The 230,686-nt window shown below is 45.1% G+C and carries 202 protein-coding genes, 2 pseudogenes and 1 riboswitch (2 of these 205 running past the window's edge); of the genes and pseudogenes, 159 read left to right on the top strand and 45 right to left on the bottom strand.

Features of this window, described 5'->3' with window-relative positions; translation table 11 throughout:
* The 8 genes from MHI06_RS13920 to MHI06_RS13955 form a co-directional block, all read left to right on the top strand.
* Positions 1–671, top strand: the end of a protein-coding gene (locus MHI06_RS13920; protein WP_340401869.1) for an alpha/beta fold hydrolase. The gene continues 784 nt to the left of window position 1, outside the view; only the last 671 of its 1,455 coding nucleotides appear in the window; its start codon lies off the left edge, out of view; the stop codon is at positions 669–671.
* A 39-nt stretch (positions 672–710) separates the two neighbouring features.
* Positions 711–2,801: a serine hydrolase domain-containing protein gene (locus MHI06_RS13925; protein WP_340401870.1), complete on the top strand. Its 2,091-nt coding sequence runs from the start codon at positions 711–713 to the stop codon at positions 2,799–2,801.
* Positions 2,802–3,023: 222 nt separating this feature from the next.
* Entirely contained in the window at positions 3,024–5,153 is a 2,130-nt protein-coding gene (locus tag MHI06_RS13930; protein WP_340401871.1) for a serine hydrolase domain-containing protein, read from the top strand.
* A gap of 52 nt (positions 5,154–5,205) precedes the next feature.
* Complete coding sequence (locus tag MHI06_RS13935) at positions 5,206–6,147, top strand: alpha/beta hydrolase (RefSeq protein WP_340401872.1); 942 nt, start codon at positions 5,206–5,208, stop codon at positions 6,145–6,147.
* A gap of 175 nt (positions 6,148–6,322) precedes the next feature.
* Positions 6,323–6,646: a hypothetical protein gene (locus tag MHI06_RS13940; protein WP_340401873.1), complete on the top strand. Its 324-nt coding sequence runs from the start codon at positions 6,323–6,325 to the stop codon at positions 6,644–6,646.
* Positions 6,647–6,648: 2 nt separating this feature from the next.
* Complete coding sequence (locus MHI06_RS13945) at positions 6,649–8,367, top strand: ABC transporter ATP-binding protein (protein ID WP_340401874.1); 1,719 nt, start codon at positions 6,649–6,651, stop codon at positions 8,365–8,367.
* 438 nt (positions 8,368–8,805) lie between these two features.
* Entirely contained in the window at positions 8,806–9,228 is a 423-nt protein-coding gene (locus MHI06_RS13950; protein ID WP_124114576.1) for a MarR family winged helix-turn-helix transcriptional regulator, read from the top strand.
* Positions 9,225–10,304: a low specificity L-threonine aldolase gene (locus MHI06_RS13955; RefSeq protein WP_340401875.1), complete on the top strand. Its 1,080-nt coding sequence runs from the start codon at positions 9,225–9,227 to the stop codon at positions 10,302–10,304. The genes MHI06_RS13950 and MHI06_RS13955 overlap by 4 nt, the downstream gene beginning before the upstream one ends.
* 80 nt (positions 10,305–10,384) lie before the next feature.
* On the opposite strand, the gene MHI06_RS13960 is transcribed toward MHI06_RS13955, so the two are convergent.
* Positions 10,385–11,302, bottom strand: coding sequence for an AraC family transcriptional regulator (locus MHI06_RS13960; RefSeq protein ID WP_340401876.1), 918 nt, complete (start codon positions 11,300–11,302; stop codon positions 10,385–10,387).
* A gap of 372 nt (positions 11,303–11,674) precedes the next feature.
* On the opposite strand from MHI06_RS13960, the gene MHI06_RS13965 reads away from it, so the two are divergent.
* The 8 genes from MHI06_RS13965 to MHI06_RS14000 all read left to right on the top strand — a co-directional run bounded on the left by MHI06_RS13965 (position 11,675) and on the right by MHI06_RS14000 (position 18,873).
* A complete protein-coding gene (locus MHI06_RS13965) occupies positions 11,675–12,661 on the top strand; it encodes an aldo/keto reductase (RefSeq protein WP_340401877.1) in 987 nt (328 codons plus the stop codon).
* 133 nt (positions 12,662–12,794) lie between these two features.
* The gene (locus MHI06_RS13970) at positions 12,795–13,559 is read left to right on the top strand and encodes a class I SAM-dependent methyltransferase (protein ID WP_340401878.1); all 765 of its coding nucleotides are present in this window, start codon (positions 12,795–12,797) and stop codon (positions 13,557–13,559) included.
* An 11-nt stretch (positions 13,560–13,570) separates the two neighbouring features.
* Positions 13,571–14,200, top strand: coding sequence for a pentapeptide repeat-containing protein (locus tag MHI06_RS13975; protein WP_340401879.1), 630 nt, complete (start codon positions 13,571–13,573; stop codon positions 14,198–14,200).
* Between the two features lie 71 nt (positions 14,201–14,271).
* A riboswitch (guanidine-I (ykkC/yxkD leader) is annotated at positions 14,272–14,372 on the top strand.
* Between the two features lie 103 nt (positions 14,373–14,475).
* Positions 14,476–14,814, top strand: coding sequence for a multidrug efflux SMR transporter (locus tag MHI06_RS13980; protein WP_169479548.1), 339 nt, complete (start codon positions 14,476–14,478; stop codon positions 14,812–14,814).
* Positions 14,814–15,128: a multidrug efflux SMR transporter gene (locus tag MHI06_RS13985; protein ID WP_340401880.1), complete on the top strand. Its 315-nt coding sequence runs from the start codon at positions 14,814–14,816 to the stop codon at positions 15,126–15,128. Before MHI06_RS13980 ends, MHI06_RS13985 begins: the two co-directional genes overlap by 1 nt.
* Positions 15,129–15,244: 116 nt before the next feature.
* Complete coding sequence (locus tag MHI06_RS13990; protein WP_340401881.1) at positions 15,245–16,651, top strand: DEAD/DEAH box helicase; 1,407 nt, start codon at positions 15,245–15,247, stop codon at positions 16,649–16,651.
* Between the two features lie 145 nt (positions 16,652–16,796).
* Positions 16,797–18,356 carry an IS1182 family transposase gene (locus MHI06_RS13995; RefSeq protein WP_340398831.1) on the top strand — a complete coding sequence of 520 codons (1,560 nt, stop codon included), beginning with the start codon at positions 16,797–16,799 and terminating at the stop codon, positions 18,354–18,356.
* Between the two features lie 166 nt (positions 18,357–18,522).
* Entirely contained in the window at positions 18,523–18,873 is a 351-nt protein-coding gene (locus MHI06_RS14000; protein WP_340401882.1) for an MmcQ/YjbR family DNA-binding protein, read from the top strand.
* A 23-nt stretch (positions 18,874–18,896) separates the two neighbouring features.
* Here MHI06_RS14000 and MHI06_RS14005 read toward each other — a convergent pair whose 3' ends face one another.
* Positions 18,897–19,766, bottom strand: a complete 870-nt coding sequence (locus MHI06_RS14005) for a MurR/RpiR family transcriptional regulator (protein WP_340401883.1) — start codon at positions 19,764–19,766, stop codon at positions 18,897–18,899.
* A gap of 177 nt (positions 19,767–19,943) precedes the next feature.
* Between MHI06_RS14005 and MHI06_RS14010 the strand changes: the two genes are divergently transcribed.
* Entirely contained in the window at positions 19,944–20,963 is a 1,020-nt protein-coding gene (locus tag MHI06_RS14010) for a Gfo/Idh/MocA family oxidoreductase (protein WP_340401884.1), read from the top strand.
* Positions 20,964–21,108: 145 nt separating this feature from the next.
* Here MHI06_RS14010 and MHI06_RS14015 read toward each other — a convergent pair whose 3' ends face one another.
* Together MHI06_RS14015 and MHI06_RS14020 are read right to left on the bottom strand one after the other, a co-directional pair.
* Positions 21,109–22,668 carry an IS1182 family transposase gene (locus MHI06_RS14015; RefSeq protein WP_340398831.1) on the bottom strand — a complete coding sequence of 520 codons (1,560 nt, stop codon included), beginning with the start codon at positions 22,666–22,668 and terminating at the stop codon, positions 21,109–21,111.
* 200 nt (positions 22,669–22,868) lie between these two features.
* The gene (locus MHI06_RS14020) at positions 22,869–23,888 is read right to left on the bottom strand and encodes a zinc-binding dehydrogenase (RefSeq protein WP_340401885.1); all 1,020 of its coding nucleotides are present in this window, start codon (positions 23,886–23,888) and stop codon (positions 22,869–22,871) included.
* A gap of 194 nt (positions 23,889–24,082) precedes the next feature.
* Between MHI06_RS14020 and MHI06_RS14025 the strand changes: the two genes are divergently transcribed.
* The 10 genes from MHI06_RS14025 (at position 24,083) to MHI06_RS14070 (ending at position 34,320) form a co-directional block, all read left to right on the top strand.
* Entirely contained in the window at positions 24,083–24,754 is a 672-nt protein-coding gene (locus MHI06_RS14025; protein WP_340401886.1) for a response regulator transcription factor, read from the top strand.
* Positions 24,751–25,818 (top strand): HAMP domain-containing sensor histidine kinase, encoded by a 1,068-nt coding sequence (locus MHI06_RS14030; protein ID WP_340401887.1) that lies wholly within the window; start codon positions 24,751–24,753, stop codon positions 25,816–25,818. The genes MHI06_RS14025 and MHI06_RS14030 overlap by 4 nt, the downstream gene beginning before the upstream one ends.
* Positions 25,819–25,992: 174 nt before the next feature.
* Positions 25,993–26,526 (top strand): hypothetical protein, encoded by a 534-nt coding sequence (locus MHI06_RS14035; protein WP_169479540.1) that lies wholly within the window; start codon positions 25,993–25,995, stop codon positions 26,524–26,526.
* Between the two features lie 30 nt (positions 26,527–26,556).
* Complete coding sequence (locus MHI06_RS14040; protein WP_340401888.1) at positions 26,557–27,237, top strand: hypothetical protein; 681 nt, start codon at positions 26,557–26,559, stop codon at positions 27,235–27,237.
* 105 nt (positions 27,238–27,342) lie between these two features.
* Positions 27,343–28,809 carry a methyl-accepting chemotaxis protein gene (locus MHI06_RS14045; protein ID WP_340401889.1) on the top strand — a complete coding sequence of 489 codons (1,467 nt, stop codon included), beginning with the start codon at positions 27,343–27,345 and terminating at the stop codon, positions 28,807–28,809.
* A 5-nt stretch (positions 28,810–28,814) separates the two neighbouring features.
* Complete coding sequence (locus MHI06_RS14050) at positions 28,815–29,699, top strand: alpha/beta hydrolase (protein ID WP_340401890.1); 885 nt, start codon at positions 28,815–28,817, stop codon at positions 29,697–29,699.
* A 232-nt stretch (positions 29,700–29,931) separates the two neighbouring features.
* Positions 29,932–31,089, top strand: coding sequence for a type III polyketide synthase (locus MHI06_RS14055; RefSeq protein ID WP_340401891.1), 1,158 nt, complete (start codon positions 29,932–29,934; stop codon positions 31,087–31,089).
* Complete coding sequence (locus MHI06_RS14060; protein WP_340401892.1) at positions 31,076–31,795, top strand: methyltransferase domain-containing protein; 720 nt, start codon at positions 31,076–31,078, stop codon at positions 31,793–31,795. Before MHI06_RS14055 ends, MHI06_RS14060 begins: the two co-directional genes overlap by 14 nt.
* A gap of 6 nt (positions 31,796–31,801) precedes the next feature.
* The gene (locus tag MHI06_RS14065; RefSeq protein WP_340401893.1) at positions 31,802–32,950 is read left to right on the top strand and encodes an NAD(P)/FAD-dependent oxidoreductase; all 1,149 of its coding nucleotides are present in this window, start codon (positions 31,802–31,804) and stop codon (positions 32,948–32,950) included.
* Between the two features lie 179 nt (positions 32,951–33,129).
* Entirely contained in the window at positions 33,130–34,320 is a 1,191-nt protein-coding gene (locus MHI06_RS14070; RefSeq protein ID WP_340401894.1) for a PLP-dependent aminotransferase family protein, read from the top strand.
* 67 nt (positions 34,321–34,387) lie between these two features.
* Here the strand turns inward: MHI06_RS14070 and MHI06_RS14075 are convergent, their stop codons facing one another.
* Positions 34,388–34,813, bottom strand: a complete 426-nt coding sequence (locus MHI06_RS14075) for a MaoC family dehydratase (RefSeq protein ID WP_340401895.1) — start codon at positions 34,811–34,813, stop codon at positions 34,388–34,390.
* A 156-nt stretch (positions 34,814–34,969) separates the two neighbouring features.
* On the opposite strand from MHI06_RS14075, the gene MHI06_RS14080 reads away from it, so the two are divergent.
* The 5 genes from MHI06_RS14080 to MHI06_RS14100 all read left to right on the top strand — a co-directional run bounded on the left by MHI06_RS14080 (position 34,970) and on the right by MHI06_RS14100 (position 40,182).
* Positions 34,970–35,962 carry a LacI family DNA-binding transcriptional regulator gene (locus MHI06_RS14080; protein WP_340401896.1) on the top strand — a complete coding sequence of 331 codons (993 nt, stop codon included), beginning with the start codon at positions 34,970–34,972 and terminating at the stop codon, positions 35,960–35,962.
* A 187-nt stretch (positions 35,963–36,149) separates the two neighbouring features.
* Positions 36,150–37,559, top strand: coding sequence for a spore germination protein (locus MHI06_RS14085; RefSeq protein WP_340401897.1), 1,410 nt, complete (start codon positions 36,150–36,152; stop codon positions 37,557–37,559).
* 49 nt (positions 37,560–37,608) lie between these two features.
* Positions 37,609–38,727: an endospore germination permease gene (locus MHI06_RS14090; RefSeq protein WP_169479530.1), complete on the top strand. Its 1,119-nt coding sequence runs from the start codon at positions 37,609–37,611 to the stop codon at positions 38,725–38,727.
* A 15-nt stretch (positions 38,728–38,742) separates the two neighbouring features.
* Positions 38,743–39,918 carry a Ger(x)C family spore germination protein gene (locus tag MHI06_RS14095; protein WP_340401898.1) on the top strand — a complete coding sequence of 392 codons (1,176 nt, stop codon included), beginning with the start codon at positions 38,743–38,745 and terminating at the stop codon, positions 39,916–39,918.
* Positions 39,919–39,963: 45 nt separating this feature from the next.
* A complete protein-coding gene (locus tag MHI06_RS14100; protein WP_169479528.1) occupies positions 39,964–40,182 on the top strand; it encodes a hypothetical protein in 219 nt (72 codons plus the stop codon).
* A gap of 94 nt (positions 40,183–40,276) precedes the next feature.
* On the opposite strand, the gene MHI06_RS14105 is transcribed toward MHI06_RS14100, so the two are convergent.
* Complete coding sequence (locus MHI06_RS14105) at positions 40,277–41,551, bottom strand: stalk domain-containing protein (protein ID WP_169479527.1); 1,275 nt, start codon at positions 41,549–41,551, stop codon at positions 40,277–40,279.
* A gap of 183 nt (positions 41,552–41,734) precedes the next feature.
* On the opposite strand from MHI06_RS14105, the gene MHI06_RS14110 reads away from it, so the two are divergent.
* Positions 41,735–42,103 carry a hypothetical protein gene (locus MHI06_RS14110; RefSeq protein WP_169479526.1) on the top strand — a complete coding sequence of 123 codons (369 nt, stop codon included), beginning with the start codon at positions 41,735–41,737 and terminating at the stop codon, positions 42,101–42,103.
* A gap of 18 nt (positions 42,104–42,121) precedes the next feature.
* Positions 42,122–43,354 (top strand): exo-alpha-sialidase, encoded by a 1,233-nt coding sequence (locus MHI06_RS14115; protein WP_169479525.1) that lies wholly within the window; start codon positions 42,122–42,124, stop codon positions 43,352–43,354.
* A gap of 79 nt (positions 43,355–43,433) precedes the next feature.
* Here the strand turns inward: MHI06_RS14115 and MHI06_RS14120 are convergent, their stop codons facing one another.
* Complete coding sequence (locus MHI06_RS14120) at positions 43,434–43,859, bottom strand: hypothetical protein (protein WP_127548373.1); 426 nt, start codon at positions 43,857–43,859, stop codon at positions 43,434–43,436.
* Positions 43,860–43,900: 41 nt separating this feature from the next.
* On the bottom strand, positions 43,901–45,136 hold the full coding sequence (locus MHI06_RS14125; protein ID WP_340401900.1) for an ATP-binding protein: 1,236 nt from the start codon (positions 45,134–45,136) through the stop codon (positions 43,901–43,903).
* A gap of 167 nt (positions 45,137–45,303) precedes the next feature.
* Between MHI06_RS14125 and MHI06_RS14130 the strand changes: the two genes are divergently transcribed.
* Together MHI06_RS14130 and MHI06_RS14135 are read left to right on the top strand one after the other, a co-directional pair.
* On the top strand, positions 45,304–45,612 hold the full coding sequence (locus tag MHI06_RS14130) for a hypothetical protein (RefSeq protein ID WP_076331064.1): 309 nt from the start codon (positions 45,304–45,306) through the stop codon (positions 45,610–45,612).
* Positions 45,613–45,767: 155 nt separating this feature from the next.
* The gene (locus MHI06_RS14135; protein ID WP_340401901.1) at positions 45,768–46,373 is read left to right on the top strand and encodes an alpha/beta fold hydrolase; all 606 of its coding nucleotides are present in this window, start codon (positions 45,768–45,770) and stop codon (positions 46,371–46,373) included.
* A 144-nt stretch (positions 46,374–46,517) separates the two neighbouring features.
* Here the strand turns inward: MHI06_RS14135 and MHI06_RS14140 are convergent, their stop codons facing one another.
* Positions 46,518–47,570, bottom strand: coding sequence for a 2-dehydropantoate 2-reductase N-terminal domain-containing protein (locus MHI06_RS14140; protein ID WP_340401902.1), 1,053 nt, complete (start codon positions 47,568–47,570; stop codon positions 46,518–46,520).
* Positions 47,571–47,773: 203 nt separating this feature from the next.
* Here MHI06_RS14140 and MHI06_RS14145 point away from each other — a divergent pair, with 203 nt between their 5' ends.
* The 7 genes from MHI06_RS14145 (at position 47,774) to MHI06_RS14175 (ending at position 57,715) form a co-directional block, all read left to right on the top strand.
* Positions 47,774–48,355, top strand: coding sequence for a TetR/AcrR family transcriptional regulator (locus MHI06_RS14145; protein ID WP_340401903.1), 582 nt, complete (start codon positions 47,774–47,776; stop codon positions 48,353–48,355).
* On the top strand, positions 48,336–49,334 hold the full coding sequence (locus MHI06_RS14150) for a helix-turn-helix domain-containing protein (protein ID WP_340401904.1): 999 nt from the start codon (positions 48,336–48,338) through the stop codon (positions 49,332–49,334). The genes MHI06_RS14145 and MHI06_RS14150 overlap by 20 nt, the downstream gene beginning before the upstream one ends.
* A gap of 129 nt (positions 49,335–49,463) precedes the next feature.
* Positions 49,464–50,258, top strand: coding sequence for an SDR family NAD(P)-dependent oxidoreductase (locus MHI06_RS14155; protein ID WP_340401905.1), 795 nt, complete (start codon positions 49,464–49,466; stop codon positions 50,256–50,258).
* A gap of 187 nt (positions 50,259–50,445) precedes the next feature.
* On the top strand, positions 50,446–53,265 hold the full coding sequence (locus MHI06_RS14160; protein ID WP_340401906.1) for a glycoside hydrolase family 2 TIM barrel-domain containing protein: 2,820 nt from the start codon (positions 50,446–50,448) through the stop codon (positions 53,263–53,265).
* Between the two features lie 247 nt (positions 53,266–53,512).
* Positions 53,513–54,253: a LytTR family DNA-binding domain-containing protein gene (locus MHI06_RS14165; protein ID WP_340401907.1), complete on the top strand. Its 741-nt coding sequence runs from the start codon at positions 53,513–53,515 to the stop codon at positions 54,251–54,253.
* 1 nt (position 54,254) lies between these two features.
* On the top strand, positions 54,255–55,553 hold the full coding sequence (locus tag MHI06_RS14170; RefSeq protein ID WP_340401908.1) for a GHKL domain-containing protein: 1,299 nt from the start codon (positions 54,255–54,257) through the stop codon (positions 55,551–55,553).
* A gap of 110 nt (positions 55,554–55,663) precedes the next feature.
* Positions 55,664–57,715 (top strand): serine hydrolase domain-containing protein, encoded by a 2,052-nt coding sequence (locus tag MHI06_RS14175; protein ID WP_340401909.1) that lies wholly within the window; start codon positions 55,664–55,666, stop codon positions 57,713–57,715.
* Between the two features lie 70 nt (positions 57,716–57,785).
* Here MHI06_RS14175 and MHI06_RS14180 read toward each other — a convergent pair whose 3' ends face one another.
* Entirely contained in the window at positions 57,786–58,460 is a 675-nt protein-coding gene (locus MHI06_RS14180; protein WP_340401910.1) for a methyltransferase domain-containing protein, read from the bottom strand.
* A gap of 163 nt (positions 58,461–58,623) precedes the next feature.
* Here MHI06_RS14180 and MHI06_RS14185 point away from each other — a divergent pair, with 163 nt between their 5' ends.
* The 14 genes and pseudogenes from MHI06_RS14185 to MHI06_RS14250 all read left to right on the top strand — a co-directional run bounded on the left by MHI06_RS14185 (position 58,624) and on the right by MHI06_RS14250 (position 77,862).
* Positions 58,624–59,265: a hypothetical protein gene (locus MHI06_RS14185; RefSeq protein WP_340401911.1), complete on the top strand. Its 642-nt coding sequence runs from the start codon at positions 58,624–58,626 to the stop codon at positions 59,263–59,265.
* Positions 59,266–59,432: 167 nt separating this feature from the next.
* A complete protein-coding gene (locus MHI06_RS14190; protein ID WP_340401912.1) occupies positions 59,433–60,413 on the top strand; it encodes an SDR family NAD(P)-dependent oxidoreductase in 981 nt (326 codons plus the stop codon).
* A 4-nt stretch (positions 60,414–60,417) separates the two neighbouring features.
* A pseudogene (locus tag MHI06_RS14195) lies at positions 60,418–60,534 on the top strand (hypothetical protein); the annotation flags it as partial.
* Between the two features lie 132 nt (positions 60,535–60,666).
* Positions 60,667–61,557: a UDP-N-acetylmuramate dehydrogenase gene (murB, locus tag MHI06_RS14200; RefSeq protein WP_340401913.1), complete on the top strand. Its 891-nt coding sequence runs from the start codon at positions 60,667–60,669 to the stop codon at positions 61,555–61,557.
* A gap of 146 nt (positions 61,558–61,703) precedes the next feature.
* On the top strand, positions 61,704–62,399 hold the full coding sequence (locus MHI06_RS14205; RefSeq protein WP_340401914.1) for a hypothetical protein: 696 nt from the start codon (positions 61,704–61,706) through the stop codon (positions 62,397–62,399).
* A 267-nt stretch (positions 62,400–62,666) separates the two neighbouring features.
* Positions 62,667–63,626, top strand: a complete 960-nt coding sequence (locus tag MHI06_RS14210) for an ABC transporter permease subunit (protein WP_340017090.1) — start codon at positions 62,667–62,669, stop codon at positions 63,624–63,626.
* A 2-nt stretch (positions 63,627–63,628) separates the two neighbouring features.
* A complete protein-coding gene (locus MHI06_RS14215) occupies positions 63,629–64,498 on the top strand; it encodes a carbohydrate ABC transporter permease (protein ID WP_083679484.1) in 870 nt (289 codons plus the stop codon).
* A gap of 23 nt (positions 64,499–64,521) precedes the next feature.
* A complete protein-coding gene (locus tag MHI06_RS14220; protein ID WP_340401915.1) occupies positions 64,522–66,060 on the top strand; it encodes an extracellular solute-binding protein in 1,539 nt (512 codons plus the stop codon).
* Positions 66,057–67,385, top strand: coding sequence for a Gfo/Idh/MocA family oxidoreductase (locus MHI06_RS14225; RefSeq protein ID WP_340401916.1), 1,329 nt, complete (start codon positions 66,057–66,059; stop codon positions 67,383–67,385). Before MHI06_RS14220 ends, MHI06_RS14225 begins: the two co-directional genes overlap by 4 nt.
* Before the next feature lies 1 nt (position 67,386).
* Positions 67,387–69,618 (top strand): glycoside hydrolase family 88 protein, encoded by a 2,232-nt coding sequence (locus MHI06_RS14230; RefSeq protein ID WP_340401917.1) that lies wholly within the window; start codon positions 67,387–67,389, stop codon positions 69,616–69,618.
* 87 nt (positions 69,619–69,705) lie between these two features.
* Complete coding sequence (locus MHI06_RS14235; protein WP_340401918.1) at positions 69,706–72,000, top strand: AraC family transcriptional regulator; 2,295 nt, start codon at positions 69,706–69,708, stop codon at positions 71,998–72,000.
* 44 nt (positions 72,001–72,044) lie between these two features.
* The gene (locus tag MHI06_RS14240; protein WP_340402114.1) at positions 72,045–74,102 is read left to right on the top strand and encodes a glycoside hydrolase family 65; all 2,058 of its coding nucleotides are present in this window, start codon (positions 72,045–72,047) and stop codon (positions 74,100–74,102) included.
* Between the two features lie 68 nt (positions 74,103–74,170).
* Positions 74,171–75,316 (top strand): glycoside hydrolase family 88 protein, encoded by a 1,146-nt coding sequence (locus MHI06_RS14245; protein ID WP_340401919.1) that lies wholly within the window; start codon positions 74,171–74,173, stop codon positions 75,314–75,316.
* On the top strand, positions 75,313–77,862 hold the full coding sequence (locus MHI06_RS14250; RefSeq protein WP_340401920.1) for a glycoside hydrolase N-terminal domain-containing protein: 2,550 nt from the start codon (positions 75,313–75,315) through the stop codon (positions 77,860–77,862). Before MHI06_RS14245 ends, MHI06_RS14250 begins: the two co-directional genes overlap by 4 nt.
* A 36-nt stretch (positions 77,863–77,898) precedes the next feature.
* Here the strand turns inward: MHI06_RS14250 and MHI06_RS14255 are convergent, their stop codons facing one another.
* Positions 77,899–78,024 (bottom strand): hypothetical protein, encoded by a 126-nt coding sequence (locus MHI06_RS14255; protein WP_282435641.1) that lies wholly within the window; start codon positions 78,022–78,024, stop codon positions 77,899–77,901.
* A gap of 93 nt (positions 78,025–78,117) precedes the next feature.
* Complete coding sequence (locus MHI06_RS14260) at positions 78,118–78,903, bottom strand: DUF817 domain-containing protein (protein WP_169479506.1); 786 nt, start codon at positions 78,901–78,903, stop codon at positions 78,118–78,120.
* A gap of 272 nt (positions 78,904–79,175) precedes the next feature.
* Here MHI06_RS14260 and MHI06_RS14265 point away from each other — a divergent pair, with 272 nt between their 5' ends.
* From MHI06_RS14265 to MHI06_RS14300, 8 genes are all read left to right on the top strand, one after another.
* Positions 79,176–79,511, top strand: a complete 336-nt coding sequence (locus tag MHI06_RS14265; RefSeq protein ID WP_340401921.1) for an antibiotic biosynthesis monooxygenase — start codon at positions 79,176–79,178, stop codon at positions 79,509–79,511.
* Between the two features lie 136 nt (positions 79,512–79,647).
* A complete protein-coding gene (locus MHI06_RS14270) occupies positions 79,648–79,992 on the top strand; it encodes a YojF family protein (RefSeq protein WP_062834334.1) in 345 nt (114 codons plus the stop codon).
* 23 nt (positions 79,993–80,015) lie between these two features.
* Positions 80,016–80,690: a bacillithiol biosynthesis deacetylase BshB2 gene (gene bshB2, locus MHI06_RS14275; RefSeq protein ID WP_169479504.1), complete on the top strand. Its 675-nt coding sequence runs from the start codon at positions 80,016–80,018 to the stop codon at positions 80,688–80,690.
* Positions 80,691–81,008: 318 nt separating this feature from the next.
* Positions 81,009–82,397 (top strand): NosD domain-containing protein, encoded by a 1,389-nt coding sequence (locus MHI06_RS14280; RefSeq protein WP_340401922.1) that lies wholly within the window; start codon positions 81,009–81,011, stop codon positions 82,395–82,397.
* Positions 82,394–82,975, top strand: coding sequence for a nitrous oxide reductase accessory protein NosL (locus MHI06_RS14285; protein WP_340401923.1), 582 nt, complete (start codon positions 82,394–82,396; stop codon positions 82,973–82,975). Before MHI06_RS14280 ends, MHI06_RS14285 begins: the two co-directional genes overlap by 4 nt.
* A 28-nt stretch (positions 82,976–83,003) precedes the next feature.
* On the top strand, positions 83,004–83,825 hold the full coding sequence (locus MHI06_RS14290; RefSeq protein ID WP_169479502.1) for an ABC transporter permease: 822 nt from the start codon (positions 83,004–83,006) through the stop codon (positions 83,823–83,825).
* Entirely contained in the window at positions 83,818–84,531 is a 714-nt protein-coding gene (locus MHI06_RS14295) for an ABC transporter ATP-binding protein (protein WP_340401924.1), read from the top strand. The genes MHI06_RS14290 and MHI06_RS14295 overlap by 8 nt, the downstream gene beginning before the upstream one ends.
* 2 nt (positions 84,532–84,533) lie before the next feature.
* A complete protein-coding gene (locus tag MHI06_RS14300) occupies positions 84,534–85,091 on the top strand; it encodes a redoxin domain-containing protein (RefSeq protein ID WP_340401925.1) in 558 nt (185 codons plus the stop codon).
* Positions 85,092–85,267: 176 nt separating this feature from the next.
* Here the strand turns inward: MHI06_RS14300 and metE are convergent, their stop codons facing one another.
* The gene (metE, locus tag MHI06_RS14305; protein WP_340401926.1) at positions 85,268–87,562 is read right to left on the bottom strand and encodes a 5-methyltetrahydropteroyltriglutamate--homocysteine S-methyltransferase; all 2,295 of its coding nucleotides are present in this window, start codon (positions 87,560–87,562) and stop codon (positions 85,268–85,270) included.
* A gap of 193 nt (positions 87,563–87,755) precedes the next feature.
* On the opposite strand from metE, the gene MHI06_RS14310 reads away from it, so the two are divergent.
* Positions 87,756–88,379: a hypothetical protein gene (locus MHI06_RS14310; RefSeq protein WP_340401927.1), complete on the top strand. Its 624-nt coding sequence runs from the start codon at positions 87,756–87,758 to the stop codon at positions 88,377–88,379.
* Here the strand turns inward: MHI06_RS14310 and MHI06_RS14315 are convergent.
* Positions 88,359–89,039 (bottom strand): MBL fold metallo-hydrolase, encoded by a 681-nt coding sequence (locus tag MHI06_RS14315; protein ID WP_340402115.1) that lies wholly within the window; start codon positions 89,037–89,039, stop codon positions 88,359–88,361. The two genes, MHI06_RS14310 and MHI06_RS14315, sit on opposite strands and share 21 nt — an antisense overlap.
* A 205-nt stretch (positions 89,040–89,244) precedes the next feature.
* Between MHI06_RS14315 and MHI06_RS14320 the strand changes: the two genes are divergently transcribed.
* On the top strand, positions 89,245–89,715 hold the full coding sequence (locus MHI06_RS14320; protein WP_169479496.1) for a GNAT family N-acetyltransferase: 471 nt from the start codon (positions 89,245–89,247) through the stop codon (positions 89,713–89,715).
* 94 nt (positions 89,716–89,809) lie between these two features.
* Here the strand turns inward: MHI06_RS14320 and MHI06_RS14325 are convergent, their stop codons facing one another.
* Positions 89,810–90,184: a helix-turn-helix domain-containing protein gene (locus tag MHI06_RS14325; RefSeq protein WP_340402116.1), complete on the bottom strand. Its 375-nt coding sequence runs from the start codon at positions 90,182–90,184 to the stop codon at positions 89,810–89,812.
* A 321-nt stretch (positions 90,185–90,505) separates the two neighbouring features.
* Here MHI06_RS14325 and MHI06_RS14330 point away from each other — a divergent pair, with 321 nt between their 5' ends.
* Positions 90,506–91,684, top strand: a complete 1,179-nt coding sequence (locus MHI06_RS14330; RefSeq protein WP_340401928.1) for an MFS transporter — start codon at positions 90,506–90,508, stop codon at positions 91,682–91,684.
* A gap of 85 nt (positions 91,685–91,769) precedes the next feature.
* On the opposite strand, the gene MHI06_RS14335 is transcribed toward MHI06_RS14330, so the two are convergent.
* On the bottom strand, positions 91,770–92,582 hold the full coding sequence (locus MHI06_RS14335; protein WP_036608062.1) for an undecaprenyl-diphosphate phosphatase: 813 nt from the start codon (positions 92,580–92,582) through the stop codon (positions 91,770–91,772).
* Between the two features lie 209 nt (positions 92,583–92,791).
* Between MHI06_RS14335 and MHI06_RS14340 the strand changes: the two genes are divergently transcribed.
* The 4 genes from MHI06_RS14340 (at position 92,792) to MHI06_RS14355 (ending at position 96,738) form a co-directional block, all read left to right on the top strand.
* Positions 92,792–93,820 carry an ABC transporter substrate-binding protein gene (locus tag MHI06_RS14340; RefSeq protein ID WP_340401929.1) on the top strand — a complete coding sequence of 343 codons (1,029 nt, stop codon included), beginning with the start codon at positions 92,792–92,794 and terminating at the stop codon, positions 93,818–93,820.
* Between the two features lie 186 nt (positions 93,821–94,006).
* Positions 94,007–94,432 (top strand): MarR family transcriptional regulator, encoded by a 426-nt coding sequence (locus MHI06_RS14345; protein ID WP_340401930.1) that lies wholly within the window; start codon positions 94,007–94,009, stop codon positions 94,430–94,432.
* Positions 94,433–94,569: 137 nt separating this feature from the next.
* Positions 94,570–95,214: an SDR family oxidoreductase gene (locus tag MHI06_RS14350; protein WP_340401931.1), complete on the top strand. Its 645-nt coding sequence runs from the start codon at positions 94,570–94,572 to the stop codon at positions 95,212–95,214.
* 501 nt (positions 95,215–95,715) lie between these two features.
* Positions 95,716–96,738 (top strand): NADH:flavin oxidoreductase/NADH oxidase, encoded by a 1,023-nt coding sequence (locus MHI06_RS14355; RefSeq protein WP_340401932.1) that lies wholly within the window; start codon positions 95,716–95,718, stop codon positions 96,736–96,738.
* A gap of 140 nt (positions 96,739–96,878) precedes the next feature.
* On the opposite strand, the gene MHI06_RS14360 is transcribed toward MHI06_RS14355, so the two are convergent.
* A complete protein-coding gene (locus MHI06_RS14360) occupies positions 96,879–97,802 on the bottom strand; it encodes an AraC family transcriptional regulator (RefSeq protein WP_340401933.1) in 924 nt (307 codons plus the stop codon).
* Between the two features lie 290 nt (positions 97,803–98,092).
* On the opposite strand from MHI06_RS14360, the gene MHI06_RS14365 reads away from it, so the two are divergent.
* Positions 98,093–98,671: a TetR/AcrR family transcriptional regulator gene (locus MHI06_RS14365; protein ID WP_340401934.1), complete on the top strand. Its 579-nt coding sequence runs from the start codon at positions 98,093–98,095 to the stop codon at positions 98,669–98,671.
* A gap of 91 nt (positions 98,672–98,762) precedes the next feature.
* Here MHI06_RS14365 and MHI06_RS14370 read toward each other — a convergent pair whose 3' ends face one another.
* Positions 98,763–99,176, bottom strand: coding sequence for a MerR family transcriptional regulator (locus MHI06_RS14370; RefSeq protein WP_062834354.1), 414 nt, complete (start codon positions 99,174–99,176; stop codon positions 98,763–98,765).
* A 191-nt stretch (positions 99,177–99,367) separates the two neighbouring features.
* Here MHI06_RS14370 and MHI06_RS14375 point away from each other — a divergent pair, with 191 nt between their 5' ends.
* The 3 genes from MHI06_RS14375 (at position 99,368) to MHI06_RS14385 (ending at position 101,555) form a co-directional block, all read left to right on the top strand.
* Complete coding sequence (locus tag MHI06_RS14375) at positions 99,368–100,408, top strand: NAD(P)-dependent alcohol dehydrogenase (protein ID WP_340401935.1); 1,041 nt, start codon at positions 99,368–99,370, stop codon at positions 100,406–100,408.
* Positions 100,409–100,584: 176 nt separating this feature from the next.
* On the top strand, positions 100,585–101,058 hold the full coding sequence (locus MHI06_RS14380) for an HIT family protein (RefSeq protein ID WP_340401936.1): 474 nt from the start codon (positions 100,585–100,587) through the stop codon (positions 101,056–101,058).
* 125 nt (positions 101,059–101,183) lie between these two features.
* Entirely contained in the window at positions 101,184–101,555 is a 372-nt protein-coding gene (locus MHI06_RS14385; protein WP_264926087.1) for an iron chaperone, read from the top strand.
* Positions 101,556–101,630: 75 nt separating this feature from the next.
* Here the strand turns inward: MHI06_RS14385 and MHI06_RS14390 are convergent, their stop codons facing one another.
* From MHI06_RS14390 to MHI06_RS14400, 3 genes are all read right to left on the bottom strand, one after another.
* Positions 101,631–102,611, bottom strand: coding sequence for an aldo/keto reductase (locus MHI06_RS14390; RefSeq protein ID WP_340401937.1), 981 nt, complete (start codon positions 102,609–102,611; stop codon positions 101,631–101,633).
* Positions 102,612–102,843: 232 nt separating this feature from the next.
* Entirely contained in the window at positions 102,844–103,722 is an 879-nt protein-coding gene (locus MHI06_RS14395) for an NmrA family NAD(P)-binding protein (protein WP_340401938.1), read from the bottom strand.
* 146 nt (positions 103,723–103,868) lie between these two features.
* Positions 103,869–104,135, bottom strand: coding sequence for a helix-turn-helix domain-containing protein (locus MHI06_RS14400; protein WP_181151155.1), 267 nt, complete (start codon positions 104,133–104,135; stop codon positions 103,869–103,871).
* 418 nt (positions 104,136–104,553) lie between these two features.
* On the opposite strand from MHI06_RS14400, the gene helD reads away from it, so the two are divergent.
* Positions 104,554–106,974 carry an RNA polymerase recycling motor HelD gene (gene helD, locus MHI06_RS14405; protein WP_340401939.1) on the top strand — a complete coding sequence of 807 codons (2,421 nt, stop codon included), beginning with the start codon at positions 104,554–104,556 and terminating at the stop codon, positions 106,972–106,974.
* A 176-nt stretch (positions 106,975–107,150) separates the two neighbouring features.
* Here helD and MHI06_RS14410 read toward each other — a convergent pair whose 3' ends face one another.
* The 3 genes from MHI06_RS14410 to MHI06_RS14420 all read right to left on the bottom strand — a co-directional run bounded on the left by MHI06_RS14410 (position 107,151) and on the right by MHI06_RS14420 (position 110,237).
* Positions 107,151–107,981, bottom strand: coding sequence for a carbohydrate ABC transporter permease (locus tag MHI06_RS14410; RefSeq protein ID WP_340401940.1), 831 nt, complete (start codon positions 107,979–107,981; stop codon positions 107,151–107,153).
* A 1-nt stretch (position 107,982) separates the two neighbouring features.
* Positions 107,983–108,855, bottom strand: a complete 873-nt coding sequence (locus tag MHI06_RS14415; protein WP_169479481.1) for a sugar ABC transporter permease — start codon at positions 108,853–108,855, stop codon at positions 107,983–107,985.
* Positions 108,856–108,923: 68 nt separating this feature from the next.
* On the bottom strand, positions 108,924–110,237 hold the full coding sequence (locus MHI06_RS14420) for an ABC transporter substrate-binding protein (protein WP_340401941.1): 1,314 nt from the start codon (positions 110,235–110,237) through the stop codon (positions 108,924–108,926).
* 206 nt (positions 110,238–110,443) lie between these two features.
* On the opposite strand from MHI06_RS14420, the gene MHI06_RS14425 reads away from it, so the two are divergent.
* The 3 genes from MHI06_RS14425 (at position 110,444) to MHI06_RS14435 (ending at position 115,977) form a co-directional block, all read left to right on the top strand.
* Positions 110,444–112,207 (top strand): histidine kinase, encoded by a 1,764-nt coding sequence (locus MHI06_RS14425; RefSeq protein WP_340401942.1) that lies wholly within the window; start codon positions 110,444–110,446, stop codon positions 112,205–112,207.
* Between the two features lie 16 nt (positions 112,208–112,223).
* Positions 112,224–113,750 carry a response regulator gene (locus tag MHI06_RS14430; protein ID WP_340401943.1) on the top strand — a complete coding sequence of 509 codons (1,527 nt, stop codon included), beginning with the start codon at positions 112,224–112,226 and terminating at the stop codon, positions 113,748–113,750.
* Between the two features lie 241 nt (positions 113,751–113,991).
* A complete protein-coding gene (locus MHI06_RS14435) occupies positions 113,992–115,977 on the top strand; it encodes a methyl-accepting chemotaxis protein (RefSeq protein ID WP_340402117.1) in 1,986 nt (661 codons plus the stop codon).
* Between the two features lie 82 nt (positions 115,978–116,059).
* On the opposite strand, the gene MHI06_RS14440 is transcribed toward MHI06_RS14435, so the two are convergent.
* Positions 116,060–116,932 carry an AraC family transcriptional regulator gene (locus MHI06_RS14440; protein WP_340401944.1) on the bottom strand — a complete coding sequence of 291 codons (873 nt, stop codon included), beginning with the start codon at positions 116,930–116,932 and terminating at the stop codon, positions 116,060–116,062.
* Positions 116,933–117,176: 244 nt separating this feature from the next.
* On the opposite strand from MHI06_RS14440, the gene MHI06_RS14445 reads away from it, so the two are divergent.
* A complete protein-coding gene (locus tag MHI06_RS14445) occupies positions 117,177–118,376 on the top strand; it encodes an MFS transporter (protein ID WP_340401945.1) in 1,200 nt (399 codons plus the stop codon).
* 213 nt (positions 118,377–118,589) lie between these two features.
* Positions 118,590–119,345: a gamma-glutamyl-gamma-aminobutyrate hydrolase family protein gene (locus MHI06_RS14450; RefSeq protein ID WP_340401946.1), complete on the top strand. Its 756-nt coding sequence runs from the start codon at positions 118,590–118,592 to the stop codon at positions 119,343–119,345.
* A gap of 111 nt (positions 119,346–119,456) precedes the next feature.
* Here the strand turns inward: MHI06_RS14450 and MHI06_RS14455 are convergent, their stop codons facing one another.
* Together MHI06_RS14455 and MHI06_RS14460 are read right to left on the bottom strand one after the other, a co-directional pair.
* On the bottom strand, positions 119,457–121,781 hold the full coding sequence (locus tag MHI06_RS14455; protein WP_340401947.1) for an MMPL family transporter: 2,325 nt from the start codon (positions 121,779–121,781) through the stop codon (positions 119,457–119,459).
* Between the two features lie 20 nt (positions 121,782–121,801).
* Positions 121,802–122,449 carry a TetR/AcrR family transcriptional regulator gene (locus MHI06_RS14460; protein ID WP_169479473.1) on the bottom strand — a complete coding sequence of 216 codons (648 nt, stop codon included), beginning with the start codon at positions 122,447–122,449 and terminating at the stop codon, positions 121,802–121,804.
* 236 nt (positions 122,450–122,685) lie between these two features.
* On the opposite strand from MHI06_RS14460, the gene MHI06_RS14465 reads away from it, so the two are divergent.
* From MHI06_RS14465 to nspC, 5 genes are all read left to right on the top strand, one after another.
* Complete coding sequence (locus tag MHI06_RS14465) at positions 122,686–123,579, top strand: TetR/AcrR family transcriptional regulator (protein ID WP_340401948.1); 894 nt, start codon at positions 122,686–122,688, stop codon at positions 123,577–123,579.
* A gap of 218 nt (positions 123,580–123,797) precedes the next feature.
* Positions 123,798–125,057 (top strand): cytochrome P450, encoded by a 1,260-nt coding sequence (locus tag MHI06_RS14470; RefSeq protein ID WP_340401949.1) that lies wholly within the window; start codon positions 123,798–123,800, stop codon positions 125,055–125,057.
* A gap of 164 nt (positions 125,058–125,221) precedes the next feature.
* Complete coding sequence (locus MHI06_RS14475) at positions 125,222–125,710, top strand: nucleoside deaminase (RefSeq protein ID WP_340401950.1); 489 nt, start codon at positions 125,222–125,224, stop codon at positions 125,708–125,710.
* Between the two features lie 511 nt (positions 125,711–126,221).
* The gene (locus MHI06_RS14480) at positions 126,222–127,460 is read left to right on the top strand and encodes a saccharopine dehydrogenase family protein (RefSeq protein WP_105409674.1); all 1,239 of its coding nucleotides are present in this window, start codon (positions 126,222–126,224) and stop codon (positions 127,458–127,460) included.
* A 1-nt stretch (position 127,461) separates the two neighbouring features.
* Positions 127,462–128,589: a carboxynorspermidine decarboxylase gene (nspC, locus tag MHI06_RS14485; RefSeq protein ID WP_100526213.1), complete on the top strand. Its 1,128-nt coding sequence runs from the start codon at positions 127,462–127,464 to the stop codon at positions 128,587–128,589.
* 186 nt (positions 128,590–128,775) lie between these two features.
* On the opposite strand, the gene MHI06_RS14490 is transcribed toward nspC, so the two are convergent.
* The gene (locus MHI06_RS14490; RefSeq protein WP_340401951.1) at positions 128,776–129,549 is read right to left on the bottom strand and encodes an SDR family NAD(P)-dependent oxidoreductase; all 774 of its coding nucleotides are present in this window, start codon (positions 129,547–129,549) and stop codon (positions 128,776–128,778) included.
* A gap of 111 nt (positions 129,550–129,660) precedes the next feature.
* Between MHI06_RS14490 and MHI06_RS14495 the strand changes: the two genes are divergently transcribed.
* The 7 genes from MHI06_RS14495 to MHI06_RS14525 all read left to right on the top strand — a co-directional run bounded on the left by MHI06_RS14495 (position 129,661) and on the right by MHI06_RS14525 (position 134,862).
* Entirely contained in the window at positions 129,661–130,017 is a 357-nt protein-coding gene (locus MHI06_RS14495; protein WP_076331123.1) for a MerR family transcriptional regulator, read from the top strand.
* A gap of 100 nt (positions 130,018–130,117) precedes the next feature.
* Positions 130,118–130,990, top strand: a complete 873-nt coding sequence (locus tag MHI06_RS14500; protein ID WP_169479468.1) for a YitT family protein — start codon at positions 130,118–130,120, stop codon at positions 130,988–130,990.
* A 144-nt stretch (positions 130,991–131,134) separates the two neighbouring features.
* Entirely contained in the window at positions 131,135–131,476 is a 342-nt protein-coding gene (locus tag MHI06_RS14505) for a multidrug efflux SMR transporter (protein WP_169479467.1), read from the top strand.
* Positions 131,477–131,478: 2 nt separating this feature from the next.
* The gene (locus tag MHI06_RS14510) at positions 131,479–131,793 is read left to right on the top strand and encodes a multidrug efflux SMR transporter (protein WP_340401952.1); all 315 of its coding nucleotides are present in this window, start codon (positions 131,479–131,481) and stop codon (positions 131,791–131,793) included.
* A 101-nt stretch (positions 131,794–131,894) separates the two neighbouring features.
* Positions 131,895–132,089, top strand: a complete 195-nt coding sequence (locus MHI06_RS14515; RefSeq protein WP_169479466.1) for a hypothetical protein — start codon at positions 131,895–131,897, stop codon at positions 132,087–132,089.
* Between the two features lie 180 nt (positions 132,090–132,269).
* The gene (locus tag MHI06_RS14520) at positions 132,270–134,240 is read left to right on the top strand and encodes an AraC family transcriptional regulator (RefSeq protein ID WP_340401953.1); all 1,971 of its coding nucleotides are present in this window, start codon (positions 132,270–132,272) and stop codon (positions 134,238–134,240) included.
* Positions 134,241–134,271: 31 nt separating this feature from the next.
* Positions 134,272–134,862 (top strand): nitroreductase, encoded by a 591-nt coding sequence (locus MHI06_RS14525; protein ID WP_340401954.1) that lies wholly within the window; start codon positions 134,272–134,274, stop codon positions 134,860–134,862.
* Positions 134,863–134,967: 105 nt separating this feature from the next.
* On the opposite strand, the gene MHI06_RS14530 is transcribed toward MHI06_RS14525, so the two are convergent.
* Positions 134,968–135,375 carry a MerR family transcriptional regulator gene (locus MHI06_RS14530; protein ID WP_340401955.1) on the bottom strand — a complete coding sequence of 136 codons (408 nt, stop codon included), beginning with the start codon at positions 135,373–135,375 and terminating at the stop codon, positions 134,968–134,970.
* 152 nt (positions 135,376–135,527) lie between these two features.
* Here MHI06_RS14530 and MHI06_RS14535 point away from each other — a divergent pair, with 152 nt between their 5' ends.
* The 3 genes from MHI06_RS14535 to MHI06_RS14545 all read left to right on the top strand — a co-directional run bounded on the left by MHI06_RS14535 (position 135,528) and on the right by MHI06_RS14545 (position 139,213).
* The gene (locus MHI06_RS14535; RefSeq protein ID WP_340401956.1) at positions 135,528–136,382 is read left to right on the top strand and encodes an aldo/keto reductase; all 855 of its coding nucleotides are present in this window, start codon (positions 135,528–135,530) and stop codon (positions 136,380–136,382) included.
* 259 nt (positions 136,383–136,641) lie between these two features.
* On the top strand, positions 136,642–137,775 hold the full coding sequence (locus MHI06_RS14540) for a serine hydrolase domain-containing protein (protein WP_340401957.1): 1,134 nt from the start codon (positions 136,642–136,644) through the stop codon (positions 137,773–137,775).
* Between the two features lie 295 nt (positions 137,776–138,070).
* Positions 138,071–139,213, top strand: a complete 1,143-nt coding sequence (locus tag MHI06_RS14545) for a DUF4309 domain-containing protein (protein WP_340401958.1) — start codon at positions 138,071–138,073, stop codon at positions 139,211–139,213.
* A gap of 100 nt (positions 139,214–139,313) precedes the next feature.
* On the opposite strand, the gene MHI06_RS14550 is transcribed toward MHI06_RS14545, so the two are convergent.
* Positions 139,314–140,282, bottom strand: a complete 969-nt coding sequence (locus tag MHI06_RS14550) for a DMT family transporter (RefSeq protein ID WP_340401959.1) — start codon at positions 140,280–140,282, stop codon at positions 139,314–139,316.
* A gap of 244 nt (positions 140,283–140,526) precedes the next feature.
* Here MHI06_RS14550 and nikA point away from each other — a divergent pair, with 244 nt between their 5' ends.
* From nikA to MHI06_RS14570, 4 genes are read left to right on the top strand one after another with little or no spacing between them, the layout of a single operon-like run.
* Positions 140,527–142,068, top strand: a complete 1,542-nt coding sequence (gene nikA, locus MHI06_RS14555; protein WP_340402118.1) for a nickel ABC transporter substrate-binding protein — start codon at positions 140,527–140,529, stop codon at positions 142,066–142,068.
* Positions 142,065–143,003, top strand: a complete 939-nt coding sequence (gene nikB / locus MHI06_RS14560; RefSeq protein WP_340401960.1) for a nickel ABC transporter permease — start codon at positions 142,065–142,067, stop codon at positions 143,001–143,003. The genes nikA and nikB overlap by 4 nt, the downstream gene beginning before the upstream one ends.
* Entirely contained in the window at positions 143,000–143,845 is an 846-nt protein-coding gene (nikC, locus tag MHI06_RS14565; RefSeq protein WP_340401961.1) for a nickel transporter permease, read from the top strand. The genes nikB and nikC overlap by 4 nt, the downstream gene beginning before the upstream one ends.
* A complete protein-coding gene (locus MHI06_RS14570) occupies positions 143,842–145,380 on the top strand; it encodes an ABC transporter ATP-binding protein (RefSeq protein WP_340401962.1) in 1,539 nt (512 codons plus the stop codon). The genes nikC and MHI06_RS14570 overlap by 4 nt, the downstream gene beginning before the upstream one ends.
* Before the next feature lie 10 nt (positions 145,381–145,390).
* Here MHI06_RS14570 and MHI06_RS14575 read toward each other — a convergent pair whose 3' ends face one another.
* Positions 145,391–145,960, bottom strand: coding sequence for a TetR/AcrR family transcriptional regulator (locus MHI06_RS14575; protein WP_248278050.1), 570 nt, complete (start codon positions 145,958–145,960; stop codon positions 145,391–145,393).
* A gap of 179 nt (positions 145,961–146,139) precedes the next feature.
* On the opposite strand from MHI06_RS14575, the gene MHI06_RS14580 reads away from it, so the two are divergent.
* Positions 146,140–146,553 carry a cupin domain-containing protein gene (locus MHI06_RS14580; protein ID WP_169479456.1) on the top strand — a complete coding sequence of 138 codons (414 nt, stop codon included), beginning with the start codon at positions 146,140–146,142 and terminating at the stop codon, positions 146,551–146,553.
* Positions 146,554–146,721: 168 nt separating this feature from the next.
* Here MHI06_RS14580 and MHI06_RS14585 read toward each other — a convergent pair whose 3' ends face one another.
* Positions 146,722–147,582 (bottom strand): SDR family oxidoreductase, encoded by an 861-nt coding sequence (locus MHI06_RS14585; RefSeq protein ID WP_340402119.1) that lies wholly within the window; start codon positions 147,580–147,582, stop codon positions 146,722–146,724.
* 188 nt (positions 147,583–147,770) lie between these two features.
* On the opposite strand from MHI06_RS14585, the gene MHI06_RS14590 reads away from it, so the two are divergent.
* Positions 147,771–148,334, top strand: coding sequence for a TetR/AcrR family transcriptional regulator (locus MHI06_RS14590; protein ID WP_340401963.1), 564 nt, complete (start codon positions 147,771–147,773; stop codon positions 148,332–148,334).
* Positions 148,335–148,430: 96 nt separating this feature from the next.
* Here the strand turns inward: MHI06_RS14590 and MHI06_RS14595 are convergent, their stop codons facing one another.
* Positions 148,431–149,303 carry a helix-turn-helix domain-containing protein gene (locus tag MHI06_RS14595; RefSeq protein ID WP_340401964.1) on the bottom strand — a complete coding sequence of 291 codons (873 nt, stop codon included), beginning with the start codon at positions 149,301–149,303 and terminating at the stop codon, positions 148,431–148,433.
* 99 nt (positions 149,304–149,402) lie between these two features.
* Here MHI06_RS14595 and MHI06_RS14600 point away from each other — a divergent pair, with 99 nt between their 5' ends.
* Positions 149,403–152,585, top strand: coding sequence for a sugar-binding domain-containing protein (locus tag MHI06_RS14600; protein ID WP_340401965.1), 3,183 nt, complete (start codon positions 149,403–149,405; stop codon positions 152,583–152,585).
* Positions 152,586–152,741: 156 nt separating this feature from the next.
* Here the strand turns inward: MHI06_RS14600 and MHI06_RS14605 are convergent, their stop codons facing one another.
* Positions 152,742–153,311: a TetR/AcrR family transcriptional regulator gene (locus tag MHI06_RS14605; RefSeq protein WP_340401966.1), complete on the bottom strand. Its 570-nt coding sequence runs from the start codon at positions 153,309–153,311 to the stop codon at positions 152,742–152,744.
* Between the two features lie 187 nt (positions 153,312–153,498).
* Here MHI06_RS14605 and MHI06_RS14610 point away from each other — a divergent pair, with 187 nt between their 5' ends.
* The 10 genes and pseudogenes from MHI06_RS14610 to MHI06_RS14655 form a co-directional block, all read left to right on the top strand.
* Positions 153,499–153,933, top strand: a complete 435-nt coding sequence (locus MHI06_RS14610) for a nuclear transport factor 2 family protein (RefSeq protein WP_340401967.1) — start codon at positions 153,499–153,501, stop codon at positions 153,931–153,933.
* 249 nt (positions 153,934–154,182) lie between these two features.
* Entirely contained in the window at positions 154,183–155,160 is a 978-nt protein-coding gene (locus MHI06_RS14615; protein ID WP_169479448.1) for a LacI family DNA-binding transcriptional regulator, read from the top strand.
* 4 nt (positions 155,161–155,164) lie between these two features.
* Positions 155,165–156,043 carry a ribokinase gene (gene rbsK / locus MHI06_RS14620; protein ID WP_169479447.1) on the top strand — a complete coding sequence of 293 codons (879 nt, stop codon included), beginning with the start codon at positions 155,165–155,167 and terminating at the stop codon, positions 156,041–156,043.
* Positions 156,043–156,444, top strand: coding sequence for a D-ribose pyranase (gene rbsD / locus MHI06_RS14625; protein ID WP_340401968.1), 402 nt, complete (start codon positions 156,043–156,045; stop codon positions 156,442–156,444). The genes rbsK and rbsD overlap by 1 nt, the downstream gene beginning before the upstream one ends.
* Before the next feature lie 14 nt (positions 156,445–156,458).
* Positions 156,459–157,940 carry a sugar ABC transporter ATP-binding protein gene (locus MHI06_RS14630; protein WP_340401969.1) on the top strand — a complete coding sequence of 494 codons (1,482 nt, stop codon included), beginning with the start codon at positions 156,459–156,461 and terminating at the stop codon, positions 157,938–157,940.
* A 1-nt stretch (position 157,941) separates the two neighbouring features.
* The gene (rbsC, locus tag MHI06_RS14635; protein WP_340401970.1) at positions 157,942–158,913 is read left to right on the top strand and encodes a ribose ABC transporter permease; all 972 of its coding nucleotides are present in this window, start codon (positions 157,942–157,944) and stop codon (positions 158,911–158,913) included.
* Positions 158,914–158,927: 14 nt separating this feature from the next.
* Entirely contained in the window at positions 158,928–159,860 is a 933-nt protein-coding gene (rbsB, locus tag MHI06_RS14640) for a ribose ABC transporter substrate-binding protein RbsB (RefSeq protein WP_076331135.1), read from the top strand.
* A gap of 331 nt (positions 159,861–160,191) precedes the next feature.
* On the top strand, positions 160,192–160,935 hold the full coding sequence (locus MHI06_RS14645; RefSeq protein WP_340401971.1) for a YggS family pyridoxal phosphate-dependent enzyme: 744 nt from the start codon (positions 160,192–160,194) through the stop codon (positions 160,933–160,935).
* Between the two features lie 19 nt (positions 160,936–160,954).
* Positions 160,955–162,160 carry a benzoate/H(+) symporter BenE family transporter gene (locus tag MHI06_RS14650; RefSeq protein WP_340401972.1) on the top strand — a complete coding sequence of 402 codons (1,206 nt, stop codon included), beginning with the start codon at positions 160,955–160,957 and terminating at the stop codon, positions 162,158–162,160.
* Between the two features lie 59 nt (positions 162,161–162,219).
* Positions 162,220–162,547 (top strand): annotated as a pseudogene (locus MHI06_RS14655) (serine hydroxymethyltransferase); the annotation flags it as partial.
* 134 nt (positions 162,548–162,681) lie between these two features.
* On the opposite strand, the gene MHI06_RS14660 reads toward MHI06_RS14655, so the two are convergent.
* On the bottom strand, positions 162,682–163,302 hold the full coding sequence (locus MHI06_RS14660; RefSeq protein ID WP_340401973.1) for an SDR family oxidoreductase: 621 nt from the start codon (positions 163,300–163,302) through the stop codon (positions 162,682–162,684).
* A 45-nt stretch (positions 163,303–163,347) separates the two neighbouring features.
* A complete protein-coding gene (locus MHI06_RS14665; protein ID WP_340401974.1) occupies positions 163,348–164,778 on the bottom strand; it encodes a PLP-dependent aminotransferase family protein in 1,431 nt (476 codons plus the stop codon).
* A gap of 286 nt (positions 164,779–165,064) precedes the next feature.
* Between MHI06_RS14665 and MHI06_RS14670 the strand changes: the two genes are divergently transcribed.
* The 4 genes from MHI06_RS14670 (at position 165,065) to MHI06_RS14685 (ending at position 170,171) form a co-directional block, all read left to right on the top strand.
* A complete protein-coding gene (locus MHI06_RS14670) occupies positions 165,065–167,170 on the top strand; it encodes a serine hydrolase domain-containing protein (RefSeq protein ID WP_340401975.1) in 2,106 nt (701 codons plus the stop codon).
* 343 nt (positions 167,171–167,513) lie between these two features.
* Entirely contained in the window at positions 167,514–168,959 is a 1,446-nt protein-coding gene (locus MHI06_RS14675) for an amino acid ABC transporter substrate-binding protein/permease (protein ID WP_169479440.1), read from the top strand.
* Positions 168,952–169,680: an amino acid ABC transporter ATP-binding protein gene (locus MHI06_RS14680; protein WP_340401976.1), complete on the top strand. Its 729-nt coding sequence runs from the start codon at positions 168,952–168,954 to the stop codon at positions 169,678–169,680. Before MHI06_RS14675 ends, MHI06_RS14680 begins: the two co-directional genes overlap by 8 nt.
* Before the next feature lie 128 nt (positions 169,681–169,808).
* On the top strand, positions 169,809–170,171 hold the full coding sequence (locus MHI06_RS14685) for a hypothetical protein (protein ID WP_340401977.1): 363 nt from the start codon (positions 169,809–169,811) through the stop codon (positions 170,169–170,171).
* A 50-nt stretch (positions 170,172–170,221) separates the two neighbouring features.
* Here MHI06_RS14685 and MHI06_RS14690 read toward each other — a convergent pair whose 3' ends face one another.
* The 3 genes from MHI06_RS14690 to MHI06_RS14700 all read right to left on the bottom strand — a co-directional run bounded on the left by MHI06_RS14690 (position 170,222) and on the right by MHI06_RS14700 (position 173,131).
* The gene (locus MHI06_RS14690; protein ID WP_340401978.1) at positions 170,222–171,502 is read right to left on the bottom strand and encodes a glycoside hydrolase family 27 protein; all 1,281 of its coding nucleotides are present in this window, start codon (positions 171,500–171,502) and stop codon (positions 170,222–170,224) included.
* A gap of 108 nt (positions 171,503–171,610) precedes the next feature.
* Positions 171,611–172,492 (bottom strand): AraC family transcriptional regulator, encoded by an 882-nt coding sequence (locus MHI06_RS14695; RefSeq protein ID WP_340401979.1) that lies wholly within the window; start codon positions 172,490–172,492, stop codon positions 171,611–171,613.
* A gap of 27 nt (positions 172,493–172,519) precedes the next feature.
* Positions 172,520–173,131 carry a TetR/AcrR family transcriptional regulator gene (locus MHI06_RS14700; protein WP_340401980.1) on the bottom strand — a complete coding sequence of 204 codons (612 nt, stop codon included), beginning with the start codon at positions 173,129–173,131 and terminating at the stop codon, positions 172,520–172,522.
* A gap of 138 nt (positions 173,132–173,269) precedes the next feature.
* Here MHI06_RS14700 and MHI06_RS14705 point away from each other — a divergent pair, with 138 nt between their 5' ends.
* From MHI06_RS14705 to MHI06_RS14720, 4 genes are all read left to right on the top strand, one after another.
* Complete coding sequence (locus tag MHI06_RS14705; protein ID WP_340401981.1) at positions 173,270–174,031, top strand: alpha/beta fold hydrolase; 762 nt, start codon at positions 173,270–173,272, stop codon at positions 174,029–174,031.
* Between the two features lie 256 nt (positions 174,032–174,287).
* Positions 174,288–174,722, top strand: a complete 435-nt coding sequence (locus MHI06_RS14710) for a ribonuclease domain-containing protein (protein ID WP_340401982.1) — start codon at positions 174,288–174,290, stop codon at positions 174,720–174,722.
* Between the two features lie 14 nt (positions 174,723–174,736).
* Positions 174,737–175,012 (top strand): barstar family protein, encoded by a 276-nt coding sequence (locus tag MHI06_RS14715; RefSeq protein WP_062834405.1) that lies wholly within the window; start codon positions 174,737–174,739, stop codon positions 175,010–175,012.
* Positions 175,013–175,285: 273 nt separating this feature from the next.
* Positions 175,286–176,980 (top strand): ABC transporter substrate-binding protein, encoded by a 1,695-nt coding sequence (locus MHI06_RS14720; RefSeq protein ID WP_340401983.1) that lies wholly within the window; start codon positions 175,286–175,288, stop codon positions 176,978–176,980.
* Between the two features lie 119 nt (positions 176,981–177,099).
* Here the strand turns inward: MHI06_RS14720 and MHI06_RS14725 are convergent, their stop codons facing one another.
* Positions 177,100–177,969, bottom strand: a complete 870-nt coding sequence (locus MHI06_RS14725) for an AraC family transcriptional regulator (protein ID WP_340401984.1) — start codon at positions 177,967–177,969, stop codon at positions 177,100–177,102.
* Positions 177,970–178,132: 163 nt separating this feature from the next.
* Between MHI06_RS14725 and MHI06_RS14730 the strand changes: the two genes are divergently transcribed.
* The 5 genes from MHI06_RS14730 (at position 178,133) to MHI06_RS14750 (ending at position 186,456) form a co-directional block, all read left to right on the top strand.
* Positions 178,133–179,662, top strand: a complete 1,530-nt coding sequence (locus tag MHI06_RS14730; protein ID WP_340401985.1) for a glycoside hydrolase family 43 protein — start codon at positions 178,133–178,135, stop codon at positions 179,660–179,662.
* Positions 179,663–179,669: 7 nt separating this feature from the next.
* Positions 179,670–181,220: a glycoside hydrolase 43 family protein gene (locus MHI06_RS14735; RefSeq protein ID WP_340401986.1), complete on the top strand. Its 1,551-nt coding sequence runs from the start codon at positions 179,670–179,672 to the stop codon at positions 181,218–181,220.
* Between the two features lie 125 nt (positions 181,221–181,345).
* Positions 181,346–183,025, top strand: coding sequence for an extracellular solute-binding protein (locus MHI06_RS14740; protein WP_340401987.1), 1,680 nt, complete (start codon positions 181,346–181,348; stop codon positions 183,023–183,025).
* 54 nt (positions 183,026–183,079) lie between these two features.
* A complete protein-coding gene (locus tag MHI06_RS14745; RefSeq protein ID WP_340402120.1) occupies positions 183,080–184,846 on the top strand; it encodes a histidine kinase in 1,767 nt (588 codons plus the stop codon).
* Positions 184,831–186,456, top strand: a complete 1,626-nt coding sequence (locus MHI06_RS14750; RefSeq protein ID WP_340401988.1) for a response regulator — start codon at positions 184,831–184,833, stop codon at positions 186,454–186,456. Before MHI06_RS14745 ends, MHI06_RS14750 begins: the two co-directional genes overlap by 16 nt.
* A gap of 131 nt (positions 186,457–186,587) precedes the next feature.
* Here the strand turns inward: MHI06_RS14750 and MHI06_RS14755 are convergent, their stop codons facing one another.
* Positions 186,588–187,355, bottom strand: a complete 768-nt coding sequence (locus MHI06_RS14755; RefSeq protein ID WP_340401989.1) for a helix-turn-helix domain-containing protein — start codon at positions 187,353–187,355, stop codon at positions 186,588–186,590.
* 274 nt (positions 187,356–187,629) lie between these two features.
* Here MHI06_RS14755 and MHI06_RS14760 point away from each other — a divergent pair, with 274 nt between their 5' ends.
* The 11 genes from MHI06_RS14760 to MHI06_RS14810 all read left to right on the top strand — a co-directional run bounded on the left by MHI06_RS14760 (position 187,630) and on the right by MHI06_RS14810 (position 202,378).
* Positions 187,630–188,985 (top strand): extracellular solute-binding protein, encoded by a 1,356-nt coding sequence (locus MHI06_RS14760; RefSeq protein WP_340401990.1) that lies wholly within the window; start codon positions 187,630–187,632, stop codon positions 188,983–188,985.
* Between the two features lie 105 nt (positions 188,986–189,090).
* Positions 189,091–191,988 (top strand): extracellular solute-binding protein, encoded by a 2,898-nt coding sequence (locus MHI06_RS14765; protein ID WP_340401991.1) that lies wholly within the window; start codon positions 189,091–189,093, stop codon positions 191,986–191,988.
* A gap of 19 nt (positions 191,989–192,007) precedes the next feature.
* Positions 192,008–192,964 carry a sugar ABC transporter permease gene (locus MHI06_RS14770; protein ID WP_340401992.1) on the top strand — a complete coding sequence of 319 codons (957 nt, stop codon included), beginning with the start codon at positions 192,008–192,010 and terminating at the stop codon, positions 192,962–192,964.
* Between the two features lie 2 nt (positions 192,965–192,966).
* Positions 192,967–193,842: a carbohydrate ABC transporter permease gene (locus tag MHI06_RS14775; protein WP_340401993.1), complete on the top strand. Its 876-nt coding sequence runs from the start codon at positions 192,967–192,969 to the stop codon at positions 193,840–193,842.
* Positions 193,843–193,857: 15 nt separating this feature from the next.
* Positions 193,858–195,321, top strand: coding sequence for a hypothetical protein (locus MHI06_RS14780; RefSeq protein ID WP_340401994.1), 1,464 nt, complete (start codon positions 193,858–193,860; stop codon positions 195,319–195,321).
* Positions 195,305–195,940: a YIP1 family protein gene (locus tag MHI06_RS14785; RefSeq protein WP_340401995.1), complete on the top strand. Its 636-nt coding sequence runs from the start codon at positions 195,305–195,307 to the stop codon at positions 195,938–195,940. Before MHI06_RS14780 ends, MHI06_RS14785 begins: the two co-directional genes overlap by 17 nt.
* 17 nt (positions 195,941–195,957) lie before the next feature.
* Positions 195,958–198,534 carry a DUF5696 domain-containing protein gene (locus tag MHI06_RS14790; RefSeq protein ID WP_340401996.1) on the top strand — a complete coding sequence of 859 codons (2,577 nt, stop codon included), beginning with the start codon at positions 195,958–195,960 and terminating at the stop codon, positions 198,532–198,534.
* A gap of 53 nt (positions 198,535–198,587) precedes the next feature.
* Positions 198,588–199,433: a sugar ABC transporter permease gene (locus tag MHI06_RS14795; protein WP_082219083.1), complete on the top strand. Its 846-nt coding sequence runs from the start codon at positions 198,588–198,590 to the stop codon at positions 199,431–199,433.
* 17 nt (positions 199,434–199,450) lie between these two features.
* Complete coding sequence (locus MHI06_RS14800; protein WP_036615897.1) at positions 199,451–200,398, top strand: carbohydrate ABC transporter permease; 948 nt, start codon at positions 199,451–199,453, stop codon at positions 200,396–200,398.
* A gap of 58 nt (positions 200,399–200,456) precedes the next feature.
* Positions 200,457–200,675, top strand: a complete 219-nt coding sequence (locus MHI06_RS14805; protein ID WP_340401997.1) for a hypothetical protein — start codon at positions 200,457–200,459, stop codon at positions 200,673–200,675.
* Entirely contained in the window at positions 200,672–202,378 is a 1,707-nt protein-coding gene (locus MHI06_RS14810) for an RICIN domain-containing protein (protein WP_340401998.1), read from the top strand. The genes MHI06_RS14805 and MHI06_RS14810 overlap by 4 nt, the downstream gene beginning before the upstream one ends.
* An 87-nt stretch (positions 202,379–202,465) precedes the next feature.
* Here the strand turns inward: MHI06_RS14810 and MHI06_RS14815 are convergent, their stop codons facing one another.
* Complete coding sequence (locus MHI06_RS14815) at positions 202,466–203,608, bottom strand: glycosyl hydrolase family 8 (RefSeq protein ID WP_340401999.1); 1,143 nt, start codon at positions 203,606–203,608, stop codon at positions 202,466–202,468.
* Positions 203,609–204,068: 460 nt separating this feature from the next.
* Between MHI06_RS14815 and MHI06_RS14820 the strand changes: the two genes are divergently transcribed.
* The 12 genes from MHI06_RS14820 to MHI06_RS14875 all read left to right on the top strand — a co-directional run bounded on the left by MHI06_RS14820 (position 204,069) and on the right by MHI06_RS14875 (position 217,241).
* A complete protein-coding gene (locus MHI06_RS14820; protein WP_340402000.1) occupies positions 204,069–204,842 on the top strand; it encodes an alpha/beta hydrolase-fold protein in 774 nt (257 codons plus the stop codon).
* Between the two features lie 70 nt (positions 204,843–204,912).
* Positions 204,913–205,548 carry a glycoside hydrolase family 11 protein gene (locus MHI06_RS14825; protein WP_340402001.1) on the top strand — a complete coding sequence of 212 codons (636 nt, stop codon included), beginning with the start codon at positions 204,913–204,915 and terminating at the stop codon, positions 205,546–205,548.
* Positions 205,549–205,686: 138 nt separating this feature from the next.
* A complete protein-coding gene (locus tag MHI06_RS14830) occupies positions 205,687–206,526 on the top strand; it encodes an SUMF1/EgtB/PvdO family nonheme iron enzyme (protein ID WP_340402002.1) in 840 nt (279 codons plus the stop codon).
* Positions 206,527–206,787: 261 nt separating this feature from the next.
* Entirely contained in the window at positions 206,788–207,900 is a 1,113-nt protein-coding gene (locus tag MHI06_RS14835) for a helix-turn-helix domain-containing protein (protein WP_340402003.1), read from the top strand.
* A 4-nt stretch (positions 207,901–207,904) separates the two neighbouring features.
* Positions 207,905–209,689: a sensor histidine kinase gene (locus MHI06_RS14840; protein WP_340402004.1), complete on the top strand. Its 1,785-nt coding sequence runs from the start codon at positions 207,905–207,907 to the stop codon at positions 209,687–209,689.
* 13 nt (positions 209,690–209,702) lie between these two features.
* On the top strand, positions 209,703–211,244 hold the full coding sequence (locus MHI06_RS14845) for a response regulator (RefSeq protein WP_340402005.1): 1,542 nt from the start codon (positions 209,703–209,705) through the stop codon (positions 211,242–211,244).
* Between the two features lie 138 nt (positions 211,245–211,382).
* Positions 211,383–213,038, top strand: a complete 1,656-nt coding sequence (locus tag MHI06_RS14850) for an ABC transporter substrate-binding protein (RefSeq protein WP_340402006.1) — start codon at positions 211,383–211,385, stop codon at positions 213,036–213,038.
* A gap of 112 nt (positions 213,039–213,150) precedes the next feature.
* On the top strand, positions 213,151–214,116 hold the full coding sequence (locus tag MHI06_RS14855) for an ABC transporter permease subunit (protein WP_340402007.1): 966 nt from the start codon (positions 213,151–213,153) through the stop codon (positions 214,114–214,116).
* 12 nt (positions 214,117–214,128) lie between these two features.
* Positions 214,129–215,031: a carbohydrate ABC transporter permease gene (locus MHI06_RS14860; RefSeq protein WP_062834432.1), complete on the top strand. Its 903-nt coding sequence runs from the start codon at positions 214,129–214,131 to the stop codon at positions 215,029–215,031.
* 252 nt (positions 215,032–215,283) lie between these two features.
* Positions 215,284–215,658, top strand: a complete 375-nt coding sequence (locus MHI06_RS14865) for a response regulator (RefSeq protein WP_340402008.1) — start codon at positions 215,284–215,286, stop codon at positions 215,656–215,658.
* Positions 215,648–216,283, top strand: a complete 636-nt coding sequence (locus MHI06_RS14870) for a chemotaxis protein CheC (RefSeq protein WP_169479423.1) — start codon at positions 215,648–215,650, stop codon at positions 216,281–216,283. Before MHI06_RS14865 ends, MHI06_RS14870 begins: the two co-directional genes overlap by 11 nt.
* The gene (locus MHI06_RS14875; protein ID WP_340402009.1) at positions 216,276–217,241 is read left to right on the top strand and encodes a sensor domain-containing diguanylate cyclase; all 966 of its coding nucleotides are present in this window, start codon (positions 216,276–216,278) and stop codon (positions 217,239–217,241) included. The genes MHI06_RS14870 and MHI06_RS14875 overlap by 8 nt, the downstream gene beginning before the upstream one ends.
* 158 nt (positions 217,242–217,399) lie before the next feature.
* On the opposite strand, the gene MHI06_RS14880 is transcribed toward MHI06_RS14875, so the two are convergent.
* On the bottom strand, positions 217,400–218,071 hold the full coding sequence (locus tag MHI06_RS14880; protein WP_340402010.1) for a Crp/Fnr family transcriptional regulator: 672 nt from the start codon (positions 218,069–218,071) through the stop codon (positions 217,400–217,402).
* A gap of 181 nt (positions 218,072–218,252) precedes the next feature.
* Between MHI06_RS14880 and MHI06_RS14885 the strand changes: the two genes are divergently transcribed.
* The gene (locus MHI06_RS14885) at positions 218,253–219,434 is read left to right on the top strand and encodes an adenosylhomocysteinase (protein WP_340402011.1); all 1,182 of its coding nucleotides are present in this window, start codon (positions 218,253–218,255) and stop codon (positions 219,432–219,434) included.
* Positions 219,435–219,733: 299 nt separating this feature from the next.
* Here the strand turns inward: MHI06_RS14885 and MHI06_RS14890 are convergent, their stop codons facing one another.
* Both MHI06_RS14890 and MHI06_RS14895 read right to left on the bottom strand, forming a co-directional pair.
* On the bottom strand, positions 219,734–220,192 hold the full coding sequence (locus tag MHI06_RS14890; protein WP_340402012.1) for a CBO0543 family protein: 459 nt from the start codon (positions 220,190–220,192) through the stop codon (positions 219,734–219,736).
* Between the two features lie 76 nt (positions 220,193–220,268).
* Positions 220,269–220,628 carry a helix-turn-helix domain-containing protein gene (locus MHI06_RS14895; RefSeq protein WP_340402013.1) on the bottom strand — a complete coding sequence of 120 codons (360 nt, stop codon included), beginning with the start codon at positions 220,626–220,628 and terminating at the stop codon, positions 220,269–220,271.
* Between the two features lie 314 nt (positions 220,629–220,942).
* On the opposite strand from MHI06_RS14895, the gene MHI06_RS14900 reads away from it, so the two are divergent.
* The 8 genes from MHI06_RS14900 to MHI06_RS14935 all read left to right on the top strand — a co-directional run.
* Positions 220,943–222,046, top strand: coding sequence for a Gfo/Idh/MocA family oxidoreductase (locus MHI06_RS14900; RefSeq protein WP_340402015.1), 1,104 nt, complete (start codon positions 220,943–220,945; stop codon positions 222,044–222,046).
* Between the two features lie 20 nt (positions 222,047–222,066).
* A complete protein-coding gene (locus MHI06_RS14905; RefSeq protein ID WP_340402016.1) occupies positions 222,067–223,413 on the top strand; it encodes an NtaA/DmoA family FMN-dependent monooxygenase in 1,347 nt (448 codons plus the stop codon).
* 14 nt (positions 223,414–223,427) lie between these two features.
* Entirely contained in the window at positions 223,428–224,168 is a 741-nt protein-coding gene (gene nfsA, locus MHI06_RS14910; RefSeq protein WP_340402017.1) for an oxygen-insensitive NADPH nitroreductase, read from the top strand.
* A 138-nt stretch (positions 224,169–224,306) separates the two neighbouring features.
* On the top strand, positions 224,307–224,732 hold the full coding sequence (locus tag MHI06_RS14915; protein ID WP_340402018.1) for a MarR family winged helix-turn-helix transcriptional regulator: 426 nt from the start codon (positions 224,307–224,309) through the stop codon (positions 224,730–224,732).
* A 147-nt stretch (positions 224,733–224,879) separates the two neighbouring features.
* Positions 224,880–225,101, top strand: a complete 222-nt coding sequence (locus MHI06_RS14920) for an RNA chaperone Hfq (RefSeq protein ID WP_169479406.1) — start codon at positions 224,880–224,882, stop codon at positions 225,099–225,101.
* 139 nt (positions 225,102–225,240) lie between these two features.
* The gene (locus MHI06_RS14925) at positions 225,241–227,502 is read left to right on the top strand and encodes a glycoside hydrolase family 3 N-terminal domain-containing protein (RefSeq protein WP_340402019.1); all 2,262 of its coding nucleotides are present in this window, start codon (positions 225,241–225,243) and stop codon (positions 227,500–227,502) included.
* A 371-nt stretch (positions 227,503–227,873) separates the two neighbouring features.
* The gene (locus tag MHI06_RS14930; RefSeq protein ID WP_169479404.1) at positions 227,874–229,340 is read left to right on the top strand and encodes a PTS transporter subunit EIIC; all 1,467 of its coding nucleotides are present in this window, start codon (positions 227,874–227,876) and stop codon (positions 229,338–229,340) included.
* A gap of 54 nt (positions 229,341–229,394) precedes the next feature.
* Positions 229,395–230,686: the 5' portion of a family 1 glycosylhydrolase gene (locus MHI06_RS14935; RefSeq protein ID WP_211175524.1), read on the top strand. Its footprint extends 124 nt past the window's final position; only the first 1,292 of its 1,416 coding nucleotides appear in the window; the start codon lies at positions 229,395–229,397; the stop codon falls past the right edge of the window.

A 230,686-nucleotide genomic window follows, 5' to 3' on the forward strand; every position in this document is an offset into this window, starting at 1 on the left:
GCCGTGTAACGGATTATAAAAAAAGTACGACTACACTAGATGAACGTACAAAAACAGGGAATATATGGACCGAAGACGTGAAATTTGTAATCGATCAAATCGAAAAGCTGAATTCAGGTGCAATCGAAAGTCAGTTTAAAGGAAAAATCGATCTAGATCACATCGGCGCGATGGGGCATTCTTTTGGGGGTGCAACCGCGTTTAATGCAACGTATTTAGATCCTCGAATCAAGGCTGGGGTTAATATGGATGGGTCACTATATGAAGTGGAAAATAGAGATGATATAAACAAGCCGTTTATGTTCATCAGGTCAGGAAGTTTTGAAGACTGGTTCGCCAATTTTGAAATGGACAGAAATTCGGATGATGAAGTAACTAAATCTCTTTCAGATGAGCTGCACATTATGAAAAGTGTTATCAATCATGGGGGAAAAGTGATCTATGTAGAAGGAACCCAGCACTTCAATTTCACGGACCTTCAGTTCTATTCAGAGCTGGTTAAACTGTCCGGTATCACAGGAGATATCAATGGTAAAAGAGGATCAAAAATCGTAAACGAATATGTACTCGATTTCTTTAACAAGCAACTGAAAGGAACGGGTGGAGATCTAATTCAGGGACCAAACGACTTGTATCTGGAGGTGAAATTTGTAGACCCAGAAGAGCTCTAATCAACCAAAACAAACATGTAAACTCAGGAGATGATGTGAATGGGACGACAAAAGGGAAAACGAACTTCAATCACCGCCTTAACTCTGGTGTTAACGATGTTAGCTCCAATGTCAGTCATGGCCGCACCAGCTACGAGTAAAAACAGCGATCTGACGTATGAACCAACCAAGAAAATAGTAGCGGAGAAAGCGAAGATCCTTACCGAGAAGCATGGAATCACAAGCCTGCAATATGCCCTTATGGATGGTGGAGAGATTGTGGTGTCTGGTCAGACAGGTAAGAACGATTTAAAGGATAAGGTGCCGCTTACTTCCAATACAATCTATGGCATAGGGTCAACCAGCAAAATGTTTCTTACAGCCGCTGTGATGAAGCTTGTTGACCAGGGGAAGATTGAGTTGGATCTGCCTGTTGTGAACTATTTACCTGATCTTAAGATGAAAGATCATCGCTACACACAAATCACACCACGCATGCTGTTGAATCATTCTTCCGGTCTCCTGGGCAGTACGGGCAGCAATGCCACATTGTATGGGGACAATGATACGTATTCACATGATACGTTTCTGGAGCAATTGGCGAATCAAAACCTGAAGGCTAGTCCCGGTGCATACTCGGTGTATAGTAACGATGGTTTTACGTTGGCCGAGATTATGGTTGAACGTGTCAGCGGCCTGAGCTTTACGGCTTTTATACACCATTATATTACGGAACCTCTGGACATGAAGCATACCAAAACACCACAGGATGTGGTCGACTCGGCAGACATGGCGGGAATCTATTCTCCTTTGGTTGAAGGCCAGCTTCCACAAGAGAATTATAATATCATCGCTACTGGGGGCATTTATTCTACTGCTGAAGATCTGGTGAAATTTTCACAAATCTTCACGGGAGAGGTCGAAGGTATTCTTTCCAGTGAGTCGGTAGAAGCCATGGCGCAAGAAGAATACAAAAGAGGCATATGGCCGGAGGATAGCGATACGTCTATATCTTATGGATTAGGGTGGGATAGTGTAAATCTGTACCCATTCAGTGAATACGGCATCAAGGCCGTTACCAAAGGTGGAGACACCATATCGTATCACTCCTCATTAATCGTACTGCCGGAATACAATCTGGCTGCAGCTGTTACCTCGTCAGGTGGGACAAGTGCCAAAGATCAGTTCATTGCGAGTGAATTATTACTCAGCGCACTTGAGGAAAAGGGTATTATTACAGAACGGAAGCCGGAAAAATCATTTGGCGTGCCAGTGAAGGCGGATATGCCTAAAGAAATATCCACGTATGCCGGCATATATGGTGCCAATAATTCGGTCAAGAAGATCGAAATGAATTATGCTGGACAACTGACTGTATCCTCACTTACAGCTCCGAGTAATCCGGCCCAAGAATACACCTACACAGCGGATGGTACTTTTGTTAACGATGCAGGCACAGAAAAGTTGAAATTTGTTACGGAGCAGAATGGAAGTACGTATCTGTGGTCTCGATCTTATATATCCTTGCCAGGACTTGGACAGTTGGCTTTCTCAGAATATACGGCGGAGAAGCTGAAAACGAATGAATTATCCGAAGATATTACCGCCTCATGGGAGCAGCGTGAAGGTAAGAGATATTACGTGGTCAATCAGAAATATACATCAACGGTATATCTCCATTCATCACCAATTCTCTCTTTTCATATGAACGAAGAGATTCCAGGGTATATGTCCAATAGTAAGATTATTGGAGCCAACAAAGCAGTCACTGAGCTGCAAATCCCTGGCATGGCTGGGCGTGATTCAAAAGAGATTTATTTTGCTGAAAAGAACGGAGTAGAGTACATCACAGCGGTAGGTAGCGTATATGCTAGTGAGGAACTTGTACAACCACTCTATTCGGGCAAACAATCTGTAACTACAATTCAAGCAGACGGTTATGCCAAATGGTTTTCGGTACCAGCAACGGTGAAAGGAAAAATCATGACAGTGAAGATGCCTGTACATGGAGCCTTTGCCGTATATGATCAAAAGGGTGTTTGTATTAATCACACCGTGGTCAGCAGTAAGAATGAGGTTGTCTTACCAGAAAACGGCCGCATTGTATTTGCAGGTGACGTTGATTCCAAATTTGAAATTTCATTGAAATAGACGAAGTCTGTATCCTCTTTAAGTGTCAACTTAAAGGGGATATTTTTATGGCGAAAAAAAGGAAGGATCAAGGATCGTGAATCATCATGTTACTCAAATTATTTTGCCTGTTCATATTCGGTTCATATAGACGTCACGAGCAGTACATTTACATGGGTTAAGCTTATTTTAACACCAAAGTAAGATACTCTAATAAAGAGATACTGACAGGAGAAGATGCGAATGATACAACAAGAGAAAATGAACGTGGTCAAGAAAACAGTCAAAAAACGAACTTCAATTGCAGCTTTAACTCTAGTATTAACCATGTTAGCCCCACTATCTGCAATGGCCACACCGGCTACCACGAATAACAACAGTAACCTTACGTATGAGACAACCAAGAAAACCGTGATTGAAAAAGCCAAATTACTGACCGAGACGTACGGTACCACCAGTCTGCAATATGCGCTAATCGATGGTGGAGAGATTGTGGTGTCCGGTCAAACGGGCAAGAACGATATAAACGATAAGCTACCTCTTACTTCGAACACGATCTATGGCATTGGTTCCACCAGTAAAATGATGCTTACAGCCGCTGTAATGAAGCTGGTTGACGAAGGCAAGATCGATTTGGATGTGCCTGTTGTGAACTATATGCCTGACTTTACAATGAAAGATAACCGATACAAACAGATCACACCCCGTATGTTGCTGAATCATTCCTCCGGTCTTCTGGGCAGCTCATTCAACAATGCTACCTTGTACGTAGATAATGACACGTATTCACATGATACATTACTGGAACAATTGGCGAATCAAAACCTGAAGGCAGATCCCGGCGCATACTCCGTCTACAGCAACGATGGCTTTACGTTAGCTGAGATTTTGGTCGAAAGAGTTAGTGGCATAGGTTATACCGCATTTATACACAAGTATTTTACGGAGCCTCTGGATATGAATCATACCAAAACACCACAGGATGTGGTTGATCCGGCAGAGATGGCGGGAGTCTATTCCCCTTTTTATGAGGGACAACTTCCAAAAGAGAATTATAATATCATCGGTACTGGAGGTCTGTATTCCACCGCTGAAGATCTGGTCAAATTCTCACGAATCTTCACGGGAGAGGTCAATGGCATTCTTTCCAGTAAGTCTGTACAAGCTATGGAGCAAGAAGAGTATAAAAGAGGCATGTGGCCAGAGGATAGCGATACCCTGATGTCTTACGGGTTAGGGTGGGATAGTGTGAACTTGTTCCCATTCAATGAATACGGCATCAAGGCCGTTATGAAAGGCGGAGATACGTTATCTTATCAGTCTTCATTAACGGTACTCCCGGAACACAACATGGCTGCAGCCGTTATCTCTTCGGGCGGGTCGAGCTTAACCAATCAATTCATTGCGAATGAATTATTACTCAGCGCACTTGAGGAAAAGGGCGTTATTACAGAACGTAAGCCGGAAAAATCATTTGGCGTACCCGTGAAGGCGGATATGCCTAAAGGAATATCCAAGTACGCTGGTGTATATGGCGGCAATAATTCAGTTACGAAGATCAAAATAAATACGACTGGACAAATGACTGTATCTTCACTTACAGCTCCAAGTAATCCGGCTCAAGAATACACCTATACAGCGGATGGTACTTTTGTTAACGACGATGGTACAGAAAAGTTGAAATTCGTTGTGGAGAAAAATGGGAATACCTACCTGTGGTCTCGATCTTATATATCCGTTCCAGGGCTCGGACAACTGGCTTTCTCAGAATATAATGCGGAGAAGCTTGAAGCCAATGATTTATCCAAGGAGATTAACACCGCATGGAAAAAGCGCGATGGTAAAAAATATTACCTGGTGAATGAGAAATACACATCCATGGTCTATCTCAATGCTTCATCGATCCTTCCTATTCAGTTGAATCAAGAGAATCCAGGGTATATGTCCAATAATAAGATTATTGGAGCAAACGAAGCAGTTAATCTATTGCAAATTCCGGGTACTGCCGGACGTGATACGATGGACATTCATTTCTCTAAAAAGGACGGAGGAGAGTATCTTACAGCCTTGGGGTATGTATACGCCAGTGAGGAACTGGTGAGACCTATCTATTCGGGTAAGCAATCCGCAACAACGATTCAAGCAGATGGATATGCAAAATGGTTTTCGGTACCAGCTACTGCGAAAGGAAAAGTCATGACAGTGAAGATGCCTGCAAAGGGAGCCTTTGCCGTATATGATCAGACCGGAATTTGTATTAATCACACCGTGGTCAGCGGTAAGAATGAAGTTGTTTTACCAGAAAACGGTCGTATTGTATTTGCAGGTGAGGCTGGCTCCCAATTTGAAATTTCATTCAAAGAAGTAAAATGAATGGAGTTCCAAACGGCTGTACAATAAACGTACTCAACAGGAGAGAACCATCATGATGAAAAAAATATTAATCATTCTGTTCAAAATATTCGGTGCCATGGTTATCGCTTTTGCATTATTTATTGCCACTGTTTTTATCGTTAATGTAATTAGCAACAAATCGGAGCAAGGGAAAATAAAGCCTTATGGTCAGTCCGTAGCGGTTGACGGGAAAAACATGAATGTATTAATTCAAGGAAAAGGCGAAGAAACGGTCGTATTACTTCCCGGATATGGAACACCAGCTCCGGCCCTTGATTTTAAACCGCTCATTGATGAGCTATCTCCATTTTACAAAGTCGTCGTCATTGAGCCTTTCGGTTATGGATTAAGTGACGTAACTGAAAAAGAGCGTACCACGGAAAATATGGTTAGTGAAATTCATGAAGCGTTACAGCAGCTTAATATTCATCGTTACACGCTCATGGGTCACTCCATTTCAGGGATTTACGGACTGGACTATGTAAACAAATATCCAAACGAAGTAAGTGCCTTTGTGGGAATTGATAGCAGCGTTCCAATACAGGGAGGGAATGATGATCCATTTCCAACTGAAACCTACAAACTGCTTAAAAAATCAGGATTCTACCGATTGTTAATGAAACTGGCCCCAGATCAACTGATTGCACCCGACGTTGATGATGAAACCAGAGAACAAATTAGAATACTTTCACTTAAAAATACGTTTAATCCTAACAACCTGAATGAAGGCGAAAATTTCGGTCCTAATTTCAAGGCAGCTGAGAACTTGTCCTTCCCCAAAGATCTTCCTGTGATTTTCTTTTTACAAGCGAATGATACGGAAACGGAAGGATGGATTCCCTTGCATGAAGAGCAAGTCAAAGATTCTGTGCATGGAAAAGTGATGACATTCGAGGGAGATCATTATTTGCATCACACCCGTTCCAAAGAAATGGTTCAAGAATATAGGAAGTTTATGAGTGAGATAAAATAGTGTCGCCAACCAAAGAAGTCGCGAAATCGCGGCTTTTTTTGGTTGAAGAGATGATGAACATACAAGCACAGTTACTTTATTGGAAAATTAAGGTTGACACCCCTAGTCATCGCGTATACAATCGTATACATGAATGTGTTGTATACAAATGTATACACGTAATGGAGGTGGCAAAATGAGAGATCGTGATATGAGTGACAGTGAGCAACGCGGAGAGCGTTCAAGACGTGGCAGAGGACATGGTGAACATCAGGGAAAACGGGGCCATGGTGCGCAAACATTCCGTCGCGGCCGAATTCTTGTATTTCTGGAGCAGATGCAGAATCGAAGAACAACCCTCGCCAGACAACTTGGACAGGAGGAGTACGAACATATTCGCCCGATGATTAGTGGGGAGCTGAAAGCCATTGATCAGGTCATCGACGAGTATATTCACCTTTTCGAGTTGCAAAATGAAGATGTAAGCCCCAATAAGGATCTGGAGAGTGAGCGTGAATAAGTATGATTCGTCGTTTTTTTTCGTATTATCGTCCTTATAAAAAACTGTTTTTAATTGATTTTGGATGTGCTGTTATCGCAGGTTTGCTGGAGCTCGCTTTTCCCCTTGCCGTCAGCAAATTCATTAATGAATTGTTGCCGGGTCAGGATTGGCCTCTCATTATGCTTGCCTGCGTCGTGCTGTTATCCATCTATGCACTTAATACCGTATTGAACTATGTAGTTACATATTGGGGACATATGCTGGGCATTAACATTGAGACCAACATGCGTGAGAAGATGTTCGCTCACTTGCAAAAGCTGTCCTTCCGGTTTTTCGATAATCGCAAAACGGGTCACTTAATTGGTCACCTTACGAATGATCTGAACGATATCGGAGAGGTTGCTCACCATGGACCTGAAGATGTATTCATCGCAGTGATGACATTAATCGGATCGTTCTGGCTGATGGCTAACATTAATCTGGAGCTTGCGCTGCTAACCTTTATCATTATCCCAATCATGGCTTGGGTCATTATCGTATTTGGTGGCCGGATGACGAAGACGTATCGGAGACTCTTCGGAGACGTCGGCAATTTCAATGCGCGCATTGAAGACAACGTTGGTGGCATTCGTGTTGTACAATCGTTTGCTAACGAACAACATGAGAAAGAGCTTTTTGCCGTGGACAATGAGAATTTCCGTAAAACTAAACTGCTTGCCTACAAAACGATGGCAAAAAGTATCTCGGTTAGTTATATGATGATGCGACTAGTTACGGTATTTGTCATGATTAGCGGGGCGTGGTTTTATATCGATGGTAGAATCAATATGGGTGAATTCATGGCCTTCTTGCTTCTATCCAATATCTTCTTCCGTCCAATCGAGAAAATTAACGCTGTCATTGAAAGTTATCCGAAGGGCATCGCTGGTTTCAAGCGGTATCTGGAGATCATTGATACGGAACCCGAAATTGCTGATATCAAAAACGCCGTTGAATTTGAAAGTGTGAAGGGTGATATTCGCTTCGAAAACGTCTCGTTCGGATATGAATCCAGTCGGCGTATTCTAAATGATATCAGTCTGTCCGTTAGACCAGGCGAAACGGTAGCTTTTGTTGGACCTTCGGGTGCAGGCAAGACGACCATCTGCAGCTTGCTGCCAAGATTCTATGAGGTAGAAGAGGGACGCATTACCGTAGATGGTGTGGACATTCGGGACGTTAAGCTTCAATCGTTGCGCAAGCATATCGGAATCGTTCAGCAGGATGTATTTTTGTTCTCAGGTACGATTAAGGAGAATATTGCTTATGGTGACCTGCGTGCAACGGACGAACAAATCTGGGATGCCGCCCGTCGTGCCTCGTTGGAGGAATTAATTCTTACGTTGCCAGACGGTATGGATACGGTCATTGGGGAGCGTGGAGTCAAGCTGTCCGGAGGACAAAAGCAACGGTTATCCATTGCTCGTATGTTCTTGAAAAATCCACCCATTCTTATTCTGGATGAGGCAACCTCTGCGCTGGATACGGAAACGGAAGCACTTATCCAGCAATCACTCGCTGAATTGTCGGTGGGCAGAACTACACTTGTGATTGCACACAGACTAACGACCATCAAGAATGCAGATCGAATTATCGTAGTGAACACAGATGGCATTGCTGAGCAGGGCAACCATGAGGAGTTGGTCGCTGCTGGAGGAATATACAGCCGTCTTCATCAGGTGCAATATAGTCACTCTTAATCCATATAAATTGAATTTACACTGGCCACTCCGATGACAGAACAACCTTCCGATCGCTGTTATCCCCAGATTTTTTTGATTCCTTCTAGAAAGGGGGAAATCCGGGGATAGCGTATGCTTCCGATGTAGCTTTCTTTCAGAAAGCTTTTAGGCGAACGCTTCGCTTCTTCAGGTTCTTTCTGTCCTCTCCGTTTTGTGTAAATGTTTAGTTCAATTGATATAGAAACTTAAGCAGCTGACTATGTATCTGGATCAAGTATCTAAAATAAGTAAACCTTGCCGCGCATATGCGCGGCTTTTTTTATTGATTGGATATGCTAAGGAAAAGATAATGTTGACAACGTCCACTAACCTGATTATTATAATGTTGACAATGTCCACTAAAAAGGAGGGTTTGACATCGACTCTCAGTACATAAATCCAGATATACTGGCTGACATGCGACGTTTTAACCGTTTTTATACCAACATACTCGGTGTACTCGACAAGCATATTCTCGGAACAGGGTATTCATTTGCGGAAGTACGGGTCATTATTGAAATTGGAATTCGGGGAGAGAGCATTGCGAACAATTTGGTGGATACACTGACCATTGATCGCAGTTACATGAGCCGAATTGTGAACAAGCTGTCCAAGGAGGGACTGCTGGTGAAAGTGAATTCTGCTGCCGACAGCCGGGTCAGTCTGATTCGTCTGACAGCCAAGGGCGAGGAACTGTATGCCCAATTGAATGATCGATCTGATCAACAGATCCTGAAGCTCATGCAAGAACTGAATGAAGAAGAGATTCAAGAGGTATACACCTCCATGATGAACATACAAGAGAAGTTGAACAAGAAGGCAGGAGAGACAACACGATGATACGATTTGAATGTGATTATAATGAAGGTGCGCATGAACGCATTTTACAAAGACTGATGGAAACCAACATGGAACAGACGAGCGGGTATGGCACGGATGGACACTGCGAACGTGCGAGAATGCTTATTCGTCAGGCCTGTGACAACGAGCAGGCTGATGTTCATTTCCTGGTTGGTGGTACACAGACGAATACAACGGTGATTGCCTCCATTTTGCGTCCATATCAAGGTGTGATTGCAGCTACATCGGGACACATTGCGGTTCATGAAACGGGAGCTATTGAAGCTACGGGACATAAGGTGCTCACGGTTCCAAGTGAGGACGGAAAGATCACGCCAGAGCAGGTTAGAGCAGTATACGATGCGCACATGAATGAGTCGTCACCGGAACACTGTGTGCAGCCAGGCATGGTCTACATATCTCAGCCAACGGAGAACGGAACGATGTACAGCAGGGCGGAACTGCAAGCATTGCATACAGTGAGCAGAGCATGTGGTCTTCCATTTTTCGTGGATGGAGCACGCCTTGGATATGCACTCGCTTCACGCGATTGCGATATGACACTTGCTGATCTTGCGCGCTTGTGCGATGTATTTTACATCGGGGGAACTAAGATTGGGGCATTGATGGGAGAAGCGGTCGTTATCCTGAATGATGCACTCAAACCAGATTTTCGGTATATGATCAAACAAAAAGGTGGTCTGCTTGCCAAAGGCAGATTGCTAGGTATTCAATTCGAAACCTTGTTCGAAGACGGTCTGTATCTCGATATTTCCCGTCATGCCGTGGATATGGCCTTGAGAATTCATGATTCACTCGAACAGCAGGGAGTACGCTTCCTGTACGACTCACCAACCAACCAGCAGTTTCCGATTCTGCCTAATCTGTTGCTTGAGAAATTACGCAGCGGTTATACGTTCTCCTTCTGGGAAAAGGTTGACGATACACACAGTGCGGTGCGATTCTGTACCAGCTGGGCAACTCGGCAGGCGAATGTGGATGCACTGACTTGTGACATCGCTCAATTATTGCACGAAGAGATCCAGGTGCCACAACGGGTCGAAGTATTGGTTTAAATTTTATTTTTTAAAAAGGACAACCTGTCGTGGTTGTCCTTTTTCGTATGCCTATCGTGGGATAAAAGGTACTGACTGGTTCACTCACTCAAGACGATATCGTATTTCTCCTTTAACCGTCGGATATCAGCTCTTGGAGGTGCGCCGAACATGCGTGCATATTCGCGGCTAAATTGAGAGGCACTCTCGTAACCAACTCGGAACGCTACATCTGCTGCATCTGCAGATTCAGCCATCAGGAGTCGCCGGGCTTCCTGTAGTCTTAATTGTTTCTGGAATTGTAATGGGCTCATGGCTGTGATCTCTTTGAAGTGACGATGGAATGAAGAGACGCTCATGCTGGCAGTCTCAGCCAGATCTTCAATGCGAAATGGCTGTTCCCAATGGTGAACGATGTACTCAATCGATTCTCTGATCCGATATGTGCTGCTGCCTTCCACTGCAATCTGCGCCAATTCTCCTCCATAAGGTCCCTGAAGAAGGCGGAACAGAATTTCTTTAACGTATAACGGAGCCAGGAACGGAATTTCTCCCGGCGTATCCAGCAATCGAACAAGCCGGAGTACAGCATCCTGAATGGACGATTCCATCTGACCTACGAACATGGCTCGTCTGGCGTTTTCGTTGAAAGTGACCTTGATATTGCATTCGTTCAGTACTTCGAGAATTTGGTTCGGTGTGAATTCGAGCTTGAGACTTAAGTAGGGTGCATCAGCCGATGCCTTAATAATTTGCCCGATGACCGGGAGATTCATAGAAGCAATTAAGTAATTGGAAGGTCCATATTCATAACGCTCCTGCGCGAGCAATACTTCTTTCAACCCTTGAACAATCACACAAAATGAAGGTTTATATACTCTGTATGCCGGTTCGCTAATCTTTGAATGGTGATAGACAAACAGGGAAGGAATCGCCGTTTCCATTGCACCATTATGATTGGAATGACGTTCAAGCAGATCACTTAATTCCTGTTTTGGTTGAAATAATTCTTCGGTCATACGTATTCCTCCTCACGGATTTAACCTAGCTATATTGTAAAGCTTACCGTACAGAACCAAAAGGGGGACTGAGAGGATCAGGCAATCAATTAAGACGATTGATATACCGCTTGCAGCCGATGACTCGGCATACTAAGAGTATGTTAACAGAGCCAAGCAATTAAAGTTTATTCGAAAAGTTGGGTGAACAAAGTGATGAAATGGTTATCAATCCATGTCAGGCGAATTTTGATTGACAGGCTCGAATCACAGATCAAGTTGGAAGAGAATTCCGTACATCGAGATATATACTTCACATGCTGGTTAGAGCTAGTTTCCGAAGAGGTGGAGACAACATCCTTTTACAAAACAAATTCAAGGAGAGTGTGAAATATGGAATATGTTAAATTAGGACGTACAGGTCTGGATGTCTCCAGATTATGTCTGGGTTGCATGAGTTACGGTGTACCTGAACGCGGAATGGCACCATGGTCACTGAATGAAGAGCAGAGTCGCCCGTTCATCCAGAAGGCGTTGGATGCTGGTATTAATTTCTTCGATACGGCCAATATCTATTCGGATGGAACCAGTGAGGAAATTGTTGGACGTGCGTTGAAAGACTTTGCCCGTCGGGACGAGATTGTGCTGGCGACCAAATTGTTTTTCCGGATGAATGAAGGACCGAACGGTGCTGGGTTGTCCAGAAAAGCGATTATGAACGAAATCGACAACAGCCTCATGCGTTTGGGCACAGATTATGTGGACCTGTATCAGATCCATCGATGGGATAATACAACTCCTATTGAGGAAACGATGGAAGCTCTTCATGATGTAGTTAAGGCTGGAAAGGTCAGATACATTGGAGCTTCTTCGATGTACGCCTGGCAATTCATGAAAGCTCAATATACAGCGGAACGCCATGGCTGGACGAAATTCGTCTCGATGCAGAATCATTATAACCTGTTGTATCGTGAAGAAGAGCGTGAGATGCTGCCCTTATGTCTGGAAGAAGGAGTCGGTGTTATTCCGTGGAGCCCTCTTGCCAAAGGACGTCTTACCCGGGATTGGAATGAACAGACTGCGCGTTCAGGAATCGACCCGGTCGGGAAGGCATTCTATGAGAGTGCGATGGTGGATGCGGATCGTCAAGTGGTGGAGAGAGTCATGAAAGTAGCTGAGCAACGAGATATTCCTCGTGCACAGGTCGCTCTGGCCTGGTTGTTGCACCAAGAGGCAGTAACAGCACCCATTATCGGTGCGACCAAGCTTCATCATCTGGAGGATGCGATCTCAGCCCTTTCCGTGAAGCTGACTACGGAAGAGATCCATTTCCTCGAAGAAGCATATGTACCCCATCCGGTAACAGGAAATCTCAGTTAATCGGAGTGCTTTATCTGAAAAGTCGCCATGTGGCGGCTTTTTTTGAATGATGAGAGAAGTGAATTGACAGTTCCTTTATATTAAAGTTATTATAGATACATTAGATCCTTAATTGAGAAGGAGATTATATTCTATGAATAACGGACATTCATCCGATCAAGCGAACGAACCGTGGAGTGGTCATTCCATCCCGTTTACAACGTTACAGGAAACACCTATCTTATCCTTACTCCAGCCGTCCCATGGGGAACGAATCCTTGATGTAGGTTGCGGAAATGGGGAGATGACAGCCAAAATTGCAGCCGCAGGAGCACTGCCAACAGGTATAGATTTTTCAGAGGAGACGATTAGGCAAGCTAAACTGAAATACCCGGATATGAATATTCAAGTCGAAAATGCTTGTCATTATCGGACAGAAGAACCGTTCGATGCCGTTTTCTCTCATGCCGTTCTGCATTGGATACAAGATGCTCCAGCTGTAGTCCAATCGATACAGTTAGCGCTCAAGAAGGGCGGAAGGTTCGTGGCCGAGTTCGCCGGAAGTGGCAATACAGCTATATTGATTGCGGCGGTACGAGAAGAACTGGATACCCGTGGATACGAATGGGAAGGACGGAACCCATGGTATCACCCGACCATTGGCGAATATGCGAGTCTGCTGGAGCAGAACGGATTTCGCATTAGTCTAGCTCAGCATGTGGACCAATTTACCCCGTTCAGGCCAGGTGTCAGAAAGTGGTTGAATAGCTTCGCTGAGTATTTATTCAAGGACATCGCGCTTGCAGAACAGGAAGTTATTATGGATACTATTGAGAGGAAGGTACAGCCACAACTGATGCGGGATGCACAATGGTATCTGGACAGAAGCCGACTGCGAGTTGTAGCTATTAAGGAATAGGAGAATATGGGATGAAAATGGATAAACCCAAGATTCAGGAGCAGTTGCTCGAACAAGAAACCATTACATTTCTCGAATCCAAAGTCGAGTACAAACACAAGTTGATTGAGAATATTACACTGGATCACCAGGAAGCGAGCAAGGTTTCATTTGAAAATGTTGTATTTAGACATGTGACGATCTCGGAGTCAACCTTGGAACAATTTGAATTCACCGATGTTCGCTTTGAACACTGCGACTTCTCCAATGTCAATCTCTCAAGTGCCTTCATGCACCGGATCGAATGGCATAACTGTAAGTTTGTCGGAACTGATTTTTCCAATAGTCGATTGCAAAATGTCAATTTCCTTCATGGCTTAGGAGACTACAGCAACTTCCGTTTTGCCCACTTGAAACAGGTCTCCTTCTCCGAATGTACCTTGATTGGTGCGGATTTTGCCTATCTGGCACTTCAAAAAATAGAGTTCATTCAATGTAACATCGACCAAGCTTCCATGACGGGTACCAAAATGAAGGATTTGGATCTTAGCGATTGCCAATTTGACTCCTTGGTGCTGACCATGGAAGATCTCAACGGTTGTGTGATCTCACCACATCAAGCCGCTACATTTGTAGGATTAATGGGCATCAGTATTAAATAAATTGGCATGAACATATTCATGGGGTTGCCAAGATAGTAGAAGTGTGTATAATTGGAGACACATTAGAATAAAAACAGGTTTTCTAGGGTTCCGCGGCGGTTGTGTCGGTCTGGTCCGAGAGAAAACCCGCAACCTGTTGGTTGTGCCACGGAGGGATAAAAGCCTGGGAGATGAACTGCTTGATGCAGTTTGTTTCCCGGGCTTTTTTTGTTTTTTCGCTAATGAACCCTTACGGGTTGTACAAAAAAATGTAAAAGAGAAGGAGTGTTACAGGAATGAATAAAACGTGGATGTCGGTTGTGATTGCTGCTGTGTTTGAAGTGGGTTGGGTCATTGGATTGAAACATGCCAGTGGTCTGCTGGAATGGGGGCTTACGCTGGTTGCGATTATCATTAGTTTCTCCTTGATGATTGCAGCTTCGCGGACACTGCCCGTGGGAACTGTGTATGCAGTTTTCGTTGGCCTGGGTACCGCAGGTACGGTGCTTGCAGAGATTCTTTTGTTTAATGCACCTGTGCAAACCGGAAAAATGATTCTCATTGGTGTACTTTTACTCGGCGTAATTGGTCTTAAAATGCTAAGTAAAGAGAAGAATAAGGAGGTGCAGCTATAATGAACTGGGTATTTCTAATCTTGGCAGGCGTATTTGAGATGATCGGAGTGCTGATGATAAACAAGTTGCACAAAGACCGTAATTTCATTTCACTGGTTCTATTGGTAGCCGGGTTTGGTTTGAGCTTTATATTTCTATCTCTGGCGATGAAAACTCTTCCGATGGGAACAGCATATGCCGTGTGGACGGGAATAGGAGCTTCCGGCGGTGCCATACTTGGCATGGTGTTTTATGGGGAACCTCGAAATGCCCTAAGAATTGTGTTTATCGCCATGGTACTCGGATCAGCAGTAGGTCTTAAATTGGTCAGTTGAAAAAATGAAAATAAAAAGATGATTTACAGATTGCGTTTTTAATGTTATCCTTATACGTTACGTGTGAAATAAAAGATACGTCTTATTGATAGATGTGCGTAAATGAAGGAGACAACATGACATTTAACGACTTAAATATTATCCCCTCTATTATGGAAGGGTTAAGCAAAGCAAACTATACTAATCCTACGCCTATACAGGAACAAGCAATTCCAGCTGTATTAGCGGGCAGAGACCTGCTGGGATGTGCACAGACAGGAACAGGCAAGACGGCAGCATTTTCGGTGCCAATCATTCAATTATTGAGCGAAAGATCCAAAGGACAAGGATCGAAGTCCGCACGACATATTCGCTCATTGATTTTGACACCAACAAGAGAGCTGGCTATTCAAATCGCGGACAACATCAAGGTATATAGTCGGTATACGGACATCCGTTGTACAGCTATCGTTGGTGGTGTTTCGCAAAAAGTGCAAGAGCGTGCGCTGAATCAAGGTGCAGATATTATTATCGCAACGCCTGGTAGATTGAACGATCTGATTAACCAGAAACGTATTGATCTGAAGATGGTTGAGATTCTCGTTCTGGATGAAGCAGACCGGATGTTGGACATGGGCTTCATTCATGATGTGAAAAGAATCATTGCCAAAATGCCGAACAAGAAGCAAACGCTGTTCTTCTCAGCTACGATGCCTCCTGAAATCACCAAAATGGTTAAAACCTTGCTGGTTGATCCAGTCAAAGTAGAAATTACACCGGTATCTTCAACAGTAGACCGCATTGAGCAGTCTATATATTTGCTGGAGAATGGCAAGAAGCAGCAGATGTTGAACCAAATTTTGGAGGATAAATCCATCGTCACGGCATTGGTGTTCACACGCACGAAGCGCGGCGCTGACCGGGTTACACGTGATTTGGCCAAAGTGAATGTTACGGCACAGGCTATTCATGGCAATAAGTCTCAGAACGAGCGACAACGGGCACTGAACAACTTCAAGAGCGGGGCCACGCGAGTACTGGTAGCTACGGATATCGCTGCAAGAGGAATTGATGTGGAAGAACTGTCGCATGTCATTAACTTTAACCTGCCTAACATTCCGGAAACGTATGTTCACCGTATTGGACGTACAGGTCGAGCAGGGAAAAGCGGGATGGCCATCTCATTCTGTGAGAAAGACGAACTTCCATTCCTGAAGGATATCGAGAAAGTGATTAAAAAGACGATTCCTGAAGTGAAAGGTCATCCGTATCCGATGACAGGTGTACCTGTGTTTGAAAAAACGAACAAAGCACCAGGCGGTAAACCTGCCTTTAACAAATCATCTGCAGGCAAACCGGCCAAGTCCAAGGCGAACCCGGCACGCAAGCCCAAATCCGAGTGGTTTGCCAAGAGTGGCAAAACCAATAATAGTCGTTCAAACGACGGTAGACCTAGTAGCAGTAGATCAAACAGCAGTAGCAGTAAATCCAACAATGGCTCATTTAATCGCAGCAGCAAAACAAGAAACGATAGAGCCAACTAAGTTTTCGTAAATGCAAGATAAAGGGGCTGTCCCATAAGTCATAAAATGGCTAGAGACAGCTCTGTTTTCAAAATTGTAAAACAAAAAGAAACCGTTCCTTGGTAAAATGGAAGTGCGACCCACCATTTGAAAGGAGACGGTTTCTTTGTACATTCAATATACCATGGATCAACTTTTCTTGCCAATGGATTTGGAGACAGATATCCCCAAAAATCACCTCGTTCGTGTTGTGAATAACGCAATCAATCGCCTCAGCGATTCCATTTTTAACTCGGCGTATCCTGGCGGGGGTCGCCATAGCTATCATCCCAAAATGCTCACCAAAATCATCATCTACGCCTACACCCAGCGCATCTATTCTTCCCGGCAAATTGCCAAGGCGGTTCGCGAAAATATCATGTTCATGTGGATAGCCGGGCGGCAACAACCGGATTTCCGGACCATTAATCGCTTTCGTTCCGAGCGGATGAAAGAGGTCTTGGAAACTGTGTTTACCCATGTGCTGGAGCTGTTGGTTCAGGAGCAATACGTGTCCTTGGATCACTATTTTTTGGACGGAACCAAGCTTGAAGCGAATGCGAATCGCTACACCTTTGTGTGGAAAAAAGCCGTCGTCAAGCACCAGGCCAAGCTGCAAGAAAAAGTACATACCTTGTTTCAAGCCATCGAAGAAGCGGAAAACGAAGAAGATACCCTCCACACCGGAACCGACCTGCCTGAACTTGGCGAAGTCTCGGCTCTCACTGCGGAAAAACTGGAACAAGCCGTCAAGCAATTGGAGGAAAAGCTAAGCGAAAAACCGAAGAGCAAAACATTAAAAAAAGCGGTGCGACAGTTGTGCAAAGACTTCCTGCCCCGGTTGCAAAAGTATGAGCATCAGATCCAAACTGCTGGTGAGCGGGGCAGTTACAGCAAAACCGATCCAGATGCGACGTTCATGCGAATGAAAGAAGACCACATGCGAAATGGTCAACTAAAGCCTGGATACAATGTACAAATCGGAACGGAAAACCAGTTTGTATTGGGCTACAGTGTACACCAGCGGCCCACGGACACCAAATGTCTGAAACCGCACCTGGATCATCTGGAAGAGCAGCTTGGTAAAAGAGTGAAAACCGTCATTGCCGATGCCGGGTATGGAAGCGAAGAAAATTACAGCTATTTGGAAGAAAAAAACATCCACGGCATCGTCAAATACGGAACATACCATAAAGAGAAAACGAGGGCATGGAAGCAAGCGCTGGGCAAAGTGGACCACTGGAGCTACAACGAAACCGAAGATACATGGACCTGTGCGGCAGGGCAAACGTTACCATTCCGGTATGAAAGTCAGGCGGTCACGGAGAGTGGCTACGCGATTCGAACCCGCCATTATCGAAGTGCAGACTGTAGCGAATGTCCCCTGAAAACCAAATGCACAACAGCGAAAGGCAATCGGGAGATTACCGTCAGTCTTACCTATATGCGTCAAAAAAACGAGATGCGGGAACGGTTACGTAGTGAGGAAGGATATACCCTTTCAGTTCGGCGCATGACGGAGCCTGAGAGTGTGTTTGGACAAATTAAAAATAACCGGGGATTCCGAAGATTCCTGCTTCGCGGCTTGCAAAAAGTGAGCCTGGAGGTTGGGTGGCTTTGCCTTGCCCACAATCTACTCAAAAAAGCCACATTGACAGAAAAACGCAAAAAGGACAAAGCAGAATAAACCTCTGCTTTGTCCTTTTTTGAACGTATGCGTGGTATTTCTTTTTGCCTATACTTTTTTCAAGGGCTTTTGAGACAGCCCCTTTATTATGTGCAGCGAGCATATTTACATACGAACTTACATTCGGTATCATTATAACGTCCACTGGTGAAAGGGAGGAACTGACTTGAAGGATACGATGATTGAATACAGTTTGAAGAAGAAAGGTGCGATCAAGGATTATCCATTTGGGCCTAATCCAGTCGCGATGAAGGTTGCGGGTAAGATGTTCGCGCTTATTTTTGAAAACGAAGAGAACTGTCGCTTGAACTTAAAATGTGATCCCATTATTGCAGAGAACCTGAGAGAGCAGCATGAAGCGGTTCAACCGGGATATCATATGAACAAAAAACACTGGAATACCATTACGCTGGATGGTTCATTGTCAGATGAGGATATCTACGTCATGATTGATCACTCTTATGAACTGGTTGTCAAATCCCTTCCGAAAAGCGTTCGGGAATCTCTGTCCGAATAGTGAAGCATTTCATGTAACTCACATTAATCGTCACTTAACAGGTCACTGACCTGGAGTTTCTCATATGTCTCGGCTGATGTCTGTCTATTCGTCGCATAGTTGATTTTATAAATGCAGGAGTAGATGACGTTTAACACATATTCAAAAGCAATCTGGGAAGAAAATGATCCGATCTTGGCAAGCTTCACTTCATCATTGGGAACGCGGATACAGATCGTGCTGAGCTTTGCCAGTTCGCTGTGACTGGTTGCTGTGATGGTGATAAAAGGAATGTGTTCACGCTTAAAATGATGGGCCGCTGTAATATAACTCTGAGATTTTCCATGATAGGTGAGGAAAATAGCACAGTCTCTTGTCGTCAGATTGACGGTATGGTGCGCCCATTCAGACAGCTCGGTGGCAATGACTACATATTTATTGATTTTGAACAGTTTATTTTGAAAACTTTTCGCCCGGATCTGTGAATCGCCCATGGCGTAGATGAATATCCGTTCAGCCCGATCCAATAATTGCGCTGTGTGTGACAGCAAGTCATCGTCCATATAGGCCACATTCTTCTCGATGGTTTCCTTCATTAATTCGGCAATTTCTTTTGCCACCTGAAGCGAAGACTCACCCAGACTGAACGGATAATTAGGGTCCACATTGGATATGTTCTGGGCGGAGTCCTGCTCAAATTCCCGGGCAAGTCTGATGATGAATTCTTTGAAGCCAGTGAGTTCAAGTTTGTGAATGAGTCGGTTAATTGCCGAATGCGAGGTATAGGTAACTTTCGCGAGTTCTTGCACATTTAAGTGAAGAATACGGTCCTTATGTGTCAATATGTAGGAAGCGATGCTTTTTTCATTTGGTGTAAAGTTATGCATGTCGGATAATTGAGTTAGTATTTTCAATAGGTTCACCCCAAGTAAGTTGAATAACGTCGATTATGGGCGTTCATTAAACATTTTGTTTATAGACAGACCGTTAGGCATCCTAAAAATGGTCGATTGTACCGTTATGGCGGCAAAGCCTATATTCAGGGTTGTCTTCTTTTATAATAAATGAAAAAGACCCTTGGGGGAATGAATATGTTAACCATCGGATACATTGGTAATGGTAAAAGTGCGAATCGTTACCATCTTCCTTTTTCATTGAATCGAGATTATCTGAACGTAAAGACCATCTATGCTCGTAGCCCGGAAAAAACGGAATGGCCGAGAATATCGGACGTAATCTACACCGATGACGTTTCCGCGGTGATGAATGATGAGGAGATTCAATTGGTTGTGATCTGCACACACACAGTGTCCCATTATTCATACGCGAAAATGGCACTCGATCACGGAAAACATGTGCTTGTGGAGAAACCGTTCATGTTAACCCAGGCGGAAGCCATATCCATCTTCCAATACGCCAAAGATAAAAATCTGGTGATCCAATGTTATCAGAACAGACGTTATGATTCGGACTTCTTTACAACAAAGAAAGTGATTGAATCAGGGAAGCTGGGGGATCTGCTGGAAGTAGAGATGCACTACGATTACTACCGTCCGGAAATCCCGAACAACATCTCTCATTTTTCCAAATATCACAGTTATCTATACGGACATGGGGTGCATACCATCGATCAGGTGTTGTCCTATTTCGGCAAACCGGATACGATCCATTCCGATGTGCGTCAACTGCTTGGTGAGGGAAGAATGAACGATTACTTTGATCTGGACTTCTATTATTCCTCACTCAAAGTGTCCGTCAAATCAAGCTTTTTCCGTTTGAAGCCCCGTCCAAGTTTTGTGGTATATGGCAAGAAGGGTGTGTTCGTGAAACAAACGGAGGACCGGCAGGAGGAACATCTGAAATTGTTTTATCTGCCCAAGGGACATGCTGATTTTGGTGTGGATCTCCCGCAGCACTATGGCGTCTTGACCTATCTGGATGATGAAGGAATCTATCATGAGGAAAAAGTGGTTTCGGAGACTGGGGATTATGCCCGAGTGTATGATGATATCTATGAATCCATTGTACATGGCAAGGATAAGGTCATCAGAGATGAAGAAACGATTACCGCGATGGGGATTCTGGAACAAGGTATAGCAGCGTGCAAATAAACAAATAAGCATTGAGCTTACGATTATAGATCCGTTTTGAAGAAAAGGTAAGTAAAGATGAACGGGGCTGTCTCAAAAGCCCTTGAAAAAAGTATAGGCAAAAAGAAATACCACGCATACGTTCAAAAAAGGACAAAGCAGAGGTTTATTCTGCTTTGTCCTTTTTGCGTTTTTCTGTCAATGTGGCTTTTTTGAGTAGATTGTGGGCAAGGCAAAGCCACCCAACCTCCAGGCTCACTTTTTGCAAGCCGCGAAGCAGGAATCTTCGGAATCCCCGGTTATTTTTAATTTGTCCAAACACACTCTCAGGCTCCGTCATGCGCCGAACTGAAAGGGTATATCCTTCCTCACTACGTAACCGTTCCCGCATCTCGTTTTTTTGACGCATATAGGTAAGACTGACGGTAATCTCCCGATTGCCTTTCGCTGTTGTGCATTTGGTTTTCAGGGGACATTCGCTACAGTCTGCACTTCGATAATGGCGGGTTCGAATCGCGTAGCCACTCTCCGTGACCGCCTGACTTTCATACCGGAATGGTAACGTTTGCCCTGCCGCACAGGTCCATGTATCTTCGGTTTCGTTGTAGCTCCAGTGGTCCACTTTGCCCAGCGCTTGCTTCCATGCCCTCGTTTTCTCTTTATGGTATGTTCCGTATTTGACGATGCCGTGGATGTTTTTTTCTTCCAAATAGCTGTAATTTTCTTCGCTTCCATACCCGGCATCGGCAATGACGGTTTTCACTCTTTTACCAAGCTGCTCTTCCAGATGATCCAGGTGCGGTTTCAGACATTTGGTGTCCGTGGGCCGCTGGTGTACACTGTAGCCCAATACAAACTGGTTTTCCGTTCCGATTTGTACATTGTATCCAGGCTTTAGTTGACCATTTCGCATGTGGTCTTCTTTCATTCGCATGAACGTCGCATCTGGATCGGTTTTGCTGTAACTGCCCCGCTCACCAGCAGTTTGGATCTGATGCTCATACTTTTGCAACCGGGGCAGGAAGTCTTTGCACAACTGTCGCACCGCTTTTTTTAATGTTTTGCTCTTCGGTTTTTCGCTTAGCTTTTCCTCCAATTGCTTGACGGCTTGTTCCAGTTTTTCCGCAGTGAGAGCCGAGACTTCGCCAAGTTCAGGCAGGTCGGTTCCGGTGTGGAGGGTATCTTCTTCGTTTTCCGCTTCTTCGATGGCTTGAAACAAGGTATGTACTTTTTCTTGCAGCTTGGCCTGGTGCTTGACGACGGCTTTTTTCCACACAAAGGTGTAGCGATTCGCATTCGCTTCAAGCTTGGTTCCGTCCAAAAAATAGTGATCCAAGGACACGTATTGCTCCTGAACCAACAGCTCCAGCACATGGGTAAACACAGTTTCCAAGACCTCTTTCATCCGCTCGGAACGAAAGCGATTAATGGTCCGGAAATCCGGTTGTTGCCGCCCGGCTATCCACATGAACATGATATTTTCGCGAACCGCCTTGGCAATTTGCCGGGAAGAATAGATGCGCTGGGTGTAGGCGTAGATGATGATTTTGGTGAGCATTTTGGGATGATAGCTATGGCGACCCCCGCCAGGATACGCCGAGTTAAAAATGGAATCGCTGAGGCGATTGATTGCGTTATTCACAACACGAACGAGGTGATTTTTGGGGATATCTGTCTCCAAATCCATTGGCAAGAAAAGTTGATCCATGGTATATTGAATGTACAAAGAAACCGTCTCCTTTCAAATGGTGGGTCGCACTTCCATTTTACCAAGGAACGGTTTCTTTTTGTTTTACAATTTTGAAAACAGAGCTGTCTCTAGCCATTTTATGACTTATGGGACAGCCCCATTCAATTTCAGTTTTGGATATAGCTGATGATAGAACCAACGGTGATCCGATAGAATGCTTCTGGATTCGTGATGGATTAAGTTAAATCCACAACCACTTTAACCGTTCCTTTGGCCTGAATGGCTGTATTAAAGGCATCCTGGATATCATCCAGTTTGTATACCTGTGTTACAAGGGTAGATAATTCATGATGGAAGTGGGTCAGATGTTTCACAACCATACTGAAATCCTCGTGCGTGTATCCACTGGAACCTTTCACTTGCACTTCTTTGGACATCACCTGTTGCAGGCTGATAGGCACCTCGGTTTTGTACACGGCAATAATGGAGATTCTGGCCTGCGGTTTGACGATCTTCATGATCTTCTCGAACAACACCGGAGCACCAGCCGCATCGATATATACATCGACATTCGGTACCTCAACGCCGTATACATTAACGGTGCCGTATTGTGCAGCCAGTCCCTCTTCTAGTGTAGTAGTGGAGGTATTCACGGTCAGAGCACCGAGTCCTGCAGCTTTGGCGAGACGCCATTCATCGATATCCACAACACATACCTGTTTCATTCCCTCAGCAATCAGACTTGCAGCAGCCAGCAGGCCAATCGGACCCGCGCCCATGACGACAATTCGATCTTCAGGTTTCGGATCTGCACTGAATGCACCATGTCGTCCTACACTCATAGGCTCAATCAATGAGGCTACTTCTGCCGGAACACTTGGATCTATTTCATATAAGTTATAATCAAGCTTGGCTTCTTCCACCAGAACGTACTGGGAGAATCCGGAGCATTCCAGCGATTTGCGCCGTCCGACTTTTTTGGCGGTAATGGGATTAATGCCTACACGCATTCCGATGTGGATCTCCGAAGCAACGTCAGATCCGATCTCGACAACTTCACCAACCATCTCATGTCCAAATTCAGAGCCCAGGCTGATGCCCATATCCCCTTGACCCACTTTAACAATATTAATATCGGTTCCGCAGATTCCACCGCGCAGGTTTCGTACCAGAACATCGGTTGGACCAACAACCGGCATTGGTTTTTCTTCCACACGAATATCATTTTTACCATAATAAATAGCTGCTTTCATCATGACTCACTCCTTATGACTGATTATCATTCACTGCTTGAGCGACTGAGTACGTTTATCATGATGCAACGATGTTTCCGTGTTGTTTGAATATTGTTTATGAGATATTAATTTAAGAGATGATAGATAGACGGTTCAAACAATTTTTTAACATCTGGACATTATAATGAGGACATGTAGCTCGAAAGGATGATTAGATGATCAAAATACTTGTGGTAGAGGACGACATTAAACTGAATCGTATTATCTGTACATATCTAACCAATAACGGATATCACGCTGTCGGATGCTTTAATCCGCGAGAGGCGTATGATTTGATGTATAACGACATGTACGATCTTCTGATTTCCGATGTCATGATGCCAGAGATCGACGGATTTGAGTTTGCCGAGACGGTAAGACAGATTAATAAAACCATTCCCATTCTTTTTGTCACAGCACGTGACGATATTGCCTCCAAACAAAAGGGCTATCAGGCAGGGATCGATGATTATATGGTCAAACCCGTGGATCTGGACGAGCTGGTCCTGCGTGTAGGTGCGCTGTTGAGGCGGGCCAATATTGCCCATGAGAAGAAACTGAGTGTAGGAAGTCTGTTGATGGATGCAAATGATATGACAACAACGGTGAATGGAGAGGAAGTTTCCGTAACTGTGCGAGAATTCAATATCCTTTACAAATTGCTTTCCTATCCCAAACATACCTTTTCCCGTGCACAGCTGATGGACGAGTTCTGGGGCATAGACAGTCAGACCAGCCTGCGTGCAGTGGACGTATACATTGTGAAACTTCGGGACAAGTTCTCCGTGTGTGAGGATTTTAAAATCGTGACCGTGCACGGACTTGGCTACAAGGCCGTATTGCAATGAGCAAGACACAGATCACGGACGTGCGAATTAAAAAGCCACTACTATCATGGAAAGAGTTTCTCGGTACGTATCTCTTGTTGTCTACGTTGACCGCAGGACAAGCTCTCATCTATAACGCCTATCTGCCTGTGGGTTATGTCCCATGGCCTTATATTTTCGGTATCTCGGGCTACTGGGTCATCGTCAGTCTTATTTTTTGCCTGGTGACAGCAAGGCAGAAGTATAATGCCTTCGATAAGCCAATGCGCAAACTGAGTGAGGCTGCGAAGCAGGTAGCGGAAGGAGATTTCTCCGTGTATCTGGAACCGATTCACCGAGCGGACAAGCAGAATTACGTGGATGTGATGTTTGAGGATTTTAATAAAATGGTAGAAGAGCTGAACAGTATTGAAACGTTGAAAAATGATTTCATCTCCAATGTATCTCACGAGATTAAGACACCATTATCGGTCATCCACGGGTATGCCATGGCGTTGCAGCAGGATGATATACGTCCAGAACTCCGAAAAGAGTACACAGACACCATCATTTCTTCCACGAACAAACTCGCGACCCTTGTCGTTAATATCCTGAAGCTGAACAAATTGGAGAATCAGGAGATTATCCCTGTTGCCGAGCCTTATGATCTGTGCAGGCAGCTTGCTGAATGTGCTCTTTATTTTGAACAGACATGGGAAGAAAAAGACATTGAATTCATGGTGGATATCGAAGATCGTGCCATCATTCATGCGGAAGAAAGTATGCTGGAGATCGTATGGCATAATCTCTTCTCCAATGCGCTCAAATTCACATCTCCCGGAGGAAAGATCAGCCTCAAGCAGACGTCGGATGAAGACACCATTACAGTCATGGTATCGGACACAGGCTGTGGCATGAATGAAGAAACGATGAAACATATCTTCGATAAATTCTTTCAAGGGGACCCCTCCCATCACGGAGAGGGGAATGGCCTCGGCCTCGCTCTTTCGTTACGTGTTATCGAGTTAGTAGGGGGTGTTATTTCGGTGGAGAGCGAAGCGCAGAAGGGCACAACCTTCACCGTTAAGCTAAAAGTGGGAGAGTAACATATAACCTAGTTACGTAAGCTTGAATAGCTAAGCCTGAATTCGAAACCATCGAATTTAGGCTTTTATTCATATTTCGTAAACATTTCATAAGCAACTTATAAACATTTGGTCGGTACGATAGGAACATCCAATGAGGGATATAGGAAAACCATTGAGGGAGTGATGACACAGATGAGTGAGATGATCAGAACTGAACATAGCTTCGTCGGCTATGAATATAAAGACGTTATTGTGAAGCAAGATGTTGAATCAATGTATACGGACGGATATGCGCACTTCGGCTGGATTCTGGAAGCTACTTCAACGCCATTTCAAAACGTGGGTTCCGTCACGATGAAGTTCAAGCGGGATCGCAAGATTCGGAACAAAGCGGAGTTGACCCGCCTGCAAAGACAATTCGAATCCTGTGTTACCGAGATAGCAACATTGGAACGATCCAAGATTATGGGAGCTTCTGCCGTTGCTTATATCATCGGAATTGTCGGTACAGCTTGTATGGCTGGCTCGGTGTTTGCATATCAGGCTAACATGCTGCCTCTTACCATTACTCTGGCGATCCCTGGTTTCGCAGGCTGGATTATCCCGTATTTCAGCTACTCCGGGCTTCGCAAGAAAAAGTCCGACAAGGTGACGCCTTACATCGACAAGAAATATGACGAAATATACGAGGTATGTGAAAAGGCGAATGGTCTGCTCGCCAAGTAGTATGAATATCCTATGAAAATGAAGACATACTTGAAGTCCATATGGTCCCGTTACCTTGGAAATAAGCAAGATCGAACGGCCATGATCAACGTTGCTTCCCTTGTTATCAATGCTTTTATCGGAATAGGCAAGTTAATCCTGGGGATCTATCTGCTTTCCGGATGGTTCATCACGAATGCTGTATATTATCTGATTCTGTGTGTAGCCAAAGGGCAGGTACTTCAACAATATAAAGTTGCCATAGGAATGGAGTCTCCCCAAGAGAGATATGCATTGGAGCTTACGGTCTATAAGCGCGGAGGTCTTTTCCTTTGCTTTCTGGGGATATCCTATTCGATAGTCTGTCTGCGAATGTATCTGATCGGTGATGCCTTCATCTATAGCGGCATGATTGTGTATATCGTAGCTACAGTTGCTTTTACCAAGCTGGCTTTTGCCATGTACGGTACCTGGGCTAATCGTCATCTCCATAACCCGATCATGTCTACATTAAAAATGATTAATTTCACCGATGCCATGGTATCCATCGTCGTGACGCAAGCGACATTGCTTACCATGCAAGCCTCACCTTTTGCATTAAAAACCAGTAGCCTGTTTGGCATGGGGTGCAGTGCTTTATTTTGTCTGATGGGAGTTCGGATGATGTTCCACAAGAAAAAGGAGTCCAATATGGAGCAGGGGAGTGCAACAAACGAAAAGGGAGATGAATGAGGAGGGATTCACATGGAATGGTGTTATGTACTCCTGCTCAATATCATTTTGATCATGACCAAAATCATCGCAGAGCAGTTCACAAGTCGTTGAGGGGGAATTACCATGCAAATCATGGACAACAGCTTTTTTAGAAACAATACCGCCAAAGTAAATAACATCATTGCTACGATTCTATGGCTGACACTGGTCGCATTCTGCTTCTTCATCCGTAGTAAGCAGGTTGAACTTGCAGTCGTAGGCTCTCTGTTCGTTGAGCTTTCCATTGCAACATTTTTGATGTATCGTAAGAAAAAACCGGTCACGACCATGGTTGTGCTAATGATTGCGATTCTGACAGCAACCACTCAATATATCCAATCTCCCGGAGCGGGTATGCTTATCGTGGTTGTGCTCTGTGTCATCTCACTCTATCTGAACCGGGTACTGTTGTATGGATTCGGAGCCATGTATAACATTGCTTATATCGTGATCTATTACGCGGACCATCAGCAATATGATACGACCTTTTTCATGACCATTGGGTTCATTGAATTGACCATTGTGGCTCTGTATTTTGTATGTAAACGAGGAAGAGACTTGATTCAGGTCGCCCTCGACAAAGAAGCAGAAGCCAGAGATCTTGTGAATGCACTCGATAATATGGTGAAGGTAATTCGAGAGAACACATCTACGTTAAATACCGATATTGCCAGTTGTAATGATGATATCCGTAATCTGAAGCAGATGAGCGACACCGTAACATCGAACATTCAGGAAGTGACTGAAGGCATTCGCGATCAATCGGGCAGCATTACACATATCAGCGAAATGATGAACACGGCAGATGCGCAGATGGTGCAGATCAATCAGATGTCACATCGCCTTGCCCAAATCTCATCCGATAACGGACAAGTTGTTCGTCAAAGCTCGGATCGAATTGTGCAAATGGGCAATCAGATGAACATGATTAACGGAGCGGTAACCGATTCGATGACGACAGTCCAGGAATTGGACCAAAGCATGGATGATGTGAATACCTTCCTGTCGGCCATTAACCAGATCGCGGATCAGACCCATCTTCTGGCATTAAATGCCAACATCGAAGCATCAAGAGCAGGGGAAGCTGGAGCTGGCTTTGCCGTCGTAGCCCATGAAGTCAAGAAGTTAGCACAGGAAAGTTCCGATACGGTCAAACAAATTAATGAGATCATTCATAATATCAAAAGAAAGACACAGCTCGTGGTGGAGAAGGCCGCCATCGGCAATGCTGCCGTAAAAGAAGGAGAAGCGATCACTGGACAGGTACTTGAGAGTTTCGACCACATCAGGTCCACATTCGAGCATGTTGATCAATACATAGCTAAGGAATTAGACATGACGGATCAGATGAGCCTGATCTTTACTCAAGTACGAACGCAAGTGGATCATATTTCCGATATTTCGCAAGAACATGCCGTCGCAACGGAAGGTGTACTGGCAACGACACAAGAACAGGAAAATAACATCGATGTTATCTACGAATTCATTGGCAGAATTAATCATTCAAGTCTGCGGTTGCAGGAACTCATTGGTAATCATAATAAGGAGTGATAACTATGGATCAACAACAACAAATGGCAATGGTACAACGTATGCGTCAAAATGTCGTCGGTACAGACGCAGCTCTTCAACCCAGTTCCGCGTATGCTGTCACAGTGGAAGAAGTCATGATTCCTACGACAAAAGGTGATTCGCGTGTACTGGTGTATAAACCGGATAGGGATCATCCCGCTCCTCTGCCAGTCTTCTTCAATATGCATGGGGGTGGCTTCATCTTCGGACAAGCAGAGATGGATGATCCATGGTGTCGCCTGATCGCTGATCGTGCTAATTGTGTGGTTATCAATATCGATTACAGTCTTGCACCAGAGCACAAGTTCCCAACAGCGGTCCATGAATGTTACGACGTTGTGCAGTGGGTCCACACCAATCCCGAATCCTTATCAGTTAACCCGTCGCTTTTCGCCATTGGAGGGCATAGTGCTGGTGGTAATCTTGCTGCAGCAGTATGTTTATTGAATCAGCAACGTGGAAGCGAGCTGCCGATTGTTCTTCAGGTTATGGATTATGTCGTGTTGGATGTAGCTACAAATCCGGCCGAGAAACCGAGTTTTGAAGAAGCCATTCCAGCCGATATCGCCAGAACGTTCAACGCGATGTACCTTGTTACGCCAGAAGATGCACATGACCCGTTAGCTTCACCTGTGCTCGCAAAATCATTAGAGGGTCTTCCGGAAGCACTGATCATTACCGCGGAGAAAGATTCACTAGCTCAAGAAGCAAGAACATATGCAGCAAGGCTGGAAGCAAGCGGTGTGAAGGTGACTCTTAAGGAGTATGAGGGAGCGGCTCATGGATTTACGCATTTTGGTGATCTCCAGATGGCTGAGGATGCCTGGTATCGGATGAGTGACAAGATTAGAGAGGCATTTTCTAAATAACGTAACGTGCATCAGTGTGTCGTTAGAAGTAATCTTATTACCTTGAAGTCGCCTAATGGCGGCTTTTTTGGTTTATTTGTGCAGTTGTTTCAAGTGCTTGTTGAAACCAAGCTTCTGAGCTTGCGGATCTGTTAATAAACTAGATTAGGTGCGTTCATAAGATTATAACGATATCGTTAAGGGTAAGAGTTGTTAATTAGAGGAAATAATGACCAATACCAGGAGGTTAATTATGAACCAATATAACAGTCCATCCGATATCGCGATTCTTGGCATGGGAACGGCTCTACCTGCTCACGCCGTAGCGCAGTCAGATATTGCAGAGCTGATCGCTTCTTCTCTTCAGGATCGGCCAGATTTGGCCCGCTTTGCCAGGCGCATATTCAAGTCCTGTGGTGTTGAAACACGATATACCGTGGAACCGAGCTATCTGGGTTCACTGGAAGAATGCCGTTATCTGCCCTCTGGTGATGTATCAGACATCCCGACAACCGAAGAACGAATGCATACATACAAGCGAGAGGCGCTTCCGCTCGGGCTCGAGGCGGCAGAGAGAGCACTGAAGGATTCAGGCATGTCTCCTAAGAGCATCACGCATATCATCACGGTCAGCTGTACCGGTCAATATCTTCCGGGTCTGGATGTTATGCTCATCCGTCATTTGGGTTTGTCTGCCCGTGTCAATCGACTGCCGCTGATCTTTCAGGGGTGTGCGGCAGGGTTGAAAGCCATTCAGATGGCACGAGATGTCGTGCAGGGTGCTCCGGGATCACAGGTACTTATTGTCTGTGTAGAGTTGTGTACACTTCATTTTCAGCCGGTGCAAGATCGGGAAGCGCTGTTTGCAGCTTCATTCTTCGGAGACGCTGCTTCTTCTTGCGTGGTCGGTACACCCGAACCTCAGCACACGGATTATCTGAGTCTGGGAACGGGTTATTCTGTGCTTCTTCCGGATTCGACTGAAGATATGACCTGGGAGGTGGGGAATCTGGGGTATGACCTGTATCTATCCCCACGCATTCCGAAGCTGTTAGGTGTTCATCTGGAAGAGGAACTGCGTCTCTTATTGCAAAGTGAACAGCTTCCTGAACTATGGGCCATTCATCCGGGAGGACGCGGGATTGTGGACTCTGTGCAGAATGTCATGAAGCTGCGAGACGAGCAAACGAAATACAGCAGGAATGTCCTCAGAACGTTTGGTAACTTATCGTCCAATACCATTCTGTTTGTACTGAATGCGATGCGTGAGGACATGAAGGCACAGGAGCAATCCTCTACAGATGGTGTAGCCATGGCATTTGGACCGGGACTCACCGCAGAGCTGATGAAATTCACTTATGTACCCTCATTATCTTCCGTGATGGAGGAGCACGATCATGTCCTTCTTTAGAACACTGTCCATTCGGGCCAAGGAAGATGAACTGATGGATGACTTCTCTCTGGGCGGCGAGGAGCTGCGTGAAGCACTCCGGCATCTGAGACGGCTTAACAAAATATTTGCAGCACCTGGCCCAACCCTGGCTGGTGTGGAGAAGTTATGGAACTCTGTGGGAAGGCCGGATAAGCTGACTATTCTGGATGTGGGGGCAGGTTCAGGAGATGTGAACCAGAAGCTACTGCAATGGGCGGATCGTCAGGGCATTCAATTGGACATTACACTGGTCGATCTGACGGAAGAGGCGTGTGAGGAAGCGAGACAACTATTCCGTCACGAACCCCGAGTTCGGGTACAGCGTGCCGATCTTACACAACTGCCTGATGCTTCAGCAGATATCGTGACAGGCTCCCAGTTCGTACATCATTTTGACGGAGATCAGCTGGTCGATATGGTTTCTCATATGCTGCGAGCATCCAGGCACGGTGTCGTCATTAATGATATTCATCGTCACCCCGTATCCTATAAGGCGGTCTGGATTACAACACGTATGATCTCGCGCAATCGTTACATCCGTCATGATGGCCCACTTTCCGTTGCCAAAGGCTTTACAGGGAGGGATTGGCGGGAACTCAAACAACGGTTAAATCATGACACGATGACCTATGAATGGAAGCCTTTATTCAGGTACTCTGTTGTTATTCCCACGAAAGGAAGGTGATCTTACGTGTCGAAATCGATAGATGTCATCGTCATCGGAGCCGGAATTGCCGGCAGTACCTGTGCAATGCAACTAGCGGGGAAAGGTCATCGGACTCTTTTGCTGGATCGCCAGGAGTTCCCGCGTCACAAAACCTGTGGTGAGTTCATGTCACCAGAAACCAAGGAAATGCTAGAGGTTCTGGACATTCACCTTCTGGACCAAGCGAAGAAACCCAGCACCATGGATCATGCCAAAATCGTTATGCAGCAAGGCGGAGTGATTGAAGCACCGTTGCCAGGATTCGCTTATGGCATAAGCCGATATGAGCTGGACCAGATTTTGCACCAGAAGGCTCTGTCGGCCGGGGCCCAGATTGTGACCAAAGCGACCATAACGAGCATCGAGCAGCTTGAGGATGCCAGTTATGAGGTTCAGGTGAAGCAGGGGGACGAGCGGATCAGCTACAGAGCCAAAGCCGTCATCGGAGCACATGGCAGTAAAAAGCTTCGAGGGATGGCTTCCGCACCTGATCTGCGGGACCAAACCGTATATGTTGGCGTTAAATCCCACTTCAGCGGCATTGAGATTCCCGCTCGGGTCGAGTTATATTTTTGCGATGGTGGCTATGTGGGGATTTCCCCGATTGAGGATGGTATTGTGAATGTTGCCGCATTATTGACATTGGAAACCGTGCAGGGAAGTGGCAAGTCTGTTATCGATTTTTTGCAGGCTGCATCCCAGACGAATGTAAACTTGGCAGCCCGGTTGGCCGAAGGAAAGCCTGTAGACGGAACGCAGGTGTCGATTGCGCCGCTGCATCTATCCAATGTTCCTGAACCGTGGTCCAGATATCCGCATATTGGGGATGCCATGCTGGTGATACCACCCCTATGTGGAGACGGGATGTCCATTGCCCTTCGATCCTCACTCCTGTGTGCAAAGTGGACTGACAAGTACCTGCAAGGCGACATTGAACATGCCGATTGGCAGAGTAATTACACGTTGGAAGCAAGTCGTGAATTCACCCAATTGCTCAGACGCGCAAGAAGAATTCAAAAGCTGGCTTTTGCCAAGACCAATAAATTCTATCCTGGTCTGGCTCGCATGATCCCCGGTTTAGCCGCTTATGTTGTGAAGGCCACACGGTTATCCGAGATGAATGCAGCGCGCTAACAGGCTGAAATTTTGCTCAATACTTATGCGAAAGAGGTTGCTGACGGCGGCCTCTTTTTTGGCGTACAAACATTAATTTGGTGGAGAGAGTTTGGAAAATCGGTAAATGCTCGTATAATAGAATCTAATGTAATAATAGAGAGTTAATTCAGATGAAATGTCGGGAGGCACTACTTAACATGAACTATTCATTTTCCAATCGTATCGCAGCACTGCAACCATCCATTATTCGAGAAATCCTGAAGGCTTCTTCGGGGCAAAATGTGATTCCATTCTCTGCGGGAAACCCTGCTCCGGAAACCTTTCCTATTGAAGCGATTCGCACATTCACTCAATCCATTCTGGAGCATGACCCGGTCACAGCTCTGCAATATGGGATTACGGAAGGATATGTTCCCCTCAGGGAAGCATTGACTCAACATTTGAAGACAGGCTTTGATACCGGTAAGCCATCCGATCAATTGTTCATCGTATCTGGAGCGCAGCAGGGGATTGAACTGGCCTGTAAAGTGTTCTGTAATGAGGGGGATACAATCATCTGTGAGAGTCCGAGCTTTATTGGTTCCCTGAACTCCTTCCGGGCATCCGGTGCGAAGCTTGCCGGTGTTCCGATGGAGAATGATGGTATGGATATCGAGAAGCTGGAACAGGCGCTGCAAACGGAGCCCAATGTGAAACTGATCTACGTGATCCCGAGTTTTCAGAATCCGACTGGTGTAACGACGAGCCTAGAGAAACGTAAGGCCATATACGAGCTGGCTAAGAAGTATGGCGTGATGATTTTGGAAGATAACCCGTACGGAGAACTTCGATTCAATGGAGATGATGTACCAACGATCAAATCTATGGATGATGAAGGTCTGGTGATCTATGTTGGATCATTCTCCAAAATTCTGTCGGCGGGACTGCGCGTCGGTTTTGTACAAGCGCCACATGAAGTGGTGGAGAAGATGGTTGTCGCCAAACAGGGAGAAGACGTACATACGGCGATGCTTCCACAGATTCTGGCATACAAGTTCATGACAGAGTATGACTACGCGGGGCATATTAACAGCATTCGTGAGGTATATCGGAGAAAAGCAACATTGATGATGGACAAGCTGCAAGAGCATATGGGGGAGTCCATTACCTATACTCAACCGGATGGTGGACTTTTCCTCTGGTGTGATCTGCCAGCACATGTGCCAATGCTTGATTATGCCAAGACTGCAGCAGCCCAAGGGGTTGCGGTTGTGCCGGGAAATGCATTCCTGGTGAACGAGCAAGACCCTTGTAATGCCATTAGACTTAATTTCTCCACGCCGTCGGATGAACAGATTGTCAAGGGTGTTGAAATCTTGGGGCAGGTCTTGAAAGGTTATAACACTTAAAAATGTTTCAACGGGATATATCTACGAAAAGCCGCCAATTGGCGGCTTTTTTTGGCTTTTCTCGTCCTTAGTTATCAATTAACGCACTTAATTCAGCCTGAAATACCTTTTGATTTTTCTGATTAAATGTACTCAGCAGCACGGTAACAATCCCATTACCTTTACGTCTGGGAAGCAGGTCAATAACCTCTGCAATGACATGCAGTTCATCATCAGGAAGGACGGGCTTCATGAATTGAATGTTATTCATTCCGGTTCCTGCCACAACATGCTCTCCATAGATTCCGAGCTCAATCCATAACTTAAAGGAGATATTCATCGTTTGCATGCCAGAAGCAATCAAACTGCCGAAGCGGCCCTGTGTGGCCTTACCTTCATCCAAATGCATGTACTGTGGATCATAGATTTTGGCAAACGCAATAATATCGCTCTTGGATAATGCCAAGGATTTTGTTTCGTAGCGCTGACCTATTACATATTCACTGAATTTCATGAGGGTACCTCGGTTTCTTTAATGTGTTTTTTCGCAGTCGACGCCTTGGAAAGAGACATGACCGGACTGACGTGTTAAAATGCTAGTGAACAATCTGGTGTGTATTGCAGTCATATTGAAATAAATAGATGAAACTGTCTTTGAGGAGTATATATCATGATAACGATTAAAGATGTCGCCAAGATGGCTGGTGTAGCCAGTTCAACCGTATCTTGCGTACTCAACGATAAAGGTAATGTAAGTGAGTCAACGAGGCAGAGAGTGCTCGCAGCAGCAAGCCAACTGAATTACGTGAAGAACGGCCCTGCATCTGAAATGAAGCGTCAGAGTACACAAACAATTGGTGTGATTGTCCATGACATGTCCAGTCCGTATTTCTCAGATTTGGTGAATGGAATACAGTCCATCGCGATGAGCCATGGATACGATATGATCGTGTGCAGCTCACTGGGTGGAGAGAAGTCGACAGCCCATCGTTACATTCGTGAAAGAAGAATCGACGGAGCTATTGTCATTGCTCAAAATATTGAAGATCAGCTGCTCATGGAGGCATCTGAAGCAGGATTTCCGATTGTTGTCATGGATCGGGATCTGGATGCTCCACATATTGTAAAGGTTTTGATGAGTGATACGCAAGGTGGGTACCTGGCTACCCGTTATCTGATCGATAAAGGACATCGGACGATTGCTTATATTAGTGGCCCAGCCCATTCGGAATGTAACCTGCAGCGTTATCAAGGTTATCTCAATGCCATGGCAGAAGCAGGCATCGAAGAGAACCCGGCATGGAAAATCGGTGGACAATACTTGAAGCAAGATGGCTACCATGCAGCCAAGAAACTGCTCGAAGGAGAATTGCCCTCCGCAGTATTTTTTGCAAATGATGAAATGGCCTTTGGCGGTTTGGAAGCCTTCAGAGAACATAGGATTGCAGTACCTGAACAGTTATCCGTAATTGGTTTTGACAATATCCCGGCATCTCAGTACGTACACCCACCTCTGACCACATTTCGGCAACCAAAGACGGATGCAGGTCAGCTTGCAGGTCATGTTCTCTTTCAACTGTTAAATGGAGAGTCTGTTGAGACGTTATATACACTGGACATTCAATGCGTGGAACGTGATTCGGTACAATTTAAATACGAGTAGTAACTACTCATCATCATTATGTTCCAGATACTTTTATCAAAAGACAGACTCCTCAACACAAGTTGAGGAGTTTTTGCTGCATCCATCAAGGCAGATGGATATTTTGCGTATATATCCCAACTTATAAGTAAAGGATACCTTTAACTGAGAATATCTGGACGGAGCATGCATGGAAAGGGGAGGCGTCATGGACACATCAGCGATAACACAACAAGACCTGCCGTTAACCGGATACCTAGCCGTTGATCAAGAAATGTTGCGCTCCGTTTTTGAAGGGTGCTCGGACGTTGTATTTCATACCTTCCAAACGGCGTGTCTTACTTCAGCCCTATGTGTATATTGTGTTGGTTTATGTGATACAGAGCGGCTTGAACGTCAGGTATTAACGCCTCTTCAGGAAATGGGGATCGAAGCTACCCAAGTTCCACTGGCATCCGTTAAACAAGTTGAAACAACCACCCAGGCGGTACAGGCCATATTAGAGGGGGAGGCACTATTACTACTGGAGGGTTCAAAAGTTGGAACGGTATACCCGCTATACCAAGCAGCAAATCGTTCAACAGAGGAACCGTTAGCCGAATCGACTGTGCGCGGTGCGCGGGATGGATTTACAGAATCGTTGACCATGAATATGTCACTACTGCGCAAACGTATCAAAACACCTGCGTTAAAAATTCATACGCGTAACATGGGAGATCGCACGAACACCAGTATTTCACTTGTATATATGGAAGGCATAATTGATCCTAAACTGGTGGAGGAAGTGGAGATACGACTGAAGGATCTAAAACTTCGAGACGTACTGGAGAGCCAGTACATTGAGGAAGGCATTGTGGATCAGCGTTATTCGCCATTTCCACAGATGATTGCGACGGAACGTCCGGATGTCGTTGCTTCCAACTTGCTGGAAGGTCGTTTTGCTATTCTCGTTGACGGAACACCGTTCACGCTTATCGCGCCAGTGACCATTTTTTCTATGTTACAATCCCCGGAAGATTATTATCAAAATGTGTTTATGAGTGTCTTTGTACGCTGGCTGCGATACGTTTTCTTTGTTCTATCCATGCTGCTTCCATCTGCTTATGTAGCGATTACCACGTTTCATCAGGAGATGATTCCCACCGTGTTGCTTCTCAGTATTGCCCGGGCGAGAGAAGAGATCCCTTTTCCTGCACTGGTGGAAGCACTCATTATGGAAATCGCCTTTGAAGCACTGCGTGAGGCTGGCGTCCGTTTGCCCAAGCAGGTCGGATCAGCGGTTAGTATCGTGGGAGCATTAATTATTGGGCAAGCAGCGACAAGTGCAGGCATTGTATCAGCCCCCATGATTATCATAGTAGCGATCACCGGGATCGCTTCGTTCATGATCCCTCGCTATGCTGCCAGCATCGCGACCCGACTACTGCGTTTTCCCATGATGTTTCTGGCGGGAACGCTGGGACTCACGGGTGTCATGTTGGGAGTTATCTTGGTTGTCATTCATCTGAGCAGTCTTCGTTCATTCGGAACACCTTATCTGTCACCGGTAGCGCCAACAATGGCTAAGGAACTCAAGGATGTATGGTGGCGTCCATCTCCAAGGAACAAACCGCACTAGACCCATCTACACTCAAGCAACCAATGCAACCAAGGGAGCGGGATCACACATGTTGACGGACAAAGGAAAAATATCGGAAACTCAATTGGCATTCATGGTCTTTCCCGCCATTCTCGCGACGGCCATCTTATCTGTGCCTGGAATTACAATGCACTATGCAGGACATGACATGTGGATGACTCCAATTATAGGTTCTCTCGTTGGACTGGCTGCCATTGGTATCTCCATTGGACTTGATCGTATGTACCCTGGAAAAACGCTTATTCAATCCAGTGTATCGATCATTGGTCGGATTCCAGGCAAGTTATTCGGCCTGATATATATCGCTTTCTTGCCCCACCTGACGGGCTTGATTATTCGGGAATACGGTGAATTCATTGTCAATAATGCACTTCCAAGTACACCTTTATTTGTTGTGATGGGTACGATGGTTGTTGTATGTGCGATTAATGTCAGACTCGGGATCGAAGTTGTCGGACGAACCTCTCAGGTGTTTGTTACCCTGCTGATCGTGCTGCTGGCGTTGATCTTTATATTGTTGATTGGTGAACTGAATCCTGCCGAGCTGTTCCCTTTCATGGAGAAAGGACCCATTCCCATTATTACAGGGGCCGCTGCACCTGCTGCATGGTTTAGTGAATATATCGTGCTGGCTTTTCTGCTACCTTATGTGAATCAAAAGAAACGAACAACCCGGGTCATGCTGGGTTCCCTTGTAATAACGACAACTGCAATGACGGTTACCAATCTGTTTTGCCTGTTTTTAATTGGTGATTTGACGGATACATTCGTATTTCCGGTCATGATCGCAGCAAGATACATAACCATTGCGGACTTTCTGCAACATATCGAGTCCCTTATTATTGCAGTCTGGATTTTCGGTATTTTCGTTAAAATTTCCGTTTTTCTGTATATCTTTGCAACATCAACTGCGGAATGGTTTGGGTTGAAGGATTATAAACCCGTTGTTGTTCCGCTTTCGTTCCTGTGTATGGTATTTGCTTACTGGGTTGTGTCCGGCGGATCTGGTATTTCCAGTCTGGTTAGCGCTTCAGCCAACTTGTATACGATCAGCATTTTATTAATCCTTCCGGCTATGATCTACGGTGTCGCATGGCTGAAGAAGGGTTGGGCACATGTTCGAAAGAATCGAGCGAGTACTGATTGATGGGAGGAGGGACACTTGCGAATATGCAGAGTACTACTACTGCCGATATTGTCTTGTGTGCTGTTAAGTGGCTGCTGGGATCGTATCGAAATTAACGATTTGGCCATCGTGCTGGCTACAGGCATCGATTACGAAGAGGGCAAAGTACAATTAACTTCACAGATATTTGTTCCGCGCAAAGCAGGTGGAGGAGATAGCAGTGGGAGCGGAGGCAGTCCAAGCGGTGTCACAATGATTCGAACAGCGGAGGGGCGCACGATTGCCGAGGCGTTGAATCGGCTGCAACGGAAAGTTCCCCGGAATATGTTCTGGGGGCACTGTGAAGTCATTATCATTAGTGAGCAAGCAGGCAAACGCGGTATTCGCGAGTACATCGATTTCTTCCTGCGTTATCCTCAGTTTAGGGAACATGCATATGTCTTTTCCAGCGAAAAGGCAGCGAAAGATATCCTAGCGTTACTTGATCCCCTGGAGCGAAGTTCAGCTGAATCGCTGCGTGAGATGGCCAATCTGAAGCTTGGTACACGAATTACCGCGCTCGAGCTGGCTAAATCGATTGAAGGTCCGAGCAGCTCCGTCATTTTGTCTCGCATGTTAATCTTACCGCCAGAACCCGATCAGGATAAACTGACTACGACGCCATATGTGAAAGGTCTGAGCTTGTATAATAAGGATCGCTATGTCAAAACAGTTAAAGAACCATTAAGTGTAGGTGTATTACTACTCGCAAAAGAGCTGAACAACATTATCATGCCTGTTGAGTTTGAGCCGTTAGAGGGTACTTTCTCAATCCGACTCATTGATATTAAAACCACCTTGAAGCCGCGAATTGTAAACCAGCATTGGAGCATGAAGGTGGATATCCAAACCAGCGGAGAAGTGGTCTTAAATACGACGGATGCCAATCTGACGGATCCCGCTGTGTTAACTAAACTGGAAAAGGAATGGTCTGCCAAGCTCACATCTCTGGCTTATGATGCTTTAGACCTGTCCCAGAAGGAACTGCGCTCCGATTTCTTCAAATTTGCAGTTGAATTCCGCAGATATTATCCGAAGCAATGGAAGAAGCAGGAGAAGAATTGGGAAACCCTCTATCCTGAATTGGACGTGGAAGTTAAAGTGGATGCACACGTCGTTCGTACCGGTAAATCAACAGGGCCACAGGGAATACCGAATGAGGACGAAACTTGAACGGGATTCACTCCTGTTACAATCCTGAGAAAGAGTGGTGATCGCATGAAACTGGGCTCTATCCTTGGAATCCTGCTGCTCGCGACCGCGATAGTATATGGAGAGTGGAGAAGTTGTAAAGAGAAGCGAGCCAGAATAGTGACAGCAGGGATTACTGCTGTGGCGGCTGTGATTGGTATCATTCTCCTCTTTCAACCTCGCTTGCCTGGTCCCACACAGATTGTGAAGCTTGTATTTGGAAGCGTGGATAAATTTATGAAATAAAATGATAGAAAGAAGGAAGGAAGGACCAAGTCTCTGATAAGCAGAGATTTGGTCCTTCCTTTACTTTAAGTGAGCTGCATCCATTTATGGATGTCTATTCTTTGATGACAGATGCATTCACGGCATCTTCCATCTTCGTATTGTAGGAACGGAACAGACCCAGGCGCCAGAAGGCGGCTCCTTTGAGGTCATAACGTTTGGCAAGACCCAGCTTATCATCCACAGAGGACGGCGTTTCACTGCTCAGACTGATACCGAGTAGTAGCTTATTTTTCGGGACACCAGTTTGAAGAGCTAGCTGAATGGCTTGGTCCACAAGGCTATTGGGTTCGGGTACCTGGGATTTGGTGCCAACTGGATTATACTGATAAGCCATAATGATAAGATCATCTGCGATGGAGGCAAGTGTCTTGTAATCATATCCTTTATAAGCACTGTTTAGCGGCGGTACCGCCAAAGATAAGGCTGTGTCCTGGGGCAAGGAACTCTTTAATTGCTTCACGTAAGCATTGAGTAGCTTCTGTTGTTCTACCGCATCCAGTTTAAAACCGAGTCCTTCAAAATCCAGAACAACTCCGCCAAAACCATGCTCTGCTACAGCAGCAGTTATACCTTCAATTGATTTCTGTCGCAGGCTGCTGTCGCTCAGAACTTTGGTCAGTTCTCCGTTTCCATCCAAGGCATACACCATGAGCTGTGGTTGGATCTGTTGATCCGCTGCGTCAGCAATGATGGACTGCGGCGTAATATCACCCGCAGCAGCAGGGAGACGATACTCATCACCCTGGAGCGTAAACTGACCTTCACGATCAATGCGGCTCCAGCCAAATGCTACAGAGTTCATGGAAGCAATAAGATCCTTTTCTTGAAAGGATTGCAATGCATAGAAGGCTCTCAAATGCATTTCGCGCCGTGGTGAGACGAGGGAGACGGTTTTGGTTGCTTGATTCCAGCTTACCTGTACATCGAATTGGTTACTGAATGAACTGAGTGGAATGAGTACGCGTCCTTCCCGCTGAACAGGTGCTGCGGGGAGTGTAACTTTTTTACCATTTACGGTGGCTGTGGTACTGCCAACTTGTAATAGCACCTCAGTAGTTTGTCCGTTCACCGTATTCGTCGCTTTTACAGTCTGTGATGTGCTGTTCCAGGTAATATCAATACCAAGGGCTTCCCCGACCGTCCGAAACGGAACGTAAGTGACCCCTTTATCAATTCGGGGAGCTGCATCAAATTTCAGGGGAACATCATCCAGTTGAACTGAAATGGCAGGCGCAGCGTAGACTCCACCCATATTGGGAGTGCTACCAAGGACGGAGAGAGCAATTACAGTAACCGCAGCGATTTTTCCTACACGTTTAATGAACATCGTAAATTTCCTCCAACTTCCTACATAAGTAGTAGTATCATGTTTTGAACAGAATCTAGTAATCTAGCATATGTAGCATAACAAAATTTTCATATCGTTCCAATATAAGAGTTGGATTTTTAGTCATATGGAGGGCAGGAATCGTAATATACTCCAATAAACATTGCGGAAGGAGTGTGTTTGTTGCCAAACTCTACGGGCTTTATTTACAATCCAACTTCGGGTGAGACCCAATCCACTCAGCTCATAGTGACGTGCATTAATGATTCCCTCAATGCACCTGTCAATGTTGAGCTGGAAGTGTTCAGATGGGACACCACTCAAGCTGCACGCATACCTATTGGTCATGATCTTTTTGAATTACTTCCCCAAGCGACGAGAAGCTTAATCTATCCGCTGATCAATGCGGCGTTTTACGAGGTACAAAGTGATTATTTCAGTGCTACAAGTACGGTCATCCATGTATTCGGTGTTAACTCTACAGGCCAGATCATTCAGCGTGTGCTTCAATCGGAGATGACATTAATTGACCGTTTCACAAATATCCCTTAAACGAAAAGAGGTGAGCAGATGGTAGTTGTGAACATTACTGGAGCGTTGGCAGGCAGTCAATTTGAACCCTCGATTGCAGTTAATACGTTGAACCCGAATATCATGTGTGTGGTCGCTGTGGATACCAGTACAGGACCAACATTGACTGGATTCTATCGGTCCATTAATGGAGGCAGTACCTGGTCCACTACTGTACTTCCTCAACCGGCAGGTTATGCAGGAGCAGAGGCGCCTACGATAGACTATACGTTTCCGAACACCTTTATCATTACCGTGCATTTGTTTAACGGGATCAATGATGGTACGATTGCGAGTTATACTTCTTTTGATGATGGACTCACTTGGCAGCCACCCGTTATCGTGCAAGCGGGGTTTGGTACCATTGTTCATAATGATGAGCCTTACATAGCTGTTGACCGTTCTCCCGGTAGCCCTTATCGAGGCAATGCATATGTCGGATATACGCCGCTTGCTACCACTTCTTCCGCTATATTTACGCAAAGATCGCTCTCACAGGGAATATCCTGGGACCCGCCTGATCGTCAATCGAACCCTCGTGGAATACATGATCGGGCAGCGTTAGCTGTTGGGTTCTCAGGTCAGGTCTATGCAGGTTATATCATTACGGGGCCTGTCAGTCCTTCTGCGCTATTGCGCATTTCGTACGATGGGGGAATTACCTATCAACCTCCTCTTGAGAGACAGGCAACGTTTATCTCATCCGTCGTACCCGCGCCTTCGCCCTTGCCTGTACCGAATTACGCTTTTCGAGTACAGACCAACTTAAGTTTGGGGGCGGATATATCGAGTGGGCCTAACAGTGGGGCTGTATATGGCGTTTGGAATGATGCACGTGCCGGATATACCGATGTTTTATTCTGCGAATCTCCGGATGGCCTTCTATGGTCAGATCCAGTCAGTATTACAGGCGCACCTCCAGGTACGCAGAATTTTTTCCCATCGATCACTGTATCACCTTTTGCGGGCACGATCCGGGTTATTTATTACACGAATCGAATTGACGGTTTTTTGCTGGACGTCTTTGTTGCGGAATCTTTTGATGGGGGTGCCAGTTTCTCGAACCGTCGGATTACAACTACATCCTTTAATCCAAATGGCAACTCTCCGATGCCCACAGTACTGATTGGAGACTATATTACTGCGGCTACAGTTAGTCCGGATAATCTCGCAGCAGTTTGGATGGCTACAACGCCGCCCACGGGTAAGCTGGATGTTTATTTTGGAAACTAATTCAATGTAAATGGAACACCCCCATACCTTAATCTTTAATAACAAACAGATTAAGAGTATGGGGGTGGAGGTATTCATGTTAATCCGAAACGACAAATCCGTCGAAACTCTCGGGGCCTACCCGAACCGTTCCGAGCAGGTTGGTACTGATAAATGCGGAGTAGGTTAATTGTGGCACAATCGGAATGTTAAAGTCACTGGCAGAGAAGACAATCACTTCAGGGTTAAGCAGACCGTTCAGACCATACGTGTAGTTTCCCGAGTAAACGATCGGATCGGTTGCCACTGTGCCTCTTACAATAATAATCCTCACTTGAAATAGAGCAAGCGGTAATTGTACCGTTATGGTTCCTTTTAGGGAGACTCTCAGATTGGTTCCTGCTCCAGCCGTTTGCAGACCAATCTGTGCGAATAACTGAGGTGTGTTAATCACAGGAATCGGTATGGAGATGGAATTAAACAACGCAGCATTTTGCGATGATCTTGCATCCAGAAATTGAGTCAACGTATATACCTCCTATCTGTTCAGATAGAATAATATATTCCTCATTCAGAGATTTGCATGGACGTTGGTGCAGCGCTGGAAATATTAAAGACAAACCGACTGCCCAAGTGACTTGTCTCTTTAAGCCATACAATGCCACCCATTAATTCAGCGAGTTGTTTACAGATGGACAGGCCTAGCCCCGCTCCACCATACTTTCCTGAGTTACCATGAATTTGCGAATAGGATTTGAACAACAGATCCTGGCGATCTTGCGGTATGCCGATGCCTGTATCTCTTATCTCATAGGAGACATGTAGCGTACCTTCTGGATCAGCAGATACCTGAGTGGAGATACATACTTCACCATTCTCCGTGAATTTAAGCGCATTCCCAACGAGATTGATTAGAATCTGACGGACTTTATGCTGATCGCCAATAAGCATCAGATGATCATTTATATTGTATTCTGCGTATAATCGAATTCCTTTTTTCTGTGCTTCAGAGGAAAACAACTGTAGTACGTGGTCAACTGTGTCAATGACACTATAAGGATTGACCTCCAAAGAGATCGCACCTGCTTCCATTTTGGAATAATCGAGAATTTGATCCATCATAGACAGAAGGCTGGTACCACTTTCTTCAATGACATTAACATACAACGATTGATCCTCATTCAGTGTTGTAGATTGCAACAGGTTTGCCATGGCAAGAACACCATTCATTGGGGTTCGGATTTCGTGGCTGAGGATGGCAAGCAGATTTTTCTTCTCTTCTAGCATTTTGGAAGTGGTTTCTTCCGCACGTTTTAACTGCTGCAGGGTCGTTTCCATCTCTAGCAGACTCGTGAAAAAGGAAGACAAGGAGAGCAGCAAATCTATGTCCTTCTGTTGGTAGGAATAGAAATCCTGATCAAATGAGCAGAGGGAGCCATAAATTTCTCCATTCTCATCATGTATGGGTACACCGACAAATGAACATCCACCTACGAATTCGGTTGCGTCCATATGTCTGGTTAATGGATGAGTCAGATTATTATCGATTACCAACGGGCCTTGGGAATGTTCAGTCACAAGCGCACAGTATGACTCGGCGTTGTCAACGACTAGCCCTTCACCTAATATTAGTTTTTCACGATTATATACATTGAGAACTTTGGTCGATAGATGATCCAACTGGGCGATACAAAACGTATTTGCAGGAATTAACCTGCTCGCTGTATCCATAACGTTAGCAGCCGAATCGTATAATTTATGTGAGACAATGGATAGTACATTAATGAATTCTGTTTTCAACATATTGATTTGACGCCTCCTGATGGTAAAGATTCGTTATGTACTTGTATGTACCAGTATATATGAATTCATAGAATAGGGCATGCATGGTTTTGACAGTGAAAGACGGAAATGAGAAAATATAATGCTGTGGAACATGTATATATTAATAAAATGTTGGAGGCAAATCAATGAATCAGCGTTTTCGAATTACCCGATCCATGCAAGAAAGCAATGCGGAACAATCCATCTCCCTGGAAGAGTGCAAACTCTACTTCGCATCCAAACCCGATTTTACCTATTCAACGGTTCTTAACATTGTCGGAGCGGAGAGCACCATGTCCATCGATGGGGACTTTTTTATGTGGGACCTTGAAGGAGCACAGATCGCTTTTCGTTTGTACATGGGAGATCTGTATGTAGCTATTTCTAACGAAGCTATTGTACCCAAAATGATTGAAATTGCAACAGATCTGCATGCAGATATCGTTGAAGGATAAAAGATTTAGTGAACGAGCGTTGAATAAAATGTAATCATGTTAGTCGTAGTATAGTTTGGATAATCCTGTAAAGATGAGACCAAAGGTTTATTTATATTCCATATGTTAGCTTGTAATATATGGAATATAAATAATTTTACAGGAGAGTGAATCAAGTGAAAAAGACTAAATTAGCACTGATTTTATTCATGAGTATGATCCTTACCTTATCAGTACCCGGGATAGGCTCAAGTTCAAAGGTTTATGCAGCTACAGCCCGTACACCCATTGTATTGGTACATGGATTAACTGGTTCAGATAGCAATTTTACAGCGATTGAGAGTTATTTGCGTAGCCAAGGGTGGACGAGAGACGAACTATTTGCGATTGATCTTCCTAGTAAACAAGGAAACCAACTGTTGAATTCCGCAGCAATCAGTCGATTCGTAGATGATGTCCTACGCGAAACGGGCCACACCAAAGTCAATATTGTAGCGCATAGCATGGGCGGAGCCAATAGTCTCTATTACATACTTAACCGTGGAGGCGCTTCCAAAGTGGATAAGTTGATCACCCTCGGCGGGGCTAATCGATTGACTACAACAACAGCTCCGAGTGGAATAAAGGTGACTTCGATCTATTCCACCAGTGATACGATTGTATCCCCGACACTTTCCCGGTTGAGCGGGGCGAATAACATTTCCGTTTCCCTCGTATCTCATATCGGTCTGCTGTTTAATTCTCGGGTGAACGCCCTGATCAAAACTGCGTTGAACGAGTAGCCGCCACACGAAATGCACATCCTTAATAGATACAAAGTGATAAATTTGAACACAACTGACCACTTATGGCAGTCGTGTTTTCGTATTGCGGAGTAAAACAAAGAAGAGGTCCCTGCTGGAGAGCAAGGGCCTCTTCTGTTTATTTTAACGTGGTGTAGATGCGCTGGCTGCTTCATGTTCAACTACACGTTGCAGTAATTCCTTCAATGCCCTCATGGGACGGCCTTGGCGTTGACCTTCAATTATCGAATTCCGCAAAGATTCCACATCCTGGGTGCGTACCTTGCCACCATGATGGAAACGATTGAAGGCTTGATAATCGAGTGGTAGCATATCCCGTTCCATTTTAAGTTGTATTTTTGCTGTCATACGTGCGCCCATCACGACACCCATCATCTTGCCGATGAGACCATGACTAGGCAAGCCTGCTATCTCACCTTGGGCACGGCAAGCGAGCTGCCAAAGTTCCGTATTGGCAATAACAGACGAGAAGGGAGGCCAGCCCAAAATATCACAAGCGGCATATACAGGAAAACCGATACTGGAGTAAATATTAAACATGGATGGGCTTACTTGACCACAGCGCGAGACTTTAGATTGATTGTAAAGTGCGATAAATTGTTTAGCTACTGCTTTATTATTGGTTTCTACTTGGAAACCGACGTTGTTCGTCGGGTGTTTGTAACAGACAATGGCTTGAGCGATCTGTTTGGGATCGGTTGGCTCATGGACAGGTAAATCAGCCGAGGATTGATGACTCAGCGTACCCAGTATTCCTCTTAGTAACTGATCCTCTCGAATCTGCATCACCTCCAGATAATGTTCACGGATTCCACTCCCAAACCCGCACATAATGACAGTACTTGTGGAGTTCCGTACAATATTACCTATCCTAGACAGCAGTTCGATGCCTTCTGGTGTGCGACTGGCATTACCATCCAAGGTGACAATAATATATTGATATTGCTGACGCTTGATAGCTGCTACATCTTCAATGACATGATAGCCGCTAAAATCTTTGAGGGAAGCATCGTCATAACAATAGAGCTTCTGCGGAGCATGGAATGCTTCTGTTCGTCCTTTTCGCACTAGAAAAGTCAGATCAGCACCGGCTAAGTGAAGGTGGTAACCCACTGAAAATCCAACGGCTCCTGCACCTACAATTAGAACTTTGGGTTGTTTTGAGTTGGTTGTCATATTGATTGCTCCTCTTATATGGTTGAAATAAAATTATGCGTTTGGATCATTGTTATTAAATGAACATGTGTTGATTTGATATCGCAATGTCAGTATAATCTACTCATCTCTGCAATCACAATCATCAATAGATGTGTTAGTGTTATGAATTCAACAGTTGGGCTTACGTTTGTTGAGAAGATGATCATAAGAGGGGTTAGCTCATGGTTGGAATCAAAAATAATAGAAGAACTAAATATACGATGGAGCTTATTAAAGAGGTTTTTCTAAAGCTGTTAGAGACCAAAAAATTATCTCAAATAACGGTAACTGAAATATGTAAGCAGGCAGATATCAATAGAGGCACGTTTTATCTGCACTACAAAGATCCTTATGAATTGTTTGAAGCCTTGCAGAAGGAGTTTACGCAAGAAATCATGGAAACGTTAGGACAGGGAGCAAGTCTCTGTACAACGGAGCAATCGATGATTAATCTGCTGAACATTATTCAAGATAAGAAAACCATTTATCAAATCCTGATCTCGGAGAGTGGAGAAAACAACTTTTTAACACAAATTCTGTTGGAAGACTTTCTGCTAAGAAATGGAGAAGAGGCGGGCAGCCAGAAGACATTTACAATGGACTATACGCTCACTTACATGGTTCATGGTTCCTTAGGCATCATTAATCAATGGCTGGAATCCAATAGCGAGGACAGCCCGCAAACGATTGCTCGTCTTATTTCTTCTTTGGGTCATCAGAATATGGCTAAAGGAGATCGTAGGCATGAAGACGCAACCGAATGATCGAATTAAAGTTCATCCAGGCTTTTGGGCTGGATTACATCAATTAGGGATTGGTGCTGACGACGTAGCTCGCACTGCACAACTGCCTCTTGAGGTAATCACTCAACCTGTAGTGACCCAATCTCAGTACTTTGCAATCTGGCAGGCCTACTCTGATCTCATTGGGGACACTGCCGAAGGCATCATCAAACTTGCAACCGGATATGAAATATCGAAGTATCCTCCGCCTGTTCTGGCGATGTACCATGCTCGTGATTATCGTGATGCGTTGAATCGAATGGTCCGTTACAAGCAAATGTGTCCTCCCGAGAGCTTGCAGATGAACGAAACAGGAGAGGAGTGTATCATTGAGCTCGAATGGTTACATAAGGAGCAACCAGGTCCGTCATTACTGGTGGGTATTACGCTGGCATTCTTGATCGAACTTGGACGGAGGGGCACAGGACAGCCGTTGACTGCAAAAAGGGTTGAATTCTCGCAGCCAATGGGTGACGCAGACACTCTTGAAGCTTACTTCGGTTGTCGTATCGAGACGAATTCCAATTATAATCGGCTGACGCTAGAGCGGAATGATCTGAATCTTGCATTTCTCTCGTATAACGAGGAGTTACTGGAGATTCTAACCCCGGCTCTGGATCGGTCGCTGGATGAACAGGAGAGCAGTCGTTCCATTACTGAAGTGGTCAAATGGATCATGAAACGCAGCCTCACAGGGAAGCGCCCTGACATCCAGACGGTCGCCAAAGAGCTTCGTATGAGTGATCGTACTTTGCAGCGGCGACTGACGGAGGAGAGTACAAACTTCAAGCAATTATTAACTGAAGCCAGACGTGAGCAGGCCCGAGAGTACCTCGCAGATCCTTCGCTCGATATCAAAGAAGTGGCATTCCTGGTTGGATATGAAGACCAGAATTCGTTCTATCGTGCGTTCCGAAATTGGGAAGGGGATACCCCTTCAAATTGGCGTGTCAGGCAATAATTCTGGCGCAATGTGCTAGTTACTAGGCCCTTCAGACTGCGTAATATTATACCTATCCGGTGCATGAAGCTATTGGCAATGTCCAGAAGCAGCTGCCGGATAGTTGTAATCATGAAGGAGAAATGCAGGATGGATATGGGACTAAAAGAGAAAACAGCATTAGTTACAGGATCTACAAAAGGAATCGGTAAAGCAATTGCTTTTGAACTCGCCCGAGAAGGTGTTCATGTTCTGATTAATGGACGCGATGATGAAGAGGTGGAACGAACCGTTCGTGAAATCAAGTCCAATTTTCCGGAGACCTCTCCGCAAAAGGCAACGGCTGATCTTGTGGATCTGGCGCAACGCCAAGCTCTATTCGAAAAATTCCCTGAGGTTGATATTTTAATTAATAGTATGGGCATATATGAGATCATGAGTTATGAAGACGTGAACGATGAAGTGTGGGAAAAATATTTCCGTACGAATGTATTGGCTGCCAATGGCTTGTCCCAATTTTATTTACCTAAAATGGTGAAGAACAATGACGGACGTATTATTTTCATCGCAAGTGAAGAAGCGCTTATGCCTTCAGGCCAGATGCCCCAATATTGCATGACCAAGTCGATGTTGCTGTCATTATCCAAAAGTTTGTCCAAACTGACAGCAGGGACCGAAGTTACAATCAATACGATCCTTCCAGGGCCGACACTGTCTGAGAATGTGCGTGAGATCATTGAGGGCATATACCCTGATGAGGCGCTGACTTTCGAGGAAAAAGAGAAAGATTTTATGAAGAGCAATCTGCCTCAGTCCGAATTACAGCGATTCATCAAGCCAAGTGAAATAGGCAGACTCGCGACTTTTGTATGCAGCCCGTATGCTCCTGCCTTTAGAGGATCTCCCATCCGGATGGACGGGGGCATGGTTCCCACCATATTTTAGAATTGTTCTGGATACAGCATATGTATCCACAAGATGTCGCCAGCATTGGCGACTTTTTTATTTGTAAATGATCTATGCGAGGAGCATCAATCGAGTTTATAATACAGGTATGATTTTCGAAAACGGTTTCTAAGACTTGGAAGCGATTACTTGTATCGATTAGTTGAATCTAAAAGGGGACAATATCATGATAGCTGTAATAAATCTGGAAGGTATCTGGAAACTCCAACTCGATGAACATAAGGTGGAAAGCGGTCTGAATTTCTCAGACGTGATTACAATGCCAAATACCACATCTCATGCGGCCAAGGGCAAGAAAAACGAACATGTGTTAATCGGTGCGCTAACGGATGAGTATTTATTTGAGGGTTATGCCTGGTTTTCACGAGAGATTGAAATTCCCGAACACTTGGCTGGCAAACGTTGCTTCTTACATCTGGAACGAACAAGAGTTACCACAGTCTGGATTGATGGGGTGGAATGGGGAACGCAAAACAGTCTGAACACACCTCACCGTTACGAGATTGAGGCTGGACTAACCGCTGGGACACATACAATTACGATTCGAGTGGACAATACCGATTATCCAACCAAAGGCGGTCACCTTACATCCGAAGACACACAGACGAATTGGAACGGCATCACCGGGAAGTTGGAACTTCAGTTTTTCGAGCGTGTTTTCCTGGAGAATATTCAAGTTTACCCCGTTCTGGCGACTCGATCTTTCGACATTAAGGCAGCACTTGTCGGTGATCTGCAAGGGCTGCGAATCGTGGTATCCGCTGTGGCTGTCAGTGCAGATCCGATGTTTACGACGGAGGAACAGATTTTCATCCTGGATTCTCAGGATATCGACCTCACATATACGATTGGCGAAGATGCCATGTTATGGAGTGATGATGAACCTAACCTGTACCAACTTCATATTCATCTGCAAGATCAGGACGGCGAAGTGCTGGATTCCACTGAAGTATGGACGGGATTACGGGAATTCCGGGCTGCCGCAGACAAATTCACCATTAATGGTCGCAAAACCTTTCTTCGAGGCAAACATGACGGGCTGATCTTTCCGCTCACGGGATACGCGCCAACAGATGTGGATGAATGGGTTCGCATTCTCGCTATCTCCAAGTCCTACGGTATCAATCACTACCGTTTCCATACCTGTTGTCCTCCGGAGGCGGCTTTCATTGCAGCGGATCTGCTCGGCATCTACATGGAACCTGAGCTTCCATTCTGGGGAACCATTACGGATGAATCATCGGATGGGCATAATCAAGCAGAGCAGGATTACTTGATTAGCGAAGGATTTGCGATGCTGCGTGCTTTTGGTAATCATCCTTCGTTTGTCATGATGTCCATGGGAAATGAATTATGGGGCAGTAAGGACAGATTGAATTCGATCCTGAAGGCGTACAAAGCATATGATCATCGTCATCTATACACCGAAGGTTCCAATAACTTTCAGTTTGTGCCGGACATTCTGGAGGAAAGTGAATTCTTCTGCGGGGTTCGTTTCTCCAAAGAGCGCCTGTTCAGAGGTTCTTATGCGATGTGTGATGCCCCGCTAGGTCACGTGCAGACCGACTTGCCAAACACGTTGAAAGATTACGATTCGAACATTGTACCGGAGCAAGGCAGTGATGTTGACCCTTCTGGGCAAACGGGGGATAAAGAGATTCAGATTCAGTATGGGACAGGCTCCAAAACGGTGCAGGCCGAAGCCGGCAGTGACCAACTTGTCTCACATGTACCGATCATCTCGCATGAAATTGGACAGTACGCCACGTTTCCTAATTTCGATGAGATTAACAAGTATACGGGTTCTCTCAAAGCGAAAAACTTCGAAGTGTTTCGTGAGCGTCTGGAAGCCAATGGACTGGGACATCTGGCGGAGGCCTACTTCAGAGCTTCTGGTAAGCTCGCGGTCGCATGTTACAAGGAAGAACTGGAAGCGGCTTTTCGTTCGCAGCAACTAGCAGGCTTTCAACTGCTGGATCTCCAGGATTTCAGTGGTCAGGGAACAGCGCTGGTGGGTGTACTGGACGCATTCATGGATTCCAAAGGCATGATTACACCTGAGGAGTGGAGAACGTTCTGTTCAGACGCGGTGCTGCTGGCGAGATTCCCCAAATATAATTATCAAGCGGGTGAATTGTTCGAAGCAAGCATTGAACTAAGTTACTTCCGGAGACAAGCGTTGGATGGACTTCAATTGAAATGGGAACTTCAAAGCGAGCAGATCGAAGGCAGCATCCTTTTGGAAGGGAAAGCAGACCTGCCAGCGACCCATGGAGAACATTATGTGAATATCACGGATCTCAGCATTCGCATCCCTGAAGTCTCCAATATGACCCAAGTGGAGCTTAGACTGTCCATTCCGGGCACGGATATCCGTAAGTCGTACGACCTGTGGATCTACCCGAGTCAGCAGGAAGTGGACCTGAGCGGTTTGAATCTCTTTACCGAACTCTCTGAACAGGCCTTGGAGTTGCTTGAGCAGGGAGAGGATATTTTACTTTTCCCGAATCCCAATCAGATTCAACACGCGATCGAAGGTTTCTACAGCACCGATTTCTGGTCTTACCCCATGTTCCGTTCGATATCGGAGAATATGAAGCGAGAAGTTCCTGTGGGCACAATGGGCTTGTTGATTCAACAGGACCATCCGGCTTTCGAACATTTTGTCACAGAGGAGTACTCGACCTATCCGTGGTGGAGCATCGTTTCCGAGTCTTCATCCATCATTCTGGATGATCTGAGTACAGAGCTGCAACCGATCGTGCAGACCATTGATAATTTTGAACGGAATCATAAGCTCGGACTGTTGATGGAGTGCCGGGTACGGAATGGTAGAGTGCTTATGGGGGCGCTGAATCTGGAGGGGCTAATGACTACGCTGGAGGGAAGACAGTTGTTATACAGCTTCGAGCGTTATGTACAGAGTCCAGCATACCAGCCAGCTACCCGTCTGGATGTCGAGGAACTTCGCCAGTTGTTTAACTAAGTTTAGTAGAGAAGATGTAGCAGATTTCTTATTTACAGAGTTAGTTATTCTTACAACGTTATTCTTAGAAATATGTGCTTATAAGACCCTTCCACGAATGGAGGGGTTTTTGGCATTGTTTCTTTCTCTTGCACTTTAGGGTCAGAATAATGCATTTCAGCCCAATTCGACTCCGAAACCTATGCTAAAATAGTATATTCGAGAGTGAAATTCAGAGTCGATGTCGATGAAAGGCGGATGTTCCCCCATGTTCAATATTGCAATCTGTGATGATGAGGAGCAGCAGCGAGAACGTGTGAAAACGATGCTGGTCTCCTTATCTCTAAAAACCAATTTCGATTTTCAAATTAGCCTATTCACTTCTGGTGAACAACTGCTCTCGCACTACAGAGAGGTTGGGGATACATTCAATATTCTCATCTTGGATGTGGAGATGGGCGGAATGAACGGGATTCAAACCGCCAAAGAGATCAGGAATATGAAGTTTCTGGACGTACAGATTATGTTCTTGACCAGTTACCCGGAATACATGGTGGAGAGCTTTGATGTCATCACCTTTCAATATCTGATCAAACCAATCCAGCCGCAAGTTTTCGAGGAGAAGATGATTAAGCTGTGTCAATATTTTCAGGCATTGGACAAAAAGTATGTGCTGATCAAGTCAGACTATGATGAACTTCTTTTGAAATATGATGATATTCTCTGGATTGAGGTCGTCAAAAGTTTAACGATCAAGAACAAGTTGAATTTTGTGACACAGGAAAATGTACATGAGACCAAAGGCATTTTATCCAGCTACGCTACCGGTTTGAAAGATCATGGTTTTTTACAGATTCATCGCTCGATTATCATCAACCTGATGCATGTTCAGAAGTTTTCCGGTACCCAAGTCGTCATGTTGAATGGAACGGAACTACCTATAGGCCGATCCAAAGTCAAAGAAGTCAAGGATGCCTACACCAAATACATGATTATGAGGATTCAATGATATGGATGCCTATATGATCTTTTCCATCATCTTCGTGACCTTGCTTATGGCATTTCAGGCGAACTTTTACTTTGATTCTGTGCTGGGCAAGTCCAGGAGAAAGCCGCATAGAGCTATTTATTTTATCGTTTTTATCCTGCTTTGTTATTTTTATTTGGTTTCTTCCTTCTCTGACATCGTTTCGACTGCTCTTGCTCTGCTATTAATCTTCAGTCTGGCGCAATCTTATGAAGTGGAGTTCAAAATCAGACTTGTTTTTACCATCCTGTATGCGGTTCTAATTACGATGGCGAATACGATAGCTGTATATATTCTCGGAGTTTTGGAATCCACAGAATTCATCTCCTGGGAACAGTTCAATGGTGAAGACCACTGGATTCTCTCCAAAGTGATGCTGGTTGGTTGCAGTATCATGTTCATTGTTATTCAAATTGTGCGTCTAGTGGCCAAACGCAGAAGTTTTGCCGTGCATTATCGTTATTATTTGCTATTTCTCATCGTACCCATTATTACGATCTATCAGATCAATGTAGCCTCCATATATAGTGAAAAAAACATATTTTACGTCTTTTCTGTACTGGGCTCTCTATTTCTCAACGTGTTCATTGTTTATGTATTCGATAATATGGTGGAAAAGGTACAGCTTGCGCATGAAAATGCCCAGTTACAGCGTCAGATGGACTATCAAGATGCTAACTATGAGAAGACCGTTCATAGTTTCAAAAACATTAAATCCATCATCCATGATATTAACCAGCAGTTTCTGTATATCGATGAATGTATCCAACGTAACGAACTTGCGGCGGCAGGTGACCATATCAAGTCTACATTAAATACCATTGAAGGTGCGTACCAGCGGGTGAACTCCGGCAATTTGGTCATTGATGCTCTCGTTACGAATACCCTGGCTATGGGGCAGGCAAACGGGATCAAAATCGACACCAAAATCCAGCTCCACTCGCAGCATGTCCAGATTGATCGATACGATCTGTGTGTGGTGCTCGGTAACATGCTCGATAACGCAATTGAAGCTTCCAAGAAGGTCAGACAGGCAGAGGATCGATATATCCTCATTGCCATTCACTCCACATCATCTGCACTCGTTATCCAGATTATGAATCATGTAGAGCAAACGATTGTTGACTTGAAAAGTGAGAAGCCTAATCCCGAGTACCATGGGATCGGTCTAACCAATATATCGAGAATGTGCGAGAAATATGGTGGACATATGAGTATTGAGCATCAGCATCGGAAGTTTAACAACATGGTCGTACTGCCGTTTCACACCAACAATCCCTGAACATACCGTTCAGGGATTGTTTTTTTCCATTCAGGGGCGGTTCGCGTTTGATCTGCCTCTTACCGGATATGATGAATTCATTCATAAGAACATTTGAGGGAGGACATGGGATGAAGAAATTAATTAGTCTTTTATGTACAGCGGTGCTTGTAATTACACCGCTGGCAGATGTCAGAGCAGAGGCGAATAACAGCGGTACGATTGAGGCACGGGCGGAGCAGATCGCCAAGGAAATGGTGCAAAACTACGGTGTCACCAGTGTGCAATATGCGATCATGGATGAAGGGCAATATATTTTATCAGATAGTGTAGGACTGCACGATAAGGCATCACAGAAGCCAATAGACAAGGATAGCATGTATGGCATAGGCTCGGTTAGCAAAATGGTTGTTACGGCAGCCGCGATGAAGCTGGTAGATTCCGGTAAAGTAAATCTGGATGAGCCGCTTACTTCATATATCAAGGATTTTAAAATGGCAGATGCGCGCTATACTCAAATTACACCGCGTATGCTGATGAATCATTCATCTGGTCTTTACGGTACACATTATGGAAACAGTATGTTGTTTGACGATAATGACACCCGCAATCATGATGATCTATTACTTAAACTTCAGTCCGAAAAACTGAAATCCAAGCCTGGCGCCTACTCCGTCTACACCAATGACGGTTTTCAATTGCTTGAAATCCTGGTTGAACGGGTGAGTGGATTAAGCTACAGCGAATATATCGCCAAGTACATCAGTGAGCCGTTAAAGTTGGAATCAACGAAGACACCACTAGATTCCTTTGACAGAGCGCAGTTATCCGAAACCTATTGGCCTACACTTGAGATGACGATGCCTACCGAAAATGCAAACATTATCGGCACAGGCGGAGTGTACTCTACCGCAGAAGAATTGAGTCAATTCGGAGAGGTTTTAATGGGGAACAGACCGGATATTCTGTCCGAATCTGCTGTGAAGGCCATGCAATCTCATGAATATCGTAAGGGCATATGGGTATCTGATGAGCAAAATACGATCAATTATGGCTTGGGATGGGATTCGGTTGACCTTGCACCTTTCAGCGATTATGGGATTACCGCACTTGCCAAGGGTGGAGACACCATGTTATATCATGCCGTGTTAATCACCATACCTGAACATGATATTTCAATGGCGGTTCTATCTTCTGGCGGATCTTCCGTCTACAATCAGATGTTTGCCAGCAAAGTGCTGCTGGACGTTCTGGCAGATCAAGGCATCATTGATGAGGTTCAGCCTGATCAGACATTCTCACCACCTGTCAAAGTGAAGATGCCGACGGAGTTGAATACGTACTCAGGCCTATATGGTACGGTAGGTGCAACACTGGATATAGCGATCAAGGATGGTGAGATGCAACTGCCTGCTTTGCTGGGAGGAATTATTCCGGAGCAGAACTATGTGTATACAGGCGATGAACATTTTACGAGTACGGACGGCAGTGTGAAAGCCAGCTTTGTGAAAGAACGTAATGACAAGGTGTATGTTAAAGTTCAGGCGATGATAACGCTACCTGGTTTAGGCCAAACGGTGATGAACACGTATGATTATCAAAAGCTGGAGCATAACGCGCTGGACGCAGCAACGAAAGAGAAATGGACAGCTCGTGACGGCTCGAAATATTATGCGCTGGATGAAAAAATAACGTCGATCTTCTATCTGCTTCCATCGATGCTGATCAAGAATCTGTCCGTTGATGCCGAAAATGGCTATGCTAATGGCACGCAAATCATGAATGCCAATCATGCAGAGAATATCGCTGAGATTCCAGTAATGAACGGAAGAGACGCATTCGATCTGCAATTCGATACAAAGAATGCCGCTGAGATTTTGATTCAGGATGGGCAGGAATACATTGCCGAGGATGCCATTACTCCAATCTTTGGTGGGAAAAAAGGAATTACGACTATTCCGGCTAACGGTCAAGTGCGGTGGTATGCGATCGACGCCCGATCGGCGAACAAATCCATCACAGTGGATTCTCCGGAGAGCGGAGGTTATGCGGTGTATGATGAGAAAGGCGAAATGGTTCACTTCTCTGTAGCAACCAATCAGGAGTCGACGAAGCTCCCGAAAAGTGGTTTTATCGTTTTTGGTGGTGATGCGGGGGATGTCTTCCAGATCCAATTAAAGTAAAGGTATGGGATAAAACGATTTCATTGAAAAGACCGGATTACGAGCAAGGTTGCTCACAATCCGGTCTTTCTTATTTTTGCGCGTAAAACACCGCAAAGTCCAAGTATTTGTACATGCAATCTGCCACACTGAACCCAGCTTCCTCCAACCACGCCAATTGATCCTTCAGCGTCGCATTGATATCCACCTTGCGTCTTTCGATTGAAGCCGAGATGGCCTCCTCAGACAAACCACTTCGATGAATCGCTTCTAACCAGCGCTGGCGGTAATAGGTATCCGTATCGGGGGTTCTTCCCTGAACCTGGTCTGCGTTGATGAAGCGTCCACCTGGTTCTAACAGCTGATGTACAGTTTTAAATACCTTTTTCTTGTCAGCGTGGGTGAGATGGTGAATAGACAGTGATGAAATAATCATATCGTAGGAACTGGTGAAATCGTACTTGGAGTAATCCCCGACCACATACTGTACTTGGTTAGTATCAGCAAATCTTCGACGTGCTCCTTCGAGCATTTGATCACTAATATCGATCAGGGTTAATCGCGCGTTGGGATACTTTTGCAGGACCAATCCAGAGAGCAGTCCCGTTCCTGCACCCAGATCAAGAATACGTGGAGAATCGAGCGAGCTTTCCATTAGATCCAGAGCCATTCCATAAAAATCATCAAAACAAGGGATAAGCTGCTTTCGCTGCACATCATAATCTTGGGCTACCTTATCAAACAGCTGCTTTACTGAGAATTGCATGTGCTCATCACTCCTTGAGGTTTTCTCCATATTTTACAAACTGGAAGGGATCAAGGGAAATATCGATTATGGATAAGTTCATAGGTTGGACCTATGGGTTCCGAGTCCCTACCATGGGTAATAACATGTAAGTACAGAATAAAGACAGGGAGGAATGAACCGGATGTTACAACCACGTTCTATTATGATGAGTATCTCGCTAATCGTTATGGTTCTTGCACTTGTAGCTTGCTCTGGTAATGAACCTTCTACGCCACCGGGTGAAACCACTCCAGCACCTTCAACAGAGAATGAGCAACCAGCTGATACGGGTGGAACAGAAGAAGCGAATGAAACGGAGCGTCCACAGACCGAGAGTTTTGAAATGTTGACTGCAGATGGCAATCAATCACTGGAGGCGACTTTGCAACAAGGAGAAGGGTTTTCCTTGTACGTATTTGAGAAATTCACGTTTGATGCTGCTGAAGGCCGTCTGTCACTGACCAGTAACGCTGACTATTATGTGGATATTGAACCACTGCCTGCGGATTATGACCTGGCAGAACTGGAGACTACCGGCAAGGAAGAATTAGAAAAGGCCGGTAAAGTATCTGATTATAGCGGAGAACTGGTGGAGCACCCGCTTGGTTCCGCCGAACTTTATCTTCAGGCCTCTGGTGAAGAAGGCATCAGCGATTATATGGTTTGGAAATCAGAAGAAGGGGACGCTTTTCTATTCCGTCTTCATAACCAAAAAGGGGAAGAAGCCTCTGAATTCGCAAGTCCGGTCCTTGTTTCGTTATCCACCGTTCAGGGTGATTCATAATCTGAATGACGAGAATCTTTTCAACGAAAGTCGCCAACTGGCGGCTTTTTTTACTTTTGCAGATTGCACGGAGAAGTTGCGAGATGATTCAATCACTTCCATTTGACTTAGAGCACACTCTAAGGTGTAGACTAGCATCAGAAACGATCCTAAAGGAGATGAACAGAATGACACAGGAGAATAATTTTAAAACTTTACAACATAAAATCGGCTCTGGCTTCAACCATAACAGCACAGCGCAGGATGTATTGAGAGATATGGACTTGTCAGGGCAACTTGCTATTGTAACGGGTGGCTATTCCGGCCTTGGGTTGGAGACGACACGCGCGCTTGTGAATGCGGGAGCACGTGTAGTGGTGACTGCGCGTCGTCCATCGGTCGCGAAAGAAGCACTTGCTGGTCTGGAAGGCGTTGAAATAGACGAATTGGACCTCGCTGATTTATCCAGCGTTCGTGCTTTTAATGAGCGGTTTCTGGCGAGTGATCGGAGCATCGACATGCTTATTCTTAATGCTGGCATCATGGCTTGCCCGGAGACGCGGGTAGGTCCTGGCTGGGAAGCTCAATTTGCAACCAATCATCTGGGACACTTTGCCCTTACCAATCTGTTATGGCCAGCACTGGCAAGTCAGGGGGGAGCACGTGTTGTTTCCTTGGCATCAGCGGGACATCATTTCTCGCCGATTCGTTGGGACGACATCCAATTTGAGCATGGCTATGAGAAATTCCCTGCCTATGGTCAGTCCAAAACAGCAACGATTTTATTCAGCGTTGAGTTGGACAGACGTGGGGCTGAGCAAGGCGTACGGGCTTTCTCCATTCATCCAGGCGGAATTCTGACACCACTACAGCGTCATATGCCAAAAGAGGAAATGATTGCACTGGGCTGGATTGATGAATCTGGACAAGTGGCTAATCCTGCGTTCAAGACACCTGAGCAGGGTGCAGCGACGCAAGTCTGGGCAGCAACCTCTCCTCAGCTTGAGGGTAAAGGCGGAGTCTACTGTGAGGATTGTGACATCAGTGAATTGGCTCCCGAGGACGGAGGCTTCTATGGGGTCAAAAAGTATGCCATCGACTCCGAGCAAGCTATTCGTTTATGGGAGTTATCGGCCAAGCTGACTCAAACGGACATTGAGCTTTCATAGTCATGTAGTTGCGGCAACCGAACAACAACTTGCTTCAATGCAAGAGATCAGTTCATCTTCTTCTTATCTGGCTCGCATGGCATCACGTCTTCAGGAACTCACGGAAAAGTTCAAAATCTAAAGAGGATGCGATTAATTATAATGAAAACAACATAATCTCAAACAAAATCTCCTATTTAGCATATAATAAAGAAGGAGCATCTTAATTCGCGATGGTGCAATCATTTCTTTATGAATTCAGGGAGAGAAAATCATGAATATTTTTGAACATCAGATACCTTTGGAAAAAGTGAAATTCAATGAACCGTTAAAAAATCACACGTTTATTAAAATTGGTGGTAACGCAGATATTCTCATCCATCCAACAACGATAGACGAAATCACAAAAATCGTAGAGATTGCCAACATACATCAATTGCCTCTGACGGTTATTGGCAAAGGGTCGAACGTCATCATTAAAGATGGCGGCATCCGGGGAGTAACGATTTCTCTTAGCCACTTCGATCAAATTAAAGTGAATGAGGACAGCATGATTGCGCAAAGCGGCGTTGATATCATTGATGTATCCAGACTTGCTTTGGAGCACAACTTGACCGGTTTGGAGTTTGCTTGTGGCATTCCCGGGAGCACAGGGGGCGCACTTTACATGAATGCTGGTGCTTATGGTGGCCAGATCGCCGATGTTGTTGAACGTGCGACTGTGATCACCAAAGACGGCGCAGTGTTGGAGATCCCGCGAGAAGAGATGAAATTTGGTTATCGAAATAGTCTCTTCAAGATGGATCACTATATCATACTGGAGGCCGAATTCGGGCTCAAAAAAGGAAACAAGGATGACATTTCAAGCAAAATGAAGGAATTAACGTTCCTGAGAGAATCCAAGCAACCGCTGGAGTACCCTTCTTGCGGGAGTGTATTTAAACGACCCGAAGGACATTTTGCCGGAAAACTGATTCAGGATTGTAACTTGCAGGGCACTCGCATTGGAGGGGCTGAAATCTCCATGAAGCATGCAGGTTTTATCGTAAATGTGGATCACGCTACTGCTCAGGATTATATGGATCTGATCCAATTTATTCAGCAGAAAGTATATGATACGTTCCATGTTGAATTGGAAACCGAAGTAATCTTTCTGGGAGAATAACTTCGATGAACGACTGAGAGGTCGCCTTTGGCGGCCTTTTTTGATTGTGGGGATTGTACGAAATCAAGTGCCTGTATGCTAATTATGGTAATATTAGAATGATTTTGTTTAATATTTCATCGTTATCATAAGGAGTGTATATTGAGATGTCCAAACGTAACAGAAGAATTGTACTAATTGCGGCAATGGTGATTTTACTGTCGCTCTTGTCAGTCGTTACGTATATGTATATGAATGAACGAGCTGGCGGGTTAGCTGATCGACGGATCTCCAAAGTTTGGGGAATGGATGAACCTATACGTATACCTATAGCGAACAGTCCTGAGGGGGCAGTTCAGGAATTTAGAGGTGAATTTTATACCTCGCAATTTATTCATCAGGAGGCTGTAGATGGGGGCATGATTTTGTTTACACATAAAAAAGGTAGGGAGAATATCAGTAATCTTCAGATGGAGTATGTTCGCAAGAACATTTTCGGATGGAAATGGGTATGGGGTGGAGGATATTCTGTCAGCGAGGCTACAGAAGGCGAGTTTGCTTTGGATTATATGAGTATTCCGACACTGGACCAAGTCTCCACTCCGTTTCCGATGTTATTTGGTAATATTCAAGACTCTTCCATTAAACGTATATCCGTAGAGACACAGGAAAATGGAACAGTAATTGCGACCGAAGCGAAACTGGTTGAGGTGAGTCATGGACACTTAATCTGGTATATTTACCTTCCTCCGTCAGCGGCTATCCCATATATAATTAAGGGATTTAACGAAGAAGGGAAGCTAATTACCCATGAACAAATTAAAGATGCCAATGACAGCGGATCGTTAACTCTGAGGAAATGAGATAGGGACTATCAAAGACATAAAGTGAAAAGTAAACAACACCATAATCGTTTCAGAGGTCGCCTTTGGCGGCCTTTTTTGTTGCCAAAGTAGTACCAACCATTCCGCCAACGAATGAACCGATCCTACAAACCCGCGTCGCGCAAGCGATTGGCTCATGCTATGGCTGATTGAACGATTGTTGCTGACCCCGCTCTCCCTTAACATGTGAACAGAGGAGCCTGCTCGTCATTCACCATCATTTTGTCAAAGGGGGCCCGCGATCGTATGGCTGAGCTGTCGGAAACATCAAAGCTGCAACCCGGGGTTAGAGTCAATAGACCCGTCAAACCAAGTTATCTACGTAACATTCGAAAACACTGGATGTTGTATGTCATGATCCTGCCCGGTATTTTGTTCTATATTATTTTCAAGTACATTCCACTGGGCGGAAGCGTGATCGCATTTCAGAACTTTCAGATTATGAAAGGCATATGGAGCAGCCCATGGGTAGGCCTGGATAACTTCAAGTTTATTTTTACGTATCAGGATTTCTATCATGTGCTTCGGAACACAGCTCTGATTGCCTTATACAAACTGGTGATCGGATTTCCTGCTCCCATCCTGCTGGCACTATTGTTCAACGAAGTGAGAAAAATGCTTGCCAAACGCTTTTTGCAAAGCCTGTTCTATCTGCCTCATTTTCTCTCCTGGGTTGTCGTCGGGGGGATTGTGTTTGAGGTGCTAGCCTCAGGTGGTTTTGTAAACGCTGTTCGTGGGTGGTTCGGGTTCGAACCGATTTTGTATATGCAACAAGAGCAATATTTCCGTCCAATCGTCGTCCTTTCCTCCATCTGGAAAGAGGTGGGTTGGGGAACGATCATATATCTTGCTGCGGTAAGTGGCATTGACCCCACGCAATATGAAGCGGCAGTAATGGATGGAGCGAATCGTTGGAAACAGACAATCTACATTACGCTACCTGCGTTATTCCCAACAATCCTGACGCTGTTCCTGCTGAATATCGGCAATTTCCTGGAACTTGGCTTTGATCAGATCTATAACCTGCTGACACCGATGACCTACTCGGTAGGAGATATCATTGAGACATATGTATACCGTTCAGGTGTCCTGCAAGGGCAGTATAGCGTAACAACAGCCATTGGTCTATTCCAGTCAGTGATCGGATTTATTCTGCTCTGGGTCTTCAATCGGCTTGCGAGAAAATCAGGAGAGGGGTTGTGGTAATGATCAAGCAGACGATTGGAGAAAAGCTGTTCCAAACCGCCAATTACATTTTCCTGACGCTTGCAGCCTTTACGATGCTCCTTCCATTGCTGCATCTGCTTGCGGTTTCCCTGAGTTCGCCGGTTGCAGCAGACTCCAAAGAAGTATTTCTGTGGCCTGTCGGTTTTACCTTCGCTTCATGGAAGCACATTCTGCAAAGCTCGGGTTTATGGCAATCATTTGGTGTAACCGTATTCATTACGGTAGTGGGTACTGCACTTAGTATGTTGTTTTCAGTGCTGACCGCTTTTCCGTTGTCGCGCAGAGAATTCATGATTCGCAAACAAGTCATGCTGGGCATCGTGATTACGATGATTTTCAATGCACCGATGATCCCGTTCTTCCTGACGGTGAGGGAGCTGGGGATGATGAATTCCATCTGGTCTCTGATCATTCCTGGTGTAATTGGCACATTTAATATGGTCATTCTGCGTACCTTTTTTATGAGCTTGCCCAAGGAACTTGATGACACGGCAAGAATCGACGGTTGTCATGACTTCCGAATTTTGTTCCAGATCTATCTGCCGCTATCCAAGCCGGTTCTTGCTACGGTCAGTCTGTTCTATGCGGTAGGATACTGGAATACGTTCCAGCGGGCAGTATTGTTCCTTCGTGATCCAGGACTCTGGCCTTTGCAGATGAAGCTACGAGCATATTTAACTAGCCCGGAGGAACTGGCTCAGGTGAACATGTTCCTAGGTGATTACAACTTCAATACAACCACGTTAAAGGCAGCGACGATACTTTTTGCAAGCGTTCCCATAATTTTGGTGTATCCTTATTTACAGAAGTATTTTGTGAAAGGTTCCTTGCTTGGATCACTGAAAGAATAAACCATGTTCAGGGGGATGATTCCATGAGAAAACAACTGACCCGCAAGATGATGCCGCTGATGCTCAGTCTAGCCATGCTGTTGGCTGCAGGATGTGGCTCGGCTACTACTAATTCCGGAAATGACGGAGGTAACGGCGAAGGCAGTGGTGGAGCTGTAAAAGTCAAAGTATTCAAAAGCCATATGGGTGTCGGCAGCTTGCCAACTGCGGATAATCCACATGTGAAATACATCGCTGAACAGACGGGAGTCCAGTATGAACTCATTACAACTCCTCCGGGTTCGGAGCCATCCGAATACTTAAACCTGATGATTGCCTCGGATGAACTGCCAGATATCCTGCGCCCGATTGGAGGCATTGAGCAGACGCTGATTCAGCAGGGAGGCGCGTTGCCACTGGATGAACTGCTACCTGAATATGCACCGCATGTGTGGGAAAGTATTCCTCAGGAAGCTTGGGATATCGTACGCTCTGCTTCACCTGACGGTAAAATCTATTATGTGCCCAAGGTATTCCTTGTGCCTGAACGTGCACCGTTAATACGTCAGGATTGGGTGTATAAGGTGGGCATGGAGATGCCAAAGACCACTGATGAATATGTCGAGCTACTCACAGCCTTCCGTGACAAGGACCCGAATGGCAACGGCAAACCGGATGAACTGCCAACAAGCGGCAGGGAATTCGGCAGATGGATGGACCATCTGTTCGCGATGTATGGTGTGGCGATGTGGGAAGGATATCCCGAATGGGATGAATACAATGGAAAAATACAGTACGCAGGGACTACCGACAATATGAGGGAAGCAATCAAGTTCATTCGCATGTTATATGTGGAAAAACTGCTGGACAATGAAACCTTCCTGAACAAAGGGGAAGTGTGGCAGGCAAAAATCAATAATAACCTCGTAGGCAGCTGGTACCATTTGCCTGCAAATGTGCGAGATCGGTACAATGCGATGCTGACCCAGGCTCCAGATGCCTACATTGCAGCAATGCCGTTGCCCAAAGCCGAAGGGTTTGAAGCTTTTGTCACTCAGAAGAGCATGGGCGAACCGGAATGGATGATCCCAGCCACCAAACAGGATAATGCGCCAAATGCGCTGAAGCTGCTGGACTTCTTCTATAATCCTGAAAATGATGAGTTCGGTCGCTTCGGTCTTGAAGGTGAGCAGCATGAAGTCAAGGATGGACGCAAAGTCATTCTTCCACCTGCTGACAATAAACCGCTTGCCTTGGGTATGAAGAATCTCACTACAGCAGAAGACATGAATAAACGAATTGAAGAGACATATCCAGAAGATCAGCAGCAAATGGTCAAAGACATGTTCGAAGTCAGTACTGCCGATGCACGGCAAATTGCAGGTGACGGTCTGCCAGCCTCTGTATATGAAGGTTTTCCTGATATCCAGTCCCACAAGCTGTTCCAGGAGGTATTGACCAAGATTGTCATCGGCGAGCTGCCGATCGAGGCTTATGATGAATATGTGAAGAAATGGAATGCTTCCGGGGGAGAAGTGGTCACCCAGCGTGTACAGGAATGGTATGAGAAGGTGAGAAAATGAAAAAAAGATATGCCCTATGTGGAGTCAGCGGCAGAGCATTGGGACAATTTGCAAAACCAATTCATGAGCTGTTTAGCCATAATTCAGAGGTTGTCGCGCTGTTGGATACCGATCCTGCACGGTTTGAAGTCTATCGCGCCCGTTTTCCTAATCACACAGAAGTAGCAGTATATGGAGCTTCGGATTTCGGGGTCATGGTCGATGATACTCGGCCTGACTGTATCATCGTGGCTGGCAGGGATGATACCCATGTCCACTATATTGTCGCCGCGTTGGAGCGGGATCTTGATGTTATTACCGAAAAGCCGATGACGACAACAGGAGCTGATGCCAAACGTATTCTTGAAGCGGAAGCAAGGAGTAAAGGCAACGTCATCGTAACGTTCAATTATCGGTATATGCCGATCCACATGCGCATCAAGGAATTGATTCAGCAGGGGAAACTCGGTCGCGTCACTTCCATAGACCTTAACTGGTATATCGATACCCATCACGGCTCCAGTTATTTTAAACGGTGGAACCGTGAAAGGGCATTCTCAGGCGGTCTGTCTGTCCATAAAAGTACCCATCACTTTGATCTGGTACAGTGGTGGATCAATCAAAAGCCAATTGAAGTTTTTGCCTATGGAGCACTGAACTATTATGGGGCTGAAGGTGAATGGAATCCGGCACAGGAGGACGGAAGACATTGTCGTACATGCGATGTGTCAGAAGATTGTGCCTATTATTCCCGCTGGACGTCCCGTAGTCGTCAGATCCGGGTACCGGATGACCATCTGAACCAGCTCGGTACAGCAAGCCAGAAGGAGTTTCCGTACACTTCATACCGCCCAGACCAGTGTATTTTCGATTCCAGCATTGAAATTGAAGACACGTATGCTGCAACCGTGAAATATAATGGCGGCGCACTGATGAGTTATTCGGTCAATTTCTCTCTTCCCTACGAGGGTTACCGTCTTGCGGTAAATGGTACAAAGGGGCGTCTGGAAACACTGGAGTATCATATGCCCGCCCGGACGCCTTTTCCCACACCGGTCCAGACGATTGATTACTTTCCGCTCTTTGGTTCGAAAGAGACGATTCACGTTGTTCATCGTGAAGGTGGGCATGGAGGAGGAGATCCACTGCTGCTCGAGGATATTTTCCTTGGTGAAGATAAGAGACGCCCTTACCGAATTCTGTCGGGCGCTGAAGACGGTGCTTATTCCGTTGCCGCTGGAGAAGCAGTATGGAGATCCGTGGAAGAGCATCGGCCTATTTCCATAGACGAGGTGCTGGGTGGTTGGAACAGCAGAGTGCCCACGCACAAAGGGAGGGAGAAGTGATATGAGTAGCCATGTTTATTTCGAACCGGAGGAGAGCATGGCTTATCAGAGTGGTGGAGGCATTAAGCACGCTCTGATGAGCATTGCGGCAAGGTACATTGGAGCCAATCCTCCGCATCCCCCGGTCTACAGAGTGAGTCGACCAGGACTTGTACGCAAGTGTGATGATCACCGCTACGTCTTCCCGCTGGTGGATCTATTCCCCAACATGCAGAGAGGACAACAGGTCTATGCATGGGCCAAACTGTGGAGCGACAGTGATCAGGAATTTGTTTTTCATATCACCTGCTTCGGACCTGTTAGGCTATATCATAATGGCGTGCTGGTCTATGGTTCTGCTCCGGAGGAAGAATATCCTGAGATACCTGTTCTGAAACTGAAATGTCAACTGGACAGAGGCTGGAATCACTTCGTTCTTGAATTCAAATTAGGGAAAAAGGGGGGAGGTGGCCAGTTTGGCACTGGCTCCCGGAAGAACAAACCACTTCACTTCATTGTGCCTTCGCTCGAACGAGATGGGGAAGAAGGCTGGCTCTACAGCGAGCCGTTGGATGTTCCGTTGTCGGAAATTCCTTCTGGCCCCATGCGAGAGAAGGCCACTGGCGTTAACTGGTTGCCTCAGGAGGAAGACCCCGAGAAGCCATCGCCTTATGGACAGGTAGCACGGATGTATGGATTGACCAGTGGCATGTCTGCATATGCATGGACGAAGATAAGTGGTACGAAATGTGGCATTGAGACCGTGCTAATCTCTGGTGAGGCTTACAGCCCGATTGAATTCTCGGTGGATAGCAAGGTGTTATTCCGACAAGAGCAGGCCGGTCTCTTCCGTTTCGAACTGCCATTGTCTGCTGCGGTGCAAGATCTGACTGTAAAGTGTACATGCGGAGACCGGGATTGGGGATTCCGTATGGACCAGACTACACAAGAACTGCTGACGCCTGCACTGGATGTAAAAGGGCATAGAGACAACTGGCTGTACCTGGGTCCTTTTCAAGCGAAACAAGAGATTGATCTGTCTTCCTGCCAGAAGATGAAGCGGACTGTTCGTAGCGGAACAGGTGAAGAAGTATACTGGCGAACAGAGGTGCCAGGCGGAGAGGTACGTCCATTTCTGGAAAATGAATGGTATGGCCGATGGAACTATCCCCTGGGCGTCACGTTATACGGATTGCTTCAGCTCGGCAAAGCGGGTCAGCGAGCGGATATTCGAGACTATGTGCTGAACCACATTGAATTTGCCTCTTCACGTTTCAGCTACTCCTTATGGGACAGAGAACGTTATGGTGCAGCTGGGCTGAATAATCAGCTCTCCCATATCGACAGCCTGGATGACTGTGGATCTTTCGGCGCCACCATGCTGCTTGCCGATCAGGAACGCAAGTTGGACGGCGTTTCAGAGACGGCAGCTCATATCGCAGACTATATTTTGTATGAACAGGCTCGTCTGGAAGATGGCACGTTATACCGCAAGATTGGTGTCTCCAGATCGATGGATAACACGATGTGGTGTGATGATCTGTATATGAGCATCCCGTTCCTGTGCAGGTACGCCGAATGGTCAGGTGACGATGAGCTGCTGGATGAAGCGGCAAGGCAGGTTCTTTTGTATAAGAAGTATCTGTATATTCCAGAGCGTCAAATCATGTCCCATGTATTCGATGTGGAGCGAGGTGAGCCAACACGAACCCCTTGGGGCCGAGGCAACGGCTGGGTGTTGTTCTCCCTGTCAGAGCTACTGACGGCCCTTCCTCAAGAGCATCCATCCTATACAGTTCTCATTCAGTTCTACAGGGAATTGTGTGAAGGGTACTTGGCATTGCAGGGCAGAAACGGACTGTGGCATCAGGTATTAACGGACCCGGAGTCGTATGAGGAAACATCCTGTACCTCCATGTTCATCTATGCGTATGCCCGAGGGGTGCGAAAGGGCTGGCTTTTAGATCCGAAACCCTATGCACAAGCGGCGTATCAAGGGTGGAAGGGGCTATCGGCGCGCACAATTGATAAAAGAGGTAATGTATACGGCGTATGTCGTGGCTCCAGTTACTCCTTCACCAATCATTATTATAAGCACGAACTAGGGTGGAATCTGAATGATACCCATGGGATCGGCATTGTACTTCTTGCTGGGCTTGAAACGATTTCCATGCAGGAATGGCAGACGAACACGTCGGTTTTCGCTACGGAAAGGGTCGGAACACCGGAGAAATTGGAGAAATCATCTTTTTAGAGGGAGAAAATAGGCTGTTGGACCGGGTCGTATTGGGCATATGGGAACGGTATAATATCGGTATATTGCATATGAGGTGGGATAATTGTGACCCTTTCTTTCTTGAAGTGGCTAAAATTCAATGTCACCAATACCCAGACCCGGCTACTGCTAATTCTGACCGTTGTTGTCTTCATGATTATTATTGCGGTGGGGATGACAACGTATTATTCTTCCAAGTCGGTGTTACAGCAAGAATTAAGTGAGCCACAGCACCAGATGCTGCGCATCAGCATGAATGATATTGATGAAGTGATCCGCGAAAGTGACCAGATTGCGGTGAAAATTGCACTGAACACCAATGTATACCGATTTCTCACCAATGAAGTACAAGGATCATACCGCAATATTACGGAACTGGTACAATTTCTGGAAAATTTAATCAGTAGCACGTCCTTTATTAAGAGCGCTTACATTTATGATATGAATCGGGAGAGCATCGTTGCCTTTCCACAAGGCTACAGCTCCAGCAAGGTTAATTTCCCGGATTCGGGTTGGGTTGGCGTTGCCGATGAACTTGAAGAGCGTCCCATGCTGGTCAAGCAACGTGAGATTTCCACTTCTTCTGGTGCATCCATGCCGCAAATTACACTTTACCGAAAAATAATGATTGCTGGCGACTTAAAAGGGGTTATCGCAGTCAATTTCAAGACAGAGAAGATGTTCGAGCACATGCTGCTCTCATCCGTCTCCGACCTTGACAGCCATCGGTTCATCCTCGACACCAACAACCAGCCTTTATATGATCTTGGCAATTATGCCGTCGGAGAGGAGGCCGTCAGTCATGTGCTCACCCAACTGGATGGTGAAAAGCTTGGCGAGTTTAAGCATGAGGGTAAGCTTTTACTGGCTTCACAGACCATTTCACCTTACACCGGATGGCGCTATCTGTCCGTAATATCACAAGACAGTCTGCTGGCTAATGCACAGAAAATCCGTAATATTGTTTTCATCGTATCTCTGTTGGCTCTTGTAGCAGGAGCGGCCACAATCACATTTTACAATGCAGCTGCTTTTAGACCGGTAAGACGCATGAGGCAACTACTTAGTGGGTACGACCAGGAGAAAATTCATCCGGAAGAGATCGATCTGGAGAAAATAACGGGTCAACTGTTAACAGATCATGCTCAGCAGGCCATCAATCTCAGGCAGACCCTTCCGGAAGCTTCATCCAAATTTCTGACGGATATTTATAACGGACATATGACAGGAAGTCGGGAGATTAGCGAGAAATGGTGCCGTTACTTCAAGGATTGGAGCGATGAGCCACTCTCTATTGCTATGTTGTCAATTGATAATTATCAGGCCTGGTGTGAACGCTTCAAGAAATCGGATCACTCCCTGCTGAAATTTGCCATTGGGAATATCACAGCTGAACTGTTGTCTGGACAGTGGCGAGTGTTATCTGCCGATCTGGGCAGAGATCGGATGCTCGTGATGCTGGAACCGCTTGATTCTGGCGGGGGAATGAGCGTAGCGACATCAATTCGAGAGGCAATTGGCATGATTTCCCGCTTGCTCAAGTTCCAGGTGTCGAGCGGCGTTAGCGGGGGTCAAGACGGGTTCGTACACCTTCAGCGAGCCATGCATGAAGCGGAGAGTGCGTTGGATTACAGATTGTACCGGGGGAATGAGCGAGTTATTTCGTATGAAGAGATATCAGGTCTGCAACCGCCGGAGAACACATCGGAAGAACATGAATTCATGACTCAACTGACGGAGATCGTCGAAGCAGGCAGAGGCGAAGAAGCCCTGAAGGCTTTTGACAAAATAATCGGTCGAATGGCGCATGAGCAATGGCATCCTTCATCTGCACTGGCCTTTCTTGAAGCTGTTGCAGCTACACTTGAACGTATTCGCCTGAAGCGCGAGACAGAAGGTTGCAGACTCGAAATGGTGGATATGCGGACCATGCATCTTGAGGCTATCTGTGAAGTGCTTCGAAGTCAGATCGAAAGTTTGGCTGATTGGTTCGGTAGCCTTATGCTCAGCAAAGATTTTATACAATGCCAACATATGATTGCTTTTATGAACAACCACCTGGAAGATCCGGTAAGCATTCAGGAGATTGCCGAGCATGCCGGGATCGGAAGCAGTCTGGCAAGCCAATTGTTCAAGCAGGAAATGGGCGATACCATCCACGGATATTTCACCAAGCTTCGGATGGAACGTGCCTGTGAACTATTGCTGGATACGGATTACAGAATCTCCGAGATCGCAACGATGGTAGGTTATCAGCATGAGAACAGCTTTATTCGTGTGTATCGAAAATACAAGGAAATTACACCGGGTAAGTACAGAGAGATAATGCGAAGCCGTAGGGGTGTGCTAGGGGAATCTTGATCCATACATGAACCCCAGATAATGATAAGGAGGCAGAGCCATTGATAGATCGACATTCAGTCGTCACCAGGAATCATCCGGTATTAACGCAGCTTGAGCCCAGATCACCTTTATCAGTAGGTAATGGAGAATTTGCGTTCAGCGCTGATTTTACGGGACTTCAGACGTATCCAGATCTGTATGAAATACCTCTCGGTACACAATCCAACTGGGGGTGGCATTATACAGGCGGTCATCATGTATTCGGAGATGAGGATATTGTCTATCAAGCATTTGAGACATATGGCCGCAAAGTTCCATATCCCATGAAGCCGGAAGATAAGGAAGAAGCCTATCACTGGCTTAGGCAGAACCCGCATCGACTTCAGCTTGGACGCATTTCATTTCGTTTGTTAGGAGAAGATGGTCAGGACACGGACGTCGCCCATGTGGTCCCTGTACGTCAGGAATTGAATCTATGGACCGGAATTCTGCACAGTGAATTTACAGTACAGGGGGAGGAAGTGCGTGTAGAGACAGCCTGTGACCCACGACTCGATTGTATCGCCATTCGTGTACAATCCGGATTAATCCGTAAACAGCGTCTGCAGCTGTTTCTTGTATTTCCATCCCCTGATATGACACATCGGAGCTGGTCCAAATCAGTATTTCCCGACTGGAAGCAACAAGACAGACATTCTACTGTGCCGACATCGGTCACTTCGACTTCCGCATCATTGAAACGTGTGCTGGATGAAGATGAGTATGAAGTGAAATGGGTCTGGGACGCAGGCGAGCTGGAACAGACGGGAACCCATGAATTCACACTATCTCCCCAGGCCGTTCCAGACTCGGACATCTGGTCGTGCAGTGTTTCTTTTGCTGCACATAAGCCGGAAACCTTGCCAGCAGTTGCTGTATTGCAAGCAAGCTCGGTCCATTGGAATCGGTTCTGGAACGATGGTGGAGTGATTGATTTTGAAGGCAGCTCAGATCCGCGTGCCGCCGAACTGGAGCGCAGAGTAGTCCTATCCCAGTTCCTAAGCACGGTGCACAGCGGTGGGTCCATGCCGCCGCAGGAGACCGGATATATGTACAACAGCTGGTTTGGCAAAATGCATCTGGAGATGCATTGGTGGCATGCAGCGCATTTTCCACTCTGGAATCGTACCGATCTGTTGTGCAAGAGTATGGACTGGTACCTGACCATCCTGCCAGAAGCTCGCGAACTGGCCCATTCTCAAGGTTATGTCGGCGCGCGCTGGCCCAAAATGGTGGGTTATAACGGGCATCAGACTCCGTCGCCGGTAGCTCCGGGATTAATCTGGCAGCAACCACATCCCATGGCACTAGCTGAGATGTGTTATCTGTCCCTGTCTGATCCAGCCATGTTAACACGGTATAAGGATATCGTATTTGAAGCGGCTGACTTTATGGTGTCCTATGCCCATTGGGACGAGAAAAGGGGAGCGTATGTGTTAGGTCCGCCGCTTATCCCCGCGCAAGAGAATCACGCCATGAACGATAGTTTGAATCCGCCTTATGAATTGGAGTACTGGAAATTTGGCTTGGAGATTGCCATCCTGTGGGCAGAGCGATTGAATCATCCAGCCAATCCAGACTGGGCAAGAGTGGCTACGTACATGGCTGAACCTCGACATGAGAACGGCCTTTATCTTGCACATGAGAACTGTCCGCACACTTTTACCGATAAGAACCATGATCATCCCTCTATGGTCGGAGCACTTGGTCTATTGCCAGGTTCGTTGATCGATCCGGTGATCATGAGAAATACGTTGCTCAAGGTCAAAGAATGCTGGGACTGGGAATCCGCCTGGGGTTGGGATTTTCCGATGTGTGCGATGACAGCGGCCAGATTGAATGAGCCGGAGCTTGCAATGGATTTCTTGTTGATGGATGCGACGAAGAACACGTATTTACCTAATGGGCACAACTATCAGAGATCAGGGCTGTGGGCATATCTGCCCGGGAACGGTGGTCTGCTGACCGCTGTCGCCATGATGGCTGCCGGCTGGACAGGGGCAGGAGAACAAGCGAATCCGGGATTTCCGCGGGATGGAAGCTGGACTGTGAAGTGGGAAGGTCTTCATCCTTTGATGTAATCGTCAGAAGGCTAAACCCTCGAAATAACGGTACAGATGGCATAGTCCATCAGAAGGAGGATTTCGATATGGTTGGAACTTCGACAAGGTCAGTTACACAGGAACGCAGAATGTCTGTCAAAATAGCAGATACCTTGCTTTCCGAATGTCAGAATGGCAATCACCCCAAGATTGCAAACAAATGGGGTTATGTGGGCGGGATGACGTTAATGGCACTTGAACGCGCAGCCGAATGGAATCAAGAATCCCGCCATGCGGAACTTGTTCAGCGTCACATGGATGACCTCATCGAGAATGACGGCACCATTAGGACCTACCAGCTGAATGATTACAACCTGGATATGATCAATGAAGGCAAAAATCTGTTCAGTCAGTGGAAGAATTCCGGCAATGAAAAGTATGTTAAAGCGATCCTGCACCTCGTTGACCAGCTTAAAGGACAGCCCCGGACAAGTGAAGGTGGATTCTGGCATAAGAAAATATATCCCTTTCAGATGTGGCTGGATGGGATTTATATGTCTTCACCCTTTCTGGCTGAATACGCCAGTGTTTTCGATCACCCCGAGAGCTTCGATGAAGTGGCACGGCAGATTCTGTTGATTGAGCGAAAGACACGTAATCCACGAACTGGTTTATTGCATCATGCCTGGGATGAGAGCAAGGAACAACGCTGGTGTGATCAAAATACTGGTCGATCCTTTCATGTTTGGGGCCGGGCCATGGGATGGTATGCAATGGCGGTGGTGGATGCACTGGAGCATTTTCCGGTGGATCACCCACAGCGCGGACAGATCATGGGTATATTTGAACGAATGGCCTATGCGATTGCTCACGCTCAGGATCAGGATAGCGGACTCTGGTACCAAGTGATGGATCAGAACGGCAGAACAGGAAATTATCTAGAAGCCTCTGCTTCCTGTATGCTGACCTATGCACTCGCGAAAGGCCTCAGGTTACATTATCTGGCTGAGCTGAACCGTGAAGTCGTTGATCATGCCTATGCAGGCATATTGAAGCGGTTGGTCACTGAAGATGAAAATGGGGTGCATCTGCACCATATCTGTCATGGTGCCGGACTCGGTGGCAAGAAGTATCGAGACGGTTCTTATGAATATTACATCAGTGAACAGGTCGTTAGTGATGTACAGATGGGCGTAGCCCCATTCTTGTTAGCCAGTATTGAGATAGAGAGACTTGGAGCGAAAGAAGGGTGAAACATCACATAGACCATCCAGACACCTCAGGCACACGGCCGGACAAGAACAAACTATTGCTGAAATATCCCTCTTCCTGGTGGCAAGGGATGTGGCGAGAAGCACTTCCTTCCGGAAACGGTAAACTTGGTGCTTCAGTACAAGGTGGAATTCAGGCGGAAACCGTACTCTTGCAGCACAGTGAATTATGGCACTGGGGGCACAAGGATGAGCTGCCCGATGTCAGTTATACCTTATCAGAGACCCGCAAGTTAATGGATGAGGAACGATATCTGGAGGCAAGCTGGCATCTGACTCGTAAGCTGCAAGAAGAAGGTTACGCGTCAAGGCTGTCTTCCCGCTATCCGCTGGCAACAATGACGGTGGGCATGCCTTGTAATAACGCTTTTCGCAAATATCGGCGGGAACTGGATATGGACACAGGAGAAGTTCAGGTGCGCTGGCTGGAGGGGAGTCAGGGCTATGCAAGAAGTCTGTTTGTCTCGCGTGCAGACGATTGTGTTGTCTATGAGATCCAAACCCATAGAGTGAAAGATGGAGTAAGTGCGCAAGGAACAGGTTCAGCTGGGAATTCATTGCTGTCGGGAACTATAGGCCTGCAATTCCCGGAAGGTGACCGGGTGAGAGAAGACGATGAGTTCAACGTTCTAAAGTCGTCTATAACGATGAGAATCGACCGGGATGATCGTGGAGACTACCTTTGCTATGGCGGGAAAAATGACGATGGACAGGACTATGGTGCGGTGCTACGACTGATCCAATTGAACGAAATACCTGATGCGATTCATGATAAGCAAAAGGAAAGCGAGCCTAACGAAGATACGCACAGCAGGCAACTTCATTTCCATACCTCTGGAAAAGTGCTTGTGCTTGTGCTTGTCAAAATGTTTGCTACGGGTAGACGAGTGGAGGAATGGACACGGTTGAAGCAGGAACTCGCATTGCTTGAGAGCGACTACAATACGTTGCTGGATCGGCATATCTCACTGCATCAACCGTTATTTAGGTCCGCTGAACTTGATCTGGATGATGAGAATGATGACGGGCGCTGCAATGAAGAATTGCTTCTGGAAGCCTATGAAGGTGAAGCACCTACAGGGTTAATGCGCAAGATGTGGGCCTATGGTCGATATCTCTTCATCAGCGGAACTTCTGAACGTAGCGGATTGCCATTTGGATTATACGGCTTGTGGGGTGGAGATTATCGCTTGATCTGGGGCCACAATATGGCGAATGAGAATGTGCAAATGATGTATTGGCACACTGCGGTAGGTGGTTTGTCCAATCTGAATCGTTCGTTGTTCCGCTATTACAACGGATTAATGGATGACTTTCGGAACAATGCTCGCAAGCTATATGGCTGCCGTGGGATTTACATTCCCGCTGGAACAACACCGGGTATCGGGGTGCCTAACCAGATTGTTCCGGTAATCATGAATTGGACGGGAGTAGCAGGATGGATCGCCAGGCATTATTATGCTCATTATCAGTTCACTGGGGATAAGCAATTTCTGCTGGAGGAAGCCCTGCCCTTTATGAAGGAGGCCCTTCAGTTCTATGAAGATTTTCTGGTGCTGGGTGAAGACGGAAAATATAAGATATACCCGTCTGTTTCGCCAGAGAATACACCTGAAAATTTTATGCCTAAGCATGGACAGCCATTGGCCCACCCTATGCCTACAGCCATTAATGCGACTATGGACATTGCGATTATGAAAGAACTGCTACAGCATGTCATTGCAGCCAGTCGACGAACTGGAGTGCATACGTCTAAGATTCCTTGCTGGGAAGCCATGCTGGAGCATATGCCCGATTATCTTCTTGAACCTGAGGGAGCTGTGAAAGAATGGCTGCATCCTGCGTTTGAAGATCGACGTGATCATCGTCATCTTTCACACCTGTATCCTGTTTTTCCAGGACAGGAGCTCACCCGTGAAGAACAGCCAGAACTGTTCCAAGCGTTCGAGACAGCAGTTGATCAGCGAAGGCTTGGTGCTCAGAGTGGCTGGTCTCTTGCACATATGTCGTCCATATATGCTCGACTTGGCAATGGTGAGCGAGCGCTGGAAAGTCTCGATATTCTTGCGCGCTCCTGTGTGCTGAGTAATGGGTATACGTTGCATAATGATTGGCGCAATATGGGGGTATGTATGTCCATGCCTGCTGCCCCCATTCAGTTGGATGCCAATATGGGCTGGGTTAATGCAGTACAGGAAATGCTTCTCTATGTATCAGAACAATGGATCAAGCTGCTGCCGGCTTTGCCAGAACGCTGGGTACGAGGTTCCATACACGACTGGCGTATTCCCGGAGGTAGTCTGTCCTGCACATGGGATCAGAGCTCAGGTTTGTTCCGGGCAGAAATCAGCGCCTGTCGCCGCATCATGATGAAGCTTCATATTCCTGAATGGGTAAAAGCATGCGAGATGCTCAGTAGAAGTGCCTGCCTGTGTGAACTTGATGAGAATGGCATCTATGAGCTTGAGATTGAAGCTGGAGGGGAACTCATTCTGGAGCAAACAAGGTTTGGAAAAAATGATGAATAAAATGCCGCCCTTTGGCGGCATTTTTTACATAGGGATCTAATCAATCTTATAACTTCCGATCGTATCTACTTCACCATTTCCGCTAATCTCCCGGACAGAGACGTTATGCGGTTGATGATTAATGATCAGTTGAACGGTATCTCCGGATTGGATTTCATACAATGAACAGGTCGCCTCACTTACTACGATCCCATCGAAGACTTATTTTCCAGTCTAAGCGTGCTGCTGTTTTTATGGTTAGGGATGTAACGGTGGTTAGATGAGTTTTGGATCATCTGGGGTTCGATTGGCCTTCACATATTTGAGCTGCGCAACGATGATGACGCTGATGATCACCAGCAGGAACCACGAACTGATCTTGCTAAAGCTAACCAGTTGCCAGGTATCATGCTGATCAGGATATTTCCAGGCGTTGAAGAATGTAGCGATATTCTCGGCAGTCCAGATGAAGAACCCGACAATGATAAAAGCGAGCGATAACGGCATTCGATAGGTCGTTGTCCGTACCCGGTAGATAATCCACGTTTTCCAGAAAACAATAAATACAAGCGCCGTTAACCACCAGCGAAAATCGGGAATAAAATGATGGGTGAAAAAGTTAATATAGATGGCTGCTCCGAGCAGAACGGAAGGTAATAAACCAGGCCAGCCGGTCATGTCCATGCGCAGTCTTCGCCACACCTGACACATAAAACTGGCTACACTTGCATACATGAATCCACTATACAGAGGGACACCAAGGATTTTGGTGTAGGCTTGCTCCGGGTATGACCATGATCCCATCCATACTTTATAGATTTCCAGCACCAGGCCAATAATGTGAAATACACAGATGACCTTGATTTCATCTCGGGTTTCCAAGCCGCTTCGATACATCAGGTACTGCACTGAAAGCAATACAAGCAGAATGGCATCATATCGATGCAGGAAGGGGATCGGGATTACGCTGGAGAGAGCCAATGTTCCAAAGATCGCTACAGGAAATATGCAGCTCATGGCCTGATGATAGCCGAAATGAAGTAGTTGTATTAGAGGTTTCAATTCAAGTTTCGCTCCTTTCATAACACGTTTGAACATCATTCAATGATATGATTTAAGGGTGTTCATCATGGGCGTTTTTTTGCCTACACTCCATAATATAGAGTTCATTGATGAATAAAAAGAGAAAAAAATGCGCAAATCTGTTCTTGTTTTCATATTAAAACGAATACCCTTCATTGATAATGATTTTCAATTAGATTAGAATAAAAGAATAAAAAGCTCACTACGTCTCGCATAACGAGAGGGATGTGACTATACCAGGAGGAATGAATATGTTGATTCAAACTCGAAGCATTATTGTCCAAAAGGGATATAGTGATAAGATTGTGGAACGTTTCAGTGGTCCAACTCCGGTTGTGGACATGCCCGGTCTGATTGATTTCAGTGTCATGGTCAACAAGAAAAGTACAGAGAACGAAGAAGTGATGGTCATCATTCGTTGGGAATCGGAAGAAGCATGGAAGAACTGGGAAAAAAGTGATGTTCATATTAAAGGCCATCGTGAGAAGAGAACACAGGAGAAACCTGATTATCTAATAAGCACGACCGTAAATATGTATCAGGTACAGACCGTGAAAACAGGCAACGGTTCTGAACAAGGGTCATAATCAGACAGCGATTCTTGGAATTCGGCCGATTCTATGAGAAGGCTCTATGAGAGGATGATAGGGTGGCTCCATGTATATTCTCTCGTGGTTATGTTAAAATGAAATTCGTACAATTACATTAGACAAGGAGGCCGCTATGCAACCGATCAAACCTCAAGACATTCAGCTCCGGATCAATCAACTTGCTGATCAGGACTTATACGTACATCTCGAACTCACGTCAGGTGCTTACGCACACCACATGGATAGCACAAGACATCCAGCATCTGCATTCATTACCAATGCGGCCATACGATATACGCAGGGCTCCATCTCAGGTACAGGTCCTTACCGGGTTGGTCTGAAAACAACTCAAGGTTGGCTCTACGCCGAAGGCCTTACACACATTGATGAGCAGGAAGAAGAAAGACTGATTCTAGCTGGTCACGACAGTCAAGGCAAACTGGTTGTGGCGTTACAACTGAGTCGGGAGATGTTCTGATGAAGACGGAGGATGGAATAACCATGAATACTACACACAACGAGCATGAGCGCATCTTGGTGGTGTACCCACATCCGGATGATGAAGCTTTCTCTGTATCAGGAACGTTAGCGAAGTACATAGATGGCGGTGCCCATGTAACCTATGCTTGTCTAACGCTTGGCGAGATGGGGCGCAACATGGGGATTCCTCCATTTGCCAACAGAGTGACACTGCCTGCCATCCGTAAACAGGAACTCATCGAAGCTTCTGAAGCGATTGGTATTCAGGACCTCAGGATGCTGGGTTTCCACGATAAAATGCTGGAGTTCGAAGACCCACAGTTACTGGAAGACACCATCATGGCGCTGCTCAAGGAACTGAACCCATCACTGGTCATTACGTTCTATCCAGGCTATAGTGTTCATCCCGATCATGATGCAACGGGAGCCGCTGTTATACGTACAATCGCTAAACTTCCTGTGGATGAGCGTCCGATTGTTCACTGCGTTGCGTTTGCTAATAATCAGGAACAGTACATTGGAAAGCCGGATGTATTCGTTGACGTAACTGAATTCTTGGATAGAAAGATGGCGTCCATCCGTGCCCATCGTTCACAATTCCAGGCAGCGGAGCTTGTCGGAAATTCTGAGCTGAATGATGAAGAAATTAAAAAACGTTTTGGTAAAGAAACATTTTGGACCTATCCATTTGAATAATATAATTACGTAGAAGTCGCCTATATGGCGGCTTTTTTTGTTTGACATCACAATATAGACACAAAAATGTAGGGTCTATAGCCTGATTGAGCTATATGGAAAAAATATCGTTTTAAGTACACTATGATCAGGATTGTGATAACGCTTCATTTATTGCGTTGCTTCAATGGATGAGGAACATGGAGGGTTGATTCGGAGTTGAAAGGAGGGATGGTGTGTACAACCAACGTATATTTGGGGTAACTGTAAGACCTGTTGAACACAATGCCACAGCAATGAGTATCTGCAACAAGGAGCTGGAATTGCGCAGGAAGTTACATGCGTAATCCTTGGGTGAAGTTAGGTACATTCGAGAGTCGTAGGAAGAGTCGGGTTCGGGGATTGGTTTTTCTAATCGGAATGATGATTGTCTTATTGTCTTTCCCGTATGGTACGGCCACGGCCGTCTCCGGAGAGCGGGATCTGATTCCGCTTCAGCCTATGATTGACCGTTCTGCGCCAGGAGAAGTCATTGTACTTGCATCAGGTCGATATTCAGGCCCTGTAACGATTGATAAGAACATCACCATTCAGGGTGATCCTACGGTCATAGTCGTGAATGAGGAAACCACTTCTACAATAACTATTCAGTCGGATGGGGTGAAGTTAAGCGGGTTTACGATTGAGCATAATGCGAATGAACAGACCGCAGCGATTCAGGTTGAAGGGAAAAACAGTGAGATCACCGATCTGCATATTCAGACCCAGGGTTATGGGATGATCATCCGGAATTCGAGTCATGCAACGATTCAGCGGAACAATGTTACTTGGGTCGGATCTGATTCTGCAACCAGCAGCCAGAAGGGCAATGGCATTGATCTGTACAACTCCCATGATAGCTACATTGAAGCCAATGAGATCACCGGCATGAGGGATGGAATCTATCTGGAGAACAGTCGCAAGTCTATCGTGCAAAACAACAGGCTGTTACATACAAGGTACGGCATCCACTGTATGTACATTGACGGCTCTTCTGTCATGGACAATACCGGAGAGGAGAACATGACAGGTGCCATGATTATGGGCGTCAAGAATACGGTTATATCAGGCAATTCTTTTCGCAAACAGAGTACGAATGTTCATTCCCAAGGGATTTTATTGTATGACGTACATCAATCCTCTGTTCACAACAATGTAGTGGAGGGTAATCGTGTTGGGATGAATATTGCAGAATCATCAGGTAATGAGATTCGTGGAAATGCGGTGCTTCGGAATTTTGTTGGCATCCAGCTGGTTCTGGCAGAGGCTAATGAGTTTACACGTAACCGAATGGTGTCTAATGTCATTGAAGCTTCCGCGCTGGATAGCCCGAATAATGTCTTGATGGAGAATTACTGGGATTCCTTTCAGGGACTCGATCTGAATGGGGATGGGATCAGTGAAGTTTCCTATGCCATCAATCCTTTTTATGAGCAACTGGTCAGTCGAAATTCAGCGTATCAGCTCTTTTTTCAATCGCCGGGTATGGTCTTTCTGAGTGAGTTGTTTACAGAAGGCAGAGAACAATGGACTACCGACAAGTCGCCACGCATGAGCATGGATACGGAATCTGATCTGAACATGTCTGTGGAAAGTGCAGCAGGTTCCAATGTGGTGTGGATACTCGGGTTAGTTCTGTTGGGAATGGCGACTTTTATAATCATCTATATGGGGGTATTACGAAAATGAACAAAAGCTTGAACAGAAGATGGACATTGGTCATGGTACTTATGTTTGGCATGGTATTGTTAACCGCTTGCGGAACAAAATACGCGGCATTGCCGATCAATGAAGACGTGGATATCTGTGCGATCTGTAAAATGCAGGTGAAGGACGATGCGTATGCAACGCAGCTCACTACGAAAGACGGCCAAAATTACAAGTTTGATGACATCGGGTGCATGAACCAGTGGAAAACGGAAAATGGCACGGACAACATCGGCATGGACTATGTTCGTGATTATAATGACAAGGAATGGATTGAATACAGCAAAGCCACGTATGTATACGATGCTTCATTGCGTACGCCTATGGCTTATGGAATTCTTAACTTTAAGGACAAGCCTTCGGCTGAAGCTTTCATTGCAGAGCAAGGTGTGGGAACCCTTATGACCGCTGAGGATCTTGCCTCTCATGACTGGAAACAGAATACAGAGAATATGGACATGATGGGTGAACATGGGCATGATGAGCACGGACATAGTGAAGAAGGAGACGGTAATGAGATGCATCAGGAAGGTGAGATGAAAGAAGAGTCAGGCCACTAGGAATGACAATAGAAAATGGTGATCAATGATGTCAGATATGATACAGATTGCAAGACGAGAAGTGAAAATGGGATTTCGCAATCCTTGGGCGTATTCGTTTCTGATCCTTTTTTGCACCTTTAGCTTAAGCTTGTTACTCCTGAATTCGCAGAATCTGGTTGAAGGGTATTCGGGCACAACAGGTTCGATGTTGAATCTCATTCTTTACCTTTTACCATTAATGACGCTATTCCTCGGTTCCTTCTCACTAACATCCGAAAAGGAAGACGGTAGCTGGCAACTGCTGTCCACGTATCCCATTGGCACGATGTCCTTTATTGTTGGGAAGTACCTTGGGCTGTCGATTGTCTTAATTACCATTGTTGCGTTTGGATACGGCCTGATGGGGCTCATTAGCGGGTTAATCGGGAATCCACTGGATGTCATGACCTACCTTCTCTTTCTGGCATTTTCTTGTGGACTGGTGTTGTTATTCCTGACGCTGGCGCTATTTATCGGTTCGTTGTCGCGCAATCGGTGGCAGGCGTTAACCATATCCGTGACCGTATGGTTCTTCGCTGTCATTGGATGGCCGACATTATTGCTTTCTGTGCTGGGACTTATGCCTTATTTGTGGGTGAAACCGCTGTTGATTGTACTAACGCTCATCAATCCGGCGGAGCTGGTGCGATTGTTTGTAGTCATCAAACTGGGAGGCGGCTCCATTCTTGGACCAGAATATTATCGATGGGTGGAGTGGGTGCAGCAACCAAGTGGCAGTTGGATCTTCATCGGGATATGCCTATTCTGGATTGCCTTCTCTGTCCTGGCGGTCTATGCGATCTGGGAGAGGGGGCGTTCTCATGGATAAGGTGGGACTCGAAGTGATAGGATTGTGCAAATCCATTAAAAAGCAACCAATTGTTGAGGATATCTCCTTTCGCATTACTTCAGGCCAAGTGCTTGCCCTCTGTGGAGGGAATGGTGCAGGAAAGAGCACGGTGCTGCGTATGATCGCAGGAATTCTTCGGCCTACCTCGGGTGAGGTTGCGGTGAACAATGTGCGATGGTTGAAGGAGCGCAAGTGTTATTCAGAGCAGATTGGATATATGCCGGACGATTATCAATTTAATCAAGGACTGAGTGCGGAGGAAATGCTTCTGTTCTGGGCTTCTCTGAGGAAAGTTCCCAAGGAGAGAGTACAGGAAGTGCTAACCATGGTAGGCTTGGAGGATCAAAAGAAAAACCGGGTCACGACCTTCTCTAAAGGCATGCGCCAACGTGTGTTATTCGCTCAAGCTGTCCTGTCGAAACCTCCACTGCTCATTATGGATGAGCCAACGAATGGATTGGACCCATTCTGGATACAGGAATTAACTCAGCTGCTCAAGGGGATCAAACAGGAAGGCCACATGGTCGTGTTCTCGACCCATCAGCTGGAGATTGCAGACGACATTGCGGATCAGGTAATATTCATGAACCATGGTCGGAATGTGGGAGAGGGTTCCACCCATGACTTTCGTGATCAATTCGGTTCGCTCCATGCAGCATTTCATCAAAGTCTTGGCTTAAAGTGAAGGTGAGTTTATTGCAGAAGAAGATGAAGAGGTTTAATAACAGACATATACTTACAATACTGATTGGCTTGGTTGCGTTGTTCACAGGTGTATGGGCCGTTTTTGAAAATATGTCGACACCCGAGTCTCAGCGAGGCAACGCTATTCAAGCAGGTGCAAAAGCCCCTCAGTTCACAGCGGTTAATTCAGCAGGCGAACAAGTCAGCCTGTCCGATTATCGGGGGAAAGCCGTCATGATTAACTTTTGGGCTTCATGGTGCACACCCTGTGTAAGGGAGATGCCGCTCGTTCATCAGATCGCTCAGGACTATCAGAACGATGTGGAAACCCTTTTTGTTAACGTGGGGGAATCGAAGGGAACGATTCGTGAGTTTATGGATAAGCAGGCGTTTGATTTTCCGGTGATCATTGACGTGACAGGCAATATATCAGGCATGTATCGGATTACAGGTTTACCGGCAACGATGGTTATTGATAAGGACGGGGAGTTCCGTCATATATTGCTCGGTGAACTGACCGAAGATACACCGTTGCAGCAATGGCTGGAAGAGAGTATCTAGTCGTAAGCGTTGGATGGTGAGAAAAGAGGTAGGAACGCCCGAGATCGCCCATGTTACAAGTGAAATGAATGTACGTTAAAAGTAACTACAAAAAGTAACCAGATAAAAAGCCGGACACCCATTTAACGAAGGGGTGTCCGGCTTTGCTTTTTGAAGTTATGCTGCTTCGCAGCCGATTACAATACAGCAGCTGAAGCGTGATTGGTACGAGCGATTCTAGTTGCGTCAACCATGTTACGCAGGGAAGCAACCGTTTCTTCCTGTCCACGGGTTTTCAATCCGCAGTCCGGGTTAATCCAGAACAGCTTCGGATCAAGAACACGCAGGGCACGTTCAATCATGCTGCTCATTTCATCCACACTCGGAACTCGTGGGCTATGGATGTCATATACGCCAAGACCGATACCGAGCTCATACGTATTTTCTTCAAAGCTGTGAATCAGTTCACCGTGACTACGGGATGTCTCAATGGAGATAACATCTGCATCCATAGCTTCGATGGAATCAATCATGTCATGGAATTCGCAATAACACATATGTGTATGAATTTGAGTCGTTTCATGCACCGTGCACGTGGAGATGCGGAACGCTTTGACTGCCCAAGCCAGGTAATCGGCTTGTTCATTTTCTTTCAGCGGAAGCCCTTCGCGAACAGCCGGCTCGTCAACCTGGATCATGCCAATGCCTGCCTGTTCAAGTGCCTCGACTTCCTGTCTCAACGCATACGCCAATTGATAGGCAATCTGCTCACGAGCAATGTCTTCGCGTACGAATGACCAGTTCATGATGGTAATTGGGCCAGTCAGCATGCCTTTGACAGGACGCTCAGTCTGCGATTGGGCATATTTCGTTTCTTCCACCGTCATTTCACCAGTAAATGCAACATCGCCGAAGATGATAGGTGGCTTCACGCAACGTGAACCGTACGATTGTACCCAGCCAAACTGTGTAAAGGCAAAGCCGGCCAGTTTCTCGCCAAAGAATTCAACCATGTCCGTACGCTCAAACTCACCATGCACCAACACGTCAATTCCGATCTCTTCCTGAATTTTAATCCAGATATCAATCTGCTCCCGGATGAAGGCAGCATACTGTTCGTTGTTCAACTCACCTTTACGCCACAACTGACGTGCTTTTCTGACTTCAGCAGATTGTGGGAAACTACCAATCGTTGTTGTCGGGAAGAGTGGCAATTGCCATTTGGCCTGTTGGGCTTCATGACGCTCTGCAAAAGGACGGGAGCGCTCTGGCTGTTGAACACTGATGGAAGCAACGGCTTTCTGTACAGCGGTGCGGTTCCGATCTTCGGATTGCTGAAGCGCCTGAAGAGGAAGCTCTGCTTCGTTAATTTTAGCGGTAATCTCTGCGCTTGGTGAAGATAAGGCTGTAGTCAAAAGAACAATCTCATCCAGCTTTTCATCTGCAAATGCGAGGGCATTCTTCAGTTCGGATGTAAGTTTTGCCTCACGTTCTGTCGTAACAGGCACATGCAGCAGGCTGCATGACGATTGCACGATGATACGTTCAGGCGTCACGAACTCAGTCAATTCATTCAGCAAATTCAGTTTTGATTGAAGGGAAGCTTTCCAGATCCCACGTCCATCAATAATACCTGCACCGAGCACTTTGTCTGCCGGGAAACCGGATGTCCGAATAGATTGTGTGTTACCAGAGAGTCCGTGTACAAAATCAAGTCCTACACCTTGAACTGGCAGTGCAACAATATCGTTGTAGTTTTCGACAGATTCAAAGTACGTTTGCAGCATGATATTCAGGCCTGGAACGGCTGCTGCAAATGTCTCATATATTTTATTCAGACGCTGTACGTCTTCATTGCTTAATTTAGTTACCAGACTAGGCTCGTCGATCTGCACCCACTGAACGCCTTCACTCGCAAGTTCCTGAAGCAATTGAGTGTAGAGTGGAAGCAAGCGGTCCAGCCAAGCGTCTGTCTCGGATTTATCATAGCCTTTGGAGAGCTTCAGGAAGGTTAACGGTCCAACGATAACCGGCTTGCCTTCAATGCCGAGTTTTTCTTTTGCTTCACGATAAGCGAGAAGTGGTTTGTTCTCCGTCAGAGTTGGGGAAGCCCCGTCCAGTTCAGGTACAATGTAGTGATAGTTCGTGTTGAACCATTTTGTCATTTCACTTGCTGCAGCATCTTTCGTTCCCCGGGCAATACCATAATATACGGACAACGGAACGGAACCACCATCATAAGCAAATCGTTTAGGGATAATGCCGAACATCACAGCCGTATCCAGGATATGATCATAATAGCTGAAATCATTCACCGGAATGATGTCGATGCCTTTCGCTTGCTGCTTGCGTAAATGATCTATGCGGATCTCTTGCAAACGTGCGTGAAATTCGTTTTCCTCCAGCTTACCTGCCCAGAACGCTTCCAACGCTTTCTTCCATTCCCGATCAGCACCAATACGCGGATATCCCAATACACTACTTTTCGTCATCGTTTAAAACCCCTCTGCTTTTATGTTACACAAAATTTATCACAGATTCGGAGTTATAATGTAATTCCATTAAATTATACCTAGTTATAGCCTAGGGCTATATCAAAAGAGATCATTACGTTTGAAATAGTCCCCACTAATGTTACAATGGTGAACTACGTTCATACGAATGATTGAAAGGAAGGCGGTACGCATGAATCTGTATCACATTCAGTCCAACGTGCACGGAATCAACAGAGTAGCATCATTTCTGGAGGATAATTATATTGGAATCGCTTGGTCGGGTACAGGGGATCTGGAGCACACGCCCCCTGAGCGATGGAAGGAACAGCTGGTTCAGAACGATAGCTTGGATGAAGCAGAATTGGCGAGCACACTCGCGACACTACATATGTTTGCTAACCTCATGCAGGATGGAGATTATGTATTAATTAGCGATGACGAATGGACGTATGTTGGGGATATCGGGGATTATTATTACGACGATTCCGCTGGCACAGAAAACGACTTGATCTGTCACCGTCGCGGAGTTACATGGTTGGGACGCATTCCTCTCGCTGAGCTGAATGACAAAGTGCAGACACTGCAAAATGACTCATCTATCCTTGCAAAGTTTGAGTATCCCATATCACAAGCACAGCTGGATCGCGGACTTGCAGTCAGCGTAGCGGCTGAAGCAACCAACCCTCCCTCAACAGTGGTAGATGAAGCCACGATTCAAACAGCTCTCCATGTGCTGAGAGAAGCGTTGCACAGTGAAGAAGAAGAGCTGCGAATTCGTGCGGCTACAGCCATTTTACAGTTTACAAAACAATAAACCCTTAACTAGCCCTGAGATCTGTTCATTCACATTCACATGACTTCGTCCACCGTGGTAACAAATCACAGATGAAATGTCGAATTCCATATACTTTTTCAAGGAGCAACGAGCCGTCTCGATATCTAGTGTGGTAGGACTATGAACGCCGCCGAGTATGCCGTCGACACTGTACATTGAATCTCCAGCGATGAGCGTTTTGCTAGCCATCAAATAAAGACTAATATGACCTGGCGTATGACCAGGTGTATGAATAACGCGAATACCGCCGCAAAACGGTAGTTCCTGACCATCAGTGACCGTTTCATCAACTTTTTCCTTTGGAGGGTGCTCAAGGTGAGCGTCTTTGAGAAGAGGGAGCTGCCCCTCAATATATGGCTTATCCAGTTCATGTGCATATACCCTGACATGATCACCACACTCCTGCAAAATCTCTGGAAGACAGCCGATATGGTCCACATCCTGATGCGTCAAAATGACTGCCTTAAGTTGGCCGATCGGCACGCCGGCCTTTTCGAGTTCGGTACATAAATCGTCATATTGTCCAGGGAAACCGGCATCTATTAACACAGCCATTTTTTCATCCCATATCAGAACAGGGTGAATTATATTCCCATTAAAATCAAGCTGAAGCATTTGTATACCCTTTGAAATTTTCATCATACCAGACCTCCGAGAGATAAAATTCATATACATCGTTGCTCATTACATTTCTTATGTAAACGAATAGAGACGACGATAAGATACGCTCGGGTACTTATAGAAATATTCAATGTATGAGGGAATTGACGCTTGATGTTGGGAATGATAATTTATATATATCAAAAAAACCAATAAGTCCAATAAGATAAAGGGGGTATGTGGGATGACACATATCGTGCGTGCAGCAGCTGAAGATATTCGAAGCGAGGATTCACTGCAATTGATCAAGGAGCTGAGCGAAGAACTTGGTTTGTTATATGGCGGTGATGGAACAGCGGGATTTCAACTGTCAGACGTTGAAGTGCCACGTGCGGCCTTTATCGTTGCCAGAATCGACGGGTATCCGGTTGGTTGCGGAGCACTTAGACCCCTTGATGAAACATCTGTAGAGGTTAAACGCATGTATACTCGCAGTGGCTACCGACGTAAGGGGATTGCACAGGCTATTTTGACCGAGGCAGATCGTCTTGCAAGCGAACTTGGATACACCAATCTAAAACTGCAAACTGGTCCCCTGCAACCAGAAGCAGCCGCGCTGTATGAACGCGTAGGCTATTATCGAATCCCTATTTTTAGTGGCAATTGGGACAGAGTGTTGGCCTACCAGAAAGACTTGGTGCATGAAAAAGTATAACTCTACGAATTTAAAAGTAAGAAAGTCGCCGATTGGCGACTTTTTTGCGCTTTAACATGCCTATTTTTATCTGAAAATATATAGACAAACGCGTTCAATCCGTTGCGGTATTCATGATCGAAATGATCGAAGGGTCTTGATGTTGGGCGCCCCATTCACATAATCCTTCCAATACGGGCAATAATCTTTCAGCTTTAGCTGTCAGTCGGTACTCAACTTTAGGAGGGACTTGGGGGTACTCTTTCCGCTCCACCATACCATCGGCTTCCAATTCTTTGAGCTGTGAACTTAATGTTCTATACGTAATCGCGCCGATCTGCCTTTTTAGCTCATTGAAGCGGACAGGTGGGTTTTCTGCCAGAAGGTACATAATCACCATTTTCCATTTGCCACCAATAACGGACAACGTATATCCAAAAGGGGTATCTTGAATATTTTTAACTTTACCGTGGTATTCAGCCATACTCATCATTTAAACTATCCTTTCGGCTAGTACCTATCTATAAAGTACATACTCTACTAAAGTTCTGATTGCGTTCAGTTTATATTAAACTTACATTGAAGTAAAGGAAAGCAAAGTGAAGTATTCTGTATGAATGAAGAGCATTCTGAGCAAACGAATTTTGTAAACATAGCTAGTGCTAAATGTATTCCCAGATTCATTAGAATATATCAGGATACTGATATAACGAGTCAAAATATAGGAAGATTACAGATAAAAATATCAATATTATTATATGGGTGGTTCGATGAGAAGCAGAAATTAAACAAACTGAGGAGAGACACCCCGATGGTCACGTTATTGTTAATCATTATCTATCTCGCATTTATAGGGCTGGGATTGCCAGATGCTTTACTTGGCAGTGCCTGGTCCGTTATGAAAAACGATATACATGCGACAACAGAAATGGCTGGTTACATATCGCTAATCATTTCATTTAGTACAGTAGTGTCCAGTCTCTCAGCCAGCCGATTATTACACCGATTCGGAACAGGTAAAGTCACACTATTCAGCATCCTCTCAACAACGGTCGCGCTGTTTGGATTCTCGATCTCGGAGAATTTTGTGTTTTTACTGATTCTGGCGATCCCTCTCGGTCTGGGTGCAGGGTCGGTGGATGCGGCACTAAGTAATTATGTAGCATTGCATTTCAAAGCCAAGCATATGAACTGGTTGCATTGTTTCTGGGGAATTGGCGCGGTGACAGGCCCACTCGTTATGGCATATTGGCTGAATCAAGCGAACAACTGGCGTGCAGGATACGTCACTGTAGGGTTGATTTTGCTTGGGATCGCGATGATCTTATTGTCAACGTTGTCTCTGTGGAAGATCTTCGAGAAGGGAAGAGTAGAGGAATCAGGCGATGAGGAGAAACGGGTGAGCAACCGTGAGGCTATACGCATACCCGGCGTGAAAATGTCGATGCTGGCCATGCTTTGTTACAATGGTTCCGAGACTGCAGCCGGTCTGTGGATGGCGTCTTTCTTCATCGGAAGCAAGGGGGTTTCCCCAGGCACTGCCGCAGCACTATCATCCCTATTTTTCATTGGCATCATCTTGGGACGTGTGATCTCAGGTTTTCTTTCGACTCATGTATCCAGCAAAATTCTCATCAGGTATGGTGGAATCGTTGGATGCTTCGGGCTGGTTATCCTGGTTATGCCGATTCCGTATTGGATTGCCGCAGGGGCTTTATTCATCGTGGGATTGGGCGGAGCACCGATCTATCCAAGTATCGTTCATGCGACACCGGAACGCTTCGGAGAGAAGGCATCCCCAAGTGTAATTGGACTCGAAATGGCCAGTGCCTATACAGGTTCAACACTCATCCCGTTAGGTATGGGGCTCATTGCAAGCCAATGGGGAATGTCCATGGTACCCCTGATCTTGCTGATTCTGTTCAGTGTCATGTTCGCGGCTACAGAGCTTGTTAACAGAAGCAATAAGGCTACGCGCCTGACCTTCTAGCTCTTGCTGTAGGTCATTAAGGCTCTGCCACTATACAACAAAGGAACAACCATTGCTGGTTGTTCCTTTGTTGTATAGACTTTTTTTATAAGAAGATCAGTAACAATGTACCTGCGGCAAAACAATAATACGAAAAGTATTTCAGGTTGCCTTTGGCCATAATGCCCATAAACCATCTCATGGAGAAATAGGTGACGAAGAGCGTCGTGATGAATGCGATCAGGTAAGGGATAGCCAGCTGTGATCGATTCGGATCATTGGCAATGTCGGATACCCCCATGATGAGTCCACCAATACTTATGGGAATGTACAGCATAAAGGAGAACTTCAAAGCCGTTTCCTGTTTCATACCGACAGCGATGGACGCAATTACAGTTGCCCCTGAGCGGCTAATGCCCGGAATAAGAGCGACCGCCTGAGCCAGACCTACCAACAATGCATCTTTCGTAGAAAGATCACCATCTTGCTTACGACCACGAAGATTGCGAATCAGCCACAAGGCAACCCCGGTGATCAATAGTGCAATGGAAACGGTATATACGGACGAGAAGATTTCTTCAATCCGATCCTTGAACAGGACCGCAACGACTGCAGCAGGAATCGTACCAATAATTATGTATAAGCAAAACATGAAGTCTGCTCGATATTCTTCTTTACGAGTACGAAGGTAACCAAGTGCACCAATAATCAACTTTTTGATATCTTCCCGGAAAATAAAAATAATAGCGATAAGCGATGCCGTGTTTGTTAAAATCTCAAATGACAATCCATTCTGCTTGATGCCCATAAGTTTCTGAGCGATGATCAGATGACCGCTTGAGGAGACGGGGATTGGCTCCGTCGCACCTTGAACAATACCTAAAAACAAATACTTTAACCACAATATAATCTCTTCCATGTTTTCCTCCTTGAATACGTTTCATTGGCTTTTCAAAACTCTCTCTTATAAAAAAAGTGAATGGTTTACTCTATTGATGATAGCTGTTTAACTTAGTGACTTGCAAGTTAGAGTTCATAGAGGGGTGAAATAAACATAGCTTGTCAAATCCTGCATAGCATGATATCGTTGATAACGATTATCAATATCAACGAAGAGGTGGGTTTATTTTGCATAAACAGAGAAAACCAATATGGATCATGATGGCACTCATATTGTTGCTTGTACTTAGTGCATGTGGTCAGGCTACCACGACGAATAGTACAGCCGGGGACAATACGAATGCAGCTGCAGAGACAGAAATCAAGACGGACTCGGATTCAGCTTCTTCCACTGATGAAGCGGCAACTGGCGAAGAGGAACTCGTTACATATCAATCGGATGCGGGAGAAGTACAGGTACCCAAAAATCCTAAACGAATCATTGATTTGACGTCGTTCTCGACGGGGTACTTTGTTGCCCTGGATGCACCGGTAATCGGCGCTTTATCCGGAGCGATGAACAACAAGTATATCAAGGACCAACTTGCAGCGGCGGGCACCAGCGATCTGGGCGAAGAGCCTACCCCGGAGAAGCTAATCAGCTTAAAACCGGATCTCTTTATCGTGTATACTGGCACAGAGGGCATCGATAAACTGGAGCAGATTGCACCTGTCGTACAGATTACATTTGGTAAGCGCGATTTCAAGGATCTCATGCTCGAGATGGGTAAGCTCACCAATAGAGAAGACGCAGCTAAAGCTTGGAATGCTAAATGGCAAGCGAAGATCAATGAACTGAAGCCTCAGGTTCAGGAAGCTGTAGGTGATCGTACGGTTTCCATCCTGAATCCGTACGCCAAAGGATTATTTGTATTCGGTCATAACTATGGTCGAGGCGGTGAGATTATTTACGGAGAGTTTGGTCTCAAGGCACCAGCCAAAGCCCAAGCTGAAGCAATTGACAGCGGTACTGGGTGGGCTTCGATCTCCATGGAACTATTACCTGAGTATTCGGGTGATATCATCTTCACCAGCCCGTGGTCGGGAGATACAACCGATCCCAAGATCGTGTATGATAATACATTATGGAAGAACTTGCCTGCGGTGAAGGCAAATCATGTGTTCCAGCTTGACCCGACTTCAGATTCGTACAATGATCCGTTAACGTTGGAAGGTCAGTTGCAGTTTATTTCCGATAGCCTGCTTTCGGCGAAATAAGATAGAATTGTATAAATGGTAGTACTGGAGCATTTCCAAGCGTCGTTCCAAGACGGGGAAATGCTCTTTTTTATGAGCGAGTTATTTTATATAGTCGATTATGTATGGATTTTGACCAATTTAATTAAGCTTGATACAATAAGATAACGGTAGAAATACATTTAATATCAAGTGGGGTGATCTAGATTGCAACAAAAAAGTGAACGTTTGAATGTATGGTTGTCTTTGTCTAACATTCATACCCATCTGAACGAGAAGTTGGAACAAGCCCTGCTTCAAGAATATAACTTATCTTTGAAGGAATTTTATGTTTTAAACTTTATATTTAATGCCGAGGGTAAGGAATTACGCCTACAGCAACTACAAGAACTGGTGGGGTTGAGCCAAAGTGCTACATCCAGGCTTGTCGTAAGGATGGAAGCCAAAGACTGTGGAGCTCTGGAAAGACATACATGTGAAGATGATCGGCGTGGCATTTACACTCGTATTACGGAGCTTGGGGAGAATAAATACAAGAAAGCACTCCAAACATTTAATCAGGTCTTGCACACCGAATTGGAACAGGATGGATTTGAGACTCGATTAGAGAACCTCACGAAAGAATTGTTCTAAGGCTAGGGTGAATATAGGGTAATGTATTAATTTACCCTATAGGAAGACTTGACACTCTTTAATATATCCGTTAAATTAAATGCATGCGCATGCTTTTAATGAAGATGCGGTGATTCATTTATAAGGAGGCATTGAATATGAAGGTGTTCGTCGTGGGATCTAATGGACAAATTGGTCAACAGCTTATCCAGCTTTTGAAGAATAGTGAAGAGCACACCGTTCTTGCCATGGTACGAAAACAAGAACAGGCAGACCAATTGGCAACACAGGGTGTGGAAACGGTGCTTGCCGACTTGGAAGGTACGGTTGACTCGATTGCGGATGCTGCAATGGGTAGTGATGCAATCGTATTTGCAGCCGGATCTGGCGGTACAACGGGGCATGACAAAACACTCCTGATCGATCTGGATGGTGCCGGGAAAACGATTGAAGCGGCTCAAAAAGCAGGTATTGATCGATTTATCATGGTCAGTGCAATTCAGGCCAATAACCGTGCAAACTGGCATGATAATATCCTGCCGTACTATGCAGCGAAGCACTATGCTGACAAAGTGTTGGAACTTAGCGGATTAACCTATACAATTATACGTCCAGGTATTTTAAAGAATGAACCAGGAACCGGAAAGATATCTGCTGCTGAGAATATCACATCCGGTAACATTGCTCGTGAAGACGTAGCTCAAGTGATTATGGCGAGTTTGAGTGAGAAGAATACCTATAATCGTTCATTTGATCTAATTGCTGGTGAGATTGCAATACCTGAGGCACTGAGTAGAATCTGATCCAGAATGAAAGATTCTACGATATCAGTAGAGTTAAGAGAGGACTATAAATGATGGGATTCATGTTGTTGTCCTTCATATTAGTTTTTTTCATCGCTGTTCGTTCATTTTGGCCGCTGCCTAATCTTAAACATATAGAATATCAAGAATTTCTCAGACAACAGAGTGCGTATCGGCAATATAAGGTGATCGATATCCGAGATGCAACAGATTATTGGGCTGATCCTACTCCGGATACCATTAACATCTCACTGGGACGTCTTGCTTTCACATGGGAAAAATACCTTCTACGAGAAGATAACGTTATTATTATGTCTCCTGGTATACTCCAATCCAAAAAGGCTGCACGTATATTGCGAAAGCGTGGGTTTAAATGTCTTTATGTGATGAAGTACAAGGTTGATGTGATTTCATGAAATATAGGAAATATTAATTATCGAAACTTTGATGCTTGCGCATGCATTGTAATATTTTACTTGATGAAAAGGGGAGTTTATTTTGATGACAGATTTGTTTAGTCCATATTCTTTTAAAGGTTTAGAGCTTAAAAACCGGGTGGTAATGGCTCCAATGTGTCAATATTCAGTTGAGCAAAAAGATGGTATAGCAACAGATTGGCACTATATGCACTACGTTAGTCGCGCTGTGGGAGGAACAGGTCTCATTATCATTGAAATGACAGATGTGGAGCCGGATGGCCGTATTTCAGACTTTGATCTTGGACTATGGTCGGATGAACAGATCCCAGCTCTGAAACGGATCGTCGATGCATGTCACAGTTATGGTGCCAAGGTCGGTATCCAGATTGCTCATGCAGGCCGTAAAGCAGAAGATGCCGAAGTACCAGTAGCTCCGTCCGCGATTGCCTTTGATGAGAATTCCAAGCAACCTAGAGCGCTCACTACGGATGAGGTTAAAGGAATGGTTGAAAAATTCCGGAGTGCTATAGCTCGTGCTGTAAAAGCGGGATTTGATGCGATTGAGATTCATGGTGCACATGGTTACTTAATTCATCAATTCCATTCTCCACTAACGAATAAGCGCGAAGACGAATACGGTCAAGATTTAACATTATTTGGTCGTCAGATTATTCAGGCTGCTAAGGCAGAGATGCCCGAAGATATGCCCTTGATGATGCGTATTTCAGCTAAAGAATATGTAGAAGGTGGCTATGGCATTAACGAAAGTTCCGAGTTTGCCAAAGCATATAAAGAGGCAGGCGTTGATGTATTTGACATCTCATCTGGTGGCGAGGGACCTATTGCTGCATGGGGCAGACCAGGAACTCACGCGGCATATCAAGTGCCTCTCGCTAAAGCAATCAAAGAGGCTCTTGATGTGCCCGTGATTGCGGTTGGAAGACTGGATGATCCTACGTTGGCGAATGCAGTCATCGGAAATGAAGAAGCCGATCTCGTTGCAGTCGGAAGAGGTCTGTTAAGAAATCCTTACTGGGCCTTGGAAGCTGCGTCTGCTTTGCGTAAGGCAACGGACGTTCCAAAACAATATACGACTGGTTTTTAATGTATTAACAATTTTATGTTAATGATTTAACGATCTTCATTAATACATGAATAAGAAAGGACTCCGACTGTCAAAACAGAAGGAGTCCTTTTTTGGGTTAAACTAGCCGAACTAAAGGAACGATATTAGCCAGTAACCAGTCAAGAGATGGTAGTCGGTTCATCGGCTCTGCCTCTTAAGCGTTTGATATCTTCTCTAGGCGGAAATCCGAACATGCGAGAATACTCACGACTGAATTGGGAAGGGCTCTCATAACCTACCTGAAATGCGACATCTGCTGCATCGGTGGACTTGGATAATAACAAGCGCCGAGCTTCTTGCAGCCTCAGTTGTTTTTGAAACTGAATCGGACTCATGGCAGTCACTTCTTTAAAGTGTCTGTGCAGCGAGGCAGTACTCATATTCGCCAAATCCGCCAGATCCTCAATCCGAAAATTTTGATCAGAGTGATTCACAATATATTCAATAACGTCTCTAATTCGATAGGTGTGGCTGCCCTCAATGGTAGCTTGCTCCAGGGCAATTCCATGGGGGCCCTTCAGAACTTTATAGAGAATTTCTTTTTTGAACAAAGGAGCGAGTAGTGGAATATCTTCTGAATGTTCTTCCAACAAACGGGCTAACCTGACGACCGCATCAAGCAGAGAAGGCTCAGCTTGGCTGACAAACATCGCACGTCTCGTCGTTTTCCGCGGTCTTGCTGGGAAATCAGAATGATTCAATACCTCCAGAATCTCACTAGATGTGAATTCAAGTTTCAGGGCCAGATAGGGAGCCTCAGACGTGGCTTGAATCACTTGTCCACTAACCGGCAAGTCAACGGTTGCCACGATATAACTTCCTGGGCCATATCGGAAACGATCCTGTCCCAGCAGGACCTCTTTCTGGCCCTGAACGATAATGCAGAAGGATGGTTCATTTACTCTAAATAATGGTTCAGTAACGACCGATTCACGGATTAGAAATAATGAGGGGATCGCAGTCGGGTGCACCCCGTCCTTGTCGGAATAACGGTCAATGCGTCTGGCTAATTCATCTTGATGTTCGTGTATTCGATCAGACATACGTAGTTCTCCTTTTTCGACACAACATTATAAATCACATTCTATCGTATATTGACCTAATGCGGTAGAATACGGATAGAAATAGGCAAACATTTGATGTGAATGGATAAGACATGCTGATTGCTGGCTGCATATTCACAAGTACACAGGTCATGATATACTACAAGTACAGAAGATATACATTTAAGGAGCAGCTAATACATGATCTGACGAGCACCCAAGGGAGCTGCTGCACATTTTATTTACTGATCGTTCCCGATGTGTTAGATTGATTTTGGGAGGGAAGTCGAATGGCTAGAAGTAAAGAGTTTGAAGTGAACGAAGTATTGGATAAAGCAATGAAGATCTTCTGGGAACAAGGCTACGAGAAGACGTCGATGAGTGACCTGGTTGAGCATATGGGAATTCATCGCAGAAGTATATATGATACGTTCGATGATAAGCATACGCTGTTTTTGCAGGCTATGGATCGGTATAATGGCAAGATCAACGCCACATTACTCGCAGAAATCAAAGCGTCCAAGACGGCAGTGGAAGCACTGCATAAAATTTTTGGAATTATGATCAGTGAAGCAGAAGATACGCCATCGGGTTGCTTGATCGTGAACTCTGCGGTGGAGCTGGGCGCACGTGACCAGGACGTGGATAACCGATCTCTTGATTCATTTAATGAAGCAGAACAGATGTTTGAGCAGATTATTGAATGGGGACAGCGGGATGGAGAGTTCTCCTCTGATCATGATGCGAAGGAAATGGCAGAGTACCTGCATAATACTTCTGTCGGTATAAGAGCCATGGCCAGAACTTCAATGGGTAAAGAAAAATTAAATCGAATTATCAATGTATCGATAAAACTTTTGGAGAAATGATGAGCAGAGACGTACCAAAAAAGTAGCTTGAAATCCGTTAGCGGACTTCAAGCTACTTTTTTTGTCTTAATTTCATAAAAATCATAAGCCATCAATTGGTGATGGCATTTTCAATCGGTTTAATTTTGTGAATCTCTTCGGTTCCGGCTTCCAAAGCAGTTTCGTAGTAAGAGCATTTGTGCTCAATGACTTCCATGGTTCTTCGTAGTTCCTCCATTTGTGCTTCCACAATAGCTTTTCGCTCCGTAAACATGTCATATCTTTGCTTCAGCGTGGAGTCCCCTTCAGAACACCATTCAATGAAGTCCTTAATGTCTTTGATGGGCATCCCGGTCAGTTTCAGACATTGAATGATCTTCAAAAAGTCAATGTCGGAGTCTTTGAACAAGCGTGTTCCGCTTGTGGTTCGTTCTACAAAAGGCATGAGTCCTTCCTTGTCGTAGTAACGCAATGTATATACCGTAAGGTCTAATTTTTTAGCAACTTCACCGATTGAATAGGTCATGTACAATGAATTCCTTTCTACTGGGGGTAGACTTCGAGTTAACTCTAGGATTGATCCGAGTGAATTCTACCATGCTGTATAACTGTATGTCAAAGTCATCGAAGATAAAAAAATAAGATAAACATTTGACCTAGAGTTAACTAGAGGGGGTAAGATTATTTTGAACTTTAAATTACTAGGAGGTTATCCCATTGATTATAGCTAAAGCCAGAGCCGTTGACGGACCAGACCAACAATTCAGAAGTGCTGAAATTAAACGACGTGATCTGGATACCAATGATGTATTAATCGAGATTAAATATGCGGGTATCTGCCATTCTGACATCCATACTGCCCACGGTGAATGGGGCCCTGTGAATTATCCACTCGTTCCTGGACACGAGATTGCCGGGATTGTAACCGATGTAGGAACTGGAGTCTCCAAATATAAGGTCGGTGACCGAGTAGGGGTCGGATGTATGGTGGACTCTTGTGGTGAATGTGTTAACTGCCGCAAAGGTGAAGAGCAATACTGTCTCAAAGGAAATATTCAAACTTACGCTGGAGTAGACAAATACGGTGAGCATACGCAAGGTGGATATTCAACTCATATTGTTGTCGTAGAGGATTTCGTCGTTCGCATCCCTGATAACATTGCACTTGATGCTGCTGCACCTTTGCTGTGTGCCGGTATTACGACGTATTCACCACTTCATCACTGGGGAGCTGGCCCAGGTAAGAAGGTTGCCGTTGTAGGTATGGGTGGTCTAGGTCATATGGCTGTCAAAATCGCACATGCGATGGGTGCGGAAGTAACGGTTCTCTCCCAATCCTTGAGCAAAAAAGAAGATGGACTGCAATTTGGTGCAGATCACTACTTTGCCACAAGCGAACCGGAAACATTCGAGAAACTTGCAGGCACATTTGATCTGATGATCAACACAGTAAGTGCGAATATTGATATTAACGCTTATTTCTCACTGCTCACACTTGATGGTACACTCGTGAACGTGGGTGCTCCTGCTGAGCCACTAGCCGTAAACGTATTTTCTCTTATCGGCCATCGCCGTTCATTCGCAGGTTCCATGATTGGTGGCATCCGTGAGACGCAGGAAATGCTCGATTTCTGTGCAGAACATGATATTGCGCCTAACATTGAGGTTATCTCCGCTGACCAGATTGACGAAGCTTACAAACGTGTATTGGCTTCCGACGTAAAATATCGCTTTGTTATCGATAACAGCACAATGTAATTGTGAAGTGTGATTATTGATAGTTATAGATAGAAGAAAGCAGCTGCCGCCAAGGTCAGCTGCTTTTCTGTTTGTAATTGAAGAGGTTCTACGACCCAACTTCTTATCGCAACGAACAGAAGATACTTGCGTCTAATAACTAGTTGGAAAAATATGAAAGGAGTGGAGTGAAAAAGATGACAGCATCATTTTCACATCAGCCTGAAGGGTACGAATGTCCATTTTGTCGGATTTGGGGTATCGAGCGACCTGATGAGGGAACAAAACAAAGGGATATCATCTATCAGAATGAAAACGTAACCGCATTTATAGCGGGCAAATGGTGGCCAAACAATAAAGGACATGTTCTTATAATTCCTAATCAACATTTCGAGAACATCTTTGAACTCCCAGCGGAGTACGCTGTTGAAATTCACCGCGCGGCTCAGCTCACAGCATTTGCAATGAAAAGTACATATGGATGCGATGGGATTTCGACGCGGCAACATAATGAACCTGCTGGTAATCAAGACGTGTGGCATTATCATCTGCATGTTTACCCCAGATACGTGAACGATCAACTTTATCTGACAAATGGTTCCCAGTCCGATCCAGATGAACGCTCGCTCTATGCGGATAAGTTGCGTTCTTGGATAAAGGAAAACATTTAAGGTATTCAGCCTGCCTTTTCGTTGAATTATCGGGCAGATTAGAGGTTTATGAATTTGATATTCATGATAGAATGAGATTGAATTGGGCAAAATAAGTAGTATATTTCATGTTATAGGGGGAACTAATGGAGACCTTTGCAGAATTTATAGCACGCATCGATAACCCGGAACACCAGGCACGAACGGAAGAAGTCTTGAACTGGATCACTGAAAAATTCCCGAATTTAAAGCAAAAAATAGCTTGGAATCAGCCGATGTTTACCGACCATGAGACCTTTATTATTGGCTTTAGTGTATCCAAGCAACACTTGGCTGTTGCTCCCGAGAAGGCAGGAATTATTCGTTTTTCAGAAGAGATCACGCAGGCGGGCTATGATCACACCAAAGAGTTGGTGCGGATGAAGTGGAAACAGGAGATTGATTTTTCGTTGCTAGAGAGAATGATTGAGTTCAATATAGCAGATAAGGCAGAGTGTTCAACGTTCTGGCGCAAATAAATCGCGATGAAAAAAAGAAGACCCCCAACTTCCGGATGCGGAAAGAGGAGGTCTTTTGTACTTTCAGCTCAGCGATTATTGAGCACCTACTACGGGGTGAGGTACATAAGGCTCTTCAAGGAATGTTACGTCTTCTGAGGTCAACTTAACGGAAAGAGCACCTACTGCATCTTCCAGATGTGATAATTTGGTGGCACCGATTATGGGAGACGCTACAGTGTCTTTTTGCAGTAACCAAGCAAGTGCAATGTGTGTACGAGGGACACCGTATTTTTCTGCGATGGATGCAACTCGCTCAACAACAAGTCGATCCGCATCGCTTGTCGCATTGTATTTGGATTTCTGAATTTGGTCTGTCTCGGATCGCAGTGTTGATACGGACCAGTCACGGGTTAACCTGCCTGAAGCAAGAGGACTGTAGGGAGTCACACCAATCTTTTCTTCCTTGCATAAAGGCAGCATTTCTCGTTCCTCTTCACGGTATATGAGATTCAAGTGGTTTTGCATGGAGACAAACTTGGTCCAACCATTTTTCTCTGCTACATGCAATGCTTTTTGGAACTGCCATGCAAACATGGCCGAAGCGCCAATATATCTCACTTTACCGGACTTCACCACATCATGTAAGGCTTCCATGGTTTCTTCAATAGGCGTATTGTAGTCCCAACGATGGATGATATACAGATCGACATAATCTGTTTCCAATCGTTTTAGGCTTTTATCAATCTCACTCAGGATGGCTTTTCTGGAAAGTCCAGAGCCGTTGGGGCCTTGATGCATTCGTCCGTGTATTTTGGTTGCAATGACAACCTCATCACGATTGGCATAATCCTTTAATGCCCGACCAAGGTATTCCTCACTTGTACCCAGAGAGTATACATTAGCTGTATCGAAGAAATTAATGCCTAAATCCAGCGCTTTTTTGATAACGGGGCGAGAGTCTTCTTCATTCAGTACCCATTCATGAACCCATTTACTGGCGTCCCCAAATCCCATACATCCCAGGCAAAATCGAGATACATCCAAGCCTGTATTACCAAGTTTTGTATATTCCATATCATATTCAAATCCTTTCTAATGTTTATTATTGCCACCTGTAGGGTGACCTATTTACACATTATTATGTCATAACGTATCAACTAACCTGTACCACATTTCTATCAAAGTTTTGCCTAATCCTATCACAATCTCTGAATCTGAATCAGTTGAATCCATTGAGGTTCTCATATTAAAAGGAACAAGCCACTCGTTTCTCCAATGGAGATTCAAATGGCTTGTTCATAAAATATTATTTAATCATTGTTTGATGAATCCAATCGCTTATTTTGGTTAATTTAAGATTGGCTTTGATGTTATGATCCAACTCTTCATACCGTGGAAGAAGATCTGTATGCCCATCAATCCATTGGTACAATCCTTTAAGACCTGCTGCTGTCTCACTTCCCAACAAAGGCTGAATCGCTGCTTCAAAATGATCAAAAGGTAGAGACATGAAGCTGATTTTTTCACCTAATACAGCACTGAATTGTTCCGCTAATTGTGCACCTGTCAGAGCTTCTAATCCGGGTGCTGGGATAATGCTTCCTGCCAATTCCGAATGAGTCAAGGCATAATAGTGGAATTGAGCTGCATCGTTTAAGCTAATCCAGGAGATCGGCTTGTCTGCTGGTACCGGGTAGGCCAAAACGCCATTGTTCAGTATTCCGGGAATCAGGAAGTTTTCCAAGTATACAATGGGTTCCACAATGATATATGGAAGACCACTTTGCTGCAATTCATGGATAACTTCACGTTTCAATTCAATTCCTTTGGAATGGGTGATAGGGTCAGGAACATAGGTACCCGTGTTAACTACAATTAATTTAACGTTTGCCTGTATAGCAGCATCAATTGCATTTTTGGTATATTGTCTGATCTTATCCGAATTGAACTCCACCGGCAGGTTCAGGAATACTTTACTTACACCTTCATGCGCCGTATGGAGCTGTTCCACATCTGATAGATCCCCGATGAAAGCTTCAATGTTTTGTTCCTTTAGTGTTTTGGCTGTTGCCTCATTTCGAGTAATCGTTCGAACCTCACAACCGTGTTGAACGAGTAATTGAGCGACAGCGCCGCCTTGGGAGCCCGATGCTCCATATACTAAAAACCGATCATTCTGTGTCATAGTGGTCAATAACTTCCTTTCAATATGTGATTGGAATGGATGAGTTAACACTCAGCATTGACCTCAGCATAACGGATTAAGAATAGGAGCGTAAGTACGCACATTAATGATATAAAGTATCCCTTGAGATACTATGGGAAGGCGTTTTACATATGTTTCGATCCCCAATCACCTAGCTGAAACAAGATCGAAGTCAGGCTTTGTCCTTTTTCTGTAAGGGAATATTCGACTTTAGGCGGAACTACAGGGTGGGTAACACGGTTTATCAAACCAGCTTCTTCAAGTTCTCGTAATTGCCTGGTTAACGTGCGATGCGTAATGGGGTCAAGCATTTTCTGCAATTCATTGAATCGAATTGTTGAATGGCGGATGAGTCGGTTTATAATTAATAGCTTCCATTTTCCACCAATCATATTTACTGCAAATTCAACCGGACAGCGGTCCTCCACAGGTTCTATATTCACGGTTATGTATCCCTCCTAGCAAGCATCAACTCATGTTTCATGTTTCGTTCATTTTATCGAATTTATAAAGGGGTGTATAGCTTACAGCGCATTCAGGGTATGAAACATGCTTAGGACACAAAAAAAGATGCCCCCAGTGTAGCTCGAGGGACACCTTATATAATATAAATTATTGTTCAACTCAGACAGAGAAAAAAAACATTGAACGTGAAAAAAAGCCATGATATAATCTATAGCGCAATTGACGTTTCGATTAAATATAAAGGATGAATCATTATTTCTCCTAATTTAATTTTACATCCGATATTCCGATTTGTCAATGCTCTTTTTTGGGTCCTAATAAATGGAAAAGGGAGTGGACTTATTCATGGTTAAAACAAACGAATGGAAGTTGGAAGAGGAAAGACTGGTGCAGGTGAGGAACAAACTTCAGGCACGACTCGACGAGCTGGAGCCAAAGGTTGCCGGACTGCATGAACAGGCCGCCGAAATTCGTAAACGGTTCTGGGAAGAAGTGACGATTAACACGGGTTCGTACACGGATTTTGAAGATGCATTCTATACCATTAATCAGCAATCCAGAGTGTTGGCCGAGAGGGAGCGCGGGCACAAGCTGTTAACACAACAATGGAAAAATACAAAGAGACTGCTTCCAACGCCGTATTTTGGTCGTTTTGACTATAGGGAAAAAGGCATGACATTTACTGAACAGATCTACATTGGCGTATCATCTTTCATGGATGAGGATGGATTGAACTTTCTAATCTATGACTGGAGAACACCAATTGCGAGTCTGTACTATGATCATTCTCCCGGGCCAGCAGGTTATGACACACCTTCAGGACGAATCGAGGGCAAGATGGAGCTCAAGCGTCAATTCCAGATTCATAACGGGCAGCTTCTTAGCATGTTTGATGCAAATGAGACGATTGGTGACGAATTGTTGCAGCAAGTGCTCGCCAAGGGTGCAGACTCACAAATGAAGAGCATTGTAGCAACCATCCAAAAGGAACAAAATGCGATTATCCGTGATGACCGAAGCCGAATGCTTATTGTTCAGGGGGCAGCTGGCAGTGGCAAGACATCGGCTGCGTTACAGCGAGTCGCCTACTTACTGTACAAACACCGCCAGACCGTCAAAGCAGATCAGATTGTGCTTTTCTCGCCGAATCCGATGTTTACCAGTTACATCTCGACCGTACTTCCGGAACTTGGTGAAGAGAACATGCAGCAGACGACTTTTCAGGAATATCTGAACTATTGGTTGGATTCTACCTTACGACCAGAGGATGCCTTTGATCAGATTGAATATGTGCTGACAGCCCAAGAAGATCCGGATTATGAAGCTCGTCAGGAGGCGATCAAGTACAAAGCCTCTGAGTCATTCCTGCAGGTGCTCCAAAACTACGGCACGTGGCTGGGGCGGGAGGGCATGCGGTTCAACGGCATTCAATTTCGGGGACGTGAATTCATCACTGCGGACCGAATCAAGACCCAGTTTTACAGTTTGGATCAAAATCTTACATTGTCCAACCGTATTCTTCTTCTGCAGGAATGGTTGCTTAGAGAACTCGTGAGGCTGGAACGTCTGGAGCGGGAAGCAGACTGGGTTCAAGAGGAGTTAAATTATCTGGACACAGATGAGTATGTGGAAGCTTTCGGCATGCTGCACAAGGAAAAGGCGGTATTCGATGTGGCGGAAAAATATGCAGCTCGTGAGAACGGGAATAACAGGGCAGGGCAAGATGAGGGTGCCTTTGACTTTGCAGAGCGGGAAGAGGAACTTCTTCGTCAGAAACTGGTGAAAGGCATGTTCAAACCGTTAAGAAAGAGTGTGCGTAAATTTCAGTTCGTGGATGTGAAAGGCATATATGAACAATTATTTGCAGATGAAGCCGCTTTTCGGGAACGTACGAATGGGTCAATCCCACCACAGCATTGGCCTGAGATTTGTAAACAGACCAAGGCAATGATCCTTCAGAACAAGCTGTTTCATGAGGATGCTACTCCTTATTTATATGTAAAAGAGATGATCGAAGGCGTGCGGACGAACACGGAGATTCGTTATGTCTTCGTGGATGAAGGCCAGGATTATTCGGCGTTTCAATATGAATATCTCAAGAAACTGTTTCCTCGTGCCCGCATGACAGTGCTGGGGGATTTCGGGCAAGCGATCTTTATGCAGGCTACGGATTTAGCAGCATCCAACTCGCCTCTGGTTAACCTTTATGGAGAAGCCGAAACTACATTAATACGCCTGGTACGCAGTTATCGTTCAACCAGAGAGATCGTTGAATTCACGAGATGCATGCTACCAGGGGGAGAAGAGATCAGGCCATTTGAAAGGGGAGATCAGAAGCCTCTTTTAACAAGACTGAAGGACGATAAGATGCGTGGTTCGCAGATTCTCGCAGACATCGCCTCGCTCAAGGCTGAGGGGTTCGATTCTATCGCTGTGATTACGAAGACCGCGGCTGAAAGCCGTGACGCCTATGAAAGGTTACGAAGTCAAGGTGGCGAAGGGCTACAGCTCATAACAAAGGACACACAGATTTTTGAAAAAGGAATCATGGTTATTCCTGTGTACCTCGCCAAAGGCGTTGAGTTCGATGCTGTCCTGGTCTATGATGCATCACCAGAAGCTTACAGCCAGGAATATGATCGCAAGCTTCTGTATACGGCATGCACACGGGCCATGCACCGACTTCATCTATATACCACTAGCGAGTGGTCGCCTTATGTGCAGGCGTTGCCTGCGAATCTGTATGACACATATGAACACGAGTAATCGTGAAGCGTTAGACGTTGTTGTAGAATTTTATTGTAGAACAGAGAAAGAAATGAGAATGAAAAAGACCCGCCGATTAAGGTGGGTCTTTAAGTCTATCTTTAAGCATTTATAAAGTGCTTAAGAATTCCCTCGGATTCCTCTAAACGCATCAGAGTTATGCGATAATATAAGGTTTATCCTTTAACTGCACCGGCAGTAAGGCCGCTGACGATATATTTTTGCCCGAACAGATACAGGATAAATACAGGCAGCGAAGTGAGCACGAGATTGGCGAAGATCAGATTCCAGTCCCTACTATATTTGCCGTAAAAATTGTAGATCGATAGTGGCATCGTCCAGGTGGAACTGTCGGTCAGGAAGTACACCGGAATCGTGATGTCATTCCAGACGGACATGAACACCATGATCGCTACCGTTGCGTTAACGGGCAGGATGAGCGGTGTGACGATACGGAAGAACACCCCGAACACACTTGCTCCTTCCAGAAATGCTACTTCGTCCAGCGCTCTCGGAATGGTTTTGATGAATCCACTATACAAGAATACACTGAAGGCCGTATTCAGCGCGGCGTAGATCAGGATGACACTTGTGATGCTGCCGTAGAATCCTAAACCCTGTACGACCCGTATGGTCGTAATAATCGACATTGGCGCAATCAGTCCCATGAAGAAATACATGTAGATCGTGCCGGATAGTTTGGTTTCGCGACGTGCCAGAATAAATGCCGCTGCCGAAGAGGCAACGATATTAATGATGGACGATACGCCAGTAATCAAAATGCTGTTGAAGAATGCTCGCGACAGACCGCCTTCCTGGAAGACACGAACATAGTTCGAGAACTGCCATGTTTCAGGGAAACTCAAGGAGAAGCTGAGCACTTCGGCGCTAGTTTTGAATGAACCAAAGATCAGAATGACAAGCGGTAACAGTACGACAAGGGAGGCCAGAATCAGGAAACCTTCCACGATATAGTTGCGAATGGCGAGTTTGCGTGTATAGCCCATGTTATTCCGTAACCTCCTTACGCCGCATGAAGATCAATAGCGGTATAGCAATAATGGTAACGACCACGAACAGAAGGGTATTGACCGCGGTACCGAGTCCCCAGTTGCCTTCGCCGAAAGATCGCAGAATGATCGTACCCACGACCTGGGAAGCGTTACCCGGGCCACCACCGGTCATGACATATACTTCGGAGAATACTTTGAGTCCACCGATCAAGGTTAGCATGAGGTTAATGTTAATGGCGGGCAGCAAGAGAGGCAGTGTGATTTTGAAAAAACTTCTCCACGAGCTTGCGCCATCAATCTTGGCTGCTTCGTAATATTCTTGAGAAATGGACTGCAGACCAGCCAGATAGATGGCCATCTGGAACCCGGCGCTCTGCCAGATCGAGACAATGGCAATTGTCCAGATGACAATCGATGGGTTGGTAAGCCAAGCTTGGCTTAATGAATGCAACCCAACTGACTCCAACAAATTGTTAATCGTACCTTCGGTACGCAACATGGGAGTGAACAGAATGCTGATCACAAGTATGCTGAGAATGGAAGGGGAGTAGAAGATCGCACGCAGCAGGTTCTTCGTTCTTAATCGCATGTTAAGTCCTACCGCCAGCAATAGACCGATAACGTTTTTGCCAACTACAGTGACGATCGCAAATATCGCCGTGTTTTGCAATGCCAGTATAAGCGTTTTGTCTGAGAAAATTTTCTTGAAGTTATCCCACCCGATGAACTTCAGCTCCAGTCGGTCCAATCGCCAATCCGTGAATGAGTAATAGAAAGCGGCGAGAGCAGGCACGACGAAAAAGATGGAGTAGATAATCAGTGCGGGAAATATCATGTAATACGAATACAAATTTTTAGTCCTTTTCATGTCTCACACTCCGTTATAGCTAGGCAGCATAACGATCGTCCATGTTATGCTGCCATGTATTTCACTCTTTAGAAACCGGCTACACCTTTATCCTGCATCAGCTGACTGAACTTCTCATCCCACGATTTCAGGACTTCTTCCGGTGACAAACCACCTGCAAATTGATCTTGTAACAACCGGTACAGTTCGCTGCGGTCGACCAGCATGAATGCATCCGTTGTTAGTACCGTTTTCTTCGGCGTAATATAGTTGTCTACAATATCCTGCTTGTAAGCTGGCAATTCCGGTGTTGTGACGTCACTGAAATTGGATACGTACCCTTTTGAGTCCACGATCTGTTGTGCAACTTCCTTGGAAGCGATGTAGTCTAGGAATTGTTTAGCTTCTTCCAAATGTTTGGACTTCTTCGGAATGAACAGTTGTCCGCCGAGTGGACTTGCACCCAGACTGGCATTGTCTGCCGATGGAATCGGGAATACGCCCAGTTCCATGCTTGGATCTTGCTCAGCCACGCCTTCAATCAACCAATCGCCCATAAACATCATGGCAACTTCCTTGTTCAGGAATTTACCTACGGCCATGTCGTAGCTGTCACTAAGCACATCGGTGTTGGTGTACCCTTTGGTGTACACTTCATACTGTTGTTCCAGGAATGTTTTGAATTCCGGAATGTCGGACCATTTTTTCTTGTTGCTGTTCAAGTCATCGAAAAACGTTGGTTCATTCTTGGCTACAAAATCGGCAAAAGCCGCTGCAGGCCAGATGTTGGCAGCCCAAGCATCTTTGTAAGGCATGAATACGGGTGTAATGCCACTCGCTTTAATTTTTTCACAGATCGCCAGGAATTCTTCGTAGTTCGTTGGAAGAGACAATCCGAGTTCTTCAAAGATTTGTTTGTTATAAACGACCCCTTGCATCCCGGTATCTTGGCTGACATGGAAACTGTAGAGGTGTCCACCAGAAGAGAGGACGTCTTTGTTCACAATTCTGCTCGCCCAAGGCTCGTTATCCAGAATCTCGAAATTACGTTCAAGGTTCAGGTCCGTAACTGCGCTCGCCAGATTGTACTGAATAATGTCAGGTGTTTCATCTACAGCCAGTTTGGTTTGAAGTACCGTCGTCGTTTGTTCCGCTGGAATCAGCTGCAAATTAACGCGAATGTTCGTTTGTTTTTCGAATGCATCGAGAATGTCTTGCTGAATGAATGCAGAGTCCTGAGAACTTTTAGAGATCGCCAGCTCCAGTGTGACTTTGCCACCCTTACTGTCCCCGCCAGCAGCTGTACCGGAATCCGTACCTCCTGATCCACAAGCGGTTAACGAGATGGATAATAAACTGGCCAGAATAATGGAAATCGCCTTTTTTCTTTTTATTGTTTTCAATGCAAATCCCCCTCTAAAACGTTTAGTGAATCCGTTTACAAGTCCGATTATAGATTCTTTTGTCTCCCCGGTACATGTCTGTGCTTGAACGTTGATGTGTAAAATTCTGAACTTGAAATCGCTATCATTTCACGGAGTACCGTGATAGAGTAGACATGAATGTAAGGGATTTCACATCATGTCGGAACAGGAGGGGACCTCTGAGAATGGCGAAGCTCATACATAAGGCAACTCAATTCAGTTTGCAGACGAAGGTGTTTTTGACGTTTTTGGCTCTGCTTTTGTTCGTGTTGGGCTGTTTTATCGTGTATGTAAATGTGATTGTTATTCGCCCGCTCAAACTGAAAACGGAGCAGGATACGCTTGTGACTGCTATAAAGGTGAGAGAGCAGGTTGATCTATACGTAGAACAACAGAACCAAATGTCACAGCGAATATTGTCCAGCAAGAATATTTTTGCAGCCATGGACAAGAGCTCCTCAGCTCATAGTAACTATGAAAGACTGAAGCAAATTAGGATCATCAAGGACATCATGTTTCAGGCGATCGGGCCCAGTATGAATATCATGGACATGTCCATCTATGACAAGCAAGGCGTTCTCCTGACGTCATATCTGGGTTCGGGCAATCCTCCGGCGATTTTGAACACGATGATGGAGAGTAGCCAGATCGGGCGGGATTGGACGGAAAGCGGTTTTGTCTTGCTGCGCCAAGTTGATACCATCTCCTTTGTCCGGACGATCAATGATCAGAACGGTAAGGTGTACGGTTATCTTAGCATTCAGATGGAACAGGCCTATATACAGAATCTTACGGAAGGCATTACTGCTGGAGATGTCTATATTCTGAATGAACAAGGGGAGCAAATGACAGGTTCGGATGCGGGGGTGACATTTGCCAATTGGTCGAAGCCTGCATCAGATGAGGGACTGGATATAGACAAAGACGATAATTATATCACGCATTCCACATCACCCAGTACAGGTTGGATCACGTACATCATAACACCCAAAAAATCCGTGCTGGGCTCGATCCATTCGGTTCAGACGATGTCCATCCTGCTGATTACGGCACTGATGCTGGTTTCGTTTGTGTATATCTTCCTGTCGACGCGTAACCTGCTGTTGCCTATCCGCAAGCTACGCAGCCAGATCTGGCGCATGAACTATAGCAATATGAATCTGAAAGTGGATGAAACGCCGAAGAATAATGATCTGTTATTGCTGAATGAAGCCTTTCAGGATCTGATGGAGCGGCTGCAGCAATCCATTGATCGTGAAAAATCGGCATTTCATGAAGAAGTAAAAGCGCGTAATTCGGCGCTGCAAGCCCAGATTGCTCCTCATTTTATTCATAACGTTCTATATCTGATCAGTATTGCTGCGCAAGAGGGGAAGACCAAAGTCGTATCGGATATGTGTAAACATCTCTCGGACAGTCTGCGTTATATTGTCTCTTCACCATACGCACATGTGACCTTGGCTGAGGAGCTTCAACATACGAGACATTATTTGTCTCTTGTACAACAAAAGTACGAAGAGGATCTGGAGTGGGACATTTGTGCGGACGAGTTAGCTAACGAAATCCGGTTGCCACGGTTGGTCATTCAGCCGTTTGTGGAAAACTGCATCGAACATGCCTTTGCGAACACCGCGCCGCCTTGGCGGATCCGGATTACCGTGAAGCAATATAACGGATTATGGGCGTTGGAGATCAAGGATAACGGGGAAGGCTTTCCTCCGGATAAGATTCAGGAGATTTTAGCCAATATTCAGACATCGGGAACCGGAATGAACCAGACTGCCGATCGTGCCACAGCCCTTGGTAACATGGGGATTATCAACAGTGTCAATCGACTCAAACTAATGTATAACAACCGGCTCTTTATTAATATATTTAATAATCATATGGAAGAGGAACATGGAGCAACGATTCAGATCATCGGCTCACTGACGAAGGATTTTTATTAGCAAGGAGGCATAGGCGATGTATAACGTTATGATCGTTGAGGATAGCAAACCGATATTACGTAATATTAAAATGCTCTTGGAAACACTCAACTTTCCGATTCGTGTAGCGGCTACGGCAACCAATGGAGAGGAAGCTTTGGCAGCGATCAAACAGGAACCGATTGATCTGCTGTTGACGGATATTCGAATGCCGAAAATGGATGGCTTATCCCTGATAGAGCAAGCCAAGCTTGCCAACCCAGAGTTGAAGGTCATTCTGATTAGCGGTTATAGCGATTTTGAATACACAAGAAAAGCGTTGAACCTGAAAGTATTTGACTATTTGCTAAAACCTGTGGAGCGAGAGGCACTGGAAGAGGTCATGGGTCGGGTAATTGACCAACTGGATCAACAGATGTCCAAGGACCTGCTGGATTTACAGGAAATCATTCATCCCCAATGTGAAACTGTACTGAAACAATGGGAGGCGTTTCCGCCTTTATTCAGCCAGATGATGATCATTATGAACAAACAGCCCTTCACCGCAGGACATGAACGATGGGTGCAGGTGGAGCTTGAGAGTATAATGCAGGATTTTTTTACATCCCATGCATGTCGCGTATACACAAGTCAAACTCCATATCAATTTGTCGCTTTCGTCAACAAGAGTGCACTCGACTTGTACTCTTCCGTACATGAATGTCTTGAATCGTTGCGTCGGCATCTGCTTGCACATGACTATGATGGGATAATTGGAGGACAATTGCTGTACGCTGAGTCTGGTAATCTGCCAGAACTCTATCACCGCATGTCGTCCATTGTGTCTGGACAGCAACGGTTGAAACAAGGATTAGCGCTGGATACCGGGAATCCGGTGTCGATGGCCAGATCCGAGACAGGCTGTCTGGATTCGGTGCTGGAATCTGCTTTTGTACAGATGATACAGGCTCGTCAGAAAGAACGATTTACGCTCAAGCTATCCGAATTGCTAAATCGATGGGCGGAGGAAAATGTACATATGACCGAGGTGGAGCGGTTTATCGGATTGATTGTAGACACGTTCGCTCATCTGTACGAGGAACAGGGATCGGGCATGAGATTAGGTCTGGAGCTTCGGGCAAGACAATTCGCTCAGGCACATTCCTACGATAATTTTTGCCGGGAACTGACGGAATGGACGGGACAGTGCTTCGATATGCTGCAATCCCACGTTCGAAAAAGTAAGGCGATCCTGTTCGAGCAGATTGACGATTATGTAAAACTGAATAAATACTCTCCGTTGTCGATCAACGACATTGCCATGAAATTTCACGTTAGCCCGTCGTATGTCAGCAGAGTGATCAAGAATGCAACGCAAATTACGTTTGTTCAGTATTACACTCAGCTTCGCATTCAGGAAGCCTGCAGACTGATGGAATGCCAACCGGACATGAAGTTTAAGGAAGTATCCGATCTGCTATCGTTCAGTGATCAGCACTATTTCTCGAAGGTGTTCAAGGAATATACGGGGCTAAGTCCTACGGAATATAAACAACAGATGTCTGGTAGTAAGACCCAATCATAGCTAACAAACCCTTTTTATCTATGGTATAATACAAAACAAATACGGCTTGTTACTGAATTCATTCAGGCAATACCTATGTATGTACATGCTCAACGTTTCTTTGAGTGTGTGTATATATGGGTTTTTTTGCGTTTACTTGCTGATTGACTCTACCAAAATGAATAAAGAGAGGGCGATTCATTTGAAAAAGGCAAAGAAAGAAAGTTCATTTTTGAAGAAAGGAGGAACCGTTTTACGTTTGATGAGCACCAGACTAATTGTAGCTTTCCTTGCGGTACTTATCATCCCAACTGCACTTATCGGATATTTTTCATATGATAGTGCCAAGGATCAAGTACAACAAAAAATGACAGATCCCATCAATACCATTTTAACCATGACAGGGCAGCACATTAACAATCTGGTGGGGGAAAAAGCAGCATTATTGAATTATATCGACAGCATGTATGGAAACACCCCTAGCCAGCCCAACAACGAAGCGGTACAAGTAGGAATCGATCAATTATCTGATACATATCCTGATATTCTGGCCATAACTGTGGGCAACGACCAAGGTGATGTTATATCATCTCCAGCAATAGAGGATGCAACATTCGATCCGCGCAGCACAGAATGGTATGTCAATGTTGAAAATAACAATGGATCACTCTATTTTTCGAGTATTATGAAAGATTCGGAATCCGGGAAGATTTATGTAGAGATTTCAAAAGCTCTGTCGAATGAACAAGGTGTAGCAAGTATTAAACTTGATCTGGAGCGATTAGCAAATGAAATATCGAATGTGGATGTAGGAGGCAATGGAAGTCTGATTGTGGTGGACTCTAATCGAACCATTGCGGCTTGGTCCGGTGCCATTGTAAAAGGTGGGGGAGGAGAGCTCGGCGGAGCACTCATCGAGGGAATTCCAGTCCATCCGAATACAGCTTCAAGTTCCGATGAACCGATGGCATTCTTCCAATTTGTTAGAACGGATCTGGCGTATGATTTGGAGGTTTATAACGGTGTTAATGCTTTGACCGGTTGGAATGTCATTGCTTTGATGGGGCATGAAGACTTTATCGCCGCAGCGAAACCTATTATGGTATCGAGTCTAACCGTCATTGCTATATCTGTATTGATTGCAGCAGTAATCATATTCTTTATTCTGCGATCTTTTATCGTACCTATGCAAAAACTGCGAAAGGCCACCCGCAGCGTAAGCGAAGGGAACCTGTCTGAACGAGTGAATCTTAAAACAGAAAACGAATTTGGTATATTGGCAAATGATTTTGATCAAATGACCAGTTCTCTTCAATCGGTGGTCGCTGAACTTCATCAGACATCATCATTGTTAAGCCATTCTTCACAAATGATTCAGGAGAGTACAGAACAAACGACTCAATCGGTTCAACATGTCGCTGAAACCATGCAACAGACTGCCGAATCATCTATCATTGGGGCTGAGAATTCGGAACAGACAGCAAATGCAGTTGAAGAGATGGCCAGAGGCATCAGTACAATCGCAGAATCTGCGAGTGCGATTGTGGATTCGGCTGAAGAGACGGAGCGCGCTGTCGCTAACGGTGGCAAAACCATAAACCAGGTTGGAGCACAAATGGAACATATTCTCGAAGCTGTTGAAGAAACCTCGGCACTGATTAACGAGCTATCCAGTCTATCAGCCGAAGCCAATCGAATGAATGAAGCGATTGCGGATATCTCTCGGCAAACCAATCTTCTGTCACTGAATGCTTCTATTGAAGCATCAAGAGCAGGAGAACACGGAAAAGGGTTTGCTGTTGTTGCAGGTGAGGTACGCACGTTATCCATGCAATCCAAACAAAGCGCGGATGAGATTGGCGCAACCATTGGTAAAATGCTCGAGCTGATTGCGAAATCAACGTCCCTTATGAATGATAAAGTTCGTAATCAAGTTGGTGAGGGAATGCGGATCAGCCAAGAAGCTTCTGCAACCATCTCCAACATTGAACAATATACAACGCATATCGTGGATCAAATTCAGGATATTTCCGCTGTCTCCGAACAGTTGTCAGCTAGTACGGAAGAAGTCTCGGCTACCGTTGCCGCGATGAGTCATATCTCTAAAGTGTCGGCTGACAGTGCTCAGACGACTTCAGCAGCAGCCCAAGAGCAAATGGCGGCGATGGAGGAGATATCGGCATCATCTGCACAGTTATCCAAAACAGCTGAGAACATGCAAGAATTGGTTCGCCGGTTTAAGCTTTAGAGAGTAGATGTATGTAAGTGTGTAAGAAAACGTGTAACGCCAAGGCGCTCCCAAACGGAGCGCTTTTTTGCGCTTAGAGAGATTAGTAAGAATGTGACGTCTCATCCCCGAACATATCCTTTTGATTCTTTTTTCGGAAACTTCGCGGTGATTCACCGACGGTTTTAGTAAATAGAATCGTAAAGTAATTGGGGTTATCGTAACCGACCAGTTTGGCAATTTCCCATATTTTTTTGTTAGTTGAGACCAATAATCGGGTCGCTTCACCCATTCTTCGTTGAATCAGATAGTGATAAGGTGAGGTGCCATAGTGATTTTTGTACATATGAATTAAGTAATAAAAATCGATATGAAATTGATCTGCCAATTCCTTGAGTTTAATGTTTTGCCGATAGTTGGTATCCAAGTAGTCCTTAATACTCTCAGCAAGAGAGTTGCTCTGTACACTCTCTCCATCAGGAAGCTGCTGACGGGACTGCCGATCAATGATCATAAGTATAGCTTTCAACACATGCCCAGAGATCGACTCGTATCCATATTCCCGAATTGAAAATTCATTGAAGAGAGTCTGCATTAACGAATGGAGCTCATCGGAATATCGGTTGGCTCGAATGATCGGCTCGTTAGAGGGAGGAATGACCCAATCCTCAAGGGTGTGGGTACCTTCTGTAAAACGAAACCCACAATAAAAGGTGGATAATGGGGATTCAGGATTGGACTTCTCCTCGTGAAGGGTACCCTTGTTATAAATGAGCATATCGCCTTTTTGAGCCCAGTGTTTGGTGCCGTCAATGGTGAACAATCCTTTGCCTTCAGTTACGTAGATAATCTCGTGCAGATCGTCATGTTTGTGAGTCGGAAAGCTCCAATGGGGATTGTCGGCCAGCTTTCCTACATAAATAATGGTGCAATCTCGATTTGCATGCAGTTGGCCGGATTCGTGGTGTGTATTCATCTATGTCTTCCCTTCAAATTCTGTAATGAAAGTCTGTGCTGAAATGACAACATATATAATGTTTTGCAATAAAACCACAACAACCTTGATTGTCGTCATGGCAATCTGACAGTACAATTTCACTATCCAAAATGTACTATATATCGAAAGTGGAGGGATGGGAAAGCAGAAAATACATGAATTAATGATGGTAGACAGAATTGAAGCGCTTGCAACAATAGAAAGGATTAGTGAGTATTGATTTATGACTAGAAATAGAGAGAACCTACTTATTTTAACGCTTACGCTCGTTAGCTTTGTATTAGGAACAACTGAGTATGTCATCGTGGGTGTGTTGAAGGAAATTGAAAGTTACATGAAAGTATCACTTGCTGCAGCGGGCATGCTTGTCTCCGGTTTTGCGATTGCATACGCAGTGGGTACACCATTTGCCGTGGCCTTCTTAGCCAAAATATCCAGAAGAAGTTCCATATTGATTGGATTTGGGATCGTATTAGCATTAAATCTGTTGACCGTGTTCTCAACAACGTTCTATTCTCTGATGGCCATTCGCATCGTTTCGGCCGTTGCTTGTGGACTTACGATATCGCTTTCGATCTCGATCGTAAGCGACGCAGTGAACCGGGAGCGAAGAGGGGAAGCCATCGCCTGGATTCTGGGCGGATTTTCAATCGCGAATGTACTGGGTGTGCCGCTCGGTACATTTATCGGACAACATCTGAGTTGGTCCATGACTTTCGTTGTTACAGCATGCATTGGTGTTGTGCCGTTGGTATTTATGTTTCGTATTTTGCCACGCCGAACAACAACGATCGCTGGTTCGTTCAGTGACCAGATGTCTCTCTTTTTAAAACCGCGAATATTGCTGGCCTGTCTAATCCCGGTACTGGGAAACAGCTGTATTTTCGTCGTTTTTACGTACATTACGCCACTTCTAAGTGAGACAATGGGTGTGCCTGTACAATGGATTAGTGCCATACTCCTGATCTATGGTGCCTGTAGCATCCTGAGTAACTGGATTGGTGCCAAAATAGCCAAGGGAGACTTCCTACCCAAGCTCAAACGGCTTTTCGTCATCCAAGCGATCCTCTTCCTGGGCATGAGTTTTGCCGTTTCCAATCTGTGGGTCGGCTTGGCATTTCTGTTCCTGATTGGCAGTGTGTCATCTTCCATGAGCGCGGCATCCCAGCTATATTTGTTTGATGTGTCTGGAGCGATCGCGCCGGGGTCCAAAGCATTCGCATCTACACTCCTGCCCGTGGCAGCCAACGTGGGTATAGCGCTAGGCTCTGGTGTCGGCGGGATTGCCGTCAATATGGGTGGTGTACACTGGGTGCCTCCAGTGGCTGTAATACTTGCCTTGTTGGCTTTTGTCATTACCCAAATATGCCAGCGTTCCATCCAATTGAATTCAGACGAAGCAACCATTGTAAAAGCAGCCTAGATAAGATGATTTTCAGACAAATCGATGAATGCATATACATGGTATTTGAACGACAAACAAAGTCGCTGTTATAGCGGCTTTGTTTGTTTTTGGTTTTCCAGCACTCCGGATGTAACGGGTCCGCAGATTATAAAGGTAGGAAAATGCAATAATTCAGTGAATTTGTATATGAAGAGTTCTGATAAAATGAATGAAAAGATAGGAGGGGAACCCATGAAAAAGCCGATGATCGGTGTTCTGCCTTTGTACGATACAGACAAACAAAGTTACTGGATGCTTCCGAATTATATGAACGCCATAGAGGAAGCCGGTGGGATCCCAATTATGCTGCCTTTGACAACGGATATTGAGATCATAGCAACTCTGGCTGATGAGTTCGATGGGTTCCTGTTCACAGGGGGACATGATCTCAATCCTGAGCTCTATCATGAGCATGCAGAGGTTGCTTGTGGGGAGTTGTGTATTGAACGCGATATTATGGAGTCGAATCTGTTACAAAAAGTGATTGAGCTTGATAAGCCTGCCTTTGGCATCTGCCGTGGACTGCAGCTATTTAACGTTATTATGGGTGGGACGTTGTATCAAGATATTCCAACCAGCCTTCAACTTCAAGTGAACAAGATTGTTACTCACAAGCAAAGTCCGCCCTATACGAATCTTGTACATAATGTACATATTGAGCAAAATAATCTGTTATACGATATCTTGCAAACCGATACGATACAAGTAAACAGCTATCACCATCAAGGCATCAAGATGTTATCGGATAAGTTAACTGCCGTGGCAGTCGCTGAAGATGGACTCGTTGAATCCGTGGTAATGCCGAACCGCTCGTTTGTTTTGGCTGTGCAGTGGCATCCAGAGTACAGCTACAAAGTAGATGACTATAGTCAGAAGTTATTTGCGGCGTTTGTTAATGCTGCTAAATCCCCACGCTATAATATCCATATTGAAGACATAACCGCATAAGAAAGATTTGGACAGAAAAAAAGACCTCCTGTTTATAAAAACAGAGGAGGTCTTTGTATTGGTGAATATAGTCGTAATAGTAATCATGGTATTCCCACTCTATTGGCAGGATTATTTTGATCCAGACTTGGTGTTGGCATGCTCTTCAGCATGAAGGGAAGCAATCAGCTTCTCGCCTTCAACATCCAGGTTCGGCAGAATGCGATCCAGCCATTTCGGAAGTGCCCAAGCTTTGTCTCCGAAAATAGCCATGATGGCAGGGACCAAGCCCATGCGGATGATGAAAGCATCAATCAGAATACCTACCGCCAAGGTGAAACCAATCTGCTTGATCATGACATCATCGGTGAAGATGAATCCTGCGAATACAGAGACCATGATCACCGCTGCGGCAACGACCACACGACTTACCTGGTTGTACCCATGAACGACGGATTCGGTTCCGCGTTGACCATGAACATAAGATTCCCGCATGGAACTAACCAGGAAGACCTGATAGTCCATCGCGAGGCCGTACAGGATACCTGTCACGATAATCGGCATAAAGCTCAGCAGCGGGCCACCGGTATCGAAACCAAAGAGCGAATGCAACCAGCCCCATTGGAATACAGCAGTCGTGATTCCGAATGTAGCCAGGATACTAAGCAGGAAACCAATCGTTGCTTTGATAGGAACGATGATCGAACGGAATACGAGTAACAGGATGATCAGTGACAACAGGATGATAATGCCTACATAAATTGGGAACACCTGCGCCAGTTTGGCGGACATATCGATGTTAACAGCTGTAAGTCCAGTAACCCCAAGCTTCACATCATAGGTCTGTGCGATACCGGAATCAGCCGAGCGCAGATCAGTGACCAGTGTTTTAGTGAGAGCATCGTTAGGACCCGTTTTTGGAATGAGACTAAAGATAGCCAAATCTTCTGTCATCCCAAGCGGTGTAACCTGTGCAACGTTGTTTTGACCTTGAAGCTCCATCACCAGACCACCCAAGAGTTCAGGGGTAACTTTTGCGGAAGATTGATTAGGCTCTGCGACCAGAATAAGTGGTCCGTTGAATCCTTCTCCGAAACCTTCCGAGATGGCATCATAGCTCTGTCTTGCGTCCGTATCGAGATTCGCTGAGGAAGCACCAGGGATACCCATTTCCATTTTCGCGATCGGTGTCGCCGCAAAACCAAGAATGACGATGATGGCGATAATGGTAGCCCAACGATTCTTGATAACGAATTTCACCCATTTATCCGCGACTCCGTTGCTAGCGGCTTTAGGCTGTTTCGCGCTCTTTTCACGAGCTTTGGCGGAACAGATGCGTTCTCCTACCAATCCCAGTAAAGCTGGCAGCAGGGTTAAAGCAACGAATACGTTAATGAGCACGGTGGCAGCTGCGACCAAAGCCATCGTAGACAAGAATGTAAGACCGATGACAAGCATACCGCACAGTGCAATAATGACGGTTAATCCGGCAAAAAATACTGCACTGCCCGATGTGCCAATGGCTCTTGCTGTTGCTTCTTTTGCACTCAAGCCTTGATCAATAATCATTCGACGCTGGCGATTGACAATGAAGAGCGCATAGTCGATTCCGACAGCCAATCCAACCATGAGAGCCAGTACGGAAGTGACACTAGGCATTTCAATGAATTTGGAGATTGAGAACGCACCACCAACTCCAATAGCAACACCGAGTAGTGCTGTGATCAGAGGCAGACCTGCTGCAACGACTGATCCAAGAGTGATCAGCAATACAATGACAGCAATGACCAGTCCGACAATCTCTGCCGAGCCGACTCCAATCGATACGGTTTTGAGTGTTTCGCCAGGCAACACCGTAATATTAGTTCCTTGCTCTACTGTCATAACGGACTGAATAACGGAATCAAATACATCTTGCGTGATGGCAGACTGTTCAATTGTAAATTGGAACTGGAACAGTGCAATACTGCCGTCCGAAGAGATCAGCATGCCAGGTACAGGAACGCCATCCACCATCAAAGGTCCATAAGGAGGGGGCGTGGTTGTTGCGGATTGCGCCATATCAGTAGCCTGAGCATTCTGAGCCATTTCCGCGGTAGCTCCCGAATTACCCGCTTCAGCTGCGTAGTCCGCAGGGTTAATGACTTTGTCTAATCCGTAAACTTCATTAATACCTTTCATCATGGCTGCCAAACGTTCAGGCGTATCCAACCGCTCGTTGTCTGGTGCTTTGAAGACAACACTTCCTTGACCGCCGGAGGCGGCTGGCAGTTCTTTTGCCAATTGATCCAGAACCTTCTGTGACTCTGTGCCTTCAATCTTCATTTCAGAACTGATGTGAATACCATTGATGCTGATCATGGAGATGACAATTCCCAGAATTAAAACCCAGCCAATGATGAAGGTTACAGGTTTGCTAAAAGCGGTTTTCCCCACTCTGTATAATAATGTAGACATTTCTCTATTTTACACTCCCTCTAAGATGAATGTGGATGGTTAGCTTGTTCGAATCCTGTTCGCAAATGAGCAAACATGGTTTCTAAAAATTGATCGAACGTTACAGCACCGGGCTTGGTATCTTCAGTAATGACTTGTCCAGGCAGCAATACATTGAGTCTTCCATCAATTAATGGAAGTATGGTGCCGTACATTGCATTAATTAGAAGATAAGTATAAATCTCGTCATGCTTTCCGTTAGATAAGTCTAATAAAGTCTCTTGTGCCTGCGTCTGCATTCGGTGCATGGCTCCAAGGTAATGCGGTTCAAGCACGGGATAGGTCTGTGATAGCGATAGCAGCTGATGTAGTCTTCCTATTAGTTCTGTTGTAAGCTGCATCTTGATCAGGTCATACAGTACGTCAAGCAAGGAGACATTCTCGGGCATTTCGGTAAGTAAAGCTTCGAGTTCCGTTGTATTCTGAACGGATGTTGCACCTCTTGCTACGGCTTCTTCTTTACATGTGAAGTAGTTTGCAAATGTTCTACGTGAACACCCCACCTGATGCACGATATCTTCCACCGTAAAGCCATCAAGGCCATGTTCAAGGGTAAGTTCAAATGCAGCAACAGCAAGCGCTCTTTCAGTTGCTTCTTTTTTCAAATGTCGCAAGTTTCGTTTGATCATTATTCTCCGCTTATGCGTTCACCTCCAGCGTCAATGAGTATGGTGTAATTATGTTTATGATGAGCATACATACTAAGCATGCACGTTGTGAGGTTTATCATATCAACAATTTGCCCAATGTGCAAATTTACTCATTGTGCAATTATTTTAATGTGACGAACATACTTCGAATGAAAGCTTCAACTCCAAGGGAATGAATGTTAAAATCAGAGAAAAACCTGGGGCGATGACGGGACATGAGTAGTCGTAAACAAAGTTTATTGGAAACAGCACTTGCACTATTTTTAGAGTATAGCTATGCAAATACAACAATCCAGATGATTCTGGATCAATCGGGTGTATCCAAAGGCACATTCTACAAATTCTTCAGTTCGAAAGAAGACTGTTTATATTCAATTATTGATCAGCGTATGCAAGAGGATGTTTTCATTCGTAAAGAGCTTGAGCAAAATCATTACACATCGGATTATGACTTGCTCGTAGATCAGATTGCGATTCCTATGTCTGTACCTAATAAAGAGCGAGTCTGGGAATTATATTGGACGGGCTTTTACTCCGGTGAGATCAACTCAGCGAAACTAGCTACAGTTCAGCTAAATTGGCTGTCTACACGCTTGATTCAGGTGTACGGGAAGGACATCAGCTTGTACGCCAACGAAGGCGCCATATTGTGCTATGGCATATTACATCAGATTGCCAACACTTCGAGAAGTCTAAATACGCAAAAACCGGTATGGAGCGAAGTGGTTCCCAAAGTATTAACGTACATTGAAGTGATATTAAGAACCATGCATCAGAGAAATGAACATATTTTTGACTTTCAGTCTCTCTATTTCCTGAATGCGGACGAGCGTAACCGTGATATGGGACGGGGTATTGATACTCTGTTGGAGGAATTGGAAGAGTTCAACAAGCGTGTTCATAAATCCAAGGAATCTGCACCATTGAAGCAACTTTCCAAAGGGCTTTTGGCGCTTTTACAGGATAAAGAGGATTTAAATATTCCCGTAATCGAAGTTGTACTTCAAGCATTTCACAAAGAGTACAAATCCAGTGCTTTTCAAGCAGAAGCCAATAGACTCACTGAAGCTTGCTGGTGGTTTTTGGAACTGGTGAAACAACGTCATTAATATGGGGTTGGCTTAAATGCCGACCTCTTTTTTTATGATTTTTATACTTGGAATTATCTTGATTATACTAATCGTATATTAGGATAATTCCTGTATAACAGTTGTTTACTGCCGTTTAATCTAGTGGATTTGAAATTAAATATACGAGTAGTATATAATTGGAATGAACATATATTTCCATAGATTTGAAATAACTTCACTTCGAAAGGAAGATTTTTATGAATCATTCGAATAACCAGACATCAGAAAAAGCAGAATTTAATTTGTTTAGCGAAGAAAATAGTAAAGATCCATTTGCCATGTTTGCACAGATGCGTTCCAAAGGCTCCGTTGTACCTATCCCTAATCCGATGGGTGGTGCAGGGCAAACCTGGATTGTAACTCGAATGGACATTGCCATGGAAGTGTTGAAAGATCATTCTCGATTTACAGTAGATATGAACTCTATTGATAGTGGGAATGATATTCGAAAGAATCTCTCAGGTGAGCTTGGTTCATCGGAACCCCAGACCTTTTTTACCGGAAAGTCGATGCTCTTTGTCGATGAACCGGATCACCGAAGACTGCGAAGCCTAGTGTCCAAAGCGTTCACTCCAAGATATATGGAAAGTCTGCGTCCACGCGTCCAGGAAATTGCCGATGAATTAATTGACCAATTTGAAGGAAAGGGAGAGATGGATCTTGTAAAAGACTATGCCTATCCTTTCCCAATCAACGTTATTTCCGAGATGCTGGGTATACCTCTGGAAGACCGACCTCAGATCCATGTATGGTCTGAAGCTATTGCGAAAGGTCTTGGTTTTGGTAAACAGGACCCTGCAGTAGCGCAGCACTTGCGAGCATTCGCAGAGTACACCTCACAGCTTGTGGCGAACAAACGAGTAGAACCCTCAGATGACCTCATCAGTCAATTAATTGCCATTGAGGAGGAGGGAGATCGATTGAATGAAGATGAATTAATATCCATGATCACGTTATTGATATTTGCTGGACATGAGACAACTTCCAATCTGATTGCAACCGGTTCTTATCTTCTTCTGACCCATCCCGAACAACTGGAACAACTGAAACAAGATCTGAATCTGGTTCCTTCTGCGGTGGAGGAGTTGTTACGTTATAATGGACCCGCCACTTCTTCTGGTCCTCGTTATGCAACACAGGACACGGAACTGGATGGACAATCGATTCAAAAGGGAGATGTTGTGATTCCTCTATTGAAATCAGCGAACAGGGACGAGCACCAATTTACTGATCCGGAAGAATTGCATATTGAACGAAAAATAAAACGGCATTTGGCCTTTGGCCATGGTATTCATATGTGTCTTGGCGCTCCACTTGCGCGTGTGGAGGGGGACGTGGCGTTTACTACGCTTTTACGTCGGCTACCCGATCTTCAGCTCCGTGTTCCTCAGGAAGAGATTCATTGGCATGCCGCTTTGTCATCACAGGGACTGGCAGCTTTGCCAGTGAAATTTTAATAGATAACTTAGTGTGACCCACTAGAGTATGACGAATTTTCGTCATACTCTTTATTGGTAATGATGATAGAATGGAATGAACAAGAAACATGTTAATGGATTGAACACTGCTTAATGTAAAAGATAAAGTGGGGTACATAATTTTTGTTGTGGAGGTAAACCTTATGAATAAAGATGAACAATTCATGCATAAAGCGATTGAAATTGCTCTACAAGCTCGCAAAGAAGGAAACGAACCATTCGGAGCCATTCTGGTGAAAAATGGAGAGGTCGTCATGATTGGGGAAAATAAAATCAATACTTTTTGTGATCCCACACATCATGCAGAAATCGGACTTATCCGAAAGTATTGTTCCGAACACCATGTGTTTGACCTGAGCGAGTACACCCTGTATACAAGTTGTGAACCGTGTGTGATGTGTTCCGGTGCCATGGTTTGGTCGAATCTGGGGAGACTGGTGTATAGCGTATCCCATGATCAATTAGCGAAAATCGCTGGCGGCAACATCATGATCTCGTGTGAAGAAGTATTCGATAAAAGTCCTCAAAAGCCTGAAGTAGTGGGTGAATTGCTTAACGCAGAAGGATTAAAAGTATTCGAAGGATATCAATTTCATTCCGAGTCCTCATCTGAACAAAAAATATATTTTTAATTATTGCTTGATTTTTTTTTCAACGTCTGATAGTGTAAGACCTGTGATTTTGGGAAGTTGATTTATCAATATTAATTAGAGCTTTCCAGCAGATAATTTTGACCACTTCTTCAAGAAGTTAAGGCCATACGGACAGCCGGGTCAAACGCCGATTGGCAACTTATGTTGCTTTATTGATTGAGTTCAAAGCTCAAATTTTATAAGTTGGTTACTTTACAACCAGTGCAATTGCACATCAACTTGTGAAACGGTCAATAAGAGTGGTAAAGGCGAATTATTTGCTATATAGACTCTGATCCAGTATTGATATACATGAAGGAGCTTTCCGCCAAAGGAATTCTTATGAATTTTATTTGGTCATGGAGACTTCACGTCTTTTTATGATGTATATCAACAAGCAAGTGTGATGATGCGCGATTGCGGGCATTTTTCACCTTGCTTTTTTTGTTGTCTTGTTGTCACCGTATTAATCCAATTAAAAAAAATACATATTGGGATAGGAGAATGTAAAATGGGAAAAGCACTAATCATCGGCGCCGGCGGCGTTGCTTCCGTGGCAGTACACAAATGCGTTCAAAACAGCGAAGTTTTTGAGGAAATCTGCATCGCGAGTCGTACGAAATCGAAATGTGATGAACTCAAAGCCAAGCTGGACGGCGGAAAAACTAAAATTACAACAGCACAAGTAGATGCTGATAATGTTGACGAACTGATCGCTTTGATCAACGAAGTTAAACCGGATATCGTTATGAACCTGGCTTTGCCGTATCAAGATCTGACAATCATGGATGCTTGCCTTGCAACTAAAACAAATTACATGGACACAGCGAACTATGAGCCACATGATACAGCGAAGTTCGAATACAGCTGGCAATGGGATTACAAAGAGCGTTTTGAAAAAGCAGGCATCACTGCATTGCTCGGTAGTGGATTTGACCCAGGCGTGACTGGCGTATTCTCCGCTTATGCCCTGAAGCACTACTTTGACGAAATTGAGTACATCGACATTCTGGACTGCAATGGCGGCGACCATGGCTATCCGTTCGCAACCAACTTCAACCCTGAGATCAACATTCGCGAAGTATCTGCAAACGGAAGATACTGGGAAAATGGTGAATGGATCGAAACGAAACCGATGGAAATCAAACGTGTCTACGACTTCAAAGAAGTTGGCGAGAAAGACATGTACCTGTTGTACCATGAGGAACTGGAATCTTTGGCTAAAAACATGCCAGGTCTGAAACGCATTCGTTTCTTCATGACATTTGGTCAAAGCTACCTGACTCACTTGAAAGCACTTGAAAATGTAGGCATGACTTCAATCGAGCCTATCGAATATGAAGGAAAACAAATTATTCCATTGCAATTCCTGAAAGCAGTACTGCCAGATCCTGCATCCCTTGGACCACGTACTGTAGGTAAAACGAACATCGGTTGTATTTTCAAAGGTAAAAAAGATGGTCAAGACAAAACATATTATGTTTACAATATCTGTGATCACCAAGAGTGCTACAAAGAAGTTGGTTCCCAAGCGATCTCGTACACCACAGGCGTTCCAGCTATGATTGGTGCGGCAATGGTCATGACAGGCAAATGGAACAAACCAGGCGTATACAATGTAGAAGAGTTCAACCCAGATCCATTCATGGAAGAGTTGAACAAATGGGGCCTCCCATGGGTAGAAGACTTCAACCCGGTACTCGTTGATGAGCTGCCAGAAGAAGTTAAAGAATCGGAGCTTGTTCGTTAAAATGCGGTTCGAGCAATTACCGACACCATGTTTTGTTGTTGACGAGGCGCTTATCGAGAAAAACCTGAAAATCCTGAACGGTGTTATGCAGCGTACAGGTGCCAAAATCGTGCTGGCTCAAAAAGCATTCTCCATGACTGCGATGTATCCGCTGATTGGAGAATACCTGAGCGGTGCAACGGCGAGCGGTTTGTATGAAGCGCGTCTGGGCCATGAGGAAATGGGCAAAGAGAATCATGTCTTTGCTCCGGCATACCGCGCAGAAGAGATCGACGAGATTATCTCCATCTGCGATCACATTATTTTCAACTCATTTTCGCAGCTTGCGAAATTCAAGGATAAGGCGCTTCAAGCTGGCCGTAAGGTCGGGTTGCGCGTCAACCCTGAATGCTCTACCCAGGAAGGACACGAGATCTACGATCCGTGTTCTCCGGGTTCGCGTTTTGGCGCGAAACTGGAGGATTTCGATGCAGACCTGTTGGAAGGCGTCTCCGGATTACACTTCCACACGCTGTGTCAGCAAAACTCCGACGATCTGGAAACTACGCTGAATGCAGTGGTCGAGAAATTCGGACAATGGTTGCCGCAAATGGAATGGATCAACTTCGGCGGTGGACACCATATCACACGTGAAGATTATGATATTCCAAGGTTGGAAGCTTGCATCAAGCGTATGCAGAACGACTATGGCCTGGAAGTATATCTGGAGCCGGGAGAAGCTGTTGCGCTGAACGCGGGTTATCTCGTGACTTCGGTGCTGGACTTCCATAAAAATGGCATGGACATTGCCATTCTGGATACTTCAGCTACATGCCATATGCCGGATGTGCTGGAAATGCCATATCGCCCGCCGCTGATCGGTTCGGGAGAAGTGGGCGAGAAGGCGCATTTGTATCGCCTTGGTGGACAAACCTGTCTGTCCGGTGACGTGATTGGGGATTATTCATTCGATCAGCCTTTGCAAGAAGGCGACCGTCTGGTATTCGAGGACATGGCGATCTACTCCATGGTAAAAACCAACACGTTCAACGGCATGCCGCTTCCAGCGATTGCTGTTAAACGAAAAGATGGCGATTGCGAAGTTGTTCGCGAATTCGGGTATCAGGATTTCAAAATGAGGCTGGCATAATTACTTCATTATATAGTAAGCATTAATATAGAATTGAAAATAAATACAAAGAAGGGAACCTGGAGACAGGTTCCCTTTTTAACGTTAACTGATGTTTAACGATTAGATTAGAAGATGTTTATCGGTGAGTTAGATGATGTCTAACCGTATCCGGGCTACTTGGCTTAGACTTCAGTTTCGGGTTGATTAATTTTGTGGTTTAGAGGCTGCTCTCGCAGCGTACGGAAAAATGGGTTCTCTTAGTTCAAAGTCATACGTCAATCCATCCACAATGCCAACCACGCTCTCACTGTCATACAACTCAAGCAAAAATCCAGCCATTTGTTCCGCCGTATGGAACTTCGGAACTCTGCCTTCATATTCAAACTCGTCTACATTAAAGGAATGTTTCGCAAATTCCGTTTCGGTTGCAGCCGGAACGAGAACTTTGGCTTGCATCGCTGCGTTCTTGCCTTTTAACTCTTGCGCAAGTCCTTCGGTAAAGGCACTTACATAGAACTTGGTTGCGCAGTAGGTTACTGCATCGGCTACAATTGTATATCCTCCACCAGACGAGATATTAATGATCTGTGTGCCATCGACATCTGCATAATCACGTACATACAGGGAAGAAAGAATCGTAAGAGCTTCTATATTAAGATGAAGCATCTGCTCAATCTTGGGCAGATGTTGTTCGCCAACGGAAGCGAAATTCCCGAATCCTGCGTTGTTAATCCACGTCTCAATGGAATAAGCCTGGAGACTTTCATAGAATTCATGCACATTAGCGGCAATGGACAGATCTACTGTACGGATGAAAACATCCAGATCAGGATTGATTTCAGCTACTTTTGCTTTTAACTTGTCCAATTCATCGGTTCTGCGAGCTGCCAGGATCATATTTTTGCCACGAGCTGCAAAAGCTAAAGCCGCTTCATATCCAATGCCCGAACTGGCACCGGTAATCACTGTGTATTTCATGGAAATTCCTCCTGGATCTGATTTCATTATTTATTGTGATAAGACCACGAGTTGATTATACTGATTAGAGCTTACTCTAAGTCAAGCGGGAAAATGGAGAGGAGGTTAACCATGCATACCATTGGTGAAGTGGCAGAATTGCTTCATATTAGTGCACATACGTTGCGTTATTATGAGAAGGAACAGATTGTGATTCCTCTCCGGGATGCCAGTGGAGACAGGCGATACAACGAATCACACCTGAAATGGCTGCAATTTGTGATCAAATTAAAAGAGACTCAAATGCCCATTGCTATTATTAAGAAGTATGCATCCTTGTTTCAGGAAGGAGAGCATACGGCGGCAGATCGTTTGAAGCTGCTGGAGGAGCATAAAGAGTCGATCCAAAAACAGATGCACATCCTTAACACAGCCGATGAGATGCTTGAGCATAAAATTTCGTCGTATCGAACGCTCATTGGACAATGAAGTAACTTGAAGTAACACACACAAATGACGATCTATTGCCAAAACAGTGATTTTTATTATAGACTGTTTTTTATCGGTTGTTCATCAAGGGGGAAATGGAATGCATCAAAACAGAAAACAAAAGTCAAACAAGTTAAAGATCCTCTCCAAAGTATTATTGATTATCATTGGGGGATTTATAACGGCATATGGCCTCGAAGCCATATTGATCCCGAATAATGTCTCAGATGGTGGTGTCACAGGTCTGAGTATCGTAGGATCCCAGCTGTTTGGATTACCACTGGGGATGCTCATCGGGATTATTAACATTCCATTTGTGTGGCTCGGATACAAGCAAATCGGTAAAAGCTTCGCGTTATATTCGATCATCGGTATTGCTTCACTGGCAATCAGCACCAGTCTGATGCACCATGTACCAACTATCATTCAAGGCGATACCTTGCTCGTTACGGTTGTCGGCGGGATAATCATCGGTTTCGGTATGGGACTTGCACTACGTAATGGCGGGGCATTAGATGGAATAGATATGCTGGCTGTACTTCTTTCGCGAAAAGTACCTTTTGGAACCAGTGATCTCATCCTGTTCCTCAACATGTTTGTCTTTATTGTCGTTTCTACCGTATTCGGTCTACAAGGAGCGATCTTGTCAGGACTTGCGTATTTTATTGCTTCTAAAGTAATACATATTGTTGAAGAGGGCTTGAGCGGCTCCAAAACGTTTAAAATTATTACGAATCAACCAGAAATTATGGTTGAAACCATTCGTGACCGACTAGGTCGTGGAGCAACGTATACCGAGGCTTACGGTGGTTACTCGAATGAGCAATTCAAGGAAATTACTTGTGTCATCAACCGGATGGAAGAGAGTAAAATTAAAGATATCATTCACGAAATTGACCCGACTGCTTTTGTAGTTGTATACGATGTAGCTGAAGTGAGAGGCGGCAATTTCAAAAAGAAAGATATTCACTAATGCTGAAAAGAAAAACATAATTAATATAAACTTACTTGGTCAACCAGTAACTACTGGTTGGCTTTTTTTGTCTGTTGATAGCGCAACTTCAAGGAGTAACAGACGGATTCACGCGAACATGAATGCAGAAGAGGAGAATTTTTTATGGCATGGTTATTTCTTATTCTTGGAGGAATCTTAGAGGTAGGTTGGGCATTAGGTTTGTCGTTCTCCGATGGTTTCTCAAAAATTGAAATCGTAATCCCCACGGTGATCTTAATGATTGGCAGCTTCTATTTTTTTGCAAAATCCACTAAAGTGCTTCCTGTATCAACCGCATATGCGGTGTTTACCGGACTTGGTTCATTTGGAACCGCAATTGTGGGAATGATTTTTTTGGGGGATTCCGTAAGTGCACTCAAAATCGTGCTGGTCATGATATTAATTAGCTGCATTATCGGTCTGAAATTTGTATCCAATGAACCTAAACCAAAGGCAGGTGTATAGATATGAGTTGGTTTTTCTTGATATTAGCTGGTTTATTTGAAGTCGGTGGTGTAATATTCCTGAAACTTTCAGATGGATTTACCAAATTGAAAAATACATTTACGTTCGCTCTGTTTTTGGGATTAAGTTTCATTTTCCTTTCCCTGTCGTTGAGAGAGATTCCAATCAGCATTGGTTACGGAATCTGGACAGGTATTGGTGCATCGGGCAGTGTATTATTAGGGATGTATGTTTTCAAAGAGCCCAAAAACGCAAAGAAATTAGCGATCGTTAGTGGGATTATCGTCAGTATTGTGGGATTGAAACTGGTCTCTTAACCCATATCTGTACTTCATGCATAAGGCTAGCTCACTTATGGAAAACTTCTGTAGTGCGAGTTAAATTGCATGACTTCATGTATGTATGGGAGGTAAGCCTAGTGACAAATCAAGATCCGCAAGAGCTTTTGAAGCAAAAGCACGAGCTGGATGAGCAAAAAAGACAGTTCACCAATTTTTCCCGAAATATTTCTGGTCATGGCGAGGTTGAAGCTGGCCAAGAGTTCAGTGTTGACCGAGTGCCGGATGACCAAAACCGGATGAAATCGGTTGAGAACAAACGCGGCGGAGTCTAAAAAGGTAGAACGTAAGCCGATCCTTTCATGGATCGGCTTTTTCGTGCGTAGCATTTTATCGAATAGGAAGATATATGTTGTAGTTGAGAATGATTATCGATAGAATGGAGAAAAGTGAAAATATCCGCTGATTTGCTGATTTTTTGCTAACTTAATGGGTTGTGGAAGGTGAAGGAAGAGATGCACGTAGAAGAGCATGTGAAGTTATGGAATTTGGCCTCAATTAAAATATGGGATGTGCGTCACGTCGTCGTGCGCGCTGGCGACCCCATCCATGCCTATCGATTTCCAATTAGCGGTTTTATATATACAGTTCGCGGCAATGCAACGATTACGCTGGATGACACGATGTACGCGATCGATCAGATGCAAGTCTTACATGGAGGCAAGGGGGTATGGATGAATATCTCCCTGAACGAGGATTCATTCGAATTTTATTTGATGTTTTATCGGGCTAATTTGTCTTTATCCAATACTCGTGAGAATCAAGCTCTGCTCAGGCAACATGTCCCGTTTCATGTGCAATATGCTTTTGCCCCAAGCTATCCCATTGACTTATATGATAAAGTCCAAAGAATAGAGCAACATTGGGAACGGACGGATGCGTTCTCGAAATTTCAGGTGAAGACGTTATTTTATCAATTTATTAATGAATTAATGAGGCAGTTAAGTGAACAAGGGATTGAGACTGCCAAACCCGATCTGGTAGCTCAAGCCGTTCGTTATCTTCACGAGAACTACATGTTGCCCGTTATGGTCGATCCGCTCGCAGAACTTCTGGATTGCAGTGCAGGGCATCTGTCGAGAACGTTCAAGAAAGAGACAGGCAGCAGTCTGATTACCTATTTAACTCGGATACGGATGTACAAAGCCAAGGAGCTGCTGTTGCACACAGATGCATCTCTTCAGAAAATTGCCGAGGCAATCGGCATTCCAGATGTGATCTATTTTAATCGTTTATTTAAAAAGCATGTTGGCCTTTCACCAGGTCGTTTCAAACAAAAATGTATCGCCCTGCCAACCGGTCAGAATAATGCTATCCGAGAATCAGAATTGTCCATTGTCAGTCCCATGCATCGCGGTTATGATCCTATTGATGATGATAATTATTATCAATACAAACCCAAAGGAGAATCACTTACATCTATGAGATCGAGAAAACCCGTTGCATTGCTTTTGATGCTCAGCCTTACATTATTAATATCAGCCTGTTCCCCTTCTCAGGGCAGTTCAGCAACAAGCAGTAATGGATCAAGCGGTAACAATGCTCCAACCACCGAAGTCGCGCAATCCACCGAATCAGCAGTACAGGAACGTGTTGTTAAACATCCTTGGGGAGAAACGGTCATCAAAGGTGATCCTCAGCATATTATTTCGTTGTTCCCGGCTGCAACGGACTATTTGTTAGCACTCGGTATTGTACCCCAGGCAGCATCCAGTAATGAGGAGGGAAGTGATCAGTTTCCTACCTACCTGTCCGATCAACTACAAGGAAAAGAAAATCTGGGCTGGCAGGTTGATCCCAATTATGAAAGCATACTGGCGGCAGAGCCAGACCTGATTATCGGTCAGGATTTCATGAGTGATGCCTATGACAGCCTCAGCAAAATTGCGCCTACCTTGCTGGCAGAGAAGCTGCAGGACGAGCAAGGTATTATTCGTATGAAGACCAGCCTGTTACATATGGGAGATATGTTAGGGAAGACGGATCAGGCCAAACAGGTCATTGAAGAATACGAGAAGAAGGCTGCAGAAGCCCGCGAGAAAATCAAGCAATCCATCGGAGACGAGACCGTAATGTTCCTGCGTTTATCCGATAAAGAAGTGCGTTATTACAGTAAAAGAAACTATGAGGTTCTGTACGACGATCTCGGCCTGACATCTCCTGTATCCATACCTGACCCGACAGATTCAATGAAAGTAATCTCCATGGAGTCGTTACCATCGATTAATCCGGATCATATTTTCCTGTTGTCATCAGACGAGAATGAAACGACAGAATTGCAAAAAACAGCAGTGTGGAAGAGCCTGAATGCTGTTAAAAACAACAATGTCTACATCGTTGACTACGGCTTGTGGTTCCAAGGCCCCGGAGGACCTATCGGACAGACCAAGATTATTGACGAAGCGGTAAATTTCCTTACCCAATAAATAAGGAAACGAGACAGGAGGATTAACACATATGGAAACGTCCGTCGTGGAGAAGTTCATTCGTGAACGAAGAACTATTCGTCAGTTCAATGGCAAACCGCTGGCGAAAGAAACGATCATGCACTTGCTCGAAGCTGCTGTGTGGGCACCCGTGCATTCCCGTAAAGAGCCTTGGCGCTTCATTTTATTTGTAGAAGAAGGTCGGAAGCAATTTGCTGATGCCGTACTGCATACGTTCTCCAAGGGTGAGCGAGAGCGCTGGGGAGAGAAGCTGCAAAAAGACTATTGTGAGTCCATCCAAGCTCATCTGCTTGTTGTGATCGAGGCCGATCCGAGACAACGGGTGTGGGAAGATGCTGTGGGCGCAAGTGCTGCACTTATTCAGAATATACAACTTCTGGCATGGGAGCAGGATATCGGCGTTGTGTGGAAGACAAATGAATATAATTTCGATCCTGATTTCTACTCCAAGACCGGTGTGAGACCAGGGGAGAGAATTGTTGGCACACTTCATCTGGGGTACTTTGATCTGGATAAGATTCCCAAGCCTCGTCCTCGTACTCCAGTAGAAGAGTTATTGACCTGTGTCTCGGTGGCAGGAGAAGACGCGCAACAGCATTAGTTGTCATTAGTAGCGTACTATCAGATGTTCAAAATTCTTAAAATATTTCTCACCAAGCCGCTAAATTAGCGGCTTTTTTGGCGATCTTTGAATTTGAAGTAACAGTCAGGCTTTCATTTTGTTCCAATGTCCCGGATTGGTATCATCTGGGACGATTAAGTTAATAATATCTTGATAATGGTCTGCTTTATTGATCATATATTGTACTCTTTGTTGGGCTTCTTCCAACTGAGCAAGGGCGGCTTCCTTCTGCCGTAAAATGATCTCATAACGCGCTTGTATGGTGGAGTTGCCCTCCAGGCAGAGATCCACATATGCTTTAATATTTTCAACAGACATACCGCATTGTTTCAGATATTTTACCCCCGTAAGCCAGTTTACGGATTCTTCGTCAAAAAGACGGTTGTTGTTTTTGTCGCGTTGCAGATTTGGAACGAGTCCTTTATCCGTATAGAAACGAACCGTATGTTCGGACAGATCGAGCAGTTTGGCGACTTGTTTGACATTATACATGACGAAACTCCTTATGTTTTCAAGTATGAAATAAAAAAATGATAGAAAAAAGATTGACTTCGAGTTACTCGAAGGTGATAGCCTAAGTATAGTTTAAGGTTATTAGACTGTAAATCTCAAGAAAAAATATAACTAACAAGGAGTGTCACTCGATGGAATATGTAACGTTGAATAACGGAGTTAAGATGCCTATTTTGGGATATGGTGTGTACCAGATTGCTGATCAGGAAGAATGTGAGAAATGTGTGCTTGATGCAATCAGCGTGGGGTATCGTTCTATTGATACAGCGCAAGCATACCGTAATGAAGAAGCCGTAGGCCGCGCAATCCAAAAAAGCGGAGTGCCTCGAGATGAATTTTTCATCACGACCAAGGTATGGATTTCAAATGCAGGATATGAAAAAGCCAAAGCTTCCATTGAAGAGTCACTGCGGAAACTCCAACTGGAATATCTGGACCTGGTCCTGATCCATCAACCATTTAATGATTATTATGGAACATATCGGGCAATGGAAGAGTTATATAAAACGGGGAAAATCAAAGCCATCGGAGTAAGCAATTTCTATCCGGACCGATATATCGATCTTGTTCAGTTCAGCGAAGTTGTACCGGCGATTAATCAAGTTGAAACCCATGTGTTCAATCAGCAGACAGAGGCACATGAGATCATGAAGAAATATAATACGCAGATTGAATCCTGGGGACCATTTGCGGAAGGAAAAAATGACTTATTTACGAATGCGACGTTGCAAGAAGTAGGTCAAAAATACAACAAATCGACGGCCCAAGTCGCTCTGCGCTTCTTGCTTCAAAGAGGAGTGGTTGTTATTCCGAAAACGGTCAACAAAAATAGAATGGAAGAGAACTTCAATGTGTTTGATTTTGAATTGACCTTGGAGGATATGCAAAAGGTAGCAGCTCTGGATACAGGAACAAGCTCCTTCTTTTCGCACTATGATCCTCAAACCGTAGAATTTTTGACTGACTACGGCAAGAAAGGACTTTAATCCGACTTATCCAATATCCCGCTCATCGGAGACGAACCTGTGAAATTGCCACAAACCAGACAGATCATCTGTCTGGTTTGTTGTATTACAGGAAGAGAATCTCAATTAACCAGCTGTTCCTGATTACGATCATAGAACCAATATAGATAGTGGTCAATCGTTGTAAAAGGTCGTATATTATTAATATGTGGATTGTGGGAGTGAAGATGGACCACATCGCAAAATGATAAACGATTTTACATAGAAGGACGGGAGAACATTGGACTTTAAACCGCTTGCTTCATTTATTGACCGTATTACATCTTGGCGCATTCCGTGGGCAGAGGTGCTGGTAATGCATCAAAATGATATCGTTTTCCATTACCGTAATGGTTACGCTAATCTGGAAGAGAAAACACCTATCGGTGATGGAGCGATCTTCAATCTATACTCCATGACCAAAATTATGACTTGCGTGGCAGGGCTGCAACTGGTGGAGAAAGGGGAGATGCTGTTAAGCGATCCGCTGTCCGATTATCTGCCAGAGTATGCTGAGATGACGGTAAAGAAAGCGATGGCGAACGGCGAGATCCGACTGGAAAAAGCGACAAGAGCCATTACAGTACGTGATTTGTTCACCATGACCGCCGGGTTCTCCTATGACGTGGGTTGTCCAAGCATTCAGGAAGCCGTGAAAAGCACCGATGGAACATTGTCGACCCGTGATTTCGCGAAAGCGCTTGCGAAGGAACCGTTGCTGTTTGAACCAGGTACGCATTGGAACTACAGCATGTGTCATGATGTCCTGGGAGCCTTGGTGGAGGTTGTAAGTGGCAAACGCTTTGGTGCGTATCTGCGGGACGAAATCACCGGACCACTTGGTATGAACGACACAGCGTTCAATCTGAACGATGAACAGCAGACGCGTCTGATTCCACAGTATGCTTACAATGATGAGCTTGAAAAGGCTGTCCGTATGGATGGCAATGGGTTTCGTGTGGGTACAGAGCTGGAAAGTGGCGGTGCAGGCTTATTGTCAACCGTTAGCGATTATGCACGGTTTCTAAACGCGCTTACTGGGCGTGGTACGAGTCCTGAAGGCGTACGCATTCTGTCACAAGCTTCAGTGGAACTGATGCGAACGGATCACCTGAACGAGATGACTCGGGGTGATTATTCGTGGGATCATATGTATGGATACGGCTATGGACTAGGTGTTCGCACCCATATCTCCAAAGCAGGAAGTGGCTCACTGAGCCCAATTGGCGAATTTGGATGGAGCGGCGCTGCTGGTTGTATGGCTATTATTGATCCAGATTCAGAGCTTACAGTCATGTATGCACAGCACCTGCTGAACAGTCAGGAGCCGTACGTTCAACGACGCTTACGTAATGTAGTGTATTCCTGCCTGTAAATCATATCGTATTCGAAGTTACTTTAAGAGCCGCTAAATAGCGGCTTTTTTATGTTATATGAGTCGAAATCTATTAATTAGATTGTTATTTCTTTATTAGAAAGGGTATGTTATCATTCTTAGGAAAATAGTACTAGTAGGAGGATATGCTTATTGAACATGAACTTAAATTAATTACATAGTTTGATCAAGTTTACACGCTAGCAAGTACCTGTTTGAATGTTGAGATTGTGAACGATTCATAATTAGAAAAGAGCTGTTAGATTTTTATTTTTTACTCAAAGGAGAGTCATCGATGATACACCTCAAACACAATGCAAAATGGGCTTCTCTGGCCGTACTTACCTTAATCGCCTATGTTCTGAGCGCATTGCTTCTGCTTCCACCAAATGCTGCTGCCAAAGGAGAGCAAATCTCCGCCAAACAGCTCAAAAGTATGAGCCGCCTTTCATTTACGCTTCGTGATGCCAAGCAAACGGCTTACACCGTTTATATTTTTGCTTATGATGAACAGAAGAGCACGCTGACCGAACAAAATGGTTGGACCAACAATAAAAAAGGCGACAAGAGTTATTCAGGCACGTATCGTGCAGCTTTGTTGAAAAAAGGTGCAGCATACGGAACTGTTCAGGCGGCAAAACTGGATCTGAATACGATTATTTTGCCTCAAACCTGGAACTTCGTTGTGAAAAGCAAAGAGGCTAGTACACCAGACATGCTGATGATCACCGATTGGGGAACTTCTAACTTCAATGATGTGAAAACGTATATTGTTCGTTCCGGGGAATTGCGCCGTGTAACATTTGTCGATAACAAAGGTAAAAAAATCGACGATTACTACTCTGCAATCAGAGATGGTGGAATCCGTACTCTTTCAGGTGCCCGAGTGCAGTTCAAAAATTACAACAACCTTCAATTCGTCTATGGAGTTACTACGTTTAAGCTGAATGTGAACAAATTGGAATTACGGTTGGAAGATACGCGTAACCTTCGTTCAGAAGCTTGGCCGAACTCGGGTGTTGGCGATCGCGCTTACCTGAAAAGCCTAAAGGAAGCTGCTTTAAAGGGTGTGTTGCCAGGCCGGACGGACATCAAGATTGGCATGACGCTTCAAAATGCGCAAAAAAAGCTGGGGAAACCCAATTCTCGTTCAAACGGGGAATGGGGAGCTTACTATTATTATTCTAAATTCGGCATCGGGTTTGATTCATACATGCACGAGCTTAGCAAGAAATCACGTATTGCGGTTATCCAGCTGTACAATGAAAAGCAGTATCTCTCACCATGGAATGTGAAACGATGGTTGGGAAAACCCACCTCGGAATATTATAATGAAGTTGTGGGTGGTTATGAGATGGAATACGAGCTGGGTAAGCACACTATAGTTTTTAATTATTTGGAAGAAGAAGACTTAATTGACTTTACGAATATATATTAAGGTATAACATAGCGAGAACTGAACGTATTCGTATACGAACTTACAAAAAAAGCCGCTAATTAGCGGCTTTTTTTGTTATCCATGGAAGTGGACGCGTAGTCTATTTCATTGGATTGTTATTAGAACGTTGCACAGAACGCACACGATTGACTAAGTAAATGCCAACCGACACGAACAGTAATGCAGCCAGATTTTTCAGTTCCAGAATCGTTTCCCCCAGGAATAACGCTGATAATAAAGCTCCAAATACAGGGATTAGGAAGTTATAGACAGACACTCTTCCGACCTTGTTATACTTGAGAAGCATATTCCATAGACAAAATGCGACGGATGATAGCAATGCCAGGTAGATCAAGTTACTGGTGGATTCCAAGGTGAAATGGGTGACACGACCGCCGAGTGATAGACCTAACAGCGTAAGTACCAGTCCCCCGACGAATAAGCTGACACCTGTTATGATCAAAACATCGATGGTGGCGGTGAGACGTTTTGCGTAAAGGGCTGTAACGGAAAAAACAAGTGCCGCTATAATCACGAACCCTTCGCCTGTGAATGAAAAGGAAAAAGCAAGCAGATCCGTATGGAAGTTTACGATGATTACGCCAACGAATCCAAGCAAGCAACCAACGATTTTATTTCTGCTTAATTTGTCGTTCTTATAGATGAAATGCGCCAGAACAACACTGAAAAAGGTTGTAGTAGCATTCATAATGGAGCCTTTGACACCCGTCGTATTGGCTACACCGACGTAGAAAAACATATATTGCAAACCCGTTTGCAATATACCAAGCATGATAAGGCCTGTCCACTGAGGCTTGGTTAATTGGAGCTTCTGTTTTCTAACGATACGAGACAGGAGCAAGAGCAGCATGCCCGCCAGTGTAAACCGGTATCCGGCAAATACATACTTGGAAGCAATATCTTCCGGCAGAATGTTAAACGCGATATATCCAAGTTTGATGGATGGGTACGCACTTCCCCATAACAAGCAACACAGGCTTGCCACGAGCATAACAAAAATGGGATCACTAAACCTACTCGGTTTCTCAAGGGTATTTCTCTCTATCACTTTCGATCTTCTCCTCGCATTTCATGCACATATGTATGTACGTATCTAATATCCTCTGACCATATCACATAATGCCAATGTTTGTATCAAAAATTAATAAAGTGAATAAAGAGACATGATTTTGTCACAAGAACCGCACCTGACTAGCTCTTAGGGGCCATACCTCTACAACAAAACGCCTGATAGTATGATAAAGATCATAAATGGATAGACGTTGGAGGGAAAGTCATTGTCTAAGCGAAAAATGGTTAAATCACTTTTGGCAAGCTGCCTGCTTATTGTAATATCTGCTTGTTCTACCGCGCCAGCAGATCCAGGCGGCAATGCTGCAAAATCATCAAAAGAAGCGGTCTCGCAATCGAAGGAATTGACGTTCCTGTTTAATTTCGCCAGCCAGACGATCGATCCACACCTGGATTATACGCCACTGCGTGCAGGAGTTACGGAGACACTGGTGAAACTGGACGAGGATTTAAACATCAAGCCTTGGCTTGCAGACCGTTGGGAGAGTGCGGATGGACAACACTGGGTCTTTCATATTCGGGAAGGTGTTACTTTTCAAAATGGAAATCCGTTAACGGCAGAGGCCGTTGAGCAATCTTTGAAGCGTTCCATGGAGGTTAACCCTGGTGTGCAACAGGTTCTCGGCATCGACCAAATGGAAGCCACTGGTCAGGAACTGAAAATAACGACTACACAACCATTTCCACAGTTCCCATCTGAACTGGTTCACCCGAACACAGCTGTGCTCGACGTTAGCGCGACAGATGTAGGCAAAGCTCCCGTAGGAACCGGACCGTTTCGTGTTGCTTCGTTCGTCGCTGGAAGCTCGCTGGAAGTCGTACGTTACGACGAATATTGGGATGGGATTGCCAAGTTGAATCGCGCTCATTTCAATTTTAATGAAGACGGCAACGCAAGGTTATCTGCATTAATGTCTGGCGGAGCTGACGTTGTCTATCGTCCACCAGTGGAGAGTCTTTCTACGCTGGAACAAGACAATCAATACCACTTGGATTCCGTCGTGAGTTTGAGAACACATGAATTGATTTTTAACAATCAGCATGGGCCGTTCCAGAATGAATATGTGCGTAAGGCTTTTGATGCTTTGGTTAACAGGGAAGAGCTAATGAACGATATTATGGGTTCGCAAGCCACGCTGGCGGATGGACCGTTCCTGTCAGAATTTCCGTTCGTTCCTGCGTACACGAGTAAGCAGACGGGAACCGCGGCAGCAATGGAATGGTTCAAGAAAGCCGGTTACACCGTCACAGATGGCAAAGTCATGCAGGATGGAAAAGCATTAAACCTGAAGCTGGTAACGTACAGCTCACGTGCAGAATTTCCCATTTTCGCTCAGGCGCTACAATCACAAGCCAAGGAACTGGGCATTAACATATCCATTGAACTGCTGAATAGTTACGAAGATTATTTACTTGAACAAGACGATTGGGATCTGGGGACCTACAGTCCGTTGATCGCACCAAGGGGTGACGCCAGTTATTTCCTGAACGTGGCCTTCAAACCGGACGGATCGCTGAATTTCGGCAAGGTGAATGATCCCGAACTAACATCAATCATTAACCAACTGGATCAAACCGTGGACATCGAACAACGAACTACTCTCATTAAAGAAGCACTTGAACGTATTGATGACCAAACATACTATTCATACCTGGTACATCCCAACACGTTAGTAGCTTACAACGATCGTGTGGAAAATTGGGAGACAAGTAAGAGCGAGTACTACATGTTGACCAATCAGTTAGACATACAAGCAAAATGAAGAAGCTCGTGCAACGCTCTCTGGAGCTTTTGCTGTTCATCCTGCTCTTGTCTTTCATCAGTTTTGTTGTCATGAAGCTGGCTCCCGGAGATGCTGTGAGAGAAATAATGCGCTCCGATGACGTGGCTCTGGATCATGCGGCCATTGAAAAGCAACGAGAAGCGATGGGACTTAACCAGCCGCTGTGGCAGCAGTACGGGAACTGGCTCACTGGACTTGTGCGACTGGATCTCGGCGAATCATACATGACTCGCCGTCCTGTTCTTAGTGAACTTCTCGGAAGGCTGCCAGCCACAATGATGTTGACCGGAGCATCACTCGTAATCATGCTGATCATTGCTCTTCCTCTGGGCATGCTATCTGCCCTCTATTCCGGGAGAGCCATCGACCGTTGGAGCCGTGTGATTGCGGTACTGGGTACATCTGTCCCTAGCTTTTGGCTAGGGATTCTTCTCATTGACTGGTTTTCAGTCAAAGCCGGATGGTTACCTTCGATGGGAATTGGTAGTCCGAAGCATTTGATTCTTCCTTCGATAACATTAGGCATGACCATGGCTGCCGTGTATCTCAGACTGATTCGCTCCAGTATGCTTGCGAGTCTGCAACAAGATTTTGTACAAGGGGCAAGAGCTCGAGGGATTCGGTCCGGAAGAGTTGTCTTTCGTTATGCGCTTCGGCATGCATTGTCTCCTGTACTTGGCATGTTTGGCGTAAGTATTGGCAGTCTTCTTGGCGGTACTGTCGTTGTAGAGGTGCTGTTTGCGTATCCGGGCATGGGTAAGCTTGTAATGGACGCCATCCAGCACAGGGATTATCCCGTTATACAAGGTTATATGGTCTTGATGACGCTCCTTATTACATTAGCCAATCTCGTGGTAGATGGAATTCAAGCATGGCTCAATCCGGAGATGCGTTTGCGAGGTGAGAAACAATGAAGTGTATCCCGATTCTTCTAGGCAAGATCTATTACTGGATCGGAGCAGCAGGTATCGGCTTTGCAGGCTTAATCGTGCTGGCACTGCTTGCTCCCTCGTTCATTACACAAGATCCTTATCGCGTTGAGATGGGAATGAGGCTACAATCGCCCTCCATGTCGCATTGGCTCGGTACAGATGGTTTGGGCAGGGACTTATTTACACGTCTGCTTGTAGGCGGCAGGAATACATTGGGTACGAGTGTGGCCGTATTGTGCACAGCACTGGCGATTGGCATTCCCATTGGACTGATTTCCGGTTATTTTGGTGGCATAATGGACCGAATATTTATGCGGATCGCTGACGCTTTCTTGGCATTTCCCGATTTCCTAGTGGCGATTGTTCTGAGTGGGTTGCTCGGTCCTCACATCGTGAACTTGATGATTGCCATTGCTGCTGTGAAGTGGATCGCCTATGCCAGGGTCGTGCGTAATACAGTACGTGCTGAGAGAAACAAAGAATATGTAGCAATTGCTCGCATGAATGGCGTAGGGCCACTCCGGTTAATACAGAAGCATATGTTGCCACATGTTATTCGTCATGTCATCGTACTGGCATCGCTCGATATTGGAAAAATCATACTGATCATCGCGTCGCTATCATATGTGGGTCTAGGCATTCAACCGCCAGGAGCCGAATGGGGAGCCATGCTTAATGAAGGCAAAACATATTTTCTCCAATCTCCCTATCTGATGATCTGGCCTGGAGCTGCAATTATGTTTACGGTCGCATTGGCTAACCTGACGGGAGACCGTATACAGGATCGGCTTGGCAGAGCATCCAGAGAAGGGGGACACACATGAATGACGGATTATTAATACAGAATTTGTACATCGGTACCAATCAGCAAACGCTCGTTCATGACGTGAACATCCTGCTTGGTCAGTCACGTTGTCTAGCCTTGATCGGAGAAAGTGGTAGTGGCAAAACGCTAACGGGATTGGCCATTGGTGGTCTGTTGCCACAGGACATTCATATTCAGCAGGGCGTGATGAAGATAAACGGCACGTCGCTGGAGAGTGTTTCCCGGAAAATGATGCAAACCATCAGAGGACGACGCATCGCTTACGTGTTCCAAAATTACACAGGTGCATTCAGCCCGCTCCTGCCACTGGGCAAACAATTGGATGAAACACTGAAAACTCATACCGAATTGAATGCACAGCAACGCCAAACGATGATAAGAAAGGTGCTGGAAGAGGTAGGTTTATCTGGCGAGCGTGTACAGAAGAGTTATTCGTTCGAACTGAGCGGCGGGCAATTGCAGCGTGTATCCATTGCAGCAGCCATGATGCTTGAACCAGAGTTGATCATTGCGGACGAACCTACAACTGCACTCGATTCGGACACTGGCCAACACGTTCTGTCACTATTGCACAAACTGAAGGAGCAAAGTGGCTGCTCTATCTTGCTGATTACACATGATCTCCGTATTGCACGGCAATATGGAGATGATATCGCCGTGATGCAACATGGACGAGTCGTGGAAAATGGGCAGGCAGCAGATGTGCTGAAACATCCAACACATCCGTATACACAAAAGCTGATAGAGGCTGAACGTCTGCTGGGCAACCGTGAACCTGAAGTGAATAGAGACGTTCAAGAAGAAATCTTCGGAGCTTCAGATGCGGCAAAGGATATACAAGAGATCGGAAGCTCAATGTTGTCGGTCAAGGAAGTTCATAAAACGTACGCTTCAGGATTACAGGTTCTGAACAACGTTTCTATGGAGATTCGAGAAGGGGAGTGCCTGGCGCTGATTGGTGCAAGTGGAAGTGGTAAAAGTACGCTGGCACGTTGCATTTTGCAAATCGAACCCTACGATAGAGGCGATATTTATTTTCTTAATCAACGGTTGCAACCAAAGAAAAAGGGCATTTCCCTACAAGGCAACGTTCAGGCTGTCTTTCAGCATCCTGCCTTGAGCCTGAACAGTCAACTACGCATCCTGGATTCATTAATGGAACCGCTGGATAGGGTGAAACGAAGCTTCACCCAAGCTAGAATGTACCGCAAAACTCGGTTTAACGTAGCAGAGGAGTGGATGGAACGCGTGGGTTTATCTCCGGAATTATTGTTACGCTATCCATACCAGCTCAGTGGTGGGCAGAAGCAACGCGTGTGCATTGCTCGTTCGATCAGCACGGAACCGCGATTTCTGATATTGGATGAACCGACTGCCAGCTTGGACATGATCGTACAAGCACAAGTACTGCAACTACTGAAAGAGCTTCAACAAAAACTCGGATACAGCTCATTATTTATCTCTCACAATTACAGTGCAGTGGAATACCTGGCAGATCGGGTGGTAAGAATAAAAGATGGAATGATTTCATGAGGGGCCTCGGTTATAGATTCCTTTCTAATAAAATCCCAACTTGTTCTGCCACAATATGCGGTTGCCGGGGTAAGCCATTCGTGAAATAGGATTCCACTATACCAACGATCGCTGTACCAAAGAACATAAGAATAACTTCTTTCGTTAGTCCTTTATTTTTCCCCTCCGTTATATTCACCTCATCTTCCAGTTCTTCGATGACGAGAGCGAGGAAGCGACTGCGGAAAAAAGGGGCTCCTTTACTCCGTAACATAGCCGAGAAAAATGAAAAGTGAATTTCAAAATAATCGAACCACAGCACATTGCTTTCTATAAAATCAAGATCGGATGCTTCCTTGCACAATCTTCTTAGTTCATCGATATGTTCTTCGATTAATTTATCCAGCAAGTCGAATTTGTCAGAATAATGATGGTATATCGTTCTGCGGCCGACATTCGCATGATCAGAGATATCCTGCATCGTAATGGTATCGAAAGGTTTTTCGTTCATGAGTTTGATAAAAGCGGATTTGATCGCTTCCTGAGACTTAAGTATTCTTCGATCTGTGATAGAAACGATAGTAATCACCATTCTTTCCATAAAGTAATTGCACAAATGTTGTCCTATTGCGCCATAAGGCACAGATCGGGTTCAATTGATCCTTGCAGAGGCAGTCCAATTATTTTATATTATACACAAATGCGCGATATCGCACGTATGTGTTTTGAACAACAATGGTGAACACAATTCGATATATTAATTCATTGGAGGTACTCGAAATGGCTAAACATGAAGAAGTTAAAGATGGAGTTATCTTCCCAGTAGGAGAAAAAAACGAAGCATATGCACAATATTTTATAGGACAAAGTTATCTCCAATCCTTGGTTGCTGATCCCAAAGTGAATGTGGGTGTTGGGAATGTAACGTTTGAACCGGGATGCAGAAATAACTGGCATATCCATCGTGGTGGATTTCAGTTGTTGTTAGTGACGGGTGGGGAAGGTTGGTATCAGGAAGAAGGAAAACCCGCTCAATTCCTAAAAGCCGGCGATGTTATTGTGACACATGATGGTGTGAAACACTGGCATGGGGCCGCTAAAGATAGTTGGTTTGAACACATTGCGATCACTGCAGGTACACCGGAGTGGTTGGAACCTGTGACAGATGAAGTGTACGGAAATGCTACAAAGTAATCATTGAATAATGTGATTAGTAATATGGCAAAAGGTGACTGAATGTCATCTGGTAAGCCTTCTGTAATGATAATGAGATTAAGAAAAGCCTTACCGAAGTCGGTAGGGCTTTTTCTGCTTACACTTATAAAAGAATGATGAGTAATACTATAGATAGAATCCCAAGTATTAACTCAATAATTGGTGCAACGCTTCTTTGACGGAAGTTGGTTTGCGACCTAGGAGCATCTCCAAATCGGAATGAGCGTTCTCCAGTCCTCCCTCGCGAATTCCCTTTTGAACCATTACCAGTAATGCGGCAACGTCATCGGGTAAATTCGCATCTTTTAACATATCACCATAAGAAGCATCATCCACAGCTAGTAGAGCAATACGTTTACCCGTAACTTCGTTAATCGTATCCACGAATTGCTGCTGTGTTAAGTTTTCACCGGACAATTCATAAACTTTATTATCGTGATTTTCTCCCGTGAGTATGTTTGCTGTAACTTCAGCCAGATCAAGGCGGTATACCCAACCAACTTTTCCTTCACCCGCAGTGGTAACCCAAGGAGCACCTTCTAAGCATTGTTGAATTGTCGCTAATTCATTCTCAACATACCAGTTATTACGGACAAATACGTACGGAATACCCGATTCTTTAATGATCTCTTCACGTACACGGTGAATTCCCGCCAAGAAGAAATCACTCACATCCGCACGTGGGGCACTCGAATATACGATTTGTGCAACACCAGTTTCTTTTGCTGCCTCAACAGCATGGGTCTGTTGACGAATGGAAGATTCAATATCACCGAATGTTGAAACGATAAATACACGATCTATGCCTTGGAATGCTTGGACTAACGTATCTTTCTTTTCGAAGTCCGTTTCCCGAACCTCAATGCCTTGGGCTGCAAAACGTTGTGCTTTCTCCGATTGAATGTCACGTACACCTGCAATAATATCTGAAGTCGGAATGTTCTCCGCTAAATATTCTACAATCTTTGATCCCAAATGCCCGGATGCACCCGTTACTAAAATTTTCATCATTTTTCCTCCAATGTGGACTTGATTACCCTTGATTTACTGTCGATATTTTCGACTTTCTGGTATACAACACTTGTTGTATAATCAAAGTCTATACGGCTTGTTAGCATTGAACAATCATCAATAACTGCGAATGATCGTATATACGACATTTCATCACAACTGTTGAAAAAATAGGAGGGGATTACGTGGAAAAAACGTTAGACCCACGGTTCATCAGAACACGAAAACTGATTATGGATGCATTTATGGCATTGGTTATAGAGAAGGATTTCAAGGATATTACGATCAAGGATATCACGCAAAAAGCGACCATTAATCGAGCGACATTTTACTACCATTTCTTTGATAAATATGATCTGATGGAAACCGTGTTAAGTGAAGATATATTGCGGGAAGTTTTAAAAGATGTGACTTCGCATGAAGCTTTAACACCAAAGGTCTTACATGATATATTCATTAGTTTAATCACTTTTCAAAGTGGGCTGGCTAATCAGTGTTCACGAAGTTACGAGGCATTTACACCTAAGATTGAAACTGTTGTAAAGGAAGCGATGGGCAGGGCATTTAAAAAATTGCTGAAGCAACAGTATTCAACATGGCCAACGGAAAAGTTAGAATTGCATAGTATTATGCTTAGTTGGAGCTTATATGGCATGTCAATGAAGTTTGTGAAGAATGGTGATCTGCCATCGGAAGATCTAATGAAAGATACGTTTAATACGCTTTTGAATGTAGAACAATATGCTTGAATTCTCCCAGCTGAAGAACGATATAGGTACTGAGAATACAAGTTAACAGGCTGTTGAGATGTCCTCAACAGCCTGTTTTTTATCTGTATTCGTACTTTATTGAACAGATTCTATACGCAAAGCTTCCCTACATTTCTTCCGATAGTTCGATGGGGAAATTCCAAAGTGGCTTGAGAATTGCCGGGAGAAATAGTCAGGTGAATGGAATCCAACTGCCAGAGCAATCTCGGTAATCGGCCGCAGGGTATATTGAAGCAATGGTTCGGCTTGTTTCAAGCGATGTTTCATTAATGTTTCCATTATGGAATCTCCCACTTGTTCCTTGAACAAATGAGACAGACGGGAAGGGGATAAGCACACCCTCTTGCCCAAATCTTCGATAAGAATCTGATCCATGTAATCCCGAGAAATAATGTTCAGTACTTCCTGAACGCGTGAATCCAATTCCTTCTTCGATTGATTCTGACTGGCGACCAACAAGATGACCTCTTCCAGTGCATTCAATGTCAGTTCATCCCTCAACATGGAATCCTCGTATAATCTGTAGGAGATCACTCTGCTAAAAGCAGATTCAATGGCTCTCCGGGAGCTTTCCTTATCGATATGGAGTTGAAAGATCGGACCATCTGTATTGCTGGAGGGTATCCAATCCATCCAAGGTAGACGTGGAATGAAGTGAGCCCACATTTTATCCCATACATGTCCTTGCTCGGTGAAATAGTCTTGCGCGGTTCCAGGAGAGACAAGGGTCAACATTCCAGCTGTACAGCTCAGGTATCCACTAGCTCCATTATGAATACGTCCTTTCCCCGATAAAGTATATATGATTAGCCAATCCTTGGTTCCCTGTGCACGATAACAGGAGTAACCGTAGGGCTGAATATAGTGGTCGGACACCAGAATCCCCGGAGGATGTGTGTATTGTTGTCTTGCTGCAAACATAGCAGGATCGTCTGGTTTGTTAGCCATATCCTCATTCCTTTCGCTTCACTACATATTCTAAAATAATATACGAGAATAACTCAAAATGAAAGCGTTCTATTTTAGTGAAGGTAAGAGGTGAACCTTATGTCATATCAACAACATGACAAGAGAATACTTCAACTTGCGGGGAAGTGGAAATGCGTACTTGATCCCCAGGATATCGGTGCAACCGAACAATGGTACGAGTCGCTCGTTTCCCAATCGAAGAGTCTGGTAACACTCCCTGGTACGCTGACAGTCAACGGCATTGGAGACGTAACGGAATGGGGCGATGAGATGGATCGAGAGTCGGTCCGTTCTCTGCGGCAGCGTCATTCTTATATTGGATCAGCATGGTACGGATACGAAATCGATGTCCCTGCTGAATGGGTTGAAAAGCGGTTTGTCATATATCTTGAGCGGATTATGTTTCAATCTACCTTATGGGTGAACGGTCAACTTGCCGGACAGCAAGATCGTTTATCCGTTGCTCATGAATATGACGTGAGTACATTCATTCAACCTGGAAAGGTTAACCGGCTCACCCTTCGGATTGATAATCGGGATGTTCAGAATCTGGGCAATCATTCGAGCGCTTATACAGAAGAGACGCAGACGATCTGGAATGGGATTATAGGCCGGATGGAGCTACATATTTCAGAGCCGTTCTGGGTCAATAATATACAGGTCTTCCCTGAGCCGGATCTGCGCTCCGTTGTAGTGAAGGGTACATGTCATAATAAAACCGATACTGAAGCTCATGCCAATTTGCAAATATCCGCACATATCAAACAGGGCGTAGCACCGCATGCGGTTCCTGAGATAGAAAAAAGTATCCATGTCTCCGCCTCATCCTCCGAGAACTTTGAATGGAAAGTAGATATGGGTGAAAATCCCTTGTTATGGGACGAATTCAACCCCAATATCTATGAGTTGAGGATAGAAGCACAAGTAGTATTGGATGCACGCGAACCGATTCGTATCTCGGAAAATAGGACATTTGGGTTGCGATACTTTCAACGCAAGGACAGAGAATTGCAGATGAATGGGAGGCCTGTCTTTTTGCGAGGAACCTTAGAGTGTTGCATCTTTCCGCATACAGGTCATCCGCCGATGGACATTGAATCTTGGCTCAAGTTGTTTCGGGCAGCTAAGAACTATGGATTGAACCATATCCGTTTTCACTCCTGGTGTCCACCTGAAGCTGCATTCGAAGCTGCTGATCTATTGGGGGTTTACCTGCAAGTCGAGTCCCCCATGTGGATGGATACGTGGAATATGGCAGTAGGGACGCATTCAGAGCACTACACGTACTTGCCTCAGGAGGCTCGCCGAATTGCTCATGTCTACGGGAATCATCCTTCTTTTTGTATCTACAGTAACGGCAATGAATTGAATGGTGACTTCAACCTGTTGCACCGGATGGTAGACGACTTGAAATCGTTCGATGACAGGCGTTTATACACGATCACCACCAATTGGGATCGGGAGCTTGATCCAGCAGATGATCTGTTTATTGCCCAATCGGTTGATGGTATTGGTGTTCGCGGACAATATTTCCCGGAAGAATTAGCGTTGTCCACTCAGCTAGACTTCCGAGACGCCGTAGCCAATCGACCAGTACCTGTTATTTCACATGAAGTGGGGCAGTATGCTGTCTACCCGGATGTACAAGAGATGGAGAAGTATAGCGGAGCGTTACGTCCCGTTAATCTGGAGGTCATCCATTCAGATATGAAGAAAAGAGGTTTACTTGGTGACCTTCGTTCATTCGTCCACGGTTCAGGCATGTTGGCGCTACAATTATATCGCGATGAGATCGAAGCTGCCCTGCGCACGCCGAGTCTTGGAGGATTTCAGTTGCTGGATTTGCATGATTTCCCTGGTCAGAGCACCGCAACCGTGGGTCTCCTTAATGCATTTTGGGAATCCAAGGGTTTGATCGAACCTCAACAATTCCGAGAGTTTTGCGGGCCAACGGTACTGTTGCTTCGCATGCCGAAACGGATCTATACGAATACAGAGCTGTACGTGGCTGAGATCAACATTGCCCATTTTGGAGTAAAAGAACTTCCGCCATCCTCCATCCAGTGGACAATTGCAGATGGGCAGGGCCGCACGCTCGATTCAGGTTCTCTGCTTACAGATACGATTCCTCTTGGATCAGGTCAACCGTTAGGTCGCTTGGTTTCAGACGCGCCACATCGAATACAGAAAAGCGACAGACTGACGATATCTTTGAAACTGGAGGGTAGCGAAATACGAAATGAATGGCCGTTCTGGGTATACGAATGCAGCGGGAAGGATCAGGAAGTCCCTCAGGGCATAATGGTAAAACATAGTCTGGACGAAGGAATGGAGCAGACGCTTGAAGAGGGAGGAACCGTTTTATTTCTGGCGAAGGATAGTGACTTAAGAAATACGACCCCAGGGAAGTTCTATCCGGTATTCTGGAGTCCGGCACATTTTGCAACTGAAGCTCCGTGTGGCATTATGGTTGATTCTGAGCATCGGGCCTTGAGAGACTTCCCAACCAAAGAGTACGCAGAATATCCATGGAAGGACTTGCTGGAGCGATCCGTATCTATTGTGGTGAACGATGATATTGCATTTAACCCGATTGTTCAGGTCATACCCAACTTTATTCATAACCGAAAACTGATGAATCTTGCGGAATATACCGTTGGAAAAGGAAAACTGATCATCTGTGGAATTGATATCGAGAATGATATGAACAGTCGACCTGTCGCAGCGCAGCTCCGTAGAAGCTTAATCGACTATATGTCCTCAGATTCTTTTGCCCCCAAAGTATCGATGGAGTTGAATGAGCTTCGCCAATTGCTTGAGAAGAATGAGCAGCCTGCCATGACAGGAACTGCTGATCGATGCACTTCGGAGCATGAGCTTGCCAGAGGGAAGTTCGCATCAAGCGATAGCATGAACGAGGGCAATGATGCCACGTATGGAAACGATGGTGTCGATGAGACGTACTGGCAGGCACAAGACGATCATCCAGGCCACTGGTGGCAGGTAGATTTGTTACAGGAACGTTCCATCACAGGAAGCAAAGTAAGATTTCACCAGCAAGGTAACTTCCTATATGTGATTCAGGTTTCAAGCGATGCAATCGAATGGCGTGTGGTCGTTAACCAGACGGGGCAGACGTCACATGAACAGATACGGATGGATCATTTTGAAGCAAAGGGCAGGTATATAAGAATTGTATACAATGGGTTACCGCAGGGAGTTAGGGCAGGACATCGTGCATTTGAAGTGTACGGTAGCTGATCCAAGCAAAATGGATTGAAGGAAAAATAACGTTACTCTCAAGTGACGTTATTTTTTCATGAAACAGTAAGAGATACGAATTTTTTGACTAACATAAAGCTAATTATTCTAGGGCGCATCTCAAAAACTGTTTCCTTCGAAGTTTTCAGTCACGACCTAGTTAATAACTTGATTTCTTTTGAGAAGTCCCCATAATTGTTCAGCTACCTCTTCCGAGGATTGAGGCATATCATTCATAATCCACCATTCAATGATACCGACAAAGGCAGACGCCATAAACTGAGTAATAAATTCTTTATTATAGCCGCTATTGTCACCATCCATATTAATATTCATCCGGATATGTGTTGTCACGAGTTCCAACATCTGTTCACGAAACGCAGGTATTCCTTTGTTAGAGAGCATTGAAGCGTAAAAACGATGGTGCTCTTCGAAATATCGAATTACAGGTAGAAAAGAGGATTGAATGAGATCAATCGTTTCGCCATTTGCATTCGTGGTCGTTGTTGCGAGTATCATTTTGTTTAAGTTTTCTTCAATGCACTTGTTCAACAGATCATACTTATCACTGTAATGAAAGTATACCGTTCCCCGATTGATGTTAGCTCGATCAGCAATCTCGTTGATTGTAATGTCCTCAAAATTTTTCTCAGCAATGAGAGAAAGAAAGGACTGCAAGATCGCTTGCTTCGTTTTGACTACTCTTCGATCGATTTTAATGTGCACTTGGTAACCTCCACCCCGAGATATCTAACACTTTGTGATTGAACGTTGGATATCCAACAAAAAGCGCCAGATTAACGATTGTAGTTATTTTTGTACTCCTTATAATAATCAATAAGTCATACTTATTCAACAAATGTTGGATTACAAAATGTTATGGCTCAGACGATACATCAAGGAGGACAATTATATGTCACTGGAAATTTTACAAGCAAAATCCGAATTGAGAGATTTGGTGGACTCGTATGCTACGTTAACTGATGCCAAAAGAATTGCAGATCAGATGCTCTTATTTACACCGGATACACGATTCAAAGTATACTTTGGTGATCAACTGATGTCTGAAGTAACCGGAACCAAGCAGCTGGAAGAAGAGTTTAATGGTCATGTGGCGCTGGTAAAACGCTATTTCACCACGAACGCACAGCATGTAGTGAACGTGGAAGGTGATACTGCAACAGGCGTTGTATTTTCTCAGATCAAAATGGTTAGGGACGAAGAAGGCAAAGAAGTTCTCACGGATTATAGTGTTCAATATCATGATGTTTATGTCCGCCAGGGGGCAAAGTGGTTGATACAGGAACGTACTTCACAATATATCATCATCGAAGTAAGAGCACTGTAAGCACAATAATTTAAGCAAAATAATGGTTAAAGAAATGACGAGGGCGTTATCTGATGCTCTTGTCATTTCTTTATTTTTTAGAACCTGCTATTTCGGTCCTCGAACAGGCGGTGTGGCTTGGATTTGCATGTATTGCAGTGTGTTCTCCAATGGACTTGGAGAAATTTCCAGAATGAAAACGCTTGTCAAACGGAAAAGAATATGATAATTTAATGTCTGTAACCGGTTACACATAGAGGAGAGCAACTTATGACAACAATTAAAGACGTAGCTCAACTGGCTGGCGTATCTGTAGCCACCGTATCCAGGGTCATTAATGATAGAGGTTATGTTCATGCGGACACACGCAAGAAAGTGGAAGAAGCTGTGAAGGCGCTTAACTTTTCACCAAATGAAGTGGCCCGCTCATTATATAAGCGCAAGTCCAAACTGATTGGCCTGTTGTTGCCGGATATTACCAACCCTTACTTCCCGCAGTTGGCTCGCGGTGTAGAGGACCGGATGCAAGAGCAGGATTACAGACTGATATTCGGAAATAGTGATGAGGATGAACGGAAGGAGCAGGATTACATCCAGACGTTTATCCAGAACAACGTGGTCGGTGTGATCTCTTCAACGAACTACCCTCATTCTTCAATATATGAAAAACTGAAGATTCCTGTTGTGTTTCTGGACAGAACTTCACTTGATCGTCCATCCGTGTATGCGGATGGCAGGGAAGGTGGAAGACTAGCTGCAAGGGAGATCATTAACCGCGGCAGTCGCCGGATCACGGTTATGCAAGGACCGTCACAGATCAGACCTGCGCAGGATCGCTTCGAAGGAGCGATTGAAATCATCCGTGATGCAGGGCTAGACTATCACGTCATTCAGACGACCTCATTTTCGTTTAACGAGGCAGGGGTATGGGCTGAAGAGTTATTCAGGAAATATGCTGACACAGACGGAGTTATTGCCAGCAATGACATCGCAGCCATGGCGGTACTACATGAGGCATCACGAATCGGAAGGAAGGTTCCTGATGATGTACAAGTGATTGGTTTCGATGATATTCCGATGAGCAGCCTGTTATCGCCAGCATTATCCACCATTCGTCAGCCAGCATACGAAATGGGAAGAGAAGCGGCGGGATTACTTATCCAGCTTGTGGAACAAGCTGCAGTAGAGAACAAGAACATACAGTTGCCCGTCAGCTTCATCGAACGGGGCACAACGAGAAAGGTGTGATCAGATGGCTAAAATATGCGTAATTGGAAGCAGTTCGATGGATCTGGTTGTTACTTCTGCAAGACGGCCGGGAGCGGGTGAAACCGTTCTTGGCGATAGCTTCAAAACAGTTCCTGGTGGCAAAGGAGCCAATCAGGCTGTTGCCGCTGCACGACTGGGTGCCGAGGTTGCGATGATCGGGCGGGTAGGCGACGATGCTTTTGGCAAAGATATTGTAGAGAACTTTAGAGCAAATGCTGTAAATACGCAAAATGTGAAACCGGTTACACATTTAGAAAGCGGAACGGCTCATATCATTCTGGCTGAAGGTGATAATAGTATCGTAGTGGTTGAAGCGGCAAATCGCGAAGTCACTCCTGCATATGTCGATGAAGCGGCTGAAGTAATCCGCGGGGCAGATATCGTATTAATTCAGCAGGAAATTCCGGAGGAAACGGTTGTGCATGTGAGTACATTGTGTGCAGAATTCGGAACACCTCTACTGCTTAATCCGGCTCCGGCGAGAACGTTGCCGCAAGAAGTGATCGACAACGCCGCATATATCACGCCGAACGAGCATGAAGCCGAAATTTTGTTTCAGGGCATGAGTCCGGCACAGGCATTGCGTCAATATCCGAACAAGTTATTTATTACGGAGGGCAGTAAAGGTGTACGTTACTTCGATGGTACAGAAGAAATTCTAGTCCCAACTTATAAAGTGGAGGCTGTCGATACTACTGGGGCAGGGGATACGTTCAACGCCGCATTTGCAGTTGCTTTGGCTGAAGGCAAACCGTTGCAAGAGAGCATACGCTTCGCCAATCGGGCTGCATCGTTGTCCGTCACCAAGTTCGGAGCGCAGGGCGGTATGCCGACGCGTGATGAAGTAGAGGAGAGCTTGTAATGAAAAGAAATGGCATACTGAATAGTCACATTTCCAAGATTCTGTCTGATCTGGGTCACACAGACATGATTGCGATTGCAGATGCGGGTCTACCCGTACCAGAAGGGGTGCTCAAAATCGATCTGGCCCTCAAACTGGGAACACCGAGTTTTCGGGAAGTAGTGGAAGTGATCGCAGAAGATATGGTCATTGAGAAAGTCATTGTGGCCGAAGAGATTCAAGAAGGTAATCCCGTAGCCATGCAATTCATCACGGAGAAATTCGGGGTAGAAGCAATCGATGCTTCCGTCAGCCACGAACAATTCAAAGCGTTAACCCGGCAGGTGAAGGCGGTCATCCGCACAGGTGAAGCCACACCTTATGCCAATTGCATTTTACAATCGGGAGTCCATTTCGGTTAAAAGGAGGTTGCGTAATGCACATTCAGATGCAAGACATTCATAAAGCGTTCGGCACCAATCAGGTGCTGAGCGGAGTGGATTTTGAACTAAAAGATGGTGAAGTTCATGCCCTGATGGGGGAGAATGGAGCCGGCAAATCTACACTGATGAACATTCTGATTGGTCTTCATCAGCGTGATCAGGGAACCATCAGCATAGACGGAGAAGAAAACTATTTTGCAAGTCCGAAGGAAGCCGAGAAACTGGGTATCACATTCATACATCAGGAGCTGAATGTATGGCCTGAAATGACGGTGCTGGATAATCTCTTCATCGGTAAGGAACTGACATCATCGTTCGGATTGCTCAATACAAGACAAATGAAAGCGCTTGCCAAAGAACAGTTCGCCAAGCTTTCCGTAGACATACCGCTGGAACGTCCTGCGGGAGAGTGCTCCGTCGGACAACAACAGATGATCGAGATCGCCAAAGCACTAATGACAGATGCCAAGGTCATCATTATGGACGAGCCAACAGCAGCACTTACGGAGCGTGAGATACAGAAGCTCTTCGGTGTAATCAGCTCGCTGAAGAAGGATGGCGTATCCATCGTGTATATTTCTCACCGAATGGAGGAGATATTCACGATCTGTGACCGGATTACAATTATGCGTGACGGAAGAACAGTAGATACGCAGGCTATTCCACAGACAAGCTTTGATGAAGTGGTTCGGAAAATGGTAGGTCGGGAACTTACGGAGCGTTATCCTGCCCGGAAACCTTCGTATGGTGAAGTCGTTTTGGAAGTAAGGAATGCAAGCAGCAAAGGCTTGTTCGAGAATATCAACTTCACTGTGAGAGCGGGGGAAATCCTCGGTTTCTCAGGACTCATGGGTTCTGGACGGACAGAGATCATGAGAACCATCTTTGGTTTGGATACGTTGGATAGTGGTGAAATCTTCATCCGCGGCAAAAAAGCGAACATTCGTAAACCGGCCGATGCTGTGAAACATGGAATTGGGTTCATTACAGAAGACCGCAAGGATGAGGGGCTGGTATTAGACTTCTCTATTCGCGAGAATATGGCGTTGCCAAATCTGTTCAGTTTCTCAAGCAAAGGTTTTATCTCAACTTCGAAAGAACAAGACTTCGTAGATACATTGATCAAACGTCTACAGATCAAAACGCAGTCCTCCGAGACGGCGGCAAGGAATCTATCCGGGGGTAACCAGCAGAAGGTGGTTATCGCGAAATGGGTTGGGATCGGACCAAGCGTACTTATCCTGGATGAACCCACACGCGGAGTGGATGTCGGAGCGAAGCGCGAAATCTATGAATTGATGAATGAACTGACAGACCGCGGCGTTGCAATCATCATGGTATCGTCAGAGCTGCCTGAAGTGCTTGGTATGAGTGACCGGATCGCGGTTGTGCATGAGGGACACATCAGTGGTGAGGTTGCAAGGGAAGTAGCAACGCAAGAACACATTATGACATTGGCCACAGGGGGACAGTGATATGACAACAATGCAGGAAAACAAAACGGCCAAAAGCGGCTTCCGTTTCTCAAATGTTATACAAAAATTGGGGCCGCTGCTCGGCTTAATCATTCTTATTCTCATCGTATCGGTGATGAATCCAAGTTTCTTGGAACCGCTTAATATTTTGAATTTATTGCGTCAAGTCTCGATTAATGCGCTGATTGCTTTCGGTATGACATTTGTTATTCTGACGGGCGGAATCGATCTGTCGGTCGGCTCGATTCTGGCTTTATCCAGTGCTTTTGTTGCGAATATGATGTTGTCTGGCTTGGATCCGATCTTGTCGATCATTATCGGTGTAGCGCTTGGTGGTGTCATGGGTATGGTGAATGGACTGATGATTACCAAAGGCAGAATGGCTCCATTTATCGCTACATTGGCAACCATGACGATATTCAGAGGATTGACGTTGGTGTACACGAATGGTAATCCAATTACAGGACTCGGGGATAACTTGTTGTTCCAACTGTTTGGCCGCGGTTACCTGCTGGGCATTCCGGTACCTGCAATTACGATGCTGATTACCTTCATGATTCTGTGGATTGTTTTGCATAAAACTGCTTTTGGCCGCAAAACGTACGCTATTGGTGGTAATGAAAAAGCTTCCATTATCTCGGGGATCAAAGTCAATCGCGTAAAAATTATGATCTATTCCCTGACAGGTATGCTCGCTGCTTTGGCAGGTGCAATTCTGACATCGCGCTTGAACTCAGCACAACCAACAGCAGGTACATCCTATGAGCTGGATGCAATCGCAGCCGTTGTATTGGGTGGTACAAGTCTTGCTGGAGGACGCGGACGCATCGTTGGTACACTGATCGGTGTTCTGATTATCGGCGTGTTGAATAATGGATTGAACTTGCTTGAAGTAAACTCATTTTATCAAATGGTTGTAAAAGGCATCGTCATTGCCATTGCCGTCCTACTGGACCGCAAGAAAACAGCATAAGGAGAGAAGCGAATATGAAAAAGTGGACTTTAACACTCGTAAGTATGCTGATGATCATCGTTCTGGCCGGGTGCTCTCTGGAGCCACCGGAATGGGCGAAACCTAACCCTAACAAAAGTAACGGACAGAAGAAAATAGGTTTGTCGATATCTACGTTAAACAATCCATTCTTTGTATCACTGAAGGACGGGGTCATGGCTGAAGCCAAAAAACAGGGAATACAGGTCATCGTGGTTGATGCACAGAATGATTCGGCCAAACAAACCAATGACGTGGATGATCTCATTCAGCAAGGCGTTAGTGCACTTCTGATTAACCCTGCGGACTCTGCAGCAATCTCCACAGCGGTTCAATCGGCCAATAGTGTGGGCATTCCCGTGATCACGCTGGATCGCTCCGCAGATAAAGGCGAAGTGGCGGCACTAGTAGCATCGGATAACGTAAAAGGCGGACGCATGGCAGCTGAATACTTTGTGGAACAACTGGGTGAGGGAGCAAAAGTTATTGAACTGGAGGGTGTGCCGGGCGCTTCTGCAACAAGAGAACGGGGTAAAGGCTTCCACGAAGTGGCTGACAAGCAACTCGATGTAGTTTCCAAGCAATCTGCGGATTTCGATCGGTCCAAAGGATTGAATGTCATGGAGAACCTGCTTCAAGGTAATCCTGACGTGCAAGCGGTATTTGCCCATAATGATGAGATGGCGCTTGGTGCAATTGAAGCCATCCAAAGCTCGGGTAAAGACATTCCGGTCATCGGATTCGATGGTAATGATGATGCAATCAAATCCATTCAGGATGGGAAATTGACGGCAACAGTCGCTCAGCAGCCTATACTGATTGGCCAACTGGCGCTGCAAGCAGCTCTGGATGTGCTCAGTGGCAAGCAGGTGGAGTCTTCGATTCCCGCTGAATTGAAGCTGGTAACGAAGGAAAATGTGAATGAGTAAATCATCATAAAACATGTTTCTCTGTTTGAGACATGAACATAGGATTAAACCAAGCCGCTAATTTTAGCGGCTTTTTCACATTTTGGAAGTATGCGGGCAGCACATTAAACAGATTATTGGCTTTTAGAGCACACAAATGGTAACCCAATTTCCATCAAAGTCTTTTTTATAGTTTTGGATTGCTCCAAAATAGTGTTTTTGGATATGTATAACCAATCCAACTGTTGATACACTAGCATGATATTCCACATAGTCTCAGTCTTCACAATACATAAGGAGGAGCTAATCTTATTGATTCATTCCTGTTCGAAATAGAAAGAAGGTGGCTGACATGAAACATCTAGTAGAAGAAAATCTTCAAGCTGTAAGACAGCAAATGGCACTGGCCTGCCAGGCTTCAGGTCGCAACATAGAGGACATCAAGTTGTTGCTCGCGACCAAAACGGTACCGCTTGAGAAATTACAAATAGCTATTCAAGCAGGTGAGGTCCTGTTTGGAGAAAACAAAGCTCAAGAACTCCGAGACAAATTCCCACTCATGGAACAAAGCAAGCAGGTGGAATGGCATTTTATCGGACATCTGCAAACAAATAAAGTAAAGGACGTTGTTAAATATGTGACTCTCATCCATTCCGTAGATCGTCTGAAACTGGGTCAAGCGTTACATCATCAACTAGTCAAAGAGAACAAGAGCTTAGACATTCTTGTGCAAATTAATACGTCCTACGAAGAAAGTAAATTTGGTGCCTCTCCAGAAACAGCCGTTGAGCTTGTAGAACAGTTGTCCCAATTCGAGACGTTGAATGTGAAAGGGTTAATGACCATTGGAAAACTGAATGCAACAAATGAAGAAACACGACATTGCTTTCGATTGTTAAACCGTATTCACAATCAGATCAAAGAGAAAAACATCCCACGTGTTGAAATGGATATTCTATCGATGGGTATGTCTGGTGACTTCCAAGTTGCTATTGAAGAGGGCGCTACAATAATCCGTGTAGGAACAAGTGTATTTGGTCCACGGTATTTACCGGACGAGTATTACTGGAATGAAAACACACGCATCGATGATTGAGTGAGAGGTAGTGTTAAATATGAAGACAGCATCCCCTTCGTTACGTGGTCACGATCTGATATCACCGGTGATCGCCGCTTTAATATCCGTAATTGTTAATTACGGGGGTACATTTATTCTTGTGTTTCAAGCTGCAAAAGTGGCTGGTTTAAGCCCGGAAATGACCGCTTCCTGGATTTGGTCCATCTCGATTGGGGTAGGCGTAACGGGAATTTGGCTCAGTTATCGATATAAGGAACCGATTATTACAGCCTGGTCTACACCGGGTGTGGCGTTTCTCGTTTCAGCATTAGCGGTAACCCCTTATCCAGAAGCTATTGGCGCTTACATGATTTCAGCAGTCGGATTTATTATTTTAGGTTTGTCAGGCATGTTTGAACGTTTCGTTCGACTTATTCCCCCAGGCATCGCTTCCGGATTGTTAGCCGGTATTTTACTACAGTTTGGTATTTCGGCCTTTGGAGGGGCGAAGGTAGATCCTTTGCTTGTGATTGTACTGTTTGCAGGCTATATCGTGCTAAGAAGGTTTACTTCCCGTTACGCCATTGTTGGCATATTGGCAATCGGTTTGATTTATTTGATATGCATGGGGAAAACAGACTTCAGTACAATCCAATTGACTGTAGCATCGCCTGTATTTGTTGTTCCAGCATTTTCGTTAAATGCTTTACTTGGCGTTGCGCTACCGCTGTTCATTATTACCTTGACAGGGCAGTATATGCCCGGAATGCTTGTTCTGCGTAATGATGGATTCAAGACAAGTGCCAATCCTATTTTAGCTGTAACAGGTTTGGGTTCGCTTCTTGCAGCCCCATTCGGATCACATGCTTTTAATGTGGCAGCTATTACAGCAGCGATTTGTACAGGAAAGGATGCACATGAGGATTCAACCAAACGTTATATTGCAGGTATTGCTTGTGGTGTTTTTTATATTTTTGTCGGCATTTTTGGCGTAACTTTGGCTGCTCTGTTTTTGATTCTTCCTGCTACCTTTATTGCAACATTAGCGGGATTAGCCTTACTTGGAACGATCGGTGGCAGTCTTGCCAATGCATTAACGGACCCTAAGGGACGTGAAACTGCATTGATTACGTTTTTGGCGACAGCAGCGAATGTGACTTTGCTTGGTGTGGGTGGTGCATTTTGGGGACTGTTTGCAGGAATGATGGCACATCTACTGATGAATAGTAAATTTCCAAAAATACAATTTGGATCGAATAGATAACCGTAATATAGAGAGGAAGCCCAAGGTGATTATCTAACACACGGAAGTCTCGTTAATTTTTCATTGAAGGTGTTCTGAGTAACGCCAACGCATTGGCAGAAACTTTAATGAATGAAGGACTCACCCTTGTATCGGGAGGAACAGATAATCATAAGCGAATAAAATGCAATCCCTCACGATACGGCAAGTCCTTTGGTTACGAGCGGTATTCGTTTTGGAACTCCGGCTATGACGTCCAGAGGACTTGGAACCAGGGAAATGAAAGAAATTGCTCAGCTGATAGGGCTTGCTTTTAAAAATCCAAAGAACTCGGATGTGAAAAATCAAATATTAGGTAGTGTCCGTGAAATCACTTCGCAATTTCCTCTATATGAAGGACTTAAATAGCTCAACAGCAGACACAAATAGAGCCTGTAATTGTTCCTAATGGATAACAATTGCAGGCTCGTAATTTGCGTGTTTATATTGAAACTTACTTTTTTGAACGAAGAGATATACTAAATTGAGATATAGGAGACGCCCTAGTAGGCTATACCTACACGAGACTGTACATACTCATCAGACATTAATTGCTGATAAGCAAACTCCGCAGTATCGATTACAGATATAGAAGTTCCACCGTCAGGCAAATAGTCGCGCTCAACCCGGTACTTACCGAGAGATTCTCCATCAAATAAGTAGGTAGGACACACGATGGTCCATTCTAACTCTGAAGCTTTGAGAATGTTGTACATTTCCAGATGCTCTTCAGCTGCTCGCGTGGACTTACGTTTGGATTCAGGGGATTGAAAACGAAGCAAGCCAGGATCCGTTCGACTTTCCAATATTCCTGCGGTACCAATGGTAATGATTCTTTTGATACGCTCCTGAGCCATAACCTCAACAATATGTCCCATGGATTGCGTTAATGTAGTCGTTCCATCGGTACTTAAGGAACTAACAATGAGATCCACACCCTGTATAGCGTGATGAATATCCTCTTTGACTAAAGCGTTTCCTTGATGCAGAACGAAATTGTCATCGTTGATTTGTACCTTTTCCGGGCTTCTAACCAGTGCAGTTACATGATGATTGGAACGTAGGGCATTAGAGACGAAATGACTTCCAACCCGTCCGGTGGCTCCTAACACTAAAATTTTCATTACAAAAAACATCCTTTCGAATCCGATTGCAGAGCATGTTCTCCATCATAAAACAATCTTTGCAAGTCGTTGTATTCCTTCCTCAATCTGATCTTCATCCACTTTCGCAAAACCTAATATCCATCCTTTACGATGACTCTCCAGACAATATTTACTCAGCGGATACACACGCACGCCTTGATTAAGGGCCGCATTTGTCATCGCTTCTTCGTCAAATGAGGTTTCAGATTCAAGCAACATATGCAATCCCGTTTCCACACCACTTAAAGTAAAACGTGAGCTTAGCCCAGAAGCAACAATGGCTTTGGTCATGACTTCGTGTCTGCGTCGATATATGTTCCGAACTCTTCTCATATGGCGCATAAAATGACCACGCTCAATAAAATGAGTTAGCGTTAATTGTTCCATAATCGGCAGATGACGATAGGTTAATTCATGAACTTGGGTAAGGCGATCAATGGCTATTTTGGGGCCGATGATAGCGGATAGTCGAATGCCAGGTGCAACCATTTTGGAAAAACTCATCATATAAAGCGTATTCTGAGGTTGCTGACTAAATATAGTTGGAAGTGGATCTCCACGGTACCTAAATTCGCTATCGTAGTCATCCTCAACAATCCAATATCGATGATGAGCTGCCATGTGCATTAATTGTTGCCTGCGTGGCTCCGACATAATAACACCAACGGCGCATTGATGAGAAGGTGTGACAAATACGAGTTTTGTCTGTGGGTGAATATGATCTACACATAATCCATACTCATCGACTGGAACAGATTCGACTTGCATCCGGCGGTATTTCATCGCCATCCAAGCAGCAGGGAAGCCGGGATCCTCTACCGAAACTCTGTCTCCCTCACTTAATAGAGCCTGGGCAATTAAATCGATACTGTGTTGTGCACCTGAGGTTAACAAGATTTGATCAACATCGATATGAATGCCTCGTTCAAGTGACAAATAACGTTGAATCTGCTCTCTTAACGCCAGTAACCCTCTGGCATCGCCATAAGCCCAAATATCCAAATTAGGTTCAGTGGAAGCTTGTAAAAAAGATTGCCTCCAGGCTTTTGTGAAACTTTCATCCAGATAAGGCTCGTGGGGATTAAAATCAATTTCTATTTTGCGATTGTCTCTATTGCCAAACCAACTATGCAGATGACCAATCGATTCGTTTAGTGTAGGCAGTTCGGGCGGAATAGGCCCTTGCATCGTGACGTCTTCTGATGAACGAGGTGCATATGTCCAATCACTAACTCTTGTCCCGGCTCGTCGGGAGGTGACCGTATACCCTCGGCTGAATAATTCCTCGTACACAATCTGTATGGTTGACCGTGAAACACCAATTAATTGAGCAAGTTCGCGTGAGGGGAGTAGCAATTCGCCGGGTTGCCATTTCCCCGTTGTAATATTATGAATCGCTTGATCCAGAAGTTGCTGCCAGATAGGGCGATGGTCATTCCGATTAACTTTTAGCATTGATTCAACTCCAGTGCTCATGCTGACATTATGGGTTGCAGTCACTTATGTAGTTATGGATGTTTTTGGCACTCCATTGATTGATATATCATTATAGCAAAAGTTCAATTTTCAAACAAAACAAAGCTAGACTAAAGTGATGTTTCCCGTGTGTCCAACCTATTCTGCTTGGTTCTGCCTGGTTCATACTCGATTCATATTCAAGCCACAGATAGTTCATCTTCTTCGGTTACACTACTGGAGTACGAACACAGAGATTCCTAATTCATAGACTAGACAGGAGAAGATGAGATTGACACGAAAGAAACGAACTTCTATCGCCGCCATAACCTTGGTGTTTGCGATGATGTCCCCAATGTCGGCCATGGCCACACCCGCTACCAGTAACGGTAGTAGCCCTACGTATGATCTAACTAAAAAGGCAGTAAGCGCGAAGGCCAAGGTACTTACTGAATCCTACGCTACGACAAGTGTGCAGTACGCACTGATGGATGAGGGCGAGATTGTGATCTCCGGTCAGGCAGGCAAAAATGACCTGAAAAACAACATCCCGCTTTCATCTGATACCATGTATGGCATTGGTTCAACCAGCAAAATGGTGCTCGCAACCGCCGTAATGAAGCTAGTGGACCAAGGCAAGATCGATCTTGATGAGCCTGTCGTGAAGTATATCCCTGATTTTAAAATGAAAGACAAGCGTTACCAACAGATTACACCACGCATGCTTCTGAATCATTCATCCGGACTTCTCGGAACGTCAAGTAACAGTGCAATACTGTTTGGAGATAATGATACCTATGCACATGATACATTACTGGAGCAATTGGCGACGCAACATCTGAAGGCCGATCCTGGCGCATACTCCGTGTATAGTAATGATGGTTTTACATTAGCTGAGATTCTGGTGGAGCGGGTCAGTGGTATGAGTTTTACGACTTTTATGCACCGGTACATAACCGATCCCCTGGGTATGGAGCATACCAAAACGCCGCAGGATGTAGTGGATCTTACTGAAATGGCAGCAACATATTCCCCGTCGCATGAGGAACAGCTTCCATTAGAGACGACAAACATGATTGCTTCCGGAGGCCTGTATTCGACCGCTGAAGACCTCGTTCAATTCTCGAAAATCTTTACAGGTGAGGTTGAAGGTGTTCTTTCGGAGGAATCCGTAGAGGCCATGGAGCAAGAAGAATACAAGAGAGGCATGTGGCCGGAAGAAGGCGATTCGTCTATTGGTTACGGCCTAGGCTGGGACAGCGTGAACCTGTTTCCTTTTAATGATTACGGCATCCAGGCAGTAAGCAAAGGCGGCAACACAATAACCTATCATTCCTCATTGATTGTACTTCCGGAGTATAATATGGCTGCTGCCGTAACCTCTTCGGGTGGTCATAGCTCAACGGATCAATTGCTGGCAACTGAACTGTTGCTCGGCGCGCTTGAGGAGAAAAATATCATTCCGGAACGTAAGCCGGAGAAGTCACATGATGCACCTGTGAAAGTAACCATGCCAACAGAACTTTCGCAGCACACTGGCATGTACGCTGGTGGAGCCAACATGTTAATGAAGCTGGACGTAAAAGATGACGGGCAATTAACGCTATCTAATCTGTCGTCCCCTAACAGTCCTGATCAGACATATACGTACACTGCTGATGGCTCATTTGTTAATGATGCAGGTACGGAAAAGCTGGAATTCGTTCAGGAAGTCAACGGAAACACGTACTTGTGGTCTCGCTCATATCAGTCTGTGCCTGGGCTTGGGCAAGTTGCTTCCTCAGAATATAAGGCAGAAAAGCTTGAAACCAATGAATTGTCGGAAGAAGTAGAGGCCGCATGGCAGAAGCGGGAAGGAAAAGCGTATGTGTTAGTCAATGAAAAATACACATCAACACTGTACAACGCAGCGATGCCGATGATTCCCATTCATACTTTTAATGAGCTACCTGGTTATGTCTACACGAATAAAATCGTTGGAGCTAACCAAGCCGTGAACCAATTGCAAATTCCTGGATTGGCAGGCCGTGACACGATGGAGTTCAATTTCTATGAGGAAAATGGCATAGAATATGTTACAGCTGGAGGCAACGTCTATGCTGCTCAAGACATCATCAAACCGATCTATGCTGGAAAACAATCGAAGACAACCATTCAAGCGAATGGTCAAGCCACATGGTTCTCAATTCCGGCATCAGCTGCAGGTAAAGAAATGACGGTCAAGATGTCTGCAAACAGCGGATTTGCTGTATACAACCAAGCAGGTGTAGGCATTAATCATACAGTGGTCAGTGGACAAAACGAAATTGTATTGCCTGAGAACGGAACCATTGTGTTCGCGGGTGAAGCTGGTTCGAAGTTCGATATTGTATTGACAACCAGAGAAAATTAATAGATGATAAAAAAACTACACAACAAAAAGTCGCGTAAATCGCGGCTTTTTTGAGTTTTTAATTTTAAATACTACGTTTCAAAGTAAATGTACCTTTTTCAGATTCAAGATGTAAAATTGGGTTTCGTAAAGCTTACTTGAAGGGTAAGTATAAGAGGACATTTACTGGTTGGCCAAAAAATGACGGAGGAAAATGTTGCAAGTGGAAAGGCAAAGCATTGATTGTTAATATACAGTAAATAATAACAATCAAGTGGGCAAAAGATCGACAAAAAGCATAACAGTAATACCGATTCCAAAGAAAATAATGATTATTCGGACAACACCGAGACGGGGAGGACACATGAAAACAACGAAGATCTCATTTTTTATACTTTCACTGATGCTGCTCCTGGTGAGCGGTCTATCAGGTTGGGTGGGGAACGCCGCCGCAGCATCCGATTCCGGTAAAACCTATATTATTGGAACCGATATCACATTCGCACCATTTGAATATGAAGATGAGAATGGTGATTTTGTGGGTATCGATATGGATTTGCTGGATGCCATCGCCAAAGACCAAAATTTTAAGTATCAAATCAAAGCTCTGGGATTTAACGCAGCTGTGCAGGCACTTGAAGCCAATCAGGTCGATGGTGTGATCGCAGGCATGAGTATTACGGATGAGAGAAAAGCAAAATTTGACTTCTCAGAGCCATATTATGATTCAGGCGTTGTCATGGGAATTAGTGCCAATAATGATACCATTAAAAGTTACGAAGATCTTCGTGGTAAAAAGGTCGCTGTAAAAACGGGAACAGAAGGGTACAGCTTTGCTGAGTCCATCGCCTCAGAATACGGGTTTACCATTGTTCCATTCGATGAATCATATCAAATGTATGATGATGTAAAGACCGGTAATTCGGTGGCCTGTTTTGAAGATGAACCCGTTCTAAGATATGGGGTAAAACAAAATAATGGGTTAAAAATCGTTACCGACAAAGAGGACGGGGCTTCCTACGGTTTTGCGGTAAGTAAGGGTAAAAATCAGGAATTGCTGGAGATGTTCAATGCTGGTCTTGTGAATATCAAAGCTAACGGTGAATACAAGCGCATTATTGAAGAGTATGTTGGAGAGAACGCCCAAGTCGCAAATCAAGGTCGTTGGGAGCTCATTCAGAAATCTCTTCCTGCCCTGTTTAAAGGGCTGGGAAATACGCTTTTATACACGATAGTGTCCCTGTTCTTCGCGTTTATCATCGGTCTGATTTTCGGATTTATGAAGGTAGGACAGAACAAATTCCTTCGTGGTGTTGCCACCGTATTTGTAGATATCTTCCGCGGCATTCCGCTGATTGTCCTGGCATTCTTTATTTATTTCGGGATACCACAGGCTTTGGGCTTCACGATGCCATTGTTCTTGGCAGCCATTCTGACACTTAGTCTGAATGCAGGAGCGTACGTCACCGAGATTATTCGTGGCGGTATTCAATCGATTGATCGTGGACAGATGGAGGCTGCCCGTTCATTGGGACTTCCTTATCGCAAAGCGATGATTAAGATCGTCATTCCACAGGCAGTGCGGGTTATGATTCCTTCCTTCATTAACCAGATGGTTATTACGTTGAAGGATACGTCAATCTTATCCGTCATTGGTCTCGTAGAGTTGACACAATCGGGTAAAATTGTTATTGCAAGAACGTTCTCCTCTTTCGACATTTGGTTAACGGTTGCGATTATGTACCTGATTGTTATCATCACATTGACCAAAATCGCTGATTATCTGGAGGTGAAGGTTCGTCGTGGCTAAAATTAAAGTTGAAGGTTTGAAGAAAAGTTTCGGCTCGAATCAGGTTCTCAAGGGAATTGATGTGGCGGTCAACGAAGGTGAAGTCGTCTGTGTCATCGGGCCTTCCGGTTCAGGAAAAAGTACTTTCTTGCGCTGTATCAACCAATTAGATGATATTACGGCAGGACGAGTAATCGTGGACGATCAGGATCTGAATGACCCTAAAACGAACTTGAACAAGGCACGTGAAAATATTGGGATGGTATTTCAACATTTTAACTTGTTCCCTCATTTTAGCGTACTCAAAAACATCATGTTTGCGCCCAGAGAACTCGGGATATTAAATGCACAGCAGGCGCGTGATACAGCACTTCAATTACTTGAGCGTGTTGGCTTGTCTGATAAAGCAGATAGCTTCCCAACTCAACTTTCAGGTGGACAAAAGCAACGTGTAGCGATCGCTCGTGCACTTGCCATGAATCCGGACGTCATGTTATTTGATGAACCGACTTCAGCACTGGACCCTGAGATGGTAGGAGAAGTACTTGGCGTAATGAAAGACCTCGCGAGCGAAGGAATGACGATGATGATCGTTACCCATGAAATGGGTTTTGCCCGCGAAGTAGCTGATCGCGTGATCTTCATGGACGGTGGTTACATTGTCGAGCAGGGAACTCCCGCAGAAATATTTGGAAATCCGAAGAATGAGCGGACGATCAGCTTTTTGGAAAAGGTACTCTAGCACTGAATCAATAATCTATGCATTTATCACATTGAAAGTCGCTATATAAGCGGCTTTTTTTGTTATATTTATGAGGTGAATGAATAGAAAGACCGATTGAACTAAGCGAAAAGAGAGGTCTGTACTCCATGGAAAACGTGACACACGAAGAACAACAGGAATCTATCAAAGCCTTTCAATCAACCATCCGCAAATCGGAAAATGCCTTAGTGAATATGACTCAGAAAAGGAATAACACGACATTGTTACAGAAACGTCTCCAAGCTTTATACATCGGTCTAGCACTGTTGGAAAAGGTATGGAATCAGAAATCTCATCCCTACATGGAGGAAGATATCGCAGAAGCTCGTCTTGTCTTGATGGGATTGTTTCCATCCCTTGAGAACATGTATGACAAGTCCAAAGAAGGTAGCCCGCAAAAGACTCTTCTGGAAAGAAGAATTAAAGCATTTCGTCTAGCAGTTCAGGCCATGGATGATTTTATACAATGAACAAGAGGTCTGTCTAATAAGCGACAGACCTCTCTTTTTCTTTTGCAAGCTTAGGAAAACCGATAGAGACGCGCACCGTGCGCAGGTACAGTAGCAACTAAGGAATTCTCTGTAAATTCAGCTGCTTCTCCGCTCCACAATTCGGTACCTTTCGTAATACCCGAGAGGCCGATTTCCTCTATAGCCAGATCCACAGGGAGAGCATCTTCACCTATGTTGAATACAGCGACGTAAGAGAAACCATCCGCATGTTGAGCAGTCCATATAATAAGATCTTCTTTGCGTAAAGCTTCTCTGGCTCCGTAACTCTCGCGATGCATTCTCAGAACCTCACGATTGGTTAACAGGGACAATGTCCAGTCATCGTTATCTCGCAGTTCACCACCAAAAATGAGCGGAGAACGGAAGATGCTCCACAGCGACATCATCGTCAACTGTTCGTCAGGCGTGAACCGAGTCCAGCGATCCGCTCCACCACCATCTACAGAACGGATACCGATATGACCCAAAGGCAGCATATCACAGTCTGGCCAGCAGCCTGCTTGGGGAACGCCCTGCCACGTCCGGCAGCGGTCGAACATATCCAATAACAATGGCCAGAGGTCCCAGAAATCGTCCGTGACACGCCACATGTTGGCATGTTCAGCCAAGAATTCGGAGTATTCCACCGGAGCAGGGCCAGGAGAGAGACTCAGTACCATGGGCCGACCAGAGCGCTCAATCGCTTTGGATATCATTTCAATCTCTGGCTGATGGGTGTCATAGAGTCTTGAAGCAGCAATATCGTCTACTTTCACCAAGTCAACGCCCCATTGTGCATACAGTTCAAAAAGCGAATCGTAATAGGCCTGTGCGCCTTCTTTTGAGCTATCAACACCGTACATATCCGTATTCCAGGGACAGATGGAGTTCGGATGAGCAATATCACGCGCAGTGGCGGTTGTACCCAGAATCGGAGTAGCCGCATGTGCAGCTTGACGTGGAATACCGCGCATGATGTGAATGCCGAATTGCAGTCCAAGACTATGAACGTAATCGGCTAATGGCTTAAATCCCTGTCCACTTGCAGCGGAGGGAAACCGATTCTCAGCAGGCATAAGCCGTGAATATTCATCCATGATTAGTGGAACGAACGGACGATATTGCGAAGAATTGGCCAAAGGCTCATACCATTGAATATCGACCGTAATGTAACTCCAGCCGAAGTCTTTAAGATGTTCTGCCATGTACTCGGCGTTGCCACGAATTTCGTCTTCCGTAACGGCTGCGCCGTAACAATCCCAGCTGTTCCAGCCAAGCGGTGGAGTTGATGCTGCAAGCGTATGGTTCATGGGAATGCTCCTTTATGAATTAATTATTGCTCTCGCTCAATTCATCATAATAAAGGATTTTATTAATATCTACAGTAATGTTGAGTGTGAAATAGCAAAATATTGCGGTTAGTCGAAGAACAATTTACGGTACACAAGACTTTCTCCGCCACTACGAAATTCACCTGGCGTAACGCCGGTTATGCTACGAAAGGCTTTGATAAAATAACTTCCACTGGAATAGCCGACTTGTTCGGCGATGACTTCAACACTAAGGGTAGTTCCGCGCAACAGTTCCATCGCCTTCTCAGTGCGTACACGGGTCAGATAAACACCTGGCGTCAAGCCTGTACTGGTGGAAAAGCGACGTATAAAGTGATATTTGGAAAGGGAAACCTGTTCGGCAAGGTGATCTATACTGATCATCTTGGAGTAATTGTTTTCTATGTATTCAACAGCTATTTGAATGTTCTCAGACCAATTCTCCTTGTTGTGCAATGTTGTTTTCTGTAATCGAGTCAATTCTGTCATGAACTGATATACGCTGGATGATGCGATCAGAGGATCAGTGATTCTGCCTGCCGCCGCATCAGTCACGATCATTCGCAACAGTCGGATGGGTGTACAATCAGCGGGAAGATAGGGAACTTCTCCCGCTTCACGAAGAAATTTTCGCCAATGGGGCAAAATAAGAGTGGGCCTGAACAGCAGAAACAGAAACTCCCAAGGTTCTTTTGATGCTGAATGGTAGTAATAGCGATGTGGCCCTGGAATTTCCACTAAAAAAGCTTGTCCTGCGCTAACATGATGAATGCGATTATTCGACTCAAATACACCCTCACCCGAAATTGTATATTGGAACAACAGGAGAGGCCCGTCCGAACGTTCGAGTCCATCCCAATGATAAGAAGGATCGGTTATTGAATCACATCCAGCCGCATACAGTACACACAGTTGGAGCTCCTTGTCTTCCGCGAATCGAAACCCATAGGTTCCTCTAGGGATATTCATGTCAGCTCTCCTTGTTGCCCTGAATTTTTACTGCGCTCCGCGAATGAAAATATCTACTAGCTTCTGGCCTAGAGAAAAGTTGGAACCATATTTATGCAGGTTATCTTCCCGATTGCCCATGAGCATCAAAGTCGAGAAGGTCTCTGCCAGGAAAAACGGATCGTCCGTCCGCAGTCTATTTTCATCCATTGCCCGTTGGAAATGGGAGGCTAACACTTCGTGAATCTGATGCTCCGCGTTGCGTATATCCTGAATTTGAGCATGGTCAAGAAAAGGCTCAGCTTCTCTGAGCATCGTTTCAATCTCCGCATGTGGATTGCCCAATCTGGCCTCTGCCAAACGCACAAGCCCCGACTTCAGATTCTCGGCCTGATCAAGCATATGCGAGGTTAACCGGCTCACATTGTGTAGCATCGTTGTAAAGGCAACTTTAAAAAGCTCTGGTTTGCTGGTGAAATGATAATAAATGGTTGGCTTTGACACGCTACATGCTTTGCCAATTTGCTGAAGCGTGACCGTTTCGTAGCCATACTCCATGAATAGTTTTGAAGCGGTTTGAATAATAGTTTGCTGAATCGAGATATCGTCGTTGCCATGTTTCGGTCTTCCAGGCAAACGTTTGGGTGATTTTTCTGTCATTGGACTTCCCTCCATGAATATTTTATGACAAATAACGATAGTTAGCAAAAGCACTTGTAATTATACTTACCGGTAAGTATAATTTATGAAGAGTAAAAAATGACATAACAATATCCTCATGACAAGGTGGTTTTAGGGTTGAAGACAGCAAAAGGTACAACCAAATGGAAAAAGATAATCATGTGGACAATCTTGTCCATCGTTATCATCGTGGCCGGCGTTTTCGTATATCTCAATTCGGTAACGTATAGTCCTTCTGAACGAGCTGAAGCGGCAATGACAAGCGATGCTCAGGTTAATGTCACCAAGCTTAAGGACGGTTACCGGTTTGAACCCTTGAGTACAGAGGTAACCGAACCGAATATTATTTTTTATCCGGGCGGTCTGGTTAAACCTGAAAGTTATTCTCCACTTGCCAGAGAAATGGCAGAACAGGGTCACCGTGTATACATCGCGAACATGCCGATAAACTTGGCGATTTTCGGTCAAAATAAGGCTGATTCCTTTATCGAGGAACATCCTAACGAAGCGTTTGTTATTGGCGGCCATTCATTGGGAGGGTCATTCGCAGCAAGGTATGCTGCGGAGCACAATGAGAAGTTGGAAGGCGTCTTTTTCTTGGCTTCTTATGCAGATGAAGGAGGTAGCTTGAAGAATACGGACTTGTCTATCTTACAGATTACAGGCTCGGATGACGGAGTGCTTAACTGGGAAGACTGGGAGAACTCCAAAGCAAATCTTCCGGAAGACACGAAATATGTGAGTATTGAGGGTGGAAATCATGGTCAATTTGGCTCATACGGCATGCAAAAAGGAGATAATCAGCCTGCCATTACGGAAGATAAGCAGTTGGAAGAGGTTGTTGTAGCACTGGAGAACTGGATGGATACATTCAATTAAACTATTAAATGAGTGTATTGAATGGATAATTACCTGGTACGATTAAAGTCGCTATTTTAGCGGCTTTTTTTGTTGAAGGATAAACATATGCATCAATGGAGCAGGCTTAACTGTTGTTATCGATTGAATTTAACTCAATGATAGGTTTTCATAATTGCTTTAATTACCACAAGTCGTTAACATTAGAAGCATTGTCATCGAAGCAGCAGCAAAACGAAGGGCAGCAAGAGCAAGAACATCAAAAGGAGAAAAGATTATGTTTTTCAGAAAATTTGCTTACACATTATTGATCATCACCGCTGCATTATTGTTCTCGGGTTGTACTTCACAGTCACTGCTTGATCTCGGATCGCCTCAAGTTTCGGAGGATATGGGATTTGATGAGGTTGCCGACTATATCTCGGAGCACAATGAACTCCCACCAAATTACATTACCAAGAAAGAGGCAAGGGATCTGGGATGGGAACCAAGTGAAGGGAACTTACGTGAAGTAGCTCCAGGCAAAAGCATCGGCGGCGACGTGTTCAGGAACCGGGAAGGATTACTCCCCCACAAAAAAGGCCGGATCTGGTACGAAGCCGATATAAATTACGCAGGAGGACGGCGCGGAAGCGACCGAATCCTATACTCGAATGATGGTTTAATTTACCAAACGACAGATCATTATAAGTCATTTGAACAGTTAAAATAAACGGAGGGAATGCTATGAGCATCATACAGATTAACGGAAACGATTTTCACAGCAAGGAAGAGCTCCATCAAAGTCTTCAAAACCAGCTTGAGTTAGATGAGAGCTATGGAGGCAATTTGGACGCACTATGGGATGTCTTGACTGGGGCTGTAAGCATGCCGCTTACTTTTCAATGGATCGGATTCGAGAAGAGCAAAGAGATTCTTGGAGATTACGCTGACCAAGTCATGGAATTGTTGCGGGAAGTTGAAGCAGAAATCCAAGGATTTACGTTAGAACTATATTACTGAAAAGTATTAGCGTTATGAGGCGATGGGCAACCATCGCTTTTTTGGTTTATGCAGTTTGACTAAGACTCATGTCTAGATCATGCTATTTTCATGGCTTAATAATCAAGGTTGGGATTAATAGACTTCCTTATACTTTAAGCATGGAATAGGGTAGGCAGGATTTTAATCATTTGTTAACGTTTTGTTATGTAAGCGTATACTATTCCGAAGTGAACCATCCTTATTGTCTGGATTAGTTAACACGAATAACAACATCTAGGGGGCAGAGAAATAATGAGAGCCGTATCAAAAGTGCTAGGAGCTTGTCTCGTAACAAGTGTTGTGCTAGTTTCCGCTGGTTGCGGAAATGCTGCAGAGAATTCCCAATCGAATACCAGTGATCCCAACAGTCCGATTACATTTAGCTTTTTCGGCGCAGATGCAAGTCCCAACTGGAACAAAATGCAAGATGCTGTAGGGAAGAAAATTACGGAAGAAACCGGTGTGACTCTTAACGCAGAATTCGATATTTCAAGTGGAGGCGGAAGCGACCGTATCTCCCTGATGGCTGCCAGCGGCGATTACCCGGATTTGATTTTCCCTAAAGATAATTTGACCCGACTTGTTGATGCCGGTGCGATGGTTGATTTGACAGATCTGATCGAAGAACACGCGCCCAATTTGAAAAAGATCTACGGTGAGCACTCCAATCGGTTGAAATACAGCAATGATGATCCTTCAATCTATTGGATTCCTACAAACGGCGCAATCGATCAGGTCAGCTTCGATGCCACGAATGGCGCAGCCATTCAGCATCGTGTAGTCAAGGAACTCGGGTATCCTGAGATCAAAACCTTAAACGATTTCGAAAATGTGCTACGTGACTTTTACGAGAAGCATCCGACAACAGAAGACGGTCAGCCAACGATTCCATTAACACTTAGTGCGGATGGCTGGAGACGCATGATTACGGTGACTGACCCCGCTGCCATGTCTACGGGTGGCCCCGGAGATGGCGAGTATTTCATCGATCCTGACACATATGAAGCTGTTCTACATTACAAACGGCCAGAGGAAAAGGAATATTTCCGCTGGTTGAACAAGATGTACAATGAAGGCTTGCTGGACAAGGACAGTTTTGTTCAAAAAGATGACCAGTATAAGTCCAAAATCGCCAGCGGACGCGTGCTTTCTTTGCTTGATCCGAACTGGGGATTCAGTGATGCGGAAAATGCGCTGAAAAGTGCCGGGAAAGACGACATGACCTACGGATTCTATCCGGTAACACTGGATGACAGTTTTCAGCGCAAAGACTTCCAGAATATCGGCTTTGACGGTTATGGCATTGGCATAACGGTCGATTGTGAAGACCCTGTCCGGGCCATCAAATTCCTGGATTGGATGTCTTCTGAAGAAGGGCAAGTATTGAGAAACTGGGGCGTTGAAGGCGAGCAATATAACGTGGAAGACGGTGTTCGCAACATCCCGGCAGATGTGCAGGAACGTAAAAACAAAGACAATAACACATTTACCAAAGAAACCGGCGTAGGTTTGTACTACATTTTTGGTGCCCATTACGGTGATGGTGTTAAAGATTCAACGGATAACTACTATACAACCAATTATCCCGAACAGATTCAGCAAAGTTATTCTGATGAGGAAAAAGAAGCATTGAAGGGCTATGGGATTACCACGTGGAAGGACTTGTTCCCTTCCGAAGAGGAGTTCCCGGTGAAAGAGTGGGGCGCAGCTTACAATATGCCGATTCCATCCGATAGCGGAGATTATAATGTGGTGTACCAGAAAACGCAGGATATTATTCAGAAACGGATCGCCGAAGCGATTACATCCTCTCCGAGTGCCTTTGAAGACATATACGACAATATGATTGCTGAACTTGATAATGCAGGTGCAGTAGGCATGGAACAGCAGTATACAGAGTGGATTAAAGATCGCGTTCGATTGTGGACGGGAAAAGAGATCAATTAACTAGCGTATAATTACAATAATGAGTTATTTGCAGATCAGAAAGTATATCAAGAACTAAAAAACATCGAGCCATGCAGGATGGCTTGATGTTTTTTTGCTTTCATTAAATGAGCTGGTCACTATCTTGGTAATGCTTCTATTGCATCACGCCGCCGTTTGATATATTTCCCCGGGGAGATGCCGACCATCTTGGTAAAACTACGAATAAAATTGGCATAATCACTAAATCCCGATTGAAAGCACGCATCCGTAATGCTCATTCCATCCGACAGGTGGAATTTGGCCCGTTCAATACGACGACCCAATATGTAGGACCTGATCGTCAACCCAGTATGCTTTTTGAACTGGCGGCTGATATAAGTGCTGTTCATATAGAATGCTTCTTCAAGTTTACGGAGCGTAATGTCTTGATGTAGATGTGTTTCAATATAATCCATGGTTTCACGAACCATTTCAGGCATAATGTCATGGGGAACAAAGGAATTGTTATGAAACCAAACATTAATCATGACCAACAATTGGGCTACGGCTGCATTTATTTTGATGTCGGTGCCATAAGCATCGGAAGCAAGCAATCCTTCCAGTTCGTTCGTGCATTGCAGCATCTGCTTCAAGCTATGATCGTCTAAATGTACGATGGTGCCTGTTCCTTTGGGGCGATGATCGAAACATGATGATAGATTGGTTGTTGATGTAGACAACTGATATAGATATGTTTTTTTGAGATTGATGGTGATTCGCTCATACTCAGATTCATCCAGAATAAAGGCTCGATGCATCTCCTCGGGTGACATCACAAGTAAATCCCCAGGCTGCACATGATAACATCGATTATCTACATAGAAATGAACGTTGCCACGAAGAAACAGGTAGATCTCATATGCATTATGGCGATGGTAAATTGTATCCAGCTTATACGTAGTTACGCGGTGCAGATATAGTAATTCAGGCTGGATGGGATCATAGAAACACTCAGAGGACCCACTCATGAAGCACCTCCCGTCATTTCACGCAATAAATAGAGCGGTTTACGCAATGAAATTGTACTCAGCTTACCTTAAAATGTAATCATCCTATCATGATACCTTTTGTATTGCAAACGCTTTCTATCTAATGAGAAAACTAATAACGTTAAGAGGGGGAATTCTTTCGATGAATCATAATTCTACATCACATGCTAATGAGCAAAAGCAAGATCGGTCTGCTGGTCTGAAGAGTATTACAGGGGAGATTGGAAAGCTTCGTCCCAACGGTAACCCTCTGATGGGCCACAAATTCGGAGCCGATCCCTATGCTTTGGTATTTAACAATCGAGTCTACTTATATATGACTAGCGATAAGCTGGAATATGATCAGGACGGTCTTCCTCAGAAAAACAGTTATAGTTCAATCAACCGGATCACGGTGATTTCTTCAGATGACCTGGTCAATTGGACAGATCATGGGGAGATCAGAGTTGCTGGACCTCAAGGCGCAGCTACATGGGCTTCACAATCCTGGGCCCCGGCAGCTGCTCATCGAATTATTGAAGGCGAGGACTGTTTCTTTCTATATTTCGCAAACAATGCCAGTGGAATCGGTGTATTGTCCGCACAAACACCTCTAGGTCCATGGGCAGACCCTATAGGAAAAGCACTCATTACACGAGAGACTCCGGGAGTAGAAGAGGTAACCTGGTTATTCGATCCTGCTGTGTTTGTAGATGACGATCATCAAGCCTACATATACTTCGGTGGTGGTATTCCAGAGGGGAAAGCAGAAAGGCCGGATACGGCAAGAGTGATGCGATTGGGAGACGATATGATCAGCGTCGTTGGCAAAGCAAAGGTCATCCCGTCGCCATATATGTTTGAAGATTCAGGAATACATAAATATAACAATATATACTACTACACGTATTGCTCCAATTTTGACGAGGGTGATCGGCCAGAGGGCGACCCACCACCCGGGGAAATTGCATATATGACCAGCGCTCAGCCCATGGGGCCATGGACATATGAGGGAACGTTGCTCCAGAATCCAGGCCACTTTTTTGATGTTGGCGGCAACAACCATCATGCTATATTCCAACTGGCCGATCAGTGGTACATTGCCTATCATGCTCAGACGTTGTGCCAGGCCATGAATATCCCTGAAGGTTACCGCTCAACGCATCTGAATCGAGTCGAACATGATGAAGCCGCTGGTCGGATCAAGAAGGTTCATGCAGATTATCAGGGCGTAGATCAGATCAAGTGGTTCGATCCCTATCAACAGGTGGCTGGTTCGACGATTGGATGGAGTAGCGGCGTATCAACAGAGCAGTGTCTTGACTCGGATGAGATGTATGCTGAGATGTCATCATCAGATTCGAATGTGATTTCCGCTAAGTTGCAAAGTGACAGTTGGATCGCTATATCGAACGTAGACTTTGGTAGTGAAGGACCTACAATCTTCAATGCCCGTATTTCGAATCAAGCAACCGAAGGGACGTTGGAGCTTCGGCTTGATTGTGCAGACGGACTGTTAATTGGAGAAATGATTATTCCGTCCGTGACCGGATCACTTCACTGGGTGGAGCTAACAACTGAAGTTACGGGTGCGCAAGGTGAGCATGACTTGTATATTATGTTTAAAGGTTCAACAGATAGCTCAACCATTCTATTAAGAGAATGGAAGTTTAACAGACAAAATGAGGTGTAATTGAAGCATGTATCCGAATCCAATGATTTGGGCCGATTACCCGGATCTTGACGTCATTCGTGTAGAGGACACATATTATATGGTCAGTACAACTATGCACATGATGCCAGGATGTGTCATTCTGCGTTCATATGATCTGATCCATTGGGAAGTAGCCACCTATGTATACGACAAACTGGATGATACACCAGCCCAGCGGCTGGAGGATGGTCAGCACATATATAGCAAAGGCATGTGGGCCGCATCCCTTCGTTATCATCAAGGTGTGTTCTATGTGATCTTTGTTGCGAATGATACCCGTAAGACATACTTGTATACGTCGACCTCCATCTCGGGAGTATGGAAGAAACAGATCGTGGAAGGGTTTTACCATGATTGCTCCTTATTTTTTGACGATGATGAACGAGCATATCTCGTGTACGGTAATACCGAGATCTATCTGACCGAATTAAGCTCTGATCTGTCCGGGCCCAAACCTGGTGGAGTGCATCGCTTGATTGTAAAAGACGAGCAGCCTCATCACCTTGGTTATGAAGGAGCACATTTTTACAAGATCAATGGTAAATATATTGTGTTCCTGATTCATATCACGAAAGCTTCCGGACGTAGAACACAGGCGTTTTATATGGCAGATTCTCTGGAAGATGTCTTCACTGGTGGAGAAGTATTCAATGACGATATGGATTATTTCAATTCAGGTGTTGCTCAGGGCGGTATCGTGGATACGCCGGATGGAGACTGGTATGCAATGCTGTTTCAGGATCATGGGGCTGTTGGCCGGGTTCCTGTTTTGGTTCCGCTACACTTTGATCAAGGTATACCGGTCTTTGCAAACAAAGCGCCGAAGCAGATTGATATCCCGAGCACGAGACCAGAGCACCGTTATAACCCGTTAGTGGGTAGCGACAGTTTCAATTATGAACCTGAGGAAGATGGAAACATCCGTCTCCGTGATTTTTGGCAATGGAATCATACACCTCACGATGAACTCTGGTCCGTTACAGAGAAACCGGGCGTTTATCGTGTTCGTACTGGACAGATCAGTCCCAATCTGACGTTTGCCGTAAACACACTAACCCAACGTTCCATGGGACCTGCTTGCGAAGCAACGGTGACGCTCGATGGCAGTCGTCTGAATGATGGGGATTTTGCGGGACTGTGCTTCCTAATCGGTTCATACGGTATGATCGCTCTTACGAGACAGGAAGGTAAGTTTTACTTGGTTATGCATGCTAGAGATAGTGGAGATTCAACGATATTTGGTAATCTGATCGATCAGGAGCCTGCTACTGAACATGCACGTATTCCGGTAGCAGACCCCTTGGTTAAACTGAAAGCATATGGAAATTTTGAGAACAATCTGGATGAGTGCTCTTTGGCCTACTTCGATGGGATTGAATGGAGAGAGATAGGGATTGCCCATAAAATGATATATAAACTGGATCATTTTATGGGTTGCCGGATAGGGTTGTTTGCATATTCAACCGAAATGGTTGGAGGAACAGCTGACTTTTCGAGTTTTGAATATCGCGTGATTCATCCTGATGGAGCACAATGATAATCCGTAAAAGCCGCCCAGCAGCGGCTTTTCGTATTCAATGGATATAAGTTGTTGTACAATGATATGGATTCAATTCGACAGAGAGAAGAGCCTTGTTTAAACCGAACTGGGGGCATGTCATCATGTATAAGAGATGTCTGGACATAACAAGATGGACCTTCATTCTGTTCCTTGCTGTATCTATACCAGCAGGTCATACCGAAGGGAATTCCAAACAACAACATCCGCAGCCAGATGGGCAGCAGATTCAACTTCCCTCTACGATCAAGAGGTATTCTCCACCCATAGAGGTCTCTTTTGTCAGGGAAACGGGAGATGACATTGAGCGAATGATTAGCCAGTTGCCTGGTGAGACGATGCTGGATAATCGCTGGACTCGTTTGTACGAGAAGGAGCTAGGTATTCAAATTCACTATGACTGGATTGCGAACGGAGATGTGTACAGTCAGAAGCTGGGGGTATCCCTTGCTGCAGGACGTTTCCCGGATGTGGTCAAAGTGAATCCATATCAACTTAGACAACTTAGCAACGCTGGAATGATCGAAGATTTAACCGATGTGTACCAAGAGCATGCTTCTCCACTTACGAAGAGAATATTGGAAGCAGAGGGTAGGGGAGCTTTCGACGCGGCAACCATTGAAGGCAAACTTATGGCGATTCCCGAATCATCTTCCTCCATTGAGACTGCGCAGTACCTGTGGATTAGAACCGATTGGTTGGAGCAACTGGGTCTGCGGAAGCCTGAAACGATGGAAGACGTGCTTCAAGTATCGAAAGCGTTTACATATAGAGATCCCGACGGGAACGGAGAGCAGGATACGTACGGACTGGCGCTAACGAATCACTTATGGGATCCCGTCATGGGAGCTGCAGGATTCATGTCCGGATATGGTGCCTTTCCTAATATATGGGTCAAAGATGCAGACGGCAACCTTACTTATGGAGGCATACAGCCTGAAGTTCGTGAGGCGCTGCAAGTACTGCAAACGATGTATTTTGACGGACAATTTGATCCGGATTTTGGTTACAAAAATGGCAGCAAGGCTTTTCGTTTGGTTCAGGATGGGAGAATAGGGATGCTCTACGGGGAACAGTGGGCATCCTTTATGCTTCAGACTACACGGGCTACAGATACAGATGTAGAATGGCAGGCATATCCCATTGCTGCGAAGTCAGGCAGAGACCTGAAGGTACCCCTCCGTTCTAACACAGGGCAATATTTTGCTGTAAAAAAAGGGTTCTCTAACCCGGCAGTTGTCGTGAAGCTCATGAATCTGCATCTGGAAACGAATTGGGGGGATCAGGCAGAGTACGAAACCTATTACAATGATGATTCCCGAGCCGTGTGGATGCTCTCACCAGTTACGCCTTTTCCCGGCAATAAAAATATAGATGCATACAAACAAATCCGTGATGCCAGAAGCACTGGAGACTTCTCTGTTCTCCAAAATGAGGCTCTCGCCATTCACAAACGGATTGCAGCCTATGAATCGGAAGGTGTGGATAGCGGCTGGGGTTGGAAACAAACCTATGGACCTTCGGGCGCTTTTAGCATTGCAGATTCTTACGAGAAGAACGGCCAACTCCTCTATGATCAGTTCACGGGCGGTATTACGGACACGATGGTTGATCGACAAATTATTCTCCGGGATCTTCAGCTTGAAGCTTATATGAACATTATTGTGGGTAGGCCAATAGATGAGTTTGATCAATTTGTAGAGAACTGGCGCAAGTTGGGCGGAGATCAGATTACATCGGAAGTTAACGCGTGGTATAAAACCAACAAGCCAAAGGAGCGCTAACGTTCTCACTCATTTCACTCATATAAGAAACTAATCCAGCCTTTGGCATTGGAGGTGGATGCATTGATCAAGATCCCGGCTAAATCATGGTTTAACAGTATATTTGCGCGATTAATCATCACCTATCTGGTATTCGTGCTTCCCCTTATTCTTCTTGGCGTATATCTGTATCATTGGAGTTATGACAATGCAAGCCAGGAAATATCTTTGTCAACGGAGAGACGATTGAACCAATATGTCGTGGAATTGAACAGGGAACTGGAATGGATGGAGCTACAGCAGTTTGATATCGTCGAGGATCGAAAACTGAATCGTCTGGCCATTCTCTGGGACATGATGGATCAGGTTGAACGACGTGATACGTTGAATTATTTATCGGAACGGCTCGCTACTTTCAAAAACAGCACGGCTTACATCAAGAACGTTCATGTACATATCCCTACTGTCGACAAAAGTATATCCGCGACACAAGGCATCGATGATTTCGATAAGAGTTCATATCAATACTTCAGTTCAGGCATACAAGGAAAAGGTGCACGCTTCACTGTGAAAGAGGACACCCTGAACTTGAGTGCCGTCCGGTTGACAGGCAAGAGAGGAGAAGCGCCGCTTTTTGTCATTCAAGTGGAGCTGGATACCGAGCATTTTCAAAATGAACTCACGCGGCTTAACTTGTACCCGGAGAGTTCAACTTTTCTGATTGAGGACCACACGGGACATGCCATCACAGATAAGCAACAAAGTAGTGTTATTCTGGCGAATTACCGTGAGCATAGTGTAAAAGGTACACTTGATGGTTTTCGGATGAAGGTGGGGGACACCATGTATCATGTGAGTCAGTTGCATATGGACTCCCTGGGCCTGTCCGTAGCTACATATTTGCCTGAGGAAATTGTAACCAGACCACTTAGCAAGTTCTATCATTGGGCTTGGTTATTTGCCATTACATCATTTGTTGCAATCACGGCCTATCTCTATTCAAGCTACAAGCTGATCCACATTCCATTGTTATTGTTGGTGAAAAGATTCAAAAAAATGGAGGGAGGCGTGCTTGATGTTCCCATCGCTCACAATCGAAAGGACGAGTTTGGCTTCCTTTATACTCGTTTCAATCAGATGATTGAAAATCTTCAATCCCTGATCGACCGAGATTTCAAAAAAACAATGATGATGCAACGGGCCGAGTTGAAACAGCTCCAATCCCAAATTAATCCTCATTTTCTGTACAATAGCTTCTTTATTCTAAATTCACTTGCAAGAACAGGCGAAACAGAACGTATTGAGCAATTCACTAACATGCTTGGTGAGTATTTCAGGTTCATCACCCGGAATGAAACAGATCATGTCCAGTTGAAAGAGGAAGTGGAGCATTCACGAATCTATACGGATATTCAACAACTGCGATTTTCCAGACGAATCAAGGTCGATTTCGGGACACTGCCTGCCAAGATGGAACATATTCACGTTCCCAGGCTCATCATTCAACCCATTATTGAGAACGCGTATGAACACAGTCTGGAAAAGAATACGGATTCCGGTCTTCTACTCATCCGGTTTAATCTTGAAGATTCGCATACCGAGATCACGGTGGAGGACAACGGGAATGAGCTAGATGAGGGACACATCCAATCACTTCAACAGCGCATGCACAAGGACGGAGGTACGGAAGAAATGACTGGATTAATGAATATACACCGACGTCTGGTCCTGACGTATGGAGAAGGAAGTGGCCTTTTCCTGTCCAAAAGTGAACTTCAGGGATTAAAAGTTACGATTCGAATTCAGTGGAAGGAAGGGGAAAGCGAATGTATCGACTGTTAATTGTAGATGACGAGGAGATCATTACGGACAGTCTCTATGAAACGTTTGCCAGACATATGCCTGACCGACTTGACGTATGCAAGGCCTATTCCGCGACGGAAGCTTTGTCCTGGATGCGTAGATCAAGAATCGATATCGTTCTAACGGACATCCGCATGCCGGGGATGAGTGGTCTGGAACTGACCGAGCGGATTCAGAGCAGTTGGCCGAACTGTCGCGTCATTTTTCTGACAGGACATAGCGATTTTGATTATGCCTATCGAGCTTTTCAGATGTCCAATGTGCGTTATTTGCTCAAAACGGAAGGCTATGACAAGGTGCTGTCTGTTGTCGAAAATGTGATGGAAGAGATCCGGCAGAGTCACAGTATGCTTGATTTATTAGAACGATCTCGTGAAGTCAACTCCCAGCTTGCAGTGATTCAGCAAGAGCAATATTTGCGGAAGCTACTTCAGGATTGCACCGCAATCACATCTTCTCCGCTTGTAATGCAAGATGAATTAACGAAACGAGACATTTGTTTGCAAGTGGACTCGCCAGTCTATCTCATACTGGGGCGGTTCAATAATCCGCCAGAAACAGGAATGGAGCTCACACAACTCCAGGAATCTGTGCGCATTATTGGCTCCTCGCTAATGCATGAGTATACGGTGTACGCTAGTGTAACAGACCACTATGGGGATACGATCTGGCTGATTCAACCGAAGCAGGAGCAAGAGATGGCGAATGATAAGCTTGTGCGATTTCTGGAGGGCACATTGGAACTGGTACAGGAAGCTTGCATGGAATCCCTTGGCGTATCCGTTGCATTTTCACTAAGTGGGCGAAGCTGCAATTGGTCTGAATTAACCAAACAATATGAACGTCTGAGGTTGCTCCAGTGGATGAAAATTGGAGACGGTGTATCCATGGTACTCACGGATCGTCGCAATGATCTTCCGGCTGGTATACCCAAAGAATCCATGCGGATATCAAACCGGATCGAGATAATGTCAGGATATTTGGAAACGGGGCGAATCCAGCCATTTTACGATAGTTTTGAGGAGCTTGCAGGCGAACTTTTACAACAAGATATTACGATGGAACGTGCGATAGAGACTTACTACCATCTGGCATTATTATTGCATTCGACGATGAGTCGATGGGGGCTCCATGATAAAATTCCGGATCAACGAAGTTTGCTTCATTTGGGGGAGTATACCTGTATGAATGATGCTGTACAATATCTCTACCTTGTTGCCGACGAACTAGTCCGATTCAAGAGATCGAATGAACAAGAACGCGCTAACGTTGTGATTCATGCTTTGTGCAGTTATGTGAAGGAGAACCTGGAGAAAGATCTCTCTCTGGTGAGACTGGCTGAACTTCATCATTTTAACCCGTCCTATCTGTCGAGATTCTTCAAGCAGGAAATGGGAATTAACGTGTCAGAGTTCATTGATGACTGCAGAATACGGAGAGCCAAAGAGTTGCTTCAGAATACGAATCTCATGGTGCGTGAGGTTTCACTTCAAGTGGGGTACGAGGCGGCACATTCGTTTACTCGACTTTTCAAGAAACTAACGGGAATGACCCCGCAGGAATACCGAGAATCTATTCTGGTACGTTAGATATGGATCATTTGGAAACGATAAAAGCCACAGACAATGTAAACAACGCAAAAACCGCAAGGATAATGAATCCTGCGGTTTTTTTGTGCTTCATATCCAATGGCTGAACATTCGGAGTCGGAGATCCAACCTTAAGCGGAGTGGATTTTTTGTCGTCTATAGGCGTTTGGACTTGATCCGGCATACATTTTGAACTTTTTATAAAACCAATCGATATCTTTATAGCCTACTTCTACAGCAATCTCATATATTCGCAGATTGGTGGATGACAGAAGCTGCTGGGCTTTTTCCATACGTTGCTCGAGCATGTAATCATTGAAAGTCATCTTTTCTTCCAGCTTGAACTTCTGTCCAAGGTACGCGCAGTTAAAATGAAGCATGTCAGAGATCTTCTTCAACGTGATTTCATCACCCAGATGCTCCCGAACATAGTCTTTGACAATACGAATTACATGACTTGAATGCATGGGCTTGCCGTTCAGTTGAACGGGTGTTTTGAAGAACGACGACGTTGTATGTGCAGGGTCTGTTTCAAGCTTGGATCTGAGCCCGTGCAGACTGTTGAGCAAAGTGGAGGGACTTACAGGATGCGGTAGATAGTCATTCACTTGATACGTTAGTGCTTTGCGTACGAGTCTGAAGTGATCTCTTCCACCCGTCAAAAGAATGGGGATCTGGCTTATCTTCCGAATATCGTTGCACAGCCAGAGACCCGCGGTATCGAATCTCTCGGTATGGACCATAACAAGGGAATAATCTCGTTCAGACAATGCACTCATAGCCTCAGACGATGAGAACACACAATTTCCAACGGTGTATTGTGATTTACTACGTTGCAGTAGCTGTTGCATCTCGCCGCACATACGTTGGCTGAAATCCACAAGTAAAATGTCATACATGAAGCAATACCTCACCTTCTCCTAAATTTCAATCCAATGATCCAACTGAAATATGGCTTGATTTCATTATGCGAATAAAAGAAAGCGCATACAATGTGCATATTTTTGTAGACAGTGCATTTCTTTACCAATTGAAACCGCTACTGTGCGTTACAGGTTGAAAATTACATCAATCTATATTTCGTCAGGGTAAACACCTGCATATCGGCAGGTTGTTTGCGCTTTCATTTGAACGATACACTGTGATAGCAAACGACAATCAGGGGGGAAGACGATGAGAAAACACAAGTTCATGCTACTGAGCCTGGTATTTGCGGTCTTGTTGGTGATTGCTGCATGCAGTTCTGCACCTACCGCTCAACCCGAGCCGGAAAAGACAACACCACAGGAGGAACAAAAACCCGCGGAAACCGAGCCAAAGAATGAAAACTCCACGCCAGAAATGGACTTTGACATGGGTGGCAGAACGATCAAGGTTGTTGCTTGGTGGGACATGGAAATACAGGGGAATAACCCGGACAACATTCAACGTCTTGAGAATCTCGAAGCGCTGAAGAAAAAACACAACTTTAATATTGAATATGCTTCCATCGATTTTGGCGAATATCAGGAAAAGGTTGTTGCTTCCCTGATGGCTGGTGAACCGCTTGGCGATCTGGTGAGACTGGGCAAAAACTATGCCATTCCGGCATTGACCAAACAGGATCTGTTATGGCCGGTGGATGATTATATTAAAAACGACAAGGTATTCAACCAGAAAACAACCAAAGAATACATGCAGTATGAAGGCAAAGGTTACGGCTTTACCGAGGACCAGTCCTCGTTTATCAACGGAATTTTCTATAATCGCACACTCATGCAAGAGCTCGGCTTGAAGCCACTTCAAGAGTATGTGGATGCCGATGAATGGAACTGGGATACGTTCATCAGTGTTGCCAAGCAAGCGAACAAGGATCGAAACAATGATGGCAAGCTAGACACTTGGGGACTCGCTCAAACGGGCTTGCTGGAACCGATTCTGTATTCCAACGAGGCTTCTCTGACCAAAGAAGATAAGCAGAACCTGGAAGATCCAAAAACGAAAGAAGCGTTGAACTTCCTGTCCAAACTGGCTACCGAGAAGGTCGGCAGAGCTTCTGAGGGCGGCGATTGGACAGAGCCATCCACGTTCTTCCGTCAAGGCAACACCCTGATGTATTCAGGTGCCATGTACGAAGTCGAAGGTATTATGACGGATATGCAGGACTACGATATTGGTTTTGTACCGTTTCCAAAAGGTCCAAGTGCAACAGCGTATCACTCCGGTGAGTCACGTTACCAAGCTATAACGATTCCAAAAGCGGTAGAGAATCCAGAACAACTGATGTACATCTGGGAGAAAATTAATGAGATCGAGTCGATCTATGAGTATCCAGGACAATCCACACTGGAGACACATCTGACCGATGAAGCAGATATCAACAACGCCAGAGAGGTTGCGGAAGGTATGTTGGTTCTCGACCATAACACATTCCCGTCCTTGCCGTTCTGGGATTTTGATGGGGAACTCAAAGAAGGGGTATCCGTATCTACGCTGATCGAGAAATACAAGGCTCCTTTCCAGGCTGCGATTGATGAGGTTTACAAATAAGTATCACGTTACACGGGCAGAACGCACCAATGAAGGTGCGGTCTGTCCGGGTTAGTCAATCGTTCAGTTCTCTCAACGCTTACAGGAAAGGGGATACATTCAAACATGCGGTCACGTAAGAAAAAGGGACTAATCCTGGTGCTTGTCCTGGCCTTGGTGCTCTCCATATGGACACTATATCCATCGCGGGATCGTAATCGGGGAACGGTACATTCGCTTGAGGACTTTGAGGCGGTATCGGGAACCGAGGATTCATTCAGTTATGAGCATTATCTGACTGCTCATGACAATACGGCCAAACCGGATGAAATTGTACGCATCGAAGGCGAATCTTATGTTCAGGCAGAGGATGGGGAATTTGAGGTTGTGCAAGGGTACGCCGGATTAGACGGAAATGCGGTAATTACGCCGGAAACTGGAACCATTCGCTGGGATGTTCCCGTTCAAGTGAGCGGTTTGTACAACATTCGCATTCACTATTATCCCGTAGAAGGTAAAAGCTCCGGGATCGAACGCAGGCTTGAGCTTAATGGTAAGGTCCCGTTCAGAGGGGCCGATATTCTTCTGTTTGACAGGGTATGGGGGAATCGCGAGGATAACGTCCGGCAGGACGATCGTGGCAACGAGCTTAGACCAAGACAAGTGGAGCAGCCCGAATGGCAACTGACTTCCTTCAAGGACAGTGCAGGGTACTTTGAGGAACCGTTTCAGTTTTATTTTGACAAAGGCAATCAGCAGTTATCGCTCACTTCATTAAGAGAGAGCATGGCGATTGATTATATCGAGTTGTATCAAGAAAGCGAAGTGCCGTCCTATGCAGAGCTGGAGCAGACCTATGCCTCACTCGGCTTGAAACAAGCCGCTCCTGTCATTCTGAAAGTACAGGGGGAGGAGGCTGTCAGCAAGTCATCTCCTACACTGGCACCGATCTCGGACCGATCAAGCCCTTCACTGGAGCCTTATAATGTATCGAAAATTCGGATGAACGCCATCGGGGGCATTAACTGGAAACTGCCGGGCGAATGGATTGAATGGGAAATAGATGTGCCTGAAGGCGGACTGTATCAACTGGCGCTTAAGGTGAAGCAGGATCAATTGCGTGGCATCTATGCCACCCGCAGTCTGACGATTAACGGTGAAGTTCCGTTTAAGGAATTGAAACGCATTCGATTTAACTACAGCCCGGCCTGGCAAACTCAGGTGTTGGGTTCGGGAGAGGATAAGCCATATCAGTTTCATCTTGAAAAAGGGAAACACCGAATCCGCATGACAGTTACACTTGGCGACATCGCTCCGCTGCTTCGGACGGTGGAATCCAGCGTGCTGGAACTGAATGAGATGTATCGCAAAATATTAATGATCACCTCCAACAGTCCGGACCCACTGCGGGATTACCAGCTGGAACGGCGCATTCCGGAGATGACGGAGGTGTTTGAACGACAAGCTGACACCTTGCGCTCCGTTGCAGATTACCTGGAAAAGGCCACGGGTGAGCAAAGTGACAAAGTGGCCGTATTGCACGCCATGGTACTGCAGCTTGAAGATATGGCGGCCAGACCCGAGACGGTTCCCAAACGGCTGGATACGTTCAAAATTAATGTAGGCGGTCTCGGTACGTGGATTCTATCGGTACGTGAACAGCCGATTACGCTGGACTACCTTGTCGTGTCTCCGCCGGGTGAATCTCTGCCAAAAGCGGAGGCAAGCACCGTCCAGCAGGTGAAGCACGAACTGGGCGCATATGTTGCCTCGTACACCGAAGATTACGACAGCATTGGTAACGTGGAACAAAAGAAGGATGCCATCACCGTATGGATCACGACTGGACGGGATCAAGCCCAAGTACTGAAAGGCATGATCGACGATTCGTTTACCCCGGATACGGATGTGTCCGTGCAGTTACGTCTCGTACCGCCTAATATTTTGCTGCCCGCAACGCTCTCGGGGGAAGGACCGGATGTAGCCATGCAGATGGGCGAAGACATTCCGGTGAACTATGCAATGAGGAATGCGACAGCGGATCTGAGCCAGTTCCCCGATTTCGAGGAAATTTCAGGCAGGTTCCGTGAAAGCGGATTGACACCTTACCGCTACAACGACGGGGTATATGCCCTTCCGGAGCAGCAGCATTTTCCAATGTTATTTTACCGCAAAGATATTCTGAATGAACTGGGCATTGAACCGCCGAAAACGTGGCAGGACGTATATAACACCATCACCGTGCTGCAGAAGCATAACATGGAGTTTTATCTGCCGATTGAGGATACGCTGAACAATGCCAATCTGGTTCCGAATTCAACTTTTGCCATGTTGTTATATCAGAATGACGGAACGTTCTACACCGAAGACCAGAAGAAAAGTGCACTGGATTCGGAGATTTCGATGGACGCTTTCAAACGATGGACGCAATTTTATACCAATTACAAGTTTCCACTCAAAGCCGACTTTCCGAATCGCTTCCGTACCGGGGAAATGCCAATCGGGATTGCTGATTACACTACGTATAACATGCTGACGGTTATGGCACCGGAAATCCGTAATCTCTGGGACTTTACGATTGTTCCGGGTACACAGCTTCCGGATGGCTCCATACGGCACGAAGTGGCCAGCGCAACAAGCGCGGTGATGATGCTCGAAAATGCCGACGACAAGGAAGCGGCGTGGAAGTTCATGAAGTGGTGGACTGATGAGCAGACCCAGATTGAATACGGGAGAGAAATGGAAGGCCTTATGGGAGCGGCTGCCCGTTACCCGACGGCCAATATCGAAGCCTTGAAGCAATTGCCTTGGCCTGTGAAGGATTATCAAAATCTCGAGAAACAATGGGAATGGGTACAGGGAATCCCGCAGCTTCCCGGAGGTTACTTCACGGGACGACATCTGGACAACGCTTTCCGCAAGGTGGTCAATGCTAATGAAAATCCGCGTGAAGCCTTATCGGACTATGTGTTGTACATTGATGATGAAATAGAGTTGAAACGCAAGGAATTTAATCTGAAATAGAGGAAAGGGAGGGTAAAGGTTGCAAGTAAAAACAACCAAGACATCCGCCGCTCCTGCAATCCATGCGCGGCCGGTCAGCTGGTGGTCTCTCTTGAAGAGGGATCTGTACCTGAGCAGGCACTATTACATTTTGATGGCACCGTTCATGCTGATTTTCTTCATGTTTACGGTCATTCCGGTGGCGATCTCGCTGGGACTCAGCTTTTTTCACTTCAATATGCTGGAGCTGCCGCGATTTGTCGGCTGGCAGAACTATTCCCGGCTTTTCCTGAACGATGACGTATTTCTGATCGCGCTCAAAAACACGCTGCTTTTTGCCGTAATTACAGGCCCTCTCAGTTATATAGCCTGCTTTTTGTTTGCGTGGATCATCAATGAGCTGTCTCCTAAAATTCGGGCGGTCATGACGCTGGTTTTCTATGCCCCATCCATATCGGGCAACGTCTTTTTCATCTGGCTGATCATCTTCTCGGGTGACAGCTACGGGTATATGAATGGCTTCCTGATGCGCCTTGGCGTCGTACTGGAACCGATCCAATGGCTCGCAGACGAGAAGTATGTACTGGCAATCGTCATTATTGTACAGCTGTGGCTGAGCCTCGGAACCAGCTTCCTGGCCTTTATTGCAGGACTGCAAACCATTGATCGTTCTCTGGTTGAAGCAGGAACCGTAGACGGGATCAAAAACCGCTGGCAGGAGCTCTGGTACATCACCTTGCCTTCGATGAGACCGCAGCTGATGTTTGGTGCGGTAATGCAGATTACTGCTTCCTTCGCCGTAGCTGAGATCTCCATCGCACTGGCAGGTTTCCCGAGCGTGAACTATGCGGCGCACACCGTTGTCACGCATCTGATGGACTTTGGAACCATTCGTTTCGAGATGGGGTATGCCTCGGCCATCGCAACGGTCCTGTTTGCCCTGATGCTGGGTACAAACGTTTTCACGCAAAAAATGCTTAGAAAGATAGGTGAATGACGATGACCAGCAAAGTACGTGCCGTGTTTGGCATGCCAAAAAGGCTTAATCGGTCATTTACCGTCAGCCTGATGTTATTTGCATTGCTGGGTGTGTTCGGCTCCTTTATGGTGCTTCCGCTCATCTATGCTGTCAACAATGCATTCAAGCCGCTGGATGAGCTGTTTATTTTTCCGCCGCGCTTCTGGGTGAACAATCCGACAACGGAGAATTTTGCCGATCTGATCAACCTCATGGGCAATTCGTGGGTGCCGTTATCCCGCTATATTGCCAACACATTGCTCATTACGATACTTGGCACAGCGGGACATATTCTTTTTGCATCTGCAGCAGCTTACCCGCTGGCGAAATATCGTTTTCCGGGTTCCAAAGTGTTGTTCACCATTGTCATTTTGTCCCTGATGTTCTCGCCGCATGTCACGGCGATTCCGAACTACATGGTCATGTCCTGGCTTGGCTGGATTAACACTCATGCGTCCATTATTGTGCCATCACTTGCGTTCTCACTGGGACTTTTCCTGATGAAACAGTTCATGGAGCAGATTCCCGATGCTTTGCTGGAGGCAGCCAAAATCGACGGAGCCAATGAATACCGGATATTCTGGAGCATCGTGATGCCCAATGTGAAGCCGGCATGGCTCACGCTCATGATCCTGCAGTTTCCAGCGTTATGGGGAACGGATGGCGGGAGCTTCATTTACAGTGAAAATCTCAAAACACTGCATTATGCGCTCAGTCAGATTGTGCAGGGAGGGATTGCAAGAGCCGGTGTAGGTGCGGCTGTTGCCTTGCTGCTGATGATCGTACCGATCACTCTGTTTATCATCTCTCAGAGCAGTGTTATGCAGACGATGGCCACTTCGGGCATGAAAGAGTAGAAAGGAGGCAGCGAGGTGCGGAGAAGCACATGGAAAAAACGTAAATCGATCATCATGGGCATGATCTGCCTCCTGTTGTTCGTTCAAGAGGCGCCCTATGTGAGTGCAGACGGTAAAACGGATGCGTATCATTATTCCTTCTGGGGTGACGCAGTTCCTTCACCAGCGGCATATGAGGCAACAACCATTATCACCGGCAAGAAGCTGAACACAACTCCTATGAAAGAGCCAAGTGACATGCATGTTACCGCCAATCAGCACGTCTTTGTGCTCGATTCGGGCAATGGCCGCATCATTGAGATGGATCGCAACTTCAAGCTGGTACGGACGATTGATTCATTTGAGCAGGAAGGTAAGGAAGATCATTTTAAAAATCCACAGGGATTGTACGTCACGGAAAAAGGCCATCTGCTGGTTGCTGATTCGGATAATCAACGGGTGGTGCATCTGGATGAACAGGGGAAGCTGGTCAAGATCGTGTCTGAACCAAAATCGGATCTGCTTAAAGAAGACTTCCAGTTTAAACCGATGCGGATTGTTATGGACAAAGGGGAGCGTATCTACGTCATGGCTGAAGGCGTATTTGATGGATTCATGGAGTTCAGCGCCGATGGGACGTTCTCTTCCTTCATTGGAGCGAACAGAGTTCAGGTGGACCCGGTGGAATATCTGTGGAAACGGTTTGCAACACGGGAGCAGCGCAGCCAGATGGTCATGTTCACTCCGACAGAATTTACCAATCTGGATATGGATGAAGAGGGCTTTATCTACGCCACAAGCGGGGATCGCGGCAAAGATCCGGTCAAAAAGCTGAATGCTCAGGGGACAGACATCCTGCGCAGAGAAGGCTATCAGACGCCGCAAGGTGACTTGATGTATACGCAGGAAGCCGGCCCATCTCGCCTGATTGATGTGGATGTGGGGGACAGTGACATGTATTCCGTACTGGATTCCAGCAAGGGCCGAATCTTCACCTACAATGGAGACGGATATCTGCTCCATATTTTCGGCGGCATCGGGAATCGCCTCGGCCTGTTTAATACACCTGTTGCCCTGGAACGTGCGGGAGACCGGATGTTAGTTCTGGATAAAGCGCTTGGTGAAATCACCGTCTTTCAAACAACTGAATACGGACGTACGCTCCACGAAGCGGTTCGCAGCTACTATAACGGTGATGAAGATCAATCTTCGGTGCTGTTTGCCCAAGCAGCCGAGATGAACGCTAACTTGGAATATGCGTATGCGGGAATTGGCAAAGCATTGCTTCGTCAGAAGGAATACGCCGATTCTGCGAAATATTTCAAGCGCAGCATGGAGCCCAAAGGGTATTCCAAAGCTTTTCTTTTGTACCGCAAAGAGCTGATGCGTGAGCATTTTTCATGGATGATGTCCGGTATATTCCTGGCTGTTGCTGCGATTGTCACCGTCATCATCGTTCGCAGGCAGAAAAGGAGGACTACGAATGCAGGCATTAAGTAAGCAACTATATCAGTACCCGCTGCATCTGATTTTTCATCCGTTTGACGGATACTGGGAACTGAAATATGAACGGAACCAGAGAAACTCACTGCTGATTGCTTTCATGATCCTGGTGCTTCTGGTCATCACCAAAATTTTGCATGCCCAGTACAGCGGTTTTCTCATTAATCTCAGTAATCCAAAGTACCTGAACAGTCTGCTCGAAATGGTATATGTCATTATACCGGTACTGTTTTGGTGTGTGGCTAACTGGTCGTTAACCACATTGATGGACGGGGAAGGCAAGTTCTCCGAAATTTTCATGTCAACGTGTTTTGCACTGGTACCATTGTTACTCATTCATTTTCCATGGATCTGGCTGAGTCTTGTGATCTCTGCGCAGGAAACTGCCTTTTATTATTTCTCCAATGCACTCGCCGTTGCATGGACGGTATATCTGTTATTTGTGGGGAATATGACGGTTCATCAGTACACACCAGCCAAAACGGTGCTCACGATGCTGCTGACACTTGTAGCGATGGCGTTTATGGCATTTCTGTGCCTGTTATTCTTCAGTCTTGTACAGCAGATTGTATCGTTTGTTGTAACCATCTATCAGGAATTAGTGCTTCGGGGCTAAGGGAGGAGGAAATTGTTATGAATTATACCGTAGCCAAAAAAATAACAGGAATGCTGCTCGCGGGAAGTCTGCTTCTTGGCGGTTGTCAATTCTCGCCAACACCGCTCGCTCACGAGACAGTGACTGCCGCAGATCCGACGGACTTTCCCTCCCTGCCTCCCGGAGAGAATCTGAAATCATCGTTCAGCGATGTCCGCCTTCCCGGCATGGTAGGCATTGCGCAGAATGCTGCGCTGCAGTTGTTCATTAACGAAGAGACTGCCGAAATTGCAGTGATTCACACGCAGAGTGGCCAGATCTGGCGCAGCAATCCTGCAGATCGTGAGCAGGATGGGGTTGCAGCCGGGATAAACAAAGACCTTTTGTCATCACAAACGAAGCTCAGCTTTTTCAACAGCCTCGGACAGAGCAGCACCGTGAATTCCTTCACGGATAGTGTTGCACACAAGCAAATAAGCTACGAGGTGCTGCCAAGCGGCATGCGGGTCCACTACCAGTTTGGAAGCACTGAGCGATCCATAGAAGACTTGCCGATGAAGATCAGCAAGGAGCGATTTGAACAAAAGCTGCTTGCACAGCTAGACAAGGCCGGGCAACGGGCCTTGAAGGTCGGCTATGCGGAAGACAAGGATGAAGGCGCTTACGTCCGGATTGATAAGGCGATGCAAGGATTGCAATTGTCCCGGGCCTTGAAGGCTTTTGACACAGCCGGTTACACATCGGAGGATCTGGCTCAGGATCATGCCGAGTTTGGCATTGAAGAGGAACGAAGTGGACCACGGCTGTTTATGCTTACGATGGAATATGAGCTGGATGGAAAGGATCTGCTTGTACGTGTTCCGTCCTCAGGCATTCATTTTCCGGAGGAATATCCGATCAACAGCATATCTGTAATGGATTATTTCGGGGCTGGGGGTTCAGAAGAAGAGGGATCCCTACTGGTGCCGGACGGTTCGGGAGCGCTGATCCATTTTAACAATGGCAAGCTGCAGTATCCTGCCTATCAACAAGATATATACGGACCGGATATGACCATGAAACTACGGGAAGCAAGTTCGAATGAAGCCAGAGCCAGGTTGCCGGTATTTGGACTGATTCGGAAAGAGGGGGCTTTCCTGGGCATTATTGAAGAAGGGGATGCCGTTGCAGTTGTGAATGCCGATATCAGCGGCAAACTGAACAGTTACAACAACGTATATCCAAGCTTCTATGTAGTGAACAAGAGCGATGTGACGCTTCAGGCAAGTGATATGGTTCGTACACTTCCCAAATTCCAGAAGAACCCGACTGTGTCTGATTTCGTCGTTCGATATGCTTTTGTCGGGGCGGATAAAGCCTCGTACTCGGGACTTGCATCACTCTATCGGGATTATCTGGTGCAAAACGGCGGACTTCCCGAGCTGAATGCCAGCAAGGAGCAGAGTAACGTTCCCTTTTATCTGCAATTGTTCGGTGGCATGACAACAAGGCAGCATATGCTGGGCATACCGTATGATTCAACGGAGGCTTTGACCACATTTGATGAAGCCAAAAACATTCTCTCCGCCTTGACGGAGAAAAAGGTATCCAATATTCAGGTTCGCTATGCGGGATGGCTTAACGGCGGACTTCATCATCGACTGCCAGATTCCATCCAAGTAGACGGCGCGGTAGGCGGGAAAAAGGGATTGCGGGAATTCAGCGCATATACACAAGAAGCGGGCATCGGTTTCTATCCCGATATCGCTCTGCTGAATGTGCAATCCAAAAAAGGGTTTAAACCGTCCAAAGAAGCTTCACGCACATTAACTCAGGAACCGGCGGTCTTATATCCGATGAACCAGGCCATCCAGCGGCGGGACCGGGATCGTTCACCATCCTATGTGCTTTCGCCCAACATGCTGGAGGACGTGACGGCAGACATGTTAGATGAGTTGAGGTCCCTTCAAAAGGATGGACTGTCACTAAGCCTGAATGATCTGGCAGCTCAGTTAAACAGCGATATGAATCCGAAAAAGCTGGTGGACCGAACCCAAGCGCTTGGCTCCGTGAAGAAGGCACTTGAACAGATCGGACAGCAGTCTGGCTCGCTTGTTGCTGAAGGTGGGAACGCTTATGCCCTGCCGTATGTAACTGGTCTGACAGATGCGCCAATGACCAGCAGTCGTTTCAAGCTGGAGGATGAAGAGATTCCGTTCTATCAGCTCGTTGTACACGGCAGCATCGGTTATACGGGGACGCCATACAATCTCTCCACATATACCAATGCAAGGCAATATGTGTTGAAGCTGATTGAATATGGAGCCAGTCCTTACTTTGCATGGTTCAATGCGCCAAACCATGTTGTGAAAGAAACGGATTATGATGATCTCTACGCGGCGAATTATGAACAATGGATCGATCTGGCTGCCGAGATTTACAACGAGGTGAACCAGGTGAACCAGCCGTTTGCCGGACGTTCCATGATGTCCCATGAATCCCTGGAGGAGGGCGTCTTCCGGACAACATATGAAGGTGGCGGGTTCGTAATCGTCAATTATAACGACTTCCCTGTAGAAGTTAACAACGATACAGTGGAAGCCCAAAGCTATGTGACTGGTGGTGAGCAGCTCTGAAGACGCTCCTGAAATGGAAATGGGGAAGTCGTACGTATGCTCAGCAGAAAGCCATGTGGGGCGTAATCTACGTGCTTCCCTGGCTCATTGGTTTTGTGTTGTTTTTCTTCATTCCGCTGTTAGCCTCTCTGCGATACAGCATGAGTACAATTCAGGCTAACGCGGAAGGCATAGCAATTCAGTTCAACGGTGTTGCCAATTATATTCAGGCGCTGACCGTCAATACAAGCTTTAACCGTGCGTTAATTGAGGCGATCACAGACGTGCTCATCAACGTACCGCTTATCGTTATATTCAGTCTGTTCCTTGCCGTCATCCTGAATCAGAAGTTCAGGGGCCGGGCTGTAGCGCGGTCGATCTTTTTCCTGCCCGTTATTCTGGCATCGGGAGTGATTATGACACTGGAGAGCACCAGCTTGATTGAAGCGGTTAATCAGAGCAGCACAGGTGGAAGCTCACTCGGGACATTTGAACTCGAAAATCTGATGGTTAACGCCGGAGTGAGCGATTGGATCGTTACGTATCTGAGCAGCGCCGTAGATCGGATCTATCAGATCGTCAGTCAATCCGGTGTACAGATTTTGATCTTTTTGGCAGGGATCCAGACGATTTCCCCTCAACTGTATGAGGCTTCGAAGATGGAAGGGGCAACGGGTTATGAAGCCTTTTGGAAAATTACGTTCCCAATGGTCAGCCCGCTTATTTTTGTCAATGCGATCTATACAATCATTGATTCGTTTGCCAATAACGCCATGACGGAACTGATCCGGGATACCGGCTTCGTCAAATTTGACTTTGGATTAAGTTCTGCCATGGCATGGGTCTACTTTCTGGCCATTGCCATCATTCTGGTTATCGTAAACATCATTTTCTCGAAGCGAGTCTTCTATCAAGATTAGAAAGGAGGGTGTCCCACGTGACAACATCACGATTATTATCGCTGGAGCATTGGAAAGGCTGGCTGTGGGCCATGATCCGATTCGTTCTGATTACCGGGCTTTCCTTCGTTATCCTGTTTCCCATATTTCAGAAGGTTTCCACATCCATCAAAGCTAAAGGTGATCTGTATTCGGCAGTGGTGGTGTGGATTCCACAGAACTTCTCCATCGACAATTTCAAAGAGGCGATACGCGTAATGGATTACTGGGCAACGCTGTTTAATACGTTTGCCCTGTCTGCAACGACTACACTGTTGACTACAGCATCCTGTGCACTTGCAGGATACGGATTCGCCAGACTGAAATTCAGGGGAAGCAACTGGTTGTTTGCAGGTGTAATTCTGACGATTCTTGTACCGCCAACGACCATTCTCATTCCGGTATACCTGAATCTGAAAAGCTTTGATCTCATGGGGCTTATGACGCTTATAGCCGGCAAACCTGTTAATTTGCTTAATACCTATTGGCCGTTTATTCTGACGGCGATTACGGCCAATTCACTTAAGGCCGGCTTGTACATCTTTATCTTCCGGCAATTCTTCAGAGGTATTCCGAAGGAAGTGGAGGAAGCGGCCTATGTGGACGGCGCGGGCATCGGACGAACATTTTCAAGAATCATGCTGCCCAATGCCATTCCGTCCATGGTAACAGTCATGCTGTTTTCCTTCGTATGGCAGTGGAACGACAGCTTTTATACGACGACTTATCTGACTTCAAGTAAAGTCATGTCGACTCAGTTATCGTCCCTTCCGTATAATCTGGCCCAGCAGGTTACTGACGGTGCAGCTTCCCAGGCCGATCCGTTCTATTTGAGCATGATCCAAGATACAGGAATTCTTCTTGCCATTCTGCCTTTGATCATCATCTATTTGTTTGTGCAACGATATTTCGTAGAGAGTGTAGAGCGTACGGGAATCGTCGGTTAAGTTAAGTTCTTCTGTACGTTTGGAGTGGGATCAGACTGGAAGAGGGAGGAGGAACTTCATGCAATATTCCATCTGTGAAAAGGGGGCATGTAACGATCTCATGAACGTCTGCTCACAGCAGGGGGATCCTTCCCTGCGCAGGATCCCCCTGCTGGTGTGGAACGGGCTGCGGGAGCGGGCGCCGACCCTGAGCGATCTGTTTGATCAGAGATACTCTGACGGAGCTTACCTCGCATTATTGCAAGGCAATATATCAGATCAGGAGGAATTAAAGTGAAGAAGTTCATGACATCTTGTAAACTTGTACTCATTCTGGCTTTATTGATCACAATTGCTCCATGGGGCGGCAGCCGTGCCGAAGCATGGGTGGGCATGCCTATGGGCAAGCTGCACGTAAACGGCAAAAACCTGGTGAACAGCAACAACCAGCCTGTGCTACTGAACGGTTGGCATCAACCCTCAGGTGCCTACTGGACATATCAGGACAGCAATTATTATCTCAATCTGCACGGCAATAACCGTCATGCAGCTACACTGGCTTATCTGAAAGACATTACCGATACTTTTGCTGACACCAGCGCGAAGTACGGAAGCAATCATGGCTGGAATATGAATCAGGTACGTCTGTTCATCGATCGTCAGGACATGGGAGATGTGGCTGCTGGTACATATAACTTTGCCGGTGTGCAGACCGTTACGCAAAATGTAATTATTCCGTACATTCAATATGCCAAAACAAAAGGTGTCTATGTTGTCCTGGGACTGGACTTCACATTGAAGGATGATCAGGCAACAACACCTGCCAACCTGCAAAAATTCAACGAAATCTGGGGTTATCTCGCTTCACGCCCGGAGATCAAAAGTGCAGACAACGTTCACTTCGAACTGATCAACGAACCGGTGAAATCCTATGCCAATGGACATTGGGGTGGATACAACGGGGAAAATGACTTTGTGGATCACTGGAATGACTTGCGTAATTTCCAAAATTCCATGATTTCAACAATTCGTAGCAAAGGTGCGGACAACGTCATCTGGGCGGCAGGTCTGGGATACAACCAATTTTACAGCTTGACGGCAAGCCATCCATTGACTGATCCGCTCAATAACTATGGATATGCGGTTCACTGGTACCCTGGTTATGGCGCATATGACAACTTCTCTATCCTGCAAGACCAGTGGAATACCAACGTGAAGGCAGCTGCTGACAAATATCCGATTAATATTACCGAGGTAACCTGGTTCAAAAACAAACCTGGCGATTCGGCCTATTGGAACTTGTTTAATGGTAGCAATGAAGGTTTTGGCACCAATACCAAAACGATTTTCAACGCATCAGGCAATGTCAGCATTGCAGCTCATATGAACGGATTCATTCTAAGTGAAGGACCACGAAGCTCCTTTGCCGACCCAACGGCTGGACTGAAATGGGATGGAGATGCTTCACGGAGTGCCATGGGACGATTCCTGTTCAACTGGTACCATGAACGTGCCCAGACTTATCCGGGCAGTGGACAAGGTGGCGGACCGACAACGGGTCTTGTATCCGGTGCAACTTATAAAATCGTAGCCCGGCATTCCAACAAAGTTGTTGATGTTCCTGGTGGTCAAAATGAAAATAATCTTCAGCTCCAGCAGTGGAGCGATCTGGGCGGTAACCCTCAGAAGTGGGTGTTGAATCAACTCGCTGGTGGGAATTACACTTTGACAAGTGTGAACTCGCCAGACAAAGTTATCGACATTCGGAACGGTACGAATAACAACGGTGAAGTGGTTCAGCTCATGAGTAATCTGAATACCACTGCACAGCACTTCAAAGTCAATGATCTGGGCAATGGATATTGGAGCATTATCAATGTAAGCAGCAACAAGGCGGTGGAGGTAACAGCGTCCTCTACGACAGATGGCGCGAAATTGCAACAAAACGATTTTACGAATGCAACCAACCAGCAATGGAAGTTCATAGCTGTCAATAACTAAATCAACGATAGAAAACGGACCCCATTTGCATGTTCTGCGAGTGGAGTCCGTTTTTGCGTATAGAAATATTCGTATATAGAATTGATGTTAGTAGATACGATATCGGCCGCTCAGTGCGAGCAGGCTGAAGAAATACAGGCAGTTATCATAATAGCGACGTTCACCTTGTCGCAAAGGTGTGTTCCAGAACTGGTGAACATATTGGGCGCGATATGGACCGTCTGCAGCGAGTGAAGCCATTGCGTTGGTAGCGAGAAGACCTATAGGGTGAAGGGAGGGCTCATCGAAGGGCTGACCCTCGATCGTATAACGTCGATAATCCGATACTTCAATGTCACTAAAGAAAGCCTGGATTCGATTCGATTGCTCGACTTGCCAACGATCCTTCCGGAACCACTCCCAGTCCAGCGCAATGTTGGCCGCTACCCGGTATGCATCACTGTAGAAATGTCTGAAATCACCATGAGGCTGAAGGGGTGCAGGTGTGCCAACAAAGTTGGCATATTCGGGTGAAAGTCCTGTTACTGGATGACAGGCTGCATGCAGGTAAGCCCGGCTTGCTGCCGCAGCCTCTGTCCAGAAGCTCTGATCAGCTTCATCCGCATATATAGCGAACAATTCATAAAAATGGGGAAGGTGGTAGGAGGGATCGCTGAACGGTGTCTCGGGTATGAATTTGATCAGCTTCGTTTCCAGGTCCCACATCGGATCACCCTCGCCATGTTCGCCTTGATGCACACAGGCATGAAGGATCGCACTTGCTTGTGCAGCATAATTATATGGCGCTGCTCCATCACCCCAACGATTGGAAGCAAATATCAGAGCCATGGCAAAGAACTCTTCACCGTCCGGCGCAGGTCCTTGCGACAAGCGTGTTCCGTCAGGCTTGCAATGCCAAGCAAAGTAATCTTTGTAACGCCCCTCAGTATGCTGCATGTATGTTTTCGAAAAATTCCATAGCCGGTCAAATTCTTCTTTTTTGTCCATTTGCACTGCCATCATCATGCCATAAGACATACCTTCAGAGCGAATATCGAGATTACCGGTATCCAGCAAATATCCTTTGTCCTCACCCATGGGATAATATATTCGAGTATTCTCATTGCCATAAAACAGCTCGTTCCATGTGTCTTGCAATCTGGTGGTAATTTCATTCTCATCGTAGCCTAATTCCAAAAACAGATTCGTATAGGTCCCCGTATGCAAGGCACCCTGACCCGTGATATTCATGGGTATCCTCCTTCGTCAAATGTGGTTTTTCAAAAATTATAACATGGAAATAGTATACAAATTAAAGCGTTTACATGAAGAATTATAGGTGTTCGATTTTACGTGTCATTCTACTCAAGTTGAAATGATATAGTGATTAAAATCCTATACTTTGTCAGGTTGTTGTAAAATTATGTAAGCGCTACACTTTGGGAGAAGGATCATACCTCACCTAATCATAACGCAAGCTGTGATCCTTCCCATGTTGTTCGAGGATGATCAGAATCTAACGGAAAGGATGTGATGGCGTGTTATGCTCCAAGATTCAGGAGATACGGGTGGAAACACGGGATTCACTACATCGCGCGATCCAGTGGCAGAAGGGCATGAACATAAATGCTTCACCATTCTGGGCTTTGGCTATCTAGATTAACTGAGGGTTGATAGTCACTCATAACGATATGTTCGGTGAGAAAGGAGAATGATATTGATATCATCAGCACTAGCGGGATATGACCAATATCGGGAGAATATACCGCGCGGAGTAATGGAAATTATAGACTACCCTTCAACAACGGTGGGGAATTCGCGTAAAGCGATGGTGTACACCCCACCACAATACTCTTCCACCAATACGTATCCTGTACTCTACCTGTTGCATGGCATTGGTGGAGATGAAGCCGAATGGAATAATCATGGATCTCCGCAAATTATTCTGGATAATCTGTGCAGCGATAACTTGCTTGAGCCGATGATTGTGGTCTTCCCTAACGGTCGTGCCATGGTTAATGACCGGGCTGAAGGAGACCTGTTTGATCCTGAGAAAATCCAGGCATTTGAAAGATTTGAATCCGATCTGTTTCATGATTTGATACCTTACATCGAGTCCAACTATTCTGCGCACACAAGCCGGGACAAAAGGGCGATTGCCGGTTTATCTATGGGCGGAGGTCAGTCCTTGAATATTGGGCTAGGCAATCTCGACCATTTCGCCTGGGTTGGTGCTTTTTCCGCAGCTCCAAATACCAGAACACCAGAGGTGCTAGTTCCCGATCCATCGGAAGCCACGTCACTTCTCTCGCTGTTATGGCTATCTTGCGGTGATCAGGACAATCTCATCAACATCAGTCTCGGAGTTCACCAATATCTGAGCCAACACGGAGTGCCTCACATTTGGTATGAGGAAAGTGGAGGACATGACTGGCCCGTGTGGAAGAACGATCTGTATCTGTTCTCGCAACGTCTTTTCAAGTGAATCGGCTGGGGAATCTCATATCGGTTGGCGTTTCACCCAGATCTATTAAAATATCAGGAGGTATCATCCTATGTTCAAATTCAGCAAAAAATTAATGACTGTTGTTCTTGCAGCTTCCATGAGTTTTGGCGTCTTCGCAGCAACATCCAGCGCTGCAACAGATTATTGGCAAAATTGGACAGATGGCGGAGGAACGGTCAACGCCGTGAATGGATCGGGCGGAAATTACAGCGTGAATTGGCAGAATGTAGGTAACTTTGTTGTCGGGAAAGGGTGGACATCTGGCACGCCGAATCGGGTAGTCAATTACAATGCAGGTGTATTCTCTCCATCGGGTAACGGATACCTGACCTTCTATGGCTGGACAAGAAACGCTCTAATTGAATACTACGTGGTGGATAGCTGGGGAACGTATCGTCCAACCGGAACGTACAAGGGCTCTATGACTAGTGATGGCGGCACATACGACATCTATAGGACGATGAGATACAATGCACCTTCCATTGATGGTACGCAGACTTTCCCTCAGTATTGGAGTGTTAGACAGTCCAAGAAACCAATCGGAGTCAACTCTACCATTACGTTCAGCAATCATGTGAATGCTTGGGCGAGCAAAGGGATGTACTTAGGCAACAGCTGGTCCTATCAGGTGATGGCAACGGAAGGTTATCAGAGCAGCGGAAGCGCAAACGTGACTGTTTGGTAAAAATGACGATGTGATGCAGATGAACGTCTGCATTGGCAGTTGGAATTAATGTATTCCGGAAGCGTTGAGGACCGCTATTCACCAAACTAACGGCCCTCGACATTCCTGGACTCAAGCTTAGCAAAGGAGGATAGTTGAATGAGAAAGCTGGTATGGTTAACGTTAATCGCCATAGTTGTTAGTCTAAGTGCCTGTTCAGCCAGTAACTCTGAATTAAATGATGATATGGTATTCGTCGAAGGAGGGGCCTTGAAGAGCAGTACATCTAGTCAAATTGAACGAGATGAAGCTCTGGATTCCTTCTATGTTGGCAAATACGAAGTGACTCAACAAGAATGGACGGAGGTCATGGGGGAGAACCCATCTGGCTTCAAGGGAGATGACCTGCCCGTTGAGATGGTGAGCTGGTATGACGCCGTGGAATACTGTAATCAAAAGAGCATCAAAGAGAACCTGAAACCTTATTACAATATAGACAAAGACAATCAGGACACGAATAATCACAATGAAAATGACAATATAAAATGGAATGTAACGATTAATGAGGATGCTAACGGCTACCGTTTACCAACAGAAGCAGAATGGGAGTACGCTGCAAGCGGAGGTCAAAAGAGCTTAGATTACACCTACAGTGGAAGTAATAATCCCGATGAAGTGGCTTGGTACTGGAAAAATGCTGGTGACAACGTACTGACTGGTGACTGGAGCTGGCCCGCTATTGAGAGCAATCGTAATCAAACCCAAAAGGTCGGTACCCAGAAGCCAAATGAGTTAGGAATCTATGATATGTCTGGAAACGTGAGAGAATGGTGCTGGGACTGGTACAGTGATTCAGAGCGTGCAGATCATTCCTGGCGAGTAGTAAAAGGCGGTGGCTGGATTGGCGGCGTCAATAACAATGAAATCTCATTCCGAGGTAAATTTGATGCGAATGGTTATGGTCCTGATCAAGGATTTCGAATCGTGCGTGGAGAATAACCTTCTTTTCCGAAAGGGGTCAGCCCACAGTTCAACCTATACTTCATCGGGTAAAAACCTATACTTTCTCAGGTTGTTGTGTGCAATTGTAAGCGTTACACTTGAATTGCATATGATGAACGTTGGGTTCTTCGAGTTGGGCGAGCAGACAACAATCCTGCTGTTGTTCTGCTGTTTAGCGTGTTCGAGAACGACTGGAATCTACTATTCCATGTAGACGAGTTTCATGTAACTGATCACGGAGAAATGGCAGGTGAGGTAATGTACAAGGTTATTGTCGCGGATGATGAACCGTTTATGCTAGAAGGATGGAGAACCATGATCGACTGGCAAGCTTGTGGGTATGAACTCTGTGGAACAGCAACGGATGGAGAAGAAGCACTTTCTTTATTCAATGCTGTTGGACCGGATCTTGTGGTCACTGATATTCAAATGCCTGTTATGGATGGTCTGGGTTTGATCCATACCTTGCGAGAGGATCTCGCCTACACTTCGAAAATTGTTATTGTTACAGGATACTCCGATTTCAATTATGCCAAGCAAGCCATACGGTATCAGGTCGATCAATATGTGCTTAAACCTCTTGTCCCCGAGGAAATTCATCAAATTCTTATGGAAATGATTGACCCTCTGGACAAACGTAGAGAAGAGCTTAAACAGCAGGATGAAGTCATGTTTACAGATGATGCTCATGTAGATCATCTTGATGAACGACGCATAAGCGAAGAATATGATTTAGAGCAAATGATGAATATTTCTAAAGACATATTGACATTAATTGAAGCGGGGGACACAGAACCGATTGATAATGCCGTGAGTAAATTGCTGCTGATGACTGAGAACGCAGAGGTTTCATTGGAATGGATACACCATGTCATCCGATATATCCATGGCGAGCTGCTACGAAAATATGGCAAAAGGGAGGATTGCAGAGAAATATTATGCGAGAAGGAATGGCATGAGACTGCAAGTTGGTCTTCCGGCACATTGCAAAAGCTGTGTGTTCGGATATCTGAGCAACTATCCCATTCTGATCTGAAAAAGTTGGGTACAGGGGGCCTTGTTGCGGAAGCAGTCTATGAACTGAAGCAACATTACCGAAGTAAAATTAAATTGCAAGATGTGGCTAATCGCATTCATGTTAATTCTGCCTATCTGGGCCAGCAGTTCAAGCGGGAGATGGGAGTCAGTTTCAGCGACTATGTGCACCAGCTTCGAGTTGAGGAGGCACGTAAACTTCTGCGACGTACCAACATGAAAATCACTGACATTGCATTCAAGCTAGGGTATCATGATGCCGAGTATTTTACTCAAAAATTCAGAGCGCATACGGGGGAGCTTCCATCCGTCTATAAAAACAAAAACCAAGGGTGATCACATGCGCCATAAATTCTGGATGTTCCGTAACGTTAATGATATTCCTCTCCGATCCAAATTTCTGCTTATTTATGTACTTAGCATCCTCCTTCCGGTAATAACGATTAATATCTTCTTCTATCAACGAACCTCTGCTGACATCAAGATTCGAGAACAGGAAAATCTGCGAAAATCTATCGACAGGGCTGCCGGGGAACTGCTGGGCATGATTGATGAGAGCGTAGCTCTGAGCCGAATCATCGCAGCAGACGATTCACTCTATGAGCTACTTGATCGAACTTATCGTTCCCCTGTGGATTATTACAACGAGTACCATGCATTTCTGCGAGATAAATTAACACGTTATATGTCGGCCAATATTTTGGAGGTGCGCATCTATACCAAGAACGATACCATTCAGACCGGCAGCCATTATATCGTGATGAATGACAAGAATATTCTTCCCGGATTAAAACAGCTGAAATCTACCAGCGGCGGCATTCTGGTCGTGGACTATATTGAACCATCCGGATTTAACGCCGGAAGAAGGATCAGTGTGATTGGCAAAATGGATACCTATACCTCGTATGCGAATTATGCGAAGTATTCCAAGATTGATCTGGAAGTTAGCCGGATATATAGCATTTTAAATCGTGAATCAGACAGTCTTCAGCTGCGCCTGGTGGACAGCAACAATCGTACTGTCGTTTCAAGCGGAGAGTTCGGTGACTCCGACTTGTCCCAAACTATTGACGACGATTCGATAACCAAGGCAAGTGGAAATTCTGCTTATGCACTCGAAAAATCGTTGGGTAATCTAGCCTACCTGAAGGGCTGGAAGTTGATTGGAGTTGCCGATACGCGTCACCTTGACCATTTGCTGCAAGAAGCCCGTAATTCAATTCTGGGGTTACTCGCCATAAGCATCGTGGTTCCGTCTGTGTTAATCTACATTATTTTGCGTTCCTACCACTACCGGATACGCAAGCTCTCCAGACATATGGAGAAGGTTCGCAATGAACGTTTCGACCTGATTGAAATTCAGGAGGGCCGCGACGAAATTGGCGGACTTATTCGTACGTTCAACATCATGATTGGTAAAATCCATACGCTAATCAATGATGTGTATAAACTGGAAATCCGTCAAAAAGATTTGGAACTGGATCAGGTGAGGACCGAATTGTCCATGCTCCAAAGTCAGATGAATCCGCATTTCTTGTTTAACACATTGAATGCGCTGCTGGTCGTTAGTACGAAGAATGGATACACGGAAGTCATTGAGATTATTAAAAGTCTGTCCAAGCTGATGAGACAACTGCTCAGTCATTCTGACAATCTGATTCCGTTGCAAGAAGAGCTTCAATTTACGAACCTGTACCTCCAGATTGAGAAGTTTCGCTTTGGAGAACTGTTTGATTACACCTTCGAGGTTGATCCTGATGCAGCTTCGTTGCTCATTCCCCGCATGAGTATTCAACCTCTTGTCGAAAATGCATGCAAACACGGATTGCAAGCGCGCAAAGATGGAAGACAGATCAAGGTGACGGCGAGACAAAACGCTTCTGAGTTGGTTATTCAGGTGATCGATAATGGAATCGGTATGGATGCGGTGAGACTAAGCGAGCTCCTGAGAGATATTCGTTCTGAAAGACCCGGAAATGGCGAGCATGTAGGACTTCGAAATGTATATCGTCGATTGGAACTCTTTTATGAAGGGAATGCGATCTTCGATCTAAGCAGTGTACCGGGTAAAGAGACCATCGCGGGATACCGCATCCCGATCTCCAGACTGCAACAGAAGAAATAGGAGGTAAACTCTCATGTATAAAGTGCTGTTAGTCGATGATGAACCGTATGCCATTGAAGGGTTACAGCTTCTGATCAACTGGGAAAAGCATGGTTTTGAGATCAGAGGTGTATGTGCCAACGGGGAGGAAGCCATCCACATGATGCAACAAGACCGACCTGATCTCGTGGTGACAGATATTCGTATGCCTGTCATGAATGGGCTGGAGCTGGTCGAAGAAGCACGACGTTTGGAACATGAATCCGTGCTGTTTGTCATCACGAGTGGATACAGTGACTTTAATTATGCCAGACAAGCTATTCGATTAGGTGTTTCCAACTATTTAACCAAGCCGGTTGACAGTACAGAAGCAGAGGAGATGTTGGAACGCCTCCGTCTACAGTTGCAGGAACGTGAAAAGAAGGAGCGTATTCGGGAACATGCAAAGGTGCAAAAGATCAAAGCATTTATGTCCACACTGATCAGGGATAAACAAAATATATCGGAGCAGGAGATCTCTGAGATCGTTCCTCATTTAAATAAGTCCCATTGGACTTATCTGCGGGTTACTTTACAGGGAGATATTCAGGAGGCCTGTTCAGTTGCGGAACAAACGGCTGAAGGAACAACCTGTTGTTATGTAATAGACAAAACAAGAGACTCATTAGGACTTGTATGGGGGGAGGAGGCTCCTAACAGAACCGGGAGATCTGAAGCAATTAAAGCTTTTACCCAGCGCTTATTAATCAACTTGCAAAATAACGGCTGCGAAGATATTCATATCGCTGCCGGATTAACGGTCAGCAATCTGGAACATTTGTCTGAATCCTTTTACTCCGCACAGGAAGTTGGGCGTTATTTGTTTTTTAATCAAGAGTGTCTTTTGTTTGCCGAAGATATCGAGCTGCAGAAGTGGCAGTTTGATCCGGAAACCATGTCAGAGGTTGATCGTATTACCGATCTGCTTGAGAACGGATCAGTAGATGAACTCTCAAGATCCATTCGTGATGTCTTTGAACTGTTACTGCAGATGAAGGCTGCGCCAGAGATTGTACATATTTTCTGCACACACATTATGTTCCGCGGACTATCCCTATGTAAGGAATTGGGAGGAGAGCCTAATGTACTGATGAACGAATCAGCGAGCCGCATTCTGGAGAAGAGCCATCGGAATATAGAAGAGGTTGCTAGCAATCTGGAACATTTCTGTTTGCAGTGCAAATCGGAACTGTTTATTCTCCGTGAGAGGCAAGTTGGGGGCATTCAGGCCAAGGTAGCTGAATATGTGCAGATGAATTACAGGGATACCTTTACGATCCAGGAGCTCGCAGAACGATTCTACATGAATCCGGTCCACTTAGGTCAATCCTTCTTGCGCAAGTACGGCAAGGGCGTAATAGAGGTGGTGCATGACCTGCGAATGGAAGAAGCGAGGCGTCTGCTTCAGGAGACGAATCAGACATCGAGTGCGATTGCAGAACAGGTAGGGTATCGCAGTTACCAACATTTTCTCAGACACTTTGAAAAACGAACAGCCATGAAACCTTTGGAATACAGGCAAAAATTCGCGACGTGATCTGCGCAAGAAAAGAACCCCCTTGAATAAGACCTGCAATTAAAGGGGGGAGGACCTTAAATGTATATATTTTGTAACCGCATACATTTATTCATACTAAAAACAGTAAGACATACCACTTCCAAGGAGGGCAAGTACATGGGGGGACTGAAGAAAAAGAAGCTTTGGGGTTCCGTATCACTCGTTCTGGCTTTAAGTTTGGCACTGGCAGGATGCAGTGGTGACAATGAGAAAGCGACTACACCGGATGGTAAAGAGGTATTGAACATCTCGGCCTTTATCGGAACGCCAAATCAGGCGCCAGCTAAAGATAACCGAATCTACAAGAAGATCCAGGATGAACTCGGCGTCAATCTTGAGATGGAGTTTCTGGTAGGTGATCTTCAACAGAAGCTCGGCGTTATGATTGCCGGGGGTGATTTCCCTGACTTGATCACAGCAGACACCAAATTGGTCTCAGCCGGAGCGGTCATTCCGCTGGAAGATCTGATCGAGGAGCACGCACCCAATCTGAAAAAGCATTTCGGTAAAGATTGGAACCGGATGAAAGACTCCAGTGACGGACATATTTACTGGTTGCCTAACTATGGTGTGTACACAGGAGAGTTCATTAGTAACTACTATTCTGGCCCTGCCTTCTGGATTCAGAAGTCCGTACTGAAGGATGCCGGGTATCCGACTCCTAAAACGCTGGATGAATTCACACAGTTGATCCGTGACTACGCAGCGAAGAATCCGACTATTGATGGTCAACCGACGATTGGCTTTACTACACTGGCTTCTGACTGGCGGACGTTCCCATTGCTTAATCCACCAGAGCATCTTACGGGCCATCCCAATGATGGCGGTGTAGTTGTAGACGAGAATGGAGTGGCGAGTGTCTTTGCCGACAAGGACATCTCCAAACGGTATTATAAGGAACTGAACACATTGTATAATGATGGATTGCTGGATAAAGAAGCTTTTGTTCAGAACTACGATCAATACTTGGCCAAAATCTCATCAGGACGTGTGCTTAGTATGTTCGACCAGCACTGGAATTTCCAAGCCGGCGAAGACCCACTCGTAGCACAGGGGAAAATTGGCCAGACATACGTAGGCTTCCCGCTTGTCTATGATACAAGTATCACAGATCATTATCTGGATCGTCCGGTCATTAACTTGAACAATGGTTTTGGTATCAGTAAAGATGCCGAAGACCCTGTCGCACTCATCAAATTCCTCGATAAGCTTATGGACGAGAAGTACCAGAAGCTCCTGTCATGGGGTGAAGAGGGTGTAGATTATCAGGTAAATGAAGAGGGAAGATTCTATCGTACCCCAGAGCAACGGACAGAGCAGGAAGATCCGGCATGGAGACTGGTTAACAAAGCAGAAGGTTTCTATGCTGCGGCACCGAAGCTGGAAGGAACATTTGAAGATGGCAATGCGATTGGAGCGATCAACCAACCTGAGGAATTCTATGACAACCTCAAACCGGAAGATAAAGAACTTCTGGACGCATACGGCTTCAAAACATGGAGTGACTTCTTCTCTCCTGCACCAGAGAATCCGGTGTACTATCCAGCATGGCAGGTCGATCTGAAAGAAGGCTCTGATGCTGCGGTAGCGAACAAGCAAATGACAGACACTTCCTTGAAATTCTTGCCTAAAGCGATCATGTCAAAACCGGATGAGTTTGATAACATTTGGACCGAATATGTAGACGCTTACAAGAAGATTAATGTGAAATCGTATGAAGATCGAATAAATGAACAATTGAAATGGAGAATCGAGAACTGGTCTGTTAAATAAAAAAATGCGGCAATGATTCTCTCGGAAGGTATCAACCAAAGGATTACTCAGGCGAGTGCCTTCCGAGGACATCATGCTTAAAGTCGCTGCAAGCCAATAGGAGGAGTGAAAGATGGCGAACACGCCTGGAGCCATACCAGAGCAAACCACCCGTACAGTCGTTCCCAAAGCACCACTGTTAAAACGAATGCGTGGACAAAGACAACTCATGTTCATGTCATTGCCCATCGTTGCGTACATTCTCGTATTCTCGTATTATCCCATTTGGGGCTGGGTTATGGCCTTTCAGAATTACAGTCCTGCGAAGAGTTTCACGCAGCAGGAATGGGTCGGGCTCAAACACTTTAAGTTTTTGCTAACAGACGATGCATTTCTTAACGTGCTTCGTAATACCATTGCGATGAGCGTCATCAATATGGTGCTCGGATTTGCGACAGCAATTATATTTGCCATTTTACTTAATGAGATCAAACATAAGTTATATAAACGAACCATTCAAACGATATCGTATTTGCCTCACTTTCTCTCATGGATCATTGTGACAGGCATCGTGGCAAGCTCCTTGTCTGTAGACGGCGGGATTGTCAATGTGGTGCTCATGAAGCTGCATATCATTCAAGAACCTATCATGTGGCTTAGCGTTCCGGAATACTTCTGGGGCATTGTAGGCGCATCCCATGTATGGAAAGAAGTTGGCTGGAATGCCATTATTTATTTGGCGGCCATCACGTCTATCGATCCATCCCTCTATGAAGCGGCAGAGATTGATGGTGCGAACCGATATAAGAAAATGCTGTATGTGACCTTACCCGGAATCAAATCCATTGTTATCATCTTGCTGATCATGAATATGGGCTGGATTTTGGAAGCTGGATTCGAAGTTCAGTATCTGTTGGGTAATGGTGTGGTTGTGGACTGGTCACAGACGATAGATATATTTGTCCTGAAATACGGACTACAGATCGGGAACTATTCTTTGGCTACTGCGGCAGGTATCTTCAAAACAGTAGTTAGTATCACGCTGATCTTTGCGGCGAATTCAATTTCCAAACGACTCGGGGAAGACCGATTAATATAAGGGGGACTAGAGATGGGAATCAATAAATCTCGGCTTGAACCGATTGTCTTCCATACGTTAAATGGTATACTGATGATCGCAATCGCGATTGTTACCCTGTATCCGTTTGTGAATACACTCGCCGTATCGTTCAATGCTGGTAATGACACCATCCGGGGTGGGATATATCTGTGGCCTCGGGTATGGACAGATCAAAACTACAGAGCAGTATTTGCAGGAGGGACCATCTTCAGCGCCTTTGGCATCTCGGTGGCGAGAACGGTTTTAGGAACAGTCTTAAGTCTGTTTCTGACCTCCATGCTAGCATACACACTAAGTCGGAAAGATTATATATTACGTAAACCAATCACCATCTTCGTTGTACTTACGATGTATTTCAGTGCAGGACTTATTCCAACGTATTTCTTGATGAAAGATTTACATTTGTTAAACAACTTCCTGGTGTACATTATTCCTGGACTGATCAGTGCCTTCAATATGATTGTTATTCGGACCTATATCCAGACCCTACCCGAGGGACTGATCGAATCAGCCAAAATTGATGGTGCTGGAGATTTCAGAACATTCATATCCATTATTCTACCGCTGTGCCAACCAGTTCTGGCTACTGTTGCACTGTTTATTGCAGTCGGTCAATGGAACTCTTGGTTTGATACGTTTCTGTATGCATCTTCCAAGCAAAATCTGAGCACGCTGCAATATGAGTTGATGAAATTACTTTCTTCTTCCATGAACTCCAACAGTAGTGCAGCTGTTGCCAATGGTGCAGATCTCGGCGCTGCGCGTAACATGGTCACACCCGTATCTATCCGGGCTGCGATTACGATTGTAGCTGCATTGCCAATCTTGGTCGTATATCCATTTTTACAAAAGTATTTTGTTCATGGCTTGCAGCTTGGCGGGGTAAAAGAGTAAACTTAGAGGCAGTTGCAAATAACTGATCAAAAACGGTCACGATGGTGACCGTTTTTTTTATGTTTTTCAAGCTGTAGAGCATGCCATATCCATTGTACACGAATCTAATCTATTCAATAATGTTGTTGACAATTAATTTAAACTTACTATAATTTATATTTTAATTGATTCACCAGTCAGTCTCTCAAGAACTGTGAAAAGCGCCTGACAATCCCGAACTCTTACCATTTTATTGAGGAGATTGAAGAGAAAATGAAAGTATTAATTGTGGAAGACTCCATATTCGTACAGAAATTGCTTCGAAAGCTGATTGTTGATCATATTCCAGAATGCGAGATTCAGATTGCTAGCAATGGAGAGCAAGGATATAACCTATTTCAGGAGTTCCGACCTGATTTTATAACGACAGACCTGCTGATGCCTGGCTTGAACGGACAAGAAATGCTGCGAATGATCCGGGAAACGGATAACAAAGTCAAGATTATTATCTTATCTGCAGATATTCAGAAGACGACTCGGGATGAAGTAGAGAATCTGGGGATCTCCGGATTTTTGAATAAACCGTTAACAGCGGAAAAAGCAACTACATTAATTCAAATGATTCGGACGGCCTATTATGCTGAATGATATGCAGAAGGATCTGCTTACCGAACTTGTGAACGTTTACGTGGGACAAGCGGCTAACATGTTGTCAGAGATTGTAGACAAACGTATCGTTTTGAATATTCCGGAAGTGGAACTGATCTCTATATCAGATGTTGATCCTGGAGATCGAAGATACAACATTTTCTTCAGTGAAGGTCACCTGTTCAGGTCGTCTTTACAGTTTGGCTACGAATTTCAGGGAAAAGCATTTCTGATGTTTCCTGTTGAGCAGGCTAAAGTGTTGGCCAATATCTGCCTTGGAGAACTGGGTGAGACCATTATACCGGATGATCCGAGCTTGATGGATACCGATCTGGACGTGCTAAAAGAAGTTAGTAATGTGCTGCTTAATGCCATTATTGGAGAATTCGGAAATTTCCTGGAGATCAAACTGGAATATGTACTGCCTGATATTGAGCTAATCTATGTTACCAATTCAGATCAACAAATACTGTTGCAGAATGAAGTGTATGTGCTGGTGCTGCACACATCGTTTTTACTTGCCGATACCGATGTGACAGGCATTATTGTTATAGCGCTAAGTATGAACTCCATATCGAGCCTGTTGGCCAAAATGGACGCTTTGCTGGAGGCAGACCATGGGTAATCTCGTATCCCAAGCTTTGAACAAAGCTAATATGGGAATTATGATTGTCGATAGACACCTGAAAGTTGTGGTGTGGAATGGCTGGTTGGAACGCCTTACTGGCAAGAGTAGGGAAGAAGTCGTTGGCCAGAATCTGCTTGAAGTGTGTCCACGCTTTAAGTCCAATGTTTACCTGAATATTTTGCAAAATGCGCTGTATCATGGTCAGAGCAGATTTTGCTCAAGCGCTTTACATAAAGCGTTTATTCTCCCTAATGAAGGCGAGGATGAACATTTAATCAGACAAAATATGCATGTTGAACCGCTTTATCAGGAAGATCGCTGTTATGCCCTAATTCAGATTACTGATATGACAAACATGAACACCCGGGTATATAAACTTAAAAACCTGATTAAGGAGCTTGAGACCGAGTACACCAAAATCAAAATTTCCGAGAAGATCAGCAAGCATATGTCCCTGCATGATCCACTTACCGGTCTGCCTAATCGTCTTGCTTATAATGACCGTCTTGCATGGGCCATCAGCAATGCTCAAAGAAGTGATAGCAAACTTGCTGTCATGTTTGTGGATGCTGACGGATTCAAGCAAGTGAATGATACATATGGACACGATGTTGGTGATCAAGTGTTGCTGGAGATGGCCAAGCGATTAAGCGAAACGATTCCAACGACAGACACTGTGGCACGTCTTGGCGGGGATGAATTCATCATATTAAGCCACCTGAAGGAAGATCACGATGCTGAAATCATCGCCAAACAATTGGAAGCGGCATTCAGCACCCATTTCAAGATTGCCGGAAATTATATCAACCTTTCGATCAGTATTGGCATAAGCCTTTTTCCAAAGCATGGACAGGAACCTTCCGAACTTTTGAGACATGCGGATCGAGCCATGTACAAGATTAAGAAGAACGGAAAGAACGGATACGGAATCTTTGAACCAGAAAGTGATGAATAAACATAAATATGTCATTTCTTAAAGTTGCTGCATAGCAACTTTATTTGTCTATACAATTAACATAAGGAAAAATACGTTTTCTCCTAAACGGTGAACGCCTGGTTACTTCATATTTGGAAGGGCAGGCGTTTTTTATATAAGATTTGAATCATTTATTTTTAGAAATCGGTTGAATATCGATGTAACTGCTCCATATCCAACACCTTTATTGTTCTATTTTCCTTAATGATGATCTGCTCCTGGGCCAAATCGCTTAACAATCTTCTAATATGTCGATCGGAGATTCCCATCATGCTTGAAATATCTTTCATGACAAAAGGAATCGTTGCTGATTCAAATTTCTCCGAGGTTTGCAGAATATATTTACACAGCTTATTTTTTGCAGGATATAACAATGACCTTGCATTTTTTATTGAAGACTTCATGAGTTTATCCGTGAGAACCGTACACATATGCGATAAAAAAGTGACTGATTTGGTCAAATGCGAATGTACAATCTGCAAAGGGATCAGTAGAATGGTTGACGGTACAACAGCGACAGCAGTATGAAGATAATTGCATTGTTGAAAAAATTCCAAGTCACCCAACACTCCATTTTTTTCTACATAATCGACAACGGCTACGTTTCCTTGATCAGAATAATTGTGAATGGCAACCCTGCCTTCAATTACGATATAAAAGTACTGCAATTCGTTGCCTGAGACGACAACCGTCTCGTTTTTCTTATACATTTTCACTTGCAGATTGGTCAAAGCTTCATCGGTAATGATTTCCTGTAAATTTGCTTTGAGGACCGCTGCTGTGATATCAGGGTTGACTTTTATGGGCATAACACGTGAGGACTCCTTTACTAACTATTTTAGATCAACCATTTTCTCCCGATCATCATACACAAAGTAATTATTTGATGTACTCTCCAAAAGGCGGACATTTGTCCTTATTGACAGTCCTTTTTAAATATTATACTTACCTCGAATTATAAAACAACGGATTGGTACATAGGGGGAACTTATGATGAACAGTATTATTGATGATCAAAGTTTGGCTAGTGCGGGGTTAGTGAGAATGCAGTGGTTTAGAGAGAGAATGCCTTTGATCACAGAAGTGAATCAATTGTTTCAAGAGCAGCAAGTCCTTAAAGGAATGACTATCGCGATCAGTATGCATATTGAGCCCAAAACGGGATTCTGGGTAGAGGGTCTTCTAGCGAGTGGGGCTGCACATATCTATTTGGTCGGGTGTCTTGGAACAACGAAGAAGGATACCGCAGCATACCTGGCATCACTACCTAATGTCACGGTTTTAGCGAAAGAAGGAGATCGTTATGACGATCACAAACGTTACCTACAGATGGTCATGGAACATAAAATCGATCTCTTCCTCGACAATGGTGCAAGCCTGATTCTTGCTCACGATGAACTGAAACCTGATTGGAACCCAATTGGTGCAAACGAAGAGACACGTACAGGAAGGTTGCTGATTGAGAAGAGTGGGGTACAGCCTGATTATCCCGTTATCGTGATTGATGACTCGCCCTTGAAGCAGACTTTTGAGAACGCGCTGGGTGTTGGACAGTCTGTTGTAGATGGTTTCATGCGCACAACCAGTCTTCTCGTTGGAGGGAAAAAGGTTCTTGTTGTGGGATACGGATATTGCGGTAGCGGCATTGCTAAAAAGTTCCGGGGATTAGGTGCGATTACGTTAGTCTATGACATGAATCCTGTTAATCTCTTAAATGCAAAAACAGACGGGCATTGGGTTGGGGAACTGCACGAATTAATCCCCGAAGCGGATGTGATCATTACGGCAACTGGATCTTTTAATGTCATAACCGAGCAGCATATCCCTTACTTCAAAGAAAAAGTTATTCTTGCAAACTCAGGGCACTACGGTTTTGAAATCAATGTGGAAGAAATCAAGCAAGCTTCTCAATCCGTTGAAGTCGTGAAAGAAGGTATCGAACGAATCACGTTTGCAGAGAAAAGTATCTATTTGCTTCATCATGCAAACCCTCTTAATTTGGCAGGAGCTGACGGTAATCCCATTGAGATTATGGACATGGGATTTGCACTGATATCCTATTCTGCCTATCGCATTATTACGAATGCGGAATCACTGCAACATGGGTTGCAACCCGTCCCGAAAGATATTGATAGTCAAGTTGGTAAGTTATTTATGAACTCTATTCAATAGAGTTAGTATGTTAATTTTATTTTTGGTGTTGTTTTACTATGAAGCGCAGGGGTGTGAAGACGAGCGATAAGTCGGTGGCTCCTGATGGGAAGCAAGCTAATATTAAACCATAGGATTAGTGTTGGTAGCACAATATTGAGAGAGACCAGAGTATGGCCCAATTGAGAGCCGCTAAATTAGCGGCTTTTTTGGATTTTATTAAATAAGGAGAAAAACATATCGTCCCCCTTAACAAATATATCTAATATGGAACCCTATTGAGCATATTGATTTGCTTATGCTGGCTGAGAATGCAAACTTTATGAAGGGTTACGTGTTTTGAACACTTTGAAGAAAATTGAACTGTATAGGTATGCCATCACCATAGGGATCAGATATGAAACGTAAGACCAGAAGATATTCCATCCATTAAAATACCACACTTTTCCGTACTCTTTGGCGATCCACTCAACAATAGTCAACATGAGAGCTGATACAAATACGGCTATCCATGGATGTGCTCGATGTCTGTTAATAAAGTATATCATGAGACATCCAGCCATAGGGAAGAGACCCACATCAAAAGGAAGAGCTGCAAAGGAGCGATTCGTGAATTCCGGAGCAAGATGCCAAAAGTAATTAAAACCAATATTATTGAATACGGTGGAAGTTGCGACACCAAATGGAAAAAAAATCAGGAGCAAGTTTAGGCTTTTTCTTAATATCCAGCAACCCACAACAATAGGGATCACAAAGCCCAATATCACATTCAACAACATAAAATCACTCCCTTGTAGATGATTTCACTATTGTTGACTGAATTCCTTCTTATAAACATGTCTTACACGTTGTATTCTAAGCTTGCGTTGTCTCACCGTATTCTCTACCGTAGTCCGCCATCTTTTCAAGGATCGGAAGTAATTTGATTCCCTTGTCTGTTAATGAGTACTCGACGCGTGGAGGAACTTCCGGATAGACATCCCGTTGAATAACGCCATCATTCTCCAATTCTTTAAGCTGCTTTGTAAGAGAGCCTTGAGAGAGATCTCCAAGGAATTTTTTGATATCCGTATAACGGCGTGTTTCGTCTTTTAGATACCATAATATAAAATATTTCCATCGTCCGGAAAGGACATTCTGAGTAAACGCTATGGCGTACATGTCACTTTTTCCATCTATAAAGTCTTGATCAAATCCTTCGTTGCATACTCTCATTCATATCACTCCTGATCCAAAGGTACAAAAAGATGTACTATGTTCATTTAAATTGCCCTCTTTGCAAACAAAAAGAATACACCTATGATGTTGTCAACACCAAAACAATTTTAGCTTACCTAAAATGTGAAAGATTAATAACGATATCTTGATTTTATAGTTAGCAAGCTAAATAAATATACCATAGAAAGGAGTGACTGATAAGGGCATATAGCAAGTAGAAGGAAATAGGGATGCGTCTTCTAGATTTACATGGTTGGAGACAAACTGATATTCGATCATACCGTGAACTATAACAAGGGAGTTGTTTAATAATGAGCAAAAAAATTCGTACAGGAATCATAGGAGCTTCAATTAATAACGGATGGGCAAGTGGCACACATATTCCAGCTATTCAGCATTTGGATGAATTCGAGCTTACAGCGGTTGGGACAAGTAATATGGTAAGTGCAAAGAAAAGCGCAGAAGCTTTCCGCACAGATCACGGATTTGATAACAGCGAGGAGTTGGCTCATCATACCGATGTTGATATGGTGGTTGTTAGCATTAACGTTAGGGAGCATTATAATGCAGTCAAGGCCATCGCTCCTGCTGGCAAACCAATCTATTGTGAATGGCCACTAGGGTCGAATACAGATGAAGCCTTGGAAATGCAGGAATGGATAGCTTCCGCACAACTGCCAAATGCGATTGGATTACAGGCCAGACAAGCTCCGGCCGTTCAATATGTAAAAGATTTATTGGCAGAGGGTTATGTTGGGAAAGTTTTGTCTGCCAACCTGAAGATCTCTATAGATGGCATGGGTGGCGTTGGTGACAAGTCGAGTGCGTACTTGTTTGACCGGAAAGTTGGAGGGAATTTGCTGACCATTGTAGGTGGACACAATCTGGATGCATTTACCTATATGCTTGGGGACTTTACAGAATTATCTGCCACCACAGCTCAACAGTTTCCAGAAGTTGAATTGGTTGATATTCAGAAAGTCATCAAGAAAACAACGGATGATCAGATCATGATTACAGGAAAATTGACTAATGGTGCAGCAGCCAGCGTTCATATTCAAGGTGGAGTTAAACATCAGACAGGACTCACACTTGAAATTTTCGGAGACAAAGGAACCATCGTGCTGAGTGCACCTGCATCCATTCAATTCGGATCACACCAATTACGCGGTGCGGGATCAATGGACAACGAACTTCGTGAACTACGTATTCCTGATTCCTATTACTATGCTCCTGATTCACTTAAATCCGACTCTGGATTTGTTCTGAATATAGCTCAAGCTTATCGCAAGTTCGCGCAAGATATTCAAGAAGGCACTACCTTAGCACCTACTTTCGCGGATGCGGTGATACTTCATCAGTTACTGGATGCCGTCGAGAAATCAGCACAGACCGGTGAACGTCAATATCTATAATCTTCAAGGAGAAAAACGTTATGAATAAAAGAAGAGAAATGCAACTGGCTTTACAGATGGTTTCGGGTTATGGAGCCGAATTTAGCGCATGGAGAATGCCTGGCACGGATCCTGCAGCTTACACCAATATGGATAGTTATGTAGAACGGGCTAAATTAGCTGAACAAGGAAAATTTCAAATGATTTTCATTGCTGACACTCCAGGATTATCCAATAATTTAGGCCCACAGACACCTATGTTTCCTATGGACCCCCTGCTGGCACTGATGGCCGTGGCAAGAGAGACCACGCACATCGGATTAGTTGCTACGCTGTCTACGACATTTAATTATCCCTACAACATTGCACGTCAGTTCAAAGCATTGGATGTAATCAGTCATGGACGTGTGGGATGGAATGCGGTTACCACATCCGATCCTGCAGCAGCGGCAAACTTTGGGGCACGTGTGGCAAGTCGCCAGGAACGTTATGCCAGAGCACATGAAAGCATTCAGATGGTTCAGTCCTTATGGGGAAGTTGGGAATCCGATGCTTGGACGTTAGATGTGGATGGAGGGGAATTTGCGGATATGAACAAAATCCGGCCTATTAACCTTCAAGGTCAATATTATGCATCTCGTGGTCCTCTACCGATTCCTCCATCCGAGCAAGGACAGCCGGTTATTTTCCAAGCTGGAGGAGGAAGTGAGGGACTTGAGTTGGCGGGGAAATACGCTTCAGGTGTATATGCTAATCCATATGACATAGAGTCCGCTCGTGAACAGAGACTAGCTATTCAACAAAGTGCTATTCGTTTCGGTCGAAACCCAGATGATATCAAAATGTTTGCAGGGTTTATGTTTTCTCTGGCTGCTACGGAAGAAGAAGCGCTGGAACGTCGAAAACAACTCATGAGTTTTAATCCTGAGGAGATACCCAATCGGGTAAGTTACCTTGGTTCCATGATCGGTATACCGCTCTCGGTAAACTCGGTAGATATTGATAAACCATTAGAACCAAACTTGTTGAGAAATGCATATGCCAACCCAATGGACCCCCGTTCCGCAAGGGCTTTGAAGTTACTTTTAGAAGGATTAACGATTCGCGATGTTCTGGCTCATGGCGTTATTAACTATCACCCAGTGGTTGCGGGTACTCCCGTACAAGTTGCTGATTTCTTGGAAGAATGGTTTTTGGAAGGTGCATGTGATGGATTCTCAGTCGTGCCCGATGTATCTTTTGATGGCGTTGCAGATTTTGTAAATCAGGTAGTACCTATCTTGCAGGAGCGCGGTTTGTTCCATAGAGAATATGAAGGGAAAACACTACGAGAGAATATGGGTGTTCCTTATGAATATGGAATGCGGGAAAATGAAATAACTAGATAGAGGAGAGAGTTTTTATGAATAACACACTTGAATTGCTTCATAACCATACATCGTATCGATCTTACACATCTCAACCTCTGACAGCAGAGCAACGAGATGCAATCTTTCAGGCAGCTAATCAAACTTCATCGTTCAGTCTTCTGCAGGCTGTATCCATTATTCGCATCACAGATCCAGTTCTTCGAGAAAAAGTTAGACATCTCTGTGTCGATCAACCCTATATTGAAGAAGCGGCAGAATTCTGGATCTTCTGTGCAGATTTCAACCGAAATCATGAAATCGCTCCGTATGTGGATATTGAATATATTGAATTTCTATTGATTGGTTCATTCGATGCCGGCCTGATGGCACAAAATGCGTTAACCGCGGCCGAATCGATGGGACTTGGCGGAGTGTTCATTGGTGGGGTCAGAGCCAATATTAGCGAGCTATCTGACGTATTAAATCTACCGAAATATGTTATCCCTCTGGTGGGATTATGTATCGGTAATCCAGCTGGAGATAAGCCGGAACTGAAACCTCGGCTCCCTCAATCCATGGTATTACTTGATAATCAATACCAACCAATGGATCAAGAGAAATTAGCAATCTATGATGAGACCATGCTGAAGTATTATGAAAATCGTCCGACAAGAGCTCCTTTCACTGTGAAAAAAGTAAAAGGATGGAGTGACCATATCCAAGATCACCTCGAGAGAAGTATTCAGCCGCAAATGATGGCCTATTTGAACAAGCAAGGTTTTGCCAAAAAATAAGCTTTACGATAAATCCAATCTTTTTGAACTTTAGAGTTGCCGCCAATAGGCGGTGCTCTAAGGTAAATTGACAACTGTAATTTTTCGTGATACATTTAGTGCACTAAATATCATTCAGATGACAGGAGGGGATAATTCATGACAGATGCAGTAGATTGTGATATTCGACAGTCGTTAGATCGAATTTCTTCCCAAATGCGTCGGAATTATAGTGAGTCTCTTAGGGAACTAAATCTCTATGTAGGGCAAGATAAATTGTTGTATCATTTGTGGTTGGGAGATGGGGTAACCCAGATGCAACTGTGTGAACACTTGAAATGTGAACCGCCAACGGTAACGAACATGGTTAAATCACTGGAGCAGAACGGATTTATATATCGTAAACGTGATGTACAAGATGCACGGATCATGCGTATTTATCTAACGGACAAAGGAAAAGCATTAGAAAAGCCGGTGGATATTAAATGGAGGGAACAGCAGGCGAAATTGCTTCAATCCATTTCGACGGAAGATCGGTTGATATTAAGACAACTAATGCAACAAATGGAGAGGAATATAGTGTAAATCTGTATTTCTTCGATTAATACTTAGCTTGCTAAATATAATTTCCGAATGTAGTCAAGCTTGTTTCTGCAAATAAAAACATAGAAGCGTAGTTGATTGATAAAAAGAAGATCCATTCCAATACCAGTGAGAGAGAGGGATAACAATATGTCTAATAAACAATTTGAGATAGAAGACAACACACAAGATGATTTATTGCAAAATCTCCAGAATCACCGCCAGATGTGCACTGTTATAACGACTAACGGAGTTCATCTGAAAGGCATAATCGAAGGTTTTGATCGGTATGATATTATTATAATTTCAACAGCAGGAAGAAAAAGTTTGTTAAGTAAAAAAGCAATATCTACCATTATTACAGAAGAATGATAAGTATATCTGGGAATGAGTTTGTATCCATTCTTGCACCAGAATCTATGCTTTTCATATTTATACCGTTATAAAAGCGCAACAAACGATATCGCAGTAGCGTCTATTCATCCATAGAATAGCAACAGGAGTGAAATAGATGCATGTTAAATGGATGACGATTATAGGTGGCGTTCTCGGATCTATGCTTATAGGTGCGTCGAGTGCAGCTGCGGAAGAACGTTTTGTCGATCTGCAGCACTCAAAGTGGGCAGAAGATGGCATTGAATACATGGCGAAGCGTGGAACAGTAGCGGGATATGGCAATAGAATATTCAAACCGGAGGCACAGGTGACAAGGGCACAAGCCGTTACTTTTATGGTTCGGGAGCTATATCCAGAGCAGCTTCAAAAAGAAGTAGTAGGCACGACATATTCGGATGTTCCAACTACACACCCCTTCCATCGAGAGATCACAATAGCAGCCAAAAATGGACTTGCGAGCGGTTTCCCTAACGGGACCTTTCGACCGGACGCACCGCTAAGCCGCGCAGAGACTGCGGCGTTCCTTACACGGGCATATTCACTTGCAGAAGGTAATGAACCCGCAAGATGGACAGATACGGACAGGCATTGGGCAGCAGCACCTATTCTTATCATGAGTTCCAATGGTCTGGTCGGCGGATATTCGGATGCTACTTTTCGTCCAAATCAATCTGTCACGCGCGCTGAATATGCCGTATTTATGGCGCGTGTGATTCGGTTTGAACGCGAAGTCGCCATCCGGACACAAGATTGGGATAAGCTGATCTCCTATATGACGGTAAGTGAGCAAGTTGGCCAGATGCTTATGCCTGACATCAGGCAGTGGAATGGTAAAGCGACGACGACCGTTAATGAAGGACTGAAACGCAGTATCCATGATCAGGACCTGGGAGGACTCATTCTTTTCGATAAAAATATTGTAGACGTGAAGCAGCTTACAACGTTCACACACCATCTGCAAAGGGAAGCCGGTGATATTCCTCTGTTTCTTAGTATCGACCAAGAAGGAGGCGTTATTAAGCGCATTCCAGGCGGGACGAATCTGCCGGGTCAAATGGCGCTTGGCGCAACGGGAGACACTGTACTGGCTCAAGCCGCCGGGCAGCTGACAGGGGAGGAGCTGAAGGCACTGGGACTGCAGATTAACTTTGCGCCAGTGCTAGACATCAACAGCAATCCGGACAACCCCATCATTGGCATCCGATCTTTTGGCTCGAATGCAGATTTGGTGACGCGGCTTGGTCTCGCCACAATACAGGGCTTACAGCAATCCGGGGTGATGGCGGCAGTGAAGCATTTTCCGGGGCATGGAGATACGCAGGTAGACTCCCATCTCGGAATGCCGGTATTAACTCATAATCGGGAGCGTCTTGATGCGGTAGAGTTAAAACCGTTTCGGGCTGCAATCGAGAATGGGGTAGAGATGATTATGACCGCACATATTGCTTTCCCTGCCATAGATAACGAGCATGTCACTTCACTCAAAGACGGAGAGCGTGTGCCGATCCCGGCCACCTTATCGAAAAAGGTACTGACCGGACTGCTTCGCGGAGAGCTAGGATATGAAGGTCTTATCATTTCAGATGCGTTTACCATGAATGCAATTGCGGAGCATTTTGGGGAGAATACATCGGTAGAACGCGCCGTTTCCGCAGGTGTTGATATCATCCTTATGCCGAAAGATTCAGCAGCCGCCCATCAAACGCTGGTGAATGCAGTGAACAATGGCATTTTAGCGGATGAAACCATACATGCATCCGTCAAGAGAATCTTGGAGATGAAATCGAAATATGGTTTGTTTGAACGCAGCGAATCGCTTGAACAAAAGCTAGCTCAGCTTAACGGGATTATCGGATCGAAGGCGCATCGGGAAATTGAGCGGGAAATCGCAGAGCGAGCAGTCACTGTACTCAGTAGCCGCGAAGGTGTGCTTCCTGATCCAATTAAGCAAGGCGATCGGGTTGTTATTGTCGCAGCCGAGCAGGAACAGGCAAAACAGCTTGAGAAGCAGCTATTGCAAGCCGCTAATAACCTGTCATTAAAGACAGAAATATCAGTTGTTGGTCAAGGTAAAATGAACGAAACGCTCCAGGCGATTGGCAAAGCAGATTACGTCATTCTTGCTTCTTACCAATTCCGTAATGTGGCCAGCCAGTTTGGATGGAGCGATTATCAAACCTTGATTAATGCGATGAACAAGAATGATCAGCGATACACGCTGTTGTCTCTTGGTAACCCTTACGAAATGATTTATTTGCAGGACGTGCGCTCAGGGATTGCTGTGTATGGAAAGCAGGAGACTAATACGTCTGCTGGAATCAAAGTATTGCTTGGCCAACTGAAAGCTGGAGGAAAGTTACCCGTACAAACGGATTAAATGATACTTTATAGAACATTAATGTAAACAAGTGAAAAAGAGAAACTGTGTTGTCCCGTCAAAATACCCCCTTAAGTCGCTATTATAGCGGCTTTTTTTGATTTGCAGGTCATTATTCTTATATAGAATAACTTGACCCATCTCAGATGGCATACGAGAACGTATCGCACTCTTGGTGTTAAAAAAAGATTGCACAATTTTAACCACAATTGAAAGCGAATACATTGTTTAATCAAAATTGTACGTAAAGGATGTATGATTTGAGCAATCTATATACACGAAAAGTCAATAAAATAACGAATGTAACCGCTTATTTGAAAACGAACGTTCAAAAAATGCTGTGGTTAATAACCGAGTAGAGGTGAAGTGATATGGATTATAAAGAACTGTCCAAACAAATCGTGAAAAACATTGGTGGGGAGAAGAACGTGACTTCTTTGATGCACTGTGCAACACGATTAAGATTTGTTTTGAAGGACCCGGACAAGGCAAACAAAAACAAATTGATGGAGCTAGACGGGGTGATTCAGGCCTTGGAGGCAACCGGTCAGTATCATGTGGTCATCGGTAGTCAAGTATCAAAGGTCTTTGATGACATACAGCGTCTTTACTCATTTAACAGTGATTCCGGAGACGACGAAGAAGCAACATCCACGCCGCAGGAAAAGCAATCAAATGAAAGCAAACCTGCAAAAAAGAAAAATCCGATCAGTAAACTGCTGGAGACGGTCATCAGCATTATGGGACCTTTGATTGGAGTTATGGCAGCAACGGGTATTGTCAAAGGATTCTTGGCTTTGTTCCTGTCACTAGGATGGATTGTGGATTCAAGTGGAACTTACAAAGTTTTGTATGTCGTCGCGGACGTAATCTTCTACTTTATGCCAGTCTTTGTCGGCTTCTCCGCAGCTAAACGTTTCAAAATGAACGAACTGGTGGGTATGGCGATCGGTGCTGCATTATTCTATCCAACGCTGGCAGAATTGCTTAAGGCTGACCCAATCAGCGTACTGATGTCAGGCTCGCTACTAGAGGCACCCGTGTATACGACATTTGCAGGAATTCCTGTTTTGTTAGCCAGTTACTCAGCGACAATTATTCCTGCGATTCTTGCGGTGTATTTTGCATCCAAGGTCGAACGTGTTGCCAAGAAATATATACCTTCGGTCATTTCAAGCTTCGGAGTTCCACTGGTGGTGCTGTTAATCTCTATTCCAGTTACACTGATTGTAATTGGACCACTAGCCATGCTGTTAAGCCAGATGATTGCTAAAGGGATTCTCAGTGTGTACGGCTTGAGTCCAACATTAATCAGCGCCCTTTTAGGTGGGTTGTGGATTCCGATGGTTGCCGTGGGCCTGCATGGTGCTATTGTGCCGATCGCTCTGACGAACTTCTTCACGAACGGTTATGATGTCATCTTCCCAATGATTACAGGCCACTCGTTCGCGATTGCTGGTGCAATTGTAGCTATGGGCATGAAAAACGCCAACAAAAAACAAAAAGGGCTTGCTTATTCCGCTGGTTTTAACTCGGGGCTTATGGGGGTCATTGAACCAGCCTTGTACGGATTCTTGCTGGCGGAGAAGAAAATTTTAACGATGGTATGTATTGTGTCAGGTATTGGTGGAGGAGCCATTGGATATTTTGGAGCCAAACTTTTGCAACTGACACCGGGTGGAATCTTCGCTCTGCCAGGATTTATTGATACTCAAAATTCTGGAACACAGGTAGGTTTTATCGTAGTACTGGTTGTTATGATCCTGTCATTTGTTATACCTTTTGGTCTTACGTTACTGATGTATCGCGGTAAAAAAGAAGATACTTCAAACAAATAAACGGATTAGTATCACTTGATTCACATAAATAGATTGAACAGGGAGAGAAAAACCATGATGAAAAAAGATTTTTTATGGGGTGCAGCAATGTGTGCCACTCAGAGCGAGGGCGGCTATCTAGAAGGAGGAAAGGGTCTCACGCTAGCTGATCTTTTCCCCGCAATTAGCGAAGGTCGTTGGGATGCGATCTATAATATCGAAAAGGCGATGAACACCAAGTACCAGTACTATCCAAGTCATAACGCGATCGATTTCTATCATCGTTACCCGGAAGATATCAAGTTACTGGCGGAGCTGGGGATTAATTTTCTTCGCACTTCAATTAACTGGGCTAGAATTTTTCCGAACGGGGACGATGCTGAGCCAAATGAAGAAGGGTTGGCTTTCTACGATCGATTATTCGCAGAATGTGCGAAGTACGGAATTACTCCTGTGGTTACATTAAACCATTTCGATACTCCGCTTGCTCTGATTCACAAAGGCGGTTGGAAAAACAAGAAGGTTATTGATTATTTCGTCACTTATTGCGAAACAGTATTCCGAAGATATAAAAATCACGTCAAATATTGGATCACTTTCAATGAAATCAATATGGTATTGGGTATCCCAGCAGTTGGTGGTCTGATCGATCCGAATAAGGAAGAAAACATTCTGGAAGCCAAATTCCAAGCCGCTCACAATCAGCTGGTGTCTGGAGCACTCGCTACAAAGATTGGACATGAGATCAATCCTGATTTTGAGATCGGATGCATGATCGGAGCAGGTAAGAACTATGCGTACACATGCAACCCTGAAGATGTATGGGCAGCTTATCAGGCAGATCAGGAAGAGTTCTCTCTAGTAGACGTACAAGCCAAAGGGAAATACTCCGACTATATGTTGAGTTACTTTAGAAGAAACGAGATCGATTTGAAAGCTACGGAAGAAGAAATGGATATTCTGAGTAAATATACCAGTGATTTTGTAGCGTTGAGTTATTATTCAACGCGGCTCGTATCCTCGGATAAAGAAGACAAAGAAAAGACTGGCGGCAACATTAGTGGCACCTTGAAAAACCCATATCTGGAGGCTAACGAATGGGGCTGGCAGATCGATCCGACAGGATTTAGAATCACATTGAATGAGCTGTATGATAGATATGAGCAACCGCTCTTTATCGTCGAGAATGGATTCGCAGTAAGAGAGATTGCGGACGAGAATAACTATTTGGAAGACGATTACCGTATTTCCTATTTCCGTTCCCATATCAAGGCAATGCAAGATGCCATGTCCGACGGAGTAGATATCATAGGCTATACAACCTGGGGGACGATTGATATCGTTAGTGCCAGCAGCGGTGAAATGAG

This window comes from Paenibacillus sp. FSL H8-0079 (assembly GCF_037991315.1).
Lineage (GTDB): Bacteria > Bacillota > Bacilli > Paenibacillales > Paenibacillaceae > Paenibacillus.

Coding starts and splice junctions, on each gene's coding strand:
- MHI06_RS14730 (WP_340401985.1), top strand. CDS start 178,133: ATGAATCATAATTCTACATCACATGCTAATGAGCAAAAGCAAGATCGG.
- MHI06_RS14685 (WP_340401977.1), top strand. CDS start 169,809: ATGGAAAACGTGACACACGAAGAACAACAGGAATCTATCAAAGCCTTT.
- MHI06_RS14365 (WP_340401934.1), top strand. CDS start 98,093: ATGGCTAGAAGTAAAGAGTTTGAAGTGAACGAAGTATTGGATAAAGCA.
- MHI06_RS14035 (WP_169479540.1), top strand. CDS start 25,993: ATGAGTGAGATGATCAGAACTGAACATAGCTTCGTCGGCTATGAATAT.
- MHI06_RS13990 (WP_340401881.1), top strand. CDS start 15,245: ATGACATTTAACGACTTAAATATTATCCCCTCTATTATGGAAGGGTTA.
- MHI06_RS14765 (WP_340401991.1), top strand. CDS start 189,091: ATGCGGTCACGTAAGAAAAAGGGACTAATCCTGGTGCTTGTCCTGGCC.
- MHI06_RS14335 (WP_036608062.1), bottom strand. CDS start 92,582: ATGGAAGAGATTATATTGTGGTTAAAGTATTTGTTTTTAGGTATTGTT.
- MHI06_RS13960 (WP_340401876.1), bottom strand. CDS start 11,302: ATGACCGAAGAATTATTTCAACCAAAACAGGAATTAAGTGATCTGCTT.
- MHI06_RS14075 (WP_340401895.1), bottom strand. CDS start 34,813: ATGAAATTCAGTGAATATGTAATAGGTCAGCGCTACGAAACAAAATCC.
- MHI06_RS14050 (WP_340401890.1), top strand. CDS start 28,815: ATGGATCAACAACAACAAATGGCAATGGTACAACGTATGCGTCAAAAT.
- MHI06_RS14415 (WP_169479481.1), bottom strand. CDS start 108,855: ATGAAAAGGACTAAAAATTTGTATTCGTATTACATGATATTTCCCGCA.
- bshB2 (WP_169479504.1), top strand. CDS start 80,016: ATGAATACTACACACAACGAGCATGAGCGCATCTTGGTGGTGTACCCA.
- MHI06_RS14370 (WP_062834354.1), bottom strand. CDS start 99,176: ATGACCTATTCAATCGGTGAAGTTGCTAAAAAATTAGACCTTACGGTA.
- MHI06_RS14410 (WP_340401940.1), bottom strand. CDS start 107,981: ATGGGCTATACACGCAAACTCGCCATTCGCAACTATATCGTGGAAGGT.
- MHI06_RS13985 (WP_340401880.1), top strand. CDS start 14,814: ATGAACTGGGTATTTCTAATCTTGGCAGGCGTATTTGAGATGATCGGA.
- MHI06_RS14760 (WP_340401990.1), top strand. CDS start 187,630: ATGAGAAAACACAAGTTCATGCTACTGAGCCTGGTATTTGCGGTCTTG.
- MHI06_RS14020 (WP_340401885.1), bottom strand. CDS start 23,888: ATGATGAAAGCAGCTATTTATTATGGTAAAAATGATATTCGTGTGGAA.
- MHI06_RS14845 (WP_340402005.1), top strand. CDS start 209,703: ATGTATAAAGTGCTGTTAGTCGATGATGAACCGTATGCCATTGAAGGG.
- MHI06_RS14930 (WP_169479404.1), top strand. CDS start 227,874: ATGGATTATAAAGAACTGTCCAAACAAATCGTGAAAAACATTGGTGGG.
- MHI06_RS14720 (WP_340401983.1), top strand. CDS start 175,286: ATGAGAGCCGTATCAAAAGTGCTAGGAGCTTGTCTCGTAACAAGTGTT.
- MHI06_RS14825 (WP_340402001.1), top strand. CDS start 204,913: ATGTTCAAATTCAGCAAAAAATTAATGACTGTTGTTCTTGCAGCTTCC.
- MHI06_RS14115 (WP_169479525.1), top strand. CDS start 42,122: ATGGTAGTTGTGAACATTACTGGAGCGTTGGCAGGCAGTCAATTTGAA.
- MHI06_RS14900 (WP_340402015.1), top strand. CDS start 220,943: ATGAGCAAAAAAATTCGTACAGGAATCATAGGAGCTTCAATTAATAAC.
- MHI06_RS14125 (WP_340401900.1), bottom strand. CDS start 45,136: ATGTTGAAAACAGAATTCATTAATGTACTATCCATTGTCTCACATAAA.
- MHI06_RS14785 (WP_340401995.1), top strand. CDS start 195,305: ATGCAGGCATTAAGTAAGCAACTATATCAGTACCCGCTGCATCTGATT.
- MHI06_RS14140 (WP_340401902.1), bottom strand. CDS start 47,570: ATGACAACCAACTCAAAACAACCCAAAGTTCTAATTGTAGGTGCAGGA.
- MHI06_RS14570 (WP_340401962.1), top strand. CDS start 143,842: ATGAATGACGGATTATTAATACAGAATTTGTACATCGGTACCAATCAG.
- MHI06_RS13935 (WP_340401872.1), top strand. CDS start 5,206: ATGATGAAAAAAATATTAATCATTCTGTTCAAAATATTCGGTGCCATG.
- MHI06_RS14130 (WP_076331064.1), top strand. CDS start 45,304: ATGAATCAGCGTTTTCGAATTACCCGATCCATGCAAGAAAGCAATGCG.
- MHI06_RS14500 (WP_169479468.1), top strand. CDS start 130,118: ATGCATCAAAACAGAAAACAAAAGTCAAACAAGTTAAAGATCCTCTCC.
- rbsB (WP_076331135.1), top strand. CDS start 158,928: ATGAAAAAGTGGACTTTAACACTCGTAAGTATGCTGATGATCATCGTT.
- MHI06_RS13955 (WP_340401875.1), top strand. CDS start 9,225: ATGATACGATTTGAATGTGATTATAATGAAGGTGCGCATGAACGCATT.
- MHI06_RS14650 (WP_340401972.1), top strand. CDS start 160,955: ATGAAGACAGCATCCCCTTCGTTACGTGGTCACGATCTGATATCACCG.
- MHI06_RS14905 (WP_340402016.1), top strand. CDS start 222,067: ATGAATAAAAGAAGAGAAATGCAACTGGCTTTACAGATGGTTTCGGGT.
- MHI06_RS14280 (WP_340401922.1), top strand. CDS start 81,009: ATGCGTAATCCTTGGGTGAAGTTAGGTACATTCGAGAGTCGTAGGAAG.
- MHI06_RS14010 (WP_340401884.1), top strand. CDS start 19,944: ATGTTAACCATCGGATACATTGGTAATGGTAAAAGTGCGAATCGTTAC.
- MHI06_RS14820 (WP_340402000.1), top strand. CDS start 204,069: ATGATATTGATATCATCAGCACTAGCGGGATATGACCAATATCGGGAG.
- MHI06_RS14835 (WP_340402003.1), top strand. CDS start 206,788: ATGTACAAGGTTATTGTCGCGGATGATGAACCGTTTATGCTAGAAGGA.
- MHI06_RS14505 (WP_169479467.1), top strand. CDS start 131,135: ATGGCATGGTTATTTCTTATTCTTGGAGGAATCTTAGAGGTAGGTTGG.
- MHI06_RS14320 (WP_169479496.1), top strand. CDS start 89,245: ATGACACATATCGTGCGTGCAGCAGCTGAAGATATTCGAAGCGAGGAT.
- MHI06_RS14025 (WP_340401886.1), top strand. CDS start 24,083: ATGATCAAAATACTTGTGGTAGAGGACGACATTAAACTGAATCGTATT.
- MHI06_RS14600 (WP_340401965.1), top strand. CDS start 149,403: ATGTCATATCAACAACATGACAAGAGAATACTTCAACTTGCGGGGAAG.
- MHI06_RS14670 (WP_340401975.1), top strand. CDS start 165,065: ATGAGATTGACACGAAAGAAACGAACTTCTATCGCCGCCATAACCTTG.
- MHI06_RS14520 (WP_340401953.1), top strand. CDS start 132,270: ATGCACGTAGAAGAGCATGTGAAGTTATGGAATTTGGCCTCAATTAAA.
- MHI06_RS14230 (WP_340401917.1), top strand. CDS start 67,387: ATGAGTAGCCATGTTTATTTCGAACCGGAGGAGAGCATGGCTTATCAG.
- MHI06_RS13975 (WP_340401879.1), top strand. CDS start 13,571: ATGAAAATGGATAAACCCAAGATTCAGGAGCAGTTGCTCGAACAAGAA.
- MHI06_RS14695 (WP_340401979.1), bottom strand. CDS start 172,492: ATGAATATCCCTAGAGGAACCTATGGGTTTCGATTCGCGGAAGACAAG.
- MHI06_RS14310 (WP_340401927.1), top strand. CDS start 87,756: ATGAATCTGTATCACATTCAGTCCAACGTGCACGGAATCAACAGAGTA.
- MHI06_RS14615 (WP_169479448.1), top strand. CDS start 154,183: ATGACAACAATTAAAGACGTAGCTCAACTGGCTGGCGTATCTGTAGCC.
- MHI06_RS13940 (WP_340401873.1), top strand. CDS start 6,323: ATGAGAGATCGTGATATGAGTGACAGTGAGCAACGCGGAGAGCGTTCA.
- MHI06_RS14165 (WP_340401907.1), top strand. CDS start 53,513: ATGTTCAATATTGCAATCTGTGATGATGAGGAGCAGCAGCGAGAACGT.
- rbsC (WP_340401970.1), top strand. CDS start 157,942: ATGACAACAATGCAGGAAAACAAAACGGCCAAAAGCGGCTTCCGTTTC.
- MHI06_RS14180 (WP_340401910.1), bottom strand. CDS start 58,460: ATGCAATTCTCAGTAAAGCAGCTGTTTGATAAGGTAGCCCAAGATTAT.
- MHI06_RS14475 (WP_340401950.1), top strand. CDS start 125,222: ATGAATAAAGATGAACAATTCATGCATAAAGCGATTGAAATTGCTCTA.
- MHI06_RS14715 (WP_062834405.1), top strand. CDS start 174,737: ATGAGCATCATACAGATTAACGGAAACGATTTTCACAGCAAGGAAGAG.
- MHI06_RS14060 (WP_340401892.1), top strand. CDS start 31,076: ATGTCCTTCTTTAGAACACTGTCCATTCGGGCCAAGGAAGATGAACTG.
- murB (WP_340401913.1), top strand. CDS start 60,667: ATGAATATTTTTGAACATCAGATACCTTTGGAAAAAGTGAAATTCAAT.
- MHI06_RS14840 (WP_340402004.1), top strand. CDS start 207,905: ATGCGCCATAAATTCTGGATGTTCCGTAACGTTAATGATATTCCTCTC.
- MHI06_RS14295 (WP_340401924.1), top strand. CDS start 83,818: ATGGATAAGGTGGGACTCGAAGTGATAGGATTGTGCAAATCCATTAAA.
- MHI06_RS14225 (WP_340401916.1), top strand. CDS start 66,057: ATGAAAAAAAGATATGCCCTATGTGGAGTCAGCGGCAGAGCATTGGGA.
- MHI06_RS14495 (WP_076331123.1), top strand. CDS start 129,661: ATGCATACCATTGGTGAAGTGGCAGAATTGCTTCATATTAGTGCACAT.
- MHI06_RS14080 (WP_340401896.1), top strand. CDS start 34,970: ATGATAACGATTAAAGATGTCGCCAAGATGGCTGGTGTAGCCAGTTCA.
- MHI06_RS14585 (WP_340402119.1), bottom strand. CDS start 147,582: ATGAAAATTTTAGTAACGGGTGCATCCGGGCATTTGGGATCAAAGATT.
- MHI06_RS14875 (WP_340402009.1), top strand. CDS start 216,276: ATGGGTAATCTCGTATCCCAAGCTTTGAACAAAGCTAATATGGGAATT.
- MHI06_RS14440 (WP_340401944.1), bottom strand. CDS start 116,932: ATGAATACACACCACGAATCCGGCCAACTGCATGCAAATCGAGATTGC.
- MHI06_RS14700 (WP_340401980.1), bottom strand. CDS start 173,131: ATGACAGAAAAATCACCCAAACGTTTGCCTGGAAGACCGAAACATGGC.
- MHI06_RS14525 (WP_340401954.1), top strand. CDS start 134,272: ATGGAAACGTCCGTCGTGGAGAAGTTCATTCGTGAACGAAGAACTATT.
- MHI06_RS14430 (WP_340401943.1), top strand. CDS start 112,224: ATGTATAACGTTATGATCGTTGAGGATAGCAAACCGATATTACGTAAT.
- MHI06_RS14190 (WP_340401912.1), top strand. CDS start 59,433: ATGACACAGGAGAATAATTTTAAAACTTTACAACATAAAATCGGCTCT.
- MHI06_RS14860 (WP_062834432.1), top strand. CDS start 214,129: ATGGGAATCAATAAATCTCGGCTTGAACCGATTGTCTTCCATACGTTA.
- MHI06_RS14425 (WP_340401942.1), top strand. CDS start 110,444: ATGGCGAAGCTCATACATAAGGCAACTCAATTCAGTTTGCAGACGAAG.
- nikC (WP_340401961.1), top strand. CDS start 143,000: ATGAAGTGTATCCCGATTCTTCTAGGCAAGATCTATTACTGGATCGGA.
- MHI06_RS13925 (WP_340401870.1), top strand. CDS start 711: ATGGGACGACAAAAGGGAAAACGAACTTCAATCACCGCCTTAACTCTG.
- metE (WP_340401926.1), bottom strand. CDS start 87,562: ATGACGAAAAGTAGTGTATTGGGATATCCGCGTATTGGTGCTGATCGG.
- MHI06_RS14545 (WP_340401958.1), top strand. CDS start 138,071: ATGATACACCTCAAACACAATGCAAAATGGGCTTCTCTGGCCGTACTT.
- nfsA (WP_340402017.1), top strand. CDS start 223,428: ATGAATAACACACTTGAATTGCTTCATAACCATACATCGTATCGATCT.
- MHI06_RS14855 (WP_340402007.1), top strand. CDS start 213,151: ATGGCGAACACGCCTGGAGCCATACCAGAGCAAACCACCCGTACAGTC.
- MHI06_RS13930 (WP_340401871.1), top strand. CDS start 3,024: ATGATACAACAAGAGAAAATGAACGTGGTCAAGAAAACAGTCAAAAAA.
- MHI06_RS14740 (WP_340401987.1), top strand. CDS start 181,346: ATGTATAAGAGATGTCTGGACATAACAAGATGGACCTTCATTCTGTTC.
- MHI06_RS14400 (WP_181151155.1), bottom strand. CDS start 104,135: ATGATTGGTGGAAAATGGAAGCTATTAATTATAAACCGACTCATCCGC.
- MHI06_RS14070 (WP_340401894.1), top strand. CDS start 33,130: ATGAACTATTCATTTTCCAATCGTATCGCAGCACTGCAACCATCCATT.
- MHI06_RS14220 (WP_340401915.1), top strand. CDS start 64,522: ATGAGAAAACAACTGACCCGCAAGATGATGCCGCTGATGCTCAGTCTA.
- MHI06_RS14870 (WP_169479423.1), top strand. CDS start 215,648: ATGCTGAATGATATGCAGAAGGATCTGCTTACCGAACTTGTGAACGTT.
- MHI06_RS14630 (WP_340401969.1), top strand. CDS start 156,459: ATGCACATTCAGATGCAAGACATTCATAAAGCGTTCGGCACCAATCAG.
- MHI06_RS14790 (WP_340401996.1), top strand. CDS start 195,958: ATGAATTATACCGTAGCCAAAAAAATAACAGGAATGCTGCTCGCGGGA.
- MHI06_RS14030 (WP_340401887.1), top strand. CDS start 24,751: ATGAGCAAGACACAGATCACGGACGTGCGAATTAAAAAGCCACTACTA.
- nikB (WP_340401960.1), top strand. CDS start 142,065: ATGAAGAAGCTCGTGCAACGCTCTCTGGAGCTTTTGCTGTTCATCCTG.
- MHI06_RS14150 (WP_340401904.1), top strand. CDS start 48,336: ATGAAGACGCAACCGAATGATCGAATTAAAGTTCATCCAGGCTTTTGG.
- MHI06_RS14330 (WP_340401928.1), top strand. CDS start 90,506: ATGGTCACGTTATTGTTAATCATTATCTATCTCGCATTTATAGGGCTG.
- MHI06_RS14160 (WP_340401906.1), top strand. CDS start 50,446: ATGATAGCTGTAATAAATCTGGAAGGTATCTGGAAACTCCAACTCGAT.
- MHI06_RS14210 (WP_340017090.1), top strand. CDS start 62,667: ATGGCTGAGCTGTCGGAAACATCAAAGCTGCAACCCGGGGTTAGAGTC.
- MHI06_RS14915 (WP_340402018.1), top strand. CDS start 224,307: ATGACAGATGCAGTAGATTGTGATATTCGACAGTCGTTAGATCGAATT.
- MHI06_RS14850 (WP_340402006.1), top strand. CDS start 211,383: ATGGGGGGACTGAAGAAAAAGAAGCTTTGGGGTTCCGTATCACTCGTT.
- MHI06_RS14435 (WP_340402117.1), top strand. CDS start 113,992: ATGAGCACCAGACTAATTGTAGCTTTCCTTGCGGTACTTATCATCCCA.
- nspC (WP_100526213.1), top strand. CDS start 127,462: ATGCGGTTCGAGCAATTACCGACACCATGTTTTGTTGTTGACGAGGCG.
- MHI06_RS14175 (WP_340401909.1), top strand. CDS start 55,664: ATGAAGAAATTAATTAGTCTTTTATGTACAGCGGTGCTTGTAATTACA.
- MHI06_RS14885 (WP_340402011.1), top strand. CDS start 218,253: ATGATGAACAGTATTATTGATGATCAAAGTTTGGCTAGTGCGGGGTTA.
- nikA (WP_340402118.1), top strand. CDS start 140,527: ATGGTTAAATCACTTTTGGCAAGCTGCCTGCTTATTGTAATATCTGCT.
- MHI06_RS13970 (WP_340401878.1), top strand. CDS start 12,795: ATGAATAACGGACATTCATCCGATCAAGCGAACGAACCGTGGAGTGGT.
- MHI06_RS14725 (WP_340401984.1), bottom strand. CDS start 177,969: ATGAGTGGGTCCTCTGAGTGTTTCTATGATCCCATCCAGCCTGAATTA.
- MHI06_RS14455 (WP_340401947.1), bottom strand. CDS start 121,781: ATGTCTACATTATTATACAGAGTGGGGAAAACCGCTTTTAGCAAACCT.
- MHI06_RS14805 (WP_340401997.1), top strand. CDS start 200,457: ATGCAATATTCCATCTGTGAAAAGGGGGCATGTAACGATCTCATGAAC.
- MHI06_RS14575 (WP_248278050.1), bottom strand. CDS start 145,960: ATGGAAAGAATGGTGATTACTATCGTTTCTATCACAGATCGAAGAATA.
- MHI06_RS14665 (WP_340401974.1), bottom strand. CDS start 164,778: ATGCTAAAAGTTAATCGGAATGACCATCGCCCTATCTGGCAGCAACTT.
- MHI06_RS14105 (WP_169479527.1), bottom strand. CDS start 41,551: ATGTTCATTAAACGTGTAGGAAAAATCGCTGCGGTTACTGTAATTGCT.
- MHI06_RS14155 (WP_340401905.1), top strand. CDS start 49,464: ATGGATATGGGACTAAAAGAGAAAACAGCATTAGTTACAGGATCTACA.
- MHI06_RS14530 (WP_340401955.1), bottom strand. CDS start 135,375: ATGTATAATGTCAAACAAGTCGCCAAACTGCTCGATCTGTCCGAACAT.
- MHI06_RS14470 (WP_340401949.1), top strand. CDS start 123,798: ATGAATCATTCGAATAACCAGACATCAGAAAAAGCAGAATTTAATTTG.
- MHI06_RS14145 (WP_340401903.1), top strand. CDS start 47,774: ATGGTTGGAATCAAAAATAATAGAAGAACTAAATATACGATGGAGCTT.
- MHI06_RS13965 (WP_340401877.1), top strand. CDS start 11,675: ATGGAATATGTTAAATTAGGACGTACAGGTCTGGATGTCTCCAGATTA.
- MHI06_RS14385 (WP_264926087.1), top strand. CDS start 101,184: ATGGAGACCTTTGCAGAATTTATAGCACGCATCGATAACCCGGAACAC.
- MHI06_RS14815 (WP_340401999.1), bottom strand. CDS start 203,608: ATGAATATCACGGGTCAGGGTGCCTTGCATACGGGGACCTATACGAAT.
- MHI06_RS14480 (WP_105409674.1), top strand. CDS start 126,222: ATGGGAAAAGCACTAATCATCGGCGCCGGCGGCGTTGCTTCCGTGGCA.
- MHI06_RS14675 (WP_169479440.1), top strand. CDS start 167,514: ATGAAAACAACGAAGATCTCATTTTTTATACTTTCACTGATGCTGCTC.
- MHI06_RS14270 (WP_062834334.1), top strand. CDS start 79,648: ATGCAACCGATCAAACCTCAAGACATTCAGCTCCGGATCAATCAACTT.
- MHI06_RS14535 (WP_340401956.1), top strand. CDS start 135,528: ATGGAATATGTAACGTTGAATAACGGAGTTAAGATGCCTATTTTGGGA.
- MHI06_RS14645 (WP_340401971.1), top strand. CDS start 160,192: ATGAAACATCTAGTAGAAGAAAATCTTCAAGCTGTAAGACAGCAAATG.
- MHI06_RS14360 (WP_340401933.1), bottom strand. CDS start 97,802: ATGTCTGATCGAATACACGAACATCAAGATGAATTAGCCAGACGCATT.
- MHI06_RS14315 (WP_340402115.1), bottom strand. CDS start 89,039: ATGAAAATTTCAAAGGGTATACAAATGCTTCAGCTTGATTTTAATGGG.
- MHI06_RS14290 (WP_169479502.1), top strand. CDS start 83,004: ATGTCAGATATGATACAGATTGCAAGACGAGAAGTGAAAATGGGATTT.
- MHI06_RS14510 (WP_340401952.1), top strand. CDS start 131,479: ATGAGTTGGTTTTTCTTGATATTAGCTGGTTTATTTGAAGTCGGTGGT.
- MHI06_RS14055 (WP_340401891.1), top strand. CDS start 29,932: ATGAACCAATATAACAGTCCATCCGATATCGCGATTCTTGGCATGGGA.
- MHI06_RS14750 (WP_340401988.1), top strand. CDS start 184,831: ATGTATCGACTGTTAATTGTAGATGACGAGGAGATCATTACGGACAGT.
- MHI06_RS14185 (WP_340401911.1), top strand. CDS start 58,624: ATGTTACAACCACGTTCTATTATGATGAGTATCTCGCTAATCGTTATG.
- MHI06_RS14690 (WP_340401978.1), bottom strand. CDS start 171,502: ATGAACCATACGCTTGCAGCATCAACTCCACCGCTTGGCTGGAACAGC.
- MHI06_RS14755 (WP_340401989.1), bottom strand. CDS start 187,355: ATGTATGACATTTTACTTGTGGATTTCAGCCAACGTATGTGCGGCGAG.
- MHI06_RS14795 (WP_082219083.1), top strand. CDS start 198,588: ATGTGGGGCGTAATCTACGTGCTTCCCTGGCTCATTGGTTTTGTGTTG.
- MHI06_RS14045 (WP_340401889.1), top strand. CDS start 27,343: ATGCAAATCATGGACAACAGCTTTTTTAGAAACAATACCGCCAAAGTA.
- MHI06_RS14890 (WP_340402012.1), bottom strand. CDS start 220,192: ATGTTGTTGAATGTGATATTGGGCTTTGTGATCCCTATTGTTGTGGGT.
- MHI06_RS14595 (WP_340401964.1), bottom strand. CDS start 149,303: ATGGCTAACAAACCAGACGATCCTGCTATGTTTGCAGCAAGACAACAA.
- MHI06_RS14380 (WP_340401936.1), top strand. CDS start 100,585: ATGACAGCATCATTTTCACATCAGCCTGAAGGGTACGAATGTCCATTT.
- MHI06_RS14325 (WP_340402116.1), bottom strand. CDS start 90,184: ATGAGTATGGCTGAATACCACGGTAAAGTTAAAAATATTCAAGATACC.
- MHI06_RS14490 (WP_340401951.1), bottom strand. CDS start 129,549: ATGAAATACACAGTGATTACCGGTGCCAGTTCGGGCATTGGATATGAA.
- MHI06_RS14460 (WP_169479473.1), bottom strand. CDS start 122,449: ATGATCAAACGAAACTTGCGACATTTGAAAAAAGAAGCAACTGAAAGA.
- MHI06_RS14735 (WP_340401986.1), top strand. CDS start 179,670: ATGTATCCGAATCCAATGATTTGGGCCGATTACCCGGATCTTGACGTC.
- MHI06_RS14610 (WP_340401967.1), top strand. CDS start 153,499: ATGTCACTGGAAATTTTACAAGCAAAATCCGAATTGAGAGATTTGGTG.
- MHI06_RS14710 (WP_340401982.1), top strand. CDS start 174,288: ATGTTTTTCAGAAAATTTGCTTACACATTATTGATCATCACCGCTGCA.
- MHI06_RS14350 (WP_340401931.1), top strand. CDS start 94,570: ATGAAGGTGTTCGTCGTGGGATCTAATGGACAAATTGGTCAACAGCTT.
- MHI06_RS14245 (WP_340401919.1), top strand. CDS start 74,171: ATGGTTGGAACTTCGACAAGGTCAGTTACACAGGAACGCAGAATGTCT.
- MHI06_RS13945 (WP_340401874.1), top strand. CDS start 6,649: ATGATTCGTCGTTTTTTTTCGTATTATCGTCCTTATAAAAAACTGTTT.
- MHI06_RS14090 (WP_169479530.1), top strand. CDS start 37,609: ATGTTGACGGACAAAGGAAAAATATCGGAAACTCAATTGGCATTCATG.
- MHI06_RS14285 (WP_340401923.1), top strand. CDS start 82,394: ATGAACAAAAGCTTGAACAGAAGATGGACATTGGTCATGGTACTTATG.
- MHI06_RS14775 (WP_340401993.1), top strand. CDS start 192,967: ATGACCAGCAAAGTACGTGCCGTGTTTGGCATGCCAAAAAGGCTTAAT.
- MHI06_RS14920 (WP_169479406.1), top strand. CDS start 224,880: ATGTCTAATAAACAATTTGAGATAGAAGACAACACACAAGATGATTTA.
- MHI06_RS14390 (WP_340401937.1), bottom strand. CDS start 102,611: ATGGAATATACAAAACTTGGTAATACAGGCTTGGATGTATCTCGATTT.
- MHI06_RS14925 (WP_340402019.1), top strand. CDS start 225,241: ATGCATGTTAAATGGATGACGATTATAGGTGGCGTTCTCGGATCTATG.
- MHI06_RS14580 (WP_169479456.1), top strand. CDS start 146,140: ATGGCTAAACATGAAGAAGTTAAAGATGGAGTTATCTTCCCAGTAGGA.
- MHI06_RS14395 (WP_340401938.1), bottom strand. CDS start 103,722: ATGACACAGAATGATCGGTTTTTAGTATATGGAGCATCGGGCTCCCAA.
- MHI06_RS14170 (WP_340401908.1), top strand. CDS start 54,255: ATGGATGCCTATATGATCTTTTCCATCATCTTCGTGACCTTGCTTATG.
- MHI06_RS14445 (WP_340401945.1), top strand. CDS start 117,177: ATGACTAGAAATAGAGAGAACCTACTTATTTTAACGCTTACGCTCGTT.
- MHI06_RS14355 (WP_340401932.1), top strand. CDS start 95,716: ATGACAGATTTGTTTAGTCCATATTCTTTTAAAGGTTTAGAGCTTAAA.
- rbsD (WP_340401968.1), top strand. CDS start 156,043: ATGAAAAGAAATGGCATACTGAATAGTCACATTTCCAAGATTCTGTCT.
- MHI06_RS14085 (WP_340401897.1), top strand. CDS start 36,150: ATGGACACATCAGCGATAACACAACAAGACCTGCCGTTAACCGGATAC.
- MHI06_RS14880 (WP_340402010.1), bottom strand. CDS start 218,071: ATGCCCATAAAAGTCAACCCTGATATCACAGCAGCGGTCCTCAAAGCA.
- MHI06_RS14465 (WP_340401948.1), top strand. CDS start 122,686: ATGAGTAGTCGTAAACAAAGTTTATTGGAAACAGCACTTGCACTATTT.
- MHI06_RS14660 (WP_340401973.1), bottom strand. CDS start 163,302: ATGAAAATTTTAGTGTTAGGAGCCACCGGACGGGTTGGAAGTCATTTC.
- MHI06_RS14100 (WP_169479528.1), top strand. CDS start 39,964: ATGAAACTGGGCTCTATCCTTGGAATCCTGCTGCTCGCGACCGCGATA.
- rbsK (WP_169479447.1), top strand. CDS start 155,165: ATGGCTAAAATATGCGTAATTGGAAGCAGTTCGATGGATCTGGTTGTT.
- MHI06_RS14450 (WP_340401946.1), top strand. CDS start 118,590: ATGAAAAAGCCGATGATCGGTGTTCTGCCTTTGTACGATACAGACAAA.
- MHI06_RS14865 (WP_340402008.1), top strand. CDS start 215,284: ATGAAAGTATTAATTGTGGAAGACTCCATATTCGTACAGAAATTGCTT.
- helD (WP_340401939.1), top strand. CDS start 104,554: ATGGTTAAAACAAACGAATGGAAGTTGGAAGAGGAAAGACTGGTGCAG.
- MHI06_RS14895 (WP_340402013.1), bottom strand. CDS start 220,628: ATGAGAGTATGCAACGAAGGATTTGATCAAGACTTTATAGATGGAAAA.
- MHI06_RS13950 (WP_124114576.1), top strand. CDS start 8,806: ATGCGACGTTTTAACCGTTTTTATACCAACATACTCGGTGTACTCGAC.
- MHI06_RS14205 (WP_340401914.1), top strand. CDS start 61,704: ATGTCCAAACGTAACAGAAGAATTGTACTAATTGCGGCAATGGTGATT.
- MHI06_RS13980 (WP_169479548.1), top strand. CDS start 14,476: ATGAATAAAACGTGGATGTCGGTTGTGATTGCTGCTGTGTTTGAAGTG.
- MHI06_RS14265 (WP_340401921.1), top strand. CDS start 79,176: ATGTTGATTCAAACTCGAAGCATTATTGTCCAAAAGGGATATAGTGAT.
- MHI06_RS14830 (WP_340402002.1), top strand. CDS start 205,687: ATGAGAAAGCTGGTATGGTTAACGTTAATCGCCATAGTTGTTAGTCTA.